Source organism: Ancylobacter rudongensis, from assembly GCF_900100155.1.
In the GTDB taxonomy this organism is placed as follows: domain Bacteria; phylum Pseudomonadota; class Alphaproteobacteria; order Rhizobiales; family Xanthobacteraceae; genus Ancylobacter; species Ancylobacter rudongensis.
In genome coordinates this window covers 1-215,090 of record NZ_FMTP01000007.1, presented here as the reverse complement: position 1 = coordinate 215,090, position 215,090 = coordinate 1, and the positions used below count along the sequence as shown (strand labels likewise).

The following is a 215,090-nucleotide window of genomic DNA, read 5'->3' as shown; positions in this document are numbered from 1 at the left end:
AAGCCCATCTCGTGGGTCACGCACAGCATGGTCATGCCCTCTTCCGCCAGGCTCACCATGGTCTCCAGCACTTCCTTGACCATTTCCGGGTCGAGCGCCGAGGTCGGCTCGTCGAACAGCATGATCTTCGGCTTCATGCACAAGGCGCGGGCAATGGCGACGCGCTGCTGCTGGCCGCCGGAGAGCTGGCCGGGATATTTGTGCGCCTGCTCGGGGATCTTCACCTTGGTGAGGAAGTGCATCGCCAGCTCGTCCGCTTCCCTCTTCGGCATCTTGCGGACCCAGATCGGCGCCAGCGTCAAATTCTCCAGAATGGTGAGGTGCGGGAACAGGTTGAAGTGCTGGAAGCACATGCCGACCTCGCGGCGGATCTCGTCGATGCGCTTGAGGTCGTTGGTCAGCTCAATGCCGTCGACGACGATGGTGCCCTGCTGGTGTTCCTCCAGCCGGTTGATGCATCGGATCATCGTCGACTTGCCCGAGCCCGATGGCCCGCAAATGACGATGCGCTCGCCGCGATGCACCTTCAGATTGATGTCCTTGAGCACATGGAATTCGCCGTACCATTTGTGCACGCCGACAAGATCGACGGCGACCTCCCGCCCCGCGGGCGTATGGACGGCGTGCAGTTCGACGGGCGAAACGGTCGAATGGAGTTCGCTCATGTTGGGTTTCTCCGTTTCTCAATGCCGGTGAGAGGTGTTCAGCCGCCGCTCCACGAAGAGCGAATAGCGCGACATGCCAAAGCAGAAGAGGAAATAGACCACCCCGGCGAAGGCGAAGCCGGTGTAGAGCGTCACCGGCGTCGCCCAGTTGGGGTCGGTGAAGGAGGCGCGGAGCTGGCCGAGAAAGTCGAAGATCGAGACGATCAGCACCAGCGTGGTATCTTTGAACAGGCTGATGAAGCTGTTGACGATGCCGGGAATGACCAGGGTCAGCGCCTGCGGCAGAATGATGAGGCGCATCATCTGGCTCCAGGTGAGCCCCACCGCCATCGCGCCCTCATACTGCCCCTTCGGGATCGCCTGCAGACCGCCGCGCACCACCTCCGCCATATAGGCGGCGGAGAACAGCGCAACGCCGACCAGCGCCCGCAGCAGCGCGTCCGGATTGGTGCCCTGTGGCAGGAAGAGCGGCAGCATGTAGGTGGCGAAGAACAGCACCGTAATCAGCGGCACGCCACGCCAGAACTCGATGAAGATCACCGAGAGCAGCCGGACCACCGGCATCTGCGAGCGCCGCCCCAGCGCCAGCAGGATGCCGAGCGGCAGCGAAGCGACGATGCCCGTCACCGCGATCACCAGCGTCACCAGCAGCCCGCCCCATTGCCGGGTCTCGACATAGTCGAGGCCGACATCGACGTCCCAGATGAAGATGAGCAGGCCGAACGCCAGGAAGACCCAGAACGTCGTCCGGGCGGCGGAACGGCCGCTCCCGCCCAGCGCCGCGATCAGACCACCGATCGCGGCCATGACGAGCAGCGCGGTCAGCACATAATCAACCCAGAACACGAGGTTGATTCCGCCGATCTCGGCATCGCCGACCAGGCCGCGGATCAGCCCGAAGCGCTCCAGCAGGAAGGCCGAGGCGTTGATGTTGCCGCCGGTCAGCAGCACGAAGGCGACGACCGGGTAGGCAACGAAGAACAGGAACGCATTGATCCGCTTGAAAGGCCAGCTCAGCACCATCAGCGGCACCAGCAGCAGCACGCCGGCGGCGAAGACGATGTCGACCCGCCAGCGTTCGCTGATCGGATAGAAGCCATAGATCAGCTGGCCGAACTTGGCCTGAATGAAGGGCCAGCAGGCACCAACCTCGGGCCCCAGGCAAGCCTCGCGGTTCTCCCCGGTCCACACCGCGTCGATGAACATGAAGCGGACGAAGGGTGGCACGATCAGCGCCACCAGAAAAATGCCGAACACAGTCAGCAGGGTGTTGAGGACGCCGGAGAACAGGTTCTCCCGCATCCAGGCGAGAGCGCCGATCCGCTGCGTGGGCGGCGGCAGGGCCGGTGCCATCTCGTTGCGGATGAAGGTCCCGTCGTCGAAGGTCATGCTCATGGCCGGGCCCTCACCGTTCAACCAGCGCGACGCGCTTGTTGTACACATTCATGATCGTCGCGGTGATGATCGACAGCACGAGATAGACGCCCATGGTGATGGCGATGATCTCGATCGCCTGCCCGGACTGGTTGAGCGCCGTGCCGGCAAACACCGCAACCAGGTCGGGATAGCCGATGCCGACCGCCAGCGAGGAGTTCTTCGTCAGGTTGAGATACTGGCTGGTGAGCGGCGGGATGATCACCCGCATGGCCTGCGGAATGATCACCAGGCGCAGCGTCTGCGCATGCCGCAGGCCGAGCGAATGCGCCGCCTCGGTCTGGCCGTGGCTGACCGACTGGATGCCGGAACGCACATTCTCGGCGATGAAGGCGGCGGTATAGGTCGCCAGCGCCACGGTGAGCGCGACGAACTCCGGAATCACCTGCACGCCGCCGACGAAGTTGAAGCCCTTGAGTTCCGGCACTTCAAAGCTGATCGGAAAGCCGGTGGCGATCAAGGCGAGGAGCGGAAGGCCGATAATCAGGCCGAGATTGATCCACAGCACCGGCAGATAGCGGCCAGTCTCCTCCTGGCGGCTTGCCGCCCAATGGCGAAAGAGAATGGCCATGAGAATGGCAAGACCGATCGCCCATACGACGATGCCCGCCCCATCGCCGAATAGCGGGCGCGGAATGATGATGCCGCGATTGGAGATGAACACCTCGCCGAACAGGCTGATGCTGTTGCGCGGCCCTGGCATCGCGCTGAGCACCGCCAGGTACCAGAACAGGATCTGGAACAACGGCGGCAGGTTGCGCAGCACCTCGACATAGACGGTTGAGAGCGTCCGCACGACGAAATTCTTCGACAGGCGGCCGATGCCGACCAGGAAGCCGATGATGGTGGCCAGCAAGATGCCGACCACCGCCACCAGCAGCGTGTTGAGCAGGCCGACGACGAAGGCGCGGCCATAGGTCGAGGTCTCGCTGTAGGGGATCAGCGTCTGGTTGATGCCGAAGCCAGCCGTATTGTCCAGGAATCCGAAGCCGGTGGCGATCTTCTGTGCCGCCAGGTTGTCACGGGCGTTCTCGGTGAAGCTCCAGCCCAGAAAGATGACCACGATGAGAGCGATCAGCTGAAGGCCGATGCTGCGAACCTTCGGGTCGTTGATGAATGAACTCTTCGCATGCCCGCCGACGGGCCCAGCCAAATCCGTCATAGTCCCCCTCGCCTCGGATCGAGGCCCCCAATGCCTCCGGCGCCGAACTTGATGTCGGTTCTACCAGAGAGAAGAGGCTCCCGATTGGTCGGGAGCCTCCGGTTTCAGAGCCCTCAGCGGATCGGCGGCGCGTACTGGATGCCGCCCTTGTTCCAAAGCGCGTTGAGGCCGCGCGCGAGCTTCAGCGGCGTGTCCGGACCGACGGTGCGGTCATAGATTTCCGCGTAGTTGCCGACATTCTTGATGATCAGGTAGCCCCAGTCATTGCCGATGCCCATGCCCTCGCCATACTTGCCCTCGGTGCCGAGGAGGCGCTTGATCTCGGGGTTGACGGCGGACTTGAGCTGCTCATCGACGTTCTTGGAATTGACGCCAAGCTCTTCGGCGTTCAGCTGGGCGAACAGCACCCACTTGACGATGTCGAACCACTGGTCGTCGCCATGGGCGACCACCGGGCCGAGCGGCTCCTTGGAGATGATCTCGGGCAGGACGATGTGGTCGTCGGGATTGGTCAGCTTCAGGCGCTCGCCGGCAAGGCCGGAACGGTCGGTGGTGAGCACGTCGCAGCGGCCGGCGTCGTAGGCCTTGACCACTTCGTCGTTGGTGGCGAAGGCGATGACCTCATAGGTCATGTTGTTGGCGCGGAAATAGTCGGCGAGGTTCTGCTCGGTGGTGGTGCCGGTCTGGGTGCAGACCGAGGCGCCGGAGAGCTCCAGGGCCGAGTTCACCTTCTTGTCCTTGCGGATCATGAAGCCCTGGCCGTCATAATAGGTGACGCCGGTGAAGTTCAGGCCCAGCGAGGTGTCGCGGGTGATGGTCCAGGTGGTGTTGCGCGACAGGATGTCGATGTCGCCGGACTGCAGGGCGGTGAAGCGATCCTTGGCGGAAAGCGGCGTGAACTTCACCTTGCTCGGATCGCCGAAGATGGCGGCGGCGACGGCGCGGCAGAATTCCACATCCAGGCCGCTCCACTCACCCTTGTCGTTGGGGTTGGAGAAGCCGGGCAGCCCCTGGCTGACGCCGCACTGGACGAAGCCCTTGGACTTCACCTGCTCGAGCTTCGTGGCGGCCTGCGCGCCAAACGCGCAGAGACCCATGGCACCCGCAAGGGCGAACGTGGAGAGGAGGCGTTTCATGATGGCAGCCTTCTTCATTCGGATTGGAGCTGACGTATCCGCTGCGGAAACGCGAGCGGCACGAGTGACAGAAAAGGCAATTCGCATGCCGCCGATGGCATCGGGCAATGTGTCATGCCTGCTTCCTTCGTCTGACGGCGCCCAGAAGACCCCCTCGGGCACCACCACGGCAGACGCAACGTCATCAGAGCGCCGCAACCCGGTCCGGTCAAGCGCTTGACGGGGCAACACCGCTCCGTTCCCTATGCGACCTTCGATAAACTGGCTCGAACAGGCTACAACCATGGCGAACAAGACAAAAAGCACCTTTCCCGGCAACCTTTCGGTGGAGACCGAACTCGTCCTCGCCGGACGCGACCCTTTTCGCCATGACGGCTTCGTGAACACCCCGATCGTCCGGGGATCGACCGTCCTCTCCCCCAGCGTCGCCGACCTCGAAGGCCATACCGGGCGCTACACCTATGGACGGCGCGGCAACCCGACCGTCGAGAGCCTGGAAGCCGCGCTCACCCGGATCGAGGGCGGCGCCGGGGTCGTGCTCACCCCCTCCGGCCTGTCCGCCGTCAGCATCGCCCTGCTCGCGGTGCTGAAGGCCGGCGACCATCTGCTCATGGTCGACAGCGCCTATCAGCCGACACGCCGGATCTGCGACGAGGTGCTGACGCGCTACGGCATCGCGACCACCTATTACGACCCGCTCATCGGCGGCGACATCGCCGGCCTCATCCGCCCCAATACGCGGGCGATCTTCATGGAATCGCCGGGCTCGCAGACCTTCGAGATCCAGGACGTCCCGGCCATCGTCGGCGCTGCCGCCGCGCACGACATCACCACGCTGATGGACAATACATGGGCAACGCCGCTGTTTTTCCGCCCGCATGATTTCGGCGTCGACGTGTCCATCCAGGCCGGCACGAAATATCTCGGCGGCCATTCGGACCTGAACATCGGCACCATTTCCGCCAATGCACGAACCTTCCGCCGGGTCCACCTCGCCCATGGCGATCTCGGCATGACAGTGGCGCCCGAAGATGCTTTCCTGGCCGCGCGTGGGCTGCGCACCATGGCGGTGCGGCTGGAGCGACACCAGCAATCGGCGCTCACCGTGGCACGCTGGCTGTCCGGGCGACCGGAGGTGCTGACGGTGATGCACCCCGCCCTGCCGGAACATCCGGGGCACGCCTTGTGGAAGCGCAATTTCAAGGGCGCCTCCGGCCTGTTCAGCGTCATTCTCCAGCCTGCGCCCAAGCCGGCGGTGGACGCTTTTCTCGACAGCCTTGCGCTGTTCGGGCTGGGCTATAGCTGGGGGGGCTTTGAGAGCCTGGCCATACCCTTCGACTGCAGCAGCTACCGCACCGCGACCCGGTGGAACCCGGGCGGTCCGGCCATCCGGCTGCAGATCGGCCTCGAGGACCCCGCCGATCTCATCGCCGATCTCGACTCCGGCTTTGCGGCGCTCGCGGCGGCACGCTGACGGGCGGCGGCATCCCCCGGGGTGATGGGATGATCCCCCGGGGCAATGGCCCTGCCCTCATCCCGGCCGGTAGGGGGCCAGCCGCACCTCGCGCAGGCCATTGTAGTCAAAGCCGCGCAGATCGGCCCCGCGCTGGATGCGCAGGCCGATCGCCTCCGCCCGCCGGGCAAAGCGTAGTTCCTGCCGCCGCTCGACGAAGACCACCCGGCAGGCGCCGCCGACCTTGAGGAAATCGGCCGCCGCCGCCCCGTCCAGGAAACGCGGCGCGTTGGGCATGAGAAGCGCGAAGCTCGGCTCGTTGAAGCCCGCAATGCCCACCTCGATGGGGCCGGCGCCGGCGCCGCACGGCTCGCGCGCCGCCGCGGCCGCCACGCGCGGGGCCATCCAGAAGCTGTCAATGTTCGGCAGCACGAGCTGCATCACCCCGAAACCGGACACCAGCATGCCGGCAATGGCGACCAGCGCCGATTTCTCGACGCCATAATCGCGCACCGATGCCGCCGCGATCACCAGCGCGAAGAAGCCGATCAGCAGCAGCGGCCAGGCCAGCACGCTGGTCGTCCGGTCGAACACCGCCATGCCCAGCAACGCCCCGACGGCGATCACCGCGCCGAGCAGCGGCCACAGCCAGAGCACGCGGGCGAGACGCATGTTGCCAAGAGCCAGCGCGCCGCGCTCCACCGCAAGGGCGATCAGTATCGCGATCGCTGGCAGGGTTGGCGCTACATAGGCCGGCACCTTGGTCGGCAAGATCTCGAACAGCAGCCAGACCGGAACCACCCAGGCCAGCAGGAAACGCACCGTGCCAATGCGGCGGGCCTTCCAGACAATGGGAAAGGCCAGGGCCGCCAGCGGCGCCGCCGGCCAGAACAGCGCGAAGAACAGCAGCAGATAGACACCCGGCAGGCCGGCAAATCCCTGATACTCGCCGGCCACCGGCCCGAGCAGGGTACGCACGACGAATTCCGCCTGCGTCTCGGCGGGGCCATAGCGGCGCAGCAGGAACCAGCCGATGGCGACGGCGAGGATCACGGCGAGCCCGGCATAGGAGCGGGCGCGCCGCAGGAACAGCGCCGATCGGTCGACCGCCACCAGCGCCACCAGCGGCAGCACCACATAGAGCGGCGTTACCAGCCCCTTGGTGAACAGGCTGAAGGCAAGCGCGGACCAGAAGATGAAGGCCAGCCGAGCCTCGTGCGATGACTGTCGCCAGTCCCCGGCGCCCCGGCTCTGGCGCTCCGCCAGATAAAGACGGCCCATGGCTCCCATCATCGCCGCGACGGACCCTACCAGGAACACTTCCGGCACGGCGAGCCGGCCGCCGACGCCAAGGGCGACGCTGCTCGCCAGCAGGCTGGCGGCCAGAACGGCGGCTCGGCGATGTGTAAAGGCCAACGCTGCCCAAAACGTCAGCAGCACGGCGCCGATCGCGGCGGCAAGGGAGGGCACGCGATAGAGCCAGATGCGGGTGGGTGCGTCGGGCACCCCGACCAGTTCGGCCGCCTTGACCACCCCAGCCTGCAGCCAGTGCAGGCCAAGGGCCTGTGTGCGCTTGGCCTCCCAGCCGAGCCTCGTCTCGGACAAGTTCCCCGTTTCCGCCATGTGGCGGCTGATCAGCGCGAAGCGCGCCCCATCCCGGTCGACCGGCGGGATCGAGAAGAACCCCGGCAACAGGGCCACCAGGCACAGCCCGACAAGGAACAGGCAGGCCCGTCGGTCGGTGCGACAGCACGCCTCGAAAAGCTCGACGATCCGATCAGGAAGGCGCGGGCCGCGTGGGGAATAGAGCGGGGCGGAACGTGCCTTACGGCCCGCAGCAAATGACTTCATCGAGTGGAATCCCTTCCAAGCCGATGAAACCATAGCAGACGGAAAGCCCGCGCCGCATCCGCGGGACCCACGAGACACACGATATCGGCTGATGTGGCCGCCGGGACGCCATCCGGCCGGGCGGCCGACCCCCTCAGGCCGGCGCGGTCGCCTCGCGCCTGTCGGGCGCGGTGGCGGCAAGCCCGCCGGCTTCCTCGATGAAGCGCGCGACCTCCGCGACACCGTCGCCAGCGCGCACATTGGCGAAGACGAAGGGCCGGCGCCCACGCATGCGGCGCGAATCCCGGTCCATCACCTCCAGCGAGGCGCCCACCATCGGCGCCAGATCCACCTTGTTGATGACCAGAAGATCCGAGCGGGTAATGCCCGGGCCGCCCTTGCGCGGGATCTTCTCGCCGGCGGAGACGTCGATCACATAGATGGTGAGGTCGGCCAGTTCCGGCGAAAAGGTGGCGGCGAGATTGTCGCCGCCGGATTCGATGAGGATGAGGTCGAGCGCGGGGAACCGCCCGCGCATCTCGGCAATGGCGGCGAGATTGGCGGAGGCGTCCTCGCGGATCGCCGTGTGCGGGCAGCCGCCGGTCTCAACGCCCATGATGCGCTCGGCGGGCAGCGCCCCGGCGCGGGTGAGGATCTCGGCATCCTCCTTGGTGTAGATGTCGTTGGTGATGGCGGCGAGATCGTACCGCTCGCGGAAGGTCCGGCACAGCGCCTCCATCAGCGCCGTCTTGCCTGAGCCGACCGGGCCGCCAATGCCGACCCGGAGCGGGCCACTTGTCTCGCTCGCCATGGAAATTCCCTTCCTTCAGCTTCGGAACAGGCGCGTGTACTGCGTCTCGTGCCGCATCGACGCGATATCGGATTTCAGCGCCGCGCCACCGAGCTGGTTCAGCGGCGTGGCGGGCGCCAGCGGCGCGATCGCCCGCACTGTCAGTGTTGCGGCGGCGAGCGCCCGGTTGCCATCGGTCTGGCCCAGGGGGACGAGCCGCACGGCAGCAGAGATGAGGTTCGCGGCCACCGCCGAGAGATAGGCGGACAGCGTCGCCGGCAGTGGAAGGCCGTGCGCGGCGGCGGCGATGCCCACCGCCACGGGATAGGCGACGCGCCCGTCCCAGAGCGCCAGCGCTCGTTCCAGCGCCGGTGCCGGCCAGGCGGCGCGGGTCGCGGCGAGGAAGGCGTCGCCCTGGTTCAGCGTCTCCATCTGGCGCTCCCGCGAGGGGGCGAAGGCCGATGCCAGCTCCAGCACGTCGCGCAGGCGCCCATCGTCCCCCGCCTGCACCGCCTGGAAGGCATGCACCAGCAGGACGGCATCGGCGAAGGGGCCGCCATGACGGAGCAGGTCGTCGACCCATCCGTTCAGCGAGGCGAGGTCGCTGATCGCCTGGGTCTCGACCGCCCATTCGAGCCCATGCGAATAGGCGAAGGCGCCCACAGGATAGGCCGGGGAGAGCCAGACGAACAGCGCCAGAAGATCGGGCGAGGCGCCGGCCGGCGCCGCAGCGGCCTCGCTCATCGGCTGCCCCTAATGGCCGTGCTTGTGGCCATGGCTATCATGAGCGGCATGGCCGTGATCGTCGTGCGCGTGCCCATGCGCGTGATCGTGGCCATGGTCATGCCCACAGCCACAGCCGGCGCCGTGCTCGTGGGCCGGCGTCTCGCCCTGGACATGCAGCACATCGCGCGCCTTGGCGTGCGGCTCATGGCCATGGTCGTGATGGCCGTGATCGTGATGGGCATGGTCATGACCGGCGTGGTCGTGCTCGTGGTGATCATGGCCGCAGCCGCAATCGTCGCCATGCGCGTGGTCATGGTGGTCATGGGCATGGCCGTGCGCGTGGTGGCCATGCGCCTCGGCGGCCTCATAGGCGCCGCCCTCGGGCTCGAACGCCGCGTCGACGGTCTCGACGCTGGCGCCAAGACCGCGCGCCATCTCCTCCAGCACGCTGTCGCGGGCGATGCGGATGCGGTCGGCCAGCAATTCGGCCGGCACATGGCGGTTACCGAGATGCCAGGCGAGCCGCGCGAGATGATGGGCGTCGCGGGCGACGATCTCCGCCACCGGCTCCTCGGCTGCGACCACGGCAACCACGCGCCCGTCTTCCAGCGACAGGCCGTCGCCATCCTTCAGCCGCGTCGCCTCGTCGAGATCGAGCAGAAACGCCACGTCGCCTTCGCCACGAATGGCGATGCGCCGGCGGTAGCGCCCATCATGGGGCAGCACGACGCGGTCGGCGGCAGTGGCGGCATCCCAGCTGCCGGCGGGAAGTACGGTGCGGGCACGGATCATGACAGAACTCCGGTAGACGTGACGGCGCTGTGTTCAGGCACCCTTCGAGGCTCGCGGCGCTCGCACCTCAGGATGACGTGGCACCGGATCGGGCATCATCCCGAAGTGCCAACCCATGGGTCGGTCCTAAGGGATGCCGGATCCAAGCAGTTGCGTCCACACTTAGAACAGGAAGTAGCGCTGCGCCATCGGCAGTTCGGTGGCCGGCGCGCAGGTCAGCAGCTCGCCATCGGCCCGCACCTCATAGGTTTCAGGGTCGATCTCCAGATGCGGCGTCGCATGATTGTGAATCATCGACGCCTTGGAGATGCCGCCGCGCACATTCTCCACCGCCACCGTGCGCTTCTCCAGCCCCAGCTTGTGACCAACATTGAGGTCGATCGCCGCCTGCGAGACGAAGGTGAGGCAGGTCGCGGTGCGCGCCTTGCCATAGGCGCCCCACATCGACCGGTAGTGCACCGGCTGCGGGGTCGGGATCGAGGCGTTAGGGTCGCCCATGACCGCCGCGACGATGGTGCCGCCCTTGATCACCATGTCCGGCTTGGTGCCGAAGAAGGCCGGCGTCCAGACCACGAGATCGGCCAGCTTGCCGTTCTCCACCGAGCCGATATGGCGGGAGACGCCATGCGCGATGGCGGGGTTGATCGTGTATTTGGCGATGTAGCGCTTGGCGCGTTCATTGTCGTTGCGCTCGCTATCGCCCGGCAGCAGGCCGCGCTGCAGCTTCATCTTGTGCGCGGTCTGCCAGGTGCGGGTGATGACCTCGCCCAGCCGGCCCATGGCCTGGCTGTCGGAACTGATCATCGAGATGGCGCCGAGATCGTGCAGGATATCCTCCGCCGCAATGGTCTCCTTGCGGATTCGGCTCTCAGCGAAGGCAAGATCCTCCGCGATCAGCGGGTCAAGGTGGTGGCACACCATGAGCATGTCGAGATGCTCGTCGAGCGTGTTGATCGTGAAAGGCCGCGTCGGGTTGGTGGAGGACGGCAGCACGTTCGGCAGCCCCGCCACCTTCATGATGTCGGGCGCATGCCCACCACCCGCCCCTTCGGTGTGGAAAGCGTGGATGGTGCGGCCCTTGAAGGCGGCGATGGTGTCCTCGACAAAGCCGCTCTCGTTCAGCGTGTCGGTGTGGATCATCACCTGGATGTCGTACTCGTCCGCCACCGAGAGGCAGTTGTCGATCGTCGCCGGGGTGGTGCCCCAGTCCTCGTGCAGCTTGAGCGAACAGGCGCCCGCCTCGATCTGCTCGACCAGCGGGCCCGGCAGCGAGGCGTTGCCCTTGCCGGACAAGGCAAGATTGACCGGGAAGCTGTCAAAGGCGCGCAGCATCATCTCGATGTGCCACGGGCCGGGCGTGCAGGTGGTGGCGTTGGTGCCCGCCGCCGGGCCGGTGCCCCCGCCCAACATGGTGGTGACGCCGCTCATCAGCGCATGTTCGATCTGCTGCGGGCAGATGAAATGGATGTGGCAGTCGAATCCGCCGGCGGTGATGATCTTGCCCTCGCCCGCGATCACCTCGGTCGAGGCGCCGATGACGATGTCGACGCCGGGCTGGATATCCGGGTTGCCGGCCTTGCCAATGCCGTGGATGCGCCCATCGCGGATGCCGATATCGGCTTTGACGATGCCCCAGTGATCGAGGATCAGCGCATTGGTGATGACAGTGTCCACCGCCCCCGCCGCACGCGTCACCTGCGACTGGCCCATGCCGTCGCGGATGGTCTTGCCGCCGCCGAACTTCACCTCCTCGCCATAGACGGTGAAGTCCTTCTCCACCTCGATGACGAGGCTGGTATCGGCGAGGCGCACACGGTCGCCGGTGGTCGGGCCGAACATCTCGGCATAGGAGGCGCGGGAAATCTTGATGGACATGGGGCGATCCGTTTCGGCAAGGGGCAGCGGTGCGGCGGGAGCCTTCAGGCGGCAGGTCCTAGGCGAGCGGCGTCACAGCTTGCCCATCACGTCCTGGCGGAAGCCGTAGACCTCCCGCTTGCCGGCGAGCGCGACCAGCGTCACCTCCCGGCTCTGGCCCGGCTCGAAGCGCACGGCCGTTCCCGACGCGATCGCAAGGCGCATGCCACGCGCCTTCTCCCGCTCGAAAGCGAGGGCCGGATTAGTCTCGTAGAAATGGTAGTGGCTGCCCACCTGGATCGGCCGGTCGCCGGTATTGGCGACGGTCACGGAGACGAACTCACGCCCGGCCAGCAGCTCGATCTCGCCCTCCTCCAGAAGCATCTCGCCCGGCGAACCGGCACCATGGCTGGAGGCGATCGGCTCGTGCACGGTCACAAGCTTGGTGCCGTCCGGAAACGTCGCTTCGACCTGGATCTCGACGATCATCTCGGCGACGCCCGGCATCACCTGGTCGCCGCTCAGCACGGTGGTGCCGAGCGTCATCAACTCGGCCACCGTCTTGCCGTCGCGCGCGCCTTCCACGACCACATCGGTGATCAACGCCACCGCCTCGGGGTAGTTGAGCTTCACGCCGCGCTCCAGGCGGCGGCGGGCCACCATGGCCGCCATGGCGACGAGGAGCTTGTCCTTCTCCCGCGGGCTGAGGTTCATCGATCGGTCTCCGGCTCTTCAGACGCTAACGTCAGTTCATTAGAGGGTGGCTTGCATCAGGAGTGCCAGATGCGCGGCACCTCGCCGACACCCAGCGCGGCGATCGCCCGCCGGATGGCGGTCTCCAGCGGCGCGCCGTCGCGGGCCAGCAGGCGCACCGAGAGCATGCCGTCCCAGGCACTCGCCCCGGCATCAAGACCATCGGGGAGTTCGCGGGCCATGCCGTCCTGTTCGCTTTCCCCCAGCCCGAGGGCGTGGCGGACGACCTCCAAGCGGCTTTCCGCATCGGGGGACACAAGGAGCAGCGTGGCGAAGGCCGCCCAGCCGCCGGCCGTGGCGCGGCGGTCCAGCGTTGCGGCGATATCACCATCAAGCTGCAGCCCATCGGCATAGACCAGCCTTCCGCCCCGGCGGATACGCCAGCGATCGTGCAGCCGGCCATAGGAGAGCCGCTCGCCGCGCGCCGTGCGGCCGAGAATGACCGGCTCGACCAGCAGCAGGCGGGCATCGGGTGCCACCTCGGCGACGATGGAGCGCTCGACCCGCGCCCCGTCGAACACAATGGTCGCCTGCGGCAGCCAGTGGAGGCTGGCGCCCGCTTCGGCGGTGAGTTCGACGGCGATGTGGGAGGTCGCCCCGTCGGAGCGGTAGATCTTCTCGGCGGCCTGGGTTGTGACCACCAATTGGGCATCGCGCCCAGCATGGAGGCAGCTTTGCGCGGCATCGCCGCCCGCGAGCCCGCCGCCAGTGTTGATCATCACCGCTTCGAGCGCCCGTCCCCGACGGCCGGAGCGGGGAAAGCGTACCCGGGCGAATCCCTCCTCCTCGATCCGCCCGCGCACCGTGCGCCCGTCCAGCGCCCGTGCCTCGACCAGCAACCGCCCCTGCCCGCGCCGCTCGACCGGAATGGTGGCGGCGGGCTCAGACGGCAATGCGGTTGCGAACATCGGGATCCTCAAGTGCGGCGCCGTCGCCCGACATCACCACCGCGCCGCGTTCCATCACGATGAAATGGTCGGCGAGTTCTTTGGCGAAGTCGAAATACTGCTCGACCAGCACGATGGCCATGTCGCCCTTGGAGCGCAAGTAACGGATGGCGTTGCCGATATCCTTGATGATCGAGGGCTGGATGCCCTCGGTGGGCTCGTCCAGCACCAGCACTTTGGGCCGCATGGTGAGGGCCCGGCCGATGGCGAGCTGCTGCTGCTGGCCGCCGGAGAGATCGCCGCCGCGCCGGCGCATCATCGAATCGAGCACGGGGAACAGCGAGAACACGTCGTCGGGGATGAAACGCTCGGCACGCTTGAGCGGTGCGAAGCCGGTTTCCAGATTTTCCGCCACGGTCAGCAGCGGAAAGATCTCGCGCCCCTGCGGCACGAAGGCGATGCCGCGGCGCGCCCGCTCGGACGGCGCGAGGGTCGTGATGTCCTCGCCATTGAAACGGATGGACCCTTTCGCCACCGGCGCCTGCCCGACAATGGCGCGCATCAGGCTGGTCTTGCCAACGCCGTTGCGACCGAGCACGCATGTGACCTTGCCGGGCTCCGCCTTCAGCGAGACGCCCCGCAGCGCCTGCGCCGCGCCGTAGAAGAGGTTGATGTCCTGAACTTCCAGCATGAGCCCTAGCGTCCCAGATACACTTCGATGACGCGCTCATTGGCGCTGACCTGGTCGAGCGTGCCCTCGGCCAGCACCGAGCCTTCATGCAGGCACATGACCCGCACGCCAAGATCGCGCACGAAGGTCATGTCGTGCTCGACCACCACGACCGAGTGGCCGTTGGCGTTGATCGCCCGCAGAAGCTCGGCGGTCTGCGCCGTTTCGGCATCGGTCATGCCGGCGACCGGCTCGTCGACCAGCAGCAGCTTGGGGTCCTGCGCCAGCAGCATGCCGATCTCCAGCCACTGCTTCTGGCCGTGCGACAGCGCCCCGCCCAGCCGGTCGCGATGCTCGGTTAGGCGGATGGTCTCGAAGATCTCGTCGATGCGCTCGCGCGCCGCCGCGCTCTCGCGCCGGAAGATATTGGGCAGCGCCCGGCGCTGGCCCTTCAGCGCAAGGCGCAGATTGTCGAGCACCGTATGATTCTCGAACACGGTCGGCTTCTGGAACTTGCGGCCGATGCCCAGCGTGGCGATCTGCGTCTCATCCAGCTTGGTCAGGTCGGTGATGCCGCCATCAAAGAACACGTCGCCCCGGTCGGGACGGGTCTTGCCGGTGATGACGTCCATCATCGTCGTCTTGCCGGCACCGTTCGGGCCGATGACGGCCCGCATCTCGCCGGGATCGACGGTGAAGGACAGCGCGTTGAGCGCCCGGAACCCGTCGAAGGTGACGGTGACGGCGTCGAGATAGAGCAGCGCCTCGGTCAGTTCCTTCTTGGCAGCCGGGGCCGGCTCGGCAGTGGCGAGTTCGGCGGTTGCGGGGGCGAGCGTTGCGGTAGCGGTCATGTCGGTTTCCCTCACTCAGCCGGCCGGGGCGTGGCGAGCGGTTCGTCGGGAATGTCGTCATGCTGGCGACGCTTCTCGCGCCACTCATAGAACGTGCCGACAATGCCCTTGGGCAGGAACAGGGTGACGGCGACGAACAGGCCGCCGAGCATGAACAGCCAGTACGGGGCGAGGATGCCTGACGTGAAATAGGTCTTGGCGTAGTTCACCAGCACCGCCCCCAGCGCCGCCCCCACCAGCGTGCCGCGCCCGCCTACCGCCACCCAGACGATGATCTCGATCGAGTTGGCGGGCGAGAATTCCGACGGGTTGATGATACCGACCTGCGGCACGTAGAGCGCGCCGGCGATGCCCGCCAGCATGGCGGAGACGACGAAGGCGACCAGCTTGTAGTTTTCCGCCCGGTAGCCGGTGAAACGCACCCGCGTCTCGGCATCGCGGATGGCGACCAGCACCTTGCCGAAATGCGAACGCACCAGGAAGCGGCAGAGCACATAGCCGAGCGCCAGCGCCAGGGCCGAGAGCACGAACAGCACCAGCCTCGTGCCGTCCGCCTGAATGTTGAAGCCGAGAATGTCCTTGAAGTCGGTCAGGCCATTATTGCCGCCGAAGCCCATATCATTGCGGAAGAAGGCCAGCAGCAGAGCGAAGGTCATCGCCTGGGTGATGATGGAGAGGTAAACACCCGTGACGCGCGAGCGGAAGGCGAACCAGCCGAACACCAGCGCAAGAAGGCCCGGCGCCAGCAGCACCATCAGCGCCGCGAAGGGAAACATATCGAATCCATACCAGAACCAGGGCAGTTCCTTCCAGTTGAGGAACACCATGAAGTCCGGCAGCACCGGGTCGCCATAGACGCCGCGCGTGCCGATCTGGCGCATGAGATACATGCCCATCGCATAGCCGCCGAGCGCGAAGAACGCGCCCTGGCCAAGCGAGAGAATGCCGACATAGCCCCAGATGAGATCCACCGAGAGCGCCAGCAGCGCATAGGTGAGGTATTTGCCGAGCAGCGAGACCACATAGGTCGGCACATGCACGGCCGAATCCGGCGCCACGGCGAGGTTGAGCACAGGCACCAGCACCGAGACAGCCACCAGCACCGCAAGGAAGATGATGCCGCTGGTGCCGAGCAGGGCGGGCTGACGAGTCATGTTCATCGGGGAGGTACTCATGCCTCGATCGACCTCCCCTTGAGGGCGAAGAGGCCTCTGGGGCGCTTCTGGATGAAGAGGATGACGATGACCAGCAACGAGATCTTGCCGAGCACCGCGCCGGCATAGGGCTCCAGCAGCTTGTTGGCGACGCCGAGCGTCATGGCGCCGACCAGGGTGCCCCACAGATTGCCCACCCCGCCGAACACGACGACCAGGAAGCTGTCGATAATGTAGCTCTGCCCGAGGTTCGGCGACACATTATCGATCTGGCTGAGCGCCACCCCGGCCATGCCGGCAATGCCCGAGCCGAGGCCGAAGGTCATGGCGTCGACCCAGTTGGTGCGGATGCCCATGGAGGCCGCCATGCGGCGGTTCTGCGTAACCGCTCGCATTTCCAAGCCAATTCGGGTCAGCCGCAAGGTAGCGAGGAGCGCGAAGAACACCATCAGCGCGAAGACGATGATCCAGAGCCGGCCGGATGTGATCGACAAATGGCCGATCTCGAAACTGCCGGACATCCAGCTCGGGGCGCCGACCTCGCGGTTGGTGGGGCCGAAAATCGTGCGGATGGCCTGCTGCAGGATCAGCGAAATGCCCCAGGTGGCGAGCAGCGTTTCCAGCGCCCGGCCGTAAAGAAAACGGATGACGGTGCGTTCGATCAGGACGCCGATCAGGCCGGTGAAGACGAAGGCGAGCGGGATCGCGATCAGCAGCGAGGCGTCGAACAGGCCGGGATAGGAGGTTCGGATCACCTCCTGCACCACATAGGTGGTGTAGGCGCCCAGCATCACCATTTCGCCATGCGCCATGTTGATGACGCCCATCACGCCGAAGGTGATGGCAAGGCCGATCGCGGCGAGCAGCAGCACCGAGCCGAGCGACAGCCCGTACCAGACATTCTGCGCCACGCCCCACAGCGCGAGATTGCGCTCGATGCCCTCGATCGCCGCAGCGGCGGCCTGCTTCACCTCGGGCGCCGCGCTTTCGGGCACGGAGCGCAGGATGGCGAGCGCGTCCTGGTTGCCCTCGGCGCCGACCAGCTCGACGGCGGCGATCCGCTCGGCGGGGGTGATGCCCTCCTTGCCGATGAGGATCGAGGCCCGCGCCAGGTTCATGGCCGACTTGACCTTGGGGTCGGTCTCCTTGCCGAGCGCCATCTCCAGCGCCGGCAGCGCCGCCTCGTCGCGCGAGCGGCCAACCGCGAGTGCCGCTTCCCGGCGCTTGGCGGCATCAAGGCTCACCAGCGACAGGGCGCCGCTGGCGGCGTCGATGGCGCGGCGGATGCGGTTGTTTACGCGCACCGGCTTTACGGCGGGCGCGTCGGCGACGGGCTGCATCGTCAGCGGGTCGAGCAGCGCCCCGCCCGTCCCTTCAATGAAGACGCGCGGCGGGGTGCCGCCGAAAAAAAGCTTGCCATCGGCAAGGGCGGAGACGATGCCGGCGGCGGCCGGGCTGCCGCTGAGCGCCAGCGCCCCAAGCGCGGCTTCGGTATCGTCATATTTGTTGGTGGTGAGCTGGCCCAGCGCGGCGCTGATGTCCTGCGCCTCGACGCGCTGCACGAGCGCGGCGGCGAACAGGAGGGCGAGCGCGGCACAGAGCACGCGAGGCAGGCGGGATAGGCGAGCGCTTGAGGTCATCATCGTCCGTCGATGTGGCGCTGCGGGTGGCCGGAGCGGGGCTCCGGCGGCGACGGCGGTACGCGGTGGGCAGGGGCTCCGGTCGAGCCTGCGCTGTTGGTGGCAGCTCCTCGCCGAATTCACTAGCCCGAGGGCCCGGTGCTCGGGCCGGGATCCGGCCGCCGCGCGGGCGGCCGGACGTCTCAGGGCGCGTCAGGCGGGAGCGCGAGGCTCCCGCCCGCGGGCCGGCCTCACTGGCCGGCGCCGCCGCACTTGCCGGTCTTGACGTTGAAGTTGCCGCAGGAAAACGGCTTGCGCCAATCGGCGATCAGGTCCTTGGAGCCTTCCAGATAGGGGGACCACTCCTCGGCGACGATCAGGCCGGGGGTCTGCTCGACGATGTCGAACTGGCCGTCGTCCTTGATCTCGCCGATGAGCACCGGCTTGGTGATGTGGTGGTTCGGCATCATCGCCGAGAAGCCGCCGGAGAGGTTCGGCACGGTGACGCCGATCAGCGCGTCGATGACGGCGTCGGCATCGGTGGTGCCGGCCTTCTCGACCGCCTTGACCCACATGTTGAAGCCGATGACGGTGGCTTCCATCGGGTCGTTGGTCACGCGCTTGTCGTTCTTGGTGTAGGCCTGCCACTTCTTGATGAACTCGGCATTCTCCGGCACGTCGACCGACTGGAAGTAATTCCACGCGGCGAGGTGGCCGACCAGCGGCTTGGTGTCGATGCCGGCGAGCTCTTCCTCACCCACCGAGAAGGCCACGACCGGAATGTCGGTCGCCTTGATGCCCTGGTTGCCGAGCTCCTTGTAGAACGGCACGTTGGCGTCGCCATTGATGGTGGAGACGACAGCGGTCTTCTTGCCGGCCGAGCCGAACTTCTTGATGTCGGCGACGATGGTCTGCCAGTCGGAATGACCGAACGGCGTGTAGTTGATCATGATGTCTTCTTCCTTGACGCCCTTCGACTTCAGATAGGCTTCAAGGATCTTGTTGGTCGTGCGCGGATAGACATAGTCGGTGCCGGCCAGCACCCAGCGCTGCACGCCTTCGTTTTCCATCAGATAGTCGACGGCCGGAATGGCCTGCTGGTTCGGGGCGGCGCCGGTGTAGAACACGTTGCGCTCGCTCTCCTCGCCCTCATACTGGACCGGGTAGAACAGAATGCTGTTGAGCTCCTTGAACACCGGGAGCACGGACTTGCGCGACACAGAGGTCCAGCAGCCGAACACGACCGCGACCTTTTCCTTGGCGATGAGTTCGCGCGCCTTTTCGGCGAAGAGCGGCCAGTTCGAGGCGGGATCGACCACCACGGCTTCCAGCTTCTTGCCGAGCACGCCGCCGGCCGCGTTCTGCTCCTGCACCATGAACAGAACGGTGTCCTTCAGCGTGGTCTCGCTGATCGCCATGGTGCCGGACAGAGAGTGCAGCACGCCGACCTTGATCGTCTCCTGAGCGCTTGCAACACCGCCTCCGGCCAGCGCCAGCGCAGCCGCACCCACAAGCGCGCGACCGGCCATGCGCCGGGCATGCGTGAACATGTTCAGCATCTTTATTCCCTTCTGGAGTACACACGCAGGACCCCCGTCCGCGTGCCAGAGGGAGCATCTGCAACCCGCGTGCCAAGGGCGGGAATGGGGAGGTTGAGAGACCTTCCGATGCGAACATCGTGCGGAAGCCTCTGACCCAGCGGCATATTGCCAAGAAAATGGGCGCATCGGCACATTGATTGCACAGGCGCGGTATAGCGGTGGTGGACTGCCCGGTTTTTGTTCAATCGGCCGTGACTTCGCGTGTCGATATACGCGCCATCGCCGTCTGTCGCCGTTGCGTACCGTGAGGCGCGCCTGCCGGCACCTCGCCCAAGTGAAGGGCGCACGCCGGGAGACGACCCGGTGCACTCCTCTCATCAGGCGCGGCTGAGCGTGCTCAGGCGCTCCAGCGCCCGGTCGAGCGTGGCGTCGGTCTTGGCGAAGCACAGGCGCACCACGCTCTCCACCGGGTCCTGCGCATAGAAGGCCGAGACGGGGATCGCCGCCACGCCCTCGCGCGCCACCAGCGACCGGCAGAACGCCTCGTCGCGCAGGTGCGGGTCGAGCGGGGCGAGGTCGACATTGAGGAAATAGGTGCCGGCCGAAGGCAGCACCGGCAGGCCGAGTGCCGTCAGCCCGTCTGCCAGCCGGTCGCGCGAGCGCTGCAGCCCGGCCCGCATGCCGAGGAACCAGTCCCGCTCCTTGCCCAGCCCATAGGCGACGGCGTGCTGGAGGGAAGGAGGCGTGGTGAAGGTGAGGAACTGGTGCGCCTTCGACAGAACCCGCATCAGTTCCGGCGCGGCGCAGACGAAACCGACCTTCCAGCCGGTCATGCCGAAGATCTTGCCGGCCGAGCCGATCTTCACGCTGCGCTCGCGCATCCCCGGCAGGGCGAGGACGGACTGGTGCTCGCGCCCGTCGAAGATCACATGCTCCCACACCTCGTCGCTCACCAGTACCGCGTCCGAGCGCATGCAGTAGCCCGCGAGCAGCGCGAGTTCCCCGGCGTCGAACACCCGCCCCGTCGGGTTGTGCGGGTTGTTGAACAGCACCAGCTTGGTGCGCGGGGTGAAGGCCTCGTCCAGCGCCTCCTCGGTGAGCCGCCAGTGCGGCGGCACCAGGCGCACGAGGCGCGGCACGCCGCCGGCGCGGCGCACGAGCGGGAGGTAGGCGTCGTACAGCGGCTGGAACAGCACCACCTCGTCGCCCGGCTCGATCAGCGCCAGCAGCGCGCCAGCGATCGCCTCGGTGGCGCCTGATGTGACCATCACCTCGGACTCCGGGTCGAGGTCCAGCCCCTGCCAGTCGCGGTAGTGATCAGCCACCGCCCGGCGTAGCTCCGGCGTGCCCATCATCGGCGGGTACTGGTTCCAGCCGTCCAGCACCGCCTGCGCCGCCTTCTCGCGCACATCGCGCGGGCCGGGGTCGTCGGGAAAGCCCTGGCCAAGATTGACCGCGTCATGCTGGCGGGCCAGCGCCGACATGGTCTCGAACACGGTGGTCGGCAGGGCGGCGAAGAGGGAATTCATGGCACGGGACCGGAACGGGACAGGAAGCGATGGGGCAAAGCCGCCGCGTTCTATCCCGTTCCGGCGGTTCAGGCATCCGCAAAACGCGGCGTGCCGGCGGCAGCCTTCAGCCCACCAGAACCGCGTGATTGTCGTAGCGCGGGCCGCCGGAGCGGCGGGCAATGACGCCGACGCCGTCGCCATCGGTGCCGATCAGCACCGTCTCGCCGAGCCCGCTGGTGGCGAGGAACTGGCCGGCGTCGCGGGTCGGGGCGAGGCCGCAGCCATCGACCAGCGGCAGCGCGCCGATATAGCGCCCGTCGCGCCGCCACAGCGCCACACGGTTGCCGCGCGGGCTGGCGGCGGCGACATAGGCGCCGGAGGCATCCAGCGACACCGAGCCGACATAGGTGCGCAGTCCCCGCCACGCCTCGTCTGGCGCGTCGAAGGCGCGCAGCCCCTCGCCCTCGACCGCGTGGAGCAGCGGGCGGGCGACGCCGTCGGCCAGCAGGTCCTGCGCCGCCACCACGGTGAAGCCGTCCGCGCCCGAGGTGAGGTGGCGCAGCGAGAGCGAGGCGAGGTCTTCACTGAGCGTCGCGGTCGTCCGCACGGCGCCGGTGGCGGGGTCCAGCCGGGCGATGCCGGAGCCGGCGATCTCGGCGCCGAGCGCTTCCGGCGTGTGCGGTTCGATGCCGCCATTGGCCACCACGAGCGCGCCACCTGCCGGCAGCATGTCGTGCGGACCGATTCCGGCCGAGGCCCATTCCGCCTCCACCGCGAAGCCCGCCTCGACGACGCGGCGTGTCACCACGCCGGCGCCGTCCGCGCGCGTGATCTCCACCGCGAGGAAACGCCGTCCGCCCTCGATGAAGCGGCCATGGCCGGAGAACACCCGCCCCTCGCCCGGCTCGAAGCTCGCCAGCACGGTGCCAGCGCGGCGGTCGAACAGCACGGCTGTCGTGCCGGGCCGGCGTGCCACCGCCACCGCCGTGCGCCCGTCCGGGCTCGGCTCCACCCAGTGCAGGCGCTGGGTCGCGGCGCCGACCGTCGTCGCCTCCCGGTCGGGGGAAAGCACCACGGGGGCGAAGCCGCCCTCCACGCCCGCCGTCGCCAGCCACTCCGCATCGAGCAGATGGTCGCGCGCATGCGCCGCATTGCTGGCGAACAGCACGCGCGGCGCGGCGGCGAGTGCGCCGAAGGTGCCGATGAGCGAGCGGCGAGTAAGGTCGATGAGGCCCATGTCCGCCGCCCTCAATCGCCGTCGAGCGCGTTGAAGCCGAGCGGCACGCCAAGCCCCGCCGCCAGCGGCCGGGCGATGCCGGCCTGCGCCGCCTTGAACGCGGCCACCGCCGCCTGCAGCGCCTTGCGGCCCTCGGGCGTGGTGGCAGCGTCGCCAATATCCTCCGGCAGGCCCTGCGCCGCCGCCTGCGCCACCTGCAGCGTCGCGGCGAGGCCCGCTTGATCCTTGGCGTCCAGCCCGGTGCTCAGCGCCTGCGCCAGCGCGCCGGCGCTGGTGACGATGGCGACGATGGTCTCCTTCGACAGCCCGCTGCGCCGGCGGTCGGCGAGCAGCGGCTTGGCCTCGTCGATGTTCTTGCCCAGCACAACAAGCAGCCGCTGGTCGACCACACGCTGATAGGCGCCGGCAAGGTCGGTGACGATCTGGCTGAGCAGGGCGTTGGGGTCGGGGAAATAGACCGGATCGGCCTTGCCGGCGATGAGCTGCGCCAGCAGCCCCTCGCTCGGGCTGCCCCAGCCGGCGCGAATCTCGCCGGCAATCGTCACCAGATTCAACGCCACCGCCTGCCCCAGCGCGCAGCGCCGCGCCGCCTCCGGCCCGGCCACCAAGGCGGCCTCGGCACCCTCATCATAGAGAAGCCGCTCCAGCGCCGGCAGGCCCTGCGCGGCGGCGCTGAGGCGGAAGAAACGCTGCGGCTGCAGCCGTTCGTCCGTGGGATCGGCGAGCAGTTCCGCCACCGAGCGGCCGACCGCGTTGCGCCGCTCGGGGAACAGGTTGAAGCGGTCCGGCCGCAGCGACAGCATGACCGGGCCGAAGGTGATGAACTCCACCGCCGACCAGCCCTCGGAAACCGCTTGGAAGCGCGCCTTCAGTTCCTTCACGCCCTGCGCCGAGGGCGCCTTGCAGAAATCGTCCCACGCCGCCTGCTGCGCCTTGGCGCTCGCGAGCAGCGTGTCGTAGCGCGGCAGCAGCCAGCTCTGCACGATCTCGGGGGCGGAGACCGGCGCGGCATGGGCGCGGCCGATGAACAGGGTGGTGAGCAGCGTGGTGGCGGTGGCGAGGCCCGGCACGCCCTGAGCGGCCTGCCCGATCTGGCTCGCCAGCGCCAGCGCCACGGCGACGGGGGATCGGTTCATGGGCAAGGCCTCGCTTTAGAGAGAAGACACATAGTCGATCAGCCGCGCGCGCTCGGTCTTGCCCAGCGCCTCGAAACGGGCACGCGCGCCTGATGCCTCGCCGCCATGCCAGCGCACCGCTTGCGCGACATCGGCGGCGCGGCCGTCATGCAGCAGGCCGACGCCCCGATCCAGCGCACCGGAGAGCCCGGCGAGCGGCGCGGTGCGCCATTCCGCCGCCGCCGCGCCGGGAACACCGGCGGGGTCGGCCAGCCCCTCGCCCATGTCGTGCAGCAGCACATCGGTGTACAGCGCCACCGTGCCGCCGGCGCGGGTGGGCAGCGCCGGGCGGTGGCAGGTGGCGCAGCCGGTGGCGGCGAAGAGGCGCCTGCCGCGCGTGTCGTCGCCGCCTTCCGGCACTTTCAGCGCCCGGAGATAGGTGACGAGGCGCTGGACGATGGCGTCGGAAATCTCCGGCTCGCCCTCCTCTTCGCGGCCCTGCGGCGCGTTGCGGCAGGCGGTCTGCAGGTCGGTGCAGTCGCCCCAGGGTTCGGGGCGCAGCGGCGTCGACAGGCCGAGATCGAGCGAAAAGGCTTCCGATGCCTGCCCGGCCAGCGTCGGGTGGCTCGCCTTCCAGCCGAAGCGGCCGATCGATGAGCCGCCCTCGGGCGTTTGCAGCCGGCGGGCCCGCCCGCGCACGCCGTCGCCGTCGCGGTCATCGGGGTCTTCCAGCGCGAGGATCGCCGCGTCGTCCACCAATTCCAGCTTGCCGCGCCCGCGCAGATCAGGCGCGGCGCGCAGCGACATATGGGTCGCGGAACCGAGCGGGCCATAGCCTGATGATTCGATGCGGGGAATGCGGCGGCCGTTCTCAACGACCACCGCGAAAGCGCCCTCGGCCGGCACGCCAGGCAGCGTCATCGTCTCCAGCCGGTGGCCATAGACGGGATCGCCGCGACCATCGCTGCGGAACAGGGAGAGCACCAGCCCCAACCCTTGCGGGCGGCCGGCGGCGTCCAGCGCCGTCGCGCCGGCTCCGCCGCCGGCGGGGTGGCAGGCCGAGCAGGAGCGCGCATCGAACAGCGGGCCGAGCCCATCATTGGCGCGGGTGGAACTCGGCGCCGGCACCCAGGGCCGCTCGAACAGCGCCTTGCCGATCGCGGCGTCGAGGCGGCCGTCCTCTGCCGTGGCAGGTGCGGAGGCGGAGACAAGCAGGGCGCAGAGCAGGACCGCGCTGCGGATGATGCCGCTGCGCGGAGTCTTCGCTGGGGCCCGGATCGGCGCCGCGCTCCGCGCCGCTTGTCCGGGAAATAAGGCCGTGTCCCGGACCAGCGGAGGCGCAGCCGGAGCGCCGATCCGGGACCCAGGGGAGCCTCCGCCGAAGGCGGCATCCGCGCTGATTTGTCGGCCGTGATGGCGCTCCATCACACGATCCGGAACCAGCCCATCATCCCGGTCTCCATATGCTCCAGAATGTGGCAGTGAAAAACCCAGTCGCCCGGCGCGGCGACAAAGGCGATCTCGACCGCCTCGCCGGGCTGGACGAGCACGGTGTCGGCGAAGTGGCGCGGCAGGCGATCGAGGCTGGAGCTCAGCACCTCGAAGGCGTGGCCGTGCAGATGGACCGGATGGGGAAAGCGCGTCTCGTTCTTGATCTCCACCACATAGGACCCGCCGGTCGCCATGCGGGCGAGCGGCGGCGGCACGTTGCGGTTGGACCCGGTGGGCCAGGATTCGGACTGGATGCCCCAATAGGTGGTCGAGCCGACGCACAGGCTATCGATCAGCGCCTTGGCGAGCGGGTCGTCCGCCGGCAGGGCGAGGTCTTTCACCGCCTGCCCAGTCGCTTGCTGCAGGGTGAAGGACAGGCGGGACGCCTTCTTGACGTCAGGTTTCGGCAGTTCCGGCTTCGGCAAGGCGAGCGGGCCCTTGCGGGGCTTGGCGACCTTGCCGGCGGCGGTGAGGGTGGCGAACTGGTAGATGTCGGCGGCGCGGTAGTCGCCTAGCGTCACCGGCGAGCCGTTGGCCGGCATGCGGATATCGAGGTCGATGCGCTGGGCCGGCCCCATGCGCCAGACGCCATCGGGAAGATCGTCGAGCCGCACCGGGGTCAGCGCATGGCCGTCCACCGCGATCAGCCAGGCTTCGGCATCCTTCGCCCCGCCGGCCTCCACGCCGATATCCATGATGCGGGTGGAATCGATGTTCAGGATGCGCAGCCGGACATGGCCGCCGGCGGGCGCCGTCAGCTCCACCGCGGCCGCGCCGTTCACCGTGCGGGTGGCGCCGAATGTGCCGGCCTTCGAGGCACCCTCCGGCTCGGACAGGGCGAGAAAGCGGCCATCCGGCGCGAGGCGCCAGTCCTTCAGGCACAGCACATGCTCGGCGTCGAAGGCGGGGTCGCGCGTGTCCTCGACGATCAGCACGCCGGCGAGACCCTTGCCGGCCTGCCCGGTCTCGTCGCAATGGGGATGGAAGAAGAAGGTGCCGGGATCGTCGAGCGGCAGCAGGTGGTTGAAGCGCCCGCCCGGCTGCACCAGCGGCTGGGTCAGCGTCGGCACGCCGTCAAATTCGTTCGGCATGCGGATGCCGTGGAAATGCAGCGTCGAGCCCTCGTCGATGCCGTTGACGAAGGTCGCCTTGAGCCGGGTGCCGCGCGGCATGCGCAGCGTCTGGAACGGGATGCCGTCATAGGCGAGGATGCGGGTCGCGGGCTTGTCGGGACCGAGGAGCTTCAGCTCCATCTCGCCGGCGGTGAGCGTCACCTCGCGCGTCGGCGCGAAGGATTGCGGGTCGAAGGGCGCGCGCGCGGCGCCGGTGCGGGTCGGCGCGAGCAGCGCCAGCCCACCGATCGCCGCGCCCGCGCCAAGAAAGGCGCGGCGCGAGAGACCCGCGCCGCCGGTTTTCATGGCCGCCTCACTCGCCGACCTTGGAGGGATCGTCCAGGCTGTCCGAGCCCTCGACCTTGATCTTGAGCTTGAGCGCGCCGACCACGCCTTCAAGGGCGCGGGTCTGGGCGACGAGCGAATCGACGCCCTTCTGCACCAGCGCGTTGCCCTCGGCATTGCCTTCGCCGATCATCTGGTCATAGGCCTGCTTGCCGCTGTCGGCCTCGTCCTTGATCGCCTTGAGCGCGGCGAGCGCGGCGTCGATCTTGGCCTCGGCCTCTTCGGCGGCCTTCGGCGCCTTGGCCTTGGCGTAGGCGGCCACCGACGCGCCCTCGACGACGGAGCCGTCGACGCGGGTGTACTTGGCCCGGTAGATGGAGGCGATGCCCAGCTCGTCGTAATAATGCGAGTTGTGGGTGTTGTCGGAGAAGCAGTCATGCTCCTCCTCGGGGTCGTGCAGGATGAGGCCGAGCTTCATCCGCTCGCCCGCCAGTTCGCCATAGGAGAGCGAGCCGAGGCCGGTGAGGATGGTGCCCAGCGCGGCCTTGTCCTTCTGCTTCACCACGGCGGCGCGGGCCTTGCCCTTCTTGCCCCACCACTTGGCCATGTCCTCGAGGTCGCTCACCAGAAGGTCGGTGGCAGCCTTGAGATAGGCGGCGCGGCGCTCGCAATGGCCATTGGTGCAGTTGGCGGTGTCGTAGTCGGTGACCGGGCGCTTGCCGGCGCCGGGCCCGGTGCCGTTGAGGTCCTGGCCCCAGAGCAGGAATTCGATCGCGTGGTAGCCGATGGCGACGTTGGATTCGACGCCGCCGGCCTCCTGCAGGCTGTCGAGCAGCTTCGGCGTGATCTTGGTGGCGTCGATGGTCTTCTTGCCGACGCGGATCTTGGTGTTGGCGATCACATTGGCGGTGTAGAGCGGGTTCTCGTCGGACGAGTCGCCATAGCTCTTGTCGACGTAGTCGATCAGGCCTTCATCCAGCGGCCAGGCGTTCACGCGGCCTTCCCACTCATCGACGATGGCGTTGCCGAAGCGATAGCCCTCGGTCTGCTGGTAGGGCACGCGGGCGGCCTTCCAGGCGGCCTTGGCGGCGTCGAGATTGGCCTCGGTCGGCGTGGCGATGAGCGTGTTCACCGCGCCTTGCAGCGCCTTGGCGGTGGTCAGGCTGTCGGTGTACATCGCCTCGGCGATGTCGGCATAGGTGGCAACGATATCCTTCACCTTCGGCGCCGGGGTGTCGGCGGCGGCCAGACCGACGGCAAAGGCCGCCCCCAGCGCGAAGGCCGCGACGAGCGGCGTGGCGAACAGTGATCTGGCTCGCATGGTTGGTCTCCTCCCGCGCCCCCGAGGCGCTTCAGCGGGAGACTCCTACGCCACCGGCGAAATCGGTCGCAAGTCTTCGTCCGTAGATTGGAATTGTTTCACTTTGAAACAGCGGGATAAACTCTAACCGCCATCGTCGCCTAGCGGCGAAATACTTCCCGTCAGCTCGCGATGAATGACGTAGCGTCACACAGAGGCTGCAACGCCTCCGCCAGTTCCGCCTCGGTGACGGTGGAGAGCGGCTTCATCAGCTTTGCCGCCTCGGTGCGGCGGCCGGGACGCATCACCAGCACGACGGTTTCCGCCCCGCCGCAGGCCGGATCGCCGCAGGCGATCTCGCTGATGGAAATGGTGGTCTCCTCGTCCACCCCGAGGATGAGCCGCGCCTTCGCGGCCAGCTCGCGGGCGGCGTCGGGTGCCGCCTCGGCGCTGGCGCCCCGGCGGAAGAACAGACGTGCCATCGTGCCTCCTGCACATTCGTGTCGCACGCGCCCGCACGCAGCGCTCCCCGTCAGCAGGTAAGCCCGCCGCCGCTCCGGCGCAAGCGGGCTCGCCCGACCCCGCCGCCCAAAGTAAAACGCCCGCCATTAGTTTAGAACTATAAAAATACCGGAAGATAATCATTGTTCATGACGAAGAACCCGCGTATTCATCCCATCAACGCCGGAGAGAAGCCGCGAATACATCAAGCGGCGCCACTCCCCCGGCAACGATTTCGCGAGGCCACTTCCCGGCAGGTCTCGTGAACCACGCGGGACGGCGGCACGCGCTCCCTCAGCCGTCGTCCCGCGACCATTCCTCGGCGAGGCTCGCCGGCTCCCCTGCCTCCCATCGGCCGCTCCACTGTTCCGGCGCCTGTTGCCCAAGCCGCGCCAGCATCCCGCAGGCCGCCGCATGGCCGGTGGCGAACGAGGCCTGCAGCAGATAGCCCCCCGTCGGCGCCTCCCAGTCCAGCATCTCGCCAGCAATGAACACGCCCGGCCGCGCCTTCAGCATCAGCTGGTCGCCGACCGTGGCGCGGGTGACGCCGCCGGCGGTGGAGATCGCCCGTTCCAGCCCGGCCATGCCGGTGGCGGTGAGCGGCAGCGCCTTGATGAGTTGCGCCAGCACGGCCGGATCGGCCGGCAGCGGTCCGGCCTCGCGCAGCAGGCCCGCGGCGGCGGGGGAGAGGCCGGCCGCCTTGCGCAGGCGGTTGGACATGGATTCGCCCTTGCGGCTGGCGGCGAGCCGCGCGGCCAGCGCGTCCTCGCTCACATCCGGGCGCAAATCGAGCTGGAGGGTGACCGCGCCCTCGCGCGCGATCGCCTCGCGCAGGGTGGCGGAGAGCGCATAGACCGCGCCGCCCTCCAGCCCGGCGCCGTCGATCATCGCCTCGCCGCGCACCCGCGCTTGCCCGAGGGAGAGCGCGATGCGCTTGAGCGGCGCGCCGGCGAAGCGGGCGCGGAACGGCGCCGACCAGTCGATCCGCACGCCGCTATTGGCCGGGCGCAACGGGGCGATCTCCACCCCCTGCTCCCACAGAAGTTCCGCCCAGCTGCCATCGCTGCCGAGGCGCGGCCAACTGGCGCCGCCGAGCGCGAGCAGGACCGCGTCCACTGCCACCTCCATTTCGCCCTCTGGCCCGGCAAGGCGCAGGGCGCCGTCGCGAGTCCAGCCGAGCCAGCGGTGGCGGCTCTTCAGCACCACGCCGAGGCCGTCGAGCCGCGCCAGCCAGGCCCGCAGCAGCGGCGAGGCCTTGAAGCTGCGCGGAAACACCCGGCCGCTGGAGCCGACAAAGGTCGGCTCGCCGATTCCTTCCACCCATTCGCGCAGACGGGCCGGCGGAAAGGCGTCGAGGATCGGCGCGAGCCAATCGGCGGCGGCGCCATAGCGGGCGAGGAAGGCCGCGCGGTCTTCCGAATGGGTGAGGTTCAGCCCGCCACGCCCGGCGATGAGGAATTTTCGCGCCGGAGACGGCATGCGGTCATAGATCGTCACCGCGCAGCCGGCGCGCGCCAGCACCTCCGCCGCCATCAGCCCGGCCGGGCCGGCGCCGATGATGGCGATGAGCGGATTTCGTGAGTCGTTTCCGGTCTCTGGCGTCACCGGCTCAGCTTCCGATTCAATAGGACGGAGAGAGGGGCCAGATACTCGCGCCCTGATTCCAGAACGGTCCCCAATCCCATGATATGTCAGCCGATTTCGGGTGAGCAGGCATCGGTGATGCGCAGGCTTACCTGGGTGCGGCCCTGCCAGGTGTCGAGATCGAGCGTGCCGGCCACATGCAGCAATTGCCCGCGCGCGTCCAGCAGCGCCGCGCCCAGCGGCGTGTCGACGGCGCGGAACACCACGCCTGAGATTGTCGCGCCATCCGTGCTGCGCAGGCGCACCCGGATCTGGCCGGCGCTGCCGGGCTCGGCATAGACGACGCGGTGGGCGGGAAAGGCGAAAACCGGCTGCGGATTGCCGGCGCCGAAGGGCCCGGCCCGCTCGACCAGCTCCACCAGCTCAGGCGTCGCCCCCGCCGCCGAGAGGGCGCCGTCGATCAGGATCTCGTCTGCCGCGCGCGCCTCTTCCACCGTCTCAGCCAGCGCCTGTTCGAGATAGGCGCGCAGATCGCCGAGCCGGGCGCGGGCGATGGTGAGGCCGGCCGCCATGGCGTGGCCGCCGCCCTTCACCAGAATGCCGGCCTCCACCGCCCCGCGCACCGCACGGCCGACATCGACGCCGGGAATGGAACGGGCCGAGCCGGCGCCGGTCTCGCCGGTGAAGGCGATGGCGAAGGCGGGACGGCCGAACTTCTCCTTCAGCCGCGCCGCCACCAGCCCGACCACGCCGGGATGCCAGCCCTGCCCGCTGGAGAGCACCACCGCGCCCACATCGGCCAGCCCGAGCGCCGCCTCCGCCTCCGCCTCGGCTTCCGCGACAATGGCGCGCTCCACCTGCTGGCGCTCGGAATTGAGCCGGTCGAGTTCGGCAGCGATCATCTGCGCCTCGATCGGATCGCGGGTGAGCAGCAGCCTGGTGCCGAGCGTGGCGTCGCCGATCCGCCCGCCGGCATTGATGCGCGGCCCGAGCAGGAAGCCGAGATGCCACGCCTTGGGCGGCCCCGAAAGGCGGGCCGCGTCCATCAGCGCGGTCAGTCCCGGCCGCTCGCGCTTGCGCAGCTGGAGCAGCCCCTTGGTGACATAGGCGCGGTTGAGACCGAGGAGCGGCACCACATCCGCCACCGTGCCCAGCGCCACGAGATCGAGGCTGGCGAGCAGGTCCGGCGCCGGGCGCTCAGCCGTCCACCAGCCGCGCTGGCGCAGCTCGCGCAGCAGCCCGACGGCCACCACGAAGACGAGGCCGACGGCGCAGAGATGACCGAGGCCGGAAAGGTCGTCGGCGCGGTTGGGGTTCACCAGCGCCGCCACCTCGGGCAGTTCCTCGCCGGCCTGGTGATGGTCGATCACCACCACGTCGAGCCCCAGCTCGCGGGCGCGGGCGAAGGGCTCGAAGCTCATCGTGCCGCAATCGACGGTGACGAGCAGCGTCGCCCCGCGCTCGGCCAGCGCCTCGATGGCCGGGATGTTCGGGCCGTAGCCCTCGAAGATGCGGTCGGGAATATGGAAGGCCGGATCGAGCCCGCCGGCGCGCAGCACCTCCACCAGCAGGGCGGTGGCAGTGGCGCCGTCGACATCGTAATCGCCGAACACCGCCACCTTCTCGCCCCGCATCACCGCATCGGCGAGACGGGCGACGCAGGCCGGCATGGCGGTCAGCGTATCGGGGTCCGGCAGCAGGCGCTTCACCGTCGGGTCGAGCCAGGCCTCGACGGCGTCGATGGCGACACCTCGCCCGGCCAGCACGCGGGCCAGAATCTCCGGCACGCCGTGGCGCTGCACGATGGCGAGCGTGGTCTGCGCCCCGCGCGCGTCCAGCCGCTCGCGCCAGAAGCGGCCGGTGGCGGAGCGGGAGACGCCGAGAAAGGGACGCGGCGGCGGGGCGGCGGTGGGAAGAACGAGACTCATGGCGCGCAGGATAAGCCCGAACAACGCGCCCGCGTCGAGAGCCATGCCGCGTCGACCGGCTTTGCCGCCGCCGGGGATGGGCCGCGGGGTTCATTTATCTGTCATCGCGCCGTTGCGCGGCCGACACGGGCGGGGGGCAGGAAGGCCACTCGGCAGTGCGGACCTCAGGCATTGCCGATCTCTCTTGCCCCCCAAAGGAGACGCGCCATGCCCCTCCCCCTGCTCCGCCTGTCCCTGCTCACCGGCGCCGCTCTCGCGCTGCTCGCCACCGGCGCCCGCGCCGACGAGGCCTTTCCCGCCACGCTGGCCGGCCATGCCGTCCTGCCGGCGCAGACCTTCCTCGCCATGCCGGACGACGCGCCGGCCGACCTTAAGGTCTCCGGCAAGTTCACCTCCGGCACCCGCGTCGACGCCGTCGGCACGGTGATGGGCAAGTCGGCGGGCCGCCCCACCGGCGTCTCGGTGCCGTTCCAGGGCCAGCCGGTGCAGGGCCATTCTGGCATCAAGGTGATGCCGGACGGCAGCTTCTGGATCATCACCGACAACGGCTTCGGCTCGAAGGCCAACAGCCCGGACGCGGCGCTGTTCCTGCGCCACTACACGGTCGACTGGGCGACCGGCGCGTTCCAGCCGGTCGAGACGGTCTTCCTCACCGATCCCGACAAGAAGGTGCCGTTCCGCATCGTCCATGAGGGCACGGAAAAGCGCTATCTGACCGGCGCCGATTTCGACCTTGAGAGCTTCCAGATCATCGGCGACCACATCTGGATCGGCGAGGAATTCGGCCCCTATCTCATCAAGGCCGACAAGCAGGGCCAGGTGCAGGCGGTGTTCGAAACCGTGGCCGGCGAGACCCCGGTGCGCTCGCCGGACCATTACGCCGTCGCCTCCCCCGCCGCGCCGAACGCCCCCGCCGCCTTCAACGCGCGCCGCTCCAAGGGCTATGAGGGTATGGCGGCCTCCAAGGACGGAAAATACCTCTACGCCCTGCTCGAAGGCCCGCTGTGGGACGCCGACAAGAAGGACTGGCAGAAGACGGCGGACGGCAAGGAATTCCTGCCGATCCTCGAATTCGACGTGGCGGCGGAAAAGTGGACGGGCCGCATGTGGCAGTACGTTCTGGAGCAGAACGGCAACGCCATCGGCGACTTCAACATGATCGACGGCACCACCGGCCTCATCATCGAGCGCGACAATGGCGAGGGCACGGCCGACAAGGCCTGCGCCGCCGGGACCAAGGGGCCGGACTGCTTCCACGACCTGGCCAAGTTCAAGCGCATCGTCAAGATCGAGCTGACCGACGCCAATTCCGGCCAGAGCGTGCGCAAAATCGGCCATATCGACCTGATGAAGATCGCCGACCCGGACAAGAAGGCCCGCAAGCCGCTGAATGACGGCATGCTGACCTTCCCCTTCTTCACCATCGAGAATGTCGACGTGGTCGACGCCACCCACATCGTGGTCGGCAACGACAACAACCTGCCCTTCTCCTCCTCGCGCGACCCGGCGAAGGCGGATGACAACGAGCTGATCCTGCTGGAAGTGGGCGAGTTCCTGAAGGCGAAGTGAGCCGTCTTCGCGCGTGACATCGGGGCCGGGGCGGAAACGCTCCGGCCTTCGCATGTTCAGGCGGTGTCCGGCAGGGTCGGGTCGGGGAGATTGCGCGGCCGGCGCAGGATGAGGGCGACGCCCGCCACCATGACCAGCGCGCCAATGATCTTCACCGGCGAGGGATCGTCGCCGATCAGCACGATGCCGAACAGCACGGTGAGCAGCGGGTTGAGCATGGAATAGGGCACGACGGCATTGATCGAATGGCGCTGCAGCAGCCAGTACCAGATGCCGTAGCCGATGATCGACGAGCCGATGGCGCTGTAGACCACGCAGAACCAGCCATGCCAGCCCGCCGTCGTCACCATCCACCAGCGGTCGGATTCGAAGATCCACGACATAACAAGCAATTGCGGGATCGCCAGCAGCGACGACCAGCCCATCATGGTCATCGGCCGCACGCCCTTGAGCTCCTTGACGATGAGATTCGTCACCGCCCAGCCGGTGGCGCTGGCCAGCAGCAGCACCAGCGAGAGCGGCGGCGGCAGGGTCGGGCCGGCGGCGATCAGCCCGATGCCCGCCACCGAGACGAGAAGACCCGCCAGCCGCACCTTGCCGAGCCGCTCCTTCAGCACAAAACAGGCGAGCAGGGTGGCGATCGGCGCGCCGAGCTGGATGATGACCGCGCTGGTGCCCGCCTCTGAATTGGCCAGCGCCGCGAACAGCAGGCCGAAATGCACCGTGCCGAAGGTGAACGACACCAGCAGCACGCCAAGGAACTGGTCGCGGGTGATCCGCAGCACCGGGCACAGCAGCGCCGCCACCAGCGCGAAGCGCAGCGCGCTCATCATCATGGGCGGGATTTCCGCGATGCCGAGCTTGACGGCGATCATGTTCAGCGCCCACACGCCGATGACGGTGAGGGCGAGCAGCTTGTGCGTGATAGGCATGGAGAACCGGCGGCGGCAGGAGACGAGATGACGGCCCCTGGGCGAGCCGTATGCCCCGCGCGGCGAGTCGCACGGCGGCAGATCGGCTGATAGTCCACCGCCCGGCATCTGCAAAGACCCGCCCCGCCATGCCAGCCCTGCGCGCCCCTCATGGCGCGGCATCCGGTCGGGTTGCACGGGCGCGCGAGCCCATTATGGTGCGCGCCATGCTGAACCTGTCCCTGCTCGGTCGCCTCGCCTTCACCCATGCCGCCCCGTCGAAGCCGGCGCTCGCGCCCGGCCGCCACGATCTCGGCCTGTTCGAGACCCGCGACGCCGTGCTGATCGTGCCCGAGGGCATCGACCCGGCCCGCCCGACGCCGCTGGTGACGCTGTTCCATGGCGGCGGCGGCAGCGCCGAGAAGATCCTGCCGATGCTGCGGGCGCATGCGGAGGCACGCGGCTTCCTGCTGCTGGTGCCGCAATCGCTGCTGCCGACCTGGGATATCGTGATTGCCGGCAACGGGCCGGACCTGGAGCGGCTCGACCTCGCGCTGGCCGAGGTGGCGGCGCGTTTTTCGCTCGACCCCACCCATTTCGCCTTTGCCGGCCATTCGGATGGGGGCAGCTATTCGCTCTCCACCGGGCTGAGCAATGGGCGGATCGTCACCCACATCCTCGCCTCCTCCGCCGGCTTCATGACCGTTCTAGCGCAGGAGGGCGCGCCCAAGGTGTTCATCGCCCACGGCCAGAACGACACCCAGACGCCGATCACCACCGCCGGCCGCTCCCATGCCGCCAAGCTGCGCCCGGCCGGCTATGAGTTGACCTATGTCGAGCACCCCGGCCCGCACGCCTGGCAGCCGGACATGGTGCAGCTCGGCGTCGACACGTTCCTGAAGGACGTGGCCAAGGCGGGGTGACCTGCCACCTGTGCACGTCATCCCGGACGGCCGGAGGCCGATCCGGGATCGCAGGCTGATGTCACGCGATCCCGGCTCTCCGCTGCGCTTCGGCCGGGATGACGGACCGGTGAGGAAGGACCGGCCCCGGTGAAGTGGCAAGCGACCGGGCCCCGTATGAAAAAGGCCGGCGCGAGGCCGGCCTTTCCGCAAAACGTGTGCAGCCTTCAGTGGCTCACGCGACCTTCTTCGCACCCTTGGCGATCTCGGCGACTTCGCCCTCATACTTGGCGACCAGCGCGGCGAACTCGCTCGGGCCGGCCTTCAGCGCGGCCTTCACATCCGAGGCCCAGGTGGTGTTGCGCAGGGTGAAGGTGTTGGTGGCCGAGGAACCGTACTTGGTCGAGAACGCCACGTTCAGCTTGAACGGGATCGGCTCGGAGGCGAGGTAGTTGGTGGTCGGGTGCTCCTTGACGAAGGCCGTATAGGCCTCAGCGACCTCCTGGTACTTCTCGGCGCCGATCAGCGCGTCGATCTGGGTCAGCAGGGGCGGAAGCAGCGAATGAGGAGCGGTCATGATGGGTCGTTCCCTTGGCAATTGGCTTGGCGTTCGGGTGCGGGGCGCCCCTGACGGGCCGCGCCTGCGCACGGCTCTGGTATACAGCACACCGCGCCACGACCAAAGCGCGCGATGAGGGGCGGCGTTCCGGTGCTCGGCACCACACGGCGAAATGAAAAAGGGGCGCCGAAGCGCCCCGCACCCCAGTTCTCGTCCTCCCGGCCGCAGCGCAGCGGAGAGCGGGGATCGCTCTCCATTCTGCATGCGGTCCCGGATCGGCCTTCGGCCGTCCGGGATGACAGCGGGCAGCCTCAGCCGAGATGGAACTTGGAAAGGTCGCGGTGCTCGGCCTCGATCCAGCGCACCGTGCCGGTGGCCGAGCGCATGACGACGGTGTGGGTCTTCACCACCCCCCGCTCATACTTCACGCCCTTGAGCAGATTGCCGGTCGTCACGCCGGTCGCCGCGATCAGGCAGTCGCCGCGCACCATGTCGGTGATGGTGTAGATCTTCTTCGGATCAGCCACGCCCATCTTCTTGGCACGCTCGCGCTTGGCCTCGCTGTCGAGGATGAGGCGGGTGTACATCTCGCCGCCGATGCAGCGCAGCGCCGCCGCCGCCAGCACGCCCTCGGGGGCGCCGCCGGTGCCGAGATAGATATCGATGCCGGTTTCATCCGGGTTGGTGGTGTGGATCACGCCCGCCACGTCGCCATCGGCGATCAGCTGCACGGCGGCGCCGGTCCGGCGGGCCGCCTCGATGATCGCGGCATGGCGCGGCCGGTCGAGGATCAGCGCGGTGATCTCCGAGGGCTTGACGCCCTTGGCCCGGGCCAGCGACTGGATGTTGTCCTCGGGGCTGGCGTCGATGTTGATCGTGCCCTTGGGGTAGCCGGGGCCGATGGCGATCTTTTCCATGTAGACGTCGGGCGCGTAGAGCATGGTGCCGCCCTCGGCCATCGCCATCACGGCGATGGAGCCGGGCATGTCCTTGGCGCACAGCGTCGTGCCTTCCAGCGGATCGACGGCGATGTCCACCGCCGGGCCCTTGCCGGTGCCGACCTCCTCGCCGATGAACAGCATCGGCGCCTCGTCGCGCTCGCCCTCGCCGATGACGATGCGGCCGGCGATCGGCAGGCGGTTCAGCTCGCGGCGCATGGCGTCCACCGCCGCCTTGTCCGCCGCCTTCTCGTCGCCGCGCCCGCGCAGGCTGGCGGATGCCACCGCCGCGCGCTCGGTGACGCGCACCAGCTCAAGCGTCAGGATGCGCTCCAGCGCCTGGTCCGCCTTGACCCTAATCTCCGCCATCGTCCCCGCCCCCTCAGTCCTTCTCGATACGTATCACCTGCGGCGGCTGGGCGATCACGCCATCAATCTCGATGGCCTCGATCGCGCGGCGCACCGCGTCCTCATTCGTGGCGTAGGTGATCAGCACCACGGGTGCCGGGTCCTCCGCGCTCTCCGCGCGCTCTCCACCATGTGGCCGGCCGCGACGGTGCTGCATTATGGACTCAAGCGAGATGTTCTGCTCAGCCATATGGCGGGCAATGGCGGCCGCCGTTCCGGGCCGGTCGACCGCGGCGAGACGGATATAATAGCCGCCCTCGTGACGGCGTATCGCCGCCTTCTCGGCCGGCTGCAGCGACGACGCCTTCCAGCCGAAGGGCGCGCCGCCCTTCCCGGCGGCGGCATCGCACAGGTCCGCTACCACGGCCGACGCGGTGGCATCGCCACCGGCACCGGGGCCGACAAGGGTGAGCGCGACCGCGTCGCCGTCGATCGCCACCGCATTGGTGACGCCGGAGACCTGCGCGATCGGCCAGTGCTTGGGCACCATGGTCGGGTGCACGCGCAGTTCCACCTGCCCGCCGATGCGGGCGGCGACGCCGAGCAGCTTGATGCGGTAGCCCAGCTCGTCCGCCGCCTCGATATCGGCCAGCGTGATCGAGCGGATACCCTCGATATGGATCGCTTCCGGGTCCGGCTTCACGCCGAAGGCCAGCGCGGCGAGCAGAGCCAGCTTGTGGGCGGTGTCGAAGCCGTCGACGTCGAAGGTCGGGTCGGCCTCGGCGTAGCCGAGCTTCTGCGCCTGGTCGAGGCACATGTCGAAGGACAGCCCCTCCTCCTGCATCCGGGTGAGGATGTAGTTGCAGGTGCCGTTGAGAATACCGGAAACGCGGGTGATCTCGTTGCCGAGCAGCGCCTCGCGCAGGGTTTTGATGACCGGGATGCCGCCGGCCACCGCCGCCTCGAAATGGATGGCCACGCCCGCGGCCTCGGCGGCGGCGGCGAGCTCGACGCCGTGATGGGCGAGCAGCGCCTTGTTGGCGGTGGCGACGGAATGGCCGGCGGCGATGGCGGCCTCGACCGCCGCCTTGGCAACGCCGTCCGGGCCGCCGATCAGCTCGACGAAGACGTCGATATCAGGGTCGCGGGCGAGTTCCACCGCGTCCTCATACCAGCGCGGGCCGGTGAGATCGCAATCGCGGTTGCGCGAACGGTCGCGGGCGCTGACGGCCACCACCTCGACCGGCCGCCCGACGCGCGCGGCAATCGCCTCCGCCCGCCGGGCCAGCATGCGCACCACACCCGCGCCGACCGTACCGAGGCCGGCGATGCCAATTTTCAGCGGCGGCGCCATTATGTGTCCGAACTCAACAAACGTTCCGAATGCGGCGCCGCCCGAAGGGGCCGGGCCTTAGCGCGCCGCGGCGAGAGGGACGACGTTGTGCAATGTTTCCGCGCCGGTTTCAAGGAAGCGGCGGATGTTGCGCGCCGCCTGGCGGATGCGCTGCTCGTTCTCCACAAGGGCGATACGCACATAGTCATCGCCATGCTCGCCGAAGCCGACGCCCGGCGCGACGGCGACATCCGCCTTCTCGATCAACAGCTTGGAGAATTCGAGGCTGCGCAGGTGGCGGAATTTCTCCGGGATCGGCGCCCAGGCGAACATGGAGGCGGTCGGCACGGGAATCTCCCAGCCGGCCTTGCCGAAACTGTCGACCAGCGCGTCGCGGCGCTTCTTGTAGACGCTGCGCATCTCGGCGATGCAGTCCTGCGGGCCGTTCAGCGCCGCCGTGGCCGCGACCTGGATCGGCGTGTAGGCGCCATAGTCGAGATAGGACTTCACCCGCGCCAGCGCCGCGATCAGCCGGTCATTGCCCACCGCGAAGCCCATGCGCCAACCGGCCATGGAGAAGGTCTTGGACATGGAAGTGAACTCCACCGTCACATCCATCGCGCCCGGCACCTGCAGCACAGAGGGGGGCGGGTTGTCGTCGAAATAGACTTCCGAATAGGCGAGGTCGGACAGCACGATCAGGTCGTGCTTCTTCGCGAAGGCGACGACATCACGGTAGAAATCGAGATCGGCCACCTGCGCCGTCGGGTTCGACGGGTAGCACAGCACCAGCGCCAGCGGCGAGGGAATCGAGTGCGCCACCGCGCGCTCCAGCGCGTGGAAGAATTCCGGCCCCGGCTCGCAGGGCACCGAGCGGATCGCCGCGCCGGCCATCAGGAAGCCGAAGGCGTGAATGGGGTAGCTGGGGTTCGGCACCAGGATCACGTCGCCCGGGGCGGTGATCGCCTGCGCCATATTGGCGAAGCCTTCCTTGGAGCCGAGCGTCGCCACCACCTGGGTGTCGGGGTTCAGCTTCACGCCGAAACGGCGCTCATAATAGGCCGCCTGGGCGCGGCGCAGGCCGGGAATGCCCTTGGAGGCGGAATAGCGATCGGTGCGCGGGCGGCCGATCGTCTCCTTGAGCTTGTCGACCACATGGGCGGGAGCATCGAGATCCGGGTTGCCCATGCCGAGGTCGACGATATCGGCGCCGCCATTGCGGGCGGTAGCTTTCACCCGGTTGACCTGCTCGAACACGTAAGGCGGCAGCCGGCGGATGCGATGAAAATCGGTCATGGGTCTCAAGCTCCAGGGCCGCCCCGTATCCCCCGGCGGCGGCGTCACGCGCGCTTCATATCACCCTTCGCGCGCCCGCACAGCGACGGATGTCAGCCCAAAGGGGCAGAACAATGGTAATCGTGCCCGCTGCCCGCCAGCCGGCCTATTCGTCGGCCTCGATCTGCCGAAGCATCTCCTTCTCGCGCTGGCTGGCGAGGTTTTCGAGATTTTTCTGCATCGCGTCCCGCTGCTGCTGGGTCAGCACCGGCCGGTCGCCGATCTGCGCCGGGGCGCCGAAGGTGGGATAGGCCAGCTCGGGCGGCTTCACGCGCCCGGTTGGCGGCGGCGCGGCGCGCGACTGGCCAGCAGCGGCGCGCGGATCGGCCTGCGCAGTGGCCACGGACGCCGCCACCGGCGCGCCGGGTGATTCGGCGCTGTCCGCCGCCGGCGCCAGCGCCGCCTCGGTGATCCCCGCCGAGGGACCGTCCGCCGAGGCGCAGCCGGCCAGCAGCAGCGCCGCCAGGGCGCCGCCCGCAAGAAGGTGCATCCGGCCGGCGCCTGCGCCGCCCTGCCTGCCTTGACCGTGACCCACTCTGGTCTCCTCCCCTGCGCCGTCCCGAGCATGTGTCGCACGGCCCATGCGTCAGCGTGCGCATGTACGGCCCGTTACGCACTCGCTAGCGTCCGATCGCGCGTCTATTATGGCCACCTATGAACGCACCAACCCGCGGGGACAAGCGGTGAGCAGCCGACGCACCAGCAAGATACCGTCCACACCGGCGAAGTCCGCGCCGGGGACGAAGGCCGCCCCGGCCGAGGCGCGGGAGACGCCCGCCCCGGCGGCGAAGAAGACCGTTCGCAAGCCGGCGGCGAAGCCGGTTGCGGCTCCTGTGGCGGCAGCCCCCGCTCCTGTGCCCCCCGCCCCACCGCCGGCGCGCAAGGTGGCGGCGAAAAAAGCCGTGACGAAGAAGACGGCGGCGGAAAAGCCGGCGGCAAGCAAGGTCGCAACCGAATCACCGGCGCCGGCTAGGGCGCCGCGCCAGCCGGCGGCGAAGCCCCCGCGCAAAAGGGTGGCGACGCCGCCACGCCCCGCAGCCGCACCGAAACCGGCGGACGCTGGAGCGACCGCTCCGCCCTCCCCGTCCCAACCGGCCGCCGCCGCACCCGCTGCCGACACCGCCGCACCCGATGCCGCCCGCACCAGCCCGATCGACCTCGAACTCTTCGCCGCCAATCTGGCGAAGATGGTGGAGGAAGGCGGGCGGGCCATGGCCGCCTATCTGCGCCCGCGCGAGGAAGGACGCATCCGCGACGAGGTGGCCGAGGACCTGGCCGACGTCGCCAAGACCATCGGCAATGTCGCGGAATACTGGCTCGCCGATCCCCAGCGCACGCTGGAGGCGCAGTCGCGGCTGATCGGCGGCTATCTTGATCTGTGGACCACGGCACTGAAGAATCTGGGCGGCGAAAAGACCCGCCCGGTGGTCGAGCCGACCACGCGCGATTCGCGTTTTTCCGACCCGGAGTGGAAGTCCAACCCCTTCTTCGACGCCATCAAGCAGGCCTATCTGCTCACCGCCAACTGGGCGGCGGACATGGTCGAGGAAGCCGAGATCGACGCCCGCACCAAGCACAAGGCCGAGTTCTATGTGCGCCAGATCGCCGGCGCGGTCTCACCCTCCAATTTCGTGCTGACCAACCCGGAACTGCTGCGCACCACGCTCACCTCCAATGGCGAGAATCTGGTGCGCGGCATGAAGATGCTGGCCGAGGATATCGAGGCCGGAGGTGGCGATCTGAAGATCCGCCAGACCGACGATTCCAAGTTCCGCGTCGGCGAGAATCTCGCGGTCACGCCGGGCAAGGTGATCTTCCAGAACGAGCTGATGCAGCTCATCCAGTACGCGCCGCAGACCGACACCGTGCTGGCGACGCCTGTTGTCATCATCCCGCCCTGGATCAACAAGTTCTACGTGCTCGACCTGACGGCGGAAAAATCCTTCGTGCGCTGGGCGGTGGAGCATGGGCTCACCGTGTTCATGGTGTCGTGGGTGAACCCCGGCCCGGAACTCGCGGCCAAGGGCTTCGAGGACTATATGAAGGACGGTGTGCTCACCGCCTTTGAGGTGGCGAAGAAGGCGGCCGGCACCAAGGATTTCCACGCGGTGGGCTATTGCGTCGGCGGCACCATGCTGGCGATGACGCTGGCCTGGCTGGCGGCCACGGGCAAAAAGCCCGGCCTCGCCAGCGCCACCTTCCTTACCACCCAGGTCGACTTCACCTTTGCCGGCGACCTCAAAGTGTTCATCGACGAGGAGCAGATCGCCAGCCTTGAGCGCAAGATGCTGGAATCGGGGGTGATGGAAGGCCGCAAGATGGCCAACGCCTTCAACATGCTGCGCGCCAACGATTTGATCTGGCCCTATGTGGTGAACAACTATCTGAAGGGGCAGGCGCCCTTCCCGTTCGACATTCTCTACTGGAATTCGGACTCGACCCGGCTGCCGGCGGCCAATCACTCGTTCTATCTGCGCAATTGCTATCTCGACAACAAGCTGGCGCAGGGCAGCCTGATGCTCGCCGGCAAGACGCTGGACCTCAAGGCGATCGACCTGCCGATGTACAGCGTGGCGACGCGCGAGGACCACATCGCCCCGGCGGCCTCGGTGTTCCTCGGCCTGCAGAAATTCGGCAATCCCGGCCGCTTCGTGCTGGCCGGCTCCGGCCACATCGCCGGCGTCATCAACCCGCCGGCGCGCGGCAAGTACCAGTATTGGACCGGCGGACCGGCGGCCGGGAAGCTGGAGGACTGGATCGCCGCCGCGCAGATGCACCCCGGGTCCTGGTGGCCCGACTGGCTGGCCTGGATCGAGGCGCAGGACGGCACCCGCGTGCCCGCCGCCAAACGCATCCCCGGCGAAGGCCCCTACAAGGCGATCGAGGACGCGCCGGGCAGCTATGTGAAGGTGAAGTCGTGAGGCTGGCCTCTCGCGACCGGCAATCGTCTTAGGCTGACGAACATCCTTCGAAGCTCGCCTGCGGCCCGCACCTCAGGATAACGGCGCTCGCCGTGGTCGTTGCATTTCCGTCGTCCCGGACGAAGCGCGGCTTCGAGCCGGAGTCGGGCAGCTATCGGGACGGCCCCGATCCTGCGATCCTGGATCGGCCTGCGACCGTCCGGGATGACGGCCGCCCCTCACGGGAACAGCGCGATCTGCTCCAGACCCAGCGTCTCGGGATAGCCGAGCACGAGGTTCATGTTCTGCACCGCCTGGCCGGAGGCGCCCTTCACCAGATTGTCGGTGGTCGAGATCACGATCACCCGGTCCGGCGCGCGGTCCTTCATCACGCCGATAAAGGCCATGTTCGAGCCCTTGACGAAGCGCGACTGCGGCACCTGGCCGAGCGGCAGCACATGCACGAAGGGCTCGCTCTTGTAGAAGTCGGCCAGCACCCGGTGCACGCCCTCGGCCCCGACGCCGGCGCCGGTCTTCAGGTAGATGGTGGCGTAGATGCCGCGCGTCATCGGCACCAGATGCGGCGTGAAGCTCGGCGCGATCGTGCGGCCGGCGGCCTTGGAGAATTCCTGGTCCAGCTCGGCCATGTGGCGGTGGCTGCCGACGCCATAGGCGTGCATGCCCTCCGTCACCTCGGTGAACAGAAGGTTCTCCTTCGCCGCACGGCCCGCCCCGGTCACGCCGCTCTTGGCGTCGATGACGATGTGCTCGGGCTCGATGGCGCCGGCCTCGATCAGCGGCACCACCGGCAGGATGGCCGTCGTGGTGTAGCAGCCGGGATTGGCGACCAGCCGCGCCTTGCGGATGTCGTCGCGGTAGAGTTCGACCACGCCGTACACGGCTTCCTGCTGCAGCTCCAGCGCCTGGTGCGGATGGCCGTACCAGCGCTCATAGGCGCCATCGTCACGCAGCCGGAAGTCGGCGGAGAGGTCGACCACCTTCACATGCGGCGCGGTCTCGAACACGTTCTTGATCACCAGCTGGGTGGTGCCGTGCGGCAGGGCGCAGAAGACGAGGTCAACGTCCTTCCACGCCACCTGCTCGATGGTGATGAGGTCCGGCAGCTTGAACGGGGCGAATTGCGGGAACACGTCGGCCACCGCCTGCCCGGCCTTGCGGTCGGCGGTGAGCGCGACGATCTCGACGCGGGGATGGCGCAGCAGCAGGCGCAGCAGTTCCGAGCCGGTGTAGCCCGAAGCCCCGAGGATGGCGATCCGCGCCTTGCTGTCCGTCATGTGGCACCCTTGCTGCTGGCGCCCGCCCGTTCATCTGGGAAGGCGCGCGTGAATTTGCGCCATTACACCTTTCGCATGTCCGACGAAAGACAAGAGGGGCTCGCCCCACGCATGGCGGCTGCGCGCCGGTGGCCGGAACGGAACCGTGCCGTGCCGGCTTCTCCTCCCGCCTCTCACCGGCCGGAGCCTTTGCGATGACCTCTCCCCTCTCCTGGTTCACCACCGGCATGCAGCTCGCTCGGCTCGGCATGGACATGCAGATCGTGATCGCCGAGCGGATGAGCCGGCTGGCGCGCGGCGATGCCGCCGCTGGGGCGGAAGCGCTACTCATGGTGACGGAGAAGACGCTGGCGCTGGGCGAGGTCAATGCCCGGCTGGTGAAGGCGGCGGCGGCCGGCCGGCTCGACGCGGTGGGTCCGGAAATCGTCGCGCTTTACGGCCGCAAGGTGCGCGCCAACCGCAAGCGGCTGATGCGCTGACGCTCTCTGTCCCGGGAAAGCCCCAGGGCCGCAACGGTGGGGCACGATCCCCGCCGCATAGGCCCCATGTTCACGGAGCGTTCCGGTTTCGCGCCACGCCTGCCATAGTGCTAGGAAGACCGAATCGGTTCCTGACCACGACGAGACCGCCCGCACCCATGTCGAATTCTGACGACCTCTTCGCCGCCGTTCCCGCCCCGCGTCCGCGTGCCAGCGCGCGCCCCGCCGCGCCGCGCGAGGGCACGCCGGGCGAGGCTGGCTACACCGCCGCCGACATCGAGGTGCTGGAGGGGCTGGAGCCGGTGCGGCGCCGGCCGGGCATGTATATTGGCGGCACCGACGAGAAGGCGCTGCACCACCTCTTCGCCGAGGTGATCGACAATTCGATGGACGAGGCGGTGGCCGGCCATGCCAGCTTCATCGAGGTGGAGCTGACCACGGACGGCTTCCTCACCGTCACCGACAATGGGCGTGGCATTCCGATCGAGGAACACCCGAAATATCCCGGCAAGTCGGCGCTGGAGGTCATCCTCACCACGCTGCATGCCGGCGGCAAGTTCGACAGCAAGGTCTACGAGACGTCGGGCGGCCTGCATGGCGTCGGCGTCTCGGTGGTCAATGCCCTTTCCGACGTGCTTGAGATCGAGGTCGCGCGCGGCCAGACGCTGTACCGCCAGACCTATTCGCGCGGGCAGCCGCAGGGCCCGATCCAGGAGGTCGGGCGCATCCTCAACCGGCGCGGCACGCGGGTCAGTTTCCACCCGGACCCGCAGATCTTCGGCGAGAGCGCCCGCTTCAAGCCGGCCCGCGTGTTCAAGATGGCCCGCTCCAAGGCCTATCTGTTCGGCGGCGTCGAAATCCGCTGGAGTTGTGACGCCGCGCTGGTGGCCGGCACCGATGTGCCGGAAAAGGCGGTGTTCCGCTTTCCCGGCGGCCTGCGCGACTATCTCGCCGCCGACATTGAGGGCAGCACCCGCGTCCATCCCGACATTTTCTCCGGCAAGACGACGCGGCCCGGCGGCCATGGTTCGGCGGAATGGGCGGTGGCGTGGCTGGGCGATGCGGACGGCGCCATCTCCTCCTATTGCAACACCATCCCCACCGCCGAGGGCGGCACGCATGAGACCGGCCTGCGCGCCGTGCTGCTGAAGGGCCTGCGCGACCATGCCGAGCGCACCGGCGGCGCCAAGCGCGCCGCCATCGTCACGGCGGACGACGTCATGGCCGGCTGCGTCGCCATGCTCTCGGTCTTCGTGCGCGAGCCGGAATTCCAGGGCCAGACCAAGGAAAAGCTCGCCACCGCCGAGGCGACCCGCATTGTCGAGGCGGCGCTGCGCGACCCGTTCGACCATTGGCTCGGCGGCAACCCGACCCAGGCCAACCGCCTGCTCGACTGGGTGGTGGAGCGCGCCGAGGAGCGCCTGCGCCGCCGGCAGGAAAAAGAAATCTCCCGCAAGACGGCCGTGCGCAAGCTGCGCCTGCCGGGCAAGCTGGCGGACTGCTCCAACAATTCGGCGGCGGGCTCGGAACTCTTCATCGTCGAGGGCGACTCGGCCGGCGGCTCGGCCAAGCAGGCGCGCGAGCGCCAGACCCAGGCCGTGCTGCCGCTGCGCGGAAAAATCCTCAACGTCGCCAGCGCCGGCCGGGACAAGCTGGCGGCGAACCAGCAGCTCGGCGACCTCGTGCAGGCGCTGGGCGCCGGCACCGGGGCGCAGTACCGCGACGAGGATCTGCGCTATGAGCGGGTCATCATCATGACCGACGCCGATGTCGACGGCGCCCATATCGCTTCGCTGCTCGTCACCTTCTTCTACCGGCAGATGCCGAAGCTGATCGAGAACGGCCACCTGTTTCTCGCCGTGCCGCCGCTCTACCGGCTCAGCCAGGGCGCCAAGACGCTGTATGCGCGCGACGAGGCGCATCGCGACCAGCTGCTCGCCAAGGAATTCTCCTCGCGCGGCAAGGTCGATATCGGCCGCTTCAAGGGCCTGGGCGAGATGATGCCGGCGCAGCTCAAGGAAACCACGATGAGCCGCAAGTCGCGCACCCTGCTGCGCGTCACCATCGAGGAGGCCGAGCGCGCCATGACCGCCGACATTGTCGAGCGGCTGATGGGCAACAAGCCGGAAAGCCGCTTCGCCTTCATCTCCGAGCGCGCCGCCTTCGCCAATGAGGAACTGCTGGACATCTGAAACGATGCGCTCCCCCCGTCAGGCGGGCGGGGCGTAGCGGGTGTCGATGATCGCCTGGAGGGCGGGCTTGTAGTCCTCGCGGGCCACCGCCTTGGCCGCTTCGCGCACCAGCCGGCCGCTGGCGCGCTGTTCCTCGGGAGTGGCGCCGGTCCACACCCCCTGGGGATGCTGGCGGTAGACGCTCATCGGCTGGCCGAGATAGCCGATGCGCCCGCGCCTTTCGAGATGGAAGGCCAGCGCGATCTCGCTCAGCCGGTGGCGGAACAGCCCATCGGGCAGCGTCTTCATCATGTCGGTGCGAAACAGGCAGCAGGAGAAATTGGCGATCAGGTTGAGGCTGGGCTCGGCGAGGAAATCCGTGCCGTCCAGCTTGCTCTTGCGCAGCTTGTCCTGGCGCGGCAGCGTCGCCCGCCCCGGCGTGCCGGGGGTCTCGATCTCGATCTTCGAGAACACCATGGAGCAGTCCGCATTCTCGCGCAGGAACGCCATCTGGCGGGCGAGCTTAGCGGGATCGGTCCAGTAGTCGTCGCCCTCCAGCACCGCCAGATATTCGCCGCCTGCCGCCGCGAAGGCGCGCCTGAAATTGCCTGATATGCCGCGATTGATGCCATCGCCGATCATCCGCATGGTCGTGGGATGGCGGGCGCAGTAGTCGCGGGCGATCTCAGTGGTGCCGTCGGTCGAGCCGTCATCGACGACAGCGATGTCGTGGTAGAAATCGCCCGTCTGCGCCAGCGCGCTCTCGATCGCCTGGGCGATGAAGTCCTTCTGATTGTAGCAGATGATGGCCGTCGTCACGGTGGCGCGCGCCCCGTAGCGGCGCAGGATGCGCGCCATCGGCAGCGAGAGCGGTTCCTTGTCGGAGATGCGGTTCAGCTCGGCGCCGTCGCGGTCGCGATAGTCCAAAAGCACGTCGCTGATGTAGACCGGGGCGTAGCGCTGCATATATTTCAAGATCACATCCCAGTCGACCAGCCGGCGCAGGCCGAGGTCGAAGCCGCCCAGTTCGCGGAAGCAGGTGATGTGGTGGACGAAGACGCCGAGGTCGATGTAGTTGCCCTGCCGCAAGAGCTCCAGATCGAACGGGCCGCCGACGATGACTGCCTCGCTCGTGCGGCGGAAGCGGGCATAGAAGCTCATCGCCCCATCCCGCCCGACGATGCGCCGGGCGAAGGTGGCGAGGAAGTGCGGGCGGATGGTGTTGTCGGAATCGATATAGGCGATCCACGGATGGCGGGCGAGCATCAGACCGGCATTGCGCGCCGCCGACACGCCGAGCGTGCGGGAAAAGCGGAGATAGACCAGCCGGCCCTGCGCCAGCTCGGCGCCATAACGGGCGTTGAGCCGCTCTTCTGTCCCGTCGGTCGAGCCGTCATCGACGACGACCAACTCGAAATTCCGATGGGTCTGGGCGAGGACGGAATCGATCGCCGCCTCGATGATCTGGGCGCGATCATGGGTGGCGAGGATGACCGAGAACGCCACCTCCGCCATCCTCGCATCGGCCTCGTCGACAGCTTGGAAGGCACGTCCCTCCGCCTCGCCCCACAGCGCATAATGCAGCAGCGGGTTGAGGCCGGATTCCGCGACGTCGGGATGGGTGGCGAGATAGTGGGTGCCGTCGAAATAGGGTGAGGGATCGGCGCCCTGCGTCCAGCCAATGGTGAGGTAGTGGTCGAGCAGGCGGGCCGGCGGACCCGAGAGATGGGGATGCCGCGCCCGATACCAGCCGGCATCGAACAGTTCGGTCTGCACAACACGCCGGTGATGCTTCTCGTTCAGCCGCCCCATCGTCCACCCGCACGTGCCGACGGGGACGGCGGTCGGCAGTGCGCCGCCTTCCTCCCTACCCCCGCCGCTCCAATGCTATACGGGCCGCGATCCCGAGCAAGAGCAACCCGGTGAGCTTCTCCGCCAGACGGGCAAAGCTCGGGCGACGGCCCAGCCAGCGGCCGATCCCGCCGGCGAAGGCGCCTACCAACGCGTTGATCACCGTGCCGCCGATGTTGAGGATGAGGCCCAGCACCATGAACTGGGCGAACGCGCTGCCGCGCGAGGGGTCGACGAATTGCGGCAGGAAGGCCAGCACGAACACCGCCACTTTCGGGTTGAGCAGGCTGACCAGCACCGCCGCCCGCCAGGCCTTGCTCACCGAGGCCCGTACCGGCGCGGTCGGCGCGGCCAGCACGCCGCCGGAGCCGCGCAGCGCCTGCACCGCGAGATAGACGAGATAGGCGACGCCGGCCCAGCGCAGCACCTCGAACGCCGCAGGATAAGCCGCCAGCAGCGCCGCCAGCCCGACCGCCGCCGCGCAGCTGTGCAGGAACACGCCAGTGGCGATGCCGAGGCTCGCGGCGATGCCGGCGCGCGGGCCCGAGCGCATGCCCTGGCCGAGGCAGAACAGCATGTCATTGCCGGGGGTGAGATTCAGCGCCAGCGCGGCCGGCACGAAGACGAGCAGGGTTTGCGCGGAGATCAGCACGGCTCACGCCTCTTCCGGGTGCGGATCGACGGCGACAATCTCCACCGACCCCGCCGGCAGGGCCACCTCGTCGCCGATCCATTTGCCCAGCAGGGCGCGGGCCACGGGCGAGACCCAGCCGATGCGGCCCTGCGCCGGGTCTGCCTCGTCCTCGCCGACGATGCGGAAGCGGCGCTGCCCGCCTTTCGCATCCTCCAGCGTCACCGCCATGCCGAAGGTGATGGCCTCGCCCTCCGCCGGCGGGTCGACCGGCTCGGCGCTGGACCGGCGGGCCGACCAGTAGCGCAGTTCCCGCGACGCTGCCGCCACCGCGTCCCGGTCGCCCCGGGCGCCGGCTGCGGAAAGGGCCTCGCGCTGGCGCGCCAGTTCGGCGTCGATCTGCGCCAGTCCCCGGCGGGTAACGAGGTTGCGATTGGTGCTCACCGGGCGTTCTGGCAGCGTGTCGGCACCGCTGTCTTCCTTGACGAATGCACGGCTCATCGCCCGGCCTGCCTTCCCCTGGGAGGGCCACCGGGGCCGGAACATGCCGAAATGCCCTTGACAGCGGCCAAATCCGTTGACTTTCCGAGCGTTATGCCTATGGTGCAACGCGTCGTCATACCATATCCGACTGATGCGCTCCGCGCGACGACGATGCAACCATCCCCGGTTACGGCTCGGGGAGCCGGTGTGCGGTGCGCAGCCGCAGAATTGATCCAGATGCCTTTTAACGAACTGGGCCTGAGCGACAAGGTGCTCTCGGCCGTTGCCGATACGGGCTACACCGAGCCGACGCCGATTCAGGCGCAGGCCATCCCGCACATTCTCGCGCGACGCGACGTGCTGGGGCTCGCCCAGACGGGCACCGGCAAGACCGCTGCCTTCACCCTGCCGATGCTGACGCTGCTGGAGCAGGGCCGCGCCCGCGCCCGCATGCCGCGCACGCTGATCCTTGAACCCACGCGCGAACTCGCCGCGCAGGTCGAGGAGAACTTCACGCGCTACGGCAAGAACCACAAGCTCAACGTCGCCCTGCTGATCGGCGGCGTCTCCTTCGGCGACCAGGATGCCAAGCTGCTGCGCGGCGTCGACATCCTCATCGCCACGCCGGGCCGGCTGCTCGACCATGTCGAGCGTGGCCGCCTGCTGCTCTCCGGCATCGAGATCCTCGTCATCGATGAGGCCGACCGCATGCTGGACATGGGCTTCATCCCGGACATCGAGCGGGTCTGCAAGCTGGTGCCGTTCACCCGGCAGACGCTGTTCTTCTCGGCCACCATGCCGCCGGAGATCCAGCGCCTCGTCTCGCAGTTCCTGTCGAACCCGGTGCAGATCGAAGCCTCGCGCCCCTCTTCCACCGCCTCGACGATCACCCAGCTGCTCGTCGCCTCCGGCAAGGAAGACTTCACCAAGCGCGACACGCTGCGCCACCTGATCAACACCGCCGACAACCTGCAGAACGGCATCATCTTCTGCAACCGCAAGAGCGAAGTGGCCGTGGTGCACAAGTCGCTTCTGCGGCACGGCTACAAGGCCGTCTGCCTGCATGGCGACATGGACCAGCGCTCGCGCATGCAGGCGCTCGACCAGTTCCGCACCGGCGAGGCCACCCTGCTGGTGGCGTCTGACGTTGCCGCGCGCGGCCTCGACATTCCCGCCGTGAGCCACGTCTTCAACTATGACACGCCGCACCACGCGGAAGACTATGTCCACCGCATCGGCCGCACCGGCCGCGCGGGCCGCGCCGGCGCCGCCTTCACCATCGTCACCGCAGGCGAGGTCAAGTCGCTGGCAGCGATCGAGAAGCTGATCGGCCGCCCGATCGACTGGAAGGACGGCGCCGGGCTGGACAGCGTGCCGGCTTCCGAGCCGCGTGCCCGCCCGACCCGCGAGAAGGCCGCTGGCGAGAAGACATCGCGCGAGAAGCCCGCCCGCGAGAAGGGTCGCGGCGGTCGCAGCGCCGGTCGCGAGCGCGAGGATGGCGGCGAGAGCCGCGGTGCCCGCCCCGCCCGTCGCCGCGATGCCGAGGCGGCTCCCGTGCCGGTCGAGGCAATCGAGGCCCCGCTCGCCGCTGTCGCCGACGAGGCGGTGAAGCCGACCGCCAAGCCGGCCCGCCGTCGTGGTCGGGGCAAGGACGGCGAGTCCGCGCCTGTAGCGGCCGCTCCCGTGGCTGCGGCGCCCGCCCCCGCCCCGCGCGAATCGCGGGAACCGAGGGAACCGCGCGAGCGCACCCGCGAAAAGCAGGCCCCGGCTCCCGCCCGGGCCCCGGTGACGCCCCTCACTCATCGCCGTTCCGAGCGGGCGCCGATGGACGAGCCGGCGGATACCTCGCACCTGCCGGCCTTCCTGCTGCGGCCGGTGAAGATCAAGGCCGGCTGAACGGCTCGCCGGCCTTCGGCCGCGGCAGGGCCGACCCGGCCTCCGCCAGTTCGACGGTCGCCTGGCTCTCCGCCTGCCGGCTCTCCGTCACCTGACTCTCCTTGGCCGATGGGCGCGCCTTGCGTGGCGCGGCAGCGGCCGGGGCGCGCATAATGTCCCTGAGGCGACGGATCAGGTCGCCACGCACCCCGCCGGCATCGCCGGCGGCGGCCCAGCCGGAAAAGCCGATCTCCACCCGGTCGAGCGCCATTTTTGCGATGGACGCGGAAGGACCGGGCTGCTGCGAGACGCGGGAATCGGCGCGCAGGAAGGCGAGCCCCTTCTCCATCACTCCCTCGATATCGGCATCCGGCCTCAGTTCCAGCGCGAAGCTGAAGCTGCGCGCGCCATAGACCGAGCGGTTGACGATCGGCGAGCCCCACACCCGGCCATTGGGCATCAGCACCTGCACATTATCGCCCGCCGCCAGCTCGGTGGTGAACAGGGTGATCGCCTTCACGGTGCCGCTCTGGCCGCCGACCTCGACGGAATCGCCGACCTTGAACGGGCGGAACAGCAGCAGCATCACTCCGGCGGCGACATTGGACAGCGTGCCCTGCAGGGCAAGGCCGACCGCCAGCGAGGTGGCGCCCAGCACGGCGATCAGGCTGGTGGTCTGGATACCGAAGCGCTGCAGCACGGCCAAGCCGACGAACACCAGCACCGTGTAGCGCGCCACGCTGGAGAGGAAGCCGACAATGGTCGGGTCCACCCGCCGCGTCGCAGCGAAGGCGCGCACGACCAGCCGCTCGGCGACGCTCGCCAGCCACCAGCCGATGAGCAGCAGCGCCAGCGCATAGATCACGTTGAGCCCGTAAAGGACGAGAAGATCGCCCAGCCCATCGAGGTCGCCGAAAGTGTCGAGGTTCATGCGGTCCGCTCCTTGCGCATCGGGACCCCGGCACCGCCGGGTACCACAGGCAACACCGACGCAGCGGACGGGTTCCCCGGCGATGCGCGTTTCAGCGCAGGCGCGGGCGGCGCGGCGATCCTGCCGCCGCGGCACGGGCGATGACGAGCGCGCGGTGGGCAAGCGCCGCCGCCACCTCGCCATCGTCGAGCGCCGCCTCGGGCAGCGACCAGTAAGACAGGCTCACCCGTCGGCCGTCCTTGCGGTCATAGCTGAAGGCTTCCGCACCGGCAGCGGCGAGGTCGGCGGCGAAGCCGGGGTCGGTCTTTAGGAAGATGCGCCCGTCGACGGCGAGGCCGAACATCACGCCATCGGCGTAGAGCCCCAGCCCACCAAACAGCCGCCGACAGCGCACGGGGCCGAAGGCGGCGAAGATGTCGGCGATGCCGGCCTCGTCCATCGCCCGAAGGTCAGGCGCTGGCGTCGGCCGGTTCGGGCTGCACCGGGGTGATGGCAACCGATTCGCCGCAGCCGCAGGCCGAGGTCTGGTTCGGGTTGTTGAACACGAACTGGGCGGAGAGCTTGTCGGCCTTGAAGTCCATCTGGGTGCCGAGCAGGTACAGGATCGCCTTGGGGTCGATCAGCACCTTGACGCCCTTGTCCTCGACAACTTCATCGAACTTGCCCGCCTGTTCGGCGAATTCCATCGTGTATTCCATGCCGGCACAGCCGCCATTCTTGATGCCGATGCGCAGGCCGGCCACCGGCTTCTCCGAACGGGCGATCACCGCGCGCACGCGCTCGGCGGCGGCGTCGGTGAGGGTCATTACCTGCGGGCGGGGACGGGTCTGGGGCTGGGTCATCGTGTTCTGTCTCCTAATCGACGCCGGTTCAAGGCCGGCGGATCGGTATCGTCTAAGATGGGGGATGGGCGGCGCGCAGGCAAGGGCGAAGGCGGAGGGGCATCGCCGGCTCAAGCCACGTCATCTTGACGTGCGAGCGAAGCGAGCCTCAAGCGAGGACGCGCACAACGCAAACGCACCCGCCTCAATAATTCGGCCACAGCCCCGGCGTCGCCAGTTCCACCAGATTCGCATCGGGATCACGGAAATAGAGGCTGACGCCGCCTCCCTTCCAGTTCACCCGTCCCTCCAGCGCCACGCATTGAACGGCGAGATGCTGCTCCCAATGGGCCAGCGCGCCCGCCGGGATCGCCAACGCATAGTGCAGCGGGCCGTGGCCGTCATGCGGGGGAATGGTGCCCTCCGCCATCACGACAGGCTCCAGCGTCTGGCCGCGCAGGAACAGCAGCAGCACGCTGCCGGGTCCGGCATTGTAGGCGCAGAAGCGCTCATCCGCGATCATCGGCCGGAGGCCCAGCACGCGCTCGTAGAAGTCGCGCGCGCGGGGCAGGTCGTCGACATAGAGGCCGGTTTCCACCACGCCGGAGAGCGGCGGTGCGGCAGGGGTTTCGCTCACGACGTCGCGCTCACCAGAGATTGAGCGCCAGCCGCGCTTCCTCGGACATCCGGCCCTGGTCCCAGGGCGGATCGAAGGTGAGGTTGACGCTGGCGCCGGAGACGCCGCCCACGCTGGCCACCGCGCCTTCCACCATGCCGGGCAGTTCGGCAGCGGCGGGGCAGTTCGGCGTGGTCAGCGTCATCTCGACCGCGACCTGGCGGTCATCGGCGATGTCGACCTTATAGATGAGCCCGAGCTCATAGATGTCGACCGGGATTTCCGGGTCATAGACGGTCTTGAGCGCCGCGACGATATCGTCGGTCAGGCGCACAAGCTCCTCCTCCGGAATGCCGGACTGGACCGCCGGCGCGTTCGGACTGTCGGACGTGTGGGTTTCGCTCATGCGAAAAGATCCTGAGCCTTGATGAGGGCGTCGGCGAGAGCGTCGACTTCCTCATGCGTGTTGTAGAGGGCGAACGACGCCCGGCACGTCGCCGTTACACCATATCGCCCCAGAAGCGGCATCGCGCAATGGGTGCCGGCACGCACCGCCACGCCAGCGCGGTCGATCACGGTGGCGATGTCGTGCGCATGGGCGCCCTTCACGTCGAAGGCGAAGATGGCGCCCTTGCCCGGCGCGTCGCCATAAACCTGCACCGAATTGATCTGCGCCAGCCGCTGGCGGGCATAGGCGCCGAGCGAGGCCTCATGCGCGGCAATGCGCTCCCGCCCGAGGCTCTCCATATAGGCCAGCGCCGCGCCGAGCCCAATCGCCTGCACAATCGGCGGCGTGCCGGCCTCAAAACGGTGCGGCGGCTCGCCATAGGTGACGCCCTGCTCGGTGACGGTGCGGATCATCTCGCCACCGCCCTCGTAAGGCGGCATCTTCTCCAGCAGCGCCCGCTTGCCATAGAGCAGGCCGATGCCGGTCGGCCCATACAACTTGTGGCCGGTGACAGCGTAGAAATCGACGTCGAGATCCACCACGTCCACCGGCATGTGCACGGCGGACTGCGACCCGTCGACCACCACCAGCGCGCCGACCTCGTGGGCGAGGCGGGCGATCTCCTTGATCGGCGTCACTGTGCCCAGCACGTTCGACATATGGGTGATGGCGACGATCTTGGTGCGCTCGGTCAGCAGGGCCTTGAACGCGTCGAGGTCGAAGGCGCCGTCTTCCGTCACCGGTGCCCATTTGATCACCGCGCCCTTGCGCTCGCGCAGATAGTTCCACGGCACGATGTTGGAATGGTGCTCCATGATCGAGAGCACGATCTCGTCGCCCTCGCCGATCGACTGGCCGAGCGAGGAGGCGACCAGGTTGAGCGCGCCGGTGGCCGAGCGGGTGAAGATCACCTCATCCAGCGTCGGCGCGCCGAGAAAGGCGCGGCAGCGCTCGCGCGCCTCCTCATAGGCCTCGGTCATCGCATTGGCGAGGAAGTGCAGGCCGCGATGGACGTTGGAATATTCGTTCTCATAGGCGAAGCGCATCCGGTCCAGCACCTGCACCGGCTTCTGCGCCGAGGCGGCGTTGTCGAGATAGACCAGAGGCTTGCCGTAGACCTGTTTGGACAGGATCGGAAAATCCTGCCGCACGCGCTGGACATCATAGGTGCCGTTGGCAACGGCGGGGTGGAGGGTGATGGTCATCGATCGACCTTTCTGGCGCCACACGGGCGAACATCCTTCGAGGCCGGCCTTTGGCCGGCACCTCAGGATGACGTGGTTCTAAAGGGCAACGTCTGCCTGAGGTGCGAGCGAAGCGAGCCTCGAAGGATGCCCGCCTCGTCGTCCCGCCTTACGCCCGCGCCGCGAGCCAGGCTTCCGCGCGCTCCACCAGCGCCTCGCGCAGGCCGTCATGCTCGACGGTTTCCACCGCCTCGCCGACGAAGGCCTGCACCAGGAGGCTCTGCGCCTCCTTCTTCGGAATGCCGCGGGCGCGCAGATAGAACAGCAGATCGTCGTCAATGGCGCCGCAGGTGGCGCCATGGCCGCACTGCACGTCGTCGGCGAAGATTTCCAGCTCCGGCTTGTTGTCCATCTCCGCCTCGTCGCCGAGCACCAGCGCGCGGCTCATCATCCGCCCGTCGGTCTTCTGCGCCGCCTGGCGGACGACGATCTTGCCCTGGAACACGCCGCGCGCGCTGTCGTCCAGCACGGTCTTGAACAGTTCGCGGCTCTCGCAGCCCGGCACCTGATGGTCGAGGAACAGCGTCGAATCCGCGTGCTGCCGGCCCTTCAGCAGGGTGGCGCCGTTGAAGCCGACATGGCTGTCCTCGCCCGAAAGGGTGGCGTAGAGCGTGGTGCGCGCCACCGCCGCGCCGAGGCCGAAGGTGAAGGCGTGCACCTTCGAGTCCCGCCCGACATCGAACAGCAGGGTCGAGAGGTGGAACGCCGAGGCGCCCTCCTCCTGCAGCCGCACCACATCGAGATGGGCGCCGTCGCCGACGACGAATTCGGTGGCGGAATTGGCCTGATAGGCCAGCCCGTCCGCCCCCTCGAAGCTCTCGGCATAGGTGAAGGAGGCGCCGGCCCCCACCACCACCAGCGAGCGGTCATACATCGCCGCCGCCGTGCCACCGGCGAACACATGCGCCACATGCACCGGCCGCGCGATCGCCGCGCCAGGGGTGACCGTGATCACCACGCCGTCCCGGGCCAGCGCGGTGTTCAGCGCCAGCGAGGCGTCGTAGCGGCTCGGCACGATGCCGCCGATCCGGCTCAGAACCTCGTCGCCCGCCGCCATCGCCGCCGCGAAGGTGGTGAGGCTCAGCCCCTCCTCCAGATCGGCGAGGTCGGAAAGCTCCGGCACGACAGCGCCATTGGCGATGACGATGCGGCGCGCCTCGACGCCGCGCAGCAGGCACGCGCGGGCGTCCGCTTCGGCGACGGCGGCCGCGCCGGCCACCGGCACCGCCTCGCGCATGAGGCTGCGCAGATCGGTGTATTTCCATTCCTCGACCCGCCGGTGCGGCAGGCCGTTCTCCTCGAAGGAGCGGGCGGCGGCGCGGCGCAGATCGGCCAGCCGGTCGCCGCCTTCCGGCACGGTGGCGAGCGAGGCGAGGATCGCCTGCTCGGCCTGCGTGCGGATCGGACGGATATCAGCGTTCATCTCAGCCACCTCACGCCGCGTCCTGCTGGTACTCGGCATAGCCATTGGCTTCGAGTTCCAGCGCCAGCTCCTTGCCGCCGGAGCGGACGATGCGGCCCTTGTTCATCACATGTACGAAATCGGGCACGATGTGGTTCAGCAGGCGCTGGTAATGGGTGATGACGATCATCGCCCGGTCGGGCGAGCGCAGGGCGTTGACGCCCTCGGAGACCACCTTCAGCGCGTCGATGTCGAGGCCGGAATCGGTCTCGTCGAGCACGCAGAGCTTCGGCTCCAGAATGGCCATCTGCAGGATTTCCGCGCGCTTCTTCTCGCCGCCGGAAAAGCCGACATTGACGCCGCGCCGCAGCATGTCCTGGTTGATGCCGAGATGCGCCGCCTTGTCCTTCACCAAGCGCAGGAAGTCCGGGGTGGAGACCTCCGCCTCGCCGCGCTTCTTGCGCTGCGCGTTCAGCGAGGCGCGCAGGAAGGTCATGGTGGCAACACCAGGCACTTCCACCGGGTACTGGAAGGCGAGGAACACGCCCTTGGCGGCGCGCTCGTCGATTTCCATCTCCAGAAGGTCTTCGCCGTCGAGGGTGACGGTGCCGTCGGTGACTTCGTAATCCTCCTTGCCGGCGAGGATGTAGGAGAGCGTCGACTTGCCGGAACCGTTCGGCCCCATGATCGCGTGCACCTCGCCCGGATTCACCTTGAGCGAGAGGCCCTTGAGGATTTCCTTGCCGTGTTCGCCGTCGATCTTGGCGTGGAGGTTGTCGATGTCGAGCAGAGCCATGTCAGTGTTCCGTATCTGATGCGCGTCGACCGGCCGGAGCGGGGCGCCGGGAGCGCGCTGAAATCTGGGAGCGATCCCGGATCGCGGCAGGGCCGCGTCCGGGAGAACGATTACGGACGGGCCGTCAGCCCACCGAGCCTTCGAGGCTCACCGCGATCAGCTTCTGCGCCTCGACCGCGAACTCCATCGGCAGCTGCTGCAGCACGTCCTTGACGAAGCCGTTGACGATCAGCGCCGTCGCCTCTTCCGGATCGAGGCCGCGCTGGCGGCAGTAGAACAGCTGGTCGTCGGAGATCTTCGAGGTGGTGGCCTCGTGCTCGAACTGGGCGGAGGAGTTCTTACTCTCGATATAGGGCACGGTGTGCGCCCCGCACTTGTCGCCGATCAGCAGGCTGTCGCAATTGGTGAAGTTGCGCGCGCCGGTGGCCTTGCGGTGGGCGGTGACGAGGCCGCGATAGGTGTTGTCGGAATAGCCCGCCGCGATGCCCTTGGAGATGATGCGGCTCGACGTGTTCTTGCCGAGATGGATCATCTTGGTGCCGCTATCGACCTGCTGGCGCCCGTTCGAGATGGCGATCGAGTAGAACTCGCCCTGCGAATTGTCGCCGCGCAGGATGCAGCTCGGGTACTTCCAGGTGATCGCCGAGCCGGTTTCCACCTGCGTCCAGGAGATCTTCGAACGGTCGCCGCGGCAATCGCCACGCTTGGTGACGAAGTTGAAGATGCCGCCCTTGCCGTCCTTGTCGCCGGGGTACCAGTTCTGCACCGTCGAGTACTTGATCTCGGCGTCATCGAGCGCGACCAGCTCAACCACGGCGGCGTGCAGCTGGTTCTCGTCGCGCATCGGCGCGGTGCAGCCTTCGAGATAGCTCACATAGGCGCCCTCGTCGGCGATGATCAGCGTGCGCTCGAACTGGCCGGTGTTGCGCTCATTGATGCGGAAATAGGTCGACAGCTCCATCGGGCAGCGCACGCCCTTGGGCACATAGACGAACGACCCGTCGGAGAACACCGCCGAGTTCAGCGTGGCGAAGTAGTTGTCCGTCACCGGCACCACCGAGCCGAGATATTTCTTCACCAGCTCGGGATATTCGCGCACCGCCTCGGAGATCGGCATGAAGATCACGCCGGCCTTGGAGAGCTCTTCCTTGAAGGTGGTGGCGACCGAGACGCTGTCGAACACCGCGTCGACCGCGACCTTGGTGCCGCCGCTGGCAATGCCGAGCAACGCGTCGCGCTCGCGCAGCGGGATGCCGAGCTTCTCATAGGTGGCGAGAATCTCGGGGTCGATGTCGTCGATCGACAGTTCGCTCGGGCGCTTGGGCGCGGAATAGTAATAGAGGTCCTGATAGTCGATCGGCGGGTAGCTCACCCGCGCCCAGTCCGGCTCGCGCATGGTGAGCCAGCGACGGAACGCCTCCAGCCGCCATTCGAGCATCCATTCGGGCTCGTTCTTCTTCGCCGAGATGAAGCGGACCGTGTCCTCGGACAGGCCCTTCGGGGCCTTTTCCGTCTCGATTTCGGTGAAGAACCCGTACTTGTACTGATCGACATCAAGGGAGCGGACCTGGTCCACTGTCTCCTGTACGGCCGGCATCGTCTCATCTCCTCTCCCACGCGGGGTCAAGGCCCGCGGGTCAGGTCAACCATTCCCGCCGGCGGCCACCGGAGTGCGGCACCGCCCGCGTCGTCCTGCGCCGCCCGAGGGCCGCGCAAATCTCACACCTCACGCCGCCGCGCGGCGACGCAAAAGACCCGGCAACACCCGGCGGAACACGCCGAGCGCCCGGTCGACATCCTCTTCCCCGCTCGACCAGCCGAAGGACAGGCGGATCGCCGAACGCGCGATGCGCTCGGACACGCCCATCGCCCCCAGCACATGCGAGGCCGCCACCTTGCCCGACGAGCAGGCGGCACCGGCGCTCGCCGCCACGCCCGCAAGATCGAGGGCGATGACAACGGTTTCGGCCGGCACGCCCGGCAGCGCGAAGCACGAGGTGTTCGGCAGCCGGTCGACATCGCCCACGAGCAGGACAAGCTCGGGAAACTCGCACCTTAGAGCGTCTTCAAGCCGTTCGCGCAAGCCATTGATGCGCACGCCATCGGCTTCCACACAGTCGCCCGCGCGCTGCGCCGCCGCGCCGAAGGCGGCAATGGCCGGCACGTTCTCGCTGCCGGCCCGCCGGCCCCGCTCCTGCGCGCCCCCGCCGATCAGCGGCGCGGGGCGAAGGTCCGGGTCGGCGAGGATCAGCGCCCCCACACCCGGCGCACCGCCGAGCTTGTGGGCGGAGACAGACATCATGTCGGCACCGAGCGCGGGGAGCGAGAGCGGAATGCGCCCGGCGGCCTGCACGGCGTCGGTGTGCACCAGCGCGCCATGGGCGTGGGCGCGGCGCGCCGCCTCCGCCAGCGGCTGGATCACCCCGGTCTCGTTATTGGCCACCATCAGCGAGAGCAGCACCCGGCGACCGGCGGCGGAATGGCGCTCCAGCGCCGCGTCGAGCGCGTCGAGCAATACCCGGCCGCGCGCATCAACGGGGAGAACCTCCACCCGGTCGGCGGGGAAACGGTGGCCGCGCAGCACGGCGGCATGTTCCACCGCGCTGACCAGCAGAACGTCATGGAGCAGTGACTCCTCGCCGCGCCGGTAATCGGGCGTCAGCGCCAGCACGTCGGCCTCGGTGCCGCTGGAGGTGAAGATCACCCCGGCCGGATTGCCGCCCACCAGCGCCGCCACCTGCGCCCGCGCCACATCCATCGTCCCGCGCGAGACGCGGCCCTCGGCATGCACGGAGGAGCCGTTGCCGGTGGCGTCCAGCGCCGCCAGCAGGGCCTCACGCGCTTCCGGGCGAACCGGGGATGTCGCGTTATGGTCGAGATAGGTGCGTGCGTTCATGTCTCTGGGGGCTCGTGGTTCCGTTTGCCTCTCCTATATAGGAAGCCGCTGCGCCGTCTGCCCCTTCCTTTGCGCTAAAGCTTGCAAATTCAGGCGTCGTCCGGCATAGCTGACCGTCCCGTCTTCTTCGTAGGGTGCACGGTCGCGCGCAGGTTGAACGCGACGCGGCCGCAACTCAACGTAGATATTTAGAATTATTCTAATAAGTTAGGGCTCCCGCCCCAGGTCGTCAAGGCGCATGCGGTAAGGCAGTCTTTCGGGACGCAGGCCGGAACGGGTTTTCGGCCCACCGGACCAATCTCGCCTTGCCCCGCCGCATTCAAGGTCACGAACTTCATGCCCGAGGTTATCTTCACCGGCGAGAAGGGGCGGCTCGAAGGCCGCTACCAGCCGGCCAAGGCGCGCCATGCGCCCATCGCCATCATCCTGCACCCGCACCCCCAGTTCGGCGGCACGATGAACAATCCGGTCGTCTACAACCTCTATTACCAGTTCGTGAACCGGGGCTTCTCGACCCTGCGCTTCAACTTCCGCGGCGTCGGCCGCTCGCAGGGCTCGTTCGACCATGGCCAGGGCGAACTGGCCGATGCCGCTGCCGCGCTGGACTGGGCGCAGTCGATCAACCCGGATGCGCGCGCCTGCTGGATCGCCGGCTTCTCCTTCGGCGCCTGGATCGGGATGCAGCTGCTGATGCGCCGCCCGGAGGTGGAAGGCTTCATCTCCATCGCCGCGCCGGCGAATCTCTATGACTTCTCGTTCCTCGCCCCCTGCCCGTCCTCCGGCCTGTTCGTGCATGGCGACAAGGACGCAGTGGTGCCGTTCTCCGCCGTCACCGGCCTCGTGGAGAAGCTGAAGACGCAGAAGGGCATCGTCATCGACCAGCAGACCGTGCCGGGCGCCAACCACTTCTTCGACGGCAAGACCGAGGACCTGATGGAGGTCGTCGGCGCCTATCTCGACAAGCGCCTGCCCGAGACGGCCAAGAAGACCAGCGCCGCCTGAGCGGCCGCACGGCACGACGGGGCTGGCTGACCGGCCACCCCCGTCCGTCGCTTCAGGCCGAACGGAGACACGGCGCCAGGGCTAGGCCCGGACGAGGAAGCTGCGGATCGGGCCGCGCCCATGGACATCGCCCGAACGGTCATCGCCGGCGCAGTCCAGCAGCAATTCGACGCTGCGGCTGAAGGGCGGAAGCTCCAGATAGACGCCGGAGCCGTGCAACAGGCGCGTGCCGTTGCCGTGCACATGATCCCGATTGACCATGGCGAAGTCGCTCGCGGCAGGCTGCTGCTCCGTGACGATGACATGGCGAAAAGGCGCCAGCTTGCCGAGAATCGTCTCGACCTGCCGGTTGGACAGGTGCTGAAAGACCTGGCGGACGAGAACAAGGTCCGCCGTCGGCAGATCCCCGTCGCCCGCGGCATCCGCGCAGATGAAGCGACACCCCGGCCCGCCAAACGTCGCATTGTTGTAAGACACAAGGTCCGGAACAACATCCATTCCGGTATAGTCTTCGCAGATCAGATTTCTACCGACATAGAAATCACCGCACCCAATATCGAGCACAGACTTAATATTCTTCTCTTTGATGAACTCGTTTATTCTATCGCAATATAGTTTGACGAACGGCCCGCGCGATCCGGCACCTGAGAAAAAGCGTGTCTCGCCATCGCCCCATGTGTTCTCGCGGTAAATCTGGGAAAACACATCGGCCGCGCGTCGATTCCGGTTACGGCGGCTCTCCAGATAGCTCCGCCATTGCCACCTGCGCTTCGACAGCTCTTTTCTGATGAACGGCGGCAAGAGATTCTTCGCCAAAGACCCGAGCAAACTGGCGTCCCCCGCCCGGCACATATTCGGATCGCGAACCTACAGGAACCGTCGCAGCCCGCCAAGGCACGCCACGGTCGAGGCGGATGCCCGCCGCCCCTCCCCCGGCAGGCCCACCAAACGAAAAGCCCGGCGCTGCGAACGCCGGGCTTTTTACGAGGTGGATGAGGCGAGGCTCAGTTGAGCACGAGCCGGGTCGGCGGGTTGGTCAGCGTGATCGCGTCGCCATGGCGGGCGATCTGGACGATGCTCTCGGCCGTGTCGGCGGCGCCGGGCACGGAGAAGCTGACCACCTGGTCGGGCTGGAGAGTGGCGGAGACGCGGATCGGGGCGCCACCGGCGACGGTCAGCGTGGCGACGACGTGATAACCGTCGGCCTGGGGCGTGTAATACGCAACGCCGTTCACATAGCCGATATTGATGGTCTGGGCGGTGGCCGGCTTCAGGCCGGCCTTGTCGGCGGCGCGGACGGGGGCGATGACGGCGACGGCGATGAGGCCGCCGGCGACGGCAAGCGGCAGAATATCGCGGCTGAGGCTGCGCATGTCGAAGGCTCCAAAGTTTCTGTCCAGGCGTGTTGAAGAGGAAGCTGCCTGCCTGGCGAGCCGGACTTCCGGGAGCCGTCAAACTACATGGAATATTGTGCACCGCATCATACGATTTTGCATCGCACGCTTGCGTTTCAGGAATACTGCGACATTCTGTGTACCGTTTTCAATTTTTCTGAACCTACCGTTCAGCTTTGCTGCAGCCCCCCCGGTTCTGCAGCGTGCGGTGCAGCTCATGCAGCCGGCGGGGGCACGATGACGCCACCCGTCATCGGCTCAGGCACGCCCGTGGTGGTGGGAAAGCTCAGCGCCAGCCCCTTGAGCGCCCGCACTGCCAGGAAAGCGAAGGCCTGCGCCTCCAGCGCGTCGGTCGACCAGCCGACCGCGTCGGCGGACACCGTCTCGATGCCGGTGCGCGCGCCCAGCATCCGCAGCAGCGTCGTGTTGTGCGCCCCCCCGCCGGCCACGATGAGTCGGGTCGGTCGGTCCGGCAGAAAAGGCAGCACCGCCCCGACGCTCGCCGCACTCAGCGCCGTAAGCGTCGCCACCCCATCCGCCGTGTTCATGCCATCGAGCCCGGCATGTTCGTTGACCCAGGCGCGAAATTCGTTGCGATCCAGTGATTTCGGCGGGGGGCGGTGAAAGAACGGGTGCGTCATCAGCCGATCGACCACAGCCTCAGCCACCGTGCCGTGGGCGGCGATGAGGCCCTCGTCGTCAAACGGCAGATCGGTGCGGGCCTTCAGAAAATCATCGATCAGCGCATTGGCCGGGCCGGTATCGCAGGCGATCGGATCGCGCCGGCCGTCGACATAGGTGACATTGGCCACCCCGCCGAGATTGAGCACCAGCAGGGGCTTGGGCGGCCCCAGCCCGCGCGCAAGCGCGCGGTGATACACCGGCACCAGCGGCGCCCCCTGCCCGCCCGCCGCGACGTCGGCGGCGCGCATGTTATAGACCAGCGCCGGTCCGCGCCCGCGGGTCATGCCGCGGACCTCCCGCGCCAGAGCCGGCCCATTGCCGAGCTGGACGGTCAGGCGATTCTCCGGCCGGTGCAGCACGGTCTGGCCGTGATAGCCGATGACGTCGACCTCCCTATAGGCCGGAAACTCCTTGAGAAACGCCGCCAGCGCCTGGCCGTGGCGCTCCGTCGAGAGCCGCTCGGCGCGGGCGAGAATCCCGGGTCGGGCATCGCGGTCGGTCATGTCGCGCGCGTCCGCCATCGCCCGGAACAGCAATTCCCGCGTCTCCGGCGCATAGACATAGGTCCGCCCCGGCCCGAACGAGGCGATGGTCTCGCCATCGGTCTCGATCAGTGCCACGTCGATGCCGTCGAGCGAGGTCCCGCTCATCAGCCCAATCGCCATCAATGGCCGATCCATCTCTGCCCTCGGGGTGCTTTCGCTGCGCGAAACTGTTAAATCACCTGCCCCTTCCTAACATGGCGTTGATGCCCGCAGGCCCGATATGAGCACGTTCAAATCCGACTTCCTCCGCACCCTCAGCGAGCGCGGCTTCATTCATCAGATCTCCGATGAACAGGGCCTCGACACTCTCTTCGCGAAGGAAACGGTCACGGCCTATATCGGCTTCGACCCCACCGCCCCGAGCCTGCATGCCGGCGGGCTGATCCAGATCATGATGCTGCACTGGCTGCAGAAGACCGGCCACCGCGCCGTCTCGCTGATGGGCGGCGGCACCGGCATGGTGGGCGATCCGTCCTTCAAGGACGACGCCCGCCAGCTGATGACGGTGGACACGATCGAGGCCAACATCGCCTCGATCAAGCGTGTCTTCTCGAACTACCTTAGCTATGGCGAGGGCCCCACCGACGCGCTGATGATCAACAACGCCGACTGGCTGCGCGACCTCAACTATCTGGAATTCCTGCGCGATGTCGGCCGGCATTTCTCGGTCAACCGCATGCTGTCCTTCGATAGCGTGAAGACGCGCCTGGACCGCGAGCAGTCGCTGTCCTTCCTCGAATTCAACTACATGATCCTGCAGGCCTATGACTTCGTCGAGCTGTCGAAGCGCCATGGCGTGCGGCTGCAGATGGGCGGCTCCGACCAGTGGGGCAACATCGTCAACGGCATCGATCTCGGCCACCGCATGGGCACGCCGCAGCTCTACGCCCTCACCTCGCCGCTGCTGACCACCGCCTCCGGCGCCAAGATGGGCAAGTCGCTGAACGGGGCGGTGTGGCTGAACGCCGACATGCTCGGCCCCTATGAGTTCTGGCAGTACTGGCGCAACACCGAGGACGCCGATGTCGAGCGCTTCCTCAAGCTCTACACCACCCTGCCGATGGACGAGATCGCCCGCCTCGCGCAGGAAGCGCAGGGCTCGGCCATCAACGAGGTGAAGAAGCTGCTCGCCACCGAGATCACCGCCCTGCTGCACGGGCGGGCGGCGGCGGAAGCGGCGGCCGAAACCGCGCGCAAGACCTTCGAAGAAGGTGGCATCGCCGCCGACCTGCCGAGCGTTAACGTGCCGGCGGCCGAGCTGGCGGCGGGGATCGGCGTGCTCGCCGCCTTCGCCGAGAAAACCGGCCTCGTCGCCTCCAATGGTGAGGCGCGCCGCCAGGTGAAGGGCGGCGGGCTGAAGGTGAACGACGCCACCGTCACCGACGAGAAGGCGGTGCTGACCGAGCGCGACCTAACGCCCGAAGGCGTGATCAAGCTCTCGCTCGGCAAGAAGAAGCATGTGCTGCTGAAGCCAGTTTAGGCGGCAAGGCGGGCCGCGCTCGCCATCGCCTGTCATCCCGGACGGCCGGAGGCCGATCCGGGACCGTGCGCCAATATCGGGTAGCGATCCGGCTCTTCGCTGCGCTGCGGCCGGGATGGCGCCCTGAAGAGGCTAGCGCGACGGCACCACCGCGGGCGGGGTCGGGTCGGGGGCCTGCCGGAACTCGAAGATCTTGCGCAGGAAGCCCGGCGCCACCGCCGAGATCGGGTTCACCCGCAGCGTCGGGCCGGACACCGGGCCGACAATCTCATAGGTCACGCCGACCAGCCCCTCATTGGGCCCGCCGCCGAGGAAGAAGCCGAGGACCGGCAGGCGGCTGAACAGATTGTTCAACCCATAGGCCGGCACATAGGTGCCGCGCACCGACACGCGGTCATTAGCGAGATCGAGCGTGCCGTCGAAGGTCGAGCCGATGGACGGGCCCCAGATCGCCCCGTCGCGCAGGCTGATCTGCTGGGCGGAGCGCTGGAAATCGACCTGCAGCTTGCGGAAGGAGATCGCCGAGCCCGGCTGCGGCCGCCCGTCGCGCATGGTCGCCGGCGCGGCGGCGATGAGCCGGTCGAGCCCGGCCTCGCCCCGGATCACGAAGTCGCGCACATTGATGACGCCGCTCTGCGGCCGGCCATCGCCCGCCGGCGCGTCGACATCGATCCAGAGATCGCCGCCATAGATCTTCGGGTAGAGGTCGATGAAGCGCAGCAGCGCCCCGGCGTCGCTGGTCGCCACCCGCAGCTGCGGGCGGCCATTGCCCTGCGCCTTCAGCTCGCCGGTCACGCCCCCGGTGCGGCCGACGAGAGCGCCGAGCGAGAAGGCGCGCAGATCGCCATTGCGCCGCGAGATCACCAGGGCGACGTCGCGCATGGCCTCGCCATTATTGCCGACGACGACGCCGAGCTTGACGTCGAGGTCGATGTCGGGCGGGCGGGACGTGCCGGGGCCGCTGGGAGGCGTGTCGGTGAGCTGCTTGAGGAAGGCACGCGCCTCGATCACCTCGCCGCGCACCGTCACCTTGTAGGTGCCGTCGGCATTTTCGAGCTTCACGCTGGCTTTGTCGCCGTCGGAGAGCTTGAAGGTCGGTAGGTTGGCACTGACCACGGCCGCCTTGGAATCGAGTTCCACCGTGCCGCGAATGTCCACCCCCTGGCCCGTCACCACCAGGTCGTCGAGCCGCGTGCCGCCGGAGGTGATGACGGCCTTGGCGGTCATCTTTGCCGGCTTGCCGGCAGCCTTGGTCCATCCCGGCACCAGGTCCGAGAGCTTCACACGGGTGAGGTCGAGTTCGACATCGGCCGTCTTGGCCTTCGTCCCGACCGTGCCCGCCAGCTTGACCCCCAGCGTGCCGGACATGCCGGGAAGCTCGAAGCCGAGTTTCTGCCGCGCGGCGTCGTCCAGTGAGGCGGCGAGCGCGAACGTCATGTCGCCGCTGGCGGGGCGGCTATAGTCGAAGCTGGCCGGCGCGCCACCGAACTTGCCCTCGCCGCGCGCCACGGTCGCCGCCTGGGTCACGAAGGCGCGCACCGTGGCGTCGTCGAGATTCTGGTTGAATACCATCTTCGACGCGCCGAAATCGCTGAGCGTGGCGTCGAAGGCGTAGTCGATATCCGAGGGGAGGATGTTGTCGGACAGCTTGACGCTGATCTGCGCCGTGCCCTTGATCGTCCCCGACACCGATTGCGGCTCGATCGGTACATAGGTCGGCCCGCGCAGCGGCGGAATCCCGGCGAGTTCGATGGCGGCGGCGGCCTGGCCGCTGACATTGACCTGCACCTTCGCCTCCGGCTTGGGCGGGGCGGTGTCGGAAATGTCGAAAATGCTCTCGCCAATCTCCAGCCGGCGCTCTCCCGGCGTCTGCATCGCCGCCTTCGCCACCGTCACATGCGCGGTGCGGCCGGTGATCTTCACCGCCACATCGGCGTCGATGATCGGCGGCAGGCCGGGAACCGGGATGAAGCGCCCATTGGTGCCGGCAATGATGATGCTCAGCCCCTCATCGGCGAGCGGATGATCCTTCTTGCCGATGGAGTCCAGCGGCGCGTTGAAGAAGATCCTCGCCTCGCTGACATCGCCTGAAACCAGATGGTCGTAAACCCATTTGCGCGGCGCCGGCGCGGCCACGGCCGGCCATAGCCGGATCAGCGAGGTCGCCGTCATCGGCGTGGCGGTAACGGTCATGGAGAGCGAGGGTGCGGGCCCCGCCAGTTCCAGCGCGCCGCCCAGGGTGATGCCGCCTTGCGGTCCTTTCAGCTCACCGCGATCGATGCTGGCGCGCTGCGCCACCGGATCGAAGGACAGGTCGAACACGATGTCGTCGAGGACAAAGGGCGGCACCTGTGTCTGGTGCGGGCCGCCGCCGATAAAGCTGGCGCGCGCGGAATGGGTGTGCAGCCGCCAGAGGCCGGCGCTGTCGGCGGGAATGTCCACCGTGCCGGCGAGATCCATGCCGAAGGGGCCTGCCTGGGCGGTGACGGAGGTGAGATTGATCCGCCGCGCTGCCGGATCGAGCGAGAAGGCCAGCACCGCTTCGTCGACCAGCATCCGCCCTTCCGCATCGGAGCCGAGCTGAAGCTCGCCCGCCCCGGCGGCCAGTCGCCCGCTGCTCGCTAGCACCACGCCACGCGGGTCGATGGTGGCGACGAAATCGATCGACAGCGGCGAGGTGGCGAGAATATCCGCCCCGGCCTTGCCGGCGGCGATCAGCAGATCGCGCGGCGCGAGATCCCGCACTTCCAGTTCCAGGTCGCGGCGGCCCTCATTGAGAGCGCCGACCGTGGCGCGGGCCGACCACGGCCCATCCATGCCGCCGGCCTTAATGTCGAAGGTGACGCCGCCCTGTTCCGGGCGCGACAGCGACAGGTCGATGTCGTCGAAGGTCCATTCCCGCCCGCTGGCCTCGTTGCGGATGACAAGGATGCCTTCCTTGAGCCCGATCTCGCTCAGCGTGCCGCCATCGAGCCCGCCCTCGTCGAACTGACGGGCGAGCGCGGCAAGGCTGGCGAGGCGAAGCGGACCGAAAGGCGTCGGAACCTCGCCCTCCGCCGCTGCGACACCCGGCGCCCCCTCCGCAGCGGCCGGGGCGTCGACCGGCGCGGGCACGGTTCCGGCTGCGGGCTCCGCCGTTTGGTCGGCCGCGGGATCGACCGTCTGCACGGTGGTGAGCAGCTTGGGCTGCACCCGGGCGCCGTCGGCGGCATCCGCCTCGGTCGAGATGGAGAGCTGCCCCTGCGCATCGATGAACACGTTGAGCCGGACGCCGACGAGATCGACCCGCTCGGGCTGCATCAACCAGGGCAGCCAGCTGTCCTGCAATGCCACTTCGGCCTGCGGCGCGGTGGCGATGAGGTCGCCATCATCGTCGCGCACGGTGATGTCGGCGGCGTGCAGCACGATGCCCCCGTCCGGCACCCGCTCGGCGACGATAGCGCCGATCTGCACGGTGCGCCCGGCCCCGAGCCGCGCCTCAAGGGTGCGCTCGACATAAGGGCGCGCCATGTCGACGGTGAGCACGCCGGCGCTGAAGAGAAGGTAGATCCCGGCGATCGCGGCGGCGAGGAGGACGAAGGTGGAGCCGCCCGACCAGACGCACATGCGCAGCCAGCGCCGCCGCCGGGCGGGCGCGGCGCAGACCTTTGGCGACCGTTTGACGCGAAGGCGCTTCACCTGGCGCTTGCCGGCCGTCGGCGACCTGTGCGTCGTCTTCTCTGTCATCTACGGCACGAATCCTTGAGGCTGGGTCATAATGCCCGCGCGCAACACAGGCGGCGACACCTTATCCACCTGCATGCTGACATCCTGCTGATAGCTCCGCACAATTGGCCGGCCGGTACGTCCATCGGCAAGCCCTAACGGCAAGCCACCCCAGCCGATCACCCCCAAACACGCCGAAAGGAAGGCACATGACCGAGATAGAAGTGGGAGCTCCCGCACCCGACTTCACTTTGACCACCGATTCGGGCGAGGTGCTGTCGCTCGCCGCCTGCCGGGGCCGAAAGCTGGTGCTTTATTTCTACCCCAAGGCCGGCACGTCAGGCTGCACGGTGGAGGCGCATGACTTCAACCGGCTCAAGGCCGATTTCGACGCGGCCGACACCCGCATCCTTGGCGTCTCGCCCGATCCCGACACGGCGCTGGCGAAGTTCCGCACCAAGGAGGGCCTCACCTTCGACCTCGCCGGCAATGAGGACCATGCCATGCTCGAAGCCTATGGCGTGTGGGGCGAGAAGAGCATGTATGGCCGCAAATATATGGGGGTCGAGCGCACCACCGTGCTGATCGACCGCGAGGGAAAGATCGCCCGCCTCTGGCCGAAGGTGAAGGTCGCCGGCCATGCCGAGGAGGTGCTCGCCGCCGCGCGGGCGCTCTGACGCCCCGCGCGCTCTGGCAACAGGCGGGGCGCGCCCGGCGCCTCGCCGATCTATGTCGATCAGTCGACATCCTCGACGCTGGCCGGTCCGCCGCCATAGGCGCGCTGCGCCAGCGCCGCTTCCATGAACGGGTCGAGATCGCCGTCCAGCACTTCCTGCGGCGTGCCCGAGGTGACGCCGGTGCGCAGATCCTTAACGAGCTGGTAGGGCTGGAGCACATAGGAGCGGATCTGATGGCCCCAGCCGATATCGGTCTTGGCGGCCTGGTCGGCGGCCGCCTGCGCCTCGCGCTTCTTCAGCTCCATCTCATAGAGCTTGGCGCGCAGCATCTCCCACGCCGTGGCGCGGTTCTTGTGCTGCGAACGGTCGCCCTGCGCCACCACGGCGATGCCGGTGGGAATATGGGTGAAGCGCACGGCCGATTCGGTCTTGTTGACGTGCTGGCCGCCGGCGCCGCCCGAACGCATCGTGTCGATGCGCAGGTCGCTTTCCTTGATGTCGACGACGATGCGGTCGTCAATGACCGGGTAGACGTCGACGCTGGCGAAGGAGGTCTGGCGCCGGGCGTTGGAATCGAAGGGCGAGATGCGCACCAGCCGGTGCACGCCGGCCTCGGTCTTCATCCAGCCATAGGCGTTGTGGCCCTTGACCAGGATGGTGGCCGACTTCAGCCCGGCGGTTTCGCCCGCCTGCTCGTCCACCAGCTCCACCTTGAAGCCGCGGCGCTCGGCCCAGCGCGTATACATGCGCAGCAGCATCAGCGCCCAGTCCTGGCTGTCGGTGCCGCCGGCGCCGGCATGGACTTCGAGATAGCTGTCATTGGCGTCCGCCTCGCCGGAGAGCAGCGCTTCCAGCTGGCGGCGGGCGACCTCGGCCTTCAGCTTGGCCAGCGCGCCGGCCGCCTCGTCGACGATGGAAGCGTCGCCCTCGGCCTCGCCCATCTCGATCAGCTCGACATTGTCGGAAAGCTCGCGGGTGATACGCTCCAGCGCCCCGAGCCCGTCCTCCAGCGTGCCGCGCTCCTGCATCAGTTTCTGCGCGCGCTCGGGGTCATTCCACAGATTGGGGTCCTCGGCGAGCGCGTTCAGCTCGGCAAGGCGGGCCTTGGAACGGTCGAAATCGATGTGCTGCCGCAGCAACTGGGCGGCTTCCCGGATTTCGTCGACGCTCGCGGCGAGCTCGGCGCGCATGATGGCTACTCTCGATAGGACATTGAAGGCGGCGGAAAATAGAGGCGTTGCCGCACAGTGTAAACGCCCCGCGCTGCGGTTGGGTCCGGGCGAGCCGCCAAGGGCCGCTTGCGGGACGCGCGGGCGGGCCTAGGATGCGGCGAACCCTGGGATAAGGACCAACAGATGCATCTCGTCGGCATGCTCGATTCGCCCTATGTGCGCCGCGTCGCGGTGTCGCTGACCACTCTCGGCCTGCCCTTCACCCACGAGTCGGTGTCGGTGTTCCGCCATTACGAGCGCTTCCAAGGAATCAACCCGGTGGTGAAGGCGCCGACGCTGATCACCGATGGCGGCGTCGTGCTGATGGATTCGACCCTCATCATCGAACATGCCGAGAAGCTGGCCGGCCGCTCGCTCGTCCCGGACGATCTGGCCGCGCATGCGAGGGCGCAGCGCATCATCGGCCTGGCGCTGGCCGCCTGCGAGAAGAGCGTGCAGATCGTTTATGAAAACCAGCTGCGCCCGCAGGAGAAGCGCCACCAGCCCTGGCTCGACCGGGTGAACGAACAGCTGCTCGCCGCCTACCGCCTGCTGGACGACGAGATCGGCACGGCGGAGGGCTGGCTGTTCGGCGCGGCGCCGCTGCAGGCCGACATCACCGCCGCCATCGGCTGGACCTTCACCACCCGGATGCTGCCCGATCTGTTGCCGGCCGATGCCTTTCCGGCGCTCGCCCGCCTCGCCGCCCGCGCCGAGGCGCAGGAGGCGTTCAAGGCCTGGCCTTATGATGGCTGAGTACGCCGGACGACGGCGCGCTCAGAAGCGCACGCTCAGCGCGGCGCTCAGCCCGTTCTGGCTGAAGCCGTCGCCAAACTGGCCACCATAGGAGATGTTGAGCCGGGCGGCCGGCGCGAGCGCGAGTTCGAGCCCGGCCTCGACCACGGCCACATCCTCGCCGAGCGGCACGCCGCTCACCGTGAAGGGCAGGCCGCCGATCAGGAAGGACTGCGTCTGGGTCGGGACCACATCGCCAAAAGCGTGCCGCCAGCCCAGGCTGCCATTGAAGGTCGCCGCCACCGCCCCCAGCGGGATCGGCGCCGCGAGGCGCAGGCCGAGCGTGGTGAAGCTGGTCTGCGTGCTGGAACCGTCGACACGCAGCGCGGCCTCGCTGCCCGTTTCGCCATAGGCATCGGTGTTCAGCTGCACATAGGCGAGAGCAGCGAAAGGCTCCAGCCGGGCCATGGCCAGATCGATACCATAGGCGAGTTCGCCGAAGGCCTGGAAGGTGCCGGCATCGTAGTCGGCACTCTGCGATCCGGCGAATCCCGGCAGGATGACGGTGCGGGACAGGTCCACCTGCTGCCAGCTATAGGCGAGGCCGGTACGCAGGGCGAGCGCCTCCCATGAACGGCCGGCATAGACACCGAGATGCCAGTTGTCGCTCTGGCCCGAGGCGCTCGCCGCGCCGCTGTCGAACTGGGTGGTGCTGTAGCCGCCAAGCAGGCCCACCCGCCAGTCGTCGATCAGCGTGTCGCCGCCGATGAGGAAGCCGCCTGTCTGGCTGTCGAGCGTGCCGGCATTGCCGTTGCCGTCATAGGTGCTCCAGGCGCCGAAGCCTTCCGCCCACAGGGCCGAGATGGCGGGCGGCGGGGCGGGCTCGGCCTTCAGCGGAATGCCGGCCATCGGCGCGGCGGGCGCGGCATAGGCGAGCGGCGCCACGGTCATGCCGGCCGGTGCCGAGGCGGAACCGGCGGTTCTCAGCCGGTCGATCACGGCCGACCGCAGAAAGACGCTGTCATTGAGCAGAACGCTCTTTACCGAGGCGCCCGCGTCCCCGGCCAGCACCGCGAACGCTGCCGGCGCCGTCGAGGCGTTGAGCGAAAGCACCGCATCGCCGAGTGCGCTGTCCAGCGGCGCGGTATCGAGGCTGCGCGCCGCCGCGATCTGGTTGGGCGTGTTCGCCAGCGTGGCGAAAGCGACGGCGCTGCGGTAGGTCTCCACCACGACGCGGTCATCCTCGGGGTCCACTTTCACGTCGAGGAAGGGATAGGCGGTCAGCGGATCGTCCACCAGCACGAAGGCGCCGTTCACGCCCCCCGCCGCCGTCAGCACCGCGTATTGGCGCAGGCCGAGGATGGTGCCGGGGGCGACGTCGAGGTCGAGAAGCGCGCCCTCGATCTCCGCCGATCCGCCCGCCGCGATCAGGTCCGCGCCGAACTGCCCCAGCTCCGCCGCGTAGGTCGCGCCGGCGGCAAGGGTGACGTCGCCATCGACCTCGATGGTGCCGATCGAGTTGCCCGGTGCGGTGACACTGTCGGCCGTCGCCACGAGATCGCCGCCAATGGAGCCGGACCCGAACAGCACGCCGGAATTCGCCAGGCTCGCCGTCACCCGCCCATTATTGCCGAAGATGCCGGCATTGAGGACGCTGCCCTCGATGAGCCCATCGTTCAGCACCGCCCCTTCATTGACCAGCTCCGCCGCGCCGATCGTTCCCGCATTGTAGAGCAGTGCGCCGGACGCGACCTCGACCGAACCGACAATGCTGCCGGTGATCGCCAGCGTGCCGCCCTGAACGCTGGTGCCCCCCGAATAGCTGCTCGCGCCGGCGAGGACGAGGATGCCATCGCCCACCAGTTCCAGGCCGCCATCGCCGGTCATGTCGTTGGCCCAGACGTCGAACGCGCCGTAGCCTTCGGCCGAACTGTCCAGGTCGATCACCTGGATGCAGCCATCCGCCCCCTCGCCGCCGCAATTGAGCGCGCCAAAGCCGTCCGCCGCAGCGAAAAGGTTCAGCCGGGCCCAGCCGCTGCCATTGTCGAGGGCGCTGCCGGAGGCGATCTCGGTGGTCGCCAGCACCTCGCGCCGCTGGGCGTCGCTCAGATAGGGAAAGCGGGTGGCGATCAGCACCTCGGCGCCCTCGGGCACCACCGGCGCCTCCCCGGTGTCGGAAAAGTCCGGCAGACCATAAGTCATGTAGTAGGTGTAGAGGTCGCGGGCCTCGCGAAACTGTTCGGAGGAGGGAATGGCCCCGGCGCGAATGCAGCCGACAATGTTGTTGCGGCACGCGGCCTCATAGGGCGAGCCGCCGCCGGAACCGATATAGGCCTGAAGCGACGCGCTCGCGGCGTCCACATCGGCAGGCCCGACGCCGTAATCTGTGCCATTGAGCCACATGGCGAGATTATAGGTGGCGATCAGCCGTCCGCCGATCACATCCAGCGGGTAATGCACGCCGAACACATTGCGGCTCACGCCGAACTCGATGCCGGCCATGAGGAAGTCCTTGTAGTATTCCGGCGCAAGGATTCCGGTGAGGATGGCAAGTGTGTTGCCGGCTGTGGAATGCCCGCTCGGAAAGGCCGGGCTGGAGACATACTCGCCCCAATATTGCGGCTGGAAACCGGCCGGCACCTGGGCGGATTGCTGGATCGTCACCGCGAGGGCGGAGGTCTGCTCCACGGTCCAGGGATTGCCGTTGATCGCCTCCGACACCACGAAGGGGCGCGGATCGCCCGCCGCCTCGCCGGCATATTGCGGCAGCACGCCGTAGACGCTGTAGCTGGCGCGGTTCGGATCGTCCGCGAAGTGGGTCTTCATCTTGCCGGCAATCTCGCCGGTCAGCTCAAGCGCCTGCTCAGTAATGGTCTGATAGGCCGAGCCGGTCGGGAAATTGTTTCCCGGCGAAAGAAGCGAGCCTTCGTTGAACAGCACGCTCAGATCGGGGCGCGCCATGTTCCAGATGTTGTAGTAGAGGACGTTGCCCTGCAACTGGCTGTTGATGGCCGCCAGCTGCTTGTCGGCAGCACTGGACGACGCATAGATCTGCTCCTCCGTGGCCAGGTTCTGCTCGAGAATGTCGAGACCCGCCGCCTCGTGCTGGAACTTGCCGAAGTTCTCGAGGAGCTTCTCATTGCACGAGTCGATGCTGTCGCAGTCGCTGTCCGCCGAGGCCCTCGCAAGCGGCAGCAGCCAGAGTGCGATCACGATGCAGGTCAATCGCGTGGGCCATGCAGGCGAGCGAGTGCGCCCGTCCCCCCGATAGCGGTGCACCATGCCAGCCCCCTTGCGTGCGCCAGCGGCACTGCGCGGCAGCCCAAGCCGCAGGCAGAAGCCGCAACGGACGACGATCCCCCTAGACGTCGTAACGCTAAAGGCAACCACAGGGCGCTTCAAGCCAAAAGTGGCAGAAATAAGGGCGCACCCGGCATCCGGAGATCCGGGCGCGAACGCGCCTCAGTAGAGCCCGCCCGTGCCGCTGGCGCCGACCGCGCGTTCGGCGTCGGGGTTGATTCCGATGGGATTGCCCGCCGCATCGGTGGCGCCGATGATCGAATAGCTGTCCGGCGGCGCGGTGCCCGGCTTGAAGGCCTCCAGGATCGAGCCCTCGCCCGGGCCGGCGCGCAGGCCGCTCTTCGGGTTGATGCGGATCAGCTTGATGCCGGGCGGTACGCGGAACGGCACGGCCGGCCGGTCGGCCAGCGCCAGCTTCATGAAGTCGCGCACCACCGGGGCGGCGAGCTGGCCGCCGGTCGAGCCCTTGCCCATCGGCTTGGGCGTGTCGAAGCCGAGATACACCGCCACCACCAGTTCAGGTGTGTAGCCGACGAACCAGGCGTCCTTTTCCTCGTTGGTGGTGCCGGTCTTGCCGGCGATCGGCTTGCCGAGCACCTTCAGCGCCGTGCCGGTGCCGCGCTGCACCACGCCTTCCAGCATCGACGTGATCTGGTAGGCGGTCATCGGGTCGAGCACCTGCTCGCGCCGGTCGATCAGCACCGGCTCGTTCTGGCCGGACCAGCCGGCGGCGTCGCAGCCGCGGCATTCGCGTTCGTCATGGCGGTAGATGGTCTTGCCGTAACGGTCCTGGATTCGGTCGATCAGCGTCGGCTTGATGCGCTTGCCGCCATTGGCGAACATGGAATAACCGCCGGCCATGCGCAGCGCGGTGGTTTCACCCGCGCCGAGCGACATGGAGAGCACGGGCAGAAGATTGTCGGAGACGCCGAAGCGCTTGGCGTATTCGACGATCAGCGGCATGCCGAGATCGTTCGCCAGCCGCACCGTCATCACGTTGCGCGACTGCTCGATGCCGAAGCGCAGGGTCTGCGGGCCATAGAACTTGCCGGAATAATTCTCCGGCCGCCACGTCGCCTGCCCCTGCTGGGCCAGTTCGAACGGCGCATCCAGCACGACGCTGGACGGCGTGTAGCCATTGTCGATCGCCGCCGCATAGACATAGGGCTTGAAGGACGAGCCCGGCTGGCGCTGCGCCTGGGTGGCGCGGTTGAACTGGCTCTCATCGAAGGAGAAGCCGCCCGCCATGGCCAGCACGCGCCCGGTCGAGGGGTCCATCGCAACCAGCGCGCCTTCGATCTGCGGCTGCTGGCGCAGGCGCCACTGGTCGGGCTTGCCGTCCACCGGCTCGACATAGACCACGTCGCCGGGCTTGAGGACGCCGGCGACGCCGCCCTTGGCGTTGCGGATCGCCCATTTGGCGCCGTCGGCGGTGATCATGCCGACATCGCGCTGGGTGCCGAGCACGCCGGAGCGGTCGCGCTGCGGCTGCAGGCCGATGCGCGCGCCCTTGGCGTCGGAATCCAGCACCACGGCGAGCCGCCAGGGAATGTCGGTGAAGGTGCGCACATCGGCGAGCCGCGCACCCCAGTCGCCCGTCGTCTCGATGCGCGTGACCGGGCCGCGGAAGCCGCGCTGCTCGTCATAGCGGGTCAGCCCGTCGAGCAGCGCCTGCTTGGCATATTGCTGGAGCTTGGGATTCAGCGAGGTCCGCACCGAGAGACCGCCGCCATACAGCTTGTCCTCGCCATAGCGCTCGAAGATCTCGCGGCGCACCTCCTCGGCGAAATATTCGGCCGAGAAGATATGCGCGCCGGTCGGGCGCACGGTCACGGAAAGGTCGGTCTTCTTGGCCTCGTCAGCCTGCTGCTGGGTGATGTAGCCGTTCTCGGCCATGCGATCGATCACCCAGTTGCGGCGCTCGACGGCGGCGTCGTGGCGGCGGAAGGGGTGATAATTGTTCGGGCCCTTCGGCAGGGCGGCGAGATAGGCGGCCTCGGCGATGGTCAGCTCGGAGACCGACTTGTCGAAATAGAGCAGCGAGGCGGCGGCGACGCCATAGGAGCCGATGCCGAGATAGATCTCGTTCAGATAGAGTTCGAGGATCTTGTCCTTGGAGTAGGCGCGCTCCATGCGCAGCGCCAGCAGCGCCTCCTTCACCTTGCGGTCGATCGAGACCTCGTTGGTGAGGAGGAAGTTCTTGGCCACCTGCTGGGTGATGGTGGAGGCGCCCTGCGGGCGGCGGCCGGAACCGTAATTCTGCACGAAGGCAAAGGCGGCGCGGCCGATGCCGGTGAGGTCGATGCCGCCATGGGAATAGAAGTTCTTGTCCTCGGCGGCGAGGAAAGCGTCCTTCACCAGCGGCGGGATGTTCTGGATCGGCAGATAGAGCCGGCGCTCGCGGGCATATTCGGCCAGCAGCGAGCCATCGGCGGCATGGACGCGGGTCATGACCGGCGGCTCGTAGTTCTGCAGCTGGCTGTAGTCCGGCAGATCCTGCGAGAATTTCCATGCGAAATAGCCGGCCGCCGCCCCGCCGATCACAAAGACGATCGTGCCGAGCGCGAACATGAACCCCAAGAACCGCAGAAGCAGCCGCATACGGCCAGGCCCCCAATAAGCTGAGAACACCCCCGCGCGGTAGCGCGATAAGAGTCCGAATGTGGTCGTCGCCCGAAGGGCAGCGTGTGCGCGGCAACTATGGCCTAATCGCGACCGTTCAAGGCCCGGTCGCCGCCAGTGGATCGCCGCCCGTCCGGCCGACGCTGGCCGGCAACGCCACGGGAGTCCCCTCAGCGGGCCCCTGCGCGGCGAAATAGGCATCGACCGCCACCGCCATGGCCTCGGTCACACTAGCCTGCCATGCGGCCGATGTCATGAGTTCGAGGTCCTTGGCGCTGGAAAGATACCCCAGTTCGAACAATACGGAGGGCACGTCGGGCGCCTTCAACACCTTGAAACCCGCCGATTTGAGCGGTGATTTGTGCATCCGCGCCACGCCGCTGACGCTGCCGGCAAGGCTGCGCGCGAACAGGGCGGAGAAATTACGCGTTTCGCGCTGGGCGAGGTCGAACAATATGCCGGCGACATCCGCCGGCTCCTCGGAAAGATCGAGGCCGGCAATCATGTCCGCCTTGTTTTCCGCATCCGCCAGTCGCTGCGATTCGGCGTCGGAGGCGCGGTCGGAGAGGGTGTAGATCGTCGCCCCGCGCACATCGCCATCGCGCGAGCCGAGCGAATCGGCGTGCAGCGAGATGAACAGCCTGGCCCCGTTGTCGCGGGCGAAGCGCACCCGCTGGCCGAGCGAGACATAGGTGTCCTTGGTGCGTGTCAGCAGCACGCGGTAGCGCCCGGCCTCCGTCAGGCGCTGCTCCAGCAGGCGGGCGATGGTGAGCACCAGCTCCTTTTCGGTGACGCCGAACTTGGCATTGACCGCGCCGGGATCGATGCCGCCATGGCCGGGATCGAGCACGATGACCGGACGGTTGTCGCCGAGCACGGCGGCTTCCGCCTGCGGCATTTCCGGCGGCTCGGTGGCACGCAGCGGTGCGGCCACCGCCTGCAGGAAGCTGGCGCGGTCGGTCTTGACGAGGTCGATCACGAGCCGCGCCGGCTGGTCGTCCATCGGCTCCAGCACGAAGGCCTTGTCGACCGTCACCGGGTCGGTGACGTCGAGCACGATGCGCGCCTTGCCCGGGGCGAACAGGCCGAAGCGATAGGCGGCGACAAGCCCCCGCCCCTCCTGCCCGGCCGAGGCCGGCAGCGCGAAGATGACATCGGGAATGTCGACCACCACCCGATAGGGGTCGGCGAGGGTGAAGGCGCCGAGCGGCACCGCACGCGACAGGTCGATCACCAGCCGGGTGCGCTCGCCATCGCCGGCGAGGCGCGCATCGCTGGCCACCACCGGGTCGCTGGCGCCGGCGGCACGGGAGGTGGCAGGGGCCATGCCAAGCCACGCCGGCAACAGCGCAAGCGCCGCCGCCAGACAGATCTTCCCCATGCCCGTTCGCCACACCATGTCTGCCCGCGTCTCCCCTTTCGGCCGTCCGGCGCGGCGACCGTCCCGCGCTCCCGACCTTTCTAGCGAAATAACAACGAACCGTTAACCGGCCGTGGCACCCGGCGCCGCTTCGCCCGGCCGCCGTGTCCGACGGGCAACGGGAGACGAGCGGACCCTGTCGGACACGATCCTTGCCAAATCGGCACGCATGCCGCTATTAAGAGCACGCATATGGTTCGCATTCCGGTCGCCCGTCGACGTCCGGCTCTCGCGGCCCCTGCGGCGAAGGGCTGCCCAGCGATGGAGCGGCCCGGCACAAGGCGCGAATTCCGTTCAGGACCCGTAGCCGTGCCTTGGCGGTCGTCATGACTGCGCGCCAGGGGGAACGCGGCCCGGTTTTGTCATTCACGGACGAGTGGACGTGGTGTCCTGGCGCGGCGCATTTCGTCGTGTCGTCCCCCACGCGCCTTCGCGGCCATCTGCCTTGAGCCGGATCGTGCGCGGTCGCGGCTTGCCCTGTTCGGTCGTGTAAGGACGGCAACCAACGATGATGCGTCAGCCGGCAAGTGTGGGTCTCGTGCGCAGGGCGGTTTTCCGCCGCGCACCTGCCCGCCGGCCCGTGACCTGCGCACCGCGTCGGCGCCCCGCCTGCGAGGCTCCCCGTCCTCACCGCCGCATCCTCTTCACGCTTTCAATTTCCGCTTACTGGCACGGCTTGAGCCGTCCGGCGTCGCTGGCGACGTCGACGCGGCCGTGGCCCCATATGAGAGTTCAATGGCCAACAAGATGCTCATCGACGCCACCCATCCCGAGGAGACTCGGGTGGTGGTGGTGCGCGGCAACCGAGTCGAGGAATTCGACTTCGAGGCCGCCAACCGCAAGCCGCTGCGCGGCAATATCTACCTCGCCAAGGTCACGCGGGTAGAACCCTCCCTCCAGGCCGCCTTCGTCGAATATGGCGGCAACCGGCATGGCTTCCTCGCCTTCAGCGAGATCCATCCCGACTATTACCAGATCCCGGTCGCCGACCGGCAGGCGCTGCTCGCCGAGGAAGAACGCCAGCAGCGGCGCGATGCCGAGGCCGAGAACGAGGACAAGCCCAAGAGCCGTCCCCGCCGGGCGCGCGGCGCGGCCAAGACCGCCGAGGGCGACGAGAGCGTTTCCGAAGACACCACCGTCGAGGCGGCCGGCGAGAGCGAGGGCGACGCCGCCCCGGCGCGCCGCTCGCGCCGCCGCCGCTCCTCCTCCGAGGACGAGACGGGCGGCGAAGGCGGCGGCGAGATCGAGGAGATCGCCGACGAGGAAGAGATCGTCGACGAGGTCGGCTCCGACGACGCCATGGAAGAAATGCCCGAGCGCGGCGCCCCGCGCGGCCGGGCTCGCACCTACAAAATCCAGGAAGTCATCAAGCGCCGGCAGGTCATGCTGGTGCAGGTAGTCAAGGAAGAACGCGGCAACAAGGGCGCGGCGCTCACCACCTATCTCTCGCTCGCCGGCCGCTATTCGGTGCTGATGCCCAACACCGCGCGCGGTGGCGGCATCTCCCGCAAGATCACCTCGGCCGAGGACCGCAAGCGGCTGAAGGAGGTCGCCTCCGACCTCGAAGTGCCGGAGGGCATGGGCGTCATCCTGCGCACCGCCGGCGCCAACCGCACCAAGCCGGAAATCAAGCGCGACTTCGAATATCTCCTGCGCCTGTGGGAGAATGTCCGCGAGCTGACGCTCGGCTCCACCGCCCCCTCGCTGGTCTATGAGGAAGGCTCGCTGATCAAGCGCTCGATCCGCGACCTCTACAACAAGGACATCGACGAGGTTCTGGTCGCTGGCGACGAGGGCTATCGCGAGGCCAAGGACTTCATGCGCATGCTCATGCCGAGCCATGCGAAGAACGTGAAGGTCTACAAGGATCTGCAGCCGGTGTTCACCCGCTTCGGGGTGGAGAGCCAGCTCGACGCGATGTTCCTGCCGCAGGTGCAGCTGAAGTCCGGCGGCTATCTCGTCATCAACCCGACCGAGGCGCTGGTCTCCATCGACGTGAACTCCGGGCGCTCGACCCGCGAGCACAATATCGAGGACACGGCGCTGAAGACCAACCTGGAGGCCGCCGAAGAGGTGGCCCGCCAGCTGCGCCTGCGCGACCTTGCCGGCCTTGTCGTGATCGACTTCATCGACATGGACGAGAAGCGCAACAACCGGGCGGTGGAGCGCAAGCTCAAGGACTGCCTGAAGAACGACCGCGCCCGCATCCAGCTTGGCCGCATCTCGCATTTCGGCCTGATGGAAATGAGCCGCCAGCGCATCCGCACCGGCGTGCTGGAATCCTCCACCGAGGTCTGCCCGCATTGCGGCGGCACCGGCCATGTGCGCTCCTCGCCCTCGGTCGCGCTGCAGATGCTGCGCGGCGCCGAGGACATTCTCCAGCGCTCGAACACGCATAACCTCGTCATCCGCACCCGCGCCGAGAACGCGCTCTATGTGCTCAACCACAAGCGCGCGCATCTGCACGAGCTGGAAGAGCGCTTCGGCGTGCTGATCACCATCGCGGCCGACCAGACGCTGACCGGGCTCACCCCCTTCGCCATCGACAAGGGCGAAGCGGTGCTGAACCCGATCCCGCTGCCGCGTCCGCCCGAGCTGGTGTTCGAGCCCGAGGACGAAATGGACCTCGCCGCCGCCGAGGAAGCCGAGGCGGAGAGCGAAGCCGAGGCCACGGTGGAAGCCGCCGCCGAGCCCGAAGCCGGCGAGAGCCGCAGCACCCCGCCGGCGCCCGCGGCCGGCGACCCGGCCGGCGATGGCGGACGCCGTCGGCGCCGTCGGCGCCGGCGTCGGCGCGGCGGTGGTGCCAATGGCGAGAACGGCGAGAATGGCGAGCGCCATGCCGAGGGCGAGGCGGGATCGGACATGTCCGGCGCCGAGTTCGAGGATGACGGCGACGAGGGTGACGACGAGGAGCGTTCCAGCGAGCGCGCCGACGCGGCACCCGAGGTGACGGCCGAAGCACCTCTCGCCGGCGAACCGGCCGAGCAGGCTGTGGCTCTGGCCGAGGAAGCGACCGCCACGCCGGTCGAGGCCCCCGCCGAGACTCCGGTCGAGGCTCCGGCCGAAGCCGCATCCGAAGCGCCGGCCGACGCCGCACCTGCCGAGGACGAGAAGCCGCGTCGCGGCCGTCGCGGCGGACGCCGCACCAAGGCGGCAGCGGCCGAGACGACTGAGGCCCCTGCGGCTGAAGCCGCGCCGGCTGAAGCCGCACCTGTCGCCGACGCTCCCGCCGCCGACGCCCCGGCTGCGGAAGTCGCCGATGCGCCGGAGGCTGCCAAGCCGAAGCCGCGCCGCCGTCGCTCGACGGTGCGCGAGAAGGCCCCGGTCGTTGCCGAGAGCGACAGCGCGAGCGACGCGCCGGCGGAAGCCGCCGCGCCGGAAGCACCGGCCGAGGCCAGCGCCCCCGCCAGTGAGCCGGCCGTCGCGTCCCCGGCGGACGAGGCGTCTTCGGACGAGGCGCCGGCCAGCGCGCCCGCCCCCATCGAGGCGGCGCCCCCGGCCGAGCCGGAGCCCGATCGCCCGCGCCGCACCGGCTGGTGGCAGCGCAAGATCTTCGGCGAGTGATCCTCGCCGACTAGGTATCGGCAGGAACCTCCCTGCCCCGCTCATGAAAACGGCGCCTCACGGCGCCGTTTTTGTCTTTCAACATGCCTGCAATCTCGGCACCCCCTGCTGGAACCTCCGCCCGCGAGCGGTGTTCTGCCCTGCAATGAAAGCGATGCGGGGCGCGGATGATCACCATACAATGCGGGTACCGGATCGAGGTCGTCTGCAACCAGCCGACCGCCGGCATCACCCTGCTTGACGCGCACCCGGAACGACAGGGCGACATCATCGATGTCGCGACGATGAGCGTCACCGCGCTCAGCGATGGCAGTCCGGTTCCCACCGAGGACTACGACGACAGCTTCGGCAATATCTGCCGGCGCCTGGTCATCCCGTCCGGCGGCGCCCGCTTCGAGAGCCGCTTCAACGTCGCCGATCCCGGCACGCTCGATGTGTTCGACCAGAACGCCATCGAGCACGCGCCGGCCGAGCTTCCGCCCGAGGTGCTGCAATTCCTGCTACCGAGCCGCTACTGCGAGGTGGACGAACTCTCGGGCGTGGCGTGGAACCTGTTCGGCGGCTACGCCCCCGGCTGGAACCGGGTCCAGCAGATCTGCAATTTCGTCAACGCCCAGATCCGGTTCGACTACCAGTTCGCCCGCAACACCCGCACCGCCGCCCAGGCCTTCAACGAGCGCGTCGGCGTCTGCCGCGACTTCACCCATCTGGCGGTGGCGCTGACCCGCGCGATGAATATTCCGGCCCGCTACTGCAACGGGTTTCTCGGTGATATCGGCGTGCCGCCGGACCCGGCGCCGATGGACTATAATGCGTGGTTCGAGGCCTATATTGGCGGCCACTGGCACACCTTCGACGCCCGCCACAACGTGCCCCGCATCGGCCGGGTGCTGGTGGCGCGCGGACGCGACGCCGCCGATATCCCGATGATCCACACCTTCGGGCCGCACATGCTGCAGCGCTTCGAGGTCATCACCGAGCAGGTGGCGGCATAGGCGGCGCCCCTGTCTCCCGGAAAAGCTCCGAGAGACAGGGGCGCGCGCCTTCACGCCCGCAGCGCCGCCGCGTGGTCCTGCGCCCATTGCGCGACCGAGCGCGGCGCGTGGCCGGTCAGCGTCTGCACCGCATCGGTGACGCCGGCGGTCCAGCCCTCGCGCACGGGATAGAAGATGCTGGCGAGGAAGCGGGCATAATCCTCCCCGATGCCGACCCCGGTCAGAATGCCGACAAAGGTGTCGTCATCGACCGGGGTATAGGCGACCGGCTTGTCCATGACCGGGGCGAGCACCGCCGCCGCCTCGGCATAGCTCAGCGCCTCCGGCCCGGAGAGGTTGAACGCCTTTCCGTCAAAGGCATCGCTGGTGAGCACGCGGGCCGCGCTGGCGGCGATGTCGCGGGCGTCGATGAAGGCGGACTTGCCCTCGCCCGCCGGCACGGCGATGACGCCGGCATGGTCGATTCCCGGCTTCCAGAAGTTCAGGAAATTGTCGGTGAACCAGTTCGGCCGCAGGATCACATACGGCGTGCCGGAGGCGATCAGCGCCAGTTCGACCTGGCGATAGGGAATGGCATCGTCGGCATCGACGCCGAGCGCGGTCTGCAGCACCACCTTCACCTTGCGCGCGGCGGCGGCCTCGATGACCGGGATCAGCAGCTCCCGGGAATTCACATAGCCACCCGGCAGCATCACGAAGGCGCGGTCGACGCCGTCAAACGCCGCCGCGAAATCCGGCGCGGCGAAATCGAAGGCGACGCTCTCGGCGCCGTCGATCGGCTGGCCGCCGCGCGAGGCGGCCTTCACACTCTCGCCACGGGCCAGCAGTTCCTTCACCAGCGGGCGGCCGACATGCCCGCTCGCGCCGAGCACCAGAATCTTGCCTGTCATTGTCGCTCTCCTCAGTATCCATTGGAAACCATGTTTCGATGGACTACATACTCTCTCCCTAGAGAGACCGGAAGAGAGCACCTGCGGCTCACATGGTGGCGTCGAGGAAACCGCCCCGCCAAACCAGCCCACGGGACGACAGCGACGGAGACCGCGATGCGCTACGCCTACAATGTCTATGAGGACCGCTGCCCGACCCGGCTGGTGCTCGACCGGCTGGCCGACAAATGGGCGCTGCTGATCCTCGACCGGCTGGAGGATGGGCCGGTGCGGTTCAATCACCTGCGGCGCGACATCAAGGCCATCTCGCAGAAGGTGCTGTCGCAGACGCTGAAGAAGCTGGAGCGCGACGGGCTGGTCACGCGCACGGTCTACCCCACCGTGCCGGTCACGGTGGAATACGCCCTCACCCCGCTCGGCCGGGCGCTGGCGGAAACCGCCGCCGCCCTCACCCATTGGGCCGAGCACAATATGGACGCCATCCTCGCCGCCCAGGCCGCCTATGACGCGGCGGTGATGGAACGGTAAATTCCGGGGTAGACGCCGCCCCCGCTTCCCTCATCCCCGAGCTTGACCCGGGGACCCAGACTGTGTGGCGCAGCGGGACCGCTGGGTGCCCGGGTCAAGCCCGGGCAAGAGGGCAGTGGCCCGTCATCCCGAGGCGCGCGCAGCGAGCCTCGAAGGACGCCGGCCCGCCCGCTCCCAGCCTCGCCCGTCACCCCTTCCGCAAAAACTCGCCGATGCGCTGCACCGCCTCACGCATGTCGTCCGGGGCGCCGGCATAGGACAGGCGCAGATAATGGTGGCCGCGATGCGGGTCGAAATCGACCCCCGGCGTCGCCGCCACATGCGCCTCGTCCAGCAGCCGCCGGGCGAAGGCGGCGGAATCGTCGGTGAAGCGCGAGACATCGGCATAGAGATAGAACGCCCCGTCGACGGGCAGGAATTCCGGCAGGCCGGCCGCCGGCAGCCCGGTGGTGAGGATCAGCCGGTTCTCCTCATAGCCATGCTTGACCGCCTCCATCTCGGCCGCGCCGTCAAAGGCCGCCTCGGCGGCGATCTGCGAGAGCGTCGGCACCGAGATCATCAGGTTCTGCTGCAGCCGCTCCACCGCGCGCACGAGACCTTCCGGCATCACCATCCAGCCGACCCGCCAGCCGGTCATGCAGAAATATTTCGAGAAGGAATGGATGATGGTCGCCTCCGAGCTGATCGCCGCCGCCGTCGAGGCGGGGAAGGCGTAGTCCAGCCCGTGATAGATCTCGTCGGAGATGAAGCGGATGCCGGCGCCCTCGGCGGTGCGCACCAGCTCGGCCAGCGCCTCGGGCCGCATCATCGTGCCGGTCGGGTTGGCGGGGCTCGCCACCAGCACGCCCTTCAGCGGGGTGCGCCGGTGCGCCTCCAGCAGCGCCTCGGGGGTGATGACCCAGCGCGAGGCGGCGTCGGTCTCGATCAGCACCGGCTCGCAGCCGAGCGCGGTGAGGATGTGGCGATAGGGGGGATAGCCGGGATTGGCGATCGCCACCCGGTCCCCCGGCTCGAACTGGGCGAGGAAGGTGAGCAGGAAGCCGGAGGAGGAGCCCGTCGTCACCACCACCCGCGCCGGGTCGATCTCCACGCCATAGGTCTCGCCATAATGGCGGGCGATGCGGGCGCGCAGCGAGGCAATGCCGAGCGCGGTGGTGTAGCCGATGCGGCCATGGTCGAGCGCGCGGCGCGCCGCCTCTCGGGCGGTGGAGGGCGCCGGCGCCGCCGGCTGGCCGACCTCCATATGGATGACATGGCCGCCGGCCGCCTCGATGCGCGCCGCCCGCTCCATCACGTCCATGACGATGAAGGGCGCGATCTCGCTGCGGCGGGAAGCGCCGGCCAGACCTCCGCCTGCCAGACTTGCGGCGGCCTCGAGGCGGGGAGAGGAAGGGGATGCGCTCATATGTACGAACCTTGCCGAACCTGCCGTATCGCCGCCGCATTTTCCGGGCCGTTTCGGCGGATGTTCAATAGAAGATGATGAGGCCGAGGCTTGACCCTGCCGTCGCGACAGCGTCAGTTCGCCGCGAACCCACTGTGTCGATGGATGATGCCTTCCCTGCTGCTTGACAACCCCTCGCTTGCGCGAACCTCGATCGCCCCGGCCCGCCGCCGCGCCGGCGCTGCGGCGCGCCTTGCCGCCAGGCTGGCGCGTGGCGCCACGTTTCTGGCCGCAGCCGCGCTTCTCGCCCCCGCCGGCCCGGCGCAGGCGCAGAGCCGCCAGCCCAACATCATCCGCGACGCCGAGATCGAGACGCTGATGCGCGACTATACGCGCCCGATCTTCAAGGCCGCCGGCCTGCAGCAGCAGAACATCCAGGTGGTGCTGGTCGGCAGCGACAGCTTCAACGCCTTCGTCGCCGACGGGCGGCGCATCTTCATCAACACCGGCGCGCTCAAGCAGTCGAAGGTGCCGAACGAGATCATCGGCGTGCTGGCGCACGAGACCGGCCATATCGCCGGTGGGCATCTGTCCAATATGCGCCAGCAGCTGGAGACGGCGCAGACCGCCTCCATCGTCGCCATGCTGCTGGCCGCCGGCGGTGTCGCGGCCGGCGCGGCGAGCGGCGCCAATATGGGCGGGGCGGCGGCCGGCGCCGTCATGGCACCGCAGGAGGTCATCCGCCGCACCCTGCTGTCCTACCAGCGCGGGCAGGAAGCCTCCGCCGACCAGGCGGCGGTGAAGTACCTCACCGCCACCAAGCAGTCGGCCAAGGGCATGCTGACCACGTTCGAGCGCTTCCAGAACGACCAGATGTTCCTGAGCCAGCGCATCGACCCCTATGTGCTCAGCCACCCGATGGCGACCGAGCGCATCGCGCTGCTGACGGAAATGGCGAAGAAGAGCCCCTATTACGACGCCAAGGATTCGCCCTCTTTGCAGGCGCGGCACGACATGATGCGGGCCAAGCTGGTCGGCTTCACCCAGCCGCCGGATTCGGTGAGCCGCACCTATCCGCGCTCGGACACTTCAATGCCGGCGCGCTACGCGCGGGCGATTTCAGGCTACCGCTTCGGCAGCATTCCCGACGCGCTGAACCAGATCGATTCGCTGATCGCCGAGCAGCCGAACAACCCCTATTTCTACGAGCTGAAGGGTCAGGCGCTGCTGGAAGCGGGCCGGGCGCGCGAGGCGGTGCCGCCGCTGCGCCGGGCGGTGGCGCTGTCCAACGGCAACCCGCTGATCCGCATGCTGCTCGGCCAGGCGCTGGTAGCCAATGAAGACAAGGCGTCGATGGACGAGGCGGTGCGCGAACTGACCTTCAGCCTGCAGCGCGAGCCCTCCTCGCCGGCCGGCTGGCGCTATCTCGCCATGGCCTATGGCCGCAAGGGCGACATTCCCAATGCCGACCTCGCCTCGGCGCAGGCCGCTTTCATGAGCGGCGACTTCCGCCTCTCGCGCGAACTGGCGACCCGGGCCCGCAACGGCTTCAAGCTCGGCACGCCGGGCTGGCTGAAGGCGGACGACATCGTCAACTACAAGCCGCCGGTGGACCGCAACGCCCGCAGCAAGAGAGCCGGCCAGTAAATGACCGCGCGCGCCCCCTTCCCTCTGGAGAACCCCATGTCGCCCCTCAGCCTCTTCCGCCGCGCCGGCCGCGCGACCCTCGCGCTCGGCCTTGCCGCCGGCCTGCTGCTCGGCGCGGCCCACACGCCCGCCTCGGCGCTGGACGACGCCCAGCGCAAGGAATTCGAGGGCGTGATCCGCGAGTATCTCGTCAACAATCCCGAGGTGATCCAGGAGGCGATCATGGTGCTGCAGAAGCGCCAGGCCGCCGCCGAGGCCAAGCAGCGCGAGGCCGCCGTAGCCGAGCTCAAGCCGCGCATCTACGACACCACGCGCGGCATCGTAGTCGGCAACCCGCAGGGCGACGTCACGCTGGTGGAGTTCTTCGATTACAATTGCGGCTACTGCAAGCGCGCGCTCACCGACCTCACCGAGATGATCCAGGGCGACCCCAAGCTGAAGGTCATCCTCAAGGAATTCCCGGTGCTCGGGCCGGGATCGGTGGAAGCGGCGCGGGTCGGCGTCGCGGTGCGGCTGACGGCGCCGGACAAGTATTTCGACTTCCACAAGAAGCTGCTCGGCGAGCGCGGGCAGGCCAACAAGGACAAGGCGATAGAGGCCGCCGTCGCGGTCGGCATCGACAAGGCGGCGCTGGAGAAGGCGCTGGAGAACCCCGAGGTCAACGCCACCCTGCAGGACGACCTGCAGCTGGCCGAGGCGCTCGGCATCGACGGCACGCCGAGCTATGTGCTGGGCGACCAGGTGGTGGTCGGCGCGGTCGGCCACGACCAGCTCAAGGGCGCCATCGCCTCGGTGCGCAGCTGCGGCAAGACCCAGTGCTGATCACCCAGTGCTGATGTCCGAATCGTGCTGATCCCGGCCCGGTGGCGCCCCGTGCGGCACCGGACTCTTGCCGGGCCCGCTCACCCCGCCCGCCGGGGATAATCCCGCGGAAAGCGCGGCGGGGCTTGGCGCGGGGCCAGCCATTGCCTATAACCCCGCGGCCGTCCCGGCATGGGGCCGCCGGCGGCTGGCTGAATGAGGCGCGATGCCCGACACGGTGCATGTTCTCAACGGACCGAACCTCAACCTGCTCGGCACGCGCGAGCCGGAGGTGTACGGCCATGCGACCCTCGCCGATGTCGAAGCTGCCTGCCGCGCCGCCTGCGAGCGCCACGGGCTGGACCTCGTGTTCCGCCAGAGCAATCACGAGGGCGAGCTCGTCACCTTCCTGCAGGAAGCACGCGGCTCGCGCGGCGTGGTGCTGAACGCGGCCGCCTATACCCATACATCCGTCGCCCTTGCCGACGCCATCAAGGCGGTCGGCCTCATTGTCGTCGAAGTCCACCTGTCCAACGTCTTCGCGCGCGAAGCCTTCCGCCATCATTCCTTTATTTCGCCGGTCGCCCGTGGGGTGATCTGCGGGCTGGGGATCGATGGCTACCGGCTCGCCATCGATGCGCTCGCCACCGCCGGTGGCAAGATCAGCTGAGGGAGACGGGCGAGCCACCGTCACGGGATCATGATGAAAACCAACAAGCCGAACATCGACCCCGCGCTGGTGCGCGAGATCGCCAACCTGCTCTCCGAAAGCGACCTCACCGAGATCGAGGTGCAGCACGAGGATCTGCGCATCCGCGTCGTCCGCGCCGCGCCGACCGTCTATGCCGCCGCCCCGGTCGCGGTTGCGCCGGCCCCGGTGGCCGCCGCTCCCGCGCCGGCACCCGCCGCCCTGGCGCCGGCGGCCGTGGACGACATCTCCAAGCATCCCGGCCTCGTCACCTCGCCGATGGTGGGCACCGCCTATCTCGGCCCGGAGCCCGGCGCCAAGTACTTCATCGATGTCGGCTCGGTGGTGAAGGAAGGCCAGACGCTGCTCATCGTCGAGGCGATGAAGACCATGAACGCGATTCCCGCGCCCCGCGCCGGCACCGTGACCCGAATCCTCGTGGAGAATGCGCAGCCGGTCGAATATGGCGAGCCACTCCTGATCATCGAGTGAGGCGCGCCTGATGTTCGGCAAGATCCTGATTGCCAATCGCGGCGAGATCGCCCTGCGCGTGCTGCGCGCCTGCAAGGAAATGGGCATCGCCACCGTGGCGGTTCATTCCACCGCCGACGCCAACGCCATGCATGTGAAGCTGGCCGACGAGAGCGTGTGCATCGGCCCGCCGTCCGCCAAGGACAGCTACCTCAACATTCCCGCCCTGCTCGCCGCCTGCGAGATCACAGGCGCGGAAGCGGTGCATCCGGGCTACGGCTTCCTCTCCGAGAATGCGCGCTTCGCCGAGATCCTCATCGACCACGGCGTCGCCTTCATCGGGCCCAAGCCCGAGCATATCCGCGTCATGGGCGACAAGATCGAGGCCAAGCGCACCGCCAAGGCGCTCGGCATTCCCTGCGTCCCGGGTTCCGAGGGCGGCGTCACCTCTGACGACGAGGCGATCAAGGTCGCCCGCGAGATCGGCTATCCCGTGCTGATCAAGGCCGCCGCCGGCGGTGGCGGGCGCGGCATGAAGGTGGCGCGCTCGGAAGACGAACTGTCCTCCGCCCTCTCGACCGCCCGCTCGGAAGCCCGCGCCGCGTTCGGCGACGATGCGGTCTATATCGAAAAATATCTCGGCACCCCCCGCCACATCGAAATTCAGGTGTTCGGCGACGGCAAGGGCAATGCGGTGCATCTGGGCGAGCGCGACTGCTCGCTGCAGCGCCGGCACCAGAAGGTGCTGGAGGAGGCCCCCTCCCCGACCATCACCGCCGAACAGCGCGCCCGCATCGGCGAGACCTGCGCCAAGGCGATGCGTGACATGAAGTATCTCGGTGCCGGAACCATCGAGTTCCTGTACGAGAATGGCGAGTTCTATTTCATCGAGATGAACACCCGCATCCAGGTGGAGCATCCGGTGACGGAAGCCATCACCGGATTCGACCTGATCCGCGAGCAGATCCGCGTCGCCGCAGGCGACACGCTGAGCTTCACCCAGGACGATGTAGTGCTGCGCGGCCATGCCATCGAGTGCCGGGTCAACGCCGAGCACCCGCGCACCTTCCGGCCCTCGCCGGGCAAGATCGGCTACTGGCATGTGCCGGGCGGCCTCGGCGTGCGCATCGATTCGGCGGTCTATCAGGGCTATTCGATCCCGCCCTATTACGACAGCATGATCGGCAAGCTGATCGTCCACGCCGCCACCCGCGAGGAATGCCTCGCGCGCCTGCGCCGGGCGCTGAACGAGTTCGTGGTGGAAGGCATCGAGACCACGCTGCCGCTGTTCCGCGAACTGGTCGAGAACGACGACATCAAGCGCGGCGCCTACGACATCCACTGGCTGGAACACTTCCTTGCCGAGGGTGAGCCGGGCGCCTGATACTGGTCCCATTGTTAGTCTCTAACTGTGGGTTCAGCCTTAACGCCGAACGACGTCATGGCCGGGCTCGTCCCGGCCATTTTCATGTCCGCCACAAGGCGAGCCATCGCTCCCCCGCCTTCACAGCGCCGCGCATCTCCGTCATGCTGGCGCCATGTCACGCCCGCGCGAACACCAGGTCGAGATCACCCCGGAAGTGCTGCTGAAGGCCTATGCCTGCGGTATCTTCCCGATGGCCGAGAGTGCCGACGATCCCGGCCTCTACTGGATCGAGCCGGAGCGGCGCGGCGTGATCCCGCTCGACGGTTTCGCCATTTCCAGCCGTCTCGCCCGCACCATCCGCTCGGACCGGTTCGAGATCCGCATCGACCATGATTTCGAGGCGGTTATCGACGGCTGCGCCGCCCCCGCCGACGGGCGCGGCTCGACCTGGATCAACCGGCGCATCCGCAAGCTCTATTGCGACCTCTATGCGCGCGGCCACTGCCATTCGGTGGAAGCGTGGCAGGACGGGGCGCTGGTCGGCGGGCTCTATGGCGTGCGGCTGGGGCGCGCCTTCTTCGGCGAGAGCATGTTCCACACCGCCCGCGACGCCTCGAAGGTGGCGCTGGTGCATCTCGTGGCGAGGCTAAAGAAGGGCGGCTTCGTGCTGCTCGACACCCAGTTCGTCACCGACCATCTGAAGAGCTTCGGCGCCATCGAGGTGCCGAGGCGCCAGTATCACCGCCTGCTGGCGCAGGCGCTGGAAGCGGGCGAAGGGGATTTCTACTGCTGGCCGCCGGGCGAGGCGATCACCGGGTCGGTCTGCTTGCAGTTGGTCAGCCACACATCATAGATCGGGTGCTCGACGCCGTGCAGGCCGGGGCTGGAAGCGAACATCCAACCGCCGAACAGCGGCTGCACCTTGCCATCCAGCGAAATCTCCTGGATTTCGACAAAGCCGGTGGTGTTCTGCTGCTCGGTCTCGGGCCTTGTGTAGCAGGCGCGCGGGGTGATGCGCAGCGCGCCGAACTGCACCGTCTCGTTGATCGACACGTCGAAGCTGGTGATGCGGCCGGTGATCTTGTCGAGGCCGGAGAACACCGCCGTGCGGTTCTCCACCTTCTGTTCCGGCGGCTGGATCACCTCGATATCGCCGCTGGGGCCGACGGTGGCCTGGCCCGGCACTTCCGCCGGGGCTTGCGCCGGGGCGCGCGGCGCGCCGGCATCGGGGTCGTCCATGATCGAGGGCACACCGACGCCGCCGGGCGGCGAATCGGGGTCCTGCACCGGCCCGTCCATCGCACCGGGGGGCGGCGCCAGCGGCTGCGATTCGACCCCGCCCTGCCAGCTCTGCTGGGCGGCGAGCGGCGCGGCGGCGGCAAGCCCGGCCAGCATCGCTCCCGCGAGCAGCGCGGAACGCAGGAACGGTCGAAAAGCGGAAATGCCGTGCACCGGAAAGCCTCGCGAAGCGCACCAGCCCTCCGGCGCGCGCTGGGGGCCAAGATGCCGGGCAATGCGGCGATGTCGGGGCGGGCGCGAAAATGCCGCGTGCGGCCCCGCCTGCCCTGCCGGCGTGGCGAGCCTCACTCGGGCGTCCAGGCCTTGTAGTCGCCCGTCACTTCCGGGCGATGGCCGAAGCCGATGGCCGAGCCGGGCGGGTGATAGGCGTTGACCGTGCCGGTCGGGTTGGCCCGGTGCGGCTTTTCCCACTCGCGCGGCACATAGGTTTCCTGGCTCGGCGGCACATCGGAGCGCTGGTGCATCCAGGCGTGCCAGCCCGGCGGAATGGCGGTGGCCTCGGCAACGCCGTTATAGATCACCCAGCGCCGCTCGAAGCCGAGCGCGGGGTCGATCTTGCCGCCCTTGGTGCGGAAGTAGCGGTTGCCGAAATCGTCCGTGCCGACGAACTCCCCATACCGCCAGGTATGGAAGCGCGTGCCCATGGTCTGGGCGTTCCACCAGGTGAAGGTCTCGGTGATGAAGTCGGAAAGCTTCACGAAATTCGTCCCTGCGCCGGCCGTAAATCTCGCGCGGAACATGCCACCCGCACCGCCCGAAGTCCAGCCGCACGCGCCTCGGCGTGACGCTTAACCACGCTGGCGGAACTCGGTGGCGTAATAGGCCAGCGCCAGGGCCAGCACCGCGCTGCCCGCCGCCGTCACCGCGCCCCAGCCGCCCAGCGCATAGAGCGGGCTGGCCAGCGCCGAACCCAGCGCGCCGCCGAAGAAGAAGGTGGCGATATAGAGCGCGTTGAGCCGCGATCGGATCTCCGGCGCCAGCATGAAGATGGCGCGCTGGCCGAACACCAGATTGGCCGTCGCCGCGCAGTCGAGCACGATGGCGCCAAGCGCCAGCACGACCACTGAAGAAATAGCGACGCCGAGCTCGGTGACGAGCAGGCCGGCGATCGCCAGCAGCAGCGCCGCGCCGGTCGCCAACCGCGCAAATCCCCGGTCGGCCAGCCAGCCGGCGAGCGGCGACACCACCACGCTGGCGGCGCCGGCCAGCGCGAACAGCGCGATGCCCTGCTGGCCGAGGCCGAAGGCCGGCGCCGAGAGCTCCAGCGGCGCGGCGGTCCAGAACAAAGTGAAAGCGCCGAACATCGCCGCCTGATAGGCCGCGCGCCGGCGCAGCACCGGCTGCGTCCGCAGCAGCGGCCAAAGCGAGCCGACGAGGCGGCGATAGCTGGAGCGCCCGCTCGGGCGGCGCGCCGGCAGAGCAAGCCGCAGGCCGACCGCCAGCGCCAGCATCGCCAGCGCGGCGAGGAGGAAGACCGCCCGCCAGCCGAACCAGTGCGCCAGCAGCGAGGAAACCGGCCGGGCCAGCAAGATGCCGGTCATCAGCCCGCTGACCACGCTGCCGACCTTGCGGCCGCGCTCTTCCGGCCGGGCGAGATGGGCGGCGAAGGGCACCGCCACCTGCGCCACCACCGAGCCGATGCCGAACACCAGCGCCGCCAGCAGGAACAGCGCCGGCGCGGTGGAAACGAAGGCGAGGCCCAGCCCCGCCGCGGCGCAGAGCAGGATGGCGCCGATCAGCCGCCGGTTCTCGACAATATCGCCAAGCGGCACCAGCAGCAGCAGCCCGACGATATAGCCAAGCTGCCCCACCGTGACGACAAGGCTGGCCAGCGTCTCGTCGAGGCCGATATCGTCGGCGATCAGCGCGATCAACGGCTGGGCGTAATAGAGATTGGCGGCGCCGAGCCCGGCCGCCAGCGCCAGCAGGAAAAAGGTCAGGGCGCCGGCGGCGGGGGGCGCGTCGGGGGCGGAGGTCATGCAAGGGGCCGGGTTCGATGGCTGGGTTGGCAGCCATTTGGGGCCCCCTGCCGCCGCTGTCCAGATGCCGATGGGTCAGCGCATCCGTGCCAGCGTGCGAAGAGGCAATGGCAATTGCACAGACAGCAGTGATGCCCGTCATCCCCACTGTTCACCGCCCTGTCACGCAGGCGCGCATTGGCTCTGGACTCAGGGAGCGAATCCCCCACGGATTGGCGTTCGGCCCTGGCGGCCGGACTGTTGCCTCACCATCTACATTTAGAGATTTTTCACATACTCCACACTAGAGTTTGTGACGTAAGGTTGACGCGTCAGAGGGAGTCGGCCAGTTTGGCGCCGTCGGCCGCAGCGTAGGTTTTGCGGGCCGGCATCATCCAGTTTGAAGCGGGCTCCATCGCCGGTACCACATTCCGGCGGGGCGTTTATGCGTTCCACGTGCGTATCAACAACACACCGGAACGGTGCGGCCCTCCAGCCGTTCGATTCCGGGATGACGGGGTATGCGGACGCAGGTCCGAGGCTTTGAAGATCGACACGCGGGCCGCGGACAGGTCCGCCCGAACCGGGGACGAACCAGAATGCGCATCCAGCGCCGTTACACGCAGGCCGGCCGTTCACCCTATGCGGACATCGCGTTCCGCAAGGCGACGAGCGAGATTCGCAATCCCGACGGGTCGGTGGTGTTCCGTCTCGAAGCCATCGACGTGCCCGAGCATTTCTCGCAGGTCGCCACCGACATCATCGCGCAGAAGTACTTCCGCAAGGCGGGCGTGCCGGCGCGGCTGAAGAAGGCCGAGGAAGAGACCGTCCCGTCCTTCCTCTGGCGCGGCGTCGCCGACGAGAAGGCGCTCAGCGCCCTGCCCGAGAAGGACCGCTTCACCGGCGAGACCGATTCCCGCCAGGTCTTCGATCGTCTGGCCGGTACCTGGACCTATTGGGGCTGGAAGGGCGGCTATTTCGATTCGGAAGAGGACGCGCAGGCCTTCTTCGACGAGCACCGCTTCATGCTCGCCATGCAGATGGCGGCGCCGAACTCGCCGCAATGGTTCAACACCGGCCTGCACTGGGCCTATGGCATCGATGGTCCCAGCCAGGGCCATTTCTATGTCGACCATGTCACCGGCAAGCTCACCCGCTCCAAGACCTCCTATGAGCACCCCCAGCCGCATGCCTGCTTCATCCAGTCCGTCTCCGACGATCTGGTGAACGATGGCGGCATCATGGATCTGTGGGTGCGCGAGGCGCGCCTGTTCAAGTACGGCTCGGGCACCGGCTCCAACTTCTCCGCCCTGCGCGGCGAGGGCGAGAAGCTCTCCGGCGGCGGCCGCTCCTCCGGCCTGATGAGCTTCCTCAAGATCGGCGACCGCGCGGCGGGCGCCATCAAGTCGGGCGGCACCACCCGCCGCGCCGCCAAGATGGTGGTGGTCGATGTCGATCACCCCGACATCGAGACCTATGTCGACTGGAAGGTGAAGGAGGAGCAGAAGGTCGCCGCTCTCGTCACCGGCTCCAAGACCGTCGCCAAGCACATGAAGGCCGTGATGAAGGCCTGCGTGAACTGCGAGGGCGAAGGCGACGATTGCTACGAGCCGGAGAAGAACCCCGCCCTGAAGCGCGAGATCCGCGCCGCCAAGAAGGCGCAGGTGCCGGAGAACTACATCCGCCGCGTCGTGCAGTTCGCCAAGCAGGGCTACACCGACATCGAATTCCCGATCTACGACACCGATTGGGACTCCGAGGCCTATCTCACCGTCTCCGGCCAGAACTCGAACAATTCGGTGCGCGTCGACGACGCCTTCCTGAACGCGGTCGAGGCCGATGCCGACTGGAACCTGACCTCGCGCATCACCGGCAAGGTGGTGAAGACGCTGAAGGCACAGGATTTGTGGGAGAAGATCGGCCACGCCGCCTGGGCCTGCGCCGATCCCGGCATCCAGTTCCACACCACCATCAATGACTGGCACACCAGCCCGGCCGGTGGCCCGATCCGCGCGTCGAACCCGTGCTCGGAATACATGTTCCTCGACGACACGGCGTGCAACCTCGCCTCGCTGAACCTGCTGCAGTTCCGCAATGCGGACGGCACGTTCGATGTCGAGAGCTATGAGCATGCCTGCCGGCTGTGGACGGTCGTGCTCGAAATCTCGATCCTGATGGCGCAGTTCCCCTCGAAAGAGATCGCCCAGCTTTCCTACGACTACCGCACCCTCGGCCTCGGCTACGCCAATATTGGCGGCCTGCTGATGACCTCCGGCATCCCCTATGATTCGGACGCCGGCCGCGCCTATTGCGGCGCGCTCACCGCCATCATGACCGGCGTCGCCTATGCCACCTCGGCCGAGATGGCCAAGCAGCTCGGCCCGTTCCCGGAATATCAGCCCAACGCCGCCCACATGCTGCGGGTGATGCGCAACCACCGGCGCGCCGCCTATGGCGAGCGCGAGGGCTATGAGGGGCTGAGCACCAACCCGGTGCCGCTCGACCATGCCAAGGTGCCCGAGGCGCTGCTCGTGGAGCGTGCCAAGGCGACGTGGGACCTCGCCCTCTCGCTCGGCGAGGCGCATGGCTACCGCAACGCCCAGACCACGCTGCTCGCGCCCACCGGCACGATCGGCCTGGTGATGGATTGCGACACCACCGGCATCGAGCCCGACTTCGCGCTGGTGAAGTTCAAGAAGCTGGCCGGCGGCGGCTATTTCAAGATCATCAACCGCGCCGTGCCGGAGGCGCTGCGCACGCTCGGCTATTCCGAGAGCCAGCTCGCCGAGATCGAGGCCTATGCGGTCGGCCACGGCTCGATCACCCAGGCGCCGGCGATCAACCACTCGACCCTGCGCACCAAGGGCTTCGACGACGCCATGCTGTCGAAGATCGACGGCAGCGTGAAGGCGGCCTTCGACATCAAGTTCGTGTTCAACCGCTGGACGCTGGGCGACGAGGCACTGGCCAAGCTCGGCGTTCCCGCCGACAAGCTGGCCGATCCGGCCTTCGAGCTGCTGCCCTTCCTCGGCTTCTCCAAGAAGGACATCGAGGCCGCGAACATCCATGTCTGCGGGGCGATGACGCTGGAGGGTGCGCCCTTCCTCAAGACGGAACACTATCCCGTCTTCGACTGCGCCAATCCGTGCGGGCGCATCGGCAAGCGCTACCTCTCGGTGGTCAGCCACATTCTGATGATGGCGGCGGCGCAGCCCTTCCTCTCGGGCGCGATCTCCAAGACCATCAACATGCCGAACGAGGCGACCGTCGAGGACTGCAAGGAGGCCTATCTGCTCTCCTGGCGCCTGGCGCTGAAGGCCAACGCGCTCTACCGCGACGGCTCCAAGCTCTCCCAGCCGCTGAACTCGCAGCTCATCTCCGACGAGGATGACGAGGAAGACGCGGTCGAGGCGCTGCTGGAGAAGCCCGCCGCCGCCCGCGCCACCCAGATCACCGAGAAGGTGGTGGAGAAGATCGTCGAGCGCGTCATCGCCATGCGCGACCGCGAGAAGATGCCGGACCGCCGCAAGGGCTACACCCAGAAGGCGGTGGTCGGCGGGCACAAGGTCTATCTTCGCACCGGCGAATATGATGATGGCCGCCTCGGCGAGATCTTCATCGACATGCACAAGGAAGGCGCGGCGCTGCGCTCCTTCATCAACAATTTCGCCATCTCGGTGTCGCTGGGCCTCCAGTACGGCGTGCCGCTGGAGGAATATGTCGACGCCTTCACCTTCACCCGCTTCGAGCCCGCCGGCCCGGTGCAGGGCAATGAGGTGATCAAGTATGCCACCTCGATCCTCGACTACATCTTCCGCGAGCTCGCCGTGTCCTATCTCGGCCGCCACGAGCTCGGCCATGTCGAGCCGGGCGAGTCGCATTTCGACGCGCTGGGCAAGGGCGTGGACGAGGGCAAGGCCTCGCCGACCTCGGCCGCCTCGCGCATGGTCTCCAAGGGGCTGATGCGCGGCAAGAATGTGAGCCTGATGGTGGTGCCGGCCGGCACCCCCACCGCGCCCACCAGCGCGGCCGCCTCCAACGTCACCGCGCTACGCGGCGGCATCCAGGGCGCCACCGCGCTCAAGGCCGAGCCGCTGGACGAGGACGAGCCGGAACTGGGCGCCACCGACGCCCTCCCTTGGTCCGCCCCTGCGGCGGCCCCGGCGGCCGGCCCGACCAAGGCGGAAGCCCGCGCCATGGCCCGCGCCAAGGGCTATGAGGGCGAATCCTGCCCCGAGTGCCAGAACTTCACCATGGTGCGCAACGGCACCTGCCTGAAGTGCGAGACCTGTGGCTCGACGACGGGGTGCTCGTGACGCACTGACCGCTGCTTAGGCGGATGCGTCACTGAATCCTGCACAACGGCGCAAACCGTTCGCTCACCCTTTCTGAGGGTTGAGCGAACGGTTTCAGGCGGAAATGGCGCGAGATGCGCGACCACGAGGTGACCCGTGGTCTCTGCACAAGCCGCACGTCACCCGCCCCCGGATGCCCCTTCCCGTCCCGGGCGAACGGTGAACGGATGTCCAAAACCAGGCCTGCTGGCTCCCGCGTCGCTACCGTCTAGTTTGGCAAGGGCTGCGGACCTGCTTGTCGACGTCTCAACATGCATCATTCGAGCTTATCGATATGAGAGTCTGGGCTAATAATACCATCGATGCTATGAACGTTGCGTTTTAGTCCTGTGGTCGCCCTGATATGAAACGCTCGAATAAATCCAATATTCTTTATTGGTTGAAGGGCGAAGATACGCAGAATTTCGGTGATTTCCTGTCGGAATATCTCGTGTCACGTCTGTTCTTCGGCTATCGGGCCGATGTTTCAGGGGTTCACATTATAGGCAGCGTGATGGACGACATGTTCGTTCCGCTGCGGGCGCAGAGTGGCCACCCCGTGGTTTTCTGGGGATGCGGCATCCGTGAAGCCGGAGGTCTCTCTCGCGAGAAATGGCCGGCCGTCGAGATTCAAGCCGTCCGCGGACCATTAAGCGCCTCCGAGCTTGAGCTTGGCGCATTCGCGCCGCAGGGCGATCCGGCCTTCCTTCTGCCGGCGCTCTACCGCCCGCAGAAGCTGGACTGGCTGGCGGGCAAGTCCATCTGCGTGCCCCATTTTCACGACAAGCGAGACGATCGCACCCTTCTTGCCGCTTCCGGCTGCGATGTTGTCGTGCGGCCCAATATCGAGAACAACGAAAAGGCGCTGACCGATGTCATCGACGCCATTTTCTCGGCCGATTTCGTACTGGGCTCGGCCATGCATGCCTGCCTGGTCGCCGCGGCCTATCGGCGACCATTTGCCTATTGGCGCGCCGACACGATCGACCTGCCGTTCAAATGGCAGGACATCTCGCAATCGCTCAATATTCCCTGCGAATTCGTCGCCGGTATCGACGAGGCACGGCGCCATTACGACACCGTCATCGCGCCGTCGATCAGGCTGCCAAGCCTGCTGCCGAGCCTGCTGCGCGCACCTTTGCTCGTTCGTGCATCGGGGCTGATCGACGTTCTGCGGTGGCACCAGGAAGAGAGAGCGGACGCCGGCACGTCTCCAACCGCCCTCGACGACGCGCAGGCTCTGGCCGACTTCGCGACGCAGCAGCAGCGCCTGTTCGACGGCATTCTGGAGGAACTGCGAACCAGCCAGCAGCGCCTGCGGGAGCTGGAGCGCTTGCCCGGCCAGTCGTCGGATCACCAGCGCTCGCTTCTCGGCAGGGTGCTGTTTCGACGCGATGGCAAGCCGGCTCGCGGCTTGCGGCGCATCCTGTTCCACAACAATGGCAAGCCGCGCCGTATCTTCCGGTCCTGGGTCATCCGCCAGGGCGTCCCTACGCCACCGTTCCGGCAATGGATGGAAAGCGAAGACTACCTGGCATTGCCGAAGGCTCATCGTCGGCCTTCCAGTCCCCCGCCCTTTACCCTCGTTCCCAGCGCTTTTGGTCCATCCACCGCGCCCGCCGCGCCGTCAGATCGCACCCTCGCCGGGAAGCTGACGCCCGAGGGCCGCCGGTGCGTTCTCATCATCGACAGCGTCTATCCAACGCCGGATCGCGATTCCGGATCGCTCGATGCGATCAATTTCGTCCGTATCTTTCAGCGGATGGGATACAGCGTCTATTTTGTGGCAAAGAGCCATTTTCAATCCAAAGCGCTGAATGAGATTGCGAGAGCGGCCAAGGAAAGCCTTGAACGAACGGGCGCTATCGCTGTCGATGACACTTACGCATCAAGTATATTTGACTTTATACGTGCAAATGGGTCGTTATTCGAGCTCGTATTCCTTTCGCGCGTTCATCATGGCGGACAATTTTTCGAAACTGTCCGCGCGCATAGCCGACACTCCAAGATTATATTCAATACGGTAGATCTTCATTACGTCAGACAACGCCGGGAAGGCAGCCTCGAAGGGAATCGCGCAAAGATCGATGAAGCGCTTCATACGCGGGAAAGGGAGTTGGACCTGATCCGGCTTGCCGACGCGGCGATCGTCGTATCGGATGAGGAGTTGAAGCTTCTCGAAGAAGAAGTGCCGGGCGCCCCCGTCTACGAGGTTCGGCTTATCCGAGACGTTCCCGGCCGGCGCGCAGATTTCGCGGCGCGACGCCATATTGGCTTTATCGGCGGCTATCGGCACCTGCCCAATCTCGACGGCGTTAGGCATTTTCTGGATTCGATATGGCCCCTCGTGCTGCGCGAGCTGCCGGATGCGCAATTCCATCTGATGGGCGCGGACATGCCCGACGACCTGCGGAGACGGACCGACCGGGGACTGGTCTTCATCGGCCATGTCGCTGACCTCCGCGAGACTTTCGAAGCGTTGCGGCTGACCGTTGCGCCCCTGCGCTACGGCGCTGGCACCAAGGGCAAGGTTATCTCAAGCCTGTGCCACGGCGTTCCCTGCATCTGCACGTCAATCGCGGCCGAGGGAATGAGGCTCTACGAGGATGGCGGTATTCTTGTGGCCGATGACCCCGCTGAATTCGCCAAGCTCGTGGTTCGCGCCTACCGGGACGAAGAACTCTGGCAACGGCTCTCCGATAGCGGGCTGCGGCGCATGCGTGAACGCCACAGCTTCGACACAGGCGTCGCCCGCATGAAGACGATCGTCCAGGGGCTCGGCCTCGCCCCACCTCCTCCGCCCTAGAGGACGTCCGGGGAAAGCCGGTTCGCCTGATGTGCTCCAGGCTCTTGTTGTCACGCATTTTCTCACGCGAACCGAAACCCGGTTCACTCGAAATGCTCTAGCCCAAAAAGAAAGCCGCCGGCCCGGCGGGGCCAGCGGCTTTCCCTTGTTTACGCAAAAGCCGGCGCCAGGGCCGGCCTGCGATCAGCCGACGCGGAGATTGACCGCCGAGGTCTTGCCGGAGCGCTGATCGGTCTGCAGCTCGAAGGACACCTTCTCGCCGTCACGCAGGCCCTGCAGGCCCGAACGCTGAACCGCGCTGATGTGGACGAAAACGTCCTTGCCAGCGCCATCGGGCTGAATGAAGCCGTAGCCCTTCTGATCGTTGAACCACTTCACGGTGCCGGTCTGGGTAGACATTAGGATAGTCTCACGTATCGAGGTTGCACATCCGGCGCAGGCACGGCCCCGCCGCTGGGTCGAATTTGGAAGAAAAGCTGAACGTGCACCCGCAGGTGAAACGGCCCAGAGTCCAGCCAAAGTCTGCGCGAGAGACTACCGCGAATGGCCGTGTTTGCAAGAGGCGCGGATGGTAGATGCAGAGCTTCCGCAGCCGAAATGTCGTCGCTCCAAGGAACGACGACATTGTATTGAATCTAACCGGACGAAACCGTCCGATTCCAGCCCGCGCCGCGTCAGAGCGGACGCAGATCAACCGCCGAGGTCTTGCCCGAGCGCTGGTCCGTCTGCAACTCGAAAGAGATCTTGTCGCCGTCGCGCAGGCTTTGCAGGCCCGAGCGCTGCACCGCGCTGATGTGGACGAAAACGTCCTTGCCGCCATTGTCGGGCTGAATGAAGCCGTAGCCCTTCTGCTCGTTGAACCACTTAACCGTGCCGGTATCCGCCATCAGAGACAACCTTCGAGACCAGTGAGACACCGGCGAGCACCTGCGGCACCCGCCGAATTGCGCCGAGCCCCGCCAGCCGGCGGCACCTTGCGGCACCTCGCGTCTGGCGAATTCGCGCTGCGGTTAGCTTGGTCAGAAATATGTCAATTCCACGGCAAAACCCGCCACATTTAGGTCATAAAGCAACCGGTGGGCGAAAAAGTGCCGCTGCGTCATTTCCCATGCGCACGGACGGGACCTCTGCCCGCCCTGGCCGGGGGTTAGAGCCGGTCCGGTGAAGGCCGGTTCACCGGACCGGCTCCAGGTTTTTGTCTTTACGGATTTTCTTCACGCGAACCGGACGCTACTCCGCTCGAAAATGCTTTAGTAGCAATAGTTCTTGCTGACCTTGATCACCTGCCCGTTGGGGTAGCGGTACAGGCACTTGCCGCCGGACCAGTAGTAGTACGACTTGTTCTTGTTCTTCTTCTTGTCGCTCTGGTTGCCGATGATCGCCCCGGCGGTGCCGCCGATCACCGCCCCGGCCACCGCGCCGCCAGCCTTGCCGGTGGTGGCGCCGCCGATGATCGCGCCGGCCGTCCCGCCGATGATCGCCCCGACCGCGGTGTCATTGGCCCGCGCCGCTCCGGGTGCGAAGCCGAGAAAGCCGGCGGCCAGCGCCAGCGTCGCAAGCGAGAAAAGGGCACGCATCGGTCAGATCTCCGCTGGGGCGAGGCCGTCCTCCGACTCCCGCGCAAGGCCCGGAGACACCGCAGCGCGCGGCAAGCCGCCGCGCGCGAGTCGGGCCCGGACCTTTAGGGTATCATGAGGCCGCCCCGGCGCAGAAGCGCGCTATCGGGGCGCGCCTCCGGCCTTTTCGCACGGTGAACCGCCACGCGGGGCCGGCGCGGCGCGCCGCGCTCAGGCGTGCTGGGCTTCCACCACCGCGATGGCGGTCATGTTGACGATGCCGCGCGCCGTCACCGAGGGGGTGAGCACATGCGCCGGCCGCGCCGGGCCGAGCAGGATCGGGCCGACGGGCAGCGCATCGCCGAACACCTTCACCATCTGGTAGCCAATATTGGCGGCGTCGAGATTGGGCATGACGAGGATGTTGGCCACGCCCTGCAGGCGCGAGCCCGGCAGCACCCGCTCGCGCATTTCCGGCACCAGCGCGCTGTCGCCCTCCATTTCGCCATCGACCATCAGGTCGGGGGCGCGCTGCAGGATCAGGTCGAGGGTGCGGCGCATCTTCAAGGCGCTGTCGTCGTCGCGGCTGCCGAAGTCGGAATGCGAGAGCAGCGCCACCTTCGGCTCGATGCCGAAGCGGCGGACATGGGCGGCGGCGAGCTGCGCCATCTCGGCCAGGTCCTCGGCGGTGGGGTCGGCCTGCACCTGGGTGTCGCAGAGGAAGAACGCGCCCTTCTGCGTCAGCAGCATGGACAGCGCCGCCACGTCGCGCACGCCCGGCGCCAGGCCGATAATGGTCCGGATGTGGCGCAGATGGCGGGTGAAGCGCCCCTCGACGCCGCACAGCATGGTGTCGGCATCGCCGCGCACCACCGCGATCGCCGCGATCACCGTCGGCGTGGTGCGCACCAGCGTGCGGGCGAGCTCGGGCGTCACGCCGCGCCGGCCGGCGCGCTCGACATAGGTGGTGACATAGTCGCGGTAGCGCGGATCGTCCTCGGGGTTGATGAGGTCGAATTCGCGGCCGGGGCGAATGGACAGGCCGAAGCGCTGCAGCCGGGTCTCCACCACCGAGGGACGGCCGATCAGGATCGGGCGGGCGATGCCCTCCTCCACCACCACCTGCGCCGCGCGCAGGATGCGCTCATCCTCGCCCTCGGCGTAGATCACGCGCTTGGGCGCCTGCTTGGCGAGGGCGAAGATCGGCTTCATCACCAGGCCGGAGCGGAAGACGAAGCGGTCGAGCTGCTCCTGATAGGCGTCGAAATCGGCAATCGGCTGCTTGGCAACGCCCGATTCCATCGCCGCCCGTGCCACAGCCGGCGCGATGCGCAGGATGAGGCGCGGGTCGAAGGGCGAGGGAATCAGCGAGGCCGGGCCGAACACCGGCGTCTCGCCGCCATAGGCGCGGGCGACCACGTCGGAGGGCGTCTCGCGCGCCAGCTCGGCGATGGCGTTGACCGCCGCGACCTTCATCTCCTCATTGATCGTGGTCGCGCCGGCATCCAGCGCCCCACGGAAGATGAAGGGGAAGCACAGGACATTGTTGACCTGGTTGGGGAAGTCCGAGCGGCCGGTGCAGATCATCGCGTCCGGGCGCGCCTCGCGGGCGAGGTCGGGCATGATTTCCGGCGTCGGGTTGGCCAGCGCCATGATCAGCGGGCGCTCGGCCATCGCCGCCAGCATTTCCGGCTTCAGCACGCCGCCGGCGGAGAGGCCGATGAAGATGTCGGCGCCGGCGATCACCTCGGCCAGCGTGCGCAGCTCGGTCTTCTGGGCGAACACCCCCTTATAGGGGTCCATCAGCTTTTCGCGGCCCTCATAGACCACGCCCTCAATGTCCGTGACCCAGATGTTCTCCAGCTTGGCGCCCATGGAGCGCAGCAGGTTCAGCGTGGCGATGGCGGCCGCGCCGGCGCCTGACGTGACGATCTTCACGTCCTCCAGCTTCTTGCCGCCGAGGAACAGCGCATTGACGATCGCCGCCACCACGATGATCGCGGTGCCGTGCTGGTCGTCATGGAAGACCGGGATCTTCATGATCTCGCGCAGCCGGGTCTCGATCTCGAAACACTCGGGCGCCTTGATGTCTTCGAGGTTGATGCCGCCGAAGGTGGGTTCGAGCGCGGCGACCACGCTCACCACATGGTCCGGCTCCAGCGCGTTGATCTCGATGTCGAACACGTCGATGCCGGCGAATTTCTTGAACAGGACCGCCTTGCCCTCCATCACGGGCTTGGAGGCTTCCGGGCCGATATTGCCGAGGCCGAGCACGGCGGTGCCGTTGGAGACCACGGCGACGAGGTTCTGCCGGGCGGTCAGTTCCGCCACCAGCGACTTGTCGGCGGCGATCGCCTCGCAGACGGCGGCGACGCCGGGCGTATAGGCCAGGGCAAGATCGCGCTGGTTGGCGAGCGGCTTGGTCGGCTGGATCTCAAGCTTACCGGGACGCGGGTGGCGGTGGTAGAACATGGCGCCAGAGCGCAGATCGTCGGAGATGTAAGAGGCCATCGTGTTTCCTTCCCCGGAGCTTGGCGCGGGAGCATAGGGATTCTGCTCACGGGCACAACGCCCTTTCCCATTTTCTGGTGCTGGACTTTGGACGGTTGGTTTAAGGTGGGCCATCGGCCGGCACGACACTGCCAGCCCGTCCGCCTCAAACCGTTCCCCGGCACGTCCCCAGATCCCGCCCCCAGGTCAGCCTCGCATGCGCAAGCCGTTTCTCATTGCTCTCAGTGCCTTCGTCGTCCTCGGCGTCGGCGGCTATTTCGGCCTCACCGCCTATGTCAACCATGAGGCGCGCAGCCAGGTTGAGGCGGCGCTGGGCACGCTACGGGCGGGCGGGGTCGAGGCGAGCGTCGGCAAGGTGAACTATGACCTGTTCGCCGGACGCTTCGAGCTGGCCGACCTCTCGCTCGTCGGGCCGGTGCAGGGCGCGCTGAAGATCGGCTCGCTGGTGGCCGACGGGGTGGCGCAGCGCGGTGCGGACCGGGTCTTCGCGCAGACGGTGGAGCTGGGCGATGTCGCCCTCAGCCCGCCGCTCCTGCTCGGCGCGCCGAACATCAGCCAGTACAAGGCGCCGCGCGTCGCCATCACGGCGCTGGAATTCCCCACCCAGGCGTCGGTCGATGGCAGCCCGCCGCAGATCGCCCTCGACTTCCTGCGCAAGATCACCGCCGAGCGCATCGACATCCCCGCCTCCACCGGCACCGGCACCGCCGGCACAGGCGATGCGCGCGTGACCAGTGAAGAGACAAATGGGGACATCCAGCTGGGACAGCTCGCCAATGGGCGCTTCGCCACCCTGACGGCCGAGCCCTCGCGCTTCACCATCGCCGGCCCGTCGGGCAGCATCGGCCAGGGCTCGATCGGGCGCGTCGACATCAAGGGCTTCGACGTGGCGGGAATGATGATCCTGCTCGATTCCGAGCTGCGCGAGGCCAGCGACCAGTTCATCACCATCCACGACTCCGTCGCCATGGAGAATTACGACGTCACCCTGGAAGGCGGGGTGGCGCAGCGCATTGCGCGCCTGTCGATGACGGATGTGGCGATCCGGCCCTCCGCGATTCCCGTGGAGGAGCTGCTCGCCGCCCGTGAGCAGCTGGAGAAGATCGCGGCCGCAGGCGCCGAGGCCCCGCCCGAGGAAACCGCCGCGCTTTTCCGGATGGCGGCTGTCATTTACGACGAAGGCGTGCGCATAGGCGGCATGGCCGCCGAAGGGGTGGAAGGCGCGGCACCAGGCGGCTTCGCCTTCGGCCTCGGCTCCTTCACCGTCGGCACCATCGATGGCGGGCGGATGGAGAACTTCGCGCTGGAGAAGCTCACCGCCAAGGGACCCGATGGCGAGGCCTTCCAGATGGGGCGCTTCGCGATGGGCGGCCTGAAGGCCGGCACGCTGATGGCGCTGCTGGCGGACGGGGCGGAGAATCCCGCCGATATCGGCCGCTGGCCGGCGCCGTTCTTCAACACCGTCGAGTCGGTCGAAATCACCAATGTGGTGTCCCCTACCGAGCAGGGCTCGCCGCTCAATATCGACCGATTCGCCCTCACCTGGACCGCCGAGCCGGACGCCCTGCCGACCCGCATTTCCGCCACGCTGCGCATGAGCGGGCCGACCGCCATGATCAACGCCGGCAATTCCGCCTTCGCGCTGGTGCCGGGACAGGTGGACCGGGCCAGCATCGCCATGGATTTCGGCGCCGCCTGGAACGAGGCGGACGACAGCGTGCTGGTCGACCCCGCCTATATCGAAGTCTCCGACGCCTTCTCCTTCAACGCCAGGCTCACCTTGAGCGCGGTGGACGATTCCGTCTTCTCCACCCAGCCGGACGAGGCGCTGGCCGGGGCGATGGAGGTCAATCTCGGCGCGCTCGACCTCACCGTCACCGATGCCGGCCTCTACGACCAGAAGCTTGAGGCCGCCGCCAAGGAGCAGGGGCTGAAGCCGGAGGACATCCGCCAGCTCTTCGCCGGCTTCGCCGACCTGCTGCTGGCGCAGGCGGTAACGGACCGGCCGGAACTCGGGCCGGCGGTGGAGGCCTTCGTCCGCTTCGTGCAGAAGCCGATGGGCACGCTGGCTTTGCGCATCACCCCGCGCCACGAGCCGCTGCCGGTGCTGCTGATCGTCGAGGCGCTGAACAGCGAGGACCCGCTGGGACTGGTCGACGAGCTGAATGTCGAGACGCTGCCCGCGCGCTAGGCAGCCGCGCCCGGCTCAAACAAAAGGCGGCCGGTGGCCGCCTTTTTTCGTCAATGACCACCGCCCGCCGCACCTCGCCGGCAGGCGAAGCGGCCTACTTCTCCGGCAGGTTGGTGCGGATGTGCAGCTCGCGCAGCTGCTTCGGGCTCGCCTCGTTCGGCGCCCCCATCAGAATGTCCTGCGCCTGCTGGTTCATCGGGAAAATCGAGATCTCGCGCAGATTCGTCGTGCCGCACAGCAGCATGACGATGCGGTCGACGCCGGCCGCCATGCCGCCATGCGGAGGCGCGCCATACTGGAAGGCGCGGTAGAGGCCGCCGAAGCGCTCCTGCACCGTCGCCTCGTCATAGCCGGCGATCTCGAACGCCTTCACCATCGCCTCGGGGCGGTGGTTGCGGATGCCGCCCGACGCGATCTCATAGCCATTGCAGGCGATGTCGTACTGGAACGCCTTAATGGTCAGCGGGTCCTGGTTGTTCAGCGCCTCCAGCCCGCCCTGCGGCATGGAGAAGGGGTTGTGCGAGAAGTCGACCTTCTTGTCGTCCTCGCTCCACTCGTAGAACGGGAAATCGACGATCCAGGCCAGCTCGAAGCGGTCATGGTCGACCAGCTTCAGCTCCTCGCCCACCCTGGTGCGGGCGAGGCCGGCGAAGCGGACGAACTTTTCCGGGTTGCCGGCGACGAAGAAGGCGGCATCGCCGGCGCCGAGGCCAAGCTGGGCGCGCACCGCCTCGGTGCGCTCCGGGCCGATATTGTTGGCGAGCGGCCCGGCGCCCTCATTGCCCTCGCGCCACATGATGTAGCCAAGCCCCGGCTGGCCCTCGCCCTGCGCCCACGAGTTCATGCGGTCGCAGAAGGCGCGGGAGCCGCCGCCGGTGCCGGGAATGGCCCAGACCCGGTTCTTCGGGTCTTCCAGCATGCGCGCGAACACCTTGAAGCCGCTGCCGCGAAAATGCTCGGAGACGTCCTGCATCTCGATCGGGTTGCGCAAATCCGGCTTGTCGGTGCCGTATTTCTGCATCGAGGTGGCGTAGGGAATGCGCGGCCAGTTCTTCGTCACCGGCTTGCCGTCGGCGAATTCCTCGAACACGCCCGTGATGACCGGTTCGACCGCGGCGAAAACGTCTTCCTGCTCGACGAAGCTCATCTCCAGGTCGAGCTGGTAGAACTCGCCCGGCAGCCGGTCGGCGCGCGGGTCCTCGTCGCGGAAGCAGGGGGCGATCTGGAAATAGCGGTCGAAGCCGCTCATCATGATCAGCTGCTTGTACTGCTGCGGCGCCTGCGGCAGGGCGTAGAACTTGCCGGGGTGCAGGCGCGAGGGCACCAGGAAGTCGCGCGCGCCTTCCGGCGAGGAGGCGGTGAGGATCGGCGTCTGGAATTCGAAGAAGCCCTGGCCCTTCATCTTCGAGCGCATGGCATCGACGATGGCGCCGCGGGTCATGATGTTCTTGTGCAGCTTCTCGCGGCGCAGATCGAGGAAGCGGTAGCGCAGCCGCGTCTCCTCCGGGTACTCGACATCGCCGAACACCGGCATGGGCAGCTCGGCGGCCGGGCCCAGCACCTCGATCTCGGTGGCGTACATCTCCACCTGCCCGGTGGGCAGTTCGGGGTTCTCGGTGCCGGCGGGGCGCGAGCGCACCCGGCCATCGACCCGGATCACCCACTCGGCACGCACCGTCTCGGCCAGCTTGAAGGCCGGGCTGTCGGGATCGACCACCACCTGCGTCAGGCCGTAATGGTCGCGCAGATCGATGAACAGCACGCCGCCATGATCGCGGATGCGATGGCACCAGCCGGAGAGCCGCGCGGTGGAGCCGACATCGCTGGCGCGCAGGGCGCCACAGGTGTGCGAGCGATAGCGGTGCATGGCGTCTTCCCGGAGTTGGTGCCGCCGAGACGTGGCGGACATAGCAAAACACCCCTCACGCGGGGCGCGCGGAGGGGTGCATGCGAGGCTCGGCTTTGTCAAGAAGGACAGGCGGCCGCCTTGTGTTCAAGGCGGCGCCGGCCGCAAGCGATCAGGGCACGTAGCGCAGGTTCAGCCCGCCCACGCCCAGCGCCAGCGACGCCCCGACATTGCCCTCGACGGAGATCGGGTTGAGCGCGAACGACTTGTCGGAGCCGACCAGCACATTGGCGCCGATGCCGACGCCCAGCGCCACGTCGCCGGTCACGCCGCCATAGGGTCCGGCCAGCGCGCCGGGGGCTACCGACTTGGTCAGCGCCAGCACGCCCCAGGTCAGCACGCCGCCGCCGGTAACGCCCAGTTCGACGCCGATATTCTTGATGGTGCCGGCGTAGCGCTGCTCGGGGCCGTTATCGGCCGGGGTGTAGGTGCAGGTCAGTTCCTGCTTGGACTCGATCAGCATGCCGATGCTGGCACCGGCATTGCAAACCAGCACGCCAGCCTTGACCCGCTCGGCGGCGGAAGCGGGCACGAAAGACAGCGCCAGAGCGGCGGTGGCGAGAGCGAAGGCGGTCTTTTTCATCGATATCCCCCAGTCATGGCGGGCACCCCGCCGGAAAGCCTTTGCGACTCGTAGCCGCGAATGGTTAATCCTTTCGCCAAATTGCGGCATGTTTCGGGGTCGAAACGGCGCTCCGACTCCGATATGTAAAAATCAACATGAACATGATCACCAGCACAGACGAACTCGCCGCGGCCTGCGAACGCCTCGCCCGCCACCCGTTCATCACCGTCGACACCGAATTCCTGCGTGAGACCACCTTCTGGCCCAAGCTCTGCGTCGTGCAGCTCGCCAGCGTGGACGAGGCGCTGGTGGTCGACGCGCTGGCGGAGGGCATCGACCTCGCGCCGTTCTTCGCGCTGATGTCGGACGCCAATGTGCTGAAGGTGTTCCACGCCGGCCGGCAGGACATCGAAATCGTCTGGCACCTCGCCGGCATCATCCCGCACCCAGTGTTCGACACCCAGGTCGCGGCCATGGTGCTCGGCCATGGCGACTCCATTTCCTATGACCAGCTGGTGCAGCGCCTCACCGGCGAGGTGCTCGACAAGTCGCTGCGCTTCACCGACTGGTCGCGCCGCCCGCTCTCCGCCGCCCATGTCGCCTATGCCGAAGCCGACGTCACCCATCTGCGCGACGTCTTCCTCAAGCTCGACGCCGACCTGAAGAAGCGCGGCCGCGCCGACTGGGTGGGCGAGGAGATGGCGGTGCTCACCTCCGCCGACACCTACCGGCAGGAGCCCGAGCGCGCCTGGGAGCGGCTGCGCTCGCGCGCCCGCAAGCCGAAGGACCTCGCCGTTCTGATGGAAGTCGCCGCCTGGCGCGAGCGCGAGGCGCAGGCCCGCGACACGCCGCGCTCGCGCATCCTCAAGGACGATGTGATCGGCGAGATCGCCTCGCAGCACCCGACCACGATCGAGAAGCTCGGCCAGCTGCGCGCCATCCCCAAAGGCTTCGAGCGCTCCCGCGCCGGCGAGATGATCGTCGAGGCGGTGAAGGCGGGCCTTGCCCGCGACCCCAAGACCCTGCCGCGCATCGAACGCGACCGGCCGCTCTCCAACGGCGCCTCGGCGACGGTGGAGCTGCTGAAGGTGCTGCTGCGCATGACCTCCGAGCAGCACGGCGTCGCCGCCAAGATCATCGCCACGGTGGACGATCTGGAGCGCATCGCCTCCGAGGACGAGCCCGATGTCGGCGCGCTGCGCGGCTGGCGCGGCGAATTGTTCGGCGATCGCGCCTTGGCGCTGAAGTCCGGCCGGCTGGCGCTGGCCATGCAGCGCGGCCGCGTCATCGCCATCGAACGGACGGCGCTGGAGCGGGCCGCTCTGGACCGGGCAACCCCCGAGGAGTGAGCGCGCCGCCGGCGCCTGCTAGCGGGCCGACCTGCGCACCCGCCGCCGCAAGACTGCGCAATCAGCAGGGTTTCTAGCGGTGCGGACAGGACAAATCGAGCCGGAGCGGAGCCCCCCGGCCGAACCCTACCCTGCCAGAACCGTTGATTCCCGGCCGATCAGCCGGGCCAGCGTGCGCAGACGGTTGGCGATGCGGTCGCCGCTCAGCGGCGCCAGCTCGCCGCGCAGCTGCAGCGCCAGCTTGCCGCGTTCCACCGACAGCGGCGTCAGCGGCAGCGTGCCCGGCATGGCGGCGGAGAGGATATAGGCCACCCGCATCGCCGCGCCGAGAATGCGGGCCCGGTCCAGCAGCCGCGCCGACACCAGCTCGCGGATGCGCGGCGACAGGTCCTCGTCGATCAGCCCCATGTGCCGGTAATAGATCGCCAGTGCCAGGAAGGCGCGGCCGGGGTGATCCACGCCGATGAAGGAGGCGTGGGCGATGAGGTTGAGGCTCTGCTCGCCGCGATAGTCGGGATGCGCCCGCCAACTGATGTCGGAGAGCAGGCAGGCGGCATGGCGCAGCCGCTTTTCCTCGACGCTCTCGTCGATGCCGCTGCTCTTCATGAACTGGTCGGTCCAGTCAATCAGCTCCCAGCCATGGGCGGGGGAGCGGGCGCGGACTTCGTTCAGCTCGGCGGCGGCGGTGATTAGCGGGTCGTGCTGGCGCTCCTCGACCTCCAGCAGCTCATAGAGCAGCCCCTCGCGCACGCCCTGCGCCGAGATGAAGACATTGGTCGGCTTGCCGATGCGGATCAGATGCTCCAGCACAACCGCGCCATAGGGCAGCAGCGGCCGGCGGACATCGGACACCGTGTCGATGCGCGAGAGCGTGTCGATCGGCACCTGCCGCACCAGCCGGCAGAACTCCAGCGCCTCGCGGGCGGGGATGATGTAGCCGTGCATCACATGCAGCGGATAGCCGCGCTGGAACATGTGCAGCCGCGCCAGCGCGCGCCAGGTGCCGCCCACCGCATAGAAGGTGCGCCCCTTGAGATGTTCGAGATGCGGGTCCTTGGTCAGGAGGTCCTTGACGATCTTGTCGGCCTTCTTCAGCGAGCGGCCGGACGTGTCCTGCAGCGCGAGCCCGCCGAGCGGAAAGGTCACGCCCGAGCCGATGCGCTGGCCTTGCAGGTCCGCGAGTTCCAGCGAGCCACCGCCGAGATCGCCGACCACGCCATTGGCGTGGTGCACGCCCGAGAGAATGCCGAGAGCGGAAAGCTGCGCCTCGCGCTTGCCCGAGAGCACCTCCACCTCGGTGCGGCAGATTTCCGTGCAGGCGGCGACGAAGTCCGGCCCGTTGGCGGCGTCGCGCGCCGCCGCGGTGGCGAGCACATAGACCTTGCCCACCCCCATGCGGTCGCACAGCACCCGGAAGCGGCGCAGGGCGGCCAGCGCCTTCTCCACCGCGTCCGGGTTGAGCCGGCCGGTGGTCAGCACCTCGCGACCGAGCCCGCAGGAGGCCTTCTCGTTGAAGATCGGCGTCGGCGAGCGCGACAGGCGCTCATAGACGACGAGGCGGACAGAGTTGGAACCGATATCGATGACGGCAACCGACATGCCGGACAACAGGCCGTGTCCGGCATCACGCAACACTTCGCTCATGCGCTCACGTCCGATCGCGACGGCGTAGGAGGTTGCGGGGCGAGGATTCCTTAAGCGACTTGCCACGTCCCGACAGGCTCGGATTGGTCATGAAATACTGCTGGGCGTTGAACTTTTCCTCGCCCTCGCCGGGCACTATGCGCTGCGAGGAGCCATCCGACAACACGCGCCAGCTCTGCTGGTTGTCCTGCAGGTTGGCGACCATGATCTGTTCGAGAATCTGCATGTGCACGGTCGCGTTGGTGATCGGGCACAACGATTCCACCCGCCGGTCGAGATTGCGCGGCATCAGGTCGGCCGAGGAGATGTAGAGCGCCGCCCCGGTATGGGGCAGGCCGTGGCCATTGCCGAAGCAATAGATGCGCTCATGCTCCAGGAAGCGGCCGACGATCGACTTGACCCGGATATTCTCCGACAGGCCCGACACGCCCGGACGCAGGCAGCAGATGCCGCGCACCACGATGTCGATCGGCACACCGGCCTGGCTGGCGCGGTAGAGCGCATCGATGATCATCGGGTCGACCAGCGAGTTCATCTTCAGCCAGATCGCCGCCGGCTTGCCGGCCTTGGCGAATTCCATCTCGGCGTCGATATGGTCGAGAATCTGCTTCTTCAACGTCAGCGGTGCGATGGCCAGCTTCTCCAGCCCCACCGGCTCGGCATAGCCGGTGATGAAGTTGAAGATGCGCGCCACGTCGCGGCCGATCGCCGGGTCGGCGGTGAAGAACGACAGGTCGGTGTAGATGCGGGCGGTGATCGGGTGATAATTGCCGGTGCCGACATGGCAGTAGCTCGACAGCGCCCCGCCCTCGCGGCGGACCACCAGCGAGAGCTTGGCGTGGGTCTTCAGCTCCAGGAAGCCGAACACCACCTGCACCCCGGCGCGCTCCAGGTCGCGCGCCCAGCGGATATTGGCCTCCTCGTCGAAGCGCGCCTTCAGCTCCACCAGCGCCGTCACCGACTTGCCGGCCTCCGCCGCCTCGGCCAGCGCCTTGATGATCGGGCTGTCGGAAGAGGTGCGGTAGAGCGTCTGCTTGATGGCGACGACGTTGGGGTCGCGGGCCGCCTGGCGCAGGAACTGCACCACCACGTCGAAGGATTCATAGGGGTGGTGGACCACGAGGTCCTTCTCGCGGATGGCGGCGAAGCAGTCGCCGGCATGGTCGCGGATGCGCTCGGGGAAGCGCGGATTATACGGCTTGAACTTCAAATCCGGCCGGTCGACGCCGACCAGCTGGCTGAACTCGTTCAACGCCAGCACGCCGTCGACGAGGAAGATCTCGTCCTCGACCACGCCGAGCTCGCGGGCGACGAACACACGCAGCTCCTCCGGCATGGAGGCGTCGATCTCCAGCCGGATCACCTGCCCCAGCCGGCGGCGCTTCAGCGCCGTCTCGAACTGGCGCATCAGGTCCTCGGCCTCTTCCTCGACTTCGAGGTCGCTGTCGCGGATGACGCGGAAGCCGCCCTGCCCCTTCACCTGATAGCCGGGGAACAGGCGGCCGATGAACAGGCCGATCATCTGCTCCAGCGTGATGAAGCGCTGCACCCCGCCCTCGCCATCCGGCAGGCGGATGAAGCGGTCGATCTTCGCCGGCACGCGGATCAGCGCGTTCATCCGGCGACCGTCATGGATACGCGAGAGCTGCAGCGCCAGCGAGAAGCCGAGATTGGGAATGAACGGGAAGGGATGCGCCGGGTCGATGGCGAGCGGGGTCAGCACCGGGAAGACATGGGCGAGGAAGAAGTCGTCGAGCACCGCCCGGTCGGCCTTCTCCACATCGGCGCCGTCCACCAGCACGATGCCGCAGCCGATCAGCGACTGCCGCAGCCCGCGCCAGCGCGCCTGCTGGTCCTCGGCGAGTTCGGCCGCCGCCACGCCGATGCGCGCCAGCTGCTCGATCGGGTTCAGCCCGTCCGGGCTGCGGGCGGTGTAGCCCTCGCGCACCTGCTCCTTCAGGCCGGCGACGCGGACCATGAAGAACTCGTCGAGATTGTTGGCCGAGATGGAGAGGAAGCGCAGCTGCTCCAGCATCGGGTGCTCGGTGTTGGCGGCTTCCTCCAGCACACGGCGATTGAATTCGAGCCAGGAGAGTTCACGGTTGATGAAGCGCTCCGGCGACTTCATCAGCTCGTCTTCCAGCGGACGGGGCGGCACCGTCGGCTGAATGGGCATCTCGGTCAGTTCGACAATCGGCTCGCCCTGCATTTCCGTCTCGCTCACCGTCGCCACTCCATCCTCTTTGCGGGGGGCCCGCTTCGTCCGGCGCGAAGGTCGCCGGGCATCGTGACGGCTGGATGACATGTCGGGATTAACCTATGGTCAAGTCGTTGAGGACAATTTCGCCGGGCGCCCGATCGGTCTCGTCGGACGAATCCGCCCGCGCCCGCAGCAGCTCGGCGGCGAGCGCCCGTGTCAGCGGGCGCTTGCGCGCCAGCGCCTCGCGGTCGAGCTCGGCCACCACGTCGCGCAGCCCGGCAATGGACCGCTCGACCCGTGGCAGAAGGTAGGCCAGCAGCGCCTCATCGGGAAGGATCTGCCGGTCGGCGAACAGCTTCACCGCCACCGCCGCCAGCAATTCCTCGTCCGGCGGGCCGAGCCGCACCACCGGCAGCACCCGCAGCCGCGAGGCGAGATCGGCGGTGGCGAGGCCCTCCGAAAGGGTCGAGGGCAGCCGCGCCGAGGTGATCAGCAGGCCCGCCTTCTGTTCGCCCACCAGGTTCAGCAGATGGAACAGCGCCGCCTCGGGCACCGGCCCCTCGCCCAGATCCTCCACGACAAGCGCGCCGCTGGCGAGCAGGCCGGGCACGGCGGCGATGTCGAGCGCCGCCGCCGGGATGACAGGCGCATGGGCCGCCTCGGCGAAAATGGCGGCCAGATGCGACTTGCCCGAACCCGGTGGCCCCACCAGCGCGACGGCGCGGGCCGGCCAGTCCGGCCAGGCTTCGATCAGCGCCAGCGCCGCCTCATTGGCGAGGCCGGGCAGGAAATCGTCCCGCGACCGGCTGTCAGCATGGGGCAGATCGAGGGCAAGCTGTCGGCTGGCCATGCTCAGCGCACCCGGCTCTCGGGCAGGAAGGGCACCGGCGCGGGGGCGCTGTGCAGTTCCCCCTCGCCCTCCCCCGTATAGAGCGGACTTTCCAGATACTGGTTGATGGCGAAGCGCACCAGCACCCCCACCGCCGCCGCCAGCGGCACCGCCAGCAGCAGGCCGAGGAAGCCCAGCATGTAGCCGAAGGCCAGCAGGGCGAACATCAGCCACACCGGGTGCAGGCCGACGCTGTCGCCCACCAGCTTGGGCGAGAGGATGTAGCCTTCGATGAACTGGCCGAACACGAAGATGCCGATGACGATGGCGATCATCGAATAGTCCGGGAAGAACTGCACGATGGCGACGCCGCCGGCCAGCACGAGGCCGGTCAGCGAGCCGACATAGGGGATGAAGGTGATGATCCCCGAGACGAAGCCGATGACGAAGCCGAAATTCAGCCCCGTCATGGTCAGGCTGATGGCGTAGAAGCTGCCGAGAATGAGGCAGACCAGCGACTGGCCGCGCACGAAGCCGGCGATGGCGCCGTCCATCTGGCGGGCAAGGCTGCGAAGGGTGGCGCGGTGGCGCACCGGCAGCCAGGAATCCACCTTGTGGACCATGCTGTACCAGTCATTGAGAATGTAGAACGCCACCACCGGGGTGATGACCAGCAGCGAGAACACCGAGAGCAGCGCCTGCCCGCCGGTCCACAGCCCCTGGATCAGGGTCAGCATGTAGGTCGCGCCCTGCGAGACCAGCTCGTTCAGCCCGGACTGGACGCTCGGCATGCGGTCGCCGACGAAATCGCGCAGCCACGCCGCGCTCTCGCCCTCGCCGGTCAAGAGATTCTGCAGCTTGCCGATATATTCCGGCAGGCGCTGGATGAAGGCGGCGAGCTGCGAGCCGAAGATCGGCACGACCAGCAGCATCAGCAGAATGGCCAGCAGCAGCGTCAGGGTGATCGTCACCAGCGAGGCCACCAGCCGGTTGACGCCCCAGCGCTCCAGCCGCGTCGTCACCGGGTTGAGAAAATAGGCGAGCGCGAGGCCGGCGACGAAGGGCAGCAACACGCTGCTCAGCAGCCATGCGGCCGCAATGAACAGGCCAAGCATCGCCAGCCAGAACATCACCTGCTTGTGCCACGCCATTCGTGAACCGCCTCTCGCCCGGGTCCGCGCCTGCCGACGCCGCCTCGCGCACATAAATACAGGAAAACGGCGCGCGTGCGATGCACAAGCCGCACAGCCGGGACGCGCGCCCCCGCCATTCACAGAACCTTCCCTAACGCGACATGGCGGTGGACGTTCCTCCGTGGCAGAAGGCAGGAGGCCGGCTGGAGGAGCGCGTGATGGAAGACCCGCTTTATACCGATGCGTCCCTCGTCGCCTTCTACGATACCGAGAACGATTGGGGCATGGACCGCAGCTTCTGCGCCGGCCTTGCCCGGGAGGTGGACTGCGTGCTCGATCTCGGCTGCGGGACAGGTGCGTTTCTGGCGGGACTCTCCAACCCTGTCCGCGTCGGCGTCGATCCGGCTGCCGCGATGCTCGACGTGGCCCGTGCCCGCCCGGGCAGCGACGGCGCCGTGTGGATCGAGGCCGATGCCCGCACGCTGCGCCTGGGGCAGCGCTTCGATCTCATCGTGCTGACCGGGCACGCCTTCCAGGTCTTCCTCACCGATGACGACCAGCGCGCCGTGCTCGCGACCATCGCGGCACATCTGGCGCCGGGCGGGCGCTTTATCTTCGACAGCCGCAACCCGGCCGCCCGCGAGTGGGAGGAGTGGCAGCCGCACAATTCGCGCCGGTGGGTCGATCACCCCGCCCATGGCCGGGTCGAGGCCTGGAACACGGCAAGCTGCGATGAAGCCTCGGGCGTCGTCACCTACGGCACCTACTATCGCCTGGGCGACGGGCGCACCCTGAGCGCGCAGAGCCGCATCCGCTTCACCCCGGGCACCGAGCTTGAACGGCGAATCGCGCAGGCCGGTCTGCGGGTGGAGCGCTGGCTGGGCGACTGGAACGGCGGAGCCGCCGAGGAGGCTTCGCCCGAGTTCATTCCCCTCGGCGGCCTCGCTCCGCCGGCGTGAGCCATCCTTGATGACGGCGCCGGCCGCGCGTGCCAAAAGGCGGCGTCGCGCCAGCCCGGCGCACCGTTCGGATCTGCCGCATGCGCTCCTCTGTCGTCACCTCAGGCATCGTCGCCGCCCTTGTCGGCTTTGGCGGCACGCTCACCCTCATCGTCGCGGCGGCGCAGGCGCTCGGCGCCACGCCGGGGCAGATCACTTCGGGCGTCATCGGCCTGTGCCTGTCGATGGCGGCGACTTCGGCCTGGCTCGGCTGGCGCCACCGCATGCCGATCATCACCGCCTGGACCACGCCCGGCGCGGCGCTGATCGCCGCCTCGCACGGCCTCACCATCGAGCCGGCGGTGGGCGCCTTCCTTGTCGCCGGCGCGCTGATCCTCGTCACCGCCGCGGTGAAGCCGCTCGGCGCGCTGGTGCAGCGCCTGCCGGTGGCGATCGCCGCCGCCATGCTGGCGGGCGTGCTGTTCCGCTTCTGCACCGGCGTGTTCTCCGCCGGGCAGGTCGACCCGCTGCTGGTGCTGCCGCTGGTGCTGCTGTTCCTGGTGGCGCGGCGGATCAGCCCGTTCGGCGCCGTGCTGGCGGTGCTGGTGCTCGGCATCGCGCTGGCCTTCGTCCTCGGCCGGGTCGGCCCGCTGCCCGATGGCGTGCCGTGGCCGACGATCGAGCTGATCGTGCCGCGCTTCGACCTGCAGGCGATGATCGGCGTCGGCATCCCGCTCTACATCGTCACCATGGCCTCGCAGAACCTGCCCGGCCTCGCCGTGCTGCAGGCGGCCGGCTACAAGCCGCCGGCGCCTTCGATCCTGGCCTCCACCGCCATCGCCTCGCTGATAACGGCGCCGATCGGCTCGCTGACCAGCAACCTCGCCGCCATCACCGCCTCGATCTGCACCGGGCCGGACGCCCATCCCGACCCGGCAAAGCGCTGGCTGGCGACGCCGTTCTATGCGCTGAGCTATGTCGTGCTCGCCGGCTTCGGCGCCGGCGCGGTGGCGCTGATCGCCACCCTGCCGCGCGAACTGGTGGCGACCTTCGCCGGACTGGCTTTGCTCGGCCCGCTGGTCAACGCGCTCGCCTCGGCGATGGGCGACACGGCCAAGCGCTTTCCCGCCGTGCTGACGCTGGCGGTCACCGCCTCGGGCCTGTCGCTGTTCGGCCTCGGCTCCGCCTTCTGGGGGCTGGCCGCCGGCCTCACCGCGCTGGGCATCGAGCATGCCGGGCGCCGGGGCTGAGGCCGCGCCGTGCGGGGGAAAGCCGCCCGCGACCTTGCCCGCCGCGCCATAAGCGTTTAATCCGCGAGCATTGTTCGGGGACGCATGATGACCGGTACGGAAAAAGGCCTCAGCTATCGCGATGCGGGCGTCGACATCGATGCCGGCAACCGGCTGGTCGATCTCATCAAGCCGCTGGTCAAGGCGACCCGCCGGCCGGGCGCCGATGCCGATATTGGCGGCTTCGGCGGGGTGTTCGACCCCAAGGCCGCCGGTTTCAAGGACCCGCTCATCGTCGCCACCACCGACGGCGTCGGCACCAAGCTGAAGATCGCCATCGAGACCGGCCGGCACGGCACCATCGGCATCGATCTCGTCGCCATGTGCGTCAACGATCTCGTGGTGCAGGGCGCCGAGCCGCTGTTCTTCCTCGATTATTTCGCCACCGGCAAGCTGGCCCCCGAGGTCGGCGCCACCATTGTCGCCGGCATCGCCCGGGGCTGCGTCGAGGCCGGCTGCGCGCTGATCGGCGGCGAGACGGCTGAGATGCCCGGCATGTATGCGGAAGGCGACTACGACCTCGCCGGCTTCTCGGTCGGCGCGGTGGAGCGCGGCGAGCTGCTGCCCTCGCCCAATGTGCGCCCCGGCGACGTGCTGCTCGGCCTCGCCTCGTCAGGCGTGCATTCCAATGGCTATTCGCTGGTGCGCCGCATTGTCGAGCTGTCCGGCCTCGGCTGGGATTCGCCCGCCCCCTTCGCCCGCGGCCTCACTTTGGGCGAGGCGCTGCTTATCCCCACCCGGCTCTATGTGAAGTCGGCGCTCGCGGCCATCCGCTCCACCGGCAAGGTGAAGGCGCTCGCCCACATCACCGGCGGCGGCCTCACCGAGAACCTGCCGCGCGTGCTGCCCAAGCACACGATCGGCCGCATCGACCTTGACGGCGTCACCCTCCCCCCGGTGTTCCGCTGGCTGGCGCAGACCGGCAATGTGGCGCCGGAAGAAATGCTGCGCGCCTTCAATTGCGGCATCGGCATGGTGGTGGTCTGCGCCCCGGAAGACGCCGAGACCGTGGCCGATGCTTTCGCGCAGGGCGGCGAGGAAGTGGTGCATCTCGGCGTCATCGAGCCCGGCGAGGGCGCGGCGCACACTGTCTATGACGGCACGCTCACCCTCCACACGCCGCTCTGAGCCGGACGGCGCCATGACCAAACCCCGCGTGGCCGTCCTCATCTCCGGGCGCGGCTCCAACATGATGTCGCTGATCGAGGCGGCGGCGGCGCCGGACTTTCCGGCCGAGATCGCGGTGGTGATCTCCAACCGGCCGGACGCGCATGGCCTTGCCCGCGCCCAGGCCTGCAACATCCCCACCCGCGTCGTCGACCACAAGGCGCATGCCGACCGCGCCGCGTTCGACGCCGCGCTCGACGCGGTGCTGGTGGAGGAGCAGGCCGATCTCGTCTGCCTCGCCGGCTTCCTGCGCCTGCTCACCGGCCCGTTCGTGGAAAAATGGACGGGACGGATGCTCAACATCCACCCGGCGCTGCTCCCGAGCTTCAAGGGCCTGCACACGCATGAGCGGGCGCTGGCCGAGGGCGTGCGCATCCATGGCTGCACGGTGCATTTCGTCACGCCGGAAATGGATGTCGGTCCCATCCTCATTCAGGCCGCCGTGCCGGTGCTGGAGAGCGACACGCCCGACACGCTCGGCGCGCGCGTGCTGGCGCAGGAGCATATCGTCTATCCCGCCGCGCTGCGCCTCGTCGCCGATGGCCGCGCCCGGCTGGAGAATGGCCGCGTCACGATTGACGAGTTCACCCTCGCCCCGCCGGCGCTGGTCGTGCCGCCGGTCGGCTGAGCGTCTACGCGACCCCCACCGCTCGCAGCGTCGGCGCGGCATGCGCCACCTCGTCGAGCGGGGCGATCGACACCTGCATATCGGTCATGACAGCGTCGCCATAGATGGTGGCGAAGGCGGCATCCGCCGCGTCGCGGCCGACGCCGATCCGCACCAGCCCCTGCAGTGCGGCCTTGCGGGTGGGGTCGAACACATACCAGGCGCCGTCGAGATAGCACTCGAACACGGCGTGAAAGTCCGGCGGGTCGAGCTGCCAGGCATAGGAGCTGGCGAAGCGCGAGGGGATCGACAGTGCGCGGCAGAAGGCGATGCCGAGATGGGCGAAATCCCGGCACACCCCGGCGCGCTGCACCATCGTGTCATAGGCCGAGGTCTCGGAATTGGTGCTGCCGCTCAGATACTCCACATTGTCGTAGATCCAGTTGCAGATCGCCGTCACCCGCTCATGGCCGGGCGGCAGGCCGCCGAACTGGTGATAGGCGAAGCGCCCGAGCTGGTCCGACTGGCAGTAGCGGCTGGGGTTGAGGAAGGGCACCACCCCCAGCGGCAGCTCCGCCACCGGCGTCTCGCCGACATGGGAGGGGTCGGCATCGAGCATCGCCAGCTCGACCCTGGCGTCATAGGCGACCTCGAACAGGCCCGGCTCCACCACCACGCGCACCAGCCGGGTGCCGCCCGCCAGCTCGTGCCGCTCCAGCGCGAGCGCGGGGGTGAGGTTCAGCGTTTCCGACAGAATCGTCTGGTGCCGCAGCGCCGCCGCCTCGATGTTGAGGATGAAGACGGCCCTGTCGCGCACCTCATAGGCGAGCCGAGAGGCGACGTTGAATCTCATGGGGCGGTTCCGCTGCGAGGAAAGATGTCGATATGACGCCGCCAGCGTCGATCGGTTCCCCTCAGTTACCACCTCTTGGGTCGTAAATTTGCGACAGCGGCGCATGTCGCGGCCGAGGCGGGGTGGCCCTCCCCGCTGCCGGCCGCATCGCGTGCGCGCACACGATGCCCACCGTCGTGCCGCGCCGCTAGCAGCATCGTGTCGTTCTCCAGCCGTCGCTCCTCTATCTCGGACAAACCGCCGCGCCCCATGTCGAGCTGTTTCTGGCTTAAGCTCCCAACTGATGATGCAAACGGCCAAGCGCCGCTATAGCGTCCTTGCCGGAGGTTATCCATGAGCAAGGTGAACATCGGTCTTAGGCAGGCAAATCGCTTGGCGCAAATGTCGCCCAAGGCACAGCTGGGCTTCATTGCGGAAGGCCTTCCGCTGATACGCGACAGCGCCTTTGGATTTTGGTCGGCTGCTCAGGCGCTGCAGGGCCATTCGCGTGAGCGCGAGGTCCTAGAAGGCTTTGCAGAAGAAGAGGCCGCTAAGGGCTTGATCCTGATGGACATCGTTCGCTGCCCTTCAGCACTGATGAAAGATCGCCTGACACCGATGCTGAGCTGGTTCTACAATCACCTTGCCCGAATGATCTATGCCAATGCAGCCAGCTGGAAACCCGTCGACACTAAACAACTTCAGGAATATGTAGATACAGCTCGACGCACCCATTATCTTGAAGGCAATATGGGTGAGTACATCCTGCCTAATTGGGAAGAGTATCGGCGGGAAAGCCAACTATACGTTGATATTGCAGCATTCGAGAATGGCGATCCAGTTTGGAGCGCGCCTGTCGTTCACGACGGTGTATCGATTGGAGATTGGCCTCCCCCTTCGCTTCAATTAGTTGAAGCACTGCATCAACTGGGCCTCACTACCGAGGCTGGCCTACAGGCAACCTCTGAGACTTGGGGCACGGTTACGTTCCAGGATAAAGAAGGTTTCGAGGACATTAGGAAAATTCTCGAACGTTTACTTGCACGCGCTATTGCCGAAAGTCTGCCACTCGAAACAGCTGAAGAAAAGCATGTACAGACTCTTTATCGTTTATGGCAGATTCCGATGTACCTGCTTGACCTCAAAAGACTCCCTGTGTCTCTCGAAGAACTGAAGCGCCATCAGGAGGCCATGCTATGGGCCGAAGCCGGATACTAGCTCCGGCGCGCTCGGTGAGCCACATAGCTACACCTTCCCGATCCGCACCCGGTTGTCGTGCAGCGCCGCGCCGCCGGCGGGGGCGACGGGGTCGGCGCCGGTGAGGCTGTTAATGCCGCGCCCGCCAGCATGGGCGCGGTTCGGCCAGATCGATTCCGCCACCACCACGCCCCGCCGCAGCCCGTCGAACAGGCGGGCATGCAGAAGCACCTCGCCCCGCGCGCTGGCGACGCGCACAAGCTCGCCCTCGCCCACCTCCAACGCCGCCGCATCCTCGGGGTGCAGCAACAGCTCCGGCCGCTTCTCGCGGGCAACCGAGCCCTCGGTCTCGGTGAAGCTGGAGTTGAGGAAGGAGCGCGCCGGCGCGGTGACGAGGCGGAACGGGTAGTCCGCATTCGCCTCCTCGATGACAGTCCAATGGTCCGGCCATTCCGGCATGTCGCGATACGGCCCGAACTTGCCCGGGGAGGTGAAGCGCGAATGCGCCCAGTCCGGCTTCAGCCGGAACTTGCCGTCCGGCCAGTTGAAGCCCTTCACATAATGCGCGGTGTCGAAATCCGGCTGCACGTCGAGGAAGCGCTTTTCCTCCAGTTCCTCCACTGTGCCGCGCCCCTTCGCCTGCAGCAGCCAGTCGATGTGGTCGCGCGGGCTCATCTGGAACCCCTCATGTGCGGCGCCGAGCCGGTCGGCCAGCGCCACGATCACCGCGTGGTTGGTCCGGCACTCGCCCGGCGGCTCCACCAGCTTCGGGCCGAGGATGACATATTGGTTGCCGCCGCCCTGATAGAGGTCGTCATGCTCGGTGAACATGGTCGCCGGCAGCACGATGTCGGCCATGGCAGCCGTCTCGGTCATGAACTGCTCATGCACGGCGACGAACAGGTCGTTGCGGGCAAAGCCCCGCCGCACCGTCTCCTGGTCGGGCGCGACCGACACCGGGTTGGTGTTCTGGATCAGCATCGCGGTGACCGGCGGGCCGCCAAGCAGCGCCTCCGGGTCTCCGGTGAGAATGTCGCCGATGCGTGACTGGTCGAGCTCGCGCGCGCTGGTGGGGATGTCCAGCCCCTCCACCATCCGCTTGTTCCAGCCATAGATGGCGCTGTTGGAGTGGAACGCCCCGCCGCCCTCATGCTTCCAAGCGCCGGTAAGGGTGGGAATGCAGCTCACCGCATGCATCGCCACCGCGCCATTGCGCGAGCGGGTGAAGCCGTAGCCGGCGCGGATGAAGGTCTTCTTGGTCCGGCCGATGGCGTGGGCGAAGGCTTCGATCTCATCCGCCGGCAGGCCGGTGATCGCCTCGGCCCAGTCCGGCGTGCGGGTGGCCAGATGCGCCTCCAGCCCGGCCGCGTCATCGGCGAAGTCCTTGAGATAGGCGCGGTCGGCCAGTCCGTCGCGGAACAGCACATGCATCACCGCGCAGGCGAGCGCGCCATCGGTGCCGGGCCGGATCAGGATCGGGATGTCGGCCTGCTCCATGGTCGGTGAGCGGTAGACATCGACCACGGCGATCTTCGCCCCGCGCTCCTTGCGGGCGCGGATGGCGTGGGTCATCACATTGATCTGGGTGGACACCGGGTTGGTGCCCCAGATCACCACGAAATCGCTCTTGGCCATTTCGCGCGGGTCCGGCCCGGCGAGCTTGCCGGTGCCGGCGAGGAAGCCGCTCCAGGCCGGGTTGACGCAGATCGAGGAAAAGAACCGCGAATAGCCCTTGGCGCGGGTCAGCCGGTTGATGCCGTCGCGCATCACCAGCCCCATCGTGCCGGCATAGTAATAGGGCCAGACCGCCTCCGGCCCGTGCGCCTGCTCAGCGTCGCGGAAGCGGTGGGCGATCTCGTCCAGCGCCTCGTCCCAGGAGATCGGGGCGAAGCGCCCCTCCCCCTTCGGCCCGATGCGGCGCAGGGGCTGGGTCAGCCGGTCCGGGTGGTTGGCCCGCTCGGCATAGCGCGCGACCTTGGCGCAGATGACGCCGGCGGTGAAGCTGTTGGCGCGCGAGCCGCGCACGCGGCCGATGCGGCCATCCTCCACCTCGATCTCCAGCGCGCAGGTGGAGGGGCAGTCATGCGGACAGGCGGAATAGCCAGTGCGGGTCGGCAGGATGTGCTGATTCATGAAAAAGGCGCTCCGCCGCTATCCTAGCGGAGCGCCTCCTGTTTTTACACCTCAAGCGACAGAGGTCGCGCTCAGTGCGCGGTCGCCTCGCCGCGACGGTTCTTCACGATCCAGCCGAAGCTGATCACGAAGATCGCGCCGACCACAGCGGCCAGATAGTGCGGGATGGCGGAAGGCTTCAGGCCGACCGGGTCCTCGGGATCGGTGATCACGTCGACCAGCCACGGGGCCATACCCTGCATGGTCTCCAGCACCACCTTGTCGCTGACCAGCATCTCGCCGGCGATCCAGCCGAGCAGCGCCGCGCCGAACCAGATCAGGATCGGGAAGCGCGAGATCAGCTTGAGGATCAGCTGCGAGCCGAACACGATCAGCGGAATGGTCAGCAGCAGGCCGAAGATGAACAGCTCGGCATGGCCGCGCGCCGCGGCGGCAATCGCCACCACATTGTCGAGGCTCATCACCGCGTCGGCGATGGCGATGGTGCGCACCGCCTTCCACAGGCTGTCGGCGCCTTCGACATGATGGCCCTCGGCGCCCTCGTCCAGCACCAGCTTGATGGCGATCCAGAACAGCAGCACGCCGCCGACGACCTTCAGGAACGGGACGCCGAGCATGTAGGAGACCACGAGCGCGAAGACGATGCGCAGGCCCACCGCCGCGCCAGCGCCGAGCAGAATGCCCCATTTGCGCTGCTTCTCGGGCAGCGAGCGGCAGGCCAGCGCGATGACCACGGCGTTATCGCCGGAAAGCAGCAGGTCGATCCAGATGATCTGGAGCAACGCCACCCAGAAGATCGGGCTTGAGAAATCCATCGTGTCCTCTCTGATCGTCGGTCTTGTTCAGATGTCAGCAGGAACACCCGCCCCATCTCTGGCATACATTATTATTTACGCCAGAAATCGCCCCTGAAACGCCCGACGCCCGCGCTCTTGACGAGTCGCGGGCGTCGAGGGGGAGGGAAGCCCCGTTCAGTTCACGAGCCGTGCGGGCCCGCAGCGTGAGTCCCGCCCTTGAAGCGGGAGATCGCCCAGCCGGTGCCGAGCACGATCACCGCACCGGCGGCCGCCGCCGCGTATTCGTAGTGATGGACCATGGCCTCGCCGAAATAGTCCAGCACCTTGATGTCCGAGACGAACATCTCGCCGGCGACCCAGCCCAGCAGCGCCGCGCCGGCCCACACCAGGAAGGGGAAGCGCGCCAGCAGGCCCATGATCAGCGCCGCGCCGGCAATGATCATCGGGATGGAAATGACCAGGCCGATAATGATCAGCGTCCAGTCGCCATCGGCAACGGCGGCGATGGCGACGACATTGTCGAGGCTCATCACCAGGTCAGCGACGGCGATGGTGCCGACGGCGCGCCACAGATTGTCATGCGCGGCGACGCCACCTTCCTCGCCCTCTTCCGGCAGCACGAGGTCGACCGCGATATACATCAGCGCCAGCGCGCCGACGATGCGCAGCCAGGGCAGGCCCAGCAGCACGGCGATGATGGCGGTGAACACGATGCGCATGCCGACCGCGACGGCGGCGCCGAGGATCATGCCGGTGCGGCGCATCTTGTCGGGCAGCGAGCGGCAGGCCATCGCGATGACGACGGCGTTGTCGCCGGACAGCAGGACGTTGATCCAGATGATTTTGAGAAGTGCTAGCCAGAAAAGCGGCTCAAGGTAATCCATGTGGTCATTCCCTCACCTCCCGCCCGGATGCGGGCGGAACTCCAGTCAGTTGTTTCGGCGTTGGCGCGCCATTTTTTCTGGTGAGGCAAGAGGAGGTGGCTCCGGCGGGCCCACTCCCGGGCGCTCTTGGCGCGCCATTAAACGGCATCCCCGCTGCGGGCCACTTCTCCATGGCCGGACCCCCGCAGCGCCCATCTAGGGAACATACATAATAATCCATGCGGTGGCCAAGCCCGAATACCGCATTTTGTCAATTATCGATGCTGCGAACGCTTAGTCTACGCTGCTTCGCACAAAGAAACACCCCGCCCGGCGGACCGGACGGGGTGCGTTTTCAAGGCCCTGCCACCCTTGCGGGCAGCGGACCAGAGCGATCAGCCGACGATCTCGTTACCGGCGAAGAACTGCGCGATCTCGATCTGCGCATTCTCCAGGCTGTCGGAGCCATGGGCCGAATTCTCGCCGACCGAGAGGGCGAATTCCTTGCGGATGGTGCCCTCGGCCGCATTGGCCGGGTTGGTGGCGCCCATCACTTCGCGATACTTGGCGACGGCGTCCTCGCCTTCCAGCACCTGCACGACGATCGGCTCGGAGATCATGAAATCCACGAGCTCGCCGAAGAAGGGACGCTCCTTGTGGACGCCGTAGAAGGTCTCTGCCTGGGCGCGGGTGAGCAGGATGCGCTTCTGCGCGACGATGCGCAGGCCCGCCTTCTCGATGGTGGCGTTGATCGCGCCGGTGAGATTGCGACGGGTGGCGTCGGGCTTGATGATGGAGAAAGTGCGCTCGAGCGCCATGACGTGCTTCCTGAAGATACAAGGGGGCGAAAGGTTCGCAGCGGCTTATAGCGGCGCCTCCGCCTGCGGACAAGAGAAGCGCGGGCGGCGTTTTCGACAAGACCCCGGCCCATCCCGCAGCGCATCGTTCGGAACCGAAATCCCCGCCTTGCGGTGGAACCGTCGCACGCTCATTTGTTTAGCAACGAAGCGGCCGGTGCCGCAGCCCAGGATGCAGTCCATGAAGAAGTGTGTTGTCGCCGCGTTGGCTCTGGCGGCCGTGCTTGTCGGCCTTCTCGCCCTCCCCTTCCTGCCCGTCGCCGACGCGACGACCGACCCGTCGCGCCAGCCGGCCGGCTACAAGACCTGCTTCCTGGAGCGCCGTGCCGTGTTCACGCAGGGGGCGCCGCGCTGGGTGAAAGAGCGGCGCTGCGTATTCGCCGAATAATCGGCGTTCACGACTTGATGATTACCTCTTGGAACTCTTCCGGGAGTACGCACGTTAAGTGGGTGTTAACGGACCGAAAGAGACGCAGACGAATGACCGGACCTGATACCTGTCGTTCCGCTGCAACCGCCGCAGATTGCGGCGGCGCAGCAAGAGAGCTTCTGTGCCTGGAGTTTCGTTCCGCAGGGTTGAGCGCGTTAAGGACTGAATAAATCCGGTGGCCCTTCCACCGGCAAGGTGGATGAGGTGCCGAGATGTACAAGGCCATTGCCATCAGTGCTGTTGCCGCCGTCATGGGGTTCACCGCCCTGTTCGTGGGCGCTGCCGACGCCACCGGCTATTTCAAGCGCCAGCTGCCGGTCGCGACCGTGGAAATTCCCGCTGAGCAGGTCGCCGGCGATTGCGTGATGCAGTCGCGCTGGGTGAGTGATGCCGGCCGCATGGTCGAGGTCGAGCGTCCCGTCTGCTACTGAGGCCCCCCCTTTCCGGCTGCCTTGGCGGGTGTGGCTGGTGCGTTTCGCCTGAACCGTTCGCCCACTCATCGCTTACCTGGCCTGTTCGGTCTCATCGGCCTAACACTCCACCTCATCGGCCTCACGCTTCACTCGTTTCACAAGGTTAGGCTCGCGGCATCCCCACTCCCCCAAGCCCCAACGCGAGCCCATCAGCCCCGGCTTCTCCCCCAAGGAGCCGGGGCACTTTTTTGTCCGCGCCCCGCCGGATGAACAACCGCCAACCGCCCGTTCAGCAACCGTTGCCCGGCAACGTGCAAGATACGTTCATTCCGGCAACGGAAAGCCGACGGCAGCCGCCGTTCCCGCCGACCCGGTGGCGGCCCGACGCAAAACGCCCCGTTCCTGCTTCCCGCAGGGCCGGGGCGTTTTCTTTTGCCTGCCAGCGACTTACACGCTCCCAGCGGTCGCGGTGATGGCGTCCATCATCAGACGGAATTGGAAAGTGGCCGCGCGCCACGGCACCATCGAGGCAAGGGGCTGGCGCCCGCCTCCGGCGCTGGCCGGCACCATGGGGATCGCCGCAATGATGACCGCCACTCCGTCCGAACACGCCTACGAGCAGCTCGTCACCCACCGCTACCGCGACTTCGCCGCCTATAATGAGTGGGCCAACCGGCGCCTCTACGCCGCGGCTGCCCAGCTGAGCGAGGCGCAGTACCGGGCCGACCGCGGCGCCTTCTTCGGCTCGGTGCACGGCACGCTGAATCACATTCTCGTCGGCGACAAATTGTGGCTGCGCCGGATCACCGGCAGCGGCGACGAGCCTGCCGGGCTCGACGCTATCCTGTTCGAAACATTGCCGGAATTGGCCCAGGCCCGCGCTGCGGAAGATGCGCGCATCGCGGCCTATGTCGCCGGCCTCGACGCCACGACGCTGGCATCTGATGCGACTTACGCCAATGTCGCCGGCACCCGCTTCACCCAGCAGCTGGCGACGATTCTCGATCATGTGTTCAATCACCAGACCCATCATCGCGGCCAGGTTCACTGTCTCGTCAGCGCCTTGCTCGGCAACGCGGCGGCGCCCTCGCTCGACCTCATCGCCTTCCAGCGCGAGAGGGGCCTTTCCCGCCAGGGGTGAACGGCGGCTTGATCCGCCGTCTCTCTTGCCCGGCGGCGCGTGGCGCGGCACAAGACGGGCATGATCATCCTCGACGACATTTCCCTCCGCATCGCCGGCCGGCTTCTCATCGACCACGCCTCGGTGGCGCTGCCGGAAGGCGCGCGGATCGGGCTTGTCGGCCGCAATGGCACCGGCAAGACCACGCTGTTCCGCGCCATCACCGGCGATCTGGAGCTGGAGAGCGGCGATATCCGCATTCCCACCGCAGCCCGTATCGGCCAGGTGGCACAGGAGGCCCCGGCGGGTCCCGAGAAACTGATCGACGTCGTGCTCGCCGCCGATATCGAGCGCGCCAAGCTCTTGAAGGAACGCGAGGATGCCACGGATCCCGCGCGCATCGCCGAGATCGAGCTGCGCCTTGTCGACATCGACGCCCACGCCGCCCCGGCCCGCGCAGCACGCATTCTCGCCGGCCTCGGCTTCGACGATGCCGCCCAGCAGCGGCCCTGCTGGGAATTCTCCGGCGGCTGGCGCATGCGTGTGGCGCTCGCCGCCCTGCTCTTCGCCGAGCCGGATCTGCTGCTGCTCGATGAGCCGACCAATTATCTCGACCTCGAAGGCACGCTGTGGCTGCAGGACTTCCTCGCCCGCTATCCCCGCACCGTGCTCATCGTAAGCCATGACCGCGAATTGCTCAATGAATCCGTGGGGTTCATCCTGCATCTCGACCAGGGCAAGCTCACCCTCTGGCGCGGCGGCTATGATTCCTTCGAGCGCCAGCGTTCCGAGAAGCTTGTGGTCGACCAGAAGGCACGGGCGAAGCAGGAAGCCAAGCGCAAGCATATGGAAGCCTTTGTCGAGCGCTTCCGCGCCAAGGCGACCAAGGCCAAGCAGGCGCAATCCCGGCTGAAGGCGCTGGCGCGGATGGCACCTCTCGCCGACATTGCAACCGAGGCTGCCGCCGCCATCTCGATCCGGCACCCCGAGCGCATTCCCTCGCCGCCCATTCTCACGCTCGATGGCGTTTCCGCCGGCTATGAGCCGGGGAAGCCGATCCTGAAGGGCCTCACGCTCCGCATCGACCATGACGACCGCATCGCCCTGCTCGGCCCGAACGGAAACGGTAAGTCCACCTTTGCAAAGCTGATTTCCGGCCGGCTGGCGCCGCTGGGCGGAACGATGGTGCGGGCCGCTGGGCTGGAGATCGCCTATCTCGCCCAGCACCAGCTGGATGAGTTGGTGGCCAGCGAGACCGTGTACGACCATGTGCGCCGGCTGATGCCGGAGGCGCCGGAGGCCAAGGTGCGCTCGCGCGCGGCCGAGATGGGCTTTTCCGGGCAGACGGCCAATACGACGATCGCGGCGCTGTCGGGTGGCGAGAAGGCGCGGCTGCTGCTCGGCCTCGCCGCTTTTCACGGGCCGCATCTGCTCATCCTGGACGAGCCGACCAACCATCTCGACATTGCCGCGCGGCAGGCCTTGACCGAGGCGATCAACGATTTTCCCGGCGCCGTCATCCTCATCAGCCATGATCGCACCCTGCTCGACGCCAGCGCCGAACGGTTGTGGCTGGTCGCGGAGGGGACGGTGCGTCCCTATGACGGCGACCTCGACGAGTATCAAAAGCTTGTCGTCGGTCGCAGCGCGTCGTCCTCACGCAAGGAGGCGTCCGGCACCCGGGCCGATGAGCGGCGGCAAGCCGCGGACCGGCGGACGGAGACCGCCCCACTGCGCAAGCGCATCAAGGAGTTGGAGGCGGCAATGGTGAAGCTGGAGCGCAGTCTCGCCACGCTCGACGCCAAGCTCGCCGAGGATGCGCTCTATACGCGTGCGCCGCTTGAGGCCCAGCGTTTCGCCCGGGAGCGCGCGGCGGCGGCCGAAGCCCTCGCCAAGGCGGAAGAAGACTGGTTGCACGCGTCCGCCCGCCTCGACGAGGCGACCGCGTCCTAGACGCTGCCCGCCTATCCTAGCGAAAACTCCGGTGTGCTTTAGTGCCTCTTGGGTGCGAAGCGCGCCCCTGCGTCTATCGCCGCCTTGGCCCTAACCGTGCCAATTCGGCGGCGGCGGTTAGCCCTCGCCCCATTCCCGAGAAGAACCACCTCCTGCACGGCTGCTTGAAGGCGCGTCGTTCAAAAGCACCATCCCAAAAGCAAAAAGCCCCGGCACAAGGCCGGGGCTTTCCGTAGAGCCAATCTCGGAAGAGATCAGAAAGAACGCTTGGCCGAGAAGGTCACGCGGTTCTGGGTGGCTTCCTGCGAGTAGGAAACCAGCTCGGAGATGTCCGAGCCCGAGTATTCAGCGCTCAGGTAGTCGTACTGGAGGACAAGGGTCAGACCCTTAACCGGAACCCAACCGATGTTGACGCCGACGTTGTAGCCGGTGAAGTCGGTCGAGGAGATACCCTCGTAGGTGTCGGTGCCATCGGTGACAAGGTAGTCAACAGCGAAGTTGTCGGTCTGCGTGTAGCTGCCGACCAGACCCGTGAACACCGAGGGGGTCCAGTAGTGGATCAGAGCGCCGCCGACGTACCAGCCGGAAACCGCATTGCCGTAGGCATCGACGACCGGCATGGTGCCGGCGAGGCCGAGATAGCCCGGAGCGCCAGAGGCGTAAGCGCCTTCAACGTACAGGGTGGTGGTTTCAGCGAAGTCGAAGCGCACGCCGGCGAGAACGGCCCAGCCAGAGTCATCGTTGCTGTAAAGCAGCGGATCGACGAGATCGATCGGGTCGTAGTCACCGATCTGGTGCCAGGCGCCCGACACCTTGAACGCACCCCAGGTGCCTTCGTAGGCAATGTTGGCGACGATATCGGGAACCTGCTGGCCGCTGAGCTCTTCGAAGTTCGCGAACTCGTCTTCACGGCCATACGAATCTTCGAGGGCGATGGTCGCCGAGAAGCCGTTGCCGAAGTCAGCGGTGTACTGGATCACGTTCAGCGTGGTGTCGGAATAGAACGAACCCGGCTGAATGCCCTGCCAGCCGTCGCCGGCCCAGAAGTCGAACGCCGAAGTAGCGCGACCGAAGGTGAAGCCAGCGAACTGGATGTAGCCGTACTTCATTTCAGCCTGGTTGCGAATGCCGTCGCTGAAGCTGAACGCGCCGGTGTCGATTTCCTGACCGAAGCCGTAGTTTTCACCCGCATTGAAGCGGCCTTCGAAGTACGAACGCAGGGTGCCGTATTCGGTCTGCGTGCGGGCATCGAGCTGAACGCCGACGCGGGTGAGGAAGTAGCTCTGCCCATCCGGATCGTAGTTCGTACGACCGAAGAAGGTCGGCGTGTTGACGCTCGTCTTGGCGTCGATGTCTGTGTAGTAGGTGTCGGCGGTGACATAGCCACCAACCTTCAGGCAGGTGTCGGTGCCGGGGATGTAGTAGAAGCCCGCGCCGTAGGTGGAGCAGATCTTCACATATTCCGCAGCCTTCGCCTTCACAGGCAGATCGGCCGCCGCAGCAGTCCCGACCATAGCAAGCCCGGCAACCGAACCGAGCAGCACATTCTTAATGACCGTCTTCAATTTCATTCTCCCCCAAATTGGACCAATGTTGGGTTTTCAATTGTCAGGACCCGCCGCACGGCGCGGCACCCACAGCGATACTGTTCGAAACCACCGGGCGGTGCAAAGCCAAAGTGGTACCAAACGGCCCCTCCTGCCCATTCCGCAACGAAGTGTTGCCATCGAGACACAATTTTCACGCCACCCCGCTCCTGGATGGAACCCGACGCCGCCTTGCGAAAAGCGTCGGTAAATCAAGGATTAACGGGAACACGCGGGAGCGGCGGCGCGGCAATTGTGGCAAGCGGCGCCACTGCGGGGCCCCAATCAGCGCCGCTGCCAGCGCCCATTGGCGTCCTGCTGCCAGTAGGTCACGTCGTGCCCGGCGGCACGCGCATCACGCCAGGCCTGGCGAACAGGCGCGACGGCATCGGAATCGTTGCCGTCAAACAGGTGGATCACCCGCTGATAGGCGCCGGGATCGGGAATCGCGGCGCCGTCGATCAGAAAACGGACCACGGCGGCGTTGGGATTTGATTCGTCTGTTGTGAGAAGAATCGGCTGGCGCGCCGGCTCGGCCTGGCGGTCGGTGCCATGCGGCAGGAAAGAGCTCTCGTCATAGGTCCAGAGGAGAGCGTCCAGCGCCTCGACCCGCTCCGGGGAGGTCGCCTGCACCGCGCAGCGCCATCCCCGCTCCAGGCATTTCTCCAGGAGCTGGGGCAAGGCGGCGTCCAGCGGCCGGCTTTGCAGGTGATAGAAGAACACTTCGCTCATGAAACGAGCTCCCTATCCCTGCCCACGCGGCCGCCGGAAAGCGGGCGTCACGATTCGTAGTGACGCGCCACCAGATCGTCGAGCAGGCGCACGCCCCAGCCCGAACCCCAGCTGCGGTTGAACTCGGTGGCGGGCGAGGACATGGCGGTGCCGGCAATGTCGAGATGCGCCCATGGCACGTCACCGACGAAGCGCTGGATGAATTGCGCGGCCGTGATCGAGCCGCCGAAGCGCCCGCCCGTGTTCTTCATGTCGGCGAACTTCGAATCGATGAGCTTGTCGTACTCAGCGGAAAGCGGCAGGCGCCACACCTTCTCACCCGTGGTCAGCCCAGAATCGGTCAACCGCTCGGCGAGCGTGTCGTTGTTGGAGAACAGGCCTGCATGCTCGGTGCCGAGAGCAACGATGATGGCGCCGGTGAGCGTGGCGAGGTCCACCATGAACTGCGGCTTGAAGCGCTCCTTGGCGTACCAGAGCACATCGCCGAGCACGAGGCGGCCTTCGGCGTCGGTGTTGATGATCTCGATGGTCTGGCCGGACATCGAGGTGACGATGTCACCGGGTCGCTGCGCCTTGCCGTCGGGCATGTTCTCGACGAGGCCGATCAGGCCAACCACATTGGCCTTCGCCTTTCGGCTCGCTAGCGCGTGCATGAGGCCGACGACGCAGGCAGCGCCCGCCATGTCGCCCTTCATATCTTCCATGCCGGCAGCCTGCTTGATCGAGATGCCGCCCGTATCGAACACAACGCCCTTGCCGACGAAAGCGACTGGCGCCTCGCCCGCCTTTCCGCCGTTCCAGCGCATCACCACGACGCGGGTCTCCTCGGCGGACCCCTGGCCGACACCGAGCAGCGCGCCCATGCCGAGCTTTTTCAGGTCCTTCTCGCCCAGCACTTCGACATCGACGCCGACCTTGGCGAGATCGCCGGCACGCTTGGCGAATTCGGTGGGGGTGAGGACGTTGGCGGGCTCGTTCACCAGGTCGCGGGCGATCACCACACCCTCACCGATGCCCTCGCGCTTCTTCCACGCCCGCTTGGCCGCGGCATCGTCCTCTATATAGAGAGTCAGCTTCGGCTTCGCCGTCGCCTCATCGGGCTTCTTCTTGGTCTTGTAGCGGTCGAAGGCATAGGCGCGCAGACGCAGGCCGAGCGCCAGCTCAGCCGCCGCCTCGGCCGGCACCTCGCCGCCCGGCAACGCCAGCACGACGCTCACTTCCTTCGCCGAAGCGGGCAGGCGCCCCATGATGGCCCCGCCGAGCTTGAGCCAGTCGAAGGTCTTGAGGCTCGCCGCCTTGCCCACCCCCATGACGATGAGGCGAGAGGCGTCCAGCCCCGCCGGCGCCAGGATATCCAGCCCCTTGCCGGACTTGCCGGTGAACCGATCCGCCTGCATCGCGCTTGCCACCAGCGTGGCCGCAGGCGCCAGAAGCGTTTCGACGGCCGGCGCAAAGTCCGGCGCATCCCCCTCGGCCGGCTCCGCAGCCAGGAGGACGACGAGCCCTTCCAGAGTGGCCGGAAGCTTGGCAAAACTGATCTTCACATGGTCGGGCATCGGGGCACCTTGATTGGTCACGGCTTTGTTCGTTCTCTTTAGCCGAATGTGCGACGGGGGACGAGCCTCAAACGGGCCGCGGGGCCAACGCGCCGCCGCCCGATTTGCGCCGGAAGGCTCAGCCAATTATGCATCGTGCGCAAGCATGGCCACGCCGGGGCAGCGGGCATTCACCGACAGGGATCAGGATACGCCGCTCGATGAACCGCCTGGACCGTTATGTGTTCCGCTCGGCCGCAACGGCCTTCCTCGGAACGCTGCTGGTACTGACCGCCATGATCTGGGTGACGCAGGCCCTGCGCGAACTCGACATCATGACCACGCAGGGCCAGACGATCATTGCCTTCGTCGTCATTACCGCCCTCGCCCTGCCGGCCCTCATCCTCGGCCTGGCGCCGGCGGCGCTGTTCATGGCGGTGGCACAGACGCTCTTCCGGATGAACAGCGATTCCGAAATCGTCGTGGCAAGCGCGGCCGGCATTTCCACCTGGCGATTCCTGCGGCCGCTGGTGATTCTCGCCTTGCTGGTGGCGGCGGGCTGCGCCGCGCTGTCGATCGAACTTGTGCCGGCGGCGATGCGCCAGTTCCGCTATGAGATTACCCGGGTGCGCGCCGATGTGGTCGCCTTCATCGCCCAGCCCGGCCGGTTCACCACCCTGTCCCAGGGCATGGTGTTCCATGTGCGCGAGCGCAACGCCAACGGCGTGCTGGGGGGCATCTTCATCAATGATGCGCGCGATCCTAAGGAAGTGAACACCTATCTCGCCGAGCGTGGCCAGGTGATCGACTCCGCCGAAGGCACCTTCCTGGTTCTGGAAGAGGGAGCCATCCACCGACGCACCCCCGGCAAGCCGGACAGTAATGTGGTCGAGTTCCAGCGCTACGCCTTCGACCTCTCGCCCTTCACCAATAGCGGCGAGCCGACCGTTTACCGCGCGCCGGAGCGCTCCTTCCGTGACCTCTGGAGCCCCGACCCGAAGGATGTGGTCGTCAGGATCGAGGGCACGGGACGGTTTACCGAGGAGCTTCACCGGCGGCTTTCGCTGCCACTCTATGTGCTCGCCTTCTTCGCCATAGCCTGCGCCGCGCTCGCCGAACCGCGCACCACCCGCGAAGGACGTGGCCTGGCCCTGGCAGGTACCGCCCCCTTCATCATCTTCCTGCAGGTTACCAGCTTCGGGCTGGTCAACCAGGTTCGCACGGAGCCCGCCCTTATCCCTGTCGTGTACCTTGTGCCGATTGTGTTCATCATCGGGGCGATGATCTCGCTAAGCGGGCGTTTCAAGCCACGCATGCCGGAAGCGATTCGCATAAGGATCGACCGCCTCGCCCAGCGCGTCGTGCGCGCGACCGTGAACTGAGCCGCCGATGCGCGATCACAATGAAATCACCGGCAGCGGAGCGGCGGCATGATCGGACGCACGCTGGGGTTCTATTTCGGCCGCCGGTTCATCACCTCGGTGATGGGCATTTTCGTCGGCTGCGCCAGCCTGATCATGCTCATCGACCTGCTCGAACTGTCCCGGCGCGTCGGCGAGCGCGATGTCGATTTCGGCACGCTTCTGCTGCTGGTGTTCTACCGCATGCCATTCTTCACCGAGCAGTTGCTGCCCTTCGCTGTGCTGTTCGGCGCGATCGGAACGTTCCTCACGCTGTCACGGCGGCTGGAACTGGTGGTGGCGCGCGCCGCTGGCATTTCGGCCTGGCAATTCATCGCTCCTGCGGCGCTGATTGCCGTTGCGCTCGGCACGTTTTCCACAACGGTCTACAACCCTGTCTCGGCCCTGTTCAAGGAACGGGCGAGCCGACTGGAAGCGGAGATCTTCAACCGCCAGACCGGCCTGTTCGCGGCCGGCCGCAGCGGCTTCTGGCTGCGCCAGCAGAGCATCGACGGACAAGCCATCATCCAGGCGGCGGCCACCAGCAATGGCGGACGCGAACTCACCGGCGTCAACGTCTTCCTGTTCGACACGCACGACAAGCTGCTGGAGCGCATTGAGGCCCGCCGCGCCGTGCTCGATCCCGGGGCGTGGCGGCTGGAAAATGCGCGCGTATTAACTCCGGCAATAGGTTTGCAGGAGTACGACGTGTACATGCTGGCTACCAATCTCACGCCCAATCAGGTGCAGGAATCGCTTCAGAGCGAGACCGTGCCTTTTTGGGATCTGCCCGCCGCCATTGATGCCGCGACCCGGGTCGGATTTGGCGCGGAACGCTATCGGCTGCAATATCAGAGCCTGCTGGCGCGACCCGCGCTGCTGCTGGCGATGGTGCTGATTGCCGCCTCGGTGAGCCTGCGCGTGTTCCGGTTCGGCGGCATCGGCCAGACGATTCTCGGTGGCGTCGCGGCCGGCTTTCTGCTTTATGTTTTCACCAAGCTCGCCGAGGACCTCGGTGAGGCAGGGATTGTGCATCCCATTATAGCAGCGTGGTTTCCAGCGGGCGTAGGAGCATTGATGGGCATTCTCATCCTGCTTCACCGGGAGGACGGATGAAGGTCGGCAACGTGATAGCCGGCCAGGCAGATTCGGCGATCCCGCGGCTGAGAAGTCGCCTGCGCCGGTCTGTCTGTGCGTCGATTTTCGGAGCAGGCTCCGTTGCGTTGGTCGCCTTCGGCCCGGCGACGCTTGCTCATGGTCAGACGACTCTTGGCCAGACGAATGCTGCCCAGACAACGGCGGCGCAGCCCGCCGGCCTCGTCGGTGGCTTGGTCACGCGGCAAACCGACCCCAATGCGAAGATGCTCGTGACGGCCGACGAGCTTGTCTACGACAACACCCGCAACGAGGTGATCGCGGAAGGCAACGTCCAGATCTATTATGACGGCGCGGTCCTTGAAGCGAAGCGGGTCGTCTATGATCGCAACGCCAACCGGCTGCGTGCCGAAGGTGGCGTGCGGCTGAAGGACAAGGACGGCACCGTCATCGCTGCCGACAACCTCGACCTGTCGCAGGACTTCAGCAACGGCTTCGTCAACTCGCTGCGCATCGATTCGCCAGAGGACATGCATTTCGTCGCTGCCCGCGCCGATCGCGAGAATGGCGACACGACCGTCCTGACCAGCGGCGCCTACACGCCGTGCGAACCCTGTAAGGAAAATCCTCAGAAGCCGCCGATGTGGCAGGTGAAGGCCGCCAAGATCATCCATAAAGAAAAGGAACAGATGATCTACTTCGAGGATGCCAGGATCGAGTTCCTCGGCATCCCGATCGCGTGGGTTCCCTATCTCGAAGCGCCCGATCCGACGGTGAAGCGCAAGTCCGGCTTTTTGATCCCGCAATTCGTGAGCACTTCCGAGATCGGCTACGGCGCGACCATCCCCTATTTCTGGAACATCGCGCCCAATATGGACGTGACGTTCTCGCCGATGATCGTCTCCAAGCAGGGCGTGCTGCTCGACGCTGAGTTCCGGCACCGGCTGGAAACGGGCAGCTACAGCATCCGCGCGGCTGGCATCGATCAAATGGACAGGGACGAGTTCCAGGGCCAGCCCGGTGATCGCGATCAGCGCGGCGTGGTCGAGACGCACGGCCGCTTCAACATCAACCAGAACTGGTACTGGGGTTGGGACGGCTGGCTGATGTCAGACCAAACCTTCCTCCAGGACTACAACCTCATCAGCGCGACGACGCGCGAGGTCACCTCGCAGATCTATCTCGTCGGCCAGGGCGACCGCTCCTATTTCGACCTGCGGGCGATGTATTTCACCGGCCTGACCTCGTATGACGTCGAGTCGCAGCAGCCGGTCATCCACCCCGTACTCGACTACAGCAAGACGCTGGGCGATTCGATCTTCGGCGGGCAGTTCAGCTACGACATCAACTTCACCAGCTTGACGCGCGACCAGATCGACCTGCGCGCCACCTCCGCCGCCTATGCGCCGCTCGTGCCGGAGCTTTACGACGGGCCCACCAACCAGTGCGACATCTCGCGAATTCCGTCCGGCGTGAGCTTGCGCGACGCCTGCCTGATGCGCGGCATGGTCGGCAGCTACAGCCGCCTGTCCGGCGTGGTCGACTGGCGCCGCACCTTCATCGACCAGGCCGGCCAGACCTGGACGCCGTTCTTCAACATGCAGCTCGATGTCGCCTCGGTGCAGGCCCAGACCGAGGACGAGCCGTGGCTCGGCACCGGCGGCGACACGCAGCTCGTGCGCGCCATGCCGGCCGTCGGTCTCGAATACCGCTACCCCTTCATCGCGGTGCAGAACTGGGGAACCCAGACCATCGAGCCGATCGCCCAGGTCATCATCCGGCCGGATGAGACCCATATCGGCCAGCTGCCGAACGAAGACGCGCAGAGCCTGATCTTCGACGACACCAATCTGTTCGAGATCAACAAATATTCCGGCTATGACCGTGTGGAAGGCGGCGGGCGCGCCAATGTCGGCATCCAGTACACCGCCAATTTCAATGATGGCGGGCAGATCAACGCCCTGTTCGGCCAGTCCTACCAACTGTTCGGCACCAACTCCTACGCCAATTACGACATGGCGAACACCGGTGCCGAATCTGGCCTGGAAGACGATGCCTCCGACTATGTGGCTCGGCTCTACTACCAGCCGACCGCGAATTTCTCGCTCATCAACCGCTTCCGCTTCGACAACAGCGACTGGTCAGTCGAGCGCTACGAGGTCGAAGGCCGGGCGGTTATCAACAAGCAGCTGACAGTCTCCGCGCTCTACGGGCTGTACACAGCCCAGCCCCTGCTCGGCTATTACGAGGAGCGCGAAGGCATTCTCGGCACCGGCACGCTGAAGCTGAGCGAGAACTGGAACCTGCAGGCGGCCGCGCGCTACAATCTCAATCTCGACGAGATCGACTACACGCTGTTCGGTATCTCCTATATCGATGAATGCTTCGGCATCGCGCTCAGCTATCGTTCGGATTACACTGAAAGTGGCAATCGCGAGCGCGTCGACACGGTCCTCGTCACCTTCACGCTGAAGACGTTGGGCGAGGCGGGCTTCTCCACCGATGTGGGGTCGAGCGGAAGCAGCGATTAGGCCTTGGCGTCGCATTGACGCCACATCCGCCGACCAGAACAGCGCGGGTACGGCGGGACTTGTAAATGGGGAAAGCCCCGGCGCCTGCCGACAGCAAGAGTGGAGAGAAAATGCTCGGACGGTCTTTGATACGGGATGGCTGGCGCGCCGGTCGTCATCGCGTCGTGGGACCGCTCGCCCGCGCGCTGGTGCTTGGCTGCGCGGTCGTCGCCGTCACCACGCTCCCGCCCGCGCCGGCCAGAGCCCAGCAGATACTTGTCCTGGTGCAGGGGCAACCCATCACCAGCTTCGATGTCGCCCAGCGCATCAAGCTCGCCCAGCTCACCGAGCGGCGCAACCTTTCGCAAAAGCAGGCGCTGGAAGAGCTGATCGATCAGCGCCTGAAGATCGTCACCGCCGAGCGGTTCGGCGTCACTGCCGACAAGGACGAGATCGAGAAGATGTTCGCCCGCATGGGCAGCCGTAGCGGCCGCTCACCGGAGCAGCTGACCCAGGCGCTCGCCCAGTCCGGCCTCGACGCCAGCATGCTCAAGACGAAGATGCGGGCCGACTATGTCTGGAACAATTATGTTCGGGGCCGTTTCTCCTCGGCCTCGACCATCCGCGATTCCGACGTCTTCGCGGCGCTTCAGTCGAAGGGCGAGGACCTCACCCGCGCCCAGCGCACCACCGAGTACACGGTGCGCCAGATCGTCCTCGTCGTCGGCCGCACGGCCAACCCCGGGGAGCGTTCACAGCGCATGGCCGAGGCCAACAACCTGCGCAAGCAGTTCAAGGATTGCGAAACCGGCGTCCAGACGGCGCGCGGGATGCGCGAGACGGTGGTCCGCGACCCGGTCATCCGCACCTCGGCCGACATGAGCGCACCGGTGCGAAAGGTCATGGACGACACGCCGGTCGGCCAGATGACCGCACCGGAAGTCACCCGCGCCGGCATTGAGATGATCGCGATCTGCAATCGCCGCGAAGTGGTCGGCGAGAGCGCGCAGAAGCGTGAGGTGCGCACCGAGCTTGAGAACAAGCAGTTCGACTCGGTCTCCAAGAAGTTGCTGGACGATGCCCGCAAGTCCGCCATGATCCAGTATCGCTGATCGGTCGATGGCACACCCTTCGCCCGTTTTGGCTCTGACGATGGGCGAGCCGGCCGGAATCGGCCCCGACATCACCCTCGCAGCCTGGCTGATGCGGGAATCGCGTGCCTTGCCACCCTTCTTCGTTACCGGCGATGCAGGCCTGCTGCGCCGCCGGGCGGAAGCTCTCGGCCTCGCCGTGCCGGTTCAAGAATGCACGCCCGAAGACGCCGCCGCCTTGTTCCCCACCGCGCTACCTGTCGTCAGCGCGGGCCCGGCGGCGACCGCCGCCCCAGGCCAGCCGGATACCACCAGCGCTCCCGCCGCCTGTGCGGCGATCGACAGCGCCGTGGCGCTGGTGAAAGCCGGGCGTGCCGCCGCGGTAGTGACGAACCCGATTTCCAAGGCCGTGCTGTATGCCGATGGCTTCGCCTTTCCCGGCCATACTGAATATCTCGCTTATCTCGCCGCCTCGCCGGCGCCGCGCCCGGTGATGATGATCTGGTCGCCGGACCTCGCCGTCGTTCCCGCTACGATCCATGTGCCTCTGGCGGATGTGCCGCGCCTGTTCACCCGTGAACTACTCATTGAGACCGCCCGCATCACTGCCCACGATCTGCGGCATCGCTTCGGCATCAAAGCCCCCCGCCTCGCCATTTGCGGGCTCAACCCGCATGCGGGCGAGGACGGCACGCTCGGGCGCGAGGACGAGGATGTCACCCGCCCCGCCGTGGCGGCGCTGCGGCAGGCGGGGATCGATGCGCGCGGGCCGCTGCCAGCCGACACGCTGTTCCACGCCGCCGCCCGCGCCACATATGATGCCGCCATCGGCGCCTATCACGACCAGGTTCTGGCGCCGGCCAAGGCCCTCGCCTTCGATCGCGCTGTCAACGTCACGCTTGGGTTGCCTTTCATACGCACCTCGCCGGACCATGGCACGGCGTTCGCCATCGCCGGAACCGGGCGCGCCGATCCCTCCAGCCTGATCGAGGCGCTGCTTCTGGCGCGCCGGCTCAGCGAGAGCGACGCCGCACGAGCGGAAGGCTGAAGTCGTCAGATGAGCATCGATAATCTGCCGCCGCTTCGCGACGTCATCCGGGATCATGGGCTCTCGGCACTGAAGTCGCTCGGCCAGAATTTCCTGCTCGACCTCAACCTCACCTCGAAGATCGCCCGCACCGCCGGCCGGCTCGACGGGCTGACCGTCATCGAAGTCGGCCCTGGCCCCGGCGGCCTGACACGGGCGATCCTTGCTCTCGGGGCGCGGCGCGTGATCGCCATCGAGCGCGATTCCCGCTGTGTGGCCGCCTTGGCCGAGGTAGCGGCAAACTATCCCGGCCGGCTGGAGATCATCGAGGGCGATGCGCTGGAGACGGACTACCGCGCCCTTCTCGCGGCGGACGAGCGTGCCCTCATCATCGCCAACCTGCCATACAATGTCGGCACGCCGCTGCTGGTCGGCTGGCTCTCGGTCGATCCCTGGCCGCCCTGGTATGAGAGCCTCACGCTGATGTTCCAGCGCGAGGTCGCCGAGCGTATCGTCGCCGCGCCGGGAGACGACCATTATGGCCGCCTGGCCGTACTGACCGGCTGGAGGGCGCAGGCGCACATCGCCTTCGACGTACCGCCCTCGGCCTTCGTCCCGCCGCCCAAGGTCACGTCGTCAGTGGTCCACATCACACCCCGCCGCGCCCCCCTGCCCTGCTCGCTTAAGGCACTGGAGCGCGTCACCGAGGCCGGCTTCGGCCAGCGTCGAAAGATGCTGCGCCAAAGCCTGAAAAGCCTCGGGGTCGATACCGGCGCGCTGCTGGAGGCGGCCGGCATTGCCCCGACCGAACGCGCCGAGCGTGTGACGGTCGAGGGCTTCGTAGCCCTCGCCAATGAGTGGGTGGCGATGCGGCAGGCCGGCGGCGCCGGCCGACCGTGAGCAGCGGCATCGGCGTCGGGGCGGCGTTGGGAGGGAACCCCTACTCCGCCAGTTCCGCCAGTTCGTGGTCCAGCCGCTCGATCACCGGCTCAAGACCGGGCTGGCGTTCGCGACGCAGGCGCTCGGCCAGAAGGATGTTGCGCAGGTTGGCGAAGGTCGAGTTCAGGTCGGCATTGACCAGCACGTAATTGTAGTCGCGCCAGTGGGCGATCTCGGTACGCGCGTTGCGCAGACGCTTCTCGATCACGCCCGAAGCATCCTCGGCCCGCCGCTCCAGCCGGGTCTTCAGCTCTGCCGCCGAAGGCGGCAGGATGAACACGCCGACGATATCCTGGCGCATCTTCTCGTAGAGCTGTTCGGCGCCCTGATAATCAATGTCGAAGAGCACGTCCCTGCCGGCCGACAGGGCGGCTTCCACCGGCTCGCGCGGCGTGCCGTAGAAATTGCCGTGCACCTCAGCCCATTCCAGGAGATCGCCGGCGTCGCGCAGCCGCTCGAAGCGCTCACGCGTGAGGAAGTGATAATGGACGCCCTCGACCTCGCTGGGTCGCCGTCCCCGGGTCGTCACCGACACGGAGAGATAGATGTCGGGGTTCTGCTCCAGGAGCAGCCGGGCCAGGGTCGACTTTCCCGCTCCTGAGGGCGAGGAAAGGATAAGCATCAGCCCCCGCCGGCCGCCAATGGCGGCCGCGGGGCTTGCGGCGTTCTCGTTGCTGTCGCTCACCCTGTCCCTCACTCGATGTTTTGGACCTGCTCGCGGAACTGTTCGACCAGCCCCTTCAGCTCCAGCCCGATGGCGGTCAGCGACACGTCATTAGCCTTGGAGCATAACGTATTGGTTTCGCGGTTGAATTCCTGGGCGAGGAAGTCGAGACGGCGGCCGATCGCGCCGCCCTCGGCTAGCATGGCACGGGCAGCGGCGACATGGGCCACCAGCCGGTCCAGTTCCTCGCGCACATCGACCTTGGACGCCATCATCAGTGCTTCCTGATGCAGCCGGTCCGAATCGAAGCTGGCGCTGGTGTCCATCAGAACCCGCAGCTGTTCGGCGAGCTTGGCGCGGATCGCCTCCGGCCGGCGGGACGGGTTGGCCTCGGCGGCAGCAGTGAGCGCGGCAATCCCGTCGAGCCGTTCGCTGAGCACGAGGCCGAGGGCGGCACCCTCCTGCGCGCGCATGGCGGCGAGCTCGGCGAGCGCCTGGGAGAAGCCGGACAGAACAGCCGCCTCCAGCCCCGCCCGCGCCGTCTCGCTCTCCTGCGCTTCGCTGACCTCCAGCACACCCTTGAGGCCCAGAAGGCTCTCAAGCTGCACCGGCGGCGCGCCGAGTTCCTCGGCGACACGACCCACCGACTGCGCGATGGTCCGCAGCACATGCTCATTGACGCGGACGCTGACCTCGGGGTCCGCCCGGGTGAGCGAGAGGTTGGCGTTGACGTTGCCGCGTGAGAGCACACGCGCGGCGGACTGCTTGAGGCCCGCCTCCAGGCCGTCCCATCCGCCGGGAAGCCGCAGGCGGACATCGAGGCCCTTGCCATTGACCGATTTGAGTTCCCAGGCCCAGCTCCACGCGCCGCTGATGCCCTGCGTGCGTGCGAAACCCGTCATGCTGGCCAGCGTCATGCCATCCCCCTGCCCCGTCCCCAGACGGCGGCCGGACCATAACGGGGGCCGCCGCCAGCCTCAAGCCGGCAGCGAAGACATTGGGCTCAGTCGACGGCGTTGGCGCCAGTCGTCCCCGACGTTCCGGCCGGCTGCGCCGCCGGATCGACCTTGCGCTCGCGCTCGACCTGGCGCCAGCGCGCCACATTCTTGTTGTGCTGGTCGAGTGTGGCGGCGAAGGCGTGCCCGCCCGTGCCGTCAGCGACGAAATAAAGGTTGTCGCTCTTTGCCGGCCGGGCGGTGGCTTCCAGAGAGGCGCGGCCGGGATTACCGATCGGCGCCGGCGGCAGACCAGGAATCGTGTAGGTGTTGAACGCCGTCGGCGAGGTGATGTCGGTGCGCGTCAGCGGACGTTCCAGCCGCCCCTTGCCGCGCACCAGGCCGTAGATGATCGTCGGATCCGACTGCAGGCGCATCTTCTTGTTGAGCCGGTTGACGAACACAGCCGCCACCTCGGCCCGCTCCTCGGGAACGCCGGTTTCCTTTTCTACGATGGAGGCAAGGATGACCAATTCTTCCGGCGATTTCAGCGGCAGCGAGGGGTCGCGCTTTTCCCAGATTTCCTTCAGCGTCGTGTCCTGCGTGCGGGCCATGCGCCGCAGCACATCCTCGCGCGAGGTACCGCGCGTGACTTTGTAAGTATCCGGCATCAGGCTGCCCTCGCGCGGCACCTGCCGCACGCTGCCCGACAACTCCGCTACCTCAAGCAGCCGCTCGACGATCTGGTCGCTGGTCAGGCCCTCGGGAACGGTGACGGTATACTCGATCACCCGACCGGAAACGATGGTGTCCAGGACCTGCTGGATTGAGGCGCCGGCGGAAAAGGCATATTCGCCCGCCTTCAGCTTGCCGGAGGCACGGGTACCGACCGCTGCGCCGACGAAGACCCATTTGTCGTCAATCACGCCCTGCTTGAGCAGAAGATCGGCAATGTCGATCACCCCATATTCGTTTGGCACGATCACTGCCTTGTCAGCTGCGAGCGGGCCCGGCGCGTAGAAGCGCTCCTTGCCGATCCACAGGGCCCCGCCACCCAGGACGATAGCAACGACCAGGAGCGTGAAGACCATGCTACCGGCGACAACGAGAGGGTGATTCGCCCGGCGCGATGCCTTGTGCGGGTCGGGAGTCTTTCCCGGCGGCGTCGGGGAGATCGGATCGGTCATCGGGAGCCTCGCCTGGCGTTCGCGGGCAGCGCAACGCACTGGCAGACTACCCGAAAAGATGGCGAAAGCGCGAAACCGCCCGTCCTAGGCGCCGCGCTTCCCCAGCGTTCGCATCGCCGCGCTCAGTGCGCGTAGCGCTTGAAGACAACGGAAGCATTGGTGCCGCCAAAGCCGAACGAGTTCGACAGCGCATAGTCGATCTGCCGCTCACGCGGGGTATGCGGCACAAGGTCGATGGGCGTCTCGATCGACGGATTGTCGAGGTTGATCGTCGGCGGCGCAATCTGGTCGCGGATCGCCAGCAGCGAGAAGATCGCCTCCACCGCCCCGGCCGCGCCAAGAAGATGACCGATGGCCGATTTGGTGGACGACATCGACACCGTCGCGGCGCTGTTGCCGAGCAGGCGCTGCACCGCACCGAGCTCGATCTCGTCGGCCATGGTCGAAGTGCCATGGGCGTTGATGTAGTCGATCTCGGCCGGGGTGATCCCCGCCCGCTTCAGCGCCGCCGTCATGCAGCGGAAGGCGCCGTCGCCATCCTCGGAAGGAGCGGTGATGTGATAGGCGTCGCCCGAGAGGCCGTAACCGACGATTTCGCCATAGATCTTGGCGCCGCGCGCAAGGGCGTGCTCCAGCGCCTCGACGATAACGACACCCGCGCCCTCGCCCATGACGAAGCCGTCACGGTCCCTGTCATAGGGGCGCGAGGCCTTTTCCGGGGTGTCATTATAGCTTGTCGACAGCGCACGGCAGGCCGCAAAGCCCGCCAGCGCAAGCCGGTTGATCGGCGATTCGGTACCGCCGGCGACCATCACGTCGGCGTCGCCGAAGGCCACCAGGCGGGCCGCATCACCGATGGCGTGCGCGCCGGTGGAGCAAGCAGTGACAACCGCGTGGTTGGGTCCCTTGAGACCGTGCTCGATCGACACATAGCCGCCAGCCAGATTGATCAGGCGGCCGGGAATGAAGAAGGGGGAGACGCGCCGGGGCCCGCGCTCCTGCAGCAGCAGGGCGGTTTCGGCGATGCCCTGAAGGCCGCCAATGCCCGAGCCGATCAGCACGCCACTGGCGCACTGGTCTTCGTAGGAGGTCGGATGCCAGTCGGCATCATCAAGCGCCTGCCGGGCCGCCGCCATCGCGTAGATGATGAAGTCGTCGACCTTGCGCTGCTCCTTCGGCTCCATCCACTGGTCGGGATTGAAGGTGCCGTCGGTGCCGTCGCCCCGCTTCAGCTGGCAGGCGATCTTGGCCGGCAGGTCGGAGACGTCGAAATTCTCGACGCGGCCAGCCCCGCTCTTTCCGGCCAACAAGCGTTGCCAGGTAATGTCGACGCCGCATCCGAGCGGCGTCACCATGCCGAGGCCGGTAACGACGACGCGCCTCATCCGATGTCTCCGGAGAACTTCAGAGTAGTAGGCGCCGCGACGGGCGAACCGCCGCAGCGCGCGAGAGCGGCGATCAGGCCGCGTTCTTTTCCAGGAAGGTGATGGCGTCGCCGACGGTCAGGATCGTCTCGGCGGCGTCGTCCGGAATCTCGCAGTTGAAGGCTTCTTCAAAGGCCATGACCAGCTCGACCGTATCGAGGCTGTCGGCGCCGAGGTCGTCGATGAAGCTCGCATTCTCGGTAACCTTCTCGGACTCAACGCCCAGATGCTCGGCTACAATCTTCTTCACGCGCTCGGCAATATCGCTCATCGGTTCACCCTCGTCCGTATCCGGAGGTTGCTACGTTATACCATTTGGCCCCCGCGCGAACGCGGTGTTGGCGGCCTGCTTTTTTGCCCCGATTACAGGATGCCTCGAACAATTCCGCAATGGTGTTGCGGGGTTCGACCCTGTGAGCCGAGGCGGCTGTTAGCACACTTCAAACGCCAAAACCAGCACCGTAAAGGGCGGGTTAACTGCGCTCTGGGTGAGCCTCGTCAGATCATGGCCATTCCGCCATTCACATGCAGCGTCTGCCCAGTGACATAGCCAGCCTCGCTGGAAGCGAGGTAGACGGCGGCTGCCGCGATATCCTCCGGCGAGCCCAGCCGCGCGGCCGGAACGGCGGAGAGAATCGCCTGCTTCTGCTTGTCGTTGAGCACATCGGTCATCGGCGTGGCGATGAAGCCCGGGGCGATGCAGTTCACCGTCACGCCGCGCGCCGCCACTTCCTTGGCCAGCGCCTTCGACATGCCGATCATGCCGGCCTTGGCGGCAGCATAATTGCCCTGGCCGGCGTTGCCGGTCACGCCCACGATGGAGGTGATGCCGATGATGCGGCCGGTACGCCGGCGCATCATGGACCGGGCGGCGGCGCGGGTCAGCCGGAAGCCGGCGGTGAGGTTCACCGCGATCACCGTGTCCCACATCTCGTCGGTCAGGCGCACAAACAGGCCGTCACGGGTGATCCCGGCATTGTTGACCAGGATGTCGATGTCACCCATGGCCTCCTCGGCCTGCGGCACCAGCTGCTCAACCTGCTCGATATTCGAGAGGTCGCAGGGCAGGACATGGGTCCGCTCGCCCATCTCGGCGGCGAGCGCCTCAAGGACTTCGCGGCGGGTGCCCGAGAGCGCCACCGTGGCGCCCTGCGCGTGCAGCGCCTTGGCGATGGCTCCGCCGATCCCGCCGGTGGCGCCGGTGACGAGTGCCGTCTTCCCCGTCAGATCGAACATGGGAACCTCCTGAATTGCTGTCTCAAGCCTGCGCCGGCGCAGCGGCGAAGGCGGCGACGTCTTCGGGTGCGCCGATACTCACGGCGGCCACCTGACGGGCGATGCGCTTGGTGAGGCCGGCAAGCACCTTGCCGGTACCGACCTCGACGAGCCGGGTAACGCCCTGCTCGGCCATGAAGGCCACGGATTCGCGCCAGCGAACCGTGCTCGTCACCTGGCGGACCAGAAGCGACCGAATCTCGTCCGGCGCACTGACGGGGGCTGCCGTCACATTGGCGACCAGCGGCACGCGCGGCGCATGCACCTCGACACCGGCCAGCGCTTCGCGCATGGCGTCGGCGGCGGAGGTGATGAGGCGGCAATGAAAGGGGGCGGAGACGGTCAGCAGAATGGCGCGCGAGGCGCCCTCGCGCTTGGCAATCTCGCAGGCACGCTCGACGGCAGCGGCGTTGCCGGAGACAACGACCTGCCCGGGCGCATTGTCATTAGCGATGTCGCAGACCTCACCCTGAGCGGCCTCGGCGGCGACGGCGGCGACCTTGTCGAAGTCGAGACCCAGAATCGCTGCCATGGCACCCGTACCCACGGGTGTGGCCGCCTGCATCGCGGTGCCGCGCTGGCGCAGCAGCCGCGCCGTATCGGCAATCGAGAGCGAGCCCGCGGCGGCGAGCGCGGAATATTCGCCCAGCGAATGGCCCGCCACGAAAGCGGCATCACGTGCCAGATCAAGCCCGGCCTCGGCCTCCAGCACACGTAGCGTCGCAAGCGAGGCGGCCATCAGGGCGGGCTGGGTGTTCGCCGTCAGGGTCAGGGTTTCAATCGGCCCGTCCCACATGATCGCGGAGAGCTTTTCGCCCAACGCCGCATCGACTTCGTCGAACACCGCGCGCGCCACCGGGAACTGATCGGCGAGGGCCTTGCCCATGCCGACGACCTGGCTGCCCTGACCGGGAAAAACGAAAGCGATGCTCATGACGTTGCGATATCCATTCCTCTTTGAATCGGCGGCCGCAGGAACAACGCCCTGCGTCCCGTGTCAAGCTGCCGGCCGCCTCCCGGCCTCTGCCGCACCGCGTCTCGCCGCCGGATCGGCCCCGACCGAGCCGCTTGAACCGCCACAGAGAGGGAAGCGGCTGCGGGAGCAAGCGCGTATTATGATACGTTCAGAGCTCGAACAGAGGCCCCACATTCACCGGCTCGCCCGCGGGACGGCCCATCGAACCTTGATTTCCCGCTCTTTTCGCGTATAAGCCCGCGCACTGTCAGTCCCGGCCGGGGGCTGAACGGACGGTTGCGCATGGCTTTTTGCCGGGCGTGGCAGCGTATCCGAGGATTCGCGTCGTCCCGTGTCCCCGCCTTCGAGAATATTCGAGCCTTTCCGGGCTCGAAGGGCTCGGCGTCGGGAGGATGGCCGCAATAGTGCGGAACAAAGGAAAGGCACGAAACATGGCTCTTTATGAGCACGTGTTCCTCGCGCGCCAGGATGTAACGGCGCAGCAGGTCGAGGAACTCACGGCACGCTTCAAGGGCGTGCTGGAGGCGAATGGTGGCTCGGTCCCGAAGGTCGAGTATTGGGGTGTGAAGACCCTTACCTATCGCGTCCGCAAGAATCGCAAGGCGCATTTCTCGCTGCTGAACATCGACGCGCCGCCGGCCGCCGTGGCCGAGATGGAGCGCCAGATGCGTATCGATGAGGACATTCTTCGCTTCATCACCGTCCGCGTCGAAGAGCTCGAAGAAGGCCAGTCGGTCATGCTGCAGAAGCGCGACCGCGACGATCGTGGCGATCGTGGCTTCGGTGATCGCGGCTTCGGCGGTGATCGCGGCTTCGGCGGCGGCGGGCGCAGTTTCGGCGGCGACCGTGGTGGTGATCGTGGCGATCGCGGCCCGCGCCGTGACCGCGAAGAGGCTCCGGCCAGCGTGGAGACTGAGTGATGGCTTTCGGTGGCACCGGCGGCGCAGCCGCAAACACCTCGGGCGCCCGTCGCCCCTTCTTCCGCCGTCGCAAGACCTGCCCGTTCTCCGGCGCCAATGCGCCGAAGATCGACTACAAGGACGTGCGGCTGCTGCAGCGCTACATCTCCGAGCGCGGCAAGATCGTTCCCTCGCGCATCACGGCCGTCTCGGCCAAGAAGCAGCGCGAACTGGCCCAGGCGATCAAGCGCGCGCGCTTCCTCGGCCTGCTGCCCTTCGTGATCCGCTGATCGCGTAACGCCTTCGTCCCCGGCCAAGGCCGGGGACGCTTCGTGCAGTGTAATGACAACAGGCCCCGGGCTTCCGGCGGTCTTGGCTGGGGCGGACGATGATCCTCCCCTAACCGCTAAGGGCGGGACAGCGTGTCGATGATTATGAACTGGCTCATAGCGCTGGGTGCCGGCGCGGCATCCGCGCTTATGGTCGCCACCGTTGCGACCGGCAGCCCGCTCGCCCTCCCCCTCTTCTATCTCGCTCCGCTGCCGGTATTGATCGTCGGCCTTGGCTGGACGCATGTCTCGGCGCTGATCGCCGCGTCCGCGGCAGCCGTGGCCATCGGCGTGTTCTTCGGTGTCGAGCTTCTCCTCGCCTATGTCGCCGGCGTCGGCCTTCCCGCCTATGTGCTCTCCTATCTCGCGCTGATGGCGCGCGAGCCGGAGCCTGGCGCGCCGCTCGAATGGTTCCCCGTCGGCCGTGTGGTGCTGGCCGCCGCCATCCTCGGTTGCCTGGCGGTGGCGGCACTGATCCCGCTGGTGGCCGGCAGCGTCGAGGGCTACCAGGCTGCCTTGCGCACGCTGTTCCAGGAGATGTTCGAGAAAAGCCCTGGTGCCGGCGGGCCGGATGTCGAGCGGATGGTGGACCTGCTGGTCCTCGTCATGCCGCCAGCGGCAGCCGTCGTGACCATGGTCACACAGATCGGCAATCTCTGGCTTGCCGCCCATATTTCCCGCCTCTCCGGCCGCCTGATGCGCCCCTGGCCGGATCTCGCGACGATTTCGGTGCCGCGTCCCGTGGCCGTGCTGCTCGTCGGCACCTTCATCGCCACCAACCTCGCGGGCGGGTTCATCGGCCTGCTGGCGCAACTGCTGACCTCCACCCTGGTCATGGCCTTCGCCTTCATCGGCCTCGCCACCATCCACTGGATCACCCGCGGCGCCGCCGGCCGCGCTCTGGTCATCGCTACCGTCTGGATCGCCGCGCTCGCGCTGGGCTGGCCCTTCGCGCTGCTCGCGCTGCTCGGCCTCGCCGAAACGCTGTTCGGCGTGCGCCAGCGGTTTCGAAAGGGCGGCCCGCCGGGGCGCCCGCCGGCCGCCAACGACGTCTGAACTCACTCAACCTTTCCACTTTGACGCATTGAATGGAGAACTGAAATGGAAGTCATCCTGCTTGAGCGTGTCGCCAAGCTCGGCCAGATGGGCGAAGTCGTTCGCGTGCGCGACGGCTATGCCCGCAATTTCCTCCTGCCCTCGGGCAAGGCGCTGCGCGCCACCAAGGAGAACAAGGGCCGCTTCGAATCGATGAAGGCCCAGCTGGAGACCCGCAACCTCGAGCTCAAGTCCGAGGCCGCCAAGGTCGGCGAGAAGATGAAGGGCACCGAGATCATCCTGGTCCGTCAGGCTGGCGAAACCGGCCACCTCTACGGCTCGGTCTCGACCCGCGACATCTCCGACGCCCTGACCGCCGCCGGCTTCTCGGTAGAGCGCCGCCAGATCGTCCTCAACCAGCCGATCAAGACCATCGGCGTGCACGAAGTGCCGGTCACGCTGCATCCCGAGGTCGAGGTGTCGATCCGCGCCAACGTCGCCCGCAGCGCCGAGGAAGCCCAGCGCCAGTCGCGCGGTGAGGACCTCAGCGTCGTCCGCGATGACGAGGACGAAGACGCGTATGTCGAAGAAGCCGATGTCGAGGCCGACGAGGAGGCTGAGGCCGAGCAGGCCTGAAGCTTTTACGTTAGGTCATACGTCAAAAGGCTTAGCCCGGCCGGTTTCGGCCGGGCTTTTTTGCGTTCAGCGCAGTATTTGCCATGTTGCGAGGCTGATGAGGTTGTGATGCAATGAGTGGCAGATAACAGACATGCCCAGTGCATGGGCAGGCAGTCTTCCCGCGGAGACGAGCCTTTTCGGTTTGTCGTCGCCGACTGCCAGTACTTTGGGATTGGCCGATGGAACGGTTGCTCGCCAAGGTCCTCGAGCGCATCGTGCGCCGTGGTTGCCTCGCCGTTATTTTCGCTTCCGGCACCCGTACCGTTTTCGGAGACGGCAGCGGCGCCCCCCTTACTGTCCGCTTCACCTCCGATGCCTGGCAACGTCAGATCGTCCTCGACCCCGAGCTCACCTTCGGCGAGGCGTATATGGACGGCGGCATGGTGGTCGAGCAGGGCGATATCGCCGAAGTGCTCGCCCTTCTGATGTCGCAGGTCGGCTTGCAGGTGCCGAGCGCCAGCGCGCAGTTCTTCATGCGGCTACGCTTCCTGTTCCGCCGTCTGGCCCAGTTCAACCCGCCTGAGCGCTCGCAGAAGAACGTCGCCCATCATTACGACCTGGACGGGCGGCTTTACTCACTGTTCCTCGATGCCGACCGACAATATTCCTGCGCCTATTTCGAAGCGCCCGGCCAATCGATCGACGACGCGCAGCTGGCCAAGAAGCGGCACATTGCGGCCAAGCTGCTCTTTGACCGGCCGAACCTAACAGCTCTGGACATTGGCTGCGGCTGGGGCGGAATGGGCCTCTATCTCGCTGGCCATGCGGGTGCCCGCGTCACCGGAGTCACGCTCTCGCAGGAGCAGCTCGGCGTCGCCCGTTCGCGCGCGGAGGAGCGGGGCCTTTCCGGCCGCGCCGACTTCCGCCTGCAGGATTATCGGGACGTGCCCGGTCCGTTCGACCGGATCGTCTCGGTCGGCATGTTCGAGCATGTCGGCGTCGGCCACTATGACGAGTATTTCAGCAAGGTCGCGGAGCTTCTGAAGGAGGACGGCGTCGCCCTCATCCACTCCATCGGACGCTCCGAAGGGCCCGGCATCACCAACCCATGGATCGCCAAGTACATTTTCCCCGGCGGCTACATCCCGGCATTGTCCGAGGTGCTGCCGGCGGTGGAGAAAGCGGGATTGCTCGTCACCGACATCGAGATTCTGCGCCTGCACTATGCCGAGACGCTCAAGGCCTGGCGCGAACGCTTCCTCGCCCATCGCGAGGAGGTGGAACGGCTCTACGACCCACGCTTCGTGCGGATGTTCGAGTTCTATCTCGCCTCGTCGGAAATGGCCTTCCGTCACCAGGGCATGATGGTGTTCCAGATCCAGCTTGCCCGGCGCGAGGGGGTGGTGCCGCTGACGCGCAACTACATCGCCGAGGGCGAGGCGGCGCTGCGCGAGATGGAAAACCAGAGCCGCCCCGGCCTGCGGCTGGCCGGCGAGTAGCCTGCCACCACTTGCCCGCGCAAGGGCGCGGGCCAGCGGTGGCCGAAACCCGTCAAGCGAGATTCAGCTTTCCACAGGCCCTCCACAAGACAAAATAGGCAGGGCGCGATTCGTCCCGGACTTCTCCCCGGTGCGGCGCTAGCTGTTGCGTCGACCCACCCGCACCCGGAACAGCCATGCTCGATTCTCCGAACCGCCCCCCGGCGGAGACCGACGCGTCCTATCGCACCGCCCCGCACAACATCGAGGCGGAACAGGCGCTGCTGGGTGCGATCCTCGTCAATAACGAGGCGTTCTACCGGGTCTCGGACTTTCTCGAGCCGCGGCATTTCTTCGAGCCGATTCATGTCGCCATCTTCGAGACCACGTCGGCGCTGATCCGCGCTGGCAAGGTGGCGACGCCGGTCACGCTGAAGACCTTCCTGCCCAGCGATTTCGACGCCGCCGGGCTGACCGCCCCGCAATATCTCGCCCGCCTCGCCGCCGAGGCGACGACGATCATCAATGCCGAGGATTACGGCCGCACCATCTACGACCTCTCGGTGCGGCGCGACCTGATCCACATCGGCGAGGAAATCGTCAACGAGGCCTATGAGGCCCCGATCGACGCCACGCCGCAGGAGCAGATCGAGGAAGCCGAAAAGCGGCTCTACGAGCTCGCCGAAACTGGCCGCTACGATGGCGGCTTCATGCGCTTCAACGACGCGCTGAAGGAAGCCGTCGACATGGCGAGCCGCGCCTTCCAGCGCGACGGGCACCTGTCCGGCACCGCCTCCGGCCTCAGCGATCTCGACCAGATGATGGGCGGGCTGCAGCCGTCCGACTTGATCATCCTCGCCGGCCGTCCGGCGATGGGAAAGACCTCGCTCGCGACCAACATCGCCTTCAACGTGGCGGCGGCCTACAACTCGGAGACGCTGCCGGACGGCTCCATCCGCGCGATCGACGGCGGCGTGGTCGGCTTCTTCTCGCTGGAAATGTCGGCCGAGCAGCTCGCCACCCGTATCCTCGCCGAGCAGGCCGAGATCGCCTCCTACAAGATCCGTCGAGGCGACATCTCCGAGCATGAATTCGACAAGCTCGCCAGCTGCGCCCAGATGATGCAGACGATCCCGCTCTATATCGACGACACTGGCGGCATCTCCATCGCCCAGCTGCGCGCACGTGCCCGACGTCTCAAGCGCCAGCGCGGCCTGGACTTCATGGTAGTTGACTATCTCCAGCTGCTCACCGGCTCCTCCAAGAGCTCCTCGCAGGGGCGCGTGCAGGAGATCACCGAGATCACCACCGGCCTTAAGGCGCTGGCCAAGGAGCTGAGCGTGCCGATCATGGCGCTCTCCCAGCTCTCGCGTCAGGTCGAGAGCCGCGACGACAAGCGTCCGCAATTGTCCGACCTTCGCGAATCCGGTTCAATCGAGCAGGATGCCGACGTGGTGATGTTCGTGTACCGCGAGGAATATTACCTCAAGGGCCGCGAGCCGAAGGAAGGCACCGAGGAATGGTTCAAGTGGGATCAGGACATGAAGGCGGCGCAGGGCGTCGCCGAGGTGATCATCGGCAAGCAGCGCCACGGCCCCACCGGAACGGTGAAGGTCTCGTTCGAACCCCAGTTCACCCGCTTCTCCAATCTGGTCCAGTCCGACCGTCTGCCCGAGCCGTGAGGGCCCAGTCTTGAGTGCCCACGATATCCCGCTTGCCGAAGCCGGCGGACGTCTCACCATCGACCTTTCGGCGCTGGCGGAGAACTATCAGGAACTGACACGCCGCGCGGCGCCGGCCGCCTGCGCCGCCGTGCTGAAGGGCGACGGCTATGGAATCGGCCTCGCCGCCGCCGCCCGAACCCTGTGGCAGGCGGGCGCGCGGAGCTTCTTCGTGGCGCTGCTCAGTGAGGCGCGTGACCTGCGCGACCTGCTTCCCGAGGCGGAGATCTTCGTCCTCAACGGCCTGTTCCCCGACACAGAGGCAGCCTATCTGGAACGCAACCTCCGGCCGGTGCTCGGCAGCCCGGCGGAAATCGCGCGCTGGCGGGCCTTCTGCGCACGTGCCGGCGAAGAAATGCCTGCCGCCATCCACGTCGACACCGGCATGAACCGCCTGGGACTGACCCCCGCGGAAGCGGTGAGCGTTGCCGAAGGCCGTGCCGAGCTCGGATTTCCTGTCGCGCTGCTCATGAGCCACCTCGCCTGCGCCGACGAACCCGATCACCCGCTCAACGCGCGCCAGCTTGAGGATTTCCGCGCCATCGCGGCTCTGTTTCCAGATGTGCGCGCCTCGCTGGCGAACTCCGCCGGAACGGTGAGCGATTCGGCCTATCATTTCGATCTGGTGCGGCCCGGCATCGCCGTCTATGGCGGACGCCCACGGGTGGATGTCGCACCGTTACGCCCGGTGGTACGACTGGAACTGCGCATCGCCCGCATCCGCCATGTGCATGAGGGTGAAACCGTCGGCTATGGCGGTGCCCATACCGCCATCCGCCCGTCGCGCGTCGCCATCCTCTCAGCCGGCTATGCCGACGGCATTCCGCGCCTCGCCGGCGCCTCGGACCTGCGGCCGGGCGCCGAAGCCGTCGTCGCCGGCCGACGCTGCCCGCTGATCGGCCGCATCTCGATGGACCTGCTCGCCGTCGACATCACCGAGATCGACGAGGACGCGGTCCAGCCAGGCGATTTCGCCACGTTGCTGGGCGACGGGCTGACGCTCGACAATCTGGCGCGGCACTCGCACACGATCGACTATGAGATCCTCACTTCACTGGGCCGTCGCTATCACCGCCGCTGGCTATAGCTGGAGCGCCTGCGCCCCGACGCCACCCTGTCGCGAAAGCCGATGCGCAACGCCTCCACCACCTCATCGCCGTTTTGAAGCCAGGCCGGGCTGACGAAAGCTCGGCCGATCACGAACTGCAGGTCGACGCGCGTGATGCTGGGCCCCGCCGCCTCAAGCCTCTTGCGGAGCTGATAGCCGCGCACCCGTTGCCAGGGCTCATGCCGTCCCGACCACAGCGTGACGCCTCCCTCGTCGACCCGCCAGACAAAGGAGCGGCGCCACAGCCACAGAAAAAAGCTGCCAATGCAAAGCGTGCACGGCAAAAGCACGATGAAGCAGATCAGATATCGATAATTAAATCGTGAAATGACTGGCATTTTCGAAACAATCATAAAGATACGAGACAAACTTCATCCGATACCAGTGCGACTGTATTCAGACAAACGCAAGAGTTGCGCCATAGGCGGTTTCCGCCGATACCTCTCCCTTCATGACTTTCGCGTGCCCGCCTTATTGGGCTAGAAGTCCGCGAACACGGCGAAGCGGAACAGTCCACCCATGGCAAAGCGAACCGCATCCTTCATCTGCCAGATCTGCGGCGCGGTGCATTCGCGCTGGCAGGGCCGATGCGATTCCTGCGGCGCGTGGAATTCGATCGCCGAGGAGGCGACGGCTACCGACACCATGCCGGCCAATCTGCGCGGCGGACGCCGGGGCCGGCTCATCGCGCTGGAGAGTCTTACCGGCACCTCAGAGGATGCCCCCCGGGTGCAGGTCGGCATTTCCGAACTCGACCGCGTGGCCGGCGGCGGCATTGTGCCGGGATCGGTGCTGCTTATCGGTGGCGACCCCGGCATCGGCAAGTCGACGCTGTTGATCCAGGCCTCCGCCGCGTTGGCCAGCGCCGGGCACCGCATCATCTATGTCTCCGGCGAAGAAGCCGTCGCCCAGGTGCGCCTGCGGGCGGAGCGGCTGGGCCTTGCCGGCGCCCCGGTAGAACTCGCTGCCGAGACGAATGTCGAGGACATCGTCGCCACGCTGTCGGAAGGCCGCCGGCCGGCGCTGGTGGTGATCGATTCGATCCAGACCATGTGGACGGACACGGTGGAATCCGCCCCCGGCACGGTGACACAGGTGCGCTCCTCGGCGCAGATCCTCATCCGCTACGCCAAGCGCGCCGGCGCCGCTGTCATCCTGGTCGGCCATGTCACCAAGGACGGCCAGATCGCCGGCCCGCGCGTGGTCGAGCACATGGTCGACGCCGTGCTCTCCTTCGAGGGCGACGGCGCCCACCATTTCCGCATCCTGCGGGCGCAGAAGAACCGCTTCGGGCCGACCGACGAGATCGGTGTGTTCGAAATGACCGGCCTCGGCCTGTCCGAGGTCGCCAACCCGTCCGAACTGTTCCTGTCGAACCGTGACAGCGGGGCCCCCGGCACGGCGGTCTATGCCGGCATGGAGGGCACGCGCCCGGTGCTGGTGGAGATCCAGGCGCTGGTCGTGCCAACCAGCCTCGGCACACCGCGCCGGGCCGTGGTTGGCTGGGACCCCAGCCGCTTGTCCATGGTGCTGGCGGTACTTGAGGCACGTTGCGGCATCAAGCTCGGTGCTCATGACGTGCATCTCAACGTCGCCGGCGGCTTTCGCATCAGCGAGCCGGCAGCGGATCTCGCCGTCGCGGCGGCGCTCATCTCCTCGCTGGCAGGGACGGTGCTTCCGCCGGACAGCGTCTATTTCGGCGAGATCAGCCTCACCGGCGCGGTGCGCGCCGTGCCGCACGCAGTGGCGCGGCTGAAGGAGGCGGCCAAGCTCGGCTTCACCCGCGCCGTGGCGCCGGCGGCCAAGGGCGCGGGCGGACGCGAGCCGGCGGAGGCGCCGCTCGCCATCGACGCCATCGGCTCTCTTGGGGATATCGTCGCCGCCATTGCCGCCAAGGGACCGCGCCGCCCCGCCGCACCCAAGCAAGAGGGATGACGCGCGCCCGGCGCCGCGCTATACGTCCCAACTGCCTCCTTCGGGGCCGGAAGGCGCAGATTCGCTGTGCGTTCCCGTGCACACCACTTCGACCACGGTGAGATCGTCTTGACGCTCCTCGACATCATCCTGATCGCCGTGATGGTCGTGTCCGGCCTCCTCGCCATGGTCCGCGGATTTGTGCGCGAGGTCTTCGCCATCGTCTCGTGGGTCGCGGCGGCGCTGGTGACGCTTTATGCGTATCCGCACGCCCTGCCCTTCGCCAAGCAGTACATCGCCAACGACACCTTCGCGATGGCGGCGACGGTCGGCACGTTGTTCATCGTCACCCTGCTGATCGTCTCGATCATCACGGTGCGACTCTCCGACCTCGTTCTCGACAGCCGCATCGGTGCGCTCGACCGCACCCTCGGCTTCCTGTTCGGCCTCGCCCGCGGCTTCCTGATAATGGTTGTGGCCTTCCTGTTCTTCAACTGGCTGGTCCAGAACGAGCAGGGTCAGCCGGAGTGGATTCGCGACGCGCGGACCAAGCTGGTCTTGCAAAGTGCGGGTGACTGGCTCATTTCCATTCTGCCGGAAGACCCCGAGAGCCTCATCCGCGAGATGCGCAGCTCGAAGGACGCCGAGCCGACCGAGCCGCCGCCTGAGCCCGTTGCACCGGGCACCGCGCCGGCCACGCCGAGCCCGGTGACGCCGTCGGCGCCTTAATTCGACCGCGCCCATGGGACAAGCGTCCCGGGCGCAGTTGCTTTTGAGCACAGTGGAGCGGGCGCAGCCTTGAACTGCGCGAGGAGCGAAGATCCTATGGCCGATCTGATGGGTGATCACGTGGCGCCGAAATCGGCGGAAGCGGGCGATTTCTACGACGAATACGGGGACACGCTGCGCGAGGAGTGCGGCGTGTTCGGCATTTATGGCCACCCCGATGCGGCGGCGATCACCGCCCTCGGCCTGCACGCGCTTCAGCATCGCGGCCAGGAAGCAGCCGGCATAACCACCTATGACGGCAGGCGTTTCCACTCAGAGCGCCGGCTCGGCCTGGTCAGCGACGCCTTCTCTGATGGGGAAGCCATCAAGCGGCTGCCCGGCCATATCGCAGTTGGCCATGTGCGCTATTCGACGACGGGCGAGACCATCCTGCGCAACGTCCAACCGCTCTTCGCCGAGCTCGACGGTGGCGGCTTCGCCATTGCCCATAACGGCAATTTGACCAACGGGCTGACGCTTCGCCGCCAGCTCATCCGTGATGGCGCGATCTGCCAGTCGACCTCCGACACGGAGGTGATGCTGCACCTCGTCGCCCGCTCCAAGCGTCCGCGCTTCACCGAGCGCTTCATCGACGCGCTGCGCTCTCTGGAAGGCGCCTATGCCTTTGTCGGCCTCACCAACAAGAAGCTGGTGGGTGCCCGAGACCCTCTGGGGATTCGCCCGCTGGTGCTCGGCGAGCTCGACGGCCACCCGATCCTGACCTCGGAGACCTGCGCCCTCGACATAATTGGTGCGCGTCACGTGCGGGACATCGAGCCTGGCGAGGTCATCGTGTTCTCTTCCGACAAGGTGGAGACGCTTCGTCCCTTCGGCAGCGTGCCGCCCCGCCCGTGCATCTTCGAGTACATCTATTTCGCTCGCCCGGATTCGGTTGTGGGCGGGCATTCCGTCTACCAGGTCCGCAAGACCATGGGCATGCAGCTTGCCGCCGAGGCACCGGCCGATGCCGACCTCGTGGTGCCGGTTCCCGATTCCGGCGTACCCGCGGCCATCGGCTACTCGCAGGCGTCAGGCCTGCCCTACGAGCTCGGCATCATCCGCAACCACTATGTGGGCCGCACCTTCATCCAGCCGACCCAGTCAGTGCGCGACCAGGGCGTTCGGATGAAGCATTCGGCCAATCGCGCGGTGGTCGAAGGCAAGCGGATCGTGCTGATCGACGACAGCCTCGTGCGTGGCACCACCTCGGTGAAGATCGTGCGTATGATGCGCGAGGCCGGCGCCCGCGAGGTACATTTCCGCATCTCCTCGCCGCCGATCACCCATCCCGACTATTACGGCATCGACACGCCCGACCGTGACAAGCTGCTGGCCGCCACCCACGACCTCGAAGGCATGCGCCGCTATATCGGTGCCGACAGCCTCGCCTTCCTCTCGATCGACGGCATCTACAAATCGATGGGCTATGAGGGCCGCGACCCGTTGCGCCCGCAATTCACCGACCATTGCTTTACCGGCGAATACCCCACCCTGCTCTCCGATCGCGAGGGCGAAGTGTCGCCGCGCCAGCTCTCGCTGCTGGCCGAGGCGAGCTGACCGAAATGGTCGAGCTGCGCGAATGGCACCGCGGGCGGCTGATCGACCACGTCTCGCTGGTCGTCAGCGACTATGAGGCCTGCCGCCGTTTTTATGCGGCGGTGCTTGCGGTGCTCGGGGTGCCGCTGGTCGAGGGCGACGGCTACTTCTTCGCCGACGAGCTCTTCGTCTCGCCGGGCGTACCGCCGACCGGGCGGGCGCATATCGCCTTCCAGGCGGCCGACGAGGAGACGGTGCGCCGCTTCTACACCGCCGCGCTTGCCGCTGGCGGGCGCGACAACGGCCCCCCGGGCCTGCGCGACTATCACCCCGGCTATTACGCCGCCTTCGTGCTCGATCCCGAGGGCAACAACATCGAAGCGGTCTTCCACGGCCCGGCCCGACGCTCCGCGCCCTCCGTGGTCATGACCGACAACAGCTGAACTTCGAGGAACCGCCATGACCGACCTCCCCGCGGCCGAGCCTGCCGCGCGTCCGCTCGACGGCCGCATCGCTCTCGTCACCGGCGCCACGCGCGGCATCGGCCATGCGACCGCCCTGGCGCTGGCCGAGGCTGGTGCGCATGTCGTAGCGGTGGGCCGCACCAGTGGCGCGCTTGAGGAACTGGACGACCGGATCGTCAAGGCCGGCTCCACGGCGACGCTGGTGCCGCTCGACATCAAGGATGGCGAGGGCATCGACCGGCTCGGCGGCGCGCTTTATGAGCGTTTCGGCAAGCTCGACATTTTTGTCGGCAATGCCGGCGTTCTCGGCCCGATGACTCCGCTGGCGCAGGTCGACCCCAAGGAGTGGAACGACGCGCTTGCCGTGAACCTCACCGCCAACTGGCGGCTCATCCGCTCGTTGGACCCGCTGCTTCGGCTCTCCACCGCCGGGCGGGCGGTGATGGTCTCCTCCGGTGCGGCACACAAGGCGCGGCCGTTCTGGGGCCCCTACGCCGTCACCAAGGCGGCGGTGGAGGTGCTGGCGCGCACCTGGGCAGCGGAAGTGGAGAACATCTCCAGCCTGAAGGTCAACCTGATCAACCCGGGCCCTATCCGCACCCGCATGCGCGCGAAGGCATTCCCGAGCGAAGACCCGAACACGCTCCCCTCGCCCGACGAAGTCGCGCAGGCGATTTTCGCCCTGTGCCTGCCCAGCTTCGAGGAAACCGGCCGGCTCTATGACTTTCCCAGCCACAGCCTCAAAGCCTACCCCATTCCGGCCTGAGTGCTTGTGAATGGCCGACAAGAAAAAAGGGACGGCTCGCGCCGTCCCTTTTTTATTCCACCTACTCCTTCTCGGCGTAGGGATTGTCCTTCTCGCGCAGCGTCAGCCGGATCGGAACGCCGGGCAGGTCGAAGCTGGCACGCAGATTGTTCACGAGATAGCGCACATAACTTTCCGGCAGCGCGTCGGCGCGCGAGCAGAACAGCACGAAGCTCGGCGGCCGCGCCTTGGGCTGGGTGATATAGCGCAGCTTGATGCGGCGACCTGAAACCGCCGGCGGCGGGTGCTGGTCGGTGGTCTCGATCAGCCAGCGGTTCAGCGGATTGGTGGCGACCCGGCGGTTCCACACCTCATGCGCCTGCTGCACGGCACGCACCAGCCGGTCGAGCCCCTCACCGGTCAGTCCTGAAACCAGCACCACTGGCGCGCCCTTGACCTGCGAGAGCCGGTCATCGGCCTCCTCCCGCATGCGGGTGACGAAGCCTTGCTGATCCTTCACCAGATCGGACTTCGAGATTGCCAGAACAACGGCCCGGCCCTCGCGCTCGACAAGGTCGGCGATGCGAAGATCCTGCTCCTCGAAGGGGTGGGTCGCGTCCATCAGCACGATGACGACTTCGGCGAAGCGGGCGGCGCGCAAGCCGTCGGCGACGGAGAGCTTCTCCAGCTTGTCTTCGATGCGGGCGCGCTTGCGCATGCCGGCAGTATCGAAGACACGCAGTTCCACCCCGTGGCGCTCGATGTCGACGGCGATGGAATCGCGGGTGATGCCTGCTTCCGGCCCTGTGAGCAGCCGATCTTCACCGAGCAACGCGTTGATCAGGGTGGACTTGCCGGCATTCGGACGTCCGAGCACGGCGACGCGGATACGCCGGCCGGCGTCGGAGTCTTCCTCTTCATCCCCCTCGTCCGGCACGCAAAGCGCCAGCGCACGGAGAAGGTCGCCCATGCCGTCGCCATGCTCGGCGGAAACCTCTACCGGCTCTCCCAGTCCCAGGGCATAGGCGTCCAGCGTGCCGCTTTCGGAGCCCTTCGCCTCGGCCTTGTTGGCAACGAGGATGGTGTGCTTGCCGGAGCGCCGGGCGAGTTCGCCAAAGGAACGGTCGCTTGGCGTGATGCCCGCCTTGGCGTCGATCATGAACAGCAGCACATCGGCATCGGCGATGGCGGCCTCGGTCTGCGCGCGCATACGGCCTTCAAGCGATTCGGCCTTGGCCTCCTCCAGCCCCGCCGTATCGATGATACGGAAGGAAAGATGGCCGAGCCGGGCATCGCCCTCGCGTCGGTCGCGCGTTACGCCGGGCCGGTCGTCGACCAGCGCCAGGCGCTTGCCAACGAGGCGATTGAACAGCGTCGACTTGCCGACATTCGGCCGGCCGACAATCGCGACGGTCATCGTCATGGAAGGGATGGGCCTCCGCGCCCGTCAGCTCTATTCAGCCGGGGCTGCGCCGGGACTGACGGCGGACGCCGCGCCCGCGGCCGGCGGCTCGTTCTGGTAAGGATTGTAGGCGGAGTTCGCCGGCTGCGGCGGCGCCTGGTTGTAGTCGACCCCGGGCACGCCCTCGGGAAACACCGGCTGGCGGGCGCCCGGCAGCGGCTTCTCGCGCTCGTTGAACGGGTTCAGCGTGTCCAGCGTCTCGCAGCCGGCGGCACCGAGCGTGAGGCCGAGCACCGGCAGCAGCAGCAAGGCGCGGCGCAGGCGCGAGCGTAATGGGAACGTTTCATAGCGCATCAGCATCTCCTCACGGCGCGGCGGGGGCGACCGCCCCCGGCTCGGATGTCGGGGATGTCGAGGGCGCCGCAGCGGGCACCTCGGGCGAGGCAGGCGTTGCGGCCGGAGCCGGCTCAGCGACCGCAGGGGTCGTCTGTGCCGGGGGGGCAGCAGCGGCCGGCACCGGCAGCGAGGCGGCCGAAAGCGTCCGCATCAGATCCGCACGGCGGCGCAGGCCAGGAGGCGTCTCGCCATCGCCGAGAATGGTGGTGAACGTGGCGGTTGCGCCCGCATAGTCGCCCGCCTTGTACTGGGCGAGGCCGATGATCTCGCGCGCCGAATGGCGGAACGCCCCCGTAGGCGTGTCGAGCGGCTTCATCCGGCCCTCGATATCGGCCAGCGGTGCCGTATCGACCAGCAGCAGGCCCGCGCGTATCCGGGCCACATTCTGCATCAGCGGGCTGATCGAAGGGTCGCGCGCCAGCGCGTCATATTCAGCAACCGCCGCGGCGCGATCGGTCTTGGCAAGTTCATCGGCTGCCTGGAAACGCGCCAGGATGCGGTAGCCGGGCGTGCCATCCCTCTCCAGCGCCGCGAAGGCGGCTTCGGCCTCGGCGGTCTTGCCCTCGGCAGACAGTTGCATCGCCGCCTCGAACTGCGCGCCGGCGGCCTGATCCTGCTGCAGCCGCCACCACTCATAGCCGCGCCACCCAGCGACAGCGACCACGATGAGCACGGCGAAGCCGATGAGGTAGGCGCCGTAGCGCGTCCATAGCCGACCGAAACGCTCGCGGCGCAGGTCCTCGTCGATCTCGTTGAAGATGTCAGCCATGTCGCGTCCGTGGGCACTCGTCGGAAAGGCGCCGCAGGGAAGCGGGGCCGGTACTGGAAAGGGCCGCGTAAACTACCGATGCGGCTTCAACAAGGCAAATCGCGCGGCGGCCATGGACGGCGCCGCGCGTTTCACCCATGACATTGGGAGTTTTAGCCCTTTTTGGGGGCGTAGACATGCTCCGGACCGGGGAAGCTGCGGGCACGCACCTCGCTCGCATAGGCCTCCACCGCCGCGCCGATGGCCGGGCCGATCTCGGCGAACTTCTTGACGAAGCGCGGCACGCGGTCGGACAGGCCGAGCATGTCTTCAAGCACGAGAATCTGCCCGTCGCAGGCGGGCGAACCACCGATCCCGATGGTGGGCGGCGCCACTTCCTCAGTGATCTGCCGGGCCAGCGGCTCGGAAATCGCCTCCAACACGATGGAGAAGGCGCCGGCATCGGCGATGGAGCGGGCATCATCGAGAATCAGCGCCGCGCTCGCCTCGTCGCGGCCGAGCGCCTTGAACGAGCCGAGTGTGTTGATCGCCTGGGGGGTGAGGCCGACATGACCCATGACCGGCACACCGCGATCGGCAAGGAAGCGCACCGTTTCCGCCATGCGGCGCCCGCCTTCCAGCTTGACCGCGCCGGCGCCCGTCTCCTTCAGCACCTTTGCTGCGGTGGCGAAGGCCTGCTGCGGCGAGCCCTCATAAGAGCCGAATGGCAGATCCACCACCACCAGTGCCCGTGCCGAGCCGCGCATGACCGCCTGCCCCTGCAGGATCATCATCTCGACCGTGACCGGCACGGTTGTCTCCATGCCGTGCATCACCATGCCGAGCGAATCGCCCACCAGCATGAAGTCGACATGCGGATCGACGAGGCGGGCGGTATGGGCGTGGTAGGCGGTCAGCGAGACGATCGGCTCTCCGCCCTTGCGCGCCCGAATATCAGGCGCGGTCAGACGGCGGGCAGTGGACTGGACGGACATGTCAGGCGGTTTCCTCGTTTTCTTGCAAGGGCTTGCTCAGCCCATGACCGGCACCCCGACAATGTAGGGGTGGAACCAGAAACTGAGGATGGCATAAAGCACAAGCCCGCCGCCGACCGCAACGAGGTCGCCCCACCAGTTTCCGGGAGCAACCGGCAGAGGCGCGGCGCGGCGCTTGGCCATGATCCGCAGCACCACCGCCCAGGCGAGGATGACCACGGCGAGCGTCACTGTCGCCGCATCGCCATTGGAGATGAGATGCGCCAGCGCCCAGGTCTTGATCGCCACCAGGAACGGGAACTTCAGGCGCGCCTTGATGTGACTCGGCACCAGCGCCGCCACTGCGAAGATGGAGGCGAACAGCATCAGCAGCAGCGCGAGATGGCGCAGCCCCACGGGCGGATTATACAGCTGGGCAGGGCCTTCCGCCCGCCACTGGCCGAAACCGTAGGCGATCATCAGCACGCCGATAATCGCGAGCACGCCGTGCACGATCCGGTAGGTGGTGACACCGAATTGTGCCGTAACCGCCGTGGCCATTTTGCGCCGCGCAGCGACGATGTGAATGGCGACGAACAGGGCAAGCCCCGCCAGCATCAGGATCATGATCGTGCTCCCCGGTGTGCGATGGCGCGCACGCTAGATCGTTTCCAATCGCCGCGCCATCCGGTTAGGAGCCGACTTTTTGTCCCGGCCCGCCGAAGCCAGTCGCCTCGGGATCACACCGGGATGTGTAAACCATAAACGGCGTCCACTCTCCCCTGCCCGAGGGTCGCGTGTCAGAATGATGACGTCGTCGGTTGGGGGGGAACCGGAATGAAATGCGCGCTGGCGATTCTCGCATTGGGCCTGTCGCTGGCCCTCGCACCTTCGGCGCGCGCGCAGCCACTCTTGGCCGCGGCCACCGAGGCGCCGCTGGCGACGGAACTGACGGAGGCGGTTACCACCAACGCGCCGGCGACGGTTGCCGCCCCACCGGGGATGAGCCCTCCCTCGACAGCCACCCCAGGGGCACTCTCCGCCCCTTCCGTTTCGACCACGCCGCGAGAGACCACCTCGCTTCCACCGCCCTCCCCCGCCGCTTCACAGCCGACGCAAGCCGCGTCCATCGGGAACCCTTCCACCCCTCTGGAGGTCGTGCTTCCGCCGCCCCCCGACGTGCGGGTGGAGATCAGCCTTTCAAAGCAGCGAATGGTGGTGTTGGTGGAGGGGGTCGAGCGCCATGCCTGGCCGGTTTCCACCGCTCGCAAAGGCTATCGCACACCGCTCGGCACCTACCGGCCCGAGCGCATGCACAAGCGCTATTTCTCGCGCAAATACGACAATGCGCCGATGCCCTATGCGATCTTCTTCTACAAGGGTTGGGCGATTCACGGCACCAATGACCTGCGTCGGCTCGGCCGCCCCGCCTCGCATGGCTGCGTGCGGCTGCACCCCAGCAATGCCAAGGCGCTCTTCGCCCTCGTCAGCCAGTATGGCCGCGCCAATACGCGGATCGTCGTCGCCCGCTAAAGGCCGGACCGCAGGGCGGCAGGCTCAGGCGGCCTTCTTCACATCCTTCACGTCAGTGAAGACGATGCCCGGCCAGCGGTCGCCGGTGTAGCCGATCATGAAGGCCGACGGGCTGAGGAAGACCAGATCGCCATCCAGGTCCTCCGCCGTCGACAGCCGGTTGCCGGCGGCGAAGTCGTCGAGCTTCTTCGGGTCTTCCGACGACACCCAGCGGGCGAGCTGGAACTCCGACATGTCGAACCCGACCTCCAGCCCGTATTCGGCCTCCAGCCGGTTCTTCAGCACGTCGAGCTGCAACGGGCCAACCACGCCGACCAGCGCGGGGGAGCCATCGGTGGGGCGGAAAACCTGCACCACGCCTTCCTCGGCCATTTCCTGCAGCGCCTGCTTCAGCTTCTTCGCCTTCATCGCGTCCGGCAGCTTCACCCGGCGCAGGATTTCCGGTGCGAAGGAGGGAACGCCGATGAAATTGATGTCCTCGCCCTCGGTCAGCGTGTCGCCAATGCGCAGATTGCCGTGGTTGGGAATGCCGACCACGTCGCCGGCATAGGCTTCCTCGGCCAGTTGGCGGTCCTGGGCGAAGAAGAATTGCGGCGTGGCAAGGCTCATCGGCTTGCCGGTGCGCACCAGCTTGGCCTTCATGCCGCGCTGGAGCCTTCCCGAGCACAGCCGCGCAAAGGCGATGCGGTCGCGGTGGTTGGGGTCCATATTCGCTTGGATCTTGAACACAAAGGCGGTCATGCGCGGTTCTTCCGCCTCGACGCGGCGCTTGTCCGCCTGCTGCGCGCGCGGCGGCGGGGCATAGCGCCCCAGCCCTTCGAGCAGGTCGCCGACGCCGAAATTTCGCAGCGCCGAACCGAAATAGACCGGCGTCAGATGCCCTTCGAGAAAGGCCTTGAGCTCGAACGGGTTGCACACTTCTCGCACCAGCCCGAGTTCCTCCGCCAGCGTCGCCTCGTTGAGCGTGACGTTCAGCGCGGCAATGTCGGCCATGCTCATCTGCCGCAGCGGGCCGGTTTTGCCCTCGTCGCCGTCGAGCAGCCGCATGCCGCCAGTGGCGATATCCATGGTGCCGACAAAGTCGCGCCCCTGCCCCACCGGCCAGGTCATCGGCGTGGTGTCGAGCGCCAGCGTCTTCTCGATCTCGTCGAGGATTTCGAACGGGTCGCGGCTTTCGCGGTCCATCTTGTTGATGAAGGTGATGATCGGAATGTCACGCAGCCGGCACACTTCCAGCAGCTTGCGGGTGCGCGCCTCGATGCCCTTGGCGGCGTCGATCACCATCACCGCCGCGTCGACGGCGGTCAGTGTGCGGTAGGTGTCTTCCGAAAAGTCCTCATGGCCCGGCGTGTCCAGCAGGTTGAACACATGGCCGTCGAACTCAAAGGTCATCACGGAGGTCGCGACCGAAATGCCGCGCTCGCGCTCGATCGCCATCCAGTCCGAGCGCGTCGAGCGCCGATCCTTCTTCGCCCGCACCTGACCGGCGAGCTGGATCGCGCCACCGAACAGCAGCAGCTTCTCGGTGAGCGTGGTCTTGCCCGCGTCCGGATGCGAAATGATCGCGAAGGTACGGCGACGCGCCACCTCGGTGGCGATGGGCGACGCGGCGGAATTGGAGAGAGCGTTCATGCAGGCGGATGTGGCAGGGAAGCCGCGCCGGATCAAGGGGTGGATGGCGTCTTCGGTGGCCAGCTTTCCAGGTTGACGATCCCCATCACCGTCATCCCGGCCAGTGCGAAGCGGAGAGGCGGTATCGCTCTCTATGCGGGCACAGATCGCGGATCGGCCTGACGCCCGTCCGGGATGACGACCCCAGGGACGCTCCACCGCTCAGCCGAACCGCTCCGCATAAGCCTCCGGCTTGAAGCCCACCAGCAATGTGCCGTCGATGTCGAGCACAGGTCGCTTGATGAGGGAGGGCTGCGCCTGCATCAGGGCGAGCGCGCGGGCCTCGTCGAGATCGGCCTTCTCCGTCTCGGAGAGCTTGCGGAAGGTCGTGCCGGCGCGGTTGAGAAGGAGCTCCCACCCGACCTTCCCGGCCCATTCGCCGAGCCGGTCGGCGTCGATGCCCGCCGTCTTGTAGTCGTGGAAGACATAGGCAACGCCGCGACCATCCAGCCAGGCGCGCGCCTTCTTCATCGTGTCGCAGTTCTTGATGCCGTAGATCGTAACGCTCACACCCATCTCCTCGCACTGCCGCCCCCGTCATAGCGGGGACGGCACGGCGTTTGAAGAACGATGGCGTCGAGCCCGGCAGTGATCAGTTGGCGGTCGCCGCGCCGATGGCGCCACCAGCCACCGCGCCGATGCCCGCGCCCCAGGCGGCGCCAGTGCCGCCGCCGGCAATGCCGCCAATGACCGCGCCCGTGCCGGCGCCGATCAGCGCACCGGTGCCGGTCCGGCGCTGGGTGTTGGAACAACCCGCAGCGACCAGCGCGACAACGGCGACGACGGTGAGCTTCACGGCAACAGATCTGGACATCGGTCGATTCCCCCAAATGAAATAATGGACGAAATTACCGCCGCAGCCTCGCCCCCACAATCGCGCAGAGCTAGGTATCACTGGGGAGAACAACCCAGCCGCGCACCGGCTTCAGCGCCAACTGCGGACCCAGCGGCCGGGCTCGTAGACCCATTGACCGCGGCGCAGCACCCAGCGCGGACCGACGAACTCGAACCCTCGACGGTTCTCCTCCCAGTGCCCCGCCGTCCACACCCAGCCCCGGCGTGGCTTCCAGGCCCAATGCCCCGACACCCAGGTGTAGCCACGCCGCGCCGGCGGGCGCGGCTCGCGGCGTGGGGCCGGCGGGCGGTTGCTCGGCGCGGATTGCGCCTGTGCCGCCTCCGGCAAGGCGATACCGAGCGGCACCGTCAGCAGCGCGGCGGTGGCCTTGAGAACAGAACGGCGCGAGAGCATCTCGGTCACTCCAAGCGAGGGCGATGGCCTCAGGATGACCGCCGTGCTTACGCTGCGCAATCGGCGGCACGCTCGCGTGTTCGTTGACTGCAATTCAACGCCGGAAAGGTGTATGATGCGTTGAACCGCCGGACGGCCAACGATCCGGCAGGCCGGGAGGTCGCCATGCATCGCCGTATCCGCCTGTTACTTACCGTTACCCTCTTCTCCGCACTCGCGGTCAGTGCGGCCGCCGCACAGGAGGCGGGGGCCGACGCCAGCTGGAAATCGCTCAAGCCGGACGTGTTCGGCGAGCGGCCAATCGAAGCGGCGAGCCCGCTCGTGCGCCTCTCGGCTCCCAAGCGGGCGGAGGACGCCGCCATGGTGCCGATCGACGTCGAAATTGTGCTCCCCGAAGGCGATCCGCGCACCATCGCCAAGCTCACACTCATTGTCGACGAGAACCCCGCCCCGCTCGCCGCCACCTTCACCTTTGGCGGCAACCGCCGCGATGTCGCGCTCGGCACGCGGCTGCGGGTGAACTCCTATTCCTATGTGCGAGCCATCGCCGAAACCAGTGATGGCGGGCTGCACATGGCCGAGAGCTATGTGAAGGCCTCCGGCGGCTGCTCCGCCCCGGCGATGAAGGACGAGGAGGCGGCCCTGAAGAATCTCGGCCAGCTCAAGCTGAAATCGGTGAAGGCCGACGGGCTGGGCGACGCCAGCAAGGCAAGCCGCGTCTCGCAGCTTCAGCTGATGATCCGCCACCCGAATTATTCCGGCCTGCAGATGGACCCGCTGACCCGGGCCTATATCCCGGCGAAGTTCGTCGACAACATCCGCGTGACACAGGGGGACGAGCTGGTGTTCGCGATGGAGGGCGGCATCTCGCTGAGCGAGGACCCCGCCATCCGCGTCTCCTATGACCCGGCGGGCAAGGAGATCCATGTCGACGCTGGCGATACGGACGGGCGCAAATTCGAGGGCGCGCTTAAGCCGGCAAGCTGAGCTGCTGCAGATGCGGGCAAAGACCGGGCTGCGGCGAGAGGCACAGCCCGGTCTCTCTCAATAGAAGCAGGTCACTTCCGCTTCCGCCTGTGCACGGTGCAGATCGGCGACGATGTCTCTGAAAATACCGGTGTTGCGGAACAGCTCCGCCTGCTGGCCCGCCACCTGACCAACGCTCATGATGGTCTCGGCTTCCTCATAGCGCTCATAGGGCAGGATGGTGGCGATGGTGTCGATCGAGCACGAGCACTTTTCCAGCGCCTGCCGGGTCTGGCCGTTGGCCGCCATGCAGCCGAACACGTAGTCGGCGCGGGCAACGGTGGGATAATCGTTGATTAGACCGGCCTGCGGCGCCTGCGGGGGCGGCTTGCGGGCGCCGGCGGTAAGGCCGGGCGACAGCATGTCCTGCGCCAGCACCGGGGCGGCACCAAGCGCCGTCAACATCAGAGCGGTGGCGGTGAGGCGGAAGGCCTTTCGTCCGCGCACGGGGCGTGTGTTCGCCATGGTCATTTCCTCCTGGAGGCGGCCGCCTATTTCACCGCCGGTGCCACGGAGGCGCCGGTCAGCGTCAGGCTGGTCTCGATCATGTTGGAATCGCCCGCTGCCTTCGGCGTGACGACGTCGATGGAATAGAGCCCACCGGGGACAGCGTCGGAGAACAGGAATTCGTAGCGACGCCCGGCCAGTTCCAGCAGCTTGTCCTTGTTGGGATCCTCGGCAAAGGGACGCATGGTGAGCTTCCAGCCCTCGACCTCACGACCGTCGAAGGAGAAGCGCGCCGGCGTGACCGTGCCGGAGGAGAGATGCTCGCGCACCCGGTTGCGCAGATAGAACGGGCTTCCCTTGCTCAGCTGTGCAAGTTCCTTCACGTCGCGTTCCAGAAGGATCATCGCGATCGGATTGCCGTTCATGGTAGGAAAAGGCCCGGCCTCGCCTTCCTTGTCACCGCGATGGATGAGCACGTCGGCGATCCGCTTGGTGGGGTCGTCGGCGGGTGCCCCCACCTTCATTTCGAGCGTTTCCTCGAAGCCGTCGCCGAGCTTGGCCTCGGCGGTCACGTGCTTGTAGGCATAGGTGAGCGTGGTGCCCGCCGCGACCTTCGACAAATAGGGCTGCTCGAAAAACAGCTCGGCAGCCGTCGGCGCGGCGAGCGCGGCTGAAGCAAGAAAGACAGTGAACGAGGTGGCCGCCGCAGTGCGGATCGCCAGACGCAACATGGGTAATCTCCGGTCAGCTGGCGCGGTCCGGCTGGAAGTAGCGCCGGTAGTCATAAATGTCGGAGCCCTCGGCATCGGCCTCGGCGAGCGCCAACAGGTCGGCATGCAGCGGCGAGAGATGGCAGGCGGGATCAGTGGCAGCGGCATCGCCGGCAATCGCCATGGCCTGGCAGCGGCAGCCGCCCCAGTCGATTTCCTTGCGCTCGCAGCTCTTGCACAGGTCGGGCATCCAGTCGGTGCCGCGGAAGGCATTGAACGCCGGCGAATTCAGCCAGACATCGGTCAGCGAATGCTCGCGCACATTCCAGAAATCGAGGCTCGGAATGGTCTCGGCCGCATGGCAGGGCAGCACCTTGCCGGAGGGCGTGACGTTGAGCGACTGGCGCCCCCATCCATTCATGCACGGCTTGGGGTACTTGGCGTAATAGTCCGGCACCACGGCGTCGATGGTCAGGACGCCCTTCAGCCGCACCCGCGCCTCTTCCACCACGTCAAGCGCCCAGAACACCTGATCGCGGGTCGGCATCAGCGCCCCGCGGTTGCGCAGCGCCCAGCCATAATACTGCGAATGGGCGATTTCGATGCGTCGTGCGTCGAGCGCCAGCGCCAGCTCGATGAAATCCGGGATCTGGTGGATATTGGCGCGATGCACCACCGAATTGACGGTGAGCGGCAGGCCGAGCCTCCGCACCTCGCGCGCCACCGCGAGCTTGCGCTCATGCGCCCCACGGAAATTCGAGACCTTGTCGGTCATCTCAGCCGTGGCGCCCTGGAAGGAGAGCTGGACATGGTCGATTCCGGCATCGGAAATCGACTGCAGGCGCTCCGGGGTGACCCCCACGCCGGCGGTGATCAGGTTGGTGTAGAGCCCCACCTCAACGCAGTGGCGGATCATCTGCTCCAGATCACGGCGCGCTGTGGGCTCGCCGCCGGAAAGGTGGACCTGCAAAACGCCGAGCTTGGCGGCCTCGGAAAATACGCGCAGCCACGTCTCGGTGTCGAGCTCGACATTGCGCCGGTCGAGTTCGACCGGGTTGGAGCAGTAGGGGCATTGCAGCGGACAGCGATGCGTCAGCTCCGCCAGCATGCCATAGGGAATGGGAGGCGCCGGACGAACCGGCACCTCCACGCGTCCGCGGGGTTCTTCGATCAGGCTCATGACGCGGCATCCCCGATCACTGGCGACGTCACCTCGATGAGGCCCTTTTCGGCGAGGCCGGCAAGGAAAGCATCGACATCGGTCGCCACCGTTGCACGTTCGACAGTGAAGGCGGTCGCCAGCTCATCGACGATCGTGTCGATGGAACGGGCGCCGTCCACCTTCTTCAGGATCTCTACCGCCACCGGGTCGGGGTTGAGCACGCGCTCAGGCGCCAACAGCACCCACTGGCCGCGCGCCTCGTCGTGACGCAGCCTTACGCCACGCGCGAGCTTGGGAACGCCAGTTGCGGCAAGAGTCGCTGTCATCACCCCTCCTTCGGGACGAACGCACCCGGATAGGCCATTTTCGGATCGACATAGGCGAAGTACAGCGCGTCGAGCTGCACCCAGAGCACGTCGCACTTGAATTCCAGCGCGCGGATCGCCTGCTCCTGCTGCTCCGGCGTTCGGGCGTGCTGCTTGACATAGTCGAGCGCGAAATCGGCGTCACGCGGTGCCTGGGTCAAGCGCTTGTCGAAATAGGCCAGCGTGTCCTTGGAGACGAAATCATAGTTCTTCAGCATGCCGGCCACACGCTCGCCGATGATGCCAGGCGAAAACATCTCCGTGAGCGAAGAGGCGATAGCCTCAAGAAGGGTCTTCTCGCGCACGAAATGCACATAGGCATCCACTGCGAACTTCGTCGCCGGCAGCAGGCCGCGCAGCGAGGTGACGGTGTGACGGTCGAGACCGAGGCTGTCAGTCAGCACCAGCCAACGGGCGATGCCGCCCTCCCCCTCATGGTCGCCATCGTGATCGACGATGCGCTGGCGCCAGACGCGGCGCAGCTCCGGCTCCTCCATGCGGGCGAGGATAGCGGAATCCTTCACCGGGATCATCGCCTGATAATAATAGCGGTTCAGCGCCCACGCCTGAACCTGCCCAAAGGTTAGCTGGCCATTATGCAGCAGCTTATGAAAGGGATGCAGGCTGTGATAGCGGCGCGTGCCGACATCTCGCAGGCGCGCTTCCAGTTCTTCGGGCGACAAAAGCGTGGTCATAGGGCAATCTCCATCCCGTCTTGAGCGATTTCCCATCCGGCTTTATTCGCCGTTATCCGCTCTTCCGAGCCATCAACGAGCACCGGATTGGTGTTGTTGATGTGAACATAGATTTTTCGGTCGACATTGACGTTTCTCAAGGCCTCGATTGAACCGTGCTCGCCGGACATCGACATATGCCCCATGCGCGCGCCAGTCTTGGTGCCGACCCCGGCGCGGATCATCTCGTCGTCACGCCAGAGCGTGCCGTCGAACAGCACGGCATCGGCGCCTTCAAGGCGTGCCCGCAGCGAATCGGTCATGGCCGCGCAACCGGGGATATAAAGGACGCGCCGCTCGCCGGCCGTGAGCTCGACGCCGATGGTCTGCTCGCCCTCCCTGTCGGTGGTGAGCGAACCTTGTTCAGCCTGCTCACGCGCTTCGAGATAGAGGGCGATCTTGCCGGGCACCGGGAAGATGGTGGCCCGTATCCCGGCGACCAGATCGAAGGATGAGCCCAGCTCCACCGGGCGCCGTTCAACCACGTTCGGCGCCAGCACATCGAAGGCGCTGCTGCCGGCAAGGACCCCATGCACGCCGGGCGTCGCCATGAGCGTGAAGGGCTGCGCTTCGCGAAGGCTCAGCAAGCCCGCCACATGGTCGATATCGGCATTGGTAAGCAGCACGGATGTGAGAGGCGAATGCCGCAGACCCTCGCGCGGATGCAGCGCGGGTGTCGCTTGCAGCTGCGACAGGATTTCGGGCGCACAATTGATAAGAGCCCAATCCGTGCCATTGGCGCTGACGGCAATCGACGCCTGGGTGCGCCGCTTCACACGGGGATCATTCGCCCAAGCAAGCGAACAAACCACACAGCGGCAGTTCCACTGAGGGAAACCACCGCCCGCGGCTGACCCAAGGATCACGAGTTTGAAGCGGGACGGGGACGTTTCCATCGGTGGGCCGATTTTACGCCATCCCGTCCCTTAGTAGGCTCAGAAGTCAGCCGGATAGTAGGCGTTGACTTCCATGCCGACGCAGACTTCAACAATGCGGGGAGCAGTCCAGGCCATATCTTCCTCCTCGATTATTCAATCTCAAACTACTTCATAAGAAGTTCATAAGAGATTGAGTTGCTTTGCGGATATTACACCGCATCAGTAATGTGAGGATCGTTTCGCCATCCGTCAAGAAGACCCTGTCATCTTTCGTTCTGGCGCACATAATACCACTCCATTTCCGGTGCTTTCTCTCTCGTAAGCCGTTCAGGTCTCCTCGGCTTCGAGCATAAAGCCACGCCCGCGCACCGTCATGATCAGGTGCGCACCCTCGGGAAGCGCCTCGGCGAGCTTGTGCCGGAGGTAGCCGACATAGACATCGACGACATTGAGTGAGGCGCCGCCATGTCCCGCCCAGAGTGCGGCGAAAATGTCGGCCCGCGACAGCGGCTCGCCGGGATGACGCATCAGCAGCGCGAGAAGTTCCACCTCGCGCTCGGTCAGCCGCACCCGCGTGCCCCCGAGTTGCGCCTGCCGGGTGTCGAGGTCGAGCGACAGCGCGCCAACCTCCAGCCGGCGCGGCTCGGTGCCGGCATTGCTGCGACGCAGGGCCTGGACCTTCACGCGGGCCAGCAACTCCTCAAAGGCAAAAGGCTTGACGATATAGTCATCCGCGCCGGCCAGCAGTCCCTCGGTGCGCTCGTTCACGCTGGAGCGGGCGGAGAGCATGAGGATGGGCGCGGTCTGCCCGCCGGCCCGGAGCGCCTTGCACACCTCGATGCCGGAACGGCCCGGCAGCATCACGTCGAGGATGATCGCTCCCCAGGCCTTGCCATTCACCACCCGCAGCGCCGCCTCGCCGTCCCCGACCAGTTCGACATCATAGCTTTCCGAGGAAAAGCCGCGCCTCAGCAGTGAGCCGATATCGGGATCGTCCTCCACGACCAGAATGTTCATTGGGCGGCCTCCAGTGTGATGTCTGGCACGGGGAGCGGCAGGCGCACCACGACGCAGGTGCCGCGCCGCTGCCCGTCCTCTCCCGTGCTGCTTTCAAGAGCGATGCGTCCACCATGGCGGTCGACGATCCACTTCGCCAAGGCGAGACCTATGCCGAATCCCGTGCCTTCGCGCGTGCCGGCTGACCCGCGCCAGAACCGCTCGAACACGTGAGGCAGCTCGTCCGGCGGAATGCCAGTACCATGATCACGCACCTCGATCACCACTTCGTCACCCTCGCGCCGCGCCGCCAGTCGCACGCTCTCGCCCGGCGGCGAATGGCGCACCGCATTGGCGACGAGACCGTCGAAGGTCTGGCGCAACCATTCGCGATCGGCGTCGACGGCGAGACCCTCGGCGCCCCCGTCCGCCTCCAGCACCAGCCCGCCAGCCCGCGCCACCGGAGCCATGCCTTCGCACACCTCGGCCAGCAGATCCGACACCAGGAACAGCGAGCGGTCGAGCTCGATCTGGCCACTCTCCGAGCGCGCGATGCGCAGCAGGTCCTCCACCCGGCGGTGCAGGCGGCGGGCGCGTGACTGGATCACCAGCAGCGCGGCGCGCAGGTCTTCCTCGCGCGGGCGCTGCGGGCGCAGCGTGATCTCGACCTCGCCGAGGATGACGGTGAGCGGCGTGCGCAGTTCGTGGCTGACATCGGTGAAGAAGCGCCGACGCGCCATGTCGACATTTTCCAGCCGCGTATTGGCGGCGCGCAGTTCCGCCGTGCGGGCATCGACAATTTCCTGCAGCTGCTTCTGCGCGGCCACCAGGCGCGCCTCGCGCCGGGCCAGATGTACGGCCATGCGGTTGAAGCGCGCCATGGCGAGGCTCAGTTCGTCATGCCCGGTGACGTTGACGCGGGTGTCGGAACGCCCGCGCGCGATCGCCGCCGCAGCCGCCGACACATCAGCGACCCGGTTTACCAGAGAGCGGCCGAGAAGGTTGTAGAGCGCCACCGCCAGAAGGCCGGTAAGAGCCAGGCCGATCAGCCCCCAGCGGAGCGTGCGGTCACGCAGCATCTGCACCTCGCCCTGGGTGGCGTGGGCGGTCGTGCGCTCCTCCTCCATTGCCTGGGTGAGCGGGCTGCCGAACCCGGCGGCGAAGACGTCGAGAACCACGCGCACGCCGGTGGCTGCGTCCGGACTGGCCAGCGCATTCTCCACCTGTCGGTCCAGCACCTCGAACTGAGCCTTCAGCCGGGCAACGGTGCGGCTGCGCGCCGCCATCAGGGTGCGCTGCTCCTCATCCTGGAAGCGCCTGACATCCTCGGCGAGCGCGGCTTCGAATCGGGCGAACGAATCGCGCGTGCCGCGGCGGGCCGTCTCCAGCGCCTCATGGGTGCGGGTGCTCGGCTGCTGCGCCGTCTGCAGCGCCATCAGCGCGTAATCGCCGATGCGCCCGGAAATCGCCGAGAGCAACTCCAGCCGGTTCTGCGCAGAGACCAGTCGGTCAAGCTGGTTGCTGGCCGCGCCAAGCGCGAACACGAGCACCAGCGTCGACGCGGCTGTGACCAGCACGGCAACGGACAAGAGCAGCGCCATGCGCGCCCTGAGCGACGAGAACAAGCCACGCCCCATGCTGTCTCACCGAATGGCGCCATCCCAAACATGATGGCGCACCGATGATTTCACGGACGCTGCGCGCACGCACGCTGCGGTGCAACAGGACTCCAGGCGAACGGGCCGGCGCTCAGATCTCGCGACCGGCGGAACCGGGCGCCGCGCATCGCCATTTGAGCACCTTCCACTTGGGATGGGTCTCACGCCACTCGGCGATGACGGGCATGGCGCCGACCAGGCACTGCACGGGCGCCGGCGGCCTCTCCAACCCTACGGACACAGCCTCCTCGCGGCAGGTGCCGGGGCTGGCAATGAGGCAAATCGACAGAATGAGCTCCACTACAAACTCCTCGTGGCGTGAGTTCGATACCGCCCCAGCGCCTTCCCTATGGCTGGTCCCGATCTCTTACGCCGCACGCGGCAGTTGGATCATCTTGTCATGCCGCATCGCAGCAACTTTTGTTCCCGCCAAGCTTCCGAGGCCTTCGCCCGAGATACCTTTGGCCTGGGCAAGCGCCTCGACTTCGCGCGGCATGGAGTATGCCGCATTTTTGGTCGTGCCGCCATAATCCGCAACCTTAGGACCATTAGCGTCCCGCGACAAGAAACCATGGGGCAAGCGAATAAGCGAGCGTCACACGGATGAAGAATCCCTTGCAGATAAAGGCGAAGCGGGCCTAGTCTCTCGCCGTAACGTGTCTGGTCGCGCTATCGGGCCAACCGGTTTGGTGTTCCAAACGCTGCAACAAAGATAGCCGGGACATCGGGGGACAATTCCCGTCCCTTGTCATGCAACCCCGTTCTGGGAGGAATAGATGGCCAAGATCAACAAGGTGCTCATCGGCGAGTCGCTGGTGGGTGACGGCAACGAGGTCGCCCATATCGACCTCATCATTGGACCGCGCGGCTCCGCGGCCGAAAGCGCCTTCCTGAATGCGCTGACCAACAACAAGGACGGCTTCACCTCGCTGCTCGCGGTCGTGACCCCGAACCTGCTCGCCAAGCCGAACACCATCCTGTTCAACAAGGTGACGATCAAGGACGCCCGTCAGGCCGTCCAGATGTTCGGCCCGGCCCAGTATGCGGTGGCCAAGGCCGTCGTCGACAGCGTCGCCGAAGGCGTGATCCCGGAAGACGAAGCCGACGACCTGTTCATCTCGGTCGGCGTGTTCATCCACTGGGAAGCGGCGGACGACGCCAAGATCCAGCAGTTCAACTACGAAGCCACCAAGGAAGCGCTCAAGCGCGCCGTGGATGGCGAGCCGAAGGTGAAGGACGTTCTGGCTCAGGCCGCTTCGGCCAAGCACCCCTTCGCCGCTTAGATCGGAAGCAACCCTGGGCAGACAACAGCTCCGCCCGCGGCCCAGTATCCGAAGGGCCTGCTCCAGCGGTTGGCGGCGATATTCCTGAACAAGTGAGCGGCAGCCGCCGCCACTTGCGCAACGGAGGCGGCGGGTTCCGCCCTCTCACGCCGACACAGCACATCTGGCCCGGGGCATCACTGCTCCGGGCCTTTTTCTTTGGTGCATGTTCTTTGATGCGTGAGCTCTTCGGGTGCGTCTCGGGTGGATTGAGCCGGCGCCTCTGCACTGCGCACCGGCGTCCCGCGCGCGGTCAGCCCTGCGCCTGAGCGCCGAGCGCTCGCCGCACCTCGTCGATGCGCGCCGAGCTCGCCCGCTCCGCCGACGTCAGCGCGAGGGGAAGATCCCGGACGATACGCACCGGTGCACCTTCCAGCACCACGATGCGGTTCGCCAGTTCCACCGCCTCACGCCGGTCATGGGTGACGAAGAGCACCGTCGCCGGGCGCCCGGCCAGCAGCCGCCGCAGCAGGTCGCGCAGCCGCGCCGCCCCGGCCTCGTCCAGCGACACGAAGGGCTCGTCCATCAGCAGCACGTCCGGCTCGATGGCGAAGGCGCGCGCCAGCGCCACGCGCCGCTGCTGACCCAGCGACAGGCGCTCGGGATAGGCATCGGCGAGATCGGCGAGCCCAACTTCGCCCAGCATCGCCCGCGCCCGTCGCCGCCCCTCCTCCCCTGGGGGGAGCGGCAATGCCACATTCTCCAAAACGGTGCGCCACGGCAGGAGGCGGGGATTCTGGAAAGCATAGCCAAGGCGCGGCGACACCGTGCCGAACCGGACCGACCCACGGTAGTCGCGATCGAGCCCGGCGACGATGTTGAGCAGCGTGGTCTTGCCGAGGCCGGACTCGCCGAGCAGAGCGACGAACTCGCCAGCGCCGACATCGAGGCGAAAGCCGCGAAAAACCTCCCGGCCCGGCCCGCCCGCCGTCGCCCGGAAGCGCTTTTCCGCAATGTCGATGGCAACCGCACTCATCGCCGCCACCGATTGGCACGGCGTTCCCAAGGCTGGAGCAGGCCGATCTCGATCAGCTGCACCACCGCCGTAAAGGCGAGCGCATAGGCGAGAATGCCAGCGACATCGAACAGTTGAAACGCCGTCTGCAGCTCGAAGCCGACACCGTTCGAGCGGCCGAGCAACTCCACCACCAGCACGATCTTCCAGGTCAGCGCCAGGCCGGAGCGGGCGCTGGCGGCGAAGAAGGGTACGAGTTGCGGCAGGGTGACGTGGCATAGCGCACGCAACCGCGGCAGGCGGTAGACCTGCGCCATCTCGTCGAGATCGCGCGACAGCGCCGCCGCGCCCTCGCGCATCGTCACCGCGACATTGGGGATCTTGTTGATCGCCACCGCCGTGATCGCCGCCACCTCGGTGAGGCCGAACCAGACATAGCAGAGGATGATGACCACCAGCGCCGGCAGGTTCAGCAGCACGACAACCCAGGGCCCGAACAATTCGTTGAGCGCCACCGAGCGACCCAGCAGAATGCCGATCGCCGAGCCAAGCGTCATGGCGATCAGAAAGCTTGCCGCCACCCGCGCCAGAGTAATGGCGATGCTCTCGGGCAGCACGCCGGTCCGCGTGGCGCGGACCATGGCCTCGAACACCTCAGGCGGACCGGGAAGCAGGCGCGAATCGGCCCATAACGCCGCGATCTGCCAGAATAGAAGCAGCGCCAGCAGCGAGGTGGCGGTCAGCAGAAGTCGTTTTGGCGTCGACACGGTCTCACTCGCCGACAGGGCCGAACAGCGTCCGGTCGAAACGGGGGGTCGGCCCGACCAGTTCCGGCCCGCCGATCTGCGCCAGCACCTCGTAGAGCTTGGCGCAGGAGGCGCGCTCCGCCTCGCCGAAGCTGCCGGGGATGCCGGCGCGGTAATAGTCGCGTAGCCGGACAAACTCGGCGTCGTCGGCCGCCTGCATCAGCGGGCGGATCCGCTCCCACGCCGCGTCATTGCTCGCCAACACACGATTGGCGGCCGCGGCGGCGCGCAGGAAGGCGGCGATGGCCGCGCCCTTCTCCGCCAGGACCGCATTTCGCCAGACGAAGCCGACCAGCGGCGGCACCGGTGCGATGCCGAGCCCGGCAATCATCTCGCCGACATCGACCAACCGGGCAAAGCCACGCGCGTCCAGGCGCGCGGCCGACGGCCAGAAGGTGAGCACCGCGTCGACCCGCCCGAGCGCCAGTTGCTCGCTCACCAGCGGCGGCGCGCCGTAGACCGGCTCGGCCGCGCGCGCGAGATCCATGCCGCTTTTCGCCATCCCATAGGCGCGCAGCAGCAGCCAGCTCTTGTCGAGCGCCCCGCCGGCGACGCCGACCCGGCGGCCACGCAGATCGTTGAGCGTCTTCACCGGCCCGTCCGCCGCCACCATCACCGCGCCGAGCGCATTGGAGAAGGGGGCGAAGCGCATCGGCTCGCCGTCACTGGTGCGGCGCAGGGCCCAGAGCCAGTCACTGACGATGAGATCGACATCCCCGGCCTGCAGCGCCACGGTAGTTGCCTGCCCGCTGGCGAAGTCGACGCCTTCCAGCGCCAATCCCTCGCGCCGGTCGAGCCCCTCGGCGCGGATGGTCTCAACCAGCCAGTTGAGCGTACCGAATTTGAGCGCACCCACGCGCAGTCCGAGCGGCGAGGCCTCCTGCGCGCGGGCAAGGAGCGGCGCGGCAAGGAGGCCGGCAGCCGCAGCGAGCAGGCCACGGCGGGACGGCGCGGCGCGGCTACCGACAAAGATCATGGTGCGGCTTTCCCGGTGAGCGGCGGATCAAGCAGGCGGTTGCGTATCAGATAGGAGACGCCGCGCAGCCAGGATTCGTCCGTGTTGTTGCGGATATCGGCGCTGCCGGCCCGCAGGACTTGGCCGGTGGCGACATCGCGCAGCTGGAAGTTGATGTTGAGGATCAGGTTCGAGACCTTCTGCACCAGCCCGATCACCTCGATCTCGGCACCGAGTGCGCGAGCAATCTTGAGCTCGCAGCTATTGCAGTTGCGGAACGGCGTCGCCTCCTCGATCTGCGCGGCCTGCGGGGACAGTTCGACCAGATCGTAGCCGGCGCCCTGCAAGCGCTTTCGCATCTCGTCGGTGATGAGGTTGAGCCGGCGCACCTCGTCCGGCTTGGGACCGCGAGGGTCGAATTCGCCGCTGGTGTCGAGAAGCTCGAACTGAAACACGACCACCCGTGTCGCCGCATGGGCGGCGGGGCTGAAGCTGAGAACGGCTGCCAGCAAAGCCATGGTCGTAAGTCCGATGGCAAGGGCGCGGCGCGCGCGGACTGGAACTCTCATTCGGCTTTCCTCTCCCGCGGCGATTTCTTCCCGGGCGGGTTGATCATATCGCCAAGAAGTCCTCCTGTAACCTACCGGGAAAAAGTTCCCGACTGTAATATTTCCGCTATGCTATCGCTAACAGGAACGTTACGTTCTCTTATTAGTTTCTTATACTCGCAATTTTATTGAATGCTTGTTTTTGTTTGCGTAGAGTTTTCCCCAAGGCTCACGAGAAAAGTTCCGAGGACAATGTCCCGGACCAAGCAAGCCGCGGGATGGAAAGGCTGATGACCAGGATGGCAAGCGCCGTCGGCGCGACGCTTTTTGCGATGATGTGCGCGTCTGTACCCGCCGGTGCGCAGGATGGCGCGCCCCCCACATCCCCGGCGGCGCCGCTGGCGGCCAAGCCGGCGACAGCCATCGGACCGGAGCAGACCTTCCTCATCGGCGTGGTGCGCCAGATTCCGGAGCCGCCGCCCTGGATCGCCCCGCTGCAGATGCCGCCCGACAACCTCGGCATCGCCGGCGCCGAGCTCGGCATTCGCGACAATCTCACCAGTGGCCGCTTCCTCAAGCTCGACTACAAGCTGTCGAGCGAGATCGTGCCAACCGATGGCGACCCGCTCCCGGCCGTCGAAAAGCTCATCGAGGCGGGCAATCGCTTCATCCTGCTCGACGTGCCGCCGGGCGCGCTGCTGAAGATCGCCGACACCTACAAGGACCGCGACATCGTCTTCATCAATGTCGGCGCACCCGATGACCGGCTGCGCCAGCAGGATTGTCGCGCCAATGTGTTCCACATCGCGCCCAGCCGCTCGATGCTGACCGACGCGCTCGCCCAGTTCCTTGTCACCAAACGCTGGCAGAACTGGTTCCTGATGGTCGGGCGCACTGACAATGACAAGCTCTATGCCGAGGCGGCACGGCGCTCGGCCAAGAAGTTCGGGGCCAAGATCGTCGCCGAAAAGACCTGGGACTATGGGCCGGACGCGCGCGCCACCGCCCAGTCCGAAGTGCCCCGCGGCACCCAGGTGGGCGAGTACGACATGCTGATCGTCGCCGACGAGCTCGGCGAATTCGGCGACATCCTGCCCTACAACACCTGGCTCCCCCGTCCGATCGCCGGCACGCAGGGGCTGATGGCCCTTTCCTGGCACCCGACGATGGAGAACTGGGGCGCTTCGCAGCTGCAGAGCCGTTTCTTCAAGCAATCCAAGCGGATGATGCAGCCGCTGGACTTCCAGATGTGGCAGGGCGCCTTTGCCATCGGCTCGGCCAGCCTGAAGACGCGCAACAGCGACCCGGGCAAGGTGAAGGCGCAGATGCTTTCGGCCGACTACGACCTGCCGGTGTTCAAGGGCGTCGCCGCCACCTTCCGCCCGTGGGACCAGCAGCTGCGCCAGCCGATCCTGCTGACCCATGCCACCAACACGGTCACGCTCTCGCCGCAGGCCGGCTTCCTGCACCAGAGTTCGCCGCTCGACACGCTCGGCTTCGATCGTCCTGAGTCGCTCTGCAAGCTCAAATAAAACCAAACGATTGCCTGGAGGAAACGATGAAACGACAGATCCTGCTGTCCACGAGCATGGCCACCCTTGCGGGGCTCATGCTGGTCGATGCGCTGCCCGCCGCCGCCAGTCCGCGCGCCTTCATCACGAATGAGCGCGACCACACGATGAGCGTCGTCGACATGGAGACGCTGAAGGTCATCGACACCATCAAGACCGGCCGGCGCCCGCGCGGCATCATCGCCAGCCCGGATGGCAAGCTGATCTATGTCTGCGCCTCCGACGACAACCGCGTCGAGGTCTATGACGCCGCCACGCTGAAGCTGGTGAAGACCCTGCGCTCGGGCCCGGACCCGGAGCTGTTCGTGCTCCATCCCTCGGGGAACCCGCTCTACATCGCCAACGAAGACGACAACATGGTCACGGTGGTGAATGTCGAGAACAACGAGCTGATCGCCGAAATCCCGGTCGGGGTCGAGCCGGAAGGCATGGGCATCAGCCCCGACGGCAAATACATGGTCAACACCTCCGAGACGACCAACATGGCGCATGTGGTCGACACCGCGAACAATGAGATCATCGAGAACATCCTCGTCGATTCACGCCCGCGCATTGCCGAGTTCTCCAAGGACGGCAAGCAGCTCTGGGTGTCGGCGGAGGTCGGCGGCACGGTGGCGGTGATCGATCCGTCCAACTGGCAGATCATCAAGAAGATCGCCTTCAAGATCCCGGGCGTGGCCGACGACGCCATCCAGCCGGTCGGCGTACGCATCACCAAGGACGGCTCCAAGGCCTTCGTCGCCCTCGGCCCGGCCAACCGCGTGGCCGTCGTCGACGCAAAGACGTTCGAAGTCGAGGATTACCTGCTGGTCGGCCAGCGCGTCTGGCAGCTGGGCTTCACGCCGGACGAGAAGTTCCTGCTCTCGACCAACGGCAACTCCAATGACATCTCGGTCATTGATGTCGCCAACCAGAAGGTCACGAAGTCCCTCACCGTCGGTCGCGCGCCCTGGGGCGTGGTCGTGGTGCCGTGACCGCAAAAGATCAATCAATCAGCCAATTCGGAGGAACCACCATGAAGACCCGCCTGATCCTTGCCGCCACTGCTGCGACCCTCGCCTTCACCGGCCTCGCCTATGCCAAGGGCGACCTGACCCTGAAGCCGGTCGAACTGGAGGAACTGACCGTCGGCACCGGCAATTCCGGCTTCGGCGTCTCGCAGACCAAGTATGAACTGGAGACCGGCAAGTCCTATTCGCTGATGATCAAGTCGACCGGCAAGAAGGAATGCGCCTGGCAGTCACCAGGCCTGTTCCAGAGCATCTTCCTGCGCAAGGTCGAGGCTGGCGGGATGGAGATCAAGGCCATCCACCTCACCGAGCTTGAGTTCGAGGAAGAGGGCGAGGCCGAAATGTTCTTCGTGCCGATCAAGCCCGGCACCTTCGCCTGGTACTGCAAGGGTATGGAAGAGCGCGGCATGAAGGGCGAGTTCATCGTCAAGTAGCGCTGCTGGCGCCGATTTTCCTGCTATCCTCGTGAACACTGTCCCCGGCTACCCGCCGGGGACTTTTCTTCTCTCGACACGGGAGATGCCATGACGGCCCGGACTGGCGACCTCTCTCCTCCGACCGTGCCAGAGGCCGGCGTGGCGGCCCTTGATGTGCGCGGCGTGACCCATGCCTTTGGCGCCCGCAAGGCGCTGGATGATGTCAGCCTCGACGTTCCCGCCGGCAGCTTCACCGCGCTTCTCGGCCCGAACGGCGCCGGCAAGACCACGCTGTTCTCGCTGATCACCCGCCTTTACGACAACCGCAGCGGCGCCATCCATGTGCTGGGCTTCGACGTCCGCCGTCAGCCGGCCGCGGCGCTGAGCCGCCTGGGCGTGGTGTTCCAGGCCCGGACGCTGGACCTCGAACTCTCCGTGCTCGACAATCTGCTCTACCATGCGACGCTGCACGGCGTCGGCTTTCGCGCCGGACGCCGGCGAGCGATGGAGCTGCTCGCACAGGATGGGCTCGCCGACCGCGCCCGCGACCGGGTGCGCAACCTTTCCGGCGGCCAGATGCGCCGGGTGGAGATCGTGCGCGCGCTTATGCACCGCCCTCGCCTCCTGCTGCTCGACGAACCCACGGTTGGGCTCGACATCGCCTCCCGCGCGGCGCTGGTGGCCCAGGTGCGGGGCCTGGTGGCGAGCGAGGGCATCGGCGTGCTGTGGGCAACCCATATCATCGAGGAAATCGCCCCCGGCGACCGGGTGGTGGTGCTGCATCGCGGACGGGTCCGCGCCAATGGCACCTATGAGGGCATGCTGGCGCAGACCGGCGGCGAGGACCTCTCCGCGGCCTTCCTGCGCCTTGTCGACGACACCGGGGAAGCGGCGGCATGAGCGAACACTCCCCGCGCCCGGCCCGTTTCCGCCTGCCGCTTGCGGGCTTCCTCATCGTCCTGACCGGCATCTGCTGGCGCGAGGGGCTGCGCTTCCTAAACCAGCGTGGTCGCTTCCTGTCGGCGCTGGTGCGCCCACTGGTGTGGCTGTTCATCTTCGCCGCCGGCTTTCGCTCGGTGCTGGGCGTCTCGATCATCCCGCCCTACGAGACCTACGTGCTCTACGAGGTCTATGTGACGCCCGGCCTGGTGGCGATGATCCAGCTGTTCAACGGGCTGCAGTCCTCGCTCTCCATGGTCTATGACCGCGAGGTCGGGGCGATGCGCATCCTGCTGGTGAGCCCCTATCCGCGCTGGTACCTGCTGGTGTGCAAGCTGATCGCCGGCATTTGCGTCTCCCTGCTGCAGGTCTACGCCTTTCTCGCCGTCGCCTGGTTCTGGGAGGTGGAGCTGCCGCGCATCGGCTATTTCACCGTCATCCCGGCGCTACTACTCACCGGGCTGATGCTTGGCGCCATGGGGCTGCTGATGTCCTCGCTGTTCCGGCAGATGGAGAACTTCGCCAGCGTGATGAACTTCGTGATCTTTCCGATGTTCTTCGCCTCTTCCGCGCTTTACCCTCTCTGGCGGGTGCAGGAGAGCAGCCTGACGCTGTGGTGGATATGCACCCTCAATCCGTTCACCTATGCCGTGGAACTGATCCGCTTCGCCCTCTACGGCCAGTTCGCCCCCTTGCCGGCACTGGTGGTGGCGGGCTGCGCATCGGTGTTCCTCGCGGCCTCGATACTGGCCTATGATCCTTCCGCTGGCGTGATGGCTCGCCGTGGCGGGCCAGAGACTGCCAAATGAGCCCGCAGAGCCGGCCAAGCCGAAACGGAAGCCACAGAGTTTCCGGACAAAATCTCGAGGAAAGCCCATGCCCACATTCCGATCTTCCCTGCGCTGCCTTTACCTCACCGTTCCCGTGCTTCTGTTCGCCGGCGTCGCGCCCAGCTTTGCGGCGACGGCGCCGACGGGAGGGCTCTGGCCATGCATCCAGCGCAAAGTGCCCGAACTGGCCGCCGGACAGATGTGGTCCGGGCCGCCGATCGACAATCTGAAATGGCAGGACGACCGGCATGTCGCCGAGCTGGTGCCGGTGCTGGCAGCCCAGCGCACGCCGATCGACGAAGCCACCAAGCAGATCGACGCCTTCGCCAGCACGCTCGGTGCCGATCGCAAGGAACGGCTCACCCTGCTGTTCGCGGGCGTGTTCGATCAGATCAATGCGCGCCGCAGCCGGATCATGAACGGTATTGAGCGCTACGCGCAGCACCAGATCGAGCTTTCCAAGCGGATCAAGGAAGAGAGCCTGGCTGTCGCCAAGGCCAAGAAGGCCGCAGGTGCCGAACTGGACAATGCCAAAGCGCTGGAGCTGGAGAAGCAACTGCTCTGGGACACCCGCATCTACGACGCCCGCCAGCAGTCGATGACAGCCGTGTGCGAAAGCCCGGTTCTGCTGGAACAACGCATCTTCGCTCTCGCGCGGGCCATTCAGGAAAAGATGCCGTGACCTACGGCGTCCCGGCCCTTGGCGGCCGGGGCGCCCTCTCCTTGGCAGGACGACCTGCGGCCGGAGATGGAATGACCAGGTGGGAATCGAGCGCGGATCGCGGCGCTCAGGGGGCGGGCTGCCCCTGCTCCAGCGGCAGCCCGCTCCGGGCCCAGCCATCGCTGCCGGCCGGGTACCAGGCGATATTGGAATAGCCATATTCCTCGATCGCGCGCTTGGCCGCGTTCCAGCTCATCCAGCAATCGGTCTGGCAATAGATGACCAGCGGTGCGGCGCGATTGCTCCCGGCCAGCGCCTGCAAATGGGCGCGAAAATAGGCGTCGGTCGCGGCGGTCAGGGCACCATAGCCGACATTGGGCAACCAGACGCTGCCCGGCAGATGGTCGCGCCGCTTGTCGCGCCAGAGCGTGCCGGGGGGAAGGTTGGGCGGCTTCACGTCGCGCGGCATCACGTCGACGAAGATCGCGGCCTTGGTCCGCCAGAGCCGCTCGGCCTCGGCGGTGTCGATCACCCGAGCGCCCTTCAGCGTCGCTGGCGTCGGGGCCCGGTAGACGTCCATGCGGTAGCCCGCCGGCTCGGGCACGATCTCCTCGCCCCGACCGGCGGCCGGGGCAAAGGCGTAGAGAACGGCGGCCAGCCCGGCGATACCCAACCAGGCCAGGCGCCGCAGCGAGTGATCGGTCCGATACTCCTTCACCGCCGCCTCCTGCGGGCTCAGGGCGCCGCTTCGATCGGGCGGTTCTGACCATCGAGCAGCGGCACGCCATAGTCGAGCAGGATGCGGTTGATCGCCCCTTGCTCTTCCTTGATGAAGGCGTTGAGCTGATGCTTCCAGTTCAGTTCGCCTGGGCGAATTCCGAACGTGATCCGGTAGACCAACGCCGGGTCGCCCTTTTCTTTGACCAAGGGCACGACCGAGAGCGGGATCTCCGACTTCTTGGCGTAGTAGCCGCCAATGGGGCCCCACAGGATGCCAGCATCGATCTCACCTGAATCGATATCGGCAATCATCGCCTCGGCGGGGCTCTCGAATCGGCGGTCAACTACCAGCGCATAGGGGCGCGCCATCGGCATGAGGCCATTGCGGGTGAGCAGGTCGCCGGGCGGCGTGCCGGCGATGACGCCGATCCGACGCCCCTTCAGGCGGGGGTCCTCAAGCGTGTCGATGCCGGCGAGGTCGCCGTCTTTCTTGGCGATCAATACCCAGGCCGAGCGATAATAGGCGTTTGTGTTCAACACCGGGTCGCCGCCCGCCACATAGCCCATCACTACGTCGCAGCGCTTGGCCCCCAACGTCATGCGGTAGAAGCCAGTGGCCTGCGGGAACCAGGTGTAGTCCAGCGCCAGGCCGAGCTTCGACGCCATGAGTTCGGCGATCTTGTTCTCGAAGCCCTGTCCCTCCTCATCGGTGAAGGGCATGTTGGCGGGATCGGCGCAGACGCGCAGCGTCGAGCGGTCAACCAGATCCGCGACCTGGGCAGAGGCCGACGAGGAAAGGGCGGCGAGGGCGACGAGCGTCACGAACGCCGCCACGGCCCTCCCCTTCATGCGCGCCGAGCGAAGGCTGTGTGCCGGCTGCGCCACGATTGCCATGGCGTCAGCTCGGTCGTCCGAAGCACTGGTTCTCATTTGCCGTGTACGCCTTGGTCTTGTCCTCGCGCTTGCTGGGACGCTCGCGGCCGAGGGCACCATCGGCACGGGCCTTGAGATAGATGTAGATGTCGTCGAGATAGCACATGACGTTCTTGTTCTCGCCGAAGGCCGGCATCACCTGGTCGGCCGTACCGACGCCGATATTCTGCTTGCCGTTGACGACAATCTCCATGAACTCGGGATAGGTCATCGTCTTCAGCGAGTTGGCGAGCGCCGGGGCGTAGCTGGAGCCCATGCCGTCGGGACCGTGGCAGACATGGCACTCGGCGTGGTAGCGGCGATAGCCGGAGTAGGTGTACCAGTCGAGCGTGCCATCGGGCTGGATGTTGTAGATCGGGTCGCCATCCGCCGTGGTGTATTTGCCGAGTTCGTCCTTTTCCTTCTCGACGGGCGCAGGAGCATTTGCCGGAGCGGCCTCCGGCTGCTGGGCATGGACCGGAGCGGAGAAGGACAGGGCGGCGGCCAGGATCAGCGCCGACGCGCCGGCAGATGCCGGCAGCATGCCGGAAACAGACCATCCGCGAACGGAATTCTTCATGAAGCAGTCTCCTCAAGGCGCCGCAGGGGGCCGTTTCGGGCATATCGGCGGGCGCCCAAGGGCGCCGCTTCGCGGCTTTGGATTTCTTCTAAGAGTCTTATAAAGTCTCAGGCCCCGAGACGTCGGGGCCCGGCTCACCGGATGAACCGGCGGCCAGGCCCCTTCTTCGTCTCGGAAAGGACGGGCGTTCCGTGGAAGCCCGCCGTCCCCTGGCTCAGTTCGGCAGCGCGAACACGGTGAGCTGGCCGCCGAGATTGGTGTAGTTGGACAGGGCGGCATAACCACCCACCGCACCGAGACCGGCGTTCGGGTCGGTCAGGCCGGCCGCAAGGCCGATGCCCGCCCAGCCACCGACACCCGACAGGATGGCGATGTACTGCTTGCCCTTGTGCTCATAGGTGGTGACGTTGCCGATGATGCCCGACGGGGTCTTGAACTTGTAGAGTTCCTTGCCCGTCTTGGCGTCAACCGCCTTCAGATAGCCTTCGAGGGTACCGTAGAACACGACGTCGCCGGCGGTGGCGAGAGCACCCGACCACACCGAGAAGGGCTCGGGAAGCGACCAGACGATCTTGCCCTTGGTGTTGTCCCAGGCGATGAAGTTACCCATGCCGCCATGGCTGCCCGGCGCGGGATACATCGACAGGGTGGCGCCGACATAGGGCTGACCCGCCGTGTAGCTGACGCGGAACGGCTCGTAGTCCATGCAGACGTGGTTGGTGGGCACGTAGAACAGGTTGGTCTTGGGCGAGAAGGCCGCCGGCTGCTGATCCTTGGTACCGAGCGCCGCCGGGCAGATCCCCTTGGTGTTCACATCCTCGCCCTGCTGGGCGGTCGAGTACTTGGACACGACCATCGGACGACCATAGGTCGGGCTGTTCTTGTCCATGTCGACCTTGGTGGCCCAGTTGACCACCGGATCGAACTTCTCGGCGACGAGCAGTTCGCCCGTCACGCGATCCAGCGTATAGCCGAAACCGTTACGGTCGAAATGGGTCAGCAGCTTGCGCGGCTTTCCGTCGTACTGCTGATCCGTCAGGATCATCTCGTTGACGCCGTCGAAGTCCCACTCGTCATGGGGGGTCATCTGGTAGACCCACTTGGCCATGCCGGTGTCGGCATCACGCGCCCAGATGGTCATCGACCACTTGTTGTCGCCGGGGCGCTGAGCCGGGTTCCAGGTCGAGGGGTTGCCCGAGCCGTAATAGACGAGGTTGGTCTCGGGGTCGTAGGAATACCAGCCCCAGGTGCAACCGCCGCCGATCTTCCACTGATCCCCTTCCCAGCTCTTCAGCGAGGAATCCTTGCCGATCGGCTTGCCGAGTGCCGTGGTCTTCTCGGGATCAACGATCATCTCATCGTCGGGACCCATCGAATAGCCGCGCCAGATCTGCTTGCCGGTCTTGGTGTCATAGGCGGTAACGTGGCAGCGCACGCCGAACTCGCCGCCCGAAATGCCGACGATGACCTTGTCCTTCACCGGCAGGACGGTGGCGGTGTTGGTTTCGCCCTTCTTCGGGTCGCCATTGACGACCGACCACTTCTTCTCGCCGGTCTTGGCGTCGAGCGCGACCAGGGTGGTATCAGCCTGGTGCAGGTAGACCATGCCGTTGGAATAGGCGAGACCGCGATTGACCGTGTCGCAGCACATCACCGGAATGACGTTCGGGTCCTGCTTGGGCTCGTATTTCCAGATGATGCGCCCGTCATCATTGAGGTCGAGGGCGTAGACGATATTGGGGAAGGGCGTGTGGACGTACATGACGTCGCCGATGATGAGCGGACCGCCCTCATGGCCACGAAGAACGCCCGTCGAGAAGGTCCAGGCCACCTGGATCTTGCCGACATTGCCGGCATTGATCTGGTCGAGCTTGGAATAGCGGGTATTGGCGTAGTCGCCCGTCTGGATACCCCATTGCTTGGGGTCCTTGATGATGCTTACCAGCCCATCATTGGCCGTTGCGGGCCAAGCATAGACCGCCGCAGCACCCAGCAGTGCTGTCGCAAGAAACTTGCGCATGCTTATTCTCCTCGTGAACGATCCTCCGGGACCGACCGAATGCACGGACGACCCGCCGCGGCTTGTTTGCCGTCTGACCTTTTTGTCTTCGACAGCGTGTCACGACCGGCTGGAGGGAGAAACAGCCGGATCTCACGGGGGCGTCCCGCCCCAAGCTGGCCTGCGAACCGGACCCGGGAACTTCTTCCCGATTGCCGTTGAAGCCGAAGACGAGATTACGCTAATCCGAATCCCTCGGACTGGCAATAAGAACTCTTATGAGAAAGAGCTCTTATTATGATTTTGCTGCAAGAGCGAACAAATATACATTATACCAGCAGCAACCACGGAATTCCGGGCAGTTTTACCTCTGCGCCAATGCTGCACTGCAGCAAGTTACTCCCATTCCAGCTCGTGATAGGCAGCAATGGCATTCCGGGAGTTGAACTCGTCGAAAAGCGCCCAGTCGCCGCGCTCGGACACAACTGCGTGTGCGGGCGCTTCGCTCATCGGCGCACCCTCCTCGATCAACTGGCGCATATCGCGCCGCAACGCCGCGAGATAACGCCGCTCGGCGTCGCTCGCCTGCGGCCAGACGACGCTGGCCGGGCCATGGCCCGGCACCGCACGCCTGGCAGGCGATTGCGCCAACAGGTCAAGAAGAGTCAGCCAACCCTCAAGGCTGCCGTCGAGCGTCGGGATGTGGCCGACAAAGAGCAGGTCGCCCATCACCCAAGTGCCGCTGGCCACGTCGAACACGGTGAGGTCGTTGTCGGTGTGCGCGGTCGGGTGGGCCCGCAGTTCCAGCGGCCGCCCGCCGAGATCGAGGGTCAGGCGGTCTTCCACCAACAGGTCCGGCAACACGATCCGGGTCCCCTCCGCCTGCGCCCCGAGCAGTCGCTCGGCCTGGGCGAGATAGGTCTCGGCCCGGAGAGAGAGGGCGCGCGGCATCTTGTGGTGGGCGACAAAGCGTACCCCCTCCCCGGCGAAGGCCGCGTTGCCCAGCGTGTGGTCGGGGTGCATGTGGGTATTGATGACATAACGCAGGGGACGGTCGGTGACCGCGCGCACCGCTGACAGAAAGCGCGCACCGGCGCGATAGCTGTTGCCGGTGTCGATGACGGCCGCCGCCTCGTCGCCGACGATCAGCGTCATATTGGCGATCGCCCCGTCATTGGACGGAGCGATCAACTCGTAGGGCGCACGGAAGACATGCACCCCTTCGGCGATCTGCTCCAGCGGCAACGCGCCGCCGGGCCCGCGCGCCTCCGGGAGGCTCTCGGCGCGAACGGAAGCAGCCCGCCCGCCCCCGGCCGCAAGCGCGACACAGAGAGCGAGCAGGCCGCGTCGATGCACGCGCGGCAGGACCGGCATCGGAGCATCCTGCATCAGCGGCCTCCCCAAGGGAGGCGGGATGGCTATTTCTTGGTGCCGTCGAGGTTGAACTGGGCGAGATACGCCTCAAGATTCGCGCGGTCGGTTTCCTTCGGCAGGCCGGCGAACACCATCTTCACGCCGGGCATGTAGCCCTTCGGATTCTCAAGATAAGCGCTGAGGACTTCCGCCGTCCACACGTCGCCCTTGGCGTTGTGCTCCTTCAGCGTGTCCGAGTAGTTGAAGCCTTCGACAGAACCCATCTTGCGGCCGACAATGCCGTTCAGCTCGGGGCCGACCTTGTTCTTGGCATTCTCGCCGATGGCATGGCAGGCCATGCACTTCTTGAAGACATTGGCGCCCTTGTCGGGATCGCCCTCCGGGCTCTGGGCCAGCGCGGCAGTGGTACCGAGCACGAGCAGGGCGGCTGTGGTGACGAAGCGATTCATGGCGTCCTTCCAGGCGATGGTCATTATCCGGCGCCCTTATGCGAGGCGCTTGCGGGTGAGGCGCGGATGTTAGCGCTACCTTTAGAATGATCCTAGGGGGCGAAAGGTCCAGCCCACCCGCCATGAAACGTCCGGCGCATTTCGTCGCGGGAGCCCCAACGGAAACCGCACCGCAACCCCGCCTTACCGGCAGAGAACAGCCGCACGGCGGCACCATAGAACCTATAGCTGCGCACTCTTCGTGCGATCCGGCTGCTCCAGCCACTCGCAGTGCACCATCTGCCAGACCGACCAGCGTTCAAACTCGGCAAGGAAGGCCGCGTCGATGGCACCGAGGTGCCCCCCCGGCGCAATCCTGAACCAGCCTCTTGCCTCCGCTTCCGCGAAAAGGCTGCCGATATGGGCAGTTGACACCTGAAAGCGGTCGGCCAGGTCCCGCCGCCGCAGCGGTCCCGGCGTCGCGGCACCTTCAACCGTTTGCGCATAGTGATTGGCGATCACGGCCGTCAGCAGCGGGTAGCCGCAATCGCGCTGGGCGAAGAACAGTACGCCGGGGAAAGGATGCAGCAGCGTGCCATTGGCGAGGACAAAGGCCGCCGAGCGCGCGATCAGCTCCCCCAGCGAATCGGCATCCTCCAGCCGGGCGTCGCGGGCCCGGCGCGACGGATCCGACGGCGGGTCGAGCCGGTCCAACGCCTCGACGAACAGCCGCAGGGATCGGCCGATCTCGGCGATGACCACCGGCGAGGGGCGCAGGAGAATGGCACGCCGGTCTGCAGGATCGGCCTCCACCTCGACCAATCGCCCGGCCCGGAGCGCCGCAACGAAGCCAGCGGTCTGCCGGGGACTGGCCCCCGCCACCTTTTGCAGCGCGGAGAGCGTCGGTGGCGGCCCGCCCCCAAGGCGCCAGTGATAGTAATTGTGGATCAGCATGAAGCAGACGAGATAACGCCCCAGCTGGTCGAACAGCTTGTAATAGGGCCAGCGCACGGCCGGGCCGGCGGCCATTCCGTAGCAATATCCGGAGATGGCCGGGCGCAGGCCGGGATGACGCAGCAATTGGTCGACGCGCGCGCCAAAACCCTCCGGCAGGCCGGCCGCCGCCCGGCCGGTCGGCCCGCGTGATCCCTGCTCCAGCGCGCTTCTGGACACCTGGCATACCTGCAAAGTTTGGGCTGGTTTGCCCGCTGCGCCCAGAAATACTTGGAACACGTCGCGCACGGAGGTACCAAGGCAAGGGGGGCACCTCCGTTGGCGGCCGCGCGCCGGATTTTTTTTTCATCCACGATACGCCCCCGGGAGAAACACCCATGTGCAACGATCACACTTTCGCCATGTCGCGTCGCAAGGCGCTCACCGCAGGCCTTGGCCTCGCCTCGGCCGCTTTTCTCGGTGGCGTGGCGCTACCCGTCGGCGCTTGGGCGCAAGAAGCAGCACCCAACGCCATCAGCCCCGACGAGGCGCTGAAGCGGCTGATGGACGGAAATGGGCGCTACACCTCGAACACCATGAACAACAAGGATTTCTCGGCTGGTCGCGCCGCCCGCGCCATGGCCCAGTATCCTTTCGCCGGCCTGGTGAGCTGCGCTGATTCGCGCGTCGCCCCGGAACTCGCCTTCGACCAGGGGCCGGGCGAACTGTTCGTCGTTCGCGTCGCCGGCAATTTCGTCAATGTCGACGGTCTCGCCAGCCTCGAATATGGCGTGAAGTTCCTCGGCGTGCCGCTCATCATGGTGCTTGGCCACACCAATTGCGGCGCCGTCGACGCTACGATCAAGGTCGTGAAGGAGAATATCAGCCTGCCTGGACATCTCGACGATCTGATCGACAGCATCAAGCCGGCGGTCGAGATCGCGCTGAAGGACAACCCGCAGGATCCGCTGAACGCGGCGATCATCGAGAATGTGCGCTACAACGTCCGCGAACTGTCGAAGGCGACCCCGATCATTACCGAGTTCGTCTCCAATGGTAAGCTGAAGGTCGTCGGCGGCCTTTACGACCTTGCCACCGGCAAGGTCAGCCTCATCTGATGGCTGAGCGGCCCGGCGCGACCGGGCCGCCCTCGCCTTACCGACACAGTACCGCCTGACGGACGGCCGTCGCCGTCAGATGGACGGCCCGAGATCGACCACGCGCTCATGCGTCACCACCGGCGGCGCGGCGAACGTGGCCCCAACCAGGCCGCGCCACAGCTGGAAGTCCTCGGAATTGCGGAAATCCACCATGTGGTTGTCGAGCGTCTCCCACCGCACCACGAGCCGATAGACGCCGGGCGTCTCGATCACCTGATGCAGGGCAACGCCCTGGCAGCCCTTGGCGCGCTGAAACAGTGGCACCGCCTTGGCCACGCCTCCCTCGAAGGCCGCTTCCTCGCCCGCCTTGATCCGCAGTTCGGCAATCTCGATGATCATGTGCGCTCCTCAAGCCCGATGATACGGGGCGCTGGAGCGCCCCTTGCGCGATCACAAGCACGAAGATGCCAGCGCAACAAGACGAAGGCTGCGCGCACAGCCGCGGGCACCAGCCGCCCTCTTGCCGCAGGTCGGTATTGCCGTGGCGCCTCAAAGTGACAAGGCGGATATGTATTCTTTTGCGGCGACGACGCAAAAATACTGGCCCGGGCACCACCTCCATATTTAAAAGTAAAGGGACTTGAATAATGGCCCTTTGCGGCGCATATTGATTTGGTCGATAGACGGTGAATGCGCCCAGTTTTCATACATGAATGCATGTGTGTCGCGCGGCTTTTTATCCCTGAAAATGCAATTTCGACGACCCGCAGCTTTTGCGGGAACGCTATGTCTATAATTACGAAAGGGTTTTCCATGACCGTGGGAACCGTTAAGTGGTTCAACGCCCAGAAGGGCTTTGGATTTATTGCGCCTGATGACGGCGGCAGCGATGCGTTCGTTCACATCAGCGCCGTGGAACGTGCCGGCATGAGCGATCTGCGCGAAGGTCAGAAGGTGGGCTTCGAGCTCGTCACCGACCAGCGCAGCGGCAAGATGACCGCCGACAAGCTCGAAGCGCTCAGCTGAGGGCTTGATGTTGGCGGCCCCGTCGAGGGCCTTGCCGACATCGCCCTTTCTCCTACCGCGTCGACCACGGATGTACTGGCGGCCGGAACGAGAAGGCAGAAGCGACAAGGCGCACCGCGCCTGTCAGCCCCGCTCCTCCCTGAGGTTGCGGGGCTTTTCGTTCGTCCACAGCGCTTTTTAACCGGGACCGAGAGGAATCGTCATGGCTAAGGAACAACGCAGCAATCGCGAAGCCAAGAAGCCGAAGAAGGTGAAGGCCCCCGAGGCGGTGGCGCCCAGCCTCGCCAAAGGGCTCTCCACGCCGATCACCTTGCCGAAGAAGAAGAAGGGCTGAAGCGTCGCGCGCCGGCGGATGCCTATGTCTGCGGCGCGCCGTCGACCTCGTAGGTCCACACGCGGAATGATTTCAGCACATGCGGCCCGAATGAGTTGACGAGCGGAATGTCCGCCGCGTCGCGCCCGCGCGCGACGACGATCCGGCCGATCCGCCGCACATTGTTGCGGGGATCGAAGGTGTGCCAGGCGCCGTCCAGGTAAACCTCGATCCAGGCGCTGAAGTCCATCGGGTCGACGACCGGCACACCGATATCGCCGAGATGGCCGTTCACATAGCGGGCGGGAATGTTGAGGCAGCGGCAGAACGCCACCGCCAGATGGGCGAAGTCGCGGCACACGCCGACCCGCTCCCTGTAGGCATCGAAGGCCGATCGGGTCGAGCGGGCCTGCTGGTAATCGAATCGGATATGGCCATTGACGAAGTCGCAGATGGCCTGCACCCGCCCCCAGCCCGGCGAAAGCGTGCCGAAGAGATCCCAGGCCGTCTGGCTCAGCAGGTCCGTTTCGCAATAGCGGCTGCCGAGGAGATAGACGAGGCACTCATCCGGCAGTTCAGGCACCGGCACTTCGCGCGCCTCGGGATGCACGGGGTCAAGCTGGCCGTCATCCTCGATCGTCGCATCACCCCAGATCATCAAATCGCCGACCGGCGCGACCAGGCGCCGGCAGCGATTGCCGAACAGATCGCGATAGGTGGAGGACGGCACATCCGGCGTGGTGAAGAAGGTCTCGGGCGCCCGGATGTCGGGGCCGCGCTCTTCGTGAACCGAGAGGAGACATACCAACGCGGTCGGCCGTGGGCAGGTAAGCGTCATCTCGTAGCCGTAGCGGATCAGCATGAAGTGTTCCCGGAAACGGAGCTCTGTGCGGAGTATGGATCAGATTGCTGGCCTCGTCGGGTGCAATCGACGCCAGGGCCGGTCCGGCGGCATCCGCCCGATCGGCTTGGAGGTTCAGCGGATGTCGGCGGACGTCAAGGTCAGCGGGCCCCGGCGGCCCTCCGAATAAGCTCTGGTAGCAGCGCTGTAGATGGAGGTGCGCAGCGTGTCGAAGGCAGACAGGCAGGTCGCCTCCAGCCCGTCCGACGGGCGCAACTCCGCCGCCGATTTGCCTAGGGCTGCGATCTCGACCAGGAAAGGCACTTCGAACATGCCGTCATAGCCGGTGAACCGGACGGCGCCGCGCGCGCTGTCGAAACTGCGGCTCGGATTGGGGAAGATCAGTGTCACGATTTGGCTCCCTCGGCACAGCGCAAGACAATGCAGGCGGCGGGCCAACCGCCATTCGCAGCTGCCTTGCCGTCGCGTTCAACGTTCACGCCCGTTCCAGTCATGGCGTCGACCCCTCATCCAGGCACTGGAAGCTGTCGAAAGCGCTGGAGAGCAGCACGCGACCCTCGCTATCGACGATGGAAACGGCGTCGGGCTGCTGCGGCATGTCGAGCGCACTGGCCAGGGCCCGCGCCATCTCGATGGCGCCGTCCAGGTCATTCACCTCGACGGTTTCGCGACCGACGACCGCATGCGCACTGTCCTGAGCCCGCGTGCGGTAGAATTCGATCACGACCTTCATCGCGGTGCGTCCCCGTCGGCCACCGGCTGTGCGGACGTCAGCGGCTGAAGGTCCGGTCCATCAGCGCGTCGCCCTCACCGGGCTCGGCCGCGCGCATCGCCTCAAGGCTGTCTTCGGGCGCCACGCGCTCATATTGCTCGCGCTCGTTGCGGATACGGTATTGCAGCGCATTCCCGCTCGGCGGCAGCGTGGCGGTGATGCGGTAGATGTCGCCCACGCGCGAGGTGAAAACGCCATACCCGCCCCTCAGCCGCACAACCTGCCCGACCGCGAAAAGGTGGATCGTCGGATCGCGGTGGACGGCGGGCTCGCGGCGGTTCGCGGAATTTGCGGCGGTCATGATGACGTGTCGTCCTTTGTAAAGGCGGAAGGGCGACCGTTAAGTCGCCACGGGCCGGTCTGGTGACGCGGCAATAGGGCATGCGGAAAGAGGCGCACGGCGCGCCGGCTTTGCCCAAAGTGGAACTGTCCGATGACCGTCAGTAAATCGGCGATCGCGGGAGGACAAATGCCGCTATGAGGCCGGAAAACACGGGCGCCGCACCGGCACCACCTGTCTGCCCGTCGAAATTTCGAAATCCTGAACCACCGATATGCAGCACTGCTGCGTCAGTTCAATCAGGGACAATTTCTATTGTACGTTTGAATTGCGATTCAAACAAGGCAAAAGCAAAGCAATACAACCGACGGATATTGCCGCATCTCGGTTTTCGTCCCGCGCACGGCAGGACATCCGATGGGCGCGTGCAGGATGGCTCGCGCCGCTTCCGTGAAAGCGGATCGCCTTTCGCGGCGAGAAATGCCCCCTGCTCTGTGAGAGCAGATCGCAGCTATCGACCACGTGTTTCCACCTCACCGATAAGGGTGCTAACGCATCAGCCCGGCCGCACGCAGAGCCTGCTCGATGATGCCTTTTACGCCGTCCGCTCCCTTGGAAGACCGCCGCGACGAAGCGCCCGGCGCATCAGCCTCGGGCCGTTCGCCCTGCGGGCGGGAAGAGCGAATTGCGGGCACCGGCGGTGCCGCCGGACGGCGCTTCCCGGACGTGGGCGACGGTTTGGCCCCCGCCTGCTCCTCAGCCTCGATGCCCCAGAAGCGGGCGATCTCGCGCGTCGAGGAAATACCGACATCCAGCATATAGGGGCCGGGGACACCGAGATCCTCGCCCAGCGGCGTGCCGTGGCCCATGGCGGCGACCGTGTTCAGTTCGATCACTGGTTCACCGGCGCCGTTGCACCAGACGCGCCGGGCGCGGCCGCCAGACACCTCTTCGCGCGTCGGCGTGTCACCCAGATGATGCACGCTGCGCCATTGCGCGGCGATGTCGTCGGCATTCGAGGGCGCGACAGTATGATCGGCCGTGCCTTGCCAGATCGCCACGCGCGGCCACGGACCGGCATGGGCCGATGCCTCCCGTAGCAGCGCCCAGAGTTCCTCATCCGACGCCGTGCCCTGCCCGCGCATGCAGTCAAACGCCTCCGGTACGGTCGTGGCGCGGCCATAGGCCAGCCCGGCAATGATCGCCCCACCGGCGAAAATCTCGGGGTAGGTCGCCAGCATCACATTGGCCATCGCCCCGCCGGCGGACAGTCCAGTGACGAAGATACGGCCGCGATCGAGCCCGTGGGTCTCGACCATCGCTTCGATCATCTGGCGGATGGACAGAGCCTCGCCGGAATCGCGCCGCGCGTCGCGCGGACGGAACCAGTTGAAGCACATGTTAGGATTGTTGCCGTGGTTCTGCTCGGGATAGAGCAGCGCGAAACCGGCCTGATCGGCCAGTTCGGACCAGCCGGCGCGATGGTCATATTCGCCCGCGCTCTGCTTACAGCCATGCAGCACGACCACGAGCGGCGCGCCTTCCGGCAGATCCGCCGGCCGGTGGTAGAGACCTCTCAGAGACCCGGGGTTCGATCCGAAGTCGCCAAGCGCCAGCAGGCGGCCGGGCGCATTTCCTGCCGAGAAGGGAGTGCCCTGTCCCGCGCCAAGCGAGGCGAGAAGGGCCATGGTATCCGACATTGTCCGCAAGGGAGATCTCCTGGCTGCGGCGCCCAGCGGCTGGACGGCATGACGCTAACGCCCCCACACCCAGATTGTTGCTGCACTGCACAAAAACAAGAGCCGTCGCGCGAGCGTGACAGTTGGGCACAAGCCACAGACCCGGAGTCTTGCCCGAGGAAGCGCCCAGCTGCGGCGGTATCTATCAGCTTTCGGGCGCTGCTTCGCCGGACTCATGCTGCGCAAAAAGCCGTTTGCTCAGAATGGCATGAACGCCCCAATTGCCATCCACCACCTGGGTGATGCCGAAATCCACCGCCACCGACATCAAGGCAACGGCCTCGTCCTCGCTCAGTGCTTTCGTGGTCATCAGGAAGCGCCGCATCTTGCGGAAGGCATCGCGCATGGCGAGATCGAGCGAGGATTTGGCATAAACCTCACTCTGGCCGCTGGCGCCGAACTCGGCGAGATAATTGGGATGGCTGAAGCCGGTGAGCACCCAGTCTTCCGGCGTCTCGATCAGCGGATAGGTCAGATCCGCCAGCACGGTGCCGCCAATGTCGGCCTTCTTGTGCAAGGTCACTCGGAAGGTGCCGGTCATGGAGCATTCGATCGCCGTGCCCGACAGCTCGCCATCGCCCTGCGCCGCGTGCGGGTCGCCGACAGAGAGCAGCGCGCCGGGGACCGACACCGGCAGATACACCGTGGCCCCCTTGCCGAGCCGCCAATTGTCGAGATTGCCGCCGAAATAGGCCGGCGGCACCGAATCGACGAGTTCGGCTTCACGCGGCGCTACCGCGATCACGCCAAAATGCGGCCGCAGCGGAATCCGCACCCCCTCGAGCACGTTCGTCTGCAACGTCACCGTACCGGGCCGCACCAGCACGCCGGGATAATCGTAAAGCACATGCTGAACCCCGGACGGATCGGTCTGCGGTTCCCAGCGGTAGGAATGCAGCGCCTCGGCATAGGGCTCGTCCGCCTCCGTGACGATTTCGTAGATTGTCACGCACTCGCGCGGATGCGGCTCGCTGAGCAGTTCCGAGTAGTGATAGCCCCACCAGGCCGCGACGCTGCTGCCGAACACCCGGCCGGCATGAGCGGGGTGGCGGGAGCGGCGGGGCTCGATGTCGAGAATATGCACCTCAAGCACGTCGCCCGGTTGCGCCCCGTGCACGGCGATCGGGCCGGTGCAGATGTGCACGCCGAACCCCTCCCCGGCGCCGCGCCCGAACACCGAGGCGTCGAGCGGGCCGGCACCGCGCCGGTTCACCGTCTTGTCGGTCGGCGTCCAGTGGAACACGCTTTCCGCGCCCGGATCGCCTTCGATCATGCGCTCGGGATCGTCCGAGGCGTGCTGGGTCAGCGTCTCGATGGTGACGATGTCGCCGGAAGCGATCTCGATCAGCGGGTCGAGCGAACGGCTGAAATAGCCCCAGTGCACATGCTGGGCATAAACCGGGAGATAGTGCCGTGCCGCCCCCCCCGGTACAGGCGCCCCCGCCTCCCCGTCCTCGCGCAGCGTTGGCCGGCGTGCGGGCCCCGCGGCCTGCCGCGCCCTGAGCTGGGCAAGCGCCTCCTGTGGCCAGCCCCGTTGGCCGCTCGCCACCGCGCTGTGCGTCTGCCGCTCCGCCTCGCGGCGGCGCAGTTCGCGCGGCGGCAGGCCGAAGCGCTCGCGGAACAGGCGGCTGAAATGGGCGGCGTCGGCGAAGCCGTAGCGATAGGCGATCTCGGCGATCGGAACCGCCGCCTCGGCCGGGTTGGCGAGGTCGTGCCAGGCGCGCTGCAGACGGCGCTCGCGCACATAGTGGCTGAAGCTCTCGCCCGTTCCCTCGAACAGCTTCTGCACATAGCGTTCCGAAATACCCTCGGCCTGGGCGATATCGGCAATCGAAATGTCCTCGCTACCCATGCTGCGCTCGATGGCGGCGTAAAGGCGCTGAAGCAGCGCCGCACGGCTGGAGGACGGGTCGCTGGTCGCCGCCACCAGCTCGCCGGACAGAGCGAGCAGAAGCTCGGCGGCGCTTTGCGCCACCGCCTCCCATTCCGCCTCGGAGAGCCGATTGAGCGCCTCGGCGGTGGCAAGCGCGGTGCGGCCCACAATGTCTGCCAGCCCCTCCGCGCCGAAGACCCGCGGCTGGACCGCCGCCAATGGCGGCACCTTACGGCCACGAAACGCCTCCGCCGGCACGGAGAGGACCACGGCCCGCAACCCGCGCTGAAACTGCAACTGCCAGTCCGCTCCGCGCGGCGCCAGGATGAGCTGACCGGCAGCAACGATCTGCCGATCCTCGCCGACCACCAGCACCGTGCTGTTCTCCACCGGCATCAGCAACAGCGGCAGGCCGGCGCGGGAGGGTAGAGAGCGCAGGCTCTGCGCATCGGCGGAGAACTTGCCCAGCCGCACGCCGCTCGAGGACAGGCGCGAGAGCGCGCTGGCATGGGCGGGCGATCCCTGCCGCGCACCCAGCGACTGGAGGCCGAAGCCGCGCAGCACATCCTGCCACGCGGCCTCGCCCGCGTCGCCCGAATAGGACTCGCTAGTGAAGGGTTGAGCGTTCATCGGCGGCGCCTCGGCATGGCTTCCTGCCAGCAGGGCTTGCTGCCAGCAGCGCCTTCCGCCAGCAAGAAGCGTGCCTCTGCCGTGCCGTCGACCGAGCCTGGATCGCCGGCGCTGTCAACGTGCCGGGAAGATGCTCTTGCGGATCGAGCCCGTGACCCCCCAATTGGCATCGACCACCTGGGTGACGGCGAAATCGGCCGCCACGGACATCAGGGAGATCGCTTCGTCCTCCGAGAGCTTCTGCGTTGTCATCAGGAAGCGCCGCAGCTTGCGGAAGGCGTCGCGCATGGCGCTGTCGAGGCTGCCACGCTTGAGGATCTCGCTCTGGTGGTCGGGGCCGAGTTCACTGAGATAATTGGCGACGCTGAAGCCATAGACCGACCAGACCTCGTCGTTCTCGAGAAGCGGGTGGGTAAGCCCCTCCAGGATGGTGCCGCCAAGTTCCACCTTCTTGTGCAGGATGAACTCGAACTCGCCGGTGAGCGAAATCTCGACGGCGGTACCCGACAATTCGCTGTCGCCCTGCGTGGCGTGGGCGTCGCCGCAGGAGAACAGCCCGCCCGGCACGGCGACCGGGTAGTACATCCGCGCGCCCTTCGCGATGCGCCAGTCGTCCATGTTACCGCCGGTGTAGTTCGGCGGAATGGTGGAGACGAAGTCGGCCTCGGCCGGGGCGAGGCCCATCGTGCCGAAATGCAGCCGCGCCGGCACCTTGATGCCGGACAGGATGCCCTCTTTCTTGTCGATGGTGTCGTGGTCGACCCGCACGCCGGGATAATCGATGGTCGGGTGGGTGATGCCGTCCGGGTCGATCTGCGGCGTCCAGAGATAGGAATAGAGCGCCTTCACCACCGCCTCGCCCATGTCGAGCTCATAGATGGTGACAACCTCGCGGGGCGCGGGGCCCTCGATCAGGTCCTTGTACTGGAACCCCCAATTGGCGGCCGGGTTGGAGCCGAAGAAGCGCCCGGCATAGGCGGGGTTGGCGCTCGGGCGTGGCCAGGTGTCGATGACGCGCACCTCGATGATGTCGCCCGGCTCTGCGCCTTCCACCGCCACGGGCCCGGTGAGCAGGTGCACGCCCAGGCCCTCGCCGGCCCCATAGGTGAAGGGACCGTCGGTTGCTCCGGCGCCGCGCCGGCGCAGGGTCTTCTGGTCCTTGGTCCAGAGAAAGATCTCCTCTGCCGCCCGGTCGCCTTCGATCATCCGCGCATAGTCGTCATTGGCGTGGTGGGTAATCGATTCGATCACCGCCCTGTCGCCGGACTTCAAGGTGAGCACGGGCGCCAGGGTCTTGCTGAAATAGCCCCAGTGAACCGTGTCGGGCGTGGCGGGCAGATGATGCTTGGTCATGTCGAACCTCGGAACTGAAGAGTGGCGCGTGGGTCGTCGCGCCTATTCGGCTGTCATGGAGCTGAGAAAGCGCATGGTGAGCGGGTGCTGCGGCGCGCTGAGAACGCGGGCGGCCGGGCCCTCCTCGACGACGACACCGCCGGAAAGGAACACGATGCGGTCGGCGACATCGCCGGCGAAGCGCAGCTGGTGGGTGGAGATGATCATGGCCAGCCCCTCCTCCACCGCGAGCCGGCGGATCACCTCCAGCACCTCGCCCACCAGTTCGGGATCGAGGGCGGAGGTCGGCTCGTCGAGCAGCAGCACGGTCGGGGCCGGCGCGACGGCGCGAGCGATGGCGACGCGCTGCTGCTGGCCGCCAGAGAGATGGCGCGGCAGCGCGTCGGCCCGGTGGGCAAGGCCGATGCGCTCCAGCAGGTCACGGGCGCGCCGGTCGGCGTCGAAGCGCGAGAGCCCCTGCACCCAGCGCAGCGGGCCGGCGATGTTCTCACGGGCGGTCAGGTGGCCAAACAGGTTGAACTGCTGGAACACCATGCCGACGCCGACGCTGGCGCGCATCTGCGCGGTCAGTCGGGGCGAAAGCGGGCGCCCGTTCTCATCAACGCCGAGGGACTGGCCGCCGACGCGGATGGTGCCGTCTTCCCAACCTTCCAGCCGGTTTATGCAGCGCAGCAGGGTGGACTTGCCGGAACCGGAAGGGCCAAGCAGCGCCACAACCTCGCCGGCCCGCACGGTCAGGTCGATGCCGTCGAGCACGGTCTGCGCGCCATAGCTCTTGCGCAGCCCCCGCACCTCCACCGCGATGTTGTTGGCGGCGAGGCGTGCGGCACGCGCGACGGGATCTCGCGCGGGGGCTGCATGCTTCGGCACGGCCGGCGGTAGTGGATCGGCGGCAATCTCTGCGACGATTTCGCGAGCGACATCCAGTTGGGTCACCCCGGTGGCGGCAACCGCCAGTTCGGGCGCGGCATCCGGCCGACCCGGCACGAGGGCGCGCAGGAAGCGGCGCAGCTGTTCGCGCGGCGGCGGACGGTCGAGATCGAGGAGCATCTCGACGACGATCTGGATCACCGCGATCGCGCCGGTCAGCACCAGGTACATCAGCCCGGAGGCGAAGAAGATGGAGAAGAAGTCGAAGGTGGCCGAGGCCAGCTGTGTCGAGCGCAGGGTCAGTTCCTGCACCGCCACGACGGAGGCGAGCGAGGAGTTCTTCAGCGCGCTCACCGCCTCGTTGCCGAGCGCCGGCACCATGGAGCGTATCGCCTGCGGGGCGATGACCCGGCGCATGATGGCAGCCGGCGTCATGCCCAGCGCCTGACCGGCACTCACCTGCCCGCGCTCGACGCCGAGCACGTTGGCGCGCAGGATTTCAGCGATGAACGGCGCCTCGTTGAGGGCGAGCGCCAGGCTGGCGGCGGAGATGGCGGAAAGCTTGATCCCGATCAGCGGCAGAGCGTTGTAGCAAAACACCATCTGCAGGATCAGCGGCGTGCCACGGAACACGATGGCATAGGCCCGCGCAACGATCGCCAGCGTGCGGAAACGCGAGAGCTGCATGGCGGCGAGGACGACGCCCATGACCAGCCCGCCGAGCAGGCCAAGCACGGTGATGAGGAGCGTGTAGCCCACCCCGTCGAGGAGATAGGGCATGCCCAGATAATGCAGGAAGAGATCCATCGGCCTTCTTCGCAACGGAGGAGAGCGACGGCCGCGCGCGGAGCGCGGCCGCCGGTGTCAGCGCGTCGGAGCGATCAGTCGGCGAGCACCAGCTTGGGGGTCTCGAGCTGATCGGTGGGCAGGTTCCACTTCTTCATCAGCTCCGCCTGCACGCCGGCCTTCTGCAGCTCTCCAAGCGCGGACATCACCGCATCACGGAACGGGATGTTGTTGCGCGGCACGGCGATGCCGACCGAATAGGGCAGCGTCACCGCCGTCGCCTTCTCCAGCTTGTCGGGATAGGCCTTCACTGCGCCGTCGACGGTATTGACGTCGTTGATGTAGGTGTCGGCACGCCCGGCAAGGATCGCCTGGATGCAGTTGGCATTGTTGTCGAACAGCAGGATTTCCGGGGCCGGCTTGCCCGCGGCCTTGCAGGCCGGCTCCAGCGCCTGGATCAGCGGAACTTCGACATAGCCGGTGTTCTCGGCCGCCACCGCGCCGCACAGCGAGGTGTCGATGCCGGTGATCTTCTTCGGGTTGCCCTTGGCCACCAGCACGCCGTCATACACCTTCAGATAGGTGATGAAGTCCGCCGCCTTGGCGCGGTCCTTGGTGGCGTAGATGTCGGAGATGACGATATCGGCCTGACCGGCCTGCAGCGTGGTCAGCAGCGAGGCGAACGTCACCGCCTTATAGGTCAGCTTGAAGCCGAGGCAGTCGCCGATCGCCTCGCCGAGATCAATGTCGAAGCCGATATAGTTGGTCGGGTCCTTGGGGTCGATCGTCTCATAGCCCGGCGTGTGCGGGTTGATGGCGTTGACCAGCGTCTTGCCCTTGAGGTCGGGATATTTCGCCTGCAGCGCCGCGCAGGCTTCCGGCGTGGCGGCCTGCGCCATCTGCGGCAGGCCGGCGGTCAGTCCCCCGGTGGCGAGGGCGAGGCCAAGGGCGCCGAAGAGGGCCGAGCGAAGGTGGGAGACGACGGACAGGCGGCGCCTGCCGCAACGGAAATCGAGAGCGTGTGCCACGTAACTTCTCCTCTGCTAGCGTGCCCCGAAGGACGGCCAGACGGATAGCGAGGCCCGAAGTGTGACGCAGGAGAGGTCGCGGGGACTTGTCTGAGGGCGCACCGATTGTTGGATAGGCAGATGCCAAGGCGCAGGCATAGCTGCCGAATTAATAAGCAACACTCTTCCGCGGCCCGGCGCACCCTCGGCGCGCCGGGCGCTATTTCTCGATGATCTCGCGGATGCGGGTGGCCAGAATATCCATGGCGAAAGGCTTGGTGATCATCGCCATGCCCGGCTCCAGGAAACCGGATGCCAGCGCGGCATTCTCGGCATAGCCGGTCATGAACAGCACCTTGAGCCCGGGTCGGGAGACGCGCCCACCATCGGCGACCTGTCGCCCATTTAGGCCGGGCAGGCCGACATCGGTAATCAGAAGGTCGATGCACCGGCGCGACTGGAGGATTTCCAGCCCCTTCGGGCCATCGCTGGCCTCGATGGCGCGGTAACCCAGCTCGTGTAACACCTCGACAATAAGCCCGCGCACGACAGGCTCGTCCTCGACCACCAGGACGACCTCCCCGGCTTCCGACGCCGGGGCGTCGCCAAGGCCGGTGCTGCCCTCCTCGGTTTCCTCCTCGCCGCGATAGCGCGGCAGGTACAGTTTGATCGTCGTCCCCTGCCCGATCTCCGAATAGATGCGGGCATAGCCTTCCGACTGGCGCGTGAACCCATAGACCATGGAGAGGCCGAGCCCGGTGCCCTGCCCGATTGGCTTGGTGGTGAAGAAGGGCTCGAAGGCGCGGGCCATCGTCTCCCGACTCATGCCGGTGCCGGTATCGGTGACGCAGATGCAGACATACTGGCCCGGCTTTACCTCGCGCTCACGCGCCGCGAACAGGCTGTCGAGATGGGCGTTGCAGGTCTCGATGGTCAGCTTGCCACCCTCCGGCATGGCATCGCGCGCATTGATGGCAAGGTTGAGAATGGCGCTCTCAAGCTGGTTAGGGTCGCAGCGCGTCAGCCAGAGGCCGCCCCCGAGCACCAGCTCCAGCTCGATCCGCTCGCCCAGCGTTCGCCGCAGCATGTCCTCAAGCGAGGCGACCAGCGGGTTGGCGCGCACCGGGCGCGGGTCGAGCGGCTGGCGGCGCGAGAAGGCCAGCAAGCGGTGGGTGAGCGCGGCCGCGCGATCGGCGCAGGTCCGCGCGCCACCGACCCACCGCGCCAGATCGTCGGTGCGGCCCTGGGCAATGCGATTGCCGAGAATGTCGAGGCTGCCGGTGATGCCCTGCAGCAGATTGTTGAAGTCATGGGCGATGCCGCCGGTGAGCTGGCCGACCGCCTCCATCTTCTGGCTCTGGCGCAGCGCCTCCTCGACCGCCCTCTGCTCGGTAACGTCGCGCCCCACCGCATGGATGCGGCCATTGCCGGGAACGGCGCTCCAGGCCAGCAGGCGGTACTCGCCCGCCTTGGTGCGGTAGCGGTTCTCGAAGGCGAAGGTGGCGAGCCCGGCCGAGGAACTGGCCAGTTCGCGGGTATTGGCGTCGAGATCTTCCGGATGGAGGAAGTCGGCGACCTTCCGGCCGGTCATCTCGCCTTCGTCCCAGCCGAGCAGCCGTTCCGCGGAGGGGTTCACCGCCGTTATGGTGCCCTCGAAATCGCAGACCAGCATCAGGTCCTGGCTGATCCGCCACAGCCGGTCGCGGTCCTGGGCGAAGGCTTCCTCGGCACGCTTCTGGGCCTCGATGTCCGTATTGGTGCCGACCCAGGCGCTGATCATGCCTCTCGCATCGATCAACGGCACGGCGCGCGCCAGATGCCAGCGATAGGTGCCGCTGGACTCGCGCAGGCGCATCTCGGTCTCATAGGTCTCGCCGGAGGCCACCGCCAGCGACCAGCGCTCGCGCGCATGCGGCAGGTCGTCGGCATGCACGAGGTCGGTCCAGCCCTCCCCATCAAGGCTGCCGGGTGCGGCGCCGGAATAGACGTAGATCTGGTCATTGAACCAGTCGAGCGCACCATCCGCACGGGCCGTCCACACCTGGTTGGGCATGTTCTGCGCCAGGGCGCTGAACTGCGCCTCGCTCTTCTCCAGCGCCATCTGGGTCTGGCGCCGGTCGGTCACATCCTGCACCGCACCCACCATGCGGACGGGGCGACCGGCCTCGTCGCGCTCATAGCCGGCCTTGCGCGCGATGATCCGCTCCTCGCCCGTGTCGTGCCGGCGGATACGATACTCGGCATCGAGCAGCGCCACCCCCGCCTCGCGACTCGCCAGATTGGAGATGCGCAGGGCATCCTCCGGCACCACCAGCCGCTCGACCATCGGCGCGGGAATCTCTGCCGCTGGCGGGAGGCCGAAGAGGCGGCAGAATTCGGCGGTGGCGTGGATCACGTTGCTGGTGATGTCGATGGAAAAAAGCCCGACCCCACCGGCCGCCTGGGCCCGACGCAGTTGTTCCTCGCTCTGGCGAAGCGCTTCCTGCGCGGCATACTCTGCTGTCCGGTCCCGGATGAGCTTGACGAAGCCGATCGGCGTCCCCGCCGCGTCGCGCAGGGGCATCATCTCGCTCAGGCCCCAGAAGCGTTCGCCCGAGCGCTTGAGATGCCAGCGCGCGTCATGGGCGCGGCCAGAGGCGAGCGCCTCGCCGCGCTTTGCCTTCGGCCGACCCGCCTCACGATCCTCAGGAGTGAAGAAGATATCCATGGTCTGGCCAAGCATGTCGGCCTCGCTCCAGCCGAGCATCTCGGCGGCGCCCCGGTTCCACAGCGTGCAGCGTCCCTCAAGATCGGTGGCGACGATGCCATAGTCGATGGCGCTGTCGAGGATCTGACGGTGATGGGCCTCGCGCTCGCGCAGGACGCCCTCGGCACCGGCCCGCTGGATATGTGCCCAGGACCGCTCCGTCACTTCGCGGATCACGCTCAGCTCATAGTCGGACCAGTCATGTGGCGCCTTGTCGTGAACCGCCATCAGCGCGATGAGACGCCCCTGCTTGAACAGCGGCATGCAGATCGTCGCGGCGATGCCCAGGGCCGCGAAAGCCGCGGCCTCCTGCCAGGAGAGTTCCAACGCGGTGTCGCGGATGATCAGCGGTTGGCCCACCTTCAGCTCGCCGAAGACACGGCTGCCAAAATCGGCGAGGCGATAATGGCCAAGGAGAGAGAGCGAGCCGGGCGCATGCCAGTTACCGCGGATGGTGAAGCCATCCTCGTCCTCGTCCATGTCGGCATAGGCGCAGATCGAGACGCCGAGATGCTCGGCGGTCATGCGGGTCGTGATCGCGAGAATTTCGCCCGCGTCACGGCATTCGGCCACCGCACGCCCAAGCGCATCGAGGAAGCGCAGCCGCGTCTCGCTCTCCTCCAGGGCGACCCGGGTGCGATGCGCGTCCGTCACCTCCACCACCACAGCGATGACACCGGCGGGCGTGCCGTCGTCGCCCGCGACCGGCGAGTAGTCCAGATTGAGCCATACCTGCTCGGGATGACCGTCGCGGTGCAGGGTCAGCGGCAGGTCACGATAGCTAAGCGTCCCGCCCGACAGGCCCACCCGCATGACATTGTCGTTGAAGTCGGCGACCTCGGGCCAGCCCTCCCGGACATTCGACCCCAGGAGGCCGCTGTCGCGCCCGCCGGCGAAAACGGAATAGGCGTCGTTATAGATCATTACGCCGCGCTCGCCCCACAGCAGCACGAGCGGCACGGGGCTGGCCAGCATCAGGCTGACGGTGTTGTGCAGGCTCAAGGGCCAAGCTTCAAGAGGGCCGATCGGCGTGGAAGCCCAGTCAAACTCCACAATGCGGCGCGCAAGTGCCCCACCCCCGGCAAAAAATGCACGATCGGTGGCAACGACGGTCTCGTCCAGCCGCACGTCAAACCCCATGACACAAGCGTTAGTCCCGAACCCCAGCCGGACGGAACTTCGACTTGCCAAAACGCACAGGCGGCAGGCCAGTTCCATTCCGGCACGACGTTTTGATCGTCAGGCCGGGCCAACGGAAGTCACAACACCTTCAGCACGAGCTTGCCCTGCACGTGCCCCTGCGCCGCCCGCTCATGCGCCATGCGCACTGCGGCGAGCGGATAGGTGCTGTCGAGAAGGACGCGGACCGTTCCCTCCGCCAGCAGCCGCCCCACCTCGCCCAATTGAGCGCCGCTGGAGCGGACCTGCGTCGCCGAGACGGTGACGCCCCTTCGCGCAGCTTCCTCGGCTCCCTCGAAACCCAGTGGGAACACCGGAAACAGGGCGCCGCCGCGCTTGAGCGTGCGCAGAAACCGCCCGGAGCTCTCCCCACCGATCGTGTCGATGACGAGATCAAGGTCCTGCGCCACCTCTTCCGGCCGCGTCTTGGTATAGTCGATGAAAGCGTCGGCCCCGAGCTCGCGCAGAAGCGGCTCATGCCGGCTGGAGGCGACGGCGATGACATGAGCGCCCCTCCACTTCGCCAGTTGCACGGCGAAATGCCCCACGCCACCGGCCGCACCGTTCACCAGTACGGTCTTGCCGGCCAGCGGCACCGGCTGATGTTGATGCGGCTGGAGCGGGTTGGGTTCGTCGTGCCCGAGCTCAACCAGGAACTGCCATGCCGTGAGGAGCGACATGGGCGCAGCAGCGGCCTGCATGTGATCGATACCGACAGGCTTGCGCGCCACCTCCGACGCCGGCACGCTGACATACTCGGCATAGGCGCGGCTGCCGCCCGCCAGTCCGGCTGGAAAACGCACCATTGCGTACACCTCGTCCCCGAGGGAGAAACCCGTCACATCGTCGGCAACAGTAACGACCACGCCAGACATGTCGGTGCCCGGAATGAGCGGGAATGTCATGTGCGGGCGCCATGACGGCGGCAGCATCGCGTAGCCTTCGCGCAGATATACGTCGGGCGGATTGATCCCGGCCGCATGTATACGCACGATCATCTCGCCGGCCCGCAGCTCCGGCCGCGGCGCCTCCTCATAGCGCAGCACGTCGGGCCCGCCGAAACCGTGCAGGCGCACCGCCTTCATCCCCTCGTTCATCGAAACCTCCTCACGCGTGTCCGATCGTCCACTCCTCTATGCCCAGGCGTTGGCATTGATAATCACGGTTGAAATCGCTTTAATTGTTCTATGAAGGAACAAATGGGTCTGGACCGCCTGACAGGCCTCATCGCCTTTGCACGTGCGGCGTCACTTGGCAGCTACACCACCGCCGCCCGTTCGTTGGCGATTTCGCCCTCGGCCGTCAGCAAGAGCGTGCAGCGGCTGGAGCGGCATCTGGGCATCGCTCTTTTCACCCGCACCACTCGCTCGCTGACACTGACGGATGAGGGCCGGGCGCTGCATGAGCGTGCGCTGCGGCTGCTGCGGGATGCCGAAGAAATCGAGCAGATGGCGATGGCGGCGCGCGCCGAGCCGTCGGGCACCTTGAGGATCGCCGCGCCGCTGCCGATCGGTCTCCATGTCATCGCCCCGGCGCTGCCGGCCTTCCGTGCCCTCTGCCCCAGGGTGCAGGTTGATCTGCGGCTGAGCGACCAGATCGTTGACATCGCCGGCGAGGGATTCGACGTCGCGGTGCGGATCGGCAACCTCGCCGATTCAAGCCTGCTGTCACGCCCGCTGGCGCCGCATCGCCTATGTTGCTTCGCGTCCCCGGCGTATCTCGACGCGCACGGCACGCCCGAGCATCCCGACGAGTTGGAGAGGCACGACACGGTCAGCATGCGCTACCAGAGCACGGGCGAGGCGTTCCGCTGGCCCTTCCAGATGGGAGACCGCGTCATCGAGATCGTACCGTCCTCCCGCATTGTCGTCGATGCCAGCGACGCGCTGGTTGCGGCGCTGGCGGCCGGCGGCGGTATCGGCATGAGCGCCACCTTCATCGCTGCGCCCTATGTGGCGCGTGGCGAACTTGTCCCCGTGCTCCCCCGTTTCGCCGTCGAGCGGCACAACATCACCGCGCTTTGGCCGGCCAGCCGCCGCGCCAACCCTGCCGTGCGAGCCTTCCTGATGCTGTTGCAGGAGCACTTTCGGCAACGGATGACGGCGGAAGCCTGATTCTCGACCGGGTGAGCAGAGTTCGCCGTGGCGACCAGTCCCATGGCGCTAGCCTTCGCGAGCGATCAGAAGTCCTGCGCCGCGGGACAGCGGACGATGTCGCTGATGTCGACCCCGCCTGACGTTGCCCCCAACTTCTATCCAGCTTTCAGTTCGTTCTGACGGTTGGATTTGCCCTGTCGGGCGTGCGGAGCGGCGGGGGCAGACGCGGAGCCGTTGATGGTGAGGATCGTCTGATCCCGCCGCGGGTGGAACGTTGAGGCGAAGGCCGTTGGCGTCTGCCATCCGAGCTTGGAGTGCGGCCGGGCCGTGTTGTAGTCGAGCTGCCACTTGGCGAGAGCGGCTCTGGCCTGGGGCAGGCTGGAGAACAGCGTCTCGTTCAACAGCTCGTCCCGCAATCGGCCGTTGAAGCTTTCGATGAAGCCGTTCTGCATCGGCTT

The 215,090-nt window shown here is 67.0% G+C and carries 191 protein-coding genes; 64 read left to right on the top strand and 127 right to left on the bottom strand.

Going from position 1 to position 215,090, the window contains the following annotated elements:
- The 4 genes from BLO63_RS17320 to BLO63_RS17305 form a co-directional block, all read right to left on the bottom strand.
- Positions 1-665, bottom strand: a 665-nt coding sequence (locus BLO63_RS17320; RefSeq protein WP_091443146.1) for an amino acid ABC transporter ATP-binding protein, incomplete at its 3' end; no start/stop codon positions are given.
- An 18-nt stretch (positions 666-683) separates the two neighbouring features.
- The gene (locus tag BLO63_RS17315; RefSeq protein ID WP_091443144.1) at positions 684-2,060 is read right to left on the bottom strand and encodes an amino acid ABC transporter permease; all 1,377 of its coding nucleotides are present in this window, start codon (positions 2,058-2,060) and stop codon (positions 684-686) included.
- A gap of 10 nt (positions 2,061-2,070) precedes the next feature.
- On the bottom strand, positions 2,071-3,261 hold the full coding sequence (locus tag BLO63_RS17310; protein WP_091443142.1) for an amino acid ABC transporter permease: 1,191 nt from the start codon (positions 3,259-3,261) through the stop codon (positions 2,071-2,073).
- Between the two features lie 113 nt (positions 3,262-3,374).
- Entirely contained in the window at positions 3,375-4,397 is a 1,023-nt protein-coding gene (locus tag BLO63_RS17305; protein ID WP_162841833.1) for an amino acid ABC transporter substrate-binding protein, read from the bottom strand.
- Between the two features lie 283 nt (positions 4,398-4,680).
- On the opposite strand from BLO63_RS17305, the gene metC reads away from it, so the two are divergent.
- Positions 4,681-5,871, top strand: coding sequence for a cystathionine beta-lyase (gene metC / locus BLO63_RS17300; protein ID WP_091443135.1), 1,191 nt, complete (start codon positions 4,681-4,683; stop codon positions 5,869-5,871).
- A 57-nt stretch (positions 5,872-5,928) separates the two neighbouring features.
- Here metC and BLO63_RS17295 read toward each other — a convergent pair whose 3' ends face one another.
- From BLO63_RS17295 to recJ, 21 genes are all read right to left on the bottom strand, one after another.
- Positions 5,929-7,701, bottom strand: a complete 1,773-nt coding sequence (locus tag BLO63_RS17295; protein WP_091443133.1) for an ArnT family glycosyltransferase — start codon at positions 7,699-7,701, stop codon at positions 5,929-5,931.
- Positions 7,702-7,834: 133 nt separating this feature from the next.
- Positions 7,835-8,491 carry an urease accessory protein UreG gene (gene ureG / locus BLO63_RS17290; protein ID WP_091443130.1) on the bottom strand — a complete coding sequence of 219 codons (657 nt, stop codon included), beginning with the start codon at positions 8,489-8,491 and terminating at the stop codon, positions 7,835-7,837.
- A gap of 15 nt (positions 8,492-8,506) precedes the next feature.
- Entirely contained in the window at positions 8,507-9,214 is a 708-nt protein-coding gene (locus BLO63_RS17285; protein ID WP_091443128.1) for an urease accessory protein UreF, read from the bottom strand.
- A 9-nt stretch (positions 9,215-9,223) separates the two neighbouring features.
- Positions 9,224-9,988: an urease accessory protein UreE gene (locus BLO63_RS17280; protein WP_091443126.1), complete on the bottom strand. Its 765-nt coding sequence runs from the start codon at positions 9,986-9,988 to the stop codon at positions 9,224-9,226.
- A 162-nt stretch (positions 9,989-10,150) separates the two neighbouring features.
- Entirely contained in the window at positions 10,151-11,863 is a 1,713-nt protein-coding gene (ureC, locus tag BLO63_RS17275; RefSeq protein ID WP_091443124.1) for an urease subunit alpha, read from the bottom strand.
- A 72-nt stretch (positions 11,864-11,935) separates the two neighbouring features.
- Positions 11,936-12,556: an urease subunit gamma gene (locus BLO63_RS17270; protein WP_091443122.1), complete on the bottom strand. Its 621-nt coding sequence runs from the start codon at positions 12,554-12,556 to the stop codon at positions 11,936-11,938.
- A 56-nt stretch (positions 12,557-12,612) separates the two neighbouring features.
- Positions 12,613-13,503, bottom strand: a complete 891-nt coding sequence (locus tag BLO63_RS17265; RefSeq protein WP_091443120.1) for an urease accessory protein UreD — start codon at positions 13,501-13,503, stop codon at positions 12,613-12,615.
- Positions 13,478-14,173 (bottom strand): urea ABC transporter ATP-binding subunit UrtE, encoded by a 696-nt coding sequence (gene urtE / locus BLO63_RS17260; protein WP_091443117.1) that lies wholly within the window; start codon positions 14,171-14,173, stop codon positions 13,478-13,480. Before urtE ends, BLO63_RS17265 begins: the two co-directional genes overlap by 26 nt.
- A gap of 5 nt (positions 14,174-14,178) precedes the next feature.
- On the bottom strand, positions 14,179-15,003 hold the full coding sequence (gene urtD / locus BLO63_RS17255) for an urea ABC transporter ATP-binding protein UrtD (RefSeq protein ID WP_244517932.1): 825 nt from the start codon (positions 15,001-15,003) through the stop codon (positions 14,179-14,181).
- An 11-nt stretch (positions 15,004-15,014) separates the two neighbouring features.
- Positions 15,015-16,157 carry an urea ABC transporter permease subunit UrtC gene (gene urtC / locus BLO63_RS17250; protein ID WP_091443170.1) on the bottom strand — a complete coding sequence of 381 codons (1,143 nt, stop codon included), beginning with the start codon at positions 16,155-16,157 and terminating at the stop codon, positions 15,015-15,017.
- Positions 16,158-16,174: 17 nt separating this feature from the next.
- Positions 16,175-17,797, bottom strand: coding sequence for an urea ABC transporter permease subunit UrtB (gene urtB, locus BLO63_RS17245; RefSeq protein ID WP_425284344.1), 1,623 nt, complete (start codon positions 17,795-17,797; stop codon positions 16,175-16,177).
- Positions 17,798-18,027: 230 nt separating this feature from the next.
- Positions 18,028-19,305 carry an urea ABC transporter substrate-binding protein gene (urtA, locus tag BLO63_RS17240; RefSeq protein ID WP_244517941.1) on the bottom strand — a complete coding sequence of 426 codons (1,278 nt, stop codon included), beginning with the start codon at positions 19,303-19,305 and terminating at the stop codon, positions 18,028-18,030.
- A 389-nt stretch (positions 19,306-19,694) separates the two neighbouring features.
- A complete protein-coding gene (locus tag BLO63_RS17235) occupies positions 19,695-20,846 on the bottom strand; it encodes an aminotransferase (RefSeq protein ID WP_091443109.1) in 1,152 nt (383 codons plus the stop codon).
- Between the two features lie 106 nt (positions 20,847-20,952).
- On the bottom strand, positions 20,953-22,065 hold the full coding sequence (locus BLO63_RS17230; RefSeq protein ID WP_091443107.1) for a DUF1513 domain-containing protein: 1,113 nt from the start codon (positions 22,063-22,065) through the stop codon (positions 20,953-20,955).
- A gap of 11 nt (positions 22,066-22,076) precedes the next feature.
- Positions 22,077-23,201, bottom strand: coding sequence for an imelysin family protein (locus tag BLO63_RS17225; RefSeq protein WP_091443105.1), 1,125 nt, complete (start codon positions 23,199-23,201; stop codon positions 22,077-22,079).
- Between the two features lie 15 nt (positions 23,202-23,216).
- Positions 23,217-24,308 carry a di-heme oxidoredictase family protein gene (locus BLO63_RS17220; protein ID WP_244517930.1) on the bottom strand — a complete coding sequence of 364 codons (1,092 nt, stop codon included), beginning with the start codon at positions 24,306-24,308 and terminating at the stop codon, positions 23,217-23,219.
- Positions 24,309-24,604: 296 nt separating this feature from the next.
- Positions 24,605-26,089 (bottom strand): multicopper oxidase family protein, encoded by a 1,485-nt coding sequence (locus tag BLO63_RS17215; protein ID WP_091443100.1) that lies wholly within the window; start codon positions 26,087-26,089, stop codon positions 24,605-24,607.
- A gap of 7 nt (positions 26,090-26,096) precedes the next feature.
- A complete protein-coding gene (locus BLO63_RS17210) occupies positions 26,097-27,389 on the bottom strand; it encodes an imelysin family protein (protein WP_091443097.1) in 1,293 nt (430 codons plus the stop codon).
- A gap of 161 nt (positions 27,390-27,550) precedes the next feature.
- Positions 27,551-27,850, bottom strand: coding sequence for a hypothetical protein (locus tag BLO63_RS17205; RefSeq protein WP_091443094.1), 300 nt, complete (start codon positions 27,848-27,850; stop codon positions 27,551-27,553).
- Positions 27,851-28,163: 313 nt separating this feature from the next.
- On the bottom strand, positions 28,164-29,474 hold the full coding sequence (locus BLO63_RS17200) for a BaiN/RdsA family NAD(P)/FAD-dependent oxidoreductase (RefSeq protein ID WP_091443091.1): 1,311 nt from the start codon (positions 29,472-29,474) through the stop codon (positions 28,164-28,166).
- 86 nt (positions 29,475-29,560) lie between these two features.
- Entirely contained in the window at positions 29,561-31,426 is a 1,866-nt protein-coding gene (gene recJ / locus BLO63_RS17195) for a single-stranded-DNA-specific exonuclease RecJ (protein ID WP_091443087.1), read from the bottom strand.
- 162 nt (positions 31,427-31,588) lie between these two features.
- On the opposite strand from recJ, the gene BLO63_RS17190 reads away from it, so the two are divergent.
- On the top strand, positions 31,589-32,950 hold the full coding sequence (locus BLO63_RS17190) for an esterase-like activity of phytase family protein (protein ID WP_091443083.1): 1,362 nt from the start codon (positions 31,589-31,591) through the stop codon (positions 32,948-32,950).
- Between the two features lie 56 nt (positions 32,951-33,006).
- Here BLO63_RS17190 and BLO63_RS17185 read toward each other — a convergent pair whose 3' ends face one another.
- Entirely contained in the window at positions 33,007-33,882 is an 876-nt protein-coding gene (locus BLO63_RS17185) for a DMT family transporter (protein WP_091443079.1), read from the bottom strand.
- 206 nt (positions 33,883-34,088) lie between these two features.
- Here BLO63_RS17185 and BLO63_RS17180 point away from each other — a divergent pair, with 206 nt between their 5' ends.
- Positions 34,089-34,784 (top strand): alpha/beta hydrolase, encoded by a 696-nt coding sequence (locus tag BLO63_RS17180; protein WP_244517929.1) that lies wholly within the window; start codon positions 34,089-34,091, stop codon positions 34,782-34,784.
- A 214-nt stretch (positions 34,785-34,998) separates the two neighbouring features.
- Here BLO63_RS17180 and BLO63_RS17175 read toward each other — a convergent pair whose 3' ends face one another.
- The 5 genes from BLO63_RS17175 to BLO63_RS17155 form a co-directional block, all read right to left on the bottom strand.
- Positions 34,999-35,340 carry a hypothetical protein gene (locus BLO63_RS17175; protein WP_091443073.1) on the bottom strand — a complete coding sequence of 114 codons (342 nt, stop codon included), beginning with the start codon at positions 35,338-35,340 and terminating at the stop codon, positions 34,999-35,001.
- 293 nt (positions 35,341-35,633) lie between these two features.
- Entirely contained in the window at positions 35,634-36,629 is a 996-nt protein-coding gene (gene glpX / locus BLO63_RS17170) for a class II fructose-bisphosphatase (protein ID WP_091443070.1), read from the bottom strand.
- A 13-nt stretch (positions 36,630-36,642) separates the two neighbouring features.
- On the bottom strand, positions 36,643-37,962 hold the full coding sequence (locus BLO63_RS17165; RefSeq protein WP_091443066.1) for a homoserine dehydrogenase: 1,320 nt from the start codon (positions 37,960-37,962) through the stop codon (positions 36,643-36,645).
- A 57-nt stretch (positions 37,963-38,019) separates the two neighbouring features.
- A complete protein-coding gene (locus tag BLO63_RS17160) occupies positions 38,020-39,237 on the bottom strand; it encodes an LL-diaminopimelate aminotransferase (protein WP_091443062.1) in 1,218 nt (405 codons plus the stop codon).
- Between the two features lie 145 nt (positions 39,238-39,382).
- Positions 39,383-39,766 (bottom strand): hypothetical protein, encoded by a 384-nt coding sequence (locus BLO63_RS17155; protein WP_244517928.1) that lies wholly within the window; start codon positions 39,764-39,766, stop codon positions 39,383-39,385.
- Positions 39,767-40,463: 697 nt separating this feature from the next.
- Between BLO63_RS17155 and phaC the strand changes: the two genes are divergently transcribed.
- Complete coding sequence (gene phaC, locus BLO63_RS17145; RefSeq protein ID WP_091443050.1) at positions 40,464-42,197, top strand: class I poly(R)-hydroxyalkanoic acid synthase; 1,734 nt, start codon at positions 40,464-40,466, stop codon at positions 42,195-42,197.
- A gap of 218 nt (positions 42,198-42,415) precedes the next feature.
- Here phaC and argC read toward each other — a convergent pair whose 3' ends face one another.
- Positions 42,416-43,471, bottom strand: a complete 1,056-nt coding sequence (gene argC / locus BLO63_RS17140) for an N-acetyl-gamma-glutamyl-phosphate reductase (RefSeq protein WP_091443046.1) — start codon at positions 43,469-43,471, stop codon at positions 42,416-42,418.
- Between the two features lie 194 nt (positions 43,472-43,665).
- Here argC and BLO63_RS17135 point away from each other — a divergent pair, with 194 nt between their 5' ends.
- Both BLO63_RS17135 and parE read left to right on the top strand, forming a co-directional pair.
- The gene (locus BLO63_RS17135) at positions 43,666-43,950 is read left to right on the top strand and encodes a hypothetical protein (RefSeq protein WP_091443043.1); all 285 of its coding nucleotides are present in this window, start codon (positions 43,666-43,668) and stop codon (positions 43,948-43,950) included.
- A 158-nt stretch (positions 43,951-44,108) separates the two neighbouring features.
- Complete coding sequence (parE, locus tag BLO63_RS17130) at positions 44,109-46,142, top strand: DNA topoisomerase IV subunit B (protein WP_091443040.1); 2,034 nt, start codon at positions 44,109-44,111, stop codon at positions 46,140-46,142.
- An 18-nt stretch (positions 46,143-46,160) separates the two neighbouring features.
- Here parE and BLO63_RS17125 read toward each other — a convergent pair whose 3' ends face one another.
- From BLO63_RS17125 to BLO63_RS17115, 3 genes are read right to left on the bottom strand one after another with little or no spacing between them, the layout of a single operon-like run.
- Positions 46,161-47,933, bottom strand: a complete 1,773-nt coding sequence (locus BLO63_RS17125) for a glycosyltransferase family 2 protein (protein ID WP_091443038.1) — start codon at positions 47,931-47,933, stop codon at positions 46,161-46,163.
- Between the two features lie 55 nt (positions 47,934-47,988).
- Entirely contained in the window at positions 47,989-48,624 is a 636-nt protein-coding gene (locus BLO63_RS17120; RefSeq protein ID WP_091443036.1) for a LysE family translocator, read from the bottom strand.
- A gap of 3 nt (positions 48,625-48,627) precedes the next feature.
- A complete protein-coding gene (locus tag BLO63_RS17115; RefSeq protein WP_091443033.1) occupies positions 48,628-49,104 on the bottom strand; it encodes a GreA/GreB family elongation factor in 477 nt (158 codons plus the stop codon).
- 219 nt (positions 49,105-49,323) lie between these two features.
- On the opposite strand from BLO63_RS17115, the gene BLO63_RS17110 reads away from it, so the two are divergent.
- Positions 49,324-50,982, top strand: a complete 1,659-nt coding sequence (locus BLO63_RS17110; protein WP_091443168.1) for a DEAD/DEAH box helicase — start codon at positions 49,324-49,326, stop codon at positions 50,980-50,982.
- On the opposite strand, the gene BLO63_RS17105 is transcribed toward BLO63_RS17110, so the two are convergent.
- From BLO63_RS17105 to BLO63_RS17060, 10 genes are all read right to left on the bottom strand, one after another.
- Entirely contained in the window at positions 50,969-51,892 is a 924-nt protein-coding gene (locus tag BLO63_RS17105) for a mechanosensitive ion channel family protein (RefSeq protein ID WP_091443031.1), read from the bottom strand. The genes BLO63_RS17110 and BLO63_RS17105 overlap by 14 nt on opposite strands.
- Before the next feature lie 91 nt (positions 51,893-51,983).
- On the bottom strand, positions 51,984-52,331 hold the full coding sequence (locus BLO63_RS17100; protein ID WP_091443029.1) for a TfoX/Sxy family protein: 348 nt from the start codon (positions 52,329-52,331) through the stop codon (positions 51,984-51,986).
- A gap of 10 nt (positions 52,332-52,341) precedes the next feature.
- Complete coding sequence (locus tag BLO63_RS17095; protein WP_091443167.1) at positions 52,342-52,698, bottom strand: HesB/IscA family protein; 357 nt, start codon at positions 52,696-52,698, stop codon at positions 52,342-52,344.
- Positions 52,699-52,918: 220 nt separating this feature from the next.
- Positions 52,919-53,350 carry a VOC family protein gene (locus BLO63_RS17090; protein WP_162841832.1) on the bottom strand — a complete coding sequence of 144 codons (432 nt, stop codon included), beginning with the start codon at positions 53,348-53,350 and terminating at the stop codon, positions 52,919-52,921.
- A gap of 10 nt (positions 53,351-53,360) precedes the next feature.
- On the bottom strand, positions 53,361-53,735 hold the full coding sequence (locus BLO63_RS17085) for an SUF system Fe-S cluster assembly protein (protein WP_091443025.1): 375 nt from the start codon (positions 53,733-53,735) through the stop codon (positions 53,361-53,363).
- Complete coding sequence (locus BLO63_RS17080) at positions 53,732-54,982, bottom strand: cysteine desulfurase (protein ID WP_091443023.1); 1,251 nt, start codon at positions 54,980-54,982, stop codon at positions 53,732-53,734. The genes BLO63_RS17085 and BLO63_RS17080 overlap by 4 nt, the downstream gene beginning before the upstream one ends.
- Positions 54,983-55,130: 148 nt before the next feature.
- Positions 55,131-56,444 (bottom strand): Fe-S cluster assembly protein SufD, encoded by a 1,314-nt coding sequence (sufD, locus tag BLO63_RS17075; protein ID WP_091443020.1) that lies wholly within the window; start codon positions 56,442-56,444, stop codon positions 55,131-55,133.
- A 10-nt stretch (positions 56,445-56,454) separates the two neighbouring features.
- Positions 56,455-57,219 (bottom strand): Fe-S cluster assembly ATPase SufC, encoded by a 765-nt coding sequence (gene sufC, locus BLO63_RS17070; protein ID WP_091443019.1) that lies wholly within the window; start codon positions 57,217-57,219, stop codon positions 56,455-56,457.
- Between the two features lie 124 nt (positions 57,220-57,343).
- A complete protein-coding gene (gene sufB, locus BLO63_RS17065) occupies positions 57,344-58,816 on the bottom strand; it encodes a Fe-S cluster assembly protein SufB (RefSeq protein WP_091443016.1) in 1,473 nt (490 codons plus the stop codon).
- 129 nt (positions 58,817-58,945) lie between these two features.
- Positions 58,946-60,115, bottom strand: a complete 1,170-nt coding sequence (locus BLO63_RS17060; RefSeq protein ID WP_091443014.1) for a cysteine desulfurase family protein — start codon at positions 60,113-60,115, stop codon at positions 58,946-58,948.
- Positions 60,116-60,451: 336 nt separating this feature from the next.
- Between BLO63_RS17060 and BLO63_RS17055 the strand changes: the two genes are divergently transcribed.
- Positions 60,452-61,117, top strand: coding sequence for an alpha/beta hydrolase (locus tag BLO63_RS17055; protein WP_018390502.1), 666 nt, complete (start codon positions 60,452-60,454; stop codon positions 61,115-61,117).
- A gap of 81 nt (positions 61,118-61,198) precedes the next feature.
- On the opposite strand, the gene BLO63_RS20985 is transcribed toward BLO63_RS17055, so the two are convergent.
- From BLO63_RS20985 to BLO63_RS17040, 3 genes are all read right to left on the bottom strand, one after another.
- Positions 61,199-61,918, bottom strand: coding sequence for a class I SAM-dependent methyltransferase (locus tag BLO63_RS20985; RefSeq protein WP_162841831.1), 720 nt, complete (start codon positions 61,916-61,918; stop codon positions 61,199-61,201).
- Between the two features lie 203 nt (positions 61,919-62,121).
- Positions 62,122-62,490, bottom strand: a complete 369-nt coding sequence (locus BLO63_RS17045) for a hypothetical protein (protein WP_018390501.1) — start codon at positions 62,488-62,490, stop codon at positions 62,122-62,124.
- A gap of 236 nt (positions 62,491-62,726) precedes the next feature.
- On the bottom strand, positions 62,727-63,845 hold the full coding sequence (locus BLO63_RS17040) for an anhydro-N-acetylmuramic acid kinase (RefSeq protein WP_244517927.1): 1,119 nt from the start codon (positions 63,843-63,845) through the stop codon (positions 62,727-62,729).
- A 115-nt stretch (positions 63,846-63,960) separates the two neighbouring features.
- Here BLO63_RS17040 and tyrS point away from each other — a divergent pair, with 115 nt between their 5' ends.
- A complete protein-coding gene (gene tyrS / locus BLO63_RS17035) occupies positions 63,961-65,220 on the top strand; it encodes a tyrosine--tRNA ligase (RefSeq protein WP_091443005.1) in 1,260 nt (419 codons plus the stop codon).
- A gap of 132 nt (positions 65,221-65,352) precedes the next feature.
- On the opposite strand, the gene BLO63_RS17030 is transcribed toward tyrS, so the two are convergent.
- Positions 65,353-68,946, bottom strand: a complete 3,594-nt coding sequence (locus BLO63_RS17030; RefSeq protein WP_091443002.1) for an AsmA-like C-terminal region-containing protein — start codon at positions 68,944-68,946, stop codon at positions 65,353-65,355.
- Between the two features lie 188 nt (positions 68,947-69,134).
- On the opposite strand from BLO63_RS17030, the gene bcp reads away from it, so the two are divergent.
- A complete protein-coding gene (bcp, locus tag BLO63_RS17025; RefSeq protein WP_091443001.1) occupies positions 69,135-69,602 on the top strand; it encodes a thioredoxin-dependent thiol peroxidase in 468 nt (155 codons plus the stop codon).
- A gap of 59 nt (positions 69,603-69,661) precedes the next feature.
- Here the strand turns inward: bcp and prfB are convergent, their stop codons facing one another.
- Positions 69,662-70,792: a peptide chain release factor 2 gene (gene prfB, locus BLO63_RS17020; RefSeq protein WP_091442998.1), complete on the bottom strand. Its 1,131-nt coding sequence runs from the start codon at positions 70,790-70,792 to the stop codon at positions 69,662-69,664.
- A 165-nt stretch (positions 70,793-70,957) separates the two neighbouring features.
- Between prfB and BLO63_RS17015 the strand changes: the two genes are divergently transcribed.
- The gene (locus BLO63_RS17015; protein WP_091442995.1) at positions 70,958-71,569 is read left to right on the top strand and encodes a glutathione S-transferase family protein; all 612 of its coding nucleotides are present in this window, start codon (positions 70,958-70,960) and stop codon (positions 71,567-71,569) included.
- Between the two features lie 21 nt (positions 71,570-71,590).
- Here the strand turns inward: BLO63_RS17015 and BLO63_RS17010 are convergent, their stop codons facing one another.
- The 3 genes from BLO63_RS17010 to BLO63_RS17000 form a co-directional block, all read right to left on the bottom strand.
- On the bottom strand, positions 71,591-74,761 hold the full coding sequence (locus BLO63_RS17010) for an autotransporter domain-containing protein (protein ID WP_162841830.1): 3,171 nt from the start codon (positions 74,759-74,761) through the stop codon (positions 71,591-71,593).
- A 249-nt stretch (positions 74,762-75,010) separates the two neighbouring features.
- Positions 75,011-77,449: a penicillin-binding protein 1A gene (locus tag BLO63_RS17005; protein ID WP_091442991.1), complete on the bottom strand. Its 2,439-nt coding sequence runs from the start codon at positions 77,447-77,449 to the stop codon at positions 75,011-75,013.
- Between the two features lie 118 nt (positions 77,450-77,567).
- Entirely contained in the window at positions 77,568-78,851 is a 1,284-nt protein-coding gene (locus BLO63_RS17000; RefSeq protein ID WP_091442989.1) for an N-acetylmuramoyl-L-alanine amidase, read from the bottom strand.
- A gap of 774 nt (positions 78,852-79,625) precedes the next feature.
- Here BLO63_RS17000 and BLO63_RS16995 point away from each other — a divergent pair.
- Both BLO63_RS16995 and BLO63_RS16990 read left to right on the top strand, forming a co-directional pair.
- Entirely contained in the window at positions 79,626-82,454 is a 2,829-nt protein-coding gene (locus BLO63_RS16995) for an Rne/Rng family ribonuclease (protein ID WP_091442987.1), read from the top strand.
- 167 nt (positions 82,455-82,621) lie between these two features.
- Positions 82,622-83,449 (top strand): transglutaminase-like domain-containing protein, encoded by an 828-nt coding sequence (locus tag BLO63_RS16990; protein WP_091442985.1) that lies wholly within the window; start codon positions 82,622-82,624, stop codon positions 83,447-83,449.
- A gap of 50 nt (positions 83,450-83,499) precedes the next feature.
- Here the strand turns inward: BLO63_RS16990 and BLO63_RS16985 are convergent, their stop codons facing one another.
- Positions 83,500-84,339, bottom strand: a complete 840-nt coding sequence (locus BLO63_RS16985) for an SDR family oxidoreductase (protein WP_091442982.1) — start codon at positions 84,337-84,339, stop codon at positions 83,500-83,502.
- Between the two features lie 156 nt (positions 84,340-84,495).
- On the opposite strand from BLO63_RS16985, the gene BLO63_RS16980 reads away from it, so the two are divergent.
- Entirely contained in the window at positions 84,496-84,867 is a 372-nt protein-coding gene (locus BLO63_RS16980; protein ID WP_091442979.1) for a winged helix-turn-helix transcriptional regulator, read from the top strand.
- A 187-nt stretch (positions 84,868-85,054) separates the two neighbouring features.
- On the opposite strand, the gene BLO63_RS16975 is transcribed toward BLO63_RS16980, so the two are convergent.
- Entirely contained in the window at positions 85,055-86,167 is a 1,113-nt protein-coding gene (locus tag BLO63_RS16975) for an aminotransferase class I/II-fold pyridoxal phosphate-dependent enzyme (RefSeq protein ID WP_091442975.1), read from the bottom strand.
- 249 nt (positions 86,168-86,416) lie between these two features.
- Between BLO63_RS16975 and BLO63_RS16970 the strand changes: the two genes are divergently transcribed.
- The 6 genes from BLO63_RS16970 (at position 86,417) to aat (ending at position 92,077) form a co-directional block, all read left to right on the top strand.
- On the top strand, positions 86,417-87,898 hold the full coding sequence (locus tag BLO63_RS16970; protein ID WP_091442972.1) for a M48 family metalloprotease: 1,482 nt from the start codon (positions 86,417-86,419) through the stop codon (positions 87,896-87,898).
- 36 nt (positions 87,899-87,934) lie between these two features.
- Positions 87,935-88,720 carry a DsbA family protein gene (locus tag BLO63_RS16965; RefSeq protein WP_091442970.1) on the top strand — a complete coding sequence of 262 codons (786 nt, stop codon included), beginning with the start codon at positions 87,935-87,937 and terminating at the stop codon, positions 88,718-88,720.
- A 205-nt stretch (positions 88,721-88,925) separates the two neighbouring features.
- Positions 88,926-89,369 (top strand): type II 3-dehydroquinate dehydratase, encoded by a 444-nt coding sequence (gene aroQ, locus BLO63_RS16960; RefSeq protein ID WP_091442967.1) that lies wholly within the window; start codon positions 88,926-88,928, stop codon positions 89,367-89,369.
- 33 nt (positions 89,370-89,402) lie between these two features.
- The gene (gene accB, locus BLO63_RS16955) at positions 89,403-89,879 is read left to right on the top strand and encodes an acetyl-CoA carboxylase biotin carboxyl carrier protein (RefSeq protein ID WP_425284342.1); all 477 of its coding nucleotides are present in this window, start codon (positions 89,403-89,405) and stop codon (positions 89,877-89,879) included.
- 10 nt (positions 89,880-89,889) lie between these two features.
- Positions 89,890-91,242, top strand: a complete 1,353-nt coding sequence (gene accC, locus BLO63_RS16950) for an acetyl-CoA carboxylase biotin carboxylase subunit (RefSeq protein ID WP_091442963.1) — start codon at positions 89,890-89,892, stop codon at positions 91,240-91,242.
- 154 nt (positions 91,243-91,396) lie between these two features.
- Positions 91,397-92,077: a leucyl/phenylalanyl-tRNA--protein transferase gene (aat, locus tag BLO63_RS16945; RefSeq protein WP_091442960.1), complete on the top strand. Its 681-nt coding sequence runs from the start codon at positions 91,397-91,399 to the stop codon at positions 92,075-92,077.
- Here the strand turns inward: aat and BLO63_RS16940 are convergent.
- The 3 genes from BLO63_RS16940 to BLO63_RS16930 form a co-directional block, all read right to left on the bottom strand.
- Positions 92,008-92,676 (bottom strand): DUF2155 domain-containing protein, encoded by a 669-nt coding sequence (locus tag BLO63_RS16940; RefSeq protein ID WP_244517925.1) that lies wholly within the window; start codon positions 92,674-92,676, stop codon positions 92,008-92,010. The two genes, aat and BLO63_RS16940, sit on opposite strands and share 70 nt — an antisense overlap.
- A 131-nt stretch (positions 92,677-92,807) precedes the next feature.
- Positions 92,808-93,263: an NADH:ubiquinone oxidoreductase subunit NDUFA12 gene (locus tag BLO63_RS16935; protein WP_091442956.1), complete on the bottom strand. Its 456-nt coding sequence runs from the start codon at positions 93,261-93,263 to the stop codon at positions 92,808-92,810.
- A gap of 48 nt (positions 93,264-93,311) precedes the next feature.
- A complete protein-coding gene (locus BLO63_RS16930; protein WP_091442953.1) occupies positions 93,312-94,502 on the bottom strand; it encodes an MFS transporter in 1,191 nt (396 codons plus the stop codon).
- A gap of 578 nt (positions 94,503-95,080) precedes the next feature.
- On the opposite strand from BLO63_RS16930, the gene BLO63_RS16925 reads away from it, so the two are divergent.
- Together BLO63_RS16925 and BLO63_RS16920 are read left to right on the top strand one after the other, a co-directional pair.
- The gene (locus BLO63_RS16925; RefSeq protein WP_091442950.1) at positions 95,081-98,797 is read left to right on the top strand and encodes a vitamin B12-dependent ribonucleotide reductase; all 3,717 of its coding nucleotides are present in this window, start codon (positions 95,081-95,083) and stop codon (positions 98,795-98,797) included.
- 382 nt (positions 98,798-99,179) lie between these two features.
- Positions 99,180-101,621, top strand: a complete 2,442-nt coding sequence (locus tag BLO63_RS16920) for a glycosyltransferase (protein ID WP_091442947.1) — start codon at positions 99,180-99,182, stop codon at positions 101,619-101,621.
- 183 nt (positions 101,622-101,804) lie between these two features.
- Here BLO63_RS16920 and BLO63_RS16915 read toward each other — a convergent pair whose 3' ends face one another.
- The 4 genes from BLO63_RS16915 to BLO63_RS16900 form a co-directional block, all read right to left on the bottom strand.
- The gene (locus tag BLO63_RS16915; RefSeq protein WP_013165949.1) at positions 101,805-102,020 is read right to left on the bottom strand and encodes a cold-shock protein; all 216 of its coding nucleotides are present in this window, start codon (positions 102,018-102,020) and stop codon (positions 101,805-101,807) included.
- Positions 102,021-102,295: 275 nt separating this feature from the next.
- A complete protein-coding gene (locus BLO63_RS16910; RefSeq protein ID WP_018390360.1) occupies positions 102,296-102,508 on the bottom strand; it encodes a cold-shock protein in 213 nt (70 codons plus the stop codon).
- 363 nt (positions 102,509-102,871) lie between these two features.
- Positions 102,872-103,198, bottom strand: a complete 327-nt coding sequence (locus tag BLO63_RS16905; protein ID WP_091442944.1) for a glycine zipper domain-containing protein — start codon at positions 103,196-103,198, stop codon at positions 102,872-102,874.
- A gap of 210 nt (positions 103,199-103,408) precedes the next feature.
- Positions 103,409-105,688, bottom strand: a complete 2,280-nt coding sequence (locus BLO63_RS16900) for an NADP-dependent malic enzyme (protein WP_091442942.1) — start codon at positions 105,686-105,688, stop codon at positions 103,409-103,411.
- 196 nt (positions 105,689-105,884) lie between these two features.
- On the opposite strand from BLO63_RS16900, the gene BLO63_RS16895 reads away from it, so the two are divergent.
- The gene (locus BLO63_RS16895; RefSeq protein ID WP_091442939.1) at positions 105,885-107,879 is read left to right on the top strand and encodes a hypothetical protein; all 1,995 of its coding nucleotides are present in this window, start codon (positions 105,885-105,887) and stop codon (positions 107,877-107,879) included.
- A 94-nt stretch (positions 107,880-107,973) separates the two neighbouring features.
- On the opposite strand, the gene aspS is transcribed toward BLO63_RS16895, so the two are convergent.
- Entirely contained in the window at positions 107,974-109,746 is a 1,773-nt protein-coding gene (gene aspS / locus BLO63_RS16890) for an aspartate--tRNA ligase (protein ID WP_091442937.1), read from the bottom strand.
- A gap of 151 nt (positions 109,747-109,897) precedes the next feature.
- Positions 109,898-110,368 carry a DUF992 domain-containing protein gene (locus BLO63_RS16885; protein WP_091442935.1) on the bottom strand — a complete coding sequence of 157 codons (471 nt, stop codon included), beginning with the start codon at positions 110,366-110,368 and terminating at the stop codon, positions 109,898-109,900.
- 137 nt (positions 110,369-110,505) lie between these two features.
- Between BLO63_RS16885 and rnd the strand changes: the two genes are divergently transcribed.
- Positions 110,506-111,699 carry a ribonuclease D gene (gene rnd / locus BLO63_RS16880; RefSeq protein ID WP_091442932.1) on the top strand — a complete coding sequence of 398 codons (1,194 nt, stop codon included), beginning with the start codon at positions 110,506-110,508 and terminating at the stop codon, positions 111,697-111,699.
- Positions 111,700-111,825: 126 nt separating this feature from the next.
- Here rnd and ppx read toward each other — a convergent pair whose 3' ends face one another.
- From ppx to BLO63_RS16860, 4 genes are all read right to left on the bottom strand, one after another.
- Positions 111,826-113,343, bottom strand: coding sequence for an exopolyphosphatase (gene ppx, locus BLO63_RS16875; protein ID WP_091442930.1), 1,518 nt, complete (start codon positions 113,341-113,343; stop codon positions 111,826-111,828).
- A 4-nt stretch (positions 113,344-113,347) separates the two neighbouring features.
- A complete protein-coding gene (locus BLO63_RS16870) occupies positions 113,348-115,552 on the bottom strand; it encodes an RNA degradosome polyphosphate kinase (RefSeq protein ID WP_091442927.1) in 2,205 nt (734 codons plus the stop codon).
- A gap of 103 nt (positions 115,553-115,655) precedes the next feature.
- Complete coding sequence (locus BLO63_RS16865) at positions 115,656-116,393, bottom strand: P-loop NTPase family protein (protein ID WP_091442925.1); 738 nt, start codon at positions 116,391-116,393, stop codon at positions 115,656-115,658.
- Positions 116,394-116,395: 2 nt separating this feature from the next.
- Positions 116,396-117,523 (bottom strand): AI-2E family transporter, encoded by a 1,128-nt coding sequence (locus BLO63_RS16860; RefSeq protein WP_091442923.1) that lies wholly within the window; start codon positions 117,521-117,523, stop codon positions 116,396-116,398.
- Between the two features lie 200 nt (positions 117,524-117,723).
- On the opposite strand from BLO63_RS16860, the gene BLO63_RS16855 reads away from it, so the two are divergent.
- The 4 genes from BLO63_RS16855 to purN all read left to right on the top strand — a co-directional run bounded on the left by BLO63_RS16855 (position 117,724) and on the right by purN (position 121,527).
- Positions 117,724-118,464 (top strand): class I SAM-dependent methyltransferase, encoded by a 741-nt coding sequence (locus tag BLO63_RS16855; protein WP_091442921.1) that lies wholly within the window; start codon positions 117,724-117,726, stop codon positions 118,462-118,464.
- Positions 118,465-118,535: 71 nt separating this feature from the next.
- Entirely contained in the window at positions 118,536-119,693 is a 1,158-nt protein-coding gene (locus BLO63_RS16850) for a benzoate/H(+) symporter BenE family transporter (protein ID WP_280138068.1), read from the top strand.
- An 84-nt stretch (positions 119,694-119,777) separates the two neighbouring features.
- The gene (gene purM / locus BLO63_RS16845) at positions 119,778-120,860 is read left to right on the top strand and encodes a phosphoribosylformylglycinamidine cyclo-ligase (RefSeq protein ID WP_425284341.1); all 1,083 of its coding nucleotides are present in this window, start codon (positions 119,778-119,780) and stop codon (positions 120,858-120,860) included.
- Between the two features lie 13 nt (positions 120,861-120,873).
- Positions 120,874-121,527, top strand: coding sequence for a phosphoribosylglycinamide formyltransferase (purN, locus tag BLO63_RS16840; RefSeq protein ID WP_091442916.1), 654 nt, complete (start codon positions 120,874-120,876; stop codon positions 121,525-121,527).
- Between the two features lie 4 nt (positions 121,528-121,531).
- On the opposite strand, the gene BLO63_RS16835 is transcribed toward purN, so the two are convergent.
- Complete coding sequence (locus BLO63_RS16835) at positions 121,532-122,359, bottom strand: transglutaminase-like domain-containing protein (RefSeq protein WP_091442913.1); 828 nt, start codon at positions 122,357-122,359, stop codon at positions 121,532-121,534.
- Positions 122,360-122,692: 333 nt separating this feature from the next.
- On the opposite strand from BLO63_RS16835, the gene BLO63_RS16830 reads away from it, so the two are divergent.
- Positions 122,693-123,556 carry a hypothetical protein gene (locus tag BLO63_RS16830; protein ID WP_244517924.1) on the top strand — a complete coding sequence of 288 codons (864 nt, stop codon included), beginning with the start codon at positions 122,693-122,695 and terminating at the stop codon, positions 123,554-123,556.
- Positions 123,557-123,583: 27 nt separating this feature from the next.
- Here BLO63_RS16830 and BLO63_RS16825 read toward each other — a convergent pair whose 3' ends face one another.
- The 4 genes from BLO63_RS16825 to ndk all read right to left on the bottom strand — a co-directional run bounded on the left by BLO63_RS16825 (position 123,584) and on the right by ndk (position 128,146).
- Entirely contained in the window at positions 123,584-125,668 is a 2,085-nt protein-coding gene (locus tag BLO63_RS16825; RefSeq protein WP_091442911.1) for a molybdopterin-containing oxidoreductase family protein, read from the bottom strand.
- Positions 125,669-125,739: 71 nt separating this feature from the next.
- Positions 125,740-126,483 (bottom strand): TerC family protein, encoded by a 744-nt coding sequence (locus BLO63_RS16820; RefSeq protein ID WP_091442909.1) that lies wholly within the window; start codon positions 126,481-126,483, stop codon positions 125,740-125,742.
- Positions 126,484-126,644: 161 nt separating this feature from the next.
- Complete coding sequence (locus tag BLO63_RS16815) at positions 126,645-127,349, bottom strand: TerC family protein (RefSeq protein ID WP_091442906.1); 705 nt, start codon at positions 127,347-127,349, stop codon at positions 126,645-126,647.
- A 374-nt stretch (positions 127,350-127,723) separates the two neighbouring features.
- On the bottom strand, positions 127,724-128,146 hold the full coding sequence (gene ndk / locus BLO63_RS16810; protein WP_091442904.1) for a nucleoside-diphosphate kinase: 423 nt from the start codon (positions 128,144-128,146) through the stop codon (positions 127,724-127,726).
- A gap of 220 nt (positions 128,147-128,366) precedes the next feature.
- On the opposite strand from ndk, the gene BLO63_RS16805 reads away from it, so the two are divergent.
- The 4 genes from BLO63_RS16805 to BLO63_RS16790 all read left to right on the top strand — a co-directional run bounded on the left by BLO63_RS16805 (position 128,367) and on the right by BLO63_RS16790 (position 132,101).
- A complete protein-coding gene (locus BLO63_RS16805; RefSeq protein WP_091442902.1) occupies positions 128,367-128,573 on the top strand; it encodes a hypothetical protein in 207 nt (68 codons plus the stop codon).
- Between the two features lie 254 nt (positions 128,574-128,827).
- The gene (locus BLO63_RS16800; RefSeq protein WP_091442900.1) at positions 128,828-129,046 is read left to right on the top strand and encodes a hypothetical protein; all 219 of its coding nucleotides are present in this window, start codon (positions 128,828-128,830) and stop codon (positions 129,044-129,046) included.
- A gap of 565 nt (positions 129,047-129,611) precedes the next feature.
- Positions 129,612-130,169: a DinB family protein gene (locus BLO63_RS16795; RefSeq protein WP_091442898.1), complete on the top strand. Its 558-nt coding sequence runs from the start codon at positions 129,612-129,614 to the stop codon at positions 130,167-130,169.
- A gap of 60 nt (positions 130,170-130,229) precedes the next feature.
- Complete coding sequence (locus tag BLO63_RS16790; protein ID WP_091442896.1) at positions 130,230-132,101, top strand: ABC-F family ATP-binding cassette domain-containing protein; 1,872 nt, start codon at positions 130,230-130,232, stop codon at positions 132,099-132,101.
- A gap of 254 nt (positions 132,102-132,355) precedes the next feature.
- On the opposite strand, the gene BLO63_RS16785 is transcribed toward BLO63_RS16790, so the two are convergent.
- From BLO63_RS16785 to BLO63_RS16775, 3 genes are all read right to left on the bottom strand, one after another.
- On the bottom strand, positions 132,356-133,672 hold the full coding sequence (locus BLO63_RS16785; RefSeq protein WP_091442893.1) for a porin: 1,317 nt from the start codon (positions 133,670-133,672) through the stop codon (positions 132,356-132,358).
- A 300-nt stretch (positions 133,673-133,972) separates the two neighbouring features.
- Entirely contained in the window at positions 133,973-134,419 is a 447-nt protein-coding gene (locus tag BLO63_RS16780; protein ID WP_091442891.1) for a DNA polymerase III subunit chi, read from the bottom strand.
- Between the two features lie 47 nt (positions 134,420-134,466).
- Positions 134,467-135,975 (bottom strand): leucyl aminopeptidase, encoded by a 1,509-nt coding sequence (locus tag BLO63_RS16775; RefSeq protein WP_091442888.1) that lies wholly within the window; start codon positions 135,973-135,975, stop codon positions 134,467-134,469.
- Positions 135,976-136,175: 200 nt separating this feature from the next.
- Between BLO63_RS16775 and lptF the strand changes: the two genes are divergently transcribed.
- The 6 genes from lptF to rsmA all read left to right on the top strand — a co-directional run bounded on the left by lptF (position 136,176) and on the right by rsmA (position 143,977).
- The gene (gene lptF / locus BLO63_RS16770; RefSeq protein ID WP_091442885.1) at positions 136,176-137,336 is read left to right on the top strand and encodes an LPS export ABC transporter permease LptF; all 1,161 of its coding nucleotides are present in this window, start codon (positions 136,176-136,178) and stop codon (positions 137,334-137,336) included.
- A gap of 48 nt (positions 137,337-137,384) precedes the next feature.
- Positions 137,385-138,470, top strand: coding sequence for an LPS export ABC transporter permease LptG (gene lptG, locus BLO63_RS16765; RefSeq protein WP_091442883.1), 1,086 nt, complete (start codon positions 137,385-137,387; stop codon positions 138,468-138,470).
- A 245-nt stretch (positions 138,471-138,715) separates the two neighbouring features.
- Positions 138,716-140,980, top strand: a complete 2,265-nt coding sequence (locus BLO63_RS16760) for an LPS-assembly protein LptD (RefSeq protein ID WP_244517923.1) — start codon at positions 138,716-138,718, stop codon at positions 140,978-140,980.
- 110 nt (positions 140,981-141,090) lie between these two features.
- On the top strand, positions 141,091-142,071 hold the full coding sequence (locus tag BLO63_RS16755) for a peptidylprolyl isomerase (protein WP_244517922.1): 981 nt from the start codon (positions 141,091-141,093) through the stop codon (positions 142,069-142,071).
- A 7-nt stretch (positions 142,072-142,078) separates the two neighbouring features.
- Positions 142,079-143,098, top strand: a complete 1,020-nt coding sequence (gene pdxA, locus BLO63_RS16750; RefSeq protein ID WP_091442874.1) for a 4-hydroxythreonine-4-phosphate dehydrogenase PdxA — start codon at positions 142,079-142,081, stop codon at positions 143,096-143,098.
- 9 nt (positions 143,099-143,107) lie between these two features.
- Entirely contained in the window at positions 143,108-143,977 is an 870-nt protein-coding gene (gene rsmA / locus BLO63_RS16745; protein WP_091442871.1) for a 16S rRNA (adenine(1518)-N(6)/adenine(1519)-N(6))-dimethyltransferase RsmA, read from the top strand.
- Positions 143,978-144,017: 40 nt separating this feature from the next.
- Here the strand turns inward: rsmA and gmk are convergent, their stop codons facing one another.
- The 7 genes from gmk to fabD form a co-directional block, all read right to left on the bottom strand.
- Positions 144,018-144,638, bottom strand: a complete 621-nt coding sequence (gene gmk / locus BLO63_RS16740; protein WP_091443160.1) for a guanylate kinase — start codon at positions 144,636-144,638, stop codon at positions 144,018-144,020.
- A 71-nt stretch (positions 144,639-144,709) separates the two neighbouring features.
- On the bottom strand, positions 144,710-145,597 hold the full coding sequence (locus BLO63_RS16735) for a YicC/YloC family endoribonuclease (protein WP_091442869.1): 888 nt from the start codon (positions 145,595-145,597) through the stop codon (positions 144,710-144,712).
- A gap of 86 nt (positions 145,598-145,683) precedes the next feature.
- A complete protein-coding gene (gene mltG / locus BLO63_RS16730; RefSeq protein WP_091442867.1) occupies positions 145,684-146,802 on the bottom strand; it encodes an endolytic transglycosylase MltG in 1,119 nt (372 codons plus the stop codon).
- 122 nt (positions 146,803-146,924) lie between these two features.
- Positions 146,925-148,187, bottom strand: a complete 1,263-nt coding sequence (gene fabF, locus BLO63_RS16725; protein WP_091442863.1) for a beta-ketoacyl-ACP synthase II — start codon at positions 148,185-148,187, stop codon at positions 146,925-146,927.
- Positions 148,188-148,260: 73 nt separating this feature from the next.
- Entirely contained in the window at positions 148,261-148,497 is a 237-nt protein-coding gene (locus tag BLO63_RS16720) for an acyl carrier protein (protein ID WP_091442860.1), read from the bottom strand.
- 227 nt (positions 148,498-148,724) lie between these two features.
- Positions 148,725-149,462: a 3-oxoacyl-[acyl-carrier-protein] reductase gene (gene fabG / locus BLO63_RS16715; RefSeq protein WP_091442857.1), complete on the bottom strand. Its 738-nt coding sequence runs from the start codon at positions 149,460-149,462 to the stop codon at positions 148,725-148,727.
- A gap of 22 nt (positions 149,463-149,484) precedes the next feature.
- Positions 149,485-150,435: an ACP S-malonyltransferase gene (fabD, locus tag BLO63_RS16710; RefSeq protein WP_091442855.1), complete on the bottom strand. Its 951-nt coding sequence runs from the start codon at positions 150,433-150,435 to the stop codon at positions 149,485-149,487.
- A 473-nt stretch (positions 150,436-150,908) separates the two neighbouring features.
- Here fabD and rpsF point away from each other — a divergent pair, with 473 nt between their 5' ends.
- From rpsF to alr, 7 genes are all read left to right on the top strand, one after another.
- Positions 150,909-151,397, top strand: a complete 489-nt coding sequence (gene rpsF, locus BLO63_RS16705) for a 30S ribosomal protein S6 (protein WP_018390317.1) — start codon at positions 150,909-150,911, stop codon at positions 151,395-151,397.
- Positions 151,397-151,666 carry a 30S ribosomal protein S18 gene (rpsR, locus tag BLO63_RS16700; protein WP_018390316.1) on the top strand — a complete coding sequence of 90 codons (270 nt, stop codon included), beginning with the start codon at positions 151,397-151,399 and terminating at the stop codon, positions 151,664-151,666. The genes rpsF and rpsR overlap by 1 nt, the downstream gene beginning before the upstream one ends.
- Before the next feature lie 138 nt (positions 151,667-151,804).
- The gene (locus BLO63_RS16695; protein WP_091442851.1) at positions 151,805-152,761 is read left to right on the top strand and encodes a DUF2232 domain-containing protein; all 957 of its coding nucleotides are present in this window, start codon (positions 151,805-151,807) and stop codon (positions 152,759-152,761) included.
- Between the two features lie 45 nt (positions 152,762-152,806).
- Positions 152,807-153,376 (top strand): 50S ribosomal protein L9, encoded by a 570-nt coding sequence (gene rplI / locus BLO63_RS16690; RefSeq protein WP_091442848.1) that lies wholly within the window; start codon positions 152,807-152,809, stop codon positions 153,374-153,376.
- Between the two features lie 221 nt (positions 153,377-153,597).
- On the top strand, positions 153,598-154,857 hold the full coding sequence (locus BLO63_RS16685; RefSeq protein WP_091442846.1) for a cyclopropane fatty acid synthase: 1,260 nt from the start codon (positions 153,598-153,600) through the stop codon (positions 154,855-154,857).
- Between the two features lie 176 nt (positions 154,858-155,033).
- Positions 155,034-156,518 carry a replicative DNA helicase gene (locus BLO63_RS16680; protein ID WP_091442843.1) on the top strand — a complete coding sequence of 495 codons (1,485 nt, stop codon included), beginning with the start codon at positions 155,034-155,036 and terminating at the stop codon, positions 156,516-156,518.
- Between the two features lie 10 nt (positions 156,519-156,528).
- On the top strand, positions 156,529-157,644 hold the full coding sequence (alr, locus tag BLO63_RS16675) for an alanine racemase (RefSeq protein ID WP_091442840.1): 1,116 nt from the start codon (positions 156,529-156,531) through the stop codon (positions 157,642-157,644).
- Here the strand turns inward: alr and BLO63_RS16670 are convergent.
- Positions 157,626-158,003 (bottom strand): hypothetical protein, encoded by a 378-nt coding sequence (locus tag BLO63_RS16670; protein ID WP_244517921.1) that lies wholly within the window; start codon positions 158,001-158,003, stop codon positions 157,626-157,628. The genes alr and BLO63_RS16670 overlap by 19 nt on opposite strands.
- 181 nt (positions 158,004-158,184) lie before the next feature.
- Here BLO63_RS16670 and radA point away from each other — a divergent pair, with 181 nt between their 5' ends.
- From radA to BLO63_RS16645, 5 genes are all read left to right on the top strand, one after another.
- The gene (gene radA / locus BLO63_RS16665) at positions 158,185-159,600 is read left to right on the top strand and encodes a DNA repair protein RadA (RefSeq protein ID WP_091442837.1); all 1,416 of its coding nucleotides are present in this window, start codon (positions 158,185-158,187) and stop codon (positions 159,598-159,600) included.
- A gap of 102 nt (positions 159,601-159,702) precedes the next feature.
- Positions 159,703-160,308 carry a CvpA family protein gene (locus BLO63_RS16660; protein ID WP_244517938.1) on the top strand — a complete coding sequence of 202 codons (606 nt, stop codon included), beginning with the start codon at positions 159,703-159,705 and terminating at the stop codon, positions 160,306-160,308.
- Positions 160,309-160,404: 96 nt separating this feature from the next.
- Positions 160,405-161,904, top strand: a complete 1,500-nt coding sequence (gene purF, locus BLO63_RS16655; protein WP_091442831.1) for an amidophosphoribosyltransferase — start codon at positions 160,405-160,407, stop codon at positions 161,902-161,904.
- Positions 161,905-161,909: 5 nt separating this feature from the next.
- A complete protein-coding gene (locus BLO63_RS16650; protein WP_091442828.1) occupies positions 161,910-162,326 on the top strand; it encodes a VOC family protein in 417 nt (138 codons plus the stop codon).
- Between the two features lie 16 nt (positions 162,327-162,342).
- Positions 162,343-163,113, top strand: coding sequence for an SDR family NAD(P)-dependent oxidoreductase (locus BLO63_RS16645; protein ID WP_091442825.1), 771 nt, complete (start codon positions 162,343-162,345; stop codon positions 163,111-163,113).
- 61 nt (positions 163,114-163,174) lie between these two features.
- On the opposite strand, the gene der is transcribed toward BLO63_RS16645, so the two are convergent.
- The 5 genes from der to BLO63_RS16620 all read right to left on the bottom strand — a co-directional run bounded on the left by der (position 163,175) and on the right by BLO63_RS16620 (position 167,239).
- The gene (gene der / locus BLO63_RS16640) at positions 163,175-164,515 is read right to left on the bottom strand and encodes a ribosome biogenesis GTPase Der (protein ID WP_091442823.1); all 1,341 of its coding nucleotides are present in this window, start codon (positions 164,513-164,515) and stop codon (positions 163,175-163,177) included.
- A gap of 30 nt (positions 164,516-164,545) precedes the next feature.
- The gene (locus BLO63_RS16635) at positions 164,546-164,848 is read right to left on the bottom strand and encodes a hypothetical protein (RefSeq protein ID WP_244517920.1); all 303 of its coding nucleotides are present in this window, start codon (positions 164,846-164,848) and stop codon (positions 164,546-164,548) included.
- 10 nt (positions 164,849-164,858) lie between these two features.
- Positions 164,859-165,659 carry a tetratricopeptide repeat protein gene (locus tag BLO63_RS16630; RefSeq protein WP_091442819.1) on the bottom strand — a complete coding sequence of 267 codons (801 nt, stop codon included), beginning with the start codon at positions 165,657-165,659 and terminating at the stop codon, positions 164,859-164,861.
- A gap of 152 nt (positions 165,660-165,811) precedes the next feature.
- The gene (panB, locus tag BLO63_RS16625; RefSeq protein ID WP_091442817.1) at positions 165,812-166,633 is read right to left on the bottom strand and encodes a 3-methyl-2-oxobutanoate hydroxymethyltransferase; all 822 of its coding nucleotides are present in this window, start codon (positions 166,631-166,633) and stop codon (positions 165,812-165,814) included.
- 36 nt (positions 166,634-166,669) lie between these two features.
- Entirely contained in the window at positions 166,670-167,239 is a 570-nt protein-coding gene (locus BLO63_RS16620; RefSeq protein WP_091442815.1) for an NnrU family protein, read from the bottom strand.
- 531 nt (positions 167,240-167,770) lie between these two features.
- Between BLO63_RS16620 and BLO63_RS21355 the strand changes: the two genes are divergently transcribed.
- Entirely contained in the window at positions 167,771-168,145 is a 375-nt protein-coding gene (locus BLO63_RS21355) for a L,D-transpeptidase (protein ID WP_280138065.1), read from the top strand.
- A gap of 24 nt (positions 168,146-168,169) precedes the next feature.
- Here BLO63_RS21355 and BLO63_RS16610 read toward each other — a convergent pair whose 3' ends face one another.
- The 4 genes from BLO63_RS16610 to BLO63_RS16595 form a co-directional block, all read right to left on the bottom strand.
- Positions 168,170-169,777 carry a peptide chain release factor 3 gene (locus tag BLO63_RS16610; RefSeq protein WP_162841828.1) on the bottom strand — a complete coding sequence of 536 codons (1,608 nt, stop codon included), beginning with the start codon at positions 169,775-169,777 and terminating at the stop codon, positions 168,170-168,172.
- Positions 169,778-169,978: 201 nt separating this feature from the next.
- Positions 169,979-170,332, bottom strand: a complete 354-nt coding sequence (locus BLO63_RS16605) for an ArsC family reductase (RefSeq protein ID WP_091442810.1) — start codon at positions 170,330-170,332, stop codon at positions 169,979-169,981.
- Positions 170,333-170,408: 76 nt separating this feature from the next.
- Positions 170,409-170,630, bottom strand: coding sequence for a YMGG-like glycine zipper-containing protein (locus BLO63_RS16600; protein ID WP_091442808.1), 222 nt, complete (start codon positions 170,628-170,630; stop codon positions 170,409-170,411).
- A gap of 111 nt (positions 170,631-170,741) precedes the next feature.
- Positions 170,742-171,125, bottom strand: coding sequence for a hypothetical protein (locus BLO63_RS16595; protein WP_244517919.1), 384 nt, complete (start codon positions 171,123-171,125; stop codon positions 170,742-170,744).
- Between the two features lie 105 nt (positions 171,126-171,230).
- Between BLO63_RS16595 and BLO63_RS16590 the strand changes: the two genes are divergently transcribed.
- Positions 171,231-172,052, top strand: a complete 822-nt coding sequence (locus tag BLO63_RS16590) for a quinoprotein dehydrogenase-associated SoxYZ-like carrier (RefSeq protein WP_091443154.1) — start codon at positions 171,231-171,233, stop codon at positions 172,050-172,052.
- Between the two features lie 57 nt (positions 172,053-172,109).
- Here the strand turns inward: BLO63_RS16590 and BLO63_RS16585 are convergent, their stop codons facing one another.
- The 10 genes from BLO63_RS16585 to BLO63_RS16540 form a co-directional block, all read right to left on the bottom strand.
- Positions 172,110-172,562 (bottom strand): hypothetical protein, encoded by a 453-nt coding sequence (locus BLO63_RS16585; protein WP_162841827.1) that lies wholly within the window; start codon positions 172,560-172,562, stop codon positions 172,110-172,112.
- 20 nt (positions 172,563-172,582) lie between these two features.
- Positions 172,583-173,269: a hypothetical protein gene (locus BLO63_RS16580; RefSeq protein WP_091442803.1), complete on the bottom strand. Its 687-nt coding sequence runs from the start codon at positions 173,267-173,269 to the stop codon at positions 172,583-172,585.
- 13 nt (positions 173,270-173,282) lie between these two features.
- Positions 173,283-174,428, bottom strand: a complete 1,146-nt coding sequence (gene pqqE, locus BLO63_RS16575) for a pyrroloquinoline quinone biosynthesis protein PqqE (RefSeq protein ID WP_091442801.1) — start codon at positions 174,426-174,428, stop codon at positions 173,283-173,285.
- Entirely contained in the window at positions 174,425-174,736 is a 312-nt protein-coding gene (gene pqqD / locus BLO63_RS16570) for a pyrroloquinoline quinone biosynthesis peptide chaperone PqqD (protein ID WP_091442798.1), read from the bottom strand. The genes pqqE and pqqD overlap by 4 nt, the downstream gene beginning before the upstream one ends.
- Positions 174,736-175,470, bottom strand: coding sequence for a pyrroloquinoline-quinone synthase PqqC (gene pqqC / locus BLO63_RS16565; RefSeq protein ID WP_091442796.1), 735 nt, complete (start codon positions 175,468-175,470; stop codon positions 174,736-174,738). The genes pqqD and pqqC overlap by 1 nt, the downstream gene beginning before the upstream one ends.
- Positions 175,467-176,405 (bottom strand): pyrroloquinoline quinone biosynthesis protein PqqB, encoded by a 939-nt coding sequence (gene pqqB / locus BLO63_RS16560; protein WP_091442793.1) that lies wholly within the window; start codon positions 176,403-176,405, stop codon positions 175,467-175,469. The genes pqqC and pqqB overlap by 4 nt, the downstream gene beginning before the upstream one ends.
- Positions 176,406-176,444: 39 nt before the next feature.
- Entirely contained in the window at positions 176,445-176,522 is a 78-nt protein-coding gene (gene pqqA / locus BLO63_RS16555; protein WP_081620376.1) for a pyrroloquinoline quinone precursor peptide PqqA, read from the bottom strand.
- A 192-nt stretch (positions 176,523-176,714) separates the two neighbouring features.
- Complete coding sequence (locus BLO63_RS16550) at positions 176,715-177,404, bottom strand: response regulator transcription factor (protein WP_091442791.1); 690 nt, start codon at positions 177,402-177,404, stop codon at positions 176,715-176,717.
- On the bottom strand, positions 177,401-178,984 hold the full coding sequence (locus BLO63_RS16545) for a sensor histidine kinase (RefSeq protein ID WP_244517918.1): 1,584 nt from the start codon (positions 178,982-178,984) through the stop codon (positions 177,401-177,403). Before BLO63_RS16545 ends, BLO63_RS16550 begins: the two co-directional genes overlap by 4 nt.
- A 148-nt stretch (positions 178,985-179,132) precedes the next feature.
- Positions 179,133-179,342, bottom strand: a complete 210-nt coding sequence (locus BLO63_RS16540) for a hypothetical protein (RefSeq protein WP_091442785.1) — start codon at positions 179,340-179,342, stop codon at positions 179,133-179,135.
- Positions 179,343-179,817: 475 nt separating this feature from the next.
- On the opposite strand from BLO63_RS16540, the gene fae reads away from it, so the two are divergent.
- Positions 179,818-180,324, top strand: coding sequence for a formaldehyde-activating enzyme (gene fae, locus BLO63_RS16535; RefSeq protein WP_091442783.1), 507 nt, complete (start codon positions 179,818-179,820; stop codon positions 180,322-180,324).
- A 292-nt stretch (positions 180,325-180,616) separates the two neighbouring features.
- Here the strand turns inward: fae and BLO63_RS16530 are convergent, their stop codons facing one another.
- From BLO63_RS16530 to BLO63_RS16515, 4 genes are read right to left on the bottom strand one after another with little or no spacing between them, the layout of a single operon-like run.
- The gene (locus tag BLO63_RS16530; protein ID WP_091442781.1) at positions 180,617-181,348 is read right to left on the bottom strand and encodes an ABC transporter ATP-binding protein; all 732 of its coding nucleotides are present in this window, start codon (positions 181,346-181,348) and stop codon (positions 180,617-180,619) included.
- On the bottom strand, positions 181,336-182,085 hold the full coding sequence (locus BLO63_RS16525) for an ABC transporter permease (RefSeq protein WP_091442779.1): 750 nt from the start codon (positions 182,083-182,085) through the stop codon (positions 181,336-181,338). Before BLO63_RS16525 ends, BLO63_RS16530 begins: the two co-directional genes overlap by 13 nt.
- Positions 182,086-182,089: 4 nt before the next feature.
- Complete coding sequence (locus BLO63_RS16520) at positions 182,090-183,100, bottom strand: ABC transporter substrate-binding protein (protein WP_091442778.1); 1,011 nt, start codon at positions 183,098-183,100, stop codon at positions 182,090-182,092.
- On the bottom strand, positions 183,097-183,648 hold the full coding sequence (locus tag BLO63_RS16515) for a DUF3280 domain-containing protein (RefSeq protein ID WP_091442775.1): 552 nt from the start codon (positions 183,646-183,648) through the stop codon (positions 183,097-183,099). Before BLO63_RS16515 ends, BLO63_RS16520 begins: the two co-directional genes overlap by 4 nt.
- Before the next feature lie 269 nt (positions 183,649-183,917).
- Between BLO63_RS16515 and BLO63_RS16510 the strand changes: the two genes are divergently transcribed.
- The 6 genes from BLO63_RS16510 (at position 183,918) to BLO63_RS16485 (ending at position 189,075) form a co-directional block, all read left to right on the top strand.
- Positions 183,918-185,159: an ABC transporter substrate-binding protein gene (locus tag BLO63_RS16510; RefSeq protein WP_091442773.1), complete on the top strand. Its 1,242-nt coding sequence runs from the start codon at positions 183,918-183,920 to the stop codon at positions 185,157-185,159.
- A 26-nt stretch (positions 185,160-185,185) separates the two neighbouring features.
- Complete coding sequence (locus tag BLO63_RS16505) at positions 185,186-186,172, top strand: PQQ-dependent catabolism-associated beta-propeller protein (RefSeq protein ID WP_091442771.1); 987 nt, start codon at positions 185,186-185,188, stop codon at positions 186,170-186,172.
- 41 nt (positions 186,173-186,213) lie between these two features.
- Positions 186,214-186,642, top strand: coding sequence for a cupredoxin domain-containing protein (locus BLO63_RS16500; RefSeq protein ID WP_091442769.1), 429 nt, complete (start codon positions 186,214-186,216; stop codon positions 186,640-186,642).
- Between the two features lie 90 nt (positions 186,643-186,732).
- Entirely contained in the window at positions 186,733-187,524 is a 792-nt protein-coding gene (locus BLO63_RS16495; RefSeq protein WP_091442766.1) for an ABC transporter ATP-binding protein, read from the top strand.
- Entirely contained in the window at positions 187,521-188,372 is an 852-nt protein-coding gene (locus BLO63_RS16490) for an ABC transporter permease (protein ID WP_244517916.1), read from the top strand. Before BLO63_RS16495 ends, BLO63_RS16490 begins: the two co-directional genes overlap by 4 nt.
- 115 nt (positions 188,373-188,487) lie before the next feature.
- Positions 188,488-189,075 carry a hypothetical protein gene (locus BLO63_RS16485; protein WP_244517915.1) on the top strand — a complete coding sequence of 196 codons (588 nt, stop codon included), beginning with the start codon at positions 188,488-188,490 and terminating at the stop codon, positions 189,073-189,075.
- Between the two features lie 106 nt (positions 189,076-189,181).
- Here the strand turns inward: BLO63_RS16485 and BLO63_RS16480 are convergent, their stop codons facing one another.
- The 7 genes from BLO63_RS16480 to BLO63_RS16450 form a co-directional block, all read right to left on the bottom strand.
- A complete protein-coding gene (locus BLO63_RS16480; RefSeq protein ID WP_091442761.1) occupies positions 189,182-189,772 on the bottom strand; it encodes a PQQ-dependent catabolism-associated CXXCW motif protein in 591 nt (196 codons plus the stop codon).
- A gap of 17 nt (positions 189,773-189,789) precedes the next feature.
- The gene (locus BLO63_RS16475) at positions 189,790-190,623 is read right to left on the bottom strand and encodes a substrate-binding domain-containing protein (protein ID WP_425284343.1); all 834 of its coding nucleotides are present in this window, start codon (positions 190,621-190,623) and stop codon (positions 189,790-189,792) included.
- 49 nt (positions 190,624-190,672) lie between these two features.
- The gene (locus tag BLO63_RS16470; RefSeq protein ID WP_091442755.1) at positions 190,673-191,266 is read right to left on the bottom strand and encodes a c-type cytochrome, methanol metabolism-related; all 594 of its coding nucleotides are present in this window, start codon (positions 191,264-191,266) and stop codon (positions 190,673-190,675) included.
- Positions 191,267-191,480: 214 nt separating this feature from the next.
- On the bottom strand, positions 191,481-193,286 hold the full coding sequence (gene xoxF5 / locus BLO63_RS16465) for a lanthanide-dependent methanol dehydrogenase XoxF5 (RefSeq protein WP_091442753.1): 1,806 nt from the start codon (positions 193,284-193,286) through the stop codon (positions 191,481-191,483).
- A gap of 375 nt (positions 193,287-193,661) precedes the next feature.
- Positions 193,662-194,639, bottom strand: a complete 978-nt coding sequence (locus tag BLO63_RS16460) for a quinoprotein relay system zinc metallohydrolase 2 (protein WP_091443149.1) — start codon at positions 194,637-194,639, stop codon at positions 193,662-193,664.
- Between the two features lie 44 nt (positions 194,640-194,683).
- Entirely contained in the window at positions 194,684-195,112 is a 429-nt protein-coding gene (locus tag BLO63_RS16455) for a c-type cytochrome (RefSeq protein WP_091442751.1), read from the bottom strand.
- Positions 195,113-195,310: 198 nt separating this feature from the next.
- A complete protein-coding gene (locus BLO63_RS16450; protein ID WP_244517914.1) occupies positions 195,311-196,309 on the bottom strand; it encodes a hypothetical protein in 999 nt (332 codons plus the stop codon).
- Positions 196,310-196,398: 89 nt separating this feature from the next.
- Between BLO63_RS16450 and BLO63_RS16445 the strand changes: the two genes are divergently transcribed.
- Positions 196,399-197,118 carry a carbonic anhydrase gene (locus tag BLO63_RS16445; RefSeq protein WP_091442746.1) on the top strand — a complete coding sequence of 240 codons (720 nt, stop codon included), beginning with the start codon at positions 196,399-196,401 and terminating at the stop codon, positions 197,116-197,118.
- A 75-nt stretch (positions 197,119-197,193) separates the two neighbouring features.
- On the opposite strand, the gene BLO63_RS16440 is transcribed toward BLO63_RS16445, so the two are convergent.
- Positions 197,194-197,499, bottom strand: coding sequence for an antibiotic biosynthesis monooxygenase family protein (locus tag BLO63_RS16440; protein WP_091442744.1), 306 nt, complete (start codon positions 197,497-197,499; stop codon positions 197,194-197,196).
- Positions 197,500-197,913: 414 nt separating this feature from the next.
- On the opposite strand from BLO63_RS16440, the gene BLO63_RS16435 reads away from it, so the two are divergent.
- Entirely contained in the window at positions 197,914-198,126 is a 213-nt protein-coding gene (locus BLO63_RS16435; RefSeq protein ID WP_018390260.1) for a cold-shock protein, read from the top strand.
- Positions 198,127-198,328: 202 nt separating this feature from the next.
- Positions 198,329-198,460 carry a hypothetical protein gene (locus BLO63_RS21455; RefSeq protein ID WP_280138064.1) on the top strand — a complete coding sequence of 44 codons (132 nt, stop codon included), beginning with the start codon at positions 198,329-198,331 and terminating at the stop codon, positions 198,458-198,460.
- A 22-nt stretch (positions 198,461-198,482) separates the two neighbouring features.
- Here BLO63_RS21455 and BLO63_RS16430 read toward each other — a convergent pair whose 3' ends face one another.
- The 11 genes from BLO63_RS16430 to BLO63_RS16380 all read right to left on the bottom strand — a co-directional run bounded on the left by BLO63_RS16430 (position 198,483) and on the right by BLO63_RS16380 (position 213,633).
- On the bottom strand, positions 198,483-199,301 hold the full coding sequence (locus tag BLO63_RS16430; protein ID WP_091442742.1) for a transglutaminase-like domain-containing protein: 819 nt from the start codon (positions 199,299-199,301) through the stop codon (positions 198,483-198,485).
- Between the two features lie 114 nt (positions 199,302-199,415).
- Complete coding sequence (locus BLO63_RS16425; RefSeq protein ID WP_091442740.1) at positions 199,416-199,691, bottom strand: DUF1488 family protein; 276 nt, start codon at positions 199,689-199,691, stop codon at positions 199,416-199,418.
- A 100-nt stretch (positions 199,692-199,791) separates the two neighbouring features.
- Entirely contained in the window at positions 199,792-200,034 is a 243-nt protein-coding gene (locus BLO63_RS16420; protein WP_091442737.1) for a hypothetical protein, read from the bottom strand.
- A gap of 37 nt (positions 200,035-200,071) precedes the next feature.
- Entirely contained in the window at positions 200,072-200,374 is a 303-nt protein-coding gene (locus BLO63_RS16415; RefSeq protein ID WP_091442735.1) for a hypothetical protein, read from the bottom strand.
- A gap of 527 nt (positions 200,375-200,901) precedes the next feature.
- The gene (locus tag BLO63_RS16410) at positions 200,902-202,062 is read right to left on the bottom strand and encodes an extracellular catalytic domain type 1 short-chain-length polyhydroxyalkanoate depolymerase (protein ID WP_205409350.1); all 1,161 of its coding nucleotides are present in this window, start codon (positions 202,060-202,062) and stop codon (positions 200,902-200,904) included.
- Between the two features lie 175 nt (positions 202,063-202,237).
- Positions 202,238-204,595: an acetamidase/formamidase family protein gene (locus BLO63_RS16405; protein ID WP_091442731.1), complete on the bottom strand. Its 2,358-nt coding sequence runs from the start codon at positions 204,593-204,595 to the stop codon at positions 202,238-202,240.
- 114 nt (positions 204,596-204,709) lie between these two features.
- The gene (locus BLO63_RS16400) at positions 204,710-205,948 is read right to left on the bottom strand and encodes an acetamidase/formamidase family protein (RefSeq protein ID WP_091442728.1); all 1,239 of its coding nucleotides are present in this window, start codon (positions 205,946-205,948) and stop codon (positions 204,710-204,712) included.
- Positions 205,949-205,990: 42 nt separating this feature from the next.
- The gene (locus tag BLO63_RS16395; protein ID WP_091442726.1) at positions 205,991-207,625 is read right to left on the bottom strand and encodes an amino acid ABC transporter permease/ATP-binding protein; all 1,635 of its coding nucleotides are present in this window, start codon (positions 207,623-207,625) and stop codon (positions 205,991-205,993) included.
- 74 nt (positions 207,626-207,699) lie between these two features.
- Positions 207,700-208,593 carry an ABC transporter substrate-binding protein gene (locus tag BLO63_RS16390; protein WP_244517933.1) on the bottom strand — a complete coding sequence of 298 codons (894 nt, stop codon included), beginning with the start codon at positions 208,591-208,593 and terminating at the stop codon, positions 207,700-207,702.
- A 238-nt stretch (positions 208,594-208,831) separates the two neighbouring features.
- Positions 208,832-212,497 (bottom strand): PAS domain S-box protein, encoded by a 3,666-nt coding sequence (locus BLO63_RS16385; protein WP_091442721.1) that lies wholly within the window; start codon positions 212,495-212,497, stop codon positions 208,832-208,834.
- Positions 212,498-212,616: 119 nt separating this feature from the next.
- Positions 212,617-213,633 carry an NADP-dependent oxidoreductase gene (locus tag BLO63_RS16380; RefSeq protein ID WP_091442718.1) on the bottom strand — a complete coding sequence of 339 codons (1,017 nt, stop codon included), beginning with the start codon at positions 213,631-213,633 and terminating at the stop codon, positions 212,617-212,619.
- A 102-nt stretch (positions 213,634-213,735) separates the two neighbouring features.
- Here BLO63_RS16380 and BLO63_RS16375 point away from each other — a divergent pair, with 102 nt between their 5' ends.
- On the top strand, positions 213,736-214,650 hold the full coding sequence (locus BLO63_RS16375; RefSeq protein WP_091442716.1) for a LysR family transcriptional regulator: 915 nt from the start codon (positions 213,736-213,738) through the stop codon (positions 214,648-214,650).
- A 137-nt stretch (positions 214,651-214,787) separates the two neighbouring features.
- On the opposite strand, the gene BLO63_RS16370 is transcribed toward BLO63_RS16375, so the two are convergent.
- Positions 214,788-215,090: integrase core domain-containing protein (locus BLO63_RS16370; protein WP_143007079.1), on the bottom strand; the 303-nt coding region annotated here is incomplete at its 5' end.

Coding starts and splice junctions, on each gene's coding strand:
- BLO63_RS17315 (WP_091443144.1), bottom strand. CDS start 2,060: ATGAGCATGACCTTCGACGACGGGACCTTCATCCGCAACGAGATGGCA.
- BLO63_RS17310 (WP_091443142.1), bottom strand. CDS start 3,261: ATGACGGATTTGGCTGGGCCCGTCGGCGGGCATGCGAAGAGTTCATTC.
- BLO63_RS17305 (WP_162841833.1), bottom strand. CDS start 4,397: ATGAAACGCCTCCTCTCCACGTTCGCCCTTGCGGGTGCCATGGGTCTC.
- metC (WP_091443135.1), top strand. CDS start 4,681: ATGGCGAACAAGACAAAAAGCACCTTTCCCGGCAACCTTTCGGTGGAG.
- BLO63_RS17295 (WP_091443133.1), bottom strand. CDS start 7,701: ATGAAGTCATTTGCTGCGGGCCGTAAGGCACGTTCCGCCCCGCTCTAT.
- ureG (WP_091443130.1), bottom strand. CDS start 8,491: ATGGCGAGCGAGACAAGTGGCCCGCTCCGGGTCGGCATTGGCGGCCCG.
- BLO63_RS17285 (WP_091443128.1), bottom strand. CDS start 9,214: ATGAGCGAGGCCGCTGCGGCGCCGGCCGGCGCCTCGCCCGATCTTCTG.
- BLO63_RS17280 (WP_091443126.1), bottom strand. CDS start 9,988: ATGATCCGTGCCCGCACCGTACTTCCCGCCGGCAGCTGGGATGCCGCC.
- ureC (WP_091443124.1), bottom strand. CDS start 11,863: ATGTCCATCAAGATTTCCCGCGCCTCCTATGCCGAGATGTTCGGCCCG.
- BLO63_RS17270 (WP_091443122.1), bottom strand. CDS start 12,556: ATGAACCTCAGCCCGCGGGAGAAGGACAAGCTCCTCGTCGCCATGGCG.
- BLO63_RS17265 (WP_091443120.1), bottom strand. CDS start 13,503: ATGTTCGCAACCGCATTGCCGTCTGAGCCCGCCGCCACCATTCCGGTC.
- urtE (WP_091443117.1), bottom strand. CDS start 14,173: ATGCTGGAAGTTCAGGACATCAACCTCTTCTACGGCGCGGCGCAGGCG.
- urtD (WP_244517932.1), bottom strand. CDS start 15,003: ATGACCGCTACCGCAACGCTCGCCCCCGCAACCGCCGAACTCGCCACT.
- urtC (WP_091443170.1), bottom strand. CDS start 16,157: ATGACTCGTCAGCCCGCCCTGCTCGGCACCAGCGGCATCATCTTCCTT.
- urtB (WP_425284344.1), bottom strand. CDS start 17,797: ATGACCTCAAGCGCTCGCCTATCCCGCCTGCCTCGCGTGCTCTGTGCC.
- urtA (WP_244517941.1), bottom strand. CDS start 19,305: ATGGCCGGTCGCGCGCTTGTGGGTGCGGCTGCGCTGGCGCTGGCCGGA.
- BLO63_RS17235 (WP_091443109.1), bottom strand. CDS start 20,846: ATGAATTCCCTCTTCGCCGCCCTGCCGACCACCGTGTTCGAGACCATG.
- BLO63_RS17230 (WP_091443107.1), bottom strand. CDS start 22,065: ATGGGCCTCATCGACCTTACTCGCCGCTCGCTCATCGGCACCTTCGGC.
- BLO63_RS17225 (WP_091443105.1), bottom strand. CDS start 23,201: ATGAACCGATCCCCCGTCGCCGTGGCGCTGGCGCTGGCGAGCCAGATC.
- BLO63_RS17215 (WP_091443100.1), bottom strand. CDS start 26,089: ATGAAAACCGGCGGCGCGGGTCTCTCGCGCCGCGCCTTTCTTGGCGCG.
- BLO63_RS17210 (WP_091443097.1), bottom strand. CDS start 27,389: ATGCGAGCCAGATCACTGTTCGCCACGCCGCTCGTCGCGGCCTTCGCG.
- BLO63_RS17205 (WP_091443094.1), bottom strand. CDS start 27,850: ATGGCACGTCTGTTCTTCCGCCGGGGCGCCAGCGCCGAGGCGGCACCC.
- recJ (WP_091443087.1), bottom strand. CDS start 31,426: ATGGCTCTCGACGCGGGCGCGTTGTTCGGGCTTATCCTGCGCGCCATG.
- BLO63_RS17190 (WP_091443083.1), top strand. CDS start 31,589: ATGCCCCTCCCCCTGCTCCGCCTGTCCCTGCTCACCGGCGCCGCTCTC.
- BLO63_RS17185 (WP_091443079.1), bottom strand. CDS start 33,882: ATGCCTATCACGCACAAGCTGCTCGCCCTCACCGTCATCGGCGTGTGG.
- BLO63_RS17180 (WP_244517929.1), top strand. CDS start 34,089: ATGCTGAACCTGTCCCTGCTCGGTCGCCTCGCCTTCACCCATGCCGCC.
- BLO63_RS17175 (WP_091443073.1), bottom strand. CDS start 35,340: ATGACCGCTCCTCATTCGCTGCTTCCGCCCCTGCTGACCCAGATCGAC.
- glpX (WP_091443070.1), bottom strand. CDS start 36,629: ATGGCGGAGATTAGGGTCAAGGCGGACCAGGCGCTGGAGCGCATCCTG.
- BLO63_RS17165 (WP_091443066.1), bottom strand. CDS start 37,962: ATGGCGCCGCCGCTGAAAATTGGCATCGCCGGCCTCGGTACGGTCGGC.
- BLO63_RS17160 (WP_091443062.1), bottom strand. CDS start 39,237: ATGACCGATTTTCATCGCATCCGCCGGCTGCCGCCTTACGTGTTCGAG.
- BLO63_RS17155 (WP_244517928.1), bottom strand. CDS start 39,766: ATGCACCTTCTTGCGGGCGGCGCCCTGGCGGCGCTGCTGCTGGCCGGC.
- phaC (WP_091443050.1), top strand. CDS start 40,464: ATGGTGGAGGAAGGCGGGCGGGCCATGGCCGCCTATCTGCGCCCGCGC.
- argC (WP_091443046.1), bottom strand. CDS start 43,471: ATGACGGACAGCAAGGCGCGGATCGCCATCCTCGGGGCTTCGGGCTAC.
- BLO63_RS17135 (WP_091443043.1), top strand. CDS start 43,666: ATGACCTCTCCCCTCTCCTGGTTCACCACCGGCATGCAGCTCGCTCGG.
- parE (WP_091443040.1), top strand. CDS start 44,109: ATGTCGAATTCTGACGACCTCTTCGCCGCCGTTCCCGCCCCGCGTCCG.
- BLO63_RS17125 (WP_091443038.1), bottom strand. CDS start 47,933: ATGGGGCGGCTGAACGAGAAGCATCACCGGCGTGTTGTGCAGACCGAA.
- BLO63_RS17115 (WP_091443033.1), bottom strand. CDS start 49,104: ATGAGCCGTGCATTCGTCAAGGAAGACAGCGGTGCCGACACGCTGCCA.
- BLO63_RS17110 (WP_091443168.1), top strand. CDS start 49,324: ATGCCTTTTAACGAACTGGGCCTGAGCGACAAGGTGCTCTCGGCCGTT.
- BLO63_RS17105 (WP_091443031.1), bottom strand. CDS start 51,892: ATGAACCTCGACACTTTCGGCGACCTCGATGGGCTGGGCGATCTTCTC.
- BLO63_RS17100 (WP_091443029.1), bottom strand. CDS start 52,331: ATGGACGAGGCCGGCATCGCCGACATCTTCGCCGCCTTCGGCCCCGTG.
- BLO63_RS17095 (WP_091443167.1), bottom strand. CDS start 52,698: ATGACCCTCACCGACGCCGCCGCCGAGCGCGTGCGCGCGGTGATCGCC.
- BLO63_RS17085 (WP_091443025.1), bottom strand. CDS start 53,735: ATGAGCGAAACCCACACGTCCGACAGTCCGAACGCGCCGGCGGTCCAG.
- BLO63_RS17080 (WP_091443023.1), bottom strand. CDS start 54,982: ATGACCATCACCCTCCACCCCGCCGTTGCCAACGGCACCTATGATGTC.
- sufD (WP_091443020.1), bottom strand. CDS start 56,444: ATGAACGCTGATATCCGTCCGATCCGCACGCAGGCCGAGCAGGCGATC.
- sufC (WP_091443019.1), bottom strand. CDS start 57,219: ATGGCTCTGCTCGACATCGACAACCTCCACGCCAAGATCGACGGCGAA.
- sufB (WP_091443016.1), bottom strand. CDS start 58,816: ATGCCGGCCGTACAGGAGACAGTGGACCAGGTCCGCTCCCTTGATGTC.
- BLO63_RS17060 (WP_091443014.1), bottom strand. CDS start 60,115: ATGAACGCACGCACCTATCTCGACCATAACGCGACATCCCCGGTTCGC.
- BLO63_RS17055 (WP_018390502.1), top strand. CDS start 60,452: ATGCCCGAGGTTATCTTCACCGGCGAGAAGGGGCGGCTCGAAGGCCGC.
- BLO63_RS17045 (WP_018390501.1), bottom strand. CDS start 62,490: ATGCGCAGCCTCAGCCGCGATATTCTGCCGCTTGCCGTCGCCGGCGGC.
- BLO63_RS17040 (WP_244517927.1), bottom strand. CDS start 63,845: ATGAGCGGGACCTCGCTCGACGGCATCGACGTGGCACTGATCGAGACC.
- tyrS (WP_091443005.1), top strand. CDS start 63,961: ATGAGCACGTTCAAATCCGACTTCCTCCGCACCCTCAGCGAGCGCGGC.
- BLO63_RS17030 (WP_091443002.1), bottom strand. CDS start 68,946: ATGACAGAGAAGACGACGCACAGGTCGCCGACGGCCGGCAAGCGCCAG.
- bcp (WP_091443001.1), top strand. CDS start 69,135: ATGACCGAGATAGAAGTGGGAGCTCCCGCACCCGACTTCACTTTGACC.
- prfB (WP_091442998.1), bottom strand. CDS start 70,792: ATGCGCGCCGAGCTCGCCGCGAGCGTCGACGAAATCCGGGAAGCCGCC.
- BLO63_RS17015 (WP_091442995.1), top strand. CDS start 70,958: ATGCATCTCGTCGGCATGCTCGATTCGCCCTATGTGCGCCGCGTCGCG.
- BLO63_RS17005 (WP_091442991.1), bottom strand. CDS start 77,449: ATGCGGCTGCTTCTGCGGTTCTTGGGGTTCATGTTCGCGCTCGGCACG.
- BLO63_RS17000 (WP_091442989.1), bottom strand. CDS start 78,851: ATGGGGAAGATCTGTCTGGCGGCGGCGCTTGCGCTGTTGCCGGCGTGG.
- BLO63_RS16995 (WP_091442987.1), top strand. CDS start 79,626: ATGGCCAACAAGATGCTCATCGACGCCACCCATCCCGAGGAGACTCGG.
- BLO63_RS16990 (WP_091442985.1), top strand. CDS start 82,622: ATGATCACCATACAATGCGGGTACCGGATCGAGGTCGTCTGCAACCAG.
- BLO63_RS16985 (WP_091442982.1), bottom strand. CDS start 84,339: ATGACAGGCAAGATTCTGGTGCTCGGCGCGAGCGGGCATGTCGGCCGC.
- BLO63_RS16980 (WP_091442979.1), top strand. CDS start 84,496: ATGCGCTACGCCTACAATGTCTATGAGGACCGCTGCCCGACCCGGCTG.
- BLO63_RS16975 (WP_091442975.1), bottom strand. CDS start 86,167: ATGGACGTGATGGAGCGGGCGGCGCGCATCGAGGCGGCCGGCGGCCAT.
- BLO63_RS16970 (WP_091442972.1), top strand. CDS start 86,417: ATGATGCCTTCCCTGCTGCTTGACAACCCCTCGCTTGCGCGAACCTCG.
- BLO63_RS16965 (WP_091442970.1), top strand. CDS start 87,935: ATGTCGCCCCTCAGCCTCTTCCGCCGCGCCGGCCGCGCGACCCTCGCG.
- aroQ (WP_091442967.1), top strand. CDS start 88,926: ATGCCCGACACGGTGCATGTTCTCAACGGACCGAACCTCAACCTGCTC.
- accB (WP_425284342.1), top strand. CDS start 89,403: ATGAAAACCAACAAGCCGAACATCGACCCCGCGCTGGTGCGCGAGATC.
- accC (WP_091442963.1), top strand. CDS start 89,890: ATGTTCGGCAAGATCCTGATTGCCAATCGCGGCGAGATCGCCCTGCGC.
- aat (WP_091442960.1), top strand. CDS start 91,397: ATGTCACGCCCGCGCGAACACCAGGTCGAGATCACCCCGGAAGTGCTG.
- BLO63_RS16935 (WP_091442956.1), bottom strand. CDS start 93,263: ATGTTCCGCGCGAGATTTACGGCCGGCGCAGGGACGAATTTCGTGAAG.
- BLO63_RS16930 (WP_091442953.1), bottom strand. CDS start 94,502: ATGACCTCCGCCCCCGACGCGCCCCCCGCCGCCGGCGCCCTGACCTTT.
- BLO63_RS16925 (WP_091442950.1), top strand. CDS start 95,081: ATGCGCATCCAGCGCCGTTACACGCAGGCCGGCCGTTCACCCTATGCG.
- BLO63_RS16920 (WP_091442947.1), top strand. CDS start 99,180: ATGAAACGCTCGAATAAATCCAATATTCTTTATTGGTTGAAGGGCGAA.
- BLO63_RS16915 (WP_013165949.1), bottom strand. CDS start 102,020: ATGTCTACCCAGACCGGCACCGTGAAGTGGTTCAACGATCAGAAGGGC.
- BLO63_RS16910 (WP_018390360.1), bottom strand. CDS start 102,508: ATGGCGGATACCGGCACGGTTAAGTGGTTCAACGAGCAGAAGGGCTAC.
- BLO63_RS16905 (WP_091442944.1), bottom strand. CDS start 103,198: ATGCGTGCCCTTTTCTCGCTTGCGACGCTGGCGCTGGCCGCCGGCTTT.
- BLO63_RS16900 (WP_091442942.1), bottom strand. CDS start 105,688: ATGGCCTCTTACATCTCCGACGATCTGCGCTCTGGCGCCATGTTCTAC.
- BLO63_RS16895 (WP_091442939.1), top strand. CDS start 105,885: ATGCGCAAGCCGTTTCTCATTGCTCTCAGTGCCTTCGTCGTCCTCGGC.
- aspS (WP_091442937.1), bottom strand. CDS start 109,746: ATGCACCGCTATCGCTCGCACACCTGTGGCGCCCTGCGCGCCAGCGAT.
- BLO63_RS16885 (WP_091442935.1), bottom strand. CDS start 110,368: ATGAAAAAGACCGCCTTCGCTCTCGCCACCGCCGCTCTGGCGCTGTCT.
- rnd (WP_091442932.1), top strand. CDS start 110,506: ATGAACATGATCACCAGCACAGACGAACTCGCCGCGGCCTGCGAACGC.
- ppx (WP_091442930.1), bottom strand. CDS start 113,343: ATGAGCGAAGTGTTGCGTGATGCCGGACACGGCCTGTTGTCCGGCATG.
- BLO63_RS16870 (WP_091442927.1), bottom strand. CDS start 115,552: ATGCAGGGCGAGCCGATTGTCGAACTGACCGAGATGCCCATTCAGCCG.
- BLO63_RS16865 (WP_091442925.1), bottom strand. CDS start 116,393: ATGGCCAGCCGACAGCTTGCCCTCGATCTGCCCCATGCTGACAGCCGG.
- BLO63_RS16860 (WP_091442923.1), bottom strand. CDS start 117,523: ATGGCGTGGCACAAGCAGGTGATGTTCTGGCTGGCGATGCTTGGCCTG.
- BLO63_RS16855 (WP_091442921.1), top strand. CDS start 117,724: ATGGAAGACCCGCTTTATACCGATGCGTCCCTCGTCGCCTTCTACGAT.
- purM (WP_425284341.1), top strand. CDS start 119,778: ATGATGACCGGTACGGAAAAAGGCCTCAGCTATCGCGATGCGGGCGTC.
- purN (WP_091442916.1), top strand. CDS start 120,874: ATGACCAAACCCCGCGTGGCCGTCCTCATCTCCGGGCGCGGCTCCAAC.
- BLO63_RS16835 (WP_091442913.1), bottom strand. CDS start 122,359: ATGAGATTCAACGTCGCCTCTCGGCTCGCCTATGAGGTGCGCGACAGG.
- BLO63_RS16830 (WP_244517924.1), top strand. CDS start 122,693: ATGAGCAAGGTGAACATCGGTCTTAGGCAGGCAAATCGCTTGGCGCAA.
- BLO63_RS16825 (WP_091442911.1), bottom strand. CDS start 125,668: ATGAATCAGCACATCCTGCCGACCCGCACTGGCTATTCCGCCTGTCCG.
- BLO63_RS16820 (WP_091442909.1), bottom strand. CDS start 126,483: ATGGATTTCTCAAGCCCGATCTTCTGGGTGGCGTTGCTCCAGATCATC.
- BLO63_RS16815 (WP_091442906.1), bottom strand. CDS start 127,349: ATGGATTACCTTGAGCCGCTTTTCTGGCTAGCACTTCTCAAAATCATC.
- ndk (WP_091442904.1), bottom strand. CDS start 128,146: ATGGCGCTCGAGCGCACTTTCTCCATCATCAAGCCCGACGCCACCCGT.
- BLO63_RS16805 (WP_091442902.1), top strand. CDS start 128,367: ATGAAGAAGTGTGTTGTCGCCGCGTTGGCTCTGGCGGCCGTGCTTGTC.
- BLO63_RS16800 (WP_091442900.1), top strand. CDS start 128,828: ATGTACAAGGCCATTGCCATCAGTGCTGTTGCCGCCGTCATGGGGTTC.
- BLO63_RS16795 (WP_091442898.1), top strand. CDS start 129,612: ATGATGACCGCCACTCCGTCCGAACACGCCTACGAGCAGCTCGTCACC.
- BLO63_RS16790 (WP_091442896.1), top strand. CDS start 130,230: ATGATCATCCTCGACGACATTTCCCTCCGCATCGCCGGCCGGCTTCTC.
- BLO63_RS16785 (WP_091442893.1), bottom strand. CDS start 133,672: ATGAAATTGAAGACGGTCATTAAGAATGTGCTGCTCGGTTCGGTTGCC.
- BLO63_RS16780 (WP_091442891.1), bottom strand. CDS start 134,419: ATGAGCGAAGTGTTCTTCTATCACCTGCAAAGCCGGCCGCTGGACGCC.
- BLO63_RS16775 (WP_091442888.1), bottom strand. CDS start 135,975: ATGCCCGACCATGTGAAGATCAGTTTTGCCAAGCTTCCGGCCACTCTG.
- lptF (WP_091442885.1), top strand. CDS start 136,176: ATGAACCGCCTGGACCGTTATGTGTTCCGCTCGGCCGCAACGGCCTTC.
- lptG (WP_091442883.1), top strand. CDS start 137,385: ATGATCGGACGCACGCTGGGGTTCTATTTCGGCCGCCGGTTCATCACC.
- BLO63_RS16760 (WP_244517923.1), top strand. CDS start 138,716: ATGCTCGTGACGGCCGACGAGCTTGTCTACGACAACACCCGCAACGAG.
- BLO63_RS16755 (WP_244517922.1), top strand. CDS start 141,091: ATGCTCGGACGGTCTTTGATACGGGATGGCTGGCGCGCCGGTCGTCAT.
- pdxA (WP_091442874.1), top strand. CDS start 142,079: ATGGCACACCCTTCGCCCGTTTTGGCTCTGACGATGGGCGAGCCGGCC.
- rsmA (WP_091442871.1), top strand. CDS start 143,108: ATGAGCATCGATAATCTGCCGCCGCTTCGCGACGTCATCCGGGATCAT.
- gmk (WP_091443160.1), bottom strand. CDS start 144,638: ATGCTTATCCTTTCCTCGCCCTCAGGAGCGGGAAAGTCGACCCTGGCC.
- BLO63_RS16735 (WP_091442869.1), bottom strand. CDS start 145,597: ATGACGCTGGCCAGCATGACGGGTTTCGCACGCACGCAGGGCATCAGC.
- mltG (WP_091442867.1), bottom strand. CDS start 146,802: ATGACCGATCCGATCTCCCCGACGCCGCCGGGAAAGACTCCCGACCCG.
- fabF (WP_091442863.1), bottom strand. CDS start 148,187: ATGAGGCGCGTCGTCGTTACCGGCCTCGGCATGGTGACGCCGCTCGGA.
- BLO63_RS16720 (WP_091442860.1), bottom strand. CDS start 148,497: ATGAGCGATATTGCCGAGCGCGTGAAGAAGATTGTAGCCGAGCATCTG.
- fabG (WP_091442857.1), bottom strand. CDS start 149,462: ATGTTCGATCTGACGGGGAAGACGGCACTCGTCACCGGCGCCACCGGC.
- fabD (WP_091442855.1), bottom strand. CDS start 150,435: ATGAGCATCGCTTTCGTTTTTCCCGGTCAGGGCAGCCAGGTCGTCGGC.
- rpsF (WP_018390317.1), top strand. CDS start 150,909: ATGGCTCTTTATGAGCACGTGTTCCTCGCGCGCCAGGATGTAACGGCG.
- rpsR (WP_018390316.1), top strand. CDS start 151,397: ATGGCTTTCGGTGGCACCGGCGGCGCAGCCGCAAACACCTCGGGCGCC.
- BLO63_RS16695 (WP_091442851.1), top strand. CDS start 151,805: ATGATTATGAACTGGCTCATAGCGCTGGGTGCCGGCGCGGCATCCGCG.
- rplI (WP_091442848.1), top strand. CDS start 152,807: ATGGAAGTCATCCTGCTTGAGCGTGTCGCCAAGCTCGGCCAGATGGGC.
- BLO63_RS16685 (WP_091442846.1), top strand. CDS start 153,598: ATGGAACGGTTGCTCGCCAAGGTCCTCGAGCGCATCGTGCGCCGTGGT.
- BLO63_RS16680 (WP_091442843.1), top strand. CDS start 155,034: ATGCTCGATTCTCCGAACCGCCCCCCGGCGGAGACCGACGCGTCCTAT.
- BLO63_RS16670 (WP_244517921.1), bottom strand. CDS start 158,003: ATGCCAGTCATTTCACGATTTAATTATCGATATCTGATCTGCTTCATC.
- radA (WP_091442837.1), top strand. CDS start 158,185: ATGGCAAAGCGAACCGCATCCTTCATCTGCCAGATCTGCGGCGCGGTG.
- purF (WP_091442831.1), top strand. CDS start 160,405: ATGGCCGATCTGATGGGTGATCACGTGGCGCCGAAATCGGCGGAAGCG.
- BLO63_RS16650 (WP_091442828.1), top strand. CDS start 161,910: ATGGTCGAGCTGCGCGAATGGCACCGCGGGCGGCTGATCGACCACGTC.
- BLO63_RS16645 (WP_091442825.1), top strand. CDS start 162,343: ATGACCGACCTCCCCGCGGCCGAGCCTGCCGCGCGTCCGCTCGACGGC.
- der (WP_091442823.1), bottom strand. CDS start 164,515: ATGACGATGACCGTCGCGATTGTCGGCCGGCCGAATGTCGGCAAGTCG.
- BLO63_RS16635 (WP_244517920.1), bottom strand. CDS start 164,848: ATGCGCTATGAAACGTTCCCATTACGCTCGCGCCTGCGCCGCGCCTTG.
- BLO63_RS16630 (WP_091442819.1), bottom strand. CDS start 165,659: ATGGCTGACATCTTCAACGAGATCGACGAGGACCTGCGCCGCGAGCGT.
- panB (WP_091442817.1), bottom strand. CDS start 166,633: ATGTCCGTCCAGTCCACTGCCCGCCGTCTGACCGCGCCTGATATTCGG.
- BLO63_RS16620 (WP_091442815.1), bottom strand. CDS start 167,239: ATGATCCTGATGCTGGCGGGGCTTGCCCTGTTCGTCGCCATTCACATC.
- BLO63_RS16610 (WP_162841828.1), bottom strand. CDS start 169,777: ATGAACGCTCTCTCCAATTCCGCCGCGTCGCCCATCGCCACCGAGGTG.
- BLO63_RS16605 (WP_091442810.1), bottom strand. CDS start 170,332: ATGGGTGTGAGCGTTACGATCTACGGCATCAAGAACTGCGACACGATG.
- BLO63_RS16600 (WP_091442808.1), bottom strand. CDS start 170,630: ATGTCCAGATCTGTTGCCGTGAAGCTCACCGTCGTCGCCGTTGTCGCG.
- BLO63_RS16590 (WP_091443154.1), top strand. CDS start 171,231: ATGCATCGCCGTATCCGCCTGTTACTTACCGTTACCCTCTTCTCCGCA.
- BLO63_RS16585 (WP_162841827.1), bottom strand. CDS start 172,562: ATGACCATGGCGAACACACGCCCCGTGCGCGGACGAAAGGCCTTCCGC.
- BLO63_RS16580 (WP_091442803.1), bottom strand. CDS start 173,269: ATGTTGCGTCTGGCGATCCGCACTGCGGCGGCCACCTCGTTCACTGTC.
- pqqE (WP_091442801.1), bottom strand. CDS start 174,428: ATGAGCCTGATCGAAGAACCCCGCGGACGCGTGGAGGTGCCGGTTCGT.
- pqqD (WP_091442798.1), bottom strand. CDS start 174,736: ATGACAGCGACTCTTGCCGCAACTGGCGTTCCCAAGCTCGCGCGTGGC.
- pqqC (WP_091442796.1), bottom strand. CDS start 175,470: ATGACCACGCTTTTGTCGCCCGAAGAACTGGAAGCGCGCCTGCGAGAT.
- pqqB (WP_091442793.1), bottom strand. CDS start 176,405: ATGGAAACGTCCCCGTCCCGCTTCAAACTCGTGATCCTTGGGTCAGCC.
- pqqA (WP_081620376.1), bottom strand. CDS start 176,522: ATGGCCTGGACTGCTCCCCGCATTGTTGAAGTCTGCGTCGGCATGGAA.
- BLO63_RS16550 (WP_091442791.1), bottom strand. CDS start 177,404: ATGAACATTCTGGTCGTGGAGGACGATCCCGATATCGGCTCACTGCTG.
- BLO63_RS16545 (WP_244517918.1), bottom strand. CDS start 178,984: ATGGCGCTGCTCTTGTCCGTTGCCGTGCTGGTCACAGCCGCGTCGACG.
- fae (WP_091442783.1), top strand. CDS start 179,818: ATGGCCAAGATCAACAAGGTGCTCATCGGCGAGTCGCTGGTGGGTGAC.
- BLO63_RS16520 (WP_091442778.1), bottom strand. CDS start 183,100: ATGATCTTTGTCGGTAGCCGCGCCGCGCCGTCCCGCCGTGGCCTGCTC.
- BLO63_RS16515 (WP_091442775.1), bottom strand. CDS start 183,648: ATGAGAGTTCCAGTCCGCGCGCGCCGCGCCCTTGCCATCGGACTTACG.
- BLO63_RS16510 (WP_091442773.1), top strand. CDS start 183,918: ATGACCAGGATGGCAAGCGCCGTCGGCGCGACGCTTTTTGCGATGATG.
- BLO63_RS16505 (WP_091442771.1), top strand. CDS start 185,186: ATGAAACGACAGATCCTGCTGTCCACGAGCATGGCCACCCTTGCGGGG.
- BLO63_RS16500 (WP_091442769.1), top strand. CDS start 186,214: ATGAAGACCCGCCTGATCCTTGCCGCCACTGCTGCGACCCTCGCCTTC.
- BLO63_RS16495 (WP_091442766.1), top strand. CDS start 186,733: ATGACGGCCCGGACTGGCGACCTCTCTCCTCCGACCGTGCCAGAGGCC.
- BLO63_RS16490 (WP_244517916.1), top strand. CDS start 187,521: ATGAGCGAACACTCCCCGCGCCCGGCCCGTTTCCGCCTGCCGCTTGCG.
- BLO63_RS16475 (WP_425284343.1), bottom strand. CDS start 190,623: ATGAAGGGGAGGGCCGTGGCGGCGTTCGTGACGCTCGTCGCCCTCGCC.
- BLO63_RS16470 (WP_091442755.1), bottom strand. CDS start 191,266: ATGAAGAATTCCGTTCGCGGATGGTCTGTTTCCGGCATGCTGCCGGCA.
- xoxF5 (WP_091442753.1), bottom strand. CDS start 193,286: ATGCGCAAGTTTCTTGCGACAGCACTGCTGGGTGCTGCGGCGGTCTAT.
- BLO63_RS16460 (WP_091443149.1), bottom strand. CDS start 194,639: ATGCCGGTCCTGCCGCGCGTGCATCGACGCGGCCTGCTCGCTCTCTGT.
- BLO63_RS16455 (WP_091442751.1), bottom strand. CDS start 195,112: ATGACCATCGCCTGGAAGGACGCCATGAATCGCTTCGTCACCACAGCC.
- BLO63_RS16445 (WP_091442746.1), top strand. CDS start 196,399: ATGTGCAACGATCACACTTTCGCCATGTCGCGTCGCAAGGCGCTCACC.
- BLO63_RS16440 (WP_091442744.1), bottom strand. CDS start 197,499: ATGATCATCGAGATTGCCGAACTGCGGATCAAGGCGGGCGAGGAAGCG.
- BLO63_RS16435 (WP_018390260.1), top strand. CDS start 197,914: ATGACCGTGGGAACCGTTAAGTGGTTCAACGCCCAGAAGGGCTTTGGA.
- BLO63_RS21455 (WP_280138064.1), top strand. CDS start 198,329: ATGGCTAAGGAACAACGCAGCAATCGCGAAGCCAAGAAGCCGAAGAAG.
- BLO63_RS16430 (WP_091442742.1), bottom strand. CDS start 199,301: ATGCTGATCCGCTACGGCTACGAGATGACGCTTACCTGCCCACGGCCG.
- BLO63_RS16420 (WP_091442737.1), bottom strand. CDS start 200,034: ATGAAGGTCGTGATCGAATTCTACCGCACGCGGGCTCAGGACAGTGCG.
- BLO63_RS16415 (WP_091442735.1), bottom strand. CDS start 200,374: ATGACCGCCGCAAATTCCGCGAACCGCCGCGAGCCCGCCGTCCACCGC.
- BLO63_RS16405 (WP_091442731.1), bottom strand. CDS start 204,595: ATGAACGCTCAACCCTTCACTAGCGAGTCCTATTCGGGCGACGCGGGC.
- BLO63_RS16400 (WP_091442728.1), bottom strand. CDS start 205,948: ATGACCAAGCATCATCTGCCCGCCACGCCCGACACGGTTCACTGGGGC.
- BLO63_RS16395 (WP_091442726.1), bottom strand. CDS start 207,625: ATGGATCTCTTCCTGCATTATCTGGGCATGCCCTATCTCCTCGACGGG.
- BLO63_RS16385 (WP_091442721.1), bottom strand. CDS start 212,497: ATGGGGTTTGACGTGCGGCTGGACGAGACCGTCGTTGCCACCGATCGT.
- BLO63_RS16380 (WP_091442718.1), bottom strand. CDS start 213,633: ATGAACGAGGGGATGAAGGCGGTGCGCCTGCACGGTTTCGGCGGGCCC.
- BLO63_RS16375 (WP_091442716.1), top strand. CDS start 213,736: ATGGGTCTGGACCGCCTGACAGGCCTCATCGCCTTTGCACGTGCGGCG.